We start from the raw sequence: 230,686 nt of genomic DNA on the forward strand, positions 1-230,686 counted from the left end.
CCTGCGTCGAATCTCCTGTTGCCACAGTGAAAAGCCGCCACTGGTTGCGGCGGTTTACTGGGCCCAACCGCCGCTGAAGGGAATAGACTGGCCAACGAAAAAGTCGCTCTCGTCTGACGCAAGGAAGAGCGCGAATAGTGCGTCTTCGCGGCCAGTGGCCAGCCGCCCCAGTGGCACCTGTTCTTTTAGGCGCGCCTGGAAGTCTTCACGTGCCTGAATCGCCGGCGGGTAGTACACCGGGTTCTCTACCCAGTTCTGTGCGATCAGGTTGACCTGCACGTTGTGATGAGCGGCCTCCAAGCCCACGCTGCGTACATAGCCCACCTGAGCGGTGCGCGCGCTGCTATAGCCGGTGAAACCTTCCATGCCCTTGACGCCGCTGGCACTGCCAAAAACGACTATCTTGCCCTTATTGCGCTCGTACATTTGCGGCAACACCGCCGAGCACAGTTGCTGTAGTGGAAACACCATCACTTCATACATCCGACGAAAGGTATTGGCATCAGTGTCGGGTGCCGGCTTGAAGCGACCTGCCGGGGCGGCAAGATTGGCAACCAGCACGTCGATATGGCCGCTGTTCTGCACAAGCTCTTGCACGGCACCTGCCTGCGAGAGGTCGGAGGTGTTGGCAATGATCTCGGCGCCATGCTCCTCAAAGAGACGTATGACATCGGGCCCCATGTAATCATCGGCCTGGGTTATCAGTACACGCTTGCCCTGCAGTCGCTTTGACATTGTTTTCTCTTCTTGATCCAAGTTTGATAATCGTCTGATGAAGTCGCGATCGTGAGTAAACAGTCTACCAGCTCACCAGGGTCAGGCCCCGCGGCCCTCGGCACTTAGGTTAAAAGCTCACCTTCGGCGTAATTCGCGTGATTGTCGAGCGTCTTTACGATCAATCACCACGGCATTGTGGGCGTGCAGACTCTCCTGATGCTCCACCTTGAACCAGTAGTCAGTGATGTGTACTTGGGTTTCGAGGAACTGCTTGATGCGCCGGGCGGCGTCCTCACAGAACATCAGGTTCGCAGCATTCAGTCGAGCGAACTCCTGTTCGTCTACGCGCTTCACAGCAGTTTGCACTGGTGTGCCAATCACTGATTCCAGCTGCCGAATCAGATCTGCGAGCTCGGGCCAGCGGTGTTCGCCAATGTCCAATTCAAGGTAGGCATAGGAGCGCTGTGCGTGAGGCGTGGCAGCATTGCCCTGTTCAGTCGTCAGCCATTCGAGCAGTTCAGCCTTGTCAATCTGACCAGAGGAAAATTTGGCGTCTATGGCCGCCGCGTTCAGTTCGCGCGACAGCGCGGCAGAGCAGGGGCATGTGCTGGAGTAGGGGATGGTCAAACCCAGGGGATGGTCAAACCCAGGGTATAGCAATACTTCCCGTTCACGATCTCGCCGCTGATGGACGTTTTGTAGGATTGATAGCCGAACTCGCCGCTCAGAAGAGCGGGTTTTTTAAGTAGTAGATCGAACGCTAAATCGATACGGGCATTATTGCTGATACCACTCTGGGATTCGACGCACTCCTTCAACAATTTATCCAGGGCACCTTGTGTGCACGACCCCTCGCTCAAATCGTTAAGCCGACGATGCAAGCGCGACATGTGAATACCTTTTGCGGCCGGATCGTCAACGCTGACGAAAATACTGGCTTTCGCCAGTGCTTGCTGAGGCTCGTCGCCATCTACCGCCATCGAAATGGGCACATCGATGTTTTCCATGCCCACCCAATCCAGTGACAGAGCACTCTGCGTCAGTGCCTGACTGGTAATGTCAGGTAGCCTTTCTCTTCGGTACATCAGTTTCACCTATCTGTCGAAGACCATTGCCATGGGCGACCTGGCCGATTCAATAATCTCGTTGCCGTCAAAAACTCGCGCCCCGTTAACCCAGGTGGATTTAATGGACGCCGTAAACGTGTGGCCTGTATACGGCGACCAGCCGCACTTGTATCGGATGTTGTCGGCCGTAACGCGATGAGCGGCTCCTGGATCAACCATCACAAGGTCTGCGAAGTAACCCTCGCGGATGAATCCCCGCTCTGAAATGTTGTAGCGCTTGGCCGGTGCGTGTGCTGTTTTTTCCACCACAAGTGCTGGTGACATTCGTCCTGCATTGACGTGGTCCAGAAGGGTCAGTAGCGCGTGCTGCACAAGTGGCAGTCCCGCAGGTGCATTGGAGTAGGGCTGCTCTTTCTCATCCAGCGTGTGAGGGGCGTGGTCGGTGGCGATAATATCGATGCGACCGGACTTCAGCGCCTCAATGATCGCATCCCGGTCACTTTGATATTTGATCGCAGGATTGCATTTGATCAGATTGCCGAGGCGGTCGTAGTCGTCAGCGGTGAACCACAGGTGGTGTACGCAAGCCTCCGCTGTGATCGACTTATTCTCAATGGGGCCGGGTGCGAAGAGTTCGAGCTCCTTCGCCGTCGTAATGTGCAGTACGTGTAGTTGGCTGCCGTGCTTTTTCGCGAGCCCTACAGCGTATTCAGAGGATGCGTAGCATGCAGCCGTATCGCGCAGCACCGGATGATCATTGATGGTCAGCTGGTCTTTCGTCTCAAGGATTCTGTCTCGATTAGCGGCCATAACGGGGCCGCTCTCACAGTGCGTAACGATTAGGCTGGGTGCCTCCCGAAAGATGGCCTCGAGCGCGTTAGGGTTTTCGACCAGCAGATCGCCAGTCGACGCGCCCATGAATACTTTTACACCACAGTGCCGCTTGGGATTCATCCGCTTTATTTGGTCCAGATTATCCTCGGTTGCCCCAAGATAGAACGAATAGTTCCCCATCGATCTTTGTGCAGCCAGGTCAAACTTGCTCTCCAATGCCTCAATGCTTGTAGTAGCGGGATCGACATTCGGCATTTCCATGAAACTGGTAATACCACCGGCTACCGCCGCTCGCGACTCAGTCGCAATAGACCCCTTGTAGGTCAATCCCGGCTCTCGAAAATGAACCTGATCGTCGATAAATCCGGGCAGCAACCAGCAGCCTGCCGCATCAATGATGTCCTCGTGTACACCCGCGGACAGTTCATTTGCGATGGCAGCAATTCTTTGGCCCTCAATGCGAAGATCACCCTCAACTATGCTGCCCTCATTAACGATTCTTGCGTTTTTAATTAGTGTAGAAGGTTCAGATTGGCTCATTGTGGCTCGCTATTCGTGGCTGAGTGACGGGGCGTTTCCGGCGCTAGCCCGGTACAATACCCGGCACACAGTGCATTCGCTGCATGTCCAGGCGACGAGCATCCGCTCCCACGGTAACAGCGGGGAGCGGGGCGGCGGATGGGCGGCAAATGTTACAACATATCATTTATGCCCCTCAACAGCGGGGCCAGGGTGCTTTCATGGCAAGACTGTTTGTGGAGAACCTCACGGTAATGGACTTCTCCTACCTAGACGCGGCGCGAGGCGTTGTGGGGGAGTCGTGGATCGTCGATATTGAACTCAGCGGCGAGCTCGACGATCAGGGCATGGTGTTTGACTTCGGCTCGGTCAAGAAACAGATCAAGCAGTTTATTGATGCGCAGGCTGATCATCGGCTGCTGGTTCCTGTCGAGTCCGCGGGATGCGAAATCGAGAAGGATGGCCAGGAAGTCCGAATCAGGTTCCCCTTATCGGATGGCGGCGAGGTGCGACACCGGTCCCCTAAAGATGCGGTGCTGTTACTCGATAGCGATACGCTTGAGCTCCCACAGATCGGGGCTCAGCTTGAGATACAGTTGAAGGAAATACTGCCAGATAACGTGAAAGAGGTTGCTATCGTACTGCGCAGCGAATCCATCGCGGGCGCCTTTTATCATTACACCCATGGTTTGCAGAAGCATCAAGGGCAGTGCCAGCGCATTGCCCACGGGCACCGCTCCCGCCTGGAGGTTTCCATAGATGGCAGCCGCGACAGCGACCTGGAAACACAATGGTCACAGCGCTTAGCCGACGCCTATGTGGCCACCGACGTTCACGTTGTGGAGGAGTTTGAACACAACGGCATACCGCATACCTCTATGCAATACACTGCGGCACAAGGCGAGTTCGCTATAAGCTTGCCCAGCAAGTACGTGTTCACAATGCCACATGTGAGCACGGTAGAGAATATTGCCATGCACCTTGCCAGCTGTATTGCCGAAGAATCGCGCGGTAAGGTATGCGTAAAAGCGTTCGAAGGTGTCGGCAAGGGTGCGCTGGGCTTTGCCTGAATTACTCAAGGGAGGTGCAAGCCACTGCCTGTACGGCGCGCGGCTGCATCCATGATTGCAGTGGGTCGGTGCGGCGTGCCGGGGTGGCTTGTTGTGAGTATCCAGCAGTGTGTCGTGAAGCAAGATCCGCATCATGTGATGAATAAGGAGCGTTGAAATGGCCAGTTTAAATCGGGTTGTTGTGGTTGGGGGTACTCACGGCAATGAGAAAACCGGCGTTCAATTGATTCATCGGCTTCAGAACAATCCCCAGGAACTCACGCGTGAGAGCTTTACCGCTCAGACGTTGTTGGCAAATGAAGCTGCAATAGCGCGGAACTGTCGGTATCTCGAGCAAGACCTAAACCGATGCTTTACTGACGAACTGCTGAGTGAGGCTGCTGCAAACAAAGAGCAGGCGTTGGCTCAGGCTATCAACCGCCAGTTTGGGCCCAAGGGTCCCGATAGCAAGACCGAATGGATGATTGATCTGCACACCACGACTGCCAACATGGGCATAACGCTGGTGGTGCAGCAACACGATCCAATCGCCCTGGACATGGCGCATTATGTACAGCAAAAACTGCCTGAAGCCGTTATTTTTTACGAGAACAACACCTCGGCTGCCGATCCTTTCCTATGCTCTGTTGCGAGGCACGGCTTCCTGATCGAGGTGGGGCCCATCCCACAGGGCTTATTGCGTTGGGAAATCTTCGAGCAAACGCGACAGGCCCTGTCTCATTCACTGGACTTTATTGAACGACTAGATGCAGGCGAGATAGACCTGGAATCGCCGCGGGAGGCCGAAGTCTTTCAGTTCGTGGAGAAACTGCACTTACCCCGTAACACAGCCGGTGAGATCAGCGGGATGGTACATCCTGATTTGCAGGACAAGGACTATCATCAGCTAAAGCCTGGCGAGCCGCTGTTCATTCTCGATACAGGGCAGACCATTCCTTTCGATGGCCCAGAGCCGGTGCATGTTGCCTTTGTCAACGAGGCGGCTTACTACGATCAAGCCTACGGGCTGTCAATCATGCGCAAGCGAAGCCTGAGCTGGAAGCACTAGGTCCCTGTATTGATCTTTGACCGGAGTCGCAGCGCAATCAGTGGCCGGTAGGTGACTTGGTCGTGGTTACTTCCGTGCTTCCAGAGCCGTTGCCCAAGGTTGCTGCCAGTGACGCAAGACTGGATAACAACCACGCCGATGCCGCGAGCAATTGCAGCCAGTCCCCGGAAGAGTCCAGCCCGTAGGCCAGCATGCTCGCTACCCAGCAAAGACTCGCAATCGTTTGTCCAAGCCACTGAGGGCGCGTGATGGCGCGCCACAGGCGGTCACCAGCAGGTGCTTGTTTCTCCTTCAACAAACACACTCCCCGCCGCAGCACGATAGGTCGTCCAGATACATGCCCCAGGTGCGATAGGACTCCAGCGAGTCCGAAGGCATGCCTAGCGAGTCTGCTATCGCCTTGGCAACGACAGCAAATCGCTGCCTGAACTTGTAAATAAAGCAGAACACCTGTTCATCGTGTCGCACGATGGGACCGCTGAAGAACAAGCCTGGCGCGAGTGTGGACTCATCACTCTCTGTCAGTTGCGGGAAGCCATCCGGGCGCATTTCGAACAGGTTCGCGATTCGCATATGACTACCTTCGAAACCACCCGCCCATAGCGGTGCCACGTCGGTGTGGAATGTTCTGCCATCAAGCACTGTGACTTCAAAACCTTGGTCATGCGGCTGTACCGCAGTGACTGGCGAGTAGGGGTGGAGCTCTACCTGCTCGACGAACCAGTCTTCGCGCATGCGCTCCAACGAGATGGGAGACAGTGCGATGCTGGGGTCGGTGCTGATTGATTCCCAAGGGCATTCACGGTCAAACAGGCGCACCAGCTTGTCGCGGAACGCAAGGTTAAAGGCTGCGTCGACACCACTCTCGTAGCCGCCGATAACGATGATGTCGTCACCATCGATATCGTCATAGCTGTCGATGCTCGCGGTGTGTCGGCATAGCTCAGCACCCGGAAACCCGAGACGTCTTGGATACTTGAATTCGCCCGCTGCCCAGATGACATGTCGCGCCTGGAGTTCGCTATTGGCGGTACGAACAAGAAATATCCCGCTGTCTTTAACAATGCCGGTTACGTTGACGCCCTCGCGAACCGGAACTCCGAAGTGATCTACGATCGCCCTCAGGTGCTGGGCAAATTCGAAACCTGTGGGGTGCTCCACCTGAAGGCTGGCACCGGGCGACACGCCAATGGCCACTGAGTTCAGGTCAAGCATGCCTACCGAGTTGGTGGGGAACGAAGGGGTGATAAACCGCGTCTCCCGCGGCCAGCTGGCGAACGAAGCACCCACCTGTTCGCTCTCCAGGACAGCAAAATTATCGATGTTTGCATCCAGCAGTGCGATCGCCACACCAATGCCAGCCGCGCCGGCACCGACAATCAGCACGTCATAGATGTAGTCCGAGTCAGACAACATCACACTCAACCTATTTTCTGCCAGCTTGCGCCATCCGCGCGGTCTTTTACCTCGATCCCCATCTCAGCCAGCTCGTTGCGAATGCGATCGGCCTCGGCGTAGTCTTTTTTAACGCGTGCTGATTGTCGTGCGGCGATCAGTGTCTCGATCCTCGCTTCATCAACGCCATCGGTGGTGTGTGCCAACCACGAGGCCGGGTCCTGCTGCAAAATGCCCAGGGCGTCACCTGCCTCCAGCAGGGCAGCTCGGTACTCTGCGCGCTCCAGCGGCGTTTGAGCGAGCCGCGCCGCTTTTGCCATTGCAAACAATTCCGCGGTTGCTTTGGGGAAATTCAGGTCGTCCTCTAGCGCGCTGTAAAATGGCTGCAACAAGATGGCGGGTGCCTCGGCCGCTTGTCCGTCTATCGCTTCGAGTACCGCGTACAGACGATCCAGACTGCGTTTAGCTTGGGCGAGTCCGCTGGCGCTCCAGTCAAGGGGCTGGCGGTAATGGGCTCCCATCAGGGCAAAGCGAATGGCTTCTCCAGGCGCTTGATCCAATAGATCACGAACCAGTAGAACGTTGCCCAAGGACTTGGACATCTTCCGCCCATCGACGGTAACAAAACCGTTGTGCACCCAATGTCGACAGTACAGCTCGCCATCGTGGGCACAGGTGCCCTGGGCGATTTCATTTTCGTGATGTGGAAAGATCAGGTCCTGCCCGCCGCCATGGATATCAATAGAATCGCCCAGAAGATTTTCGATCATCGCCGAGCATTCGATATGCCAGCCCGGCCGGCCTCTGCCCCAGGGACTCGCCCAGCCAGGCAGGTCATCGCTCGAGGGCTTCCACAGCACGAAGTCAGCAGGATGGCGCTTGAACGGAGCTACCTCTACGCGAGCGCCAGCGATCATTTCGTCGGTATCGCGTCGCGACAGCGCGCCGTATTCAGCGAAGGAGGGCACATGGAACAGTACGTGGTCCTCGGCCTCGTAGGCGTGCCCGAGATCGATCAGGCGCCGCACCATGGCGATGATCTCGGGAATGTGCTCGGTGACCCGTGGTTCGAAATCGGGTGTGAGCACGCCGAGAGCCGTCATATCAGCACGATAAGCAGCGATGAAACGGTCAGTAATCGCAGTGATCGGCGATCCCGTCTCCTGCGCCGCCGCGTTAATTTTGTCGTCGACATCGGTGAAATTGCGGGCGTACAGCACCCTAGAGAAGCGACGCTTGAGCAATCGGTATAAGACGTCAAATACCACCGCGGGTCTCGCGTTGCCGATGTGAGCGAAGTTGTACACCGTGGGGCCACAGACATAGAGGGTGACCCTGTCAGGGTGTGCTGGCGAAACAATCTCCTTGGATTGAGTCAGGGTATTGGTGAGTGACAGAGTCATGATGGTGGTTCGTCTTGCGGCTACAGAACGCTATGTTATAACGTATCATTTTGTCGCAACAAGGCAGTCGCCACATCCGTTGTGCCCCTCGGGCGGACCGACGGTGCGAGTGTTCTGTCACGGTGGTCGCGAGTCCGAACGCTGAAGGCCTCGCCACTGGGCCATTACCAAGGAGATCCTAGAATGCCTACAAAGGCAAAAGCACCCCCCAAAAAAACCGCCAAAAAGACACCGGCGAAAGCAAAGGCGGCAACGCCAAAAAAGGCTGGTGTCAGCTCTGGACGCAAGGTAGCAGCGAAGGCAAAAACCAAAGCGAATCCTGCGACAAAAACCAAAGCGAAGTCGGGGGCCAAAACCGTGACAAAAGCCAAGCCAAAGGCCAAAGCCCGGGCAAAAGCGACACCGAAACAAGTGGCTGCTGCTGGACGTAGAAGGACAACTTCCCCGCAGACGATTTACGGCGTCACGCCCTACAAACGCCGCAAAAATGAAGCGTACATGAACGATCGCCAGCTGGAGCATTTCCGAACGGTATTGGAAAGCTGGAAGCGGGAGTTAATGGAGGAGGTGGATCGCACCATTCATCACCTGCGCGATGACGCCGGCAACTTTCCTGATGCCAATGACAGGGCAACACAGGAGACGGAGTTCGGCATTGAATTACGAACCCGTGATCGAGAACGCAAGCTGATTCGGAAGATCGACGCGGCCCTGAGCCGAATCATTGACGGTACCTACGGCTACTGCGAAAAAACCGGTGAGGAGATAGGGTTGGATCGCCTCGAGGCGAGGCCGATCGCAACGATGTCAGTCGAAGCTCAAGAACGCTACGAGACGGTTGAACGCCACTATGGCGATTGAGTGCTAGAGGCGATTGCGTGGCAGAACGCGCCCGCAGCGGGCGGGCGCATCTGATTTACGCTGCGTTCAGACGAGCCTTGGCAGTGTTGTATTGCTCGATCATTTGCTCAACCAAGCTCTGGGCCGAACCAATGCTCTTGATAGCTCCGATGCCCTGTCCGCAGCCCCAGATGTCTTTCCAAGCTTTGGAGTCGGTGTTGCCGCCTGAGCCAAAATTCATCGCTGAGGGGTCGCTCTCTGGAAGGTTGTCCGGGTCCAATCCCGCAGCTTCGATTGAGGGGCGCAGGTAGTTGCCGTGCACCCCGGTAAACAGGTTGCTGTAAACGATGTCTGAGGAGCCGTTGTCGACAATGGCTTGCTTGTAGGCCTGCTCCGCGTTTGCCTCATCTGTTGCGATGAACGCAGACCCAATGTAACCAAGGTCAGCGCCCATGGCCTGGGAAGCCAGCACGGCATCGCCCGTCGCGATTGAACCCGATAACAGCAGCGGTCCATCGAACCACTCGCGAATTTCCTGCACCAAGGCGAAGGGGGAGGTAGAGCCCGCGTGACCGCCAGCGCCAGCGGCAACAGCGATCAGGCCATCCGCGCCTTTCTCTATCGCTTTTTTCGCAAACCGATTGTTGATGATGTCGTGCAGCACAATGCCGCCGTAGGAGTGCACCGCCTCATTAACGAACTCTTTTGCGCCCAGCGAGGTAATCACGATGGGCACCTTGTACTTCACGCACATTTCCAGGTCGTGTTGCAGGCGATCGTTGGAGCCGTGAACGATCTGGTTTACCGCAAAGGGCGCGGCAGGCTTATCCGGGTTCGCCTGGTTGTAGGCATCCAGTTCCTCTGTGATGCGCTTCAGCCACACTTCCAGTTCCTCTGCGGGTCTGGCGTTGAGTGACGGGAACGAACCAACCACGCCGGCCTTGCACTGGGCTATCACCAGGTCGGGGTTGGAGATAATAAACAGGGGAGCAGCAACAGCGGGCAGTCGCAGCGTGTCGAAGATGGGTGGCAGTGCCATGGCGAGTTCCTCGCGTAGTCAGTAGAGATTGGTGTGCAATTTATTGCATATAAAAACTATGTGCAAGTATTTGCATATATTTTTCGCTGGGATACCCTAGCGGCTATCCGGCATAACAACGCGAGAAACCCAATGGCTCTGGCTCACGCCATCATGACCGCTCTTATCGATGACGACCTGTCCGGCTACGAGTTGGCCAAGTCATTCGATGTGTCCCTGGGGTTCTTCTGGCGTGCGTCACACCAGCAGATTTATCAGGAACTACGCAAGCTCGCTGAACGTGGACTGCTACGGGGTGAAAAGGTCAGTCAGAGCGGCAAGCCCAATAAGATCATTTATGGCCTGACGGAAGAGGGGCGAGAGGCCCTTGCGCAGTGGGTGTATGACAGCAGCCGTATGCAGGAAGCCAAAGACGATATGCTGGTGAAGTTGTACAACCTGGGTGATGACAATATTTCGCACATGGTCAGTGAGATAGAAAAGCGCCGGGATGAAATGATGCAGCGCCTGTATCTCTATGAGCGCATACGGCGCACTCATTATGCAAAGCCCGATGTGCTACCGGTGCGCAGGCAAGGCGTTTATCTCGCGCTGCGCTGTGGCATCACCGGTGGTGAGCAATTTCTCGCCTGGTGCGACGAGGCGCTGAAACGCCTGGCACAGATTCAGTCAGCGCAAGCCTAGTGCGCATGGCACAGGCTGGCGGGCCGGTGCATAATGTCCGCTGGACTGTGCTGACCTTACCCACCACCGTATGTATTACGCCTATTTCGGCCTGCACGAAGCGCCGTTCTCAATAGCGGTCAATCCCCGTTACCTGTTCATGAGCCCGCGTCACCGAGACGCGCTGGCGCACCTGTTGTATGGGGTGGGGGCCGGTGGCGGCTTTATTGTGCTGACCGGCGAGGTGGGTACGGGTAAAACCACCATCAACCGATGCCTGTTGGAGCAGCTGCCCGATAACACCGACACAGCGATTATTCTCAACCCTGCCCTCAGCGCGGATGAGCTTTTGGCCACCGCCTGCGATGAGCTGGGTATTGACTATGGTGACGACGCCCGCAGCCTGAAAACCCTCACAGACAAGCTGCATCAGTTTTTGCTGGAGAATCACGCCCGGGGCCGCAACACCGTGCTGATGATTGATGAAGCACAGCACCTGGACTTCGATGTGCTGGAGCAGATTCGTCTGCTGACCAATCTGGAAACCAACAGTGAGAAGCTGCTGCAGATAATCCTGATCGGGCAGCCGGAGCTGGCCCAGGTTCTGGCGCGCCCGGAACTGCGTCAGCTCAACCAGCGGATTACTGCGCGCTACAACCTTGGCCCACTGAGCCTGCAGGAGACGGAAGCCTATATCGCGCACCGTCTTGAGGTGGCAGGACTGCCGCCGGGGCGTGAGCTATTCCCGGCGGGCGTGATCCGCGGTATCCATCGCAAGACCCGGGGTATTCCCCGCCTGATCAATGTGCTCTGTGACCGCATGTTGCTCGCCGCTTACGGCCAGGGGGCCAACCAGGTCGATAAAGCGATGCTCGCTCAGGCAGCGCGTGAAGTCATGGGTGAAGATAGCCGGGTTGGCGACCGGGGCCTTTCACGCCCGGCGCTATTATCGAATGTTGCCGTTCTGCTGGTGGCGGTGTTCATCGGCATAGCGTTGGTGCTGTGGCCCAGTGCAGAGAATGCCCCGCAGACAACACAGCCGAAGGAGATCGCCGCATCGGAAACTCGAGAGGCAGTGCAAGCACCACCGACACAGTCGGTTGCTGGCTCTTCAGTGCCTGCGCGGACCGAAGAGGCCTTTGATGCAGGTCTAACCCCCGATTCGCAGGTTGATATTTCGACAGAGGACAAAGACTGGCTGCTTCCTCCGGAAGAGGGGCTCGCATTATTGTGGTCTCTGGTTAGGAGCGACCCGTTTCCCGCAGGCCTTTGCGAGACAAGCTCGTCGTCTAACAATGATCGTCAACGCTGTGCCCGCGCCGATGCCGAAACCTGGGACGATGTGCTGGCATTGGATCGGCCCGTGGTATTGGAAGCCATCACGCCACAGCGGTTCGCGGCGTCTGTCGTCTTGCTGTATGTCGATGCTTCGCAGGCGCGGGTATTAACGGCGAGTGGCGTTATCAGGGTTCCACTGGAGACGCTGACGGCGGCTTGGGGTGGGGGTTATCGCTTTTTCTGGCAAGCACCCGAGGGGTTCACGCGCCCCCTTGCCATGGGGGATCGAGGCGCGGTCGTGGCTGAAATTGCTGCGCTATTCGCCCAGCTTGACGGTCAGCCGCAGCCGCTGACCTCAGATCGGTTTAACGCTGCACTGCGCCAGCGTGTACGCCTGTTCCAACGCGAACAGGGTTTGGAGGACGATGGCGTCGTGGGCGAGCGCACGTTGATGCAGTTGAACCTGCAACTGGGTATCGATCTATCCTCCGTGGCGGCACTGAGCCGTCTTGAGATGCCCGCGTCTTTGGTGGAGCGAGGCGAGAACCCTTGAGCGTGCTTGCAGTGTTTCAAAAGGATAGGGCGATGGCGGCGCAAGATCAGTGGGCGGCGGCAGAACGAGGTACAGGAGTCAGTCCACCGTGTCGATAATTCTGGATGCACTGAATCGCTCTGAGCGCGACCGACGCAATGACCAGGTGGTACCGGGAATTGCCACTGCACATTATGCACAGACGGCACCGGGTGGCCGCGCGTGGCTGATCTGGGCATTGGGCGCAGCACTGTTGGTCGCGGGTGCTGTGATTGCCTGGCTTTTGCTGGCACAAACGTCTGGGTCCGCAGCACCTGGCGCGGCGGCGCCCGAGCCGGCCTCGGTTATCGCGCCGGTTGCCGCACCAGTTGTCGCACCCAAGGCATCCGCCGGGAAAGCCTCCGAGGCAAGCCAAGCCTCGCAACCGATTGCTACACAAGACAGCCGGTCTATTGCCGACACTTCAAGTGAGTCACGCGCTGTGACGGGCGATATGTTGTCAGCCAGAACCGCGGAAAACACGCCGCCGCCGGCCTCATATTCGGCGGTGCAGGCGCTGTATGAACAACCAGAACGAGGCGACCTTTCGGCCGAAGAGGAGAGCGTCTCTGCGAGCCGTGCGGAGACCGTGACGTCACAGCCCGCAGTGGCGGAGGCGCCAGCGCCTGCCGTATCGAAAGCGCCAGCGACCAGCAGCCGTGTGGAAGAGCCGTTGGATATCGAGGCAATGGTGAGTCGGGCGCAGGACGAACTGGAAAATGCTCGCCTTGCAGAGCACGATGCACCCTTCATCGCGTCCTTGTCCCAGTCGCGCAAAGACCAGATTCCTACCCTGATGTACTTGCGCCACGACTACAGCCCGGAGGGCGCTACCGTGACGATTAACGGCACCACTGCCAGAGCTGGTCAAGCCATTGGCAGTGGCGTGCGGGTTGATGAAATCCTGCCGGATTCTGTGGTGCTGTCGCACCGTGGTGCCCAGTTCAGACTCAGGGCACTCAACAGTTGGGTCAATCTGTAGCGACGGGCCTAGTCGGCGCTGAGTCCGCGCTTGCGAAGATCTTCTGCCTGCTCCAGATCAAACCCTTTGCTGCGCCAGTCGCTGGCTTCTTCGGCGCTGAAATTTTCCGACTTCCACTCGTAGGCGTCTTGCAGGCCAAAACCACCGCGAGACCATGCACCTGCCTCTACCGCAGTAAAGCGTGCATCATGCCACGCAGTGATAGTGCGGCGGTCTGTGATGCCCGCGTCATACCAGCGTTTGATCGTGTCTGACGTGAAGCCCATTTCCTGATAGTGCGCGGCTTCTGCGGGTGATAGGCCAAGGGCCTGCAGGCTGGCGACCTCTGCCGGAGAATAGCCGTCCCAGGTGGCGGCACTGCTGCAACCGCCGATAACAATGGTGGCGAGTAAAACGGCGGCGAGAGTAGACTTTTGCATGTTGCGTTCCGTATCAAGAGTGAATTGCGCAACCATACCCCAGTTGCAACGCGGGGTGAAAGCACAGGAGCATCACAATGCACGTCCTTGTCACTGGCGCCACGGGGTTTGTTGGCTTTCACACGGTGATGGCTTTGATCCGCTCAGGCCACAGCGTGCGCTTTGCTGTGCGCAATCGCGAGAAGATGATCGCGCTCTACACACCTTTCGGCGTCGATGTTGGCGACTGCGTTGTTGCAGACGTGACCGATGAGGAAGGCATCGCATCGGCGATGAGAGGCGTTGATGGGGTGGTACACACCGCCGCCATGGTGAGTCTCGACGCCAATAAAGCCGAAGCGGTTTACAACACCAACGTGAACGGCACTCGTAATGTTGTCGGCCAGGCGCTTGCCCACAACATAGACCGCATACTGACCATCAGCAGTGTCACCGCTCTCTACCGTCCCGGTGCGTCATCGCTCAATGAAAATAGTTCGCCGACGGCTGCCGATTCGGCCTACGGACGTTCCAAGGTGGAGGCTGACGCCTATGTGAGGGAGCGGGTCAGCGAGGGGGCCCCCATCGCAACCTGTTATCCGGCAACAGTGCTTGGCCCCAACGATCCAGCCTTCAGTGAGGGCAGCCAGGGCATCGCTATCTTTTACAACCAGGGCATCATCGTCACCGATGGCGGCATACAGATTATCGATGTTCGCGATCTCGCGGAGCTGAATGTGCGATTGCTGGAGGAGGGTGAGACAGGTCCCTGGGTGGCGGGCGGCCACTACTTGCCATGGCGTACTCTGGGTACGGTAATGGATAAGGTTAGCGGGCAGCGCTTGCGCCGCTTACCCGTGCCCGCGAGTCTGTTGCGTGTGATGGGGAGCGCTGTCGATGTGATCGCATGCTTCATCCCGATGGACACACCCTTCACTGCAGAAGGAGCCCGCTACGCCACTCAATGGGTGCCGGTGGACGACCGGAAGATTCGCCGACGCATGAATTTTGAATACCGCGCACTGGAATCGACGCTGGCTGCAACCACCCGCGGTCTTGTCGCGGGGGGGCACATCGCCCCGCGCTGGGCTACTGGGCTGGGATCTCCAGAAAGTCACGCATCAGAGTGAAAAGATCCGGCTGCAACAGATACGTGGGCAGGATATCAGCCGCGACCGCATTGCCGTATATCGGTACCTGCCCGCCCGTATGCTCGGCGTAGGGGAAATTATTGGTTGCGAAATTGACCACCATAATTGCGCCTTCGGGGGTTCTGATGCGCGCAATTTTCCCCGGTGAGAAAATGGGGATGGGGTACGCGGAAAACAGGCTGCCGTTGGGCGTTATTTGTGCCGCCTGAGCATGGTCCGCAGTAACCAGGACCAAGGTATTCCCTTGAGCATCGGCGTACGCCAGAGCGGCCTCCAGTGCCTCGTCTAACTGGCCCATTTCGCCGATGGAGCCGCAAGGCTTGCGCTCATGGGCTTCCTTGTCGATTGAGGCCGATTCGATCATCAGGAAGAAACCACGCGCATTCTCGTGATCAAGGTTACGCAGGGCAGTTTGGGTAAGCGCTTTGAGCGATGGGGTTTCGCCGTACTCGGGATTGGCCTCGCAATTCATAACAGCCGGAAGGTCAACTTCGCCCAGGTAGGGATGCACTTCATTGAGCAGGCTGGGTTCGGGGGACTCTGCCTCTCGTCCGTTTTCTCCGCGCATGCGCACCGGCAAGTGACTGGGCGCAAACAAACCCAGCAGCCTCGCATCAGGCGACGCTGTAGCAAGATCACTGCCGTCCAACAGTGCAGTGAAACCATTGTCGACGGCCAGCTCAAGCACCGACATGTTGCCGGCTTCTGTGGGCGGTTCGAAGTGCCTGGCGCCACCACCCAAAATCACATGCAGGCCAGACGTTGCTAACTGTTCAGAGATGGAACCCGGTCCGCCGTTGGCTTTGAGGTCTTGCGAGCAGTCACCGAGAGGGATACCGGAGTATTCAATATCAATCATGGTGGCGGGGCTCTCGCAGAAGCGCAGGGCGACGTGGGCAATAAATGAGGCCGGGGTCGCATCAGTGACACTGGACGTAGTGACCAACCCCACGCGGTACCCCGCATCACGAGCGAGCTCGCCGATGGTAGGAATGTCTTGGTCATCGCCTGCCGTAGTGGCAATCCTGCCGCGGCTGGTGACTACCCCGGTGGCCATGGACGTAGCGGTGTTAGCCGAGTCGCTTACGTAAACGGGCGTGTTATCTGTGCTGTCCTCGACAGCGAGAATCTGCATTGCGCCACGTTCGGGCATGGTGTCGAGGGTGAATTGGCCACGGGCACCGTGGAGATAGTTTCTGGCGATTGTGACCTGCTGATCGTCCATGCCGTCGCCAATAATCAGTATGACGTTACGAGGCGCTGAATCTTGGCTGTTCGGGACGTCATCCATCGCCTGCAGTGCGGGTGCAAATAGTAGGGTGGAAATCAGGGCAAGCCTGGTGAGGAAACACGAGCGCATGCGTGGGTTCCGTGACTGGTCTGTAATGCGCTGAGACTGTAACCTGACGCTATAGCCGTCACAAGCGAGTGCGGCGATACCACCGCAGAACACGCTAAAACAAACAGGAATCAGCATGATTATTGTCACCGGTACTATCGAGAGCAGTGAAGAGTCCATCGAAGCCATCAAGGGCGCCATCGCCGAATTGGAGCAGGCCACTCGTGCCGAAGAGGGCTGTATAGATTATGTGTTCAGCGTGGAATTGTCGCGGCCTGACTGCATTCGCATCGCAGAGAAGTGGGCTTCCAAAGAAGCGCTGATGGCACACATGGGTCAGCCCCATATGGCCACTTTCCAACAGGCGATTGCCGAGCACCCGCCGAAGTCGCTGGACCTCAAGTTTTTTGAGGCCGAGGAAACCTCACTGGGCTAACCTCTCGGTGAGAGAGGCTCGCAGGGTTCGGTAAAACCGTATAGGAAAACGCAGGATAGCGACTATGGAATGGACGCATCATTACGCAACGATTAATGGCATACGCATGCACTACGTGGAGCAGGGCGAGGGTATGCCTATCGTGCTCTGCCATGGCTTTCCGCATATCTGGTTTAGCTGGCACCGGCAGATTACAGCTTTAGCCGCTGCGGGCTATCGCGTTATCGCACCTGACATGCGAGGTATGGGCCAAACGGAAGCACCCGCTTCGCCAGCCGCTTATGACGTTGATCACATCACCGCCGACCTTGTGGGGCTGCTGGATCATCTGGGCCTCCCGGCTGCCGTTTTTTCGGGGCTCGATTTTGGTGCCTTTGCAATTCAGGATCTGGCGCTGCGCCATCCCGATCGTGTGCTCGCCCTGATCGTGCTTGAGAATCCGACGGCACCGCATAACCCGGAGGTGCCGCCTCTCACCGAATACCGCGAGATGGGCGAGAAGCATTTTCTGCACATTGAGTACTTCCGCGAGCCGCCGCGTGCCGATCAGGAGTTGGATGCCCAGCCGCGCAGATTCCTTCACAAGGTGTTTTACACGCTGAGTGGGGACTGTAATTACTTCGATGTATTCAACTACCCGCCGGGCACGGCGTACACTGATGCCATGGCGGAGCCTCCACCATTGCCCTGGCGCTGGCTGTCGGAGTTGGAGCTGGAATTCTTTGTCGCCGAATACAGCCGCAGCGGGTTCACAGGAGGCCTCAACTGGTATCGCTCTATGGATCTCAAATGGGAGCAGCGTCGACCGTTTGAGGGCGTACAGAGTGAGGTGCCTGCCTACTTCATTGGCAGCGAGCATGATGTCGACCTTGAGGGCTTTCACGGCGAGGACCCCATAGGCGGGATGCGCGCTATTTTCCCCAAGTTGCGGGAGGTCACCATGATTCCCGGTGCAGGGCATCTGGTGCAATTGGAAGCGTCTGAGGCGGTAAACCAAAAAATGCTGGCGCACCTCAATGAGATTCAATCTGAGTGCATGGCAGCCCCGGCGAGCGCCGAAGCACGTTGATATCCCACTCACGCACACACCTACGATTTTCTGTCTTAATGTTTCGGAGAAGAGTCATGAAACGATTTGTATTGGCCGCTGCCGCCACGATGCTGGTTAACCTGCCCGCAGCGGCGCAAACCACTATCATCCACGCCGGTACCTTGATCGATGGCATTGCCGATAAGTCGCGCAGCGAGGTCTCGATTGTTATTGAAGGTGAGCGCATCGCAGGCATTGAAGACGGCTTCGTCGAGTTGGACGGCGCGGAACTGATCGACCTCAGTGATCGCACAGTCATGCCAGGATTCATGGATATGCACGTGCACCTGCTCAGTGAGCTGGATCCCCCCCGGTCATACTCACAAGGCTTTTATATGAACTCGGCTGATGTAGCACTGGGCTCGCTGGTGTATGCCGAGCGCACGCTGGAGGCCGGCTTTACAACGGTTCGTGATCTGGGTGCTAACGACGTGGAAGCTATCCTGGCGCTGCGTAATGCCATAAATCGGGGCACCGTGGACGGACCCCGTATTTTTGCCGCAGGCAAATCGATCGCAACGACGGGCGGACATGCTGATCCGACTAATGGCATACGGATGGACCTGCGCGGCGATCCCGGCCCCAAGGAGGGTGTAGTGAACGGCACTGCCGATGCGTTTAAGGCAGTGCGCCAGCGTTACAAAGACGGCAGCGATGTGATCAAGTTGACGGTGACCGGCGGCGTACTGTCACTGGCCAAAAGCGGTGACAACCCGCAGTTCACTGATGAAGAGCTGGAGGCCATCATGAGTGCCTCGAAGGACTACAACTTCGTGGTGGCGGTGCATGCCCACGGCGCCGAGGGCATGAAGCGCGCTATTCGCGCCGGTGTGGATTCGGTAGAGCACGGCACCTACATGGATGATGAGGCCATGAAGCTGATGAAGCGCAATGGCACCTGGTATGTTCCGACTATTTCTGCGGGCAAGTGGGTGGCGGCGCTATCCGAGCAGGACGGCAAGCTTCCCGCCGTGGTTAGGCCCAAGGCAGCAGCCGTGGGGCCGCAAATTCAGGACACTTTCGCTAAGGCCTATGAGTCAGGCGTGAAGATTGCCTTCGGCACTGACGCGGGTGTTTCACCGCACGGCGCGAATGCGAAGGAGTTTGTATTTATGGTCGAGGCGGGTATGCCGCCGATGGAGGCCATCAAATCCGCCACTATGAATGCGGCAACACTGCTGCGCGTTGAAGATGAACTCGGTTCGATTGAAGCTGGAAAGTATGCGGATATCGTGGCAGTTGACGGTGATCCGCTGGCAAATATCGCGGTACTGGAAAGCGTGGACTTCGTGATGAAGAGTGGCCGTGTCTACCGCTAGTTGTAAACGAGCTTAATGCCCAGTTTGGCGAGTTGGGTTTTTTCCTGACCCAACTCCCAACTGGTGAGCGGGTGCATTGCCAACCATCCCTCGGGTAAATCCAAGCTCAGCGTATCTTCCTGGGCACTCAGCGTCAGATCGGGTAACTGTTCCAGTTGCTCAACGTACTTGAACACCGCAGCCAGCCGCATAATAGTCACCAGGCGAGACAGTCGTGGCATGGCCTTGCGGCTGACCTCACTGAACACAACGTCATTCAGCTTGCCGCGATGGCTGGCGGCGAGAATCGCCAGCTCTTCCTGTTCATCTTGAGAGAAACCGGGGAGGTCGGAGTTCCTCAGCAGGTAGGCACTGTGACGATTGTAGTGCTTGTGAGAGATGGTCATTCCGATTTCGTGGGACAGTGCTGCCCAGTGCAGCAGCTCCCAGTCGTGCTGGGACAGGCCCCAGGTATCACGGGTGGCGTCAAATAGCACCTCGGCCCGCTTTGAGACAATAATGGCGTTATCGCCGTCGGCGCCGTATCGCTGCACCAGGGCATTGACTGTGCGCTCTCTGACGTCCTCATGGCTGAGGCGCCCCAGCAGGTCGTAGACCACCCCTTCACGCAATGCACCTTTGGACGTACGCATCTGCTCGATATGTAAGGTGTCGAATAATGCCAGCGTAATTGCGGCACCTGCAGCAATCACGTTCCTACGGCCTTCCGCTAGGCCATTGAGTTCAACAGACTCAAAGTCTTCAAACTGCAGTAAATGTTTCTTGAGCTTGCTCAGGCCCTTGCGGGTGATGGCGCCGTCGCTCCAGCCATTACTGCCCAGAATCCCGGCAATGGCATTGAGAGTCCCGGACGAACCCACGCACTCTTCCCAGTGCTTGGCATCGTAGCTTTTGCGAATGTGTGACACCTCGGTGGCCGCGTGATCATACGCTTGATCAAACGCTGCGGCAGACAAGCGGTTGTCGGGAAAGTGCTGCCCTGAGTATGAAACGCAGCCCAGTTGCAGCGACTCGAGTCGCTGTGGCTCAAAGCGCTGTCCGATGATGAACTCGGTGCTGCCGCCGCCGATATCAATCACCAGACGCGATTGCGCGTCATCGGCCAGTGAGTGTGCAACGCCCAAATACACCAGACGCGCTTCTTCGGCGCCGTACACAACTTCAACCGGACAGCGCAGAATATCCTGTGCAGGCTCGGTGAAATCACGGCGGTTTTTTGCCTGGCGCAGGGCATTGGTACCCACCACCCGAATACGTTCAGGCTCTATGCTCTCCAAAAGCTGGGCGAAGCGCGACAGACAATTCAGGCCTCGCTCTATCGCCTCTGGTGTCAGGCGACCGTTAACCAATCCGGCGCCCAGCTGTACTTTCTCTGCCAAGGCTTCCACAGGGCGCATCTCGCCATGTTCGATGCGCGCAATGATCAGGTGGAAGGAATTGGAGCCCAGGTCAATGGCAGCGAGTTGGCTGCCGTCCGGGAGTGGGTCGCGATGCGATGTGGTCACGCGGCTAAACATCTCTGAATTGCTTCAGGACGCCATGGTACTGGAGTGGCGCGGCTGAGGTACAGCCCCGTTGTGCGTACTCAGTAGATGAGCGAGTAGCTTACGAGTCCGACGACACCGGCAACCACGAAGGCCCGGCGGATAACGCCGAGGTCCGTCTTGGCCAGTTCCGTGAGGGGTTCGCCGCTTTGGCGGGTGCGCAGCAGTACCGGCCATTCAATAGTACCTGCAAAGCCCATGCTGGCAATGGCAGTCGCCAACAGCACTGCGCGTCCGGCGCTATCTGCAGGGAGATTAAGCAGCAGCAGGCCGATAGCCAGCAGGCTGCCGACTGTCCCGCCAATACTCATCACGAAGAATTGCTTCAAGGTATTGGTTTGGAAGTTCCAGTCGTAAACGAACAGGCCGAGTTTGCGGGGGATCGTATAATCAGCGCCGCTCACGCGAGCGCCCAGATAGTGAAACCACTCGTGCACCAGAGTGGGTATCGTAGCGCCCGCCAGGATACCGGTCACCACACACAGTGCCTGGGCCATTCCTAGTCCTGTCAGTACAAACCAGCTGTCTGCTGCGGCAAATAGTGCCAATGCGCCCAGGGCGAGCAGGCCGTGGTAACCCAAGTGCCGGGCAAGGCGCAGGGCCGGCGTATCCGGTGCGCTCATTTCCGTGGGTATCTCAGTCTCGGCCATTGCCCTGTCACTCCCCGCTGTTTTGATTCTTATACTGTAGCTACGGTATGCACTTGCCCATGGATTAGCTCGGCCCTGGCCGGCTGGTAGCCATCGAACTTGCGTACTAGACAGTGGCATAGCGCTGACTCCGGTGCCAGCGTTAGAGGGGAAAACGGCAGTGGAGTAGGGCAACAGCGTGGACAGGTATAGATCTTCAGCCTGTTTCGCGCGGACTCAATATGGCGAAACACCAGCCGCGCTGTGTGTAGTGATGCAGCACATCACAGAGTGCGCCCAGCCAGTCGGGAAATGACTTGGGCCGGCGGTAGCGCTTGCCAGCGCTAAGTACAAAGGCACGTGCGGGTCTGGCTTTGCCCCCGCGGTAGAACACCACGTCTGGCTGTTTGCGCAGATTCTTTACCCAGAAAGACCGGTCGCCGCGAGCAGTGCTGATCAATGTATAAGGCCCCAGTCTGAGAGACAGTAGTGGAGTGCGACGGATTGCGCCCGATTTAAAGCCGGTGCTCTCGAGGACGATGAGCGCTGCGGGCGTGAATGAGGGTGAGCCTATGCCGCGCATGACGGCGGGTTCAACCACGCTATTCAAGCGGCGAAAGAAATCCCGTTCCAGCGTCTGCCGATTCAGCACAGCTCATTACCCGCTGGTGAGTACACGGGGCGTACGCATGGGCATGCGTGTGGTGAGCTCATAACCAATGGTGCCGGCACAGTCGGCGATCTCGTCCACCGGGAGTTCTGGCCCCCACAGCGTGACGGCATCGCCTTGCCGTGCAGCGGGCAGGTCTGTCACGTCGATAGTGATCATGTCCATAGAGACACGGCCTACCAGTGGTGCTCTCTGGCCGTTTACCAGCGTTGGCGTGCCATTGCGTGCCAGACGCGGGTAGCCATCACCATAGCCCACAGCGACAGTGGCGATACGCGATGGCCGCTCTGCGGTCCAGGTCGCTCCATAACCCACGGTTTCCCCGATAGCGATTTCGCGCACAGAAATAACGCGAGAGCTCAAGGTCATGACCGGCTTCAGCGGATCGGTATTGACATGTGGCACGGTCATCGGGGAGTTGCCGTAGAGCATGTAGCCGGGCCGAATCCAGTCGTAGTGCGCTTTAGGCCAGGCCAAAACACCCGCAGAGTTTGCCGCACTGCGACTGCCCGGCAGTCCGGCTGTTGCCTGCTCGAATCGCTCCAGCTGCTGCAGTGTTTGCCCACTGCTCACATCATCTGCCGATGCAAAGTGTGTGCAGAGCACGGGATCGCCAGATACATTGTCGCAGGCACTAAGGCGCCGATGCACGCCGGCAACGTTCTCGGGTTGTACACCTAACCGGTGCATGCCGGTGTCGATTTTTAGCCAGCACTTCACGGGTGTGCTGAGACGGGATTTCTCCAGCCATCTGACCTGCGCTTCGTTATCGATGGTGAGCCATAAGCCATGTTCGGCGGCAGCCTGAATCTCCGACTCCTCGAAAAGGCCCTCCAGCAGCAGCACCGGCGATGTAATCCCGGCCTGTCGTAAGGTGAGCGCTTCTTCCAGGCAAGCGACTGCCATGGCGTCAACGAATTGATCCAGCGCCCGCCCGATCACCTCGGTACCGTGGCCGTAAGCGTTGGCCTTGACCACGGCCATGACCTTTCGTCCTGGCGCAAGCGCACGCGCCACTCTCAGATTGTTCTGGAGAGCGTCCAGATCGATAAGGGCGCGGCTGGGTCTGCTCATCAGTAGTCGAACTTGTGCGCGGTATACAGGGTTTGTGCAGCCAGCCAGACGTCCCCGACCTCACCATTGCCGACGGCTTTGCCATCGATCTCTGTGACGGGTGCAATCTCTTTACTGGAGCTGGTGATCCAGACTTCATCTGCGCTATCCAGCTCGTCCAGCATGACCACCCGTTCTTCAACGGGGATGCCGCCGTCCTTGCGCAGGATATCCAGCAGCATCAGCCGCGTGATACCGGGCAGCTTCTGGTAATCCAGATTGGGTGTGGCAACCACGCCGTCCTTGATCACGAAAACATTACACGCCGCGGCTTCTGTGAGCTCCCGGTCTTCGTTGTAGAGAATGGTTTCGCTGTGTCCGCGTGAGTGGCCATGCTGGTAATGCATGACATTGCCCAGCAGGGCAGTGGATTTGATATTGCAGCGCTTCCAGCGAAGGTCTTCGGTGGTCGATACGGTGTAGCACGCGGCGCTTGCCTTCTCAGGGATCGGCGGCGGCGCGATCTCAAAGGCAAAGGCGTAGAGCGTGGGGGTGATGTTCTCGGGGTAGGCGTGATGGCGCTTGCTGTCGGCGCCACGGCTCACATGAAAATACACGCCCAGATTGCCGCCGCCATTGCGGCTCATCAGTTCGTCCGCGATGGCCTTCCATTCATCGCGATCAATTTTGAGCTGGATCTCCAGTGCATCGATGCCATCCTGCATCCGATCCAGGTGGGGGCCAAAGCCGACCAATTTGCCGTTGTAAGAGGGCACGACCTCATAAATGCCGTCGCCAAATAAAAAGCCGCGGTCCATGGGAGAAATACGTGCTTTATCCATCGGCATGTAGTCGCCGTTCAGGTATACGATGCTCATTACGCTTATCCGTTCCTCGTCGTTAGCTTGCAGCTGCTTCGGTGTCAGCCACCAGGGTTTGTAGCTCCCTGAGCACGGCTAAGCCTTCGCTGGCAGCCATGCCGTCTTCAGTGATTGTATTTTCGCCAGTCACCCCATCCACGCTGCCCAGCTCGGACAGGTATTCGAGAATGGTGACAGGTTGTATCTGCGAAAGCAGGTCGCGTCCTGCCCATCTGCCCAACAGTGCGATCAGGCCATAGGCCGCCCAATTGGAGACGTCGGCGATCACCAGCTCATCGCAGGTCGTTATTGCGCCATTGATCGACAGCCCAGCTACCGTTTCGCGCAGGTTGCCCATGCCGATTTCGTTACCGCCATCGCCCGCGCCAATCGTGGGGCAGTTGGCCTCCGTGATAAACGGATCGAAGACCCCGCAGTGTTCGCTGATATCAACGCCGCGCATATTGTAGTAACGGCCGTCCTCAGTCAGGCCGGGTCGCTCGATGGAAATCACCGCCTTGGGTTGCAGCTTGGCCAGCTGCTCGCGCGCTTCCGTGATGGCTGAATCCACATCCGTGATCGTTAAGGACACCACGCGGTAGCGGTCGCTGATTCGATCGGCCAGGGGTGGGGCGCAGGCGATCCACGGGGTGGCGCCCAGTGACTCAAGCGCTTCATATAACGCAATCGCGCCCACCGGCCCGTCAGTTTCAAAGCTACCGGCCACGGGGAAGCCCGTGCCGATAATCACGTTGCCTTCGATATTCTCTAGCAGTTGTGCAGCTCGCAGGTAGTACCCGGGCGTCATGGCCGCCTGCAGCGTTTTCATGCCTCTGGGGTTGCGCGCCACCAGGACATCCTCGATAGCCCGACTCAGCTCGAGATCATTCATGTGCCCAGGTCCTCAAACAAAGCGGTGACGTTGTTGTTGGCGGCAAGGTGCAGCGCGTTGTGTGCTTCGTGCTGCGATATCGGCGTAAAGTGCACCTGCTGCCCTGGACGCAGCTGCGCCAGAAGCGCCAGATCCAGTGACAGCGCGGCGCCGATTTTTGGGTAGCCGCCAATGGTTTGTCGGTCATTGAGTAGTACGATCGGCTGGCCATCAGCCGGTACCTGAATGGCGCCCAGACAGATTCCCTCTGACAATATGCCCTGAATATCACAGCTGATTTCCGGGCCTTCCATGCGATAGCCCATACGATCGCTGCGGGTAGATACGGTGTAGGGCAGGCTGAAGAATCGCCGCTGTTGATAGCGCGGGAAATGGGATAGCTGATACCCCGGAATCACCCGCACGGTCAGCTCATCACTGTATACGGGGCGGTGCTGCGCCGGCAGTTGAAGTTGCTTGCGGGTGCTGATCGCACTGCAGTGCAGCGTATCGCCCGCTTCCAGTTTGCCGCCTTGCAGCCCGCCGATGCCTTCGCGTACAACCGTTGATGTACTGCCAAAACTCTCAGTCACCTTAAAACCATCGGCCACGCCCAGGTAACTGCGACAGCCATTTTCCGAGAATCCCAGATGAACCGTATCCCCAGCGCGTACTGGCAATACGGTGTAGAGAGGCTGTTCTTCACCGGCAATCGTCAACGGAGCGTCTGCACCGGTCACGCAGATAAAGGTGTCTTCGGTGGCGACCAGTTCGAGGCCGCCAAAACTCAACTCGACAGCGGTGGTGCCGACGGGGTTTTCGAGCAGGGCGTTGCACAGATCGAACGCCCGTTTGTCCAGTGGTCCGCCGGTGGTTAGGCCAATGCGATGCTGACCGAATCGTCCCGCGTCCTGCAGCAGTGCCAACATGCCCGGTTGTTTGACCGTGAAGCCCATTACAACTCCCCGCCCAAGGTGAGGTACTCCTCGCGTGTCACCGGAACGAAGCGCACGCGATCGCCAACACCCACGGGCATGGTTGGCGTGGCATCGGGATCAAACATGCGAATCGGGCATCGACCAATCAGATTCCAGCCACCGGGTGAGGGTGCGGGGTACACGGCGGTTTGCCGGTCAGCGATAGCCACTGCGCCTCTGGGTACGCGCTGGCGCGGTGTGGCCAGTCTGGGCGCAGCAATGCGCTCGTCAACTTCACCGAGGTAGGCAAAACCCGGCGCGAAGCCGATAGCGTACACGCGGTACTCGGCGCCGCTGTGCAGTCCGATGACATCGTCTATCGATAACTGCGCGGCCTCTGCCAACGATTCCAGGTCTTCGCCGACCTCGCTGTGGTAGTAAACGGGCAGTTCGATAAGCGCACCGCCGCCTGTCTCTGTGTCCGTTCCCTGTGCGACTACAGCGCGTATGCAGCGTGAGACTGCCATGTGATCGGTGGTCAGAGGGTCATAAATAACGAGCAAAGATGCGTAGGAGGGCACGACGTCGATTAAGTCAGCGCCCAGTTGTTGCTGGAGACCTTCGGCCAGCGCCTGCACCTGCGCCGATACCACTGGCGTCGCAGCCTCGCCCAGATAGACGATGAGAGCGTTTTCACCTGCCGGGTGAATGCGCATAGTCAGGCAGCGTCCACCAGGGCGCGAATATCCCGGATGGCCTGCACGCCTTCCATGTTGTCGCCGTGAACGCACAGCGTGTCAGCGTCCAGCGTCAGTGTCTGTTCGCTCACCGTAGTGACCGTGCCCTGTGTCAGCAGTTGTTCGACCTGTGCCAGCATGCGCGGTTTGTCGTGGACTGCGCCGGGCTTGCGACGCGAGAGCAGCTGCCCATTGTCGTCGTAGCAGCGATCAGCAAAGGCTTCGAACAGCACGGTAATGCCAGCGGCGCCGGCTTCTTCTCGGTGAGACTGGCTGGCGGGTGTGGCTTGTAGCATCAGCGGCAGTGGTCGGTGATAGCCTGCGATGGCGGCCATGATGGCCTCGCGAACCTCGGACTTGGCCATCATGTCGTTGTACAGCGCGCCGTGGGGCTTCACGTAGCTGAGTGTGAGGCCATGGCAGGCTGCCATACCGTCCAGTGCACTGACCTGATACTGCACTGCGGCGATGGTTTCCTCGCGTGACAGGTTCATGCTCCGCCGTCCGAAACCAACCAGATCGGGGTACGCCGGATGTGCACCCACGGTGACACCGTGCTCGGATGCCAGTTCCAGTGTTTTTTGCAGGGTTAGGGGGTCACCGCCATGAAAACCGCAGGCAATATTGGCCTGATCGATGTGTGGCATGACCTGCGAGTCCATTCCCATGGACCAGCTGCCGAAGCTTTCACCCAGATCACAATTGAGCAGCATTGGCGACTCCTTACCCTGTTATGGCTGTGTTACATCACCGCCAGTTGGCTGTTGCGTAAATCGGACACCAGCATGCAACCGGGGCTGTGTGTCACGGCCAGCGGCGGCTTGGCATTCTCCAGCGCAACCTGAGGGGTCACACCACAGGCCCAAAATACCGGCAGCTCGCCATCTTTCATCGTTATGGCATCGCCATAATCCGGCGTGTCCAAATCTGTAATTCCAATCTGAGCGGGGTCACCCAGGTGGATCGGGGCGCCATGCACAGAGGGGAAACGCGTGCAGATTTGCACGGCGCGAATGGCATCTGCAGCGGCAAATGGCCGCATACTCACGACCATTTTTCCTGCGAAGGGACCTGCGGGTGAGCAGTCGATATTGGTGCGGTACATGGGCACGTTGACCCCAGCACTCACATTGCGAACATCGAGCCCGTCTGCCAGCAGCGCTTCTTCAAAAGAGAAGGAGCAACCCAGTGCGAAAGTAACCATATCTTCCGACCATAAGTGCTTGATATCGTTACATTCTTCGACGAATTTGCCATCGCGAAAGACGCGGTAGCTTGGCACGTCAGATCGTATGTCTATATTCCCCAAAGGTGGTAGCGATGCATCCCCCGGAACGGCAGAACTGGCGATCAATGGGCAGGGTTTTGGGTTGGCCTGACAGAAGCGCAGGAAGTCAGCTGCCCAGCGCGAGGGCAGTATCACGATATTGCACTGCACATGCCCGGGAGCCTGTCCCGACGTGTTGTCTGTGAAGTCGCCGCTGCGACAAGCTGCACGCAGAGCGGCAGGCGATGAGAATTGCGTCATGGTATCTCGCTCCAAATGAAGCGCTAACTATAGCGGGAGCTTGGCGGGGCGTAACGGAGTATTTGTTTTCCGATTTAGGCGATAATACGCGCCTCGTTGGGCGGGAGTAACAAGATGCTGGATCAACTATTGGATGTGCTTCAGGTAAAGCCTGAAGGGGAGCTGCGGTTTCTGGGGGATAACATGCATCCAAAGGCGTATCGCGTTTATGGTGGTCAGGTATTGGCACAGGCGGTTATGGCTGCCCGCTATACGGTGGATGACGACCGTGAGCTTCATTCACAGCACGCCTACTTCCTGCGGCCGGGTAATCCGCGCGAGGATATTCACTTTACCGTTGAGCCGGCGCTGGACGGCGGCAGCTTTTCCTCGCGGCGTGTGGTTGCCAGTCAGCAGGGCAAGCCTATCCTGGTGAGCTCGATCTCATTTCAACGCCCTGGTGAAGGGGAAGTCTTTCAGGCCAGTAAGCCGGCAATGCCCGCGCCCGACAGCCTGCCTTCAGAACGCGAACTGGCCCTTAAGGACGGGAAGCTTGACGACAACTTTATGATTACCACCGGAACCGATCTGGACGTGCGCGTAGAGGACCCCATCGACTGGGACAACCCCGTGGAGCGCCCCCCGGTTATCCGCGCCTGGATGAAAACGACGGAAGCCTTGCCTGATCAGCCGGCGCTGCACCAAAGCGTACTGGCTTATATGTCGGACTGCTTTCTCATTGACGTTTGTCTGGCGACCCGCGGTCTCACCTTTCAGGACGGCAGCTTGCAGGTAGCGAGCCTAGACCATGCGCTGTGGTTTCATAGGCCTCTGCGCGCTGATCAATGGCTATTGCATGAGGTGCATGCCGAGGCGATGGCCGGTGGACGGGGGCTAGGCCGCGGCAATTTCTACACCGAAGACGGTACATTGGTGGCGACTACCATGCAGCAGGGGCTGATGCGCCCCCGTTGATGATTGTCTCGCGCTGGGCCTGAATCTATAGTGAGGCTATAAATAACGAAACAACAATAACAGGAGAGCCCCATGCCTCATCCCAGTGTGACTGCGCAGACCTACCCACATAAACCCGCCATCATCATGGGTGATTCGGGTGAGATGGTCACCTACAAACAATTGGATGAGCGTTCCAACCAGGGCGCGCAGTTGTTTCGTTCGCTGGGGCTGAAGAAGGGCGATCACATCGGCATGATGATGTCTAACTGTCGGCAGTTCCTCGAGATCTGCTGGGCAGCACAGCGTGCCGGCATTATATACACCCCCATCAGCACCCATCTCAAACGCGATGAAACCGCCTATATCCTCGAGAACTGCGGTGCCCAGCTATTCATCGCCAGTCACGACCTGGCTGTTGTGGCCGGCGAGATCGTGGACGCGGCACCAAACATTCAGCACTTCTACATGGTGGACGGTATCGTCAATGGCTTCGAGTCGTGGGAAGAGGCGACGGATGCGCAACCGGAGACGCCTATTGATGACCAGGCCAACGGCGTGCCCATGCTGTACTCCTCCGGCACAACCGGCAAGCCCAAGGGTGTGTTCATCGCGCCGCAAAGTGACGACGTGTTGGCTGACCACAACATGGCGGGCACGCTGGGGCTGATTTTCGGTTTCAGTGACGAGACGGTGTACCTATCGCCGGCACCGCTTTATCACGCAGCGCCGCTGCACTACAACAATATGGTGCTGTCCATGGGTGGCACCACGGTTGTCATGGAGAGCTTCAATCCCGAACGCGCGTTGCAACTGATTCAGGAGCATCGGGTAACCCATAGCCAGTGGGTACCCATCATGTTTATTCGCATGCTCAAGCTGCCCGAGGAAACGCGCAACCAGTACGACGTCAGCTCAATGCAGTTTGCCATTCATGCGGCTGCCCCTTGCCCGGTAGAAACCAAGGAGAAAATGATCGAGTGGTGGGGGCCCATCATTGTCGAGTACTACGCCGCCAGTGAAGGCATTGGCGCCACCATTATTGATTCCGCAGGTTGGTTGAGCCACAAGGGCTCAGTGGGACCTGCGATGTCCGGCACCCTCCACATTCTCGACGATGGCGGCAACGAGTTGCCCACCGGCGAGATCGGTACGATTTACTTCAGCGGCGAGCAGGCTTCCTTCAAGTATCACAACGAACCCGAGAAAACGGCGGGGGCGTATAACGCGAACGGATGGGCGACCACCGGTGACGTGGGCTACGTGGATGATGACGGATTCCTGTATCTGACCGATCGCAAGAACTTCATGATCATCAGCGGGGGAGTGAATATCTATCCCCAGGAAATTGAGAACCTGTTGATCACCCACGATAAGGTTGCTGACGTTGCCGTATTCGGCATCCCTAACGAAGAATTCGGGGAAGAAGTAAAAGCTGTAGTGGAGCCTGCGAATTGGGCCGATGCTACTGACGAGGTAGCGATTGAACTGATCGAATGGCTGCGCGAGCGCCTGTCCAGCATCAAGTTGCCCCGTTCGCTGGACTTCCGTGAAAAGCTGCCCCGCATGGATAACGGCAAGTTGTACAAGCGCCACCTGGCGGATGAGTACCGAGGTGCCGCCCGCGATGACAGCACAGTGGGGCACTGATAGAGGAGTGGGGCACTGATAGAGGAGTGGGGCACTGATAGAACGTCCCGACAAAACCTATGAGCCGCGTTGATAAGGACCGTCAGCGATATGAGTGACACAGGTAATGCCCGCCGGCGCTCCACGTCCCTGTGGGCCCAGCACGAATGGTCGATTGTTGCCTTGGCGGCCGCCATGGCGTTTTTGCTGGGCTGCTGGGGCTATGCGCTGGCAATGTCGCCGTCGGCCGCAGGCAGTGAGCACACCTGGTGGGACGTTGTATACGCCAGCTTTCAGCTGTTTATTTTTGAGGGCCCGGATGCGACCGCTGGTTGGCCCTTGCAGCTGCAAATCGCCCGTGCGCTGGCCCCCGTTGTACTGCTGTACACCGCAGCGGCGGCGATCCTAAAACGCACAGAAACCCAGATTGCCCTTTATAAATTGCTGTTTCGAAAGCGCCGCTTTGTGGTGGTGTGCGGCATCGGTGAAACCGGATTTCGAATCGCCAAGCAGTACCTGCGCCACAGCGATAAACAGGTTGTGGTGATCGAGAAAGATCCAATGAACCCGATGGCAGCAGAGCTAGCCAAGTGGGGCGCGATTGTTATTTTTGGCAATGCCATGGATCCGGTGACGCTGGATCGCGCTCGCGTGGTTTACGCCAAGGAAGTGTTCCTGTGCACCCACGATGATCAGGCCAACATTGCCGCAGCCAAGGCGATAGACCGGCTCACCCGTGTGCTGTCAGACAGTGACATGGCGGCAATGGCGAAAACGGTTCAACGGCACGAGCCTCATCTTGCGGGGGAGCCGCCGTACGTGGGGCTGCGTGCATTCCTGTGCGTAGATGAGCCACACCTCTACGATGTGTTTGCTAACCATCCGTTCTTTGCCCACGCCACTGACCGATTCGCCATTCGCATCTTCAATCGCAAGCAGACGATCGCCCGCAACGTGTTTAGCCGTTGCGCGCCGGATATGTACTACATGCCCAGGGAGGAGTCTCAGCCGCCCATGCATGTGCTGTTTGTGGGCTTCGACAACCTGGTTGGAGAACTTATTTTACAAACGGCGCTGACCGCTCATTACCCCGACCGTCGGCGGGCACAAATTACCGTACTTTGCGGCGACGTTAATCGAGAGCGTGTGCAACGCTTTCTCTATCGCTTTCCCCACCTCGAAAGCGTGGTGTCACTAAAGACGTCGTTTCACGACCCCTTAACCTTGTCGCAGGCGCAGTGGGTAGATTTGCAACGCGAGGCCCCATTTTCCGTTGCCTATGTGGCGATGCGCGAAGACGTTGATGGCATTCTGGCTGCACGGCGCCTGAACCGTCACCGCCGACAATTGGGCGAGGCGCCGGTGAACATGGTGGTGTGCCTAAACCAGCAAACCTTCCTGGCCGAGATTATTGACGACGACTTTCTGCCCATCATTGACGACAAGTCGAGTCTACCCGCGCACGAGCCCATTGAGTACTTCGAAACGCTGGACGAGACGATCACTATCGACGTGGTAGTGAACGACGCACTGGATACGCTGGCGCGCACCTTGCACAACGCCTATCTGGATACGTTGGCGCAAACCGAGCCCGCACAAACAGCCGCGGAGAATGCGTCTATTGTGCCGTGGTCAGCGTTACCCGCACATAAAAAACAGGCTAACCAGCATGCGGCTGCGCACATTGCGACCAAACTGCGCAGCCATGGCTGCATTGCCTGCGATGAAAGTGACGAGCGACCCGCCATTGCATTCCCGCCAGATGAGTCCGCTATGGAGGTGCTGGCACAGGTTGAGCACCGCCGCTGGATGGCGGACAAGCAACTCGCGGGCTATGACTACGGCGACACACGGGATGAAGATTTTATGACCCACCCCGATCTGGTGCCCTGGGAAAAGCTTGGCGAGTCCGACAAGGAAAAAGACAGGAGTAATATTCGCCAGATAGCCGGTCTGCTGGCTATGCAGGGCAAGAAGGTGTGTGCCTCAGGCTAGGCGACTCAGCCGATTCGCGCTGCTTTTACCGACACTGGCCACACCACCGTCTTTTCCCCCGCATCGCCCCAGGCGCGAGAGAGCGACTCAAAGAACTGCTCGAAGGCGGTTGTGTCGCCGGCTTTCTGTGCGGTGGCATAGGCCGACCAGGTGGTGATGTAGCCGATCAGGCCCGCTAGGGAGAGGGAGGCCCGACAGTCGTGGTCTGGCGCCGCCAGCGGGTTAAACGGCAGATTCAGATCGGCGTACCCGGTTTCAACGTGACGTCGCTCTGGACTCCAGAAGCGGTACACATCCTGCCAGTAGCCTTTCTGAAAGATCGCATTAATCGGATCTTCGATATACGGCACCCCATAGCTGATCAGGGCCAGAGCCGCACCGGGGGACGCAATCCGCCGCACTTCGTTGCAAAACGCAGGGAGATCAAACCAGTGCGCGGCCTGGGCTACGGTAATCAGGTCGGCGCTGTGTTCGGGTAAACCTGTGTTCTCTGCAGGGGCGCAGTGATAACTGACCCCCGCGTGCTGATGAGCCGAAGCCAATTGGCTCTCGCTGGGATCAACACCGATAACGCGTTCGAAATGCGGTGCAAGCAGGGTTGTCAGCTGACCCGAACCGCAGCCGATATCGACCGCGATACGCTTTGCTGGCGCAAGTGCAGCCAGTGCCTGTGCCAGTGCCGCCGGGTAGTGGGGCCGAAACTGTGCGTAGCGCTCGCCACCCGCCGTGAAGTGCCCTTCAGTCACGTGTTAATGACCTGTTGCCGGCTCTGCTGGCAACGATGCAGGCGCGGGCGTGGCTCTTTGATCCTGGTTAGCTTCTGCTGATTTTTCCTTGAGGAACGGCAGGAAGAAAACCGGCAGTACGAACAGCGTGAACAGCGTGCCGACCAACATACCCGTGGTAATCACCAGCCCAATACTGAAGCGGGCGTTAGCGCCGGGCCCGACTGCGATAAGAAGAGGCAGTACCCCCAGCACGGTGGCAAAGGTGGTCATAAGGATGGGGCGCAGCCGCATGGCAGCAGATTGCAGCACGGCGTCGTAGCGGCTATGCCCGTGCGCGCAGAGCTGATTTGCGAACTGCACGATCAGAATACCGTGCTTGCTGATCAGGCCGATCAGTGTCAGCAAGCCGATCTGGGTGTAGATATTCAGCGTGGCGAAACCCAGGGCAATAGGAACAACAGCGCCAAAGATAGACAACGGCACCGAAACCAGTACCACCAAGGGGTCGCGGAAGCTGTTGAACTGCGCGGCGAGCACCAGGAATATCAACAGCATCGACAGCGTGAACAGAATAGGGAATGACGCGGTTTCCTGCATGAGGCGGCGCGAGGGACCGGTATAGCCATCGCGGAAACCGGTGGGCGCAATGTCTGCCAGTTCAGCGCGCAGGTACTCAAGCCCTGTTCCCAGGGTGTTGGGGGGCATCATCAGCCCCTGAATGGTCGTGCTGTTGAGCTGCTGGTATTGCGTGAGGTCGTTGGCTTCTACCCGAGAGCCTAGCGATATAACGCTGGACAGTGGCACCAGTTCATCACTGGCGGTACGCAGGTAGTACTTTTCCAGTTCTTCCTTGGTTAGGCGGAAGCCCCTTCCGGCCTGCGGGATCACTTTGTAGCTTCTGCCTTCCACAGTGAAGCGATTCACTTCGCCTTCACCCAGCATGGTGGCCAGTGTTTGGCCAATATCGCGCATGGAAATGCCCAGACGCGCAGACAACTCCCTGTCGATGTTGACCTGTACCTCAGGGCGATCGAAGTTGAGTGACTGGGTCACAAAGATAAATTGGCCGGATTCACGCGCGCGCTTGAGCAACTCCTCGCCGACACGGTAAACCTCTTCGTAGGGCGCGGTGGACGCAATCACGAAGCTCACCGGCAGTCCCGCATCAGAGCCGGGCAGGGGGGGCGTGCCGAAACTGAACAGCTCCATGCCGGCTACGCTGCCCAGTTTTTGCTGGAACTCCTGTTGCACTTCCTGCTGTGTGCGTTCGCGTTCGTCCCAACGGTGCATGGTGACTCCGCCGAAGTTTGAATCCGGCGACATGAACTGCCAGGAGTGGCTGAACTCGGGGATTGCCTTCCACAATGAGACCACTTCATCCAGGTAGTAGTTGATGTAGTCGATGTTGGCGAAGCGGGGTGGCGTACCCACCACGTACAGCGAGCCCGTATCTTCCTCCGGCGCCAACTCCTGCTGTGATAACAGGAACAGGGCAGGCAGGCTTAGCAGGATCGTGCCGCTGAACAGCAGCACGGCGCCGCGGTTGCGCAAACAGCTCACCAGCAGTTTCTGGTACTGGTGGATCAGCACTTCAAAACGCTGGTCCAGCCAGTCGGCGAAGCGACCCTGGTGCTCTGCATCCTTGAGAACGTAGGCACACATCATGGGGCTCAGCGTCAGGGCCACAATCCCCGATACGAAAACCGCACCCGCCAGTGTCAGGGCGAATTCACTGAACAGGGCGCCCGTTAAGCCCCCAATAAAGGCTATGGGCGCATACACCGCGGCCAACGTCAGCGTCATGGCCACCACCGGTGTGGCCACTTCCCGCGCACCCATGATCGCGGCTCGCATGGGGGTGGCGCCTTCTTCGATGTGGCGGTGAACGTTTTCCACCACCACGATGGCGTCGTCCACCACCAGCCCGATGGCGATAACCATGGCCAACAGTGTGAGCAGGTTCAGGGAGAATCCAAGGCTATAAACCATGAACACCACACCGATCAGCGAGAGCGGAATCGCCACCAGCGGAATCAGTACTACCCGGAAAGAGCCCAGGAACAGGTAGATGACCAGCATCACGATCAGCGCGGCTTCAATCAGTGTGCGCACCACCTCGGTGAGTGCGTCGTTGATGGGCTCGCTGCCGTCCCAGTCCAGGAACAGCGTCATATCGGCGGGTAGGTTCTCCCGGATGCGGGGAATCGCTGCGTGAACTTCGCGCGAGAGATCCAGAGGGTTGGCATCCGGTGTGGGCGTTAACCCCATGAATACCGAGGCTTCGCCGCTGGAGTAGGTGCGTACTTGCGAGTTTTCCGCTGACAGCTCAACCTCGGCAACATCCCCAAGGCGCACACGGTCTTCCCCGGACTGGCGCACAACGATGGCCTCGAAATCCGCTTCGGTCTGCATGTCGGTGCGCGCATCCACCGTCGCTCGCACCAGATTGCCCTCTGTGGCGCCCGTGGTAGAGACGAAATTGTCGCGCTGAATAGCCTCACTGATATCCGCCGCCGTCACACCTAGGGCAGCCATGCGTACAGGATCCAGCCAGATACGCATAGCCAGGAAACGGCCAAACATATTGGCCTTGCCCATGCCGGGCAGGGTGGCCAGATCCGGCTGCACGTTACGCACCAGGTAGTCGGTGATTTGGTAGGGCGTCATCTGATCGCTGGAGAAGGCCAGATACATCAGCGCATCCCCGCCGGATGCGGTGGAAACCACGGGGTCTTCCGCATCGCGGGGCAATTCGTCCCTGGCTTCATTCACCTTTGCGATCACCTCGGCCAGTACATCACTGCTGTTCTCGCCAAGCCGCACGTGCACTTCGATGCTGGAGATGCCCGGGTTGCTGGTGGAGGTCATGTACTCAATACCGCTGGCACCGGCGATATTGATTTGCAGTGGTGTGGTGACAAAGCCTTGCACGGTGCGCGCACTGGCACCCCGGTAGGCTGTGTTTACGTAGATAACGCTGCGTTCCAGTTCCGGAAACTCACGCACGGCGACGCGGGACAGGGAAGCGGCGCCCAGTAGCAATATGATGCTGGACACCACAATGGCGACAACCGGTCGTTTGATAAAGAGGTCAGTGAACCACATGGTTACATATCCACCGTGTCATCAATGGCGATACGAGCGCCGCGGGTGAGCTTGTTCTGCCCGGCGATAACAACCTGATCGCCAACCGCTATACCTTCATTCACCACAATTCTCCCATCGCGGGAATCACCGGTGGTTACTACTCGGGGTTGGGCCACGGGTGCGCCATCATTGTCTTCGATTACCCACACGATGTTCCCCTGTAGCGAATAGCTCACGGCCGTTTCAGGTACCGTGATGACCTGGCGTGGCTGACCGAGATCGATAGTCAATCGCGCAAACATTCCCGGTAACAGCCCCTCGGCGGGCTCCAGAGTGGCGCGCAGCGACAGATTACGGGTGCCGGCGTCTACCTGGGCATCCAAAGCCTGCAGGGTTGCCGGAAACACCTGGTCAGGAAAGGCTGCCGTGCTGACGGCAACTGCCAGACCGGGACGCAGGCGCGGTGTGTGGCGTGCCGGAACCGAAAAATCGACCTCCAGCTCGGTTAAGTCCTGCAGGGTGGTGATTGGGTCACCGGAGGCGATGTAATCACCCAGTTTGGCGCGCACGATACCCACGGTGCCATCGAAGGGCGCGACGATGCGCTTGTTGTCCAGCCTGGCTTCGGTTTCCGCCAGCTGAGCCACAGCGGACTCCAGGTCGGCGCGCGATCGATCGTATTGAGTCTGCGGGATAGAGTTTTGTTCAACCAGGCTGGAATCGCGCTCGAACAGCAGCTTGGCCAGCGCCAGATTCGCCTCCTGACGCTCCCGGCTGGCCTTTTCAACGCTGTCATTGAGCACCAGCATTAACTGGCCCGCTTCAACCTGTTGTCCACTGACCACGTTTATCTCAGTCACCTCGCCGCTGGCTTCTGCTGCCAGCTGCACGCCGCGCACCGCAGCAATAGTGCCCACTGCCTCTAATTCGGTGGCCCAGGTCTCATCTGTCGCGCGGCCCGCCGCGATGACAACCGGTGGAGGCGTAAAGTCCATCCCCGCCAGAGTCGAAAACTTGTTGTAGAGGTATCCGGCGATGCTGCCGAAGATGATGACGAGTAGGGCAATTACCAATGAATATGCGCGCACGAGGGCTCCAGGGGCCATTGAGGGTCAATCCGTTATTGTATGTGTACGCAGAGGCGGGCGCATCTGCCCAATCTTTCTGGTTTTAGCAAGGGCTTGGCCACGATTTTTGTGCTGGGCGGGTTCGTCTGCATGCTTTATCCTTCGCGCATCGATTGTTGAGAGGGGGTATCGCGGTGAGACAATCGCGCCAAATGAAAAAGCTGGAACGCATCATGGATAAATGCGACAGCTACGAGGACTGGAAAGAGGCCGCACAGAGCCACGATGATATCAGCGGGCAGAAGCGCTGGCGTGAGGTAGACCAGACCAGCCAGTACGATTACTCCCAGATTCGCCTACGACTGGACCGATTGCGCAGCCTGCGCGCGCGGCACGACAACCAGGGCCTGTTGTTTACCCTGAACGAGGGGATACACGGCAACATGGGCGGCATGGGCCGCAGCTCTCTGTACCGTCGTGCAAAATTTGGCACCAAGCACCTGATTGAACAGTACATCGACGAGATCGATGACTGCCTGCGCTACTTGGCTGACCTGGACGAAGACCTGATCTCTGCCCAGGACAAAATGGACTTTTTCTACCGGGCAAATATCTGCTTTGGCCGCTCTGCCCTGATGCTCAGCGGCGGTGGTGTTCTGGGCTTTTATCACCTGGGTGTGGTGAAGGTGCTGTTAGAACAGGGCTTGTTACCCCGCGTCATCTCGGGCTCCAGCGCTGGCTCTCTCGTAGCCGGTGTGTTGGGCACCCACAGCGATTCCGAGCTTGAGCAGTTTTATGATCCTGCCAACGTGCATTTCGAAGCAGAGCGCGAAGCCAGCGTATTCTCGCGGATGTTCTTTGGCTCAAATCCCCAGATCGATATAGGTGACCTGGAACAGATTATCGCCCGGTTAATCCCCGACATGACCTTCCAGGAAGCCTACGAGAAAACCGGCCGCCAGATCAGCATCACCGTGGCCCCGGCTGAGCCACACCAGCGTTCGCGGCTCTTGAACGCCATTACTTCACCCAACGTATACATCCGCTCTGCAGTGATGGCCTCCTGTGCGGTTCCGGGTGTGTTCCCGCCCGTAATGCTGATGGCCAAGAACCTTCATGGCGAAGCGCAGCCTTACCTACCCACCCGCAAGTGGGTGGATGGCTCCATTGCGGACGATTTGCCCGCCAAACGGCTGTCGCGCCTGTACAGCACGAATCACTACATCGTGAGCATGGTGAACCCCATTGCCACCCCGTTTTTGCAGAACAACCGTGAGCGCAGCCGTACGTCGGCGGCCCTGGGCGCGTTGGGCATGGGTGTAGGCCGGGAGATACTCAACTTCTACCGGGGTATTGCCCAGAAGCAGGGTGATAACTGGCCTCGTTTTAATATGCTGATTAATGGCGTGCATGCGTTGATGGATCAGGAATACTCGGGCGATATCAATATCGTGCCCAGCTTCCGCTGGTACAACCCCGGTAAGTTGCTGTCGCATCTGTCCGAGAAGGAACTGGTGACCCTGATGCAGGGTGGCGAAAACTCCACGTTCCCGAACGTAGAATCCATTCGCATCTGCACGAAAATCTCCCGAACCATGGAAGAAATTCTGCATCGCTTTGAATACGGTGATCTGCGCCCGGCAGACAGTGAGTATCATCGCCCGCGTTCATCGCGTCGTAGGCCCACAGCGACACGCGCCGACAGGGAAGCCCTGCGCGAAACCGCCTCCCAGCGCGCGTCTGCGGGTGAGGCCTTAGAGGCCAAACCAAAGAAGCCGGTGAAATCGAGGGCCAAGAAGACCAGCGACAGCGCATCAAAAGCTGGCAAAGCACCGGCTAGGACGCGCACTAAAGCGACGAAAAAAACGGCCAGCGCTAAGCCGGCGGCCAAGCCTAAAGCAGCAGCAAAGAAAAAGCCCGCTGCCGCCAATGTCAAGAAAAAGACGCCGGCTCGCACTCAGGTCGCTAAAAAAGCACAGCCTGTGAAAGCCGCGGCCAAAAAAGCGGCCAAGAGCAAGTCTGCTATTCGCAAAGCGCCGGCCAAGAAAAAGGCCGCCAAGGAATCGCCCAGCGAATTGCAGGGCGAGCTCTGGTAAATCCCGAATCAGTAGGCCCCGGCGGAGTAGGTGAGCTCGTAGCTGTGTGAGTACACCTCGAAGATCAGTCCAAAGGGGTCTTCCACGTAGCACATACGAAACGGCTTCTCGCCGGGATAGTACTCCCTGATGGGCATGCGCTGGCGACCGCCGTGCGCCACGATGCTCTCCACCAAGCCCTCGATGTCCGGGTCCTGCACGCAGAAGTGAAAGGTACTGGTCTTCCAGTACGCAAACTCTCCCGGCGGCTCATTATTGCTGAACTCAAACATCTCAACACCGATGCGATCGCCGGTAGACATGTGCGCGATCTTGAACGACCCCCAGCCTGAGCCAAACACATCGATGCACATCTGCCCGATGGGGGTCTCTGATTCCTCAGTGATCACCGTAGGCTCCATGATGAGGTACCAGCCCATGACCGTTTGGTAGAACGCGACGGCGTCTTCCACACTGGGAACTGAGATACCGATATGGGAGCAGGTGCGGGGGTAGTTTGCCACGGCTGTGCTCCTGAGGGCTTTGGGGTACATTGCAGTCATGGTGTAGAAGCTGCTGGTAAACGTGCAGGCATAGGCCTCAGTTACCCGGCTTGACGATCTGAACGAAAACAGAACGAGGAGAGTGTGATGATTGATGGCTTGTTTTCCATGCAGGACAAGGTCTGTGTGGTTACCGGTGGCAGCAGGGGCCTTGGTGCGTTTATGGCTCAGGGTTTTTTGGAATCGGGAGCCAAGCGCGTTTACATCACAGCCCGCAAAGCCGAGGCCTGCGTGAGCGCTGCAGAGGAACTCAGCCAGTACGGCGAATGCATTGCCATCCCCGCCGACATCTCCAACGCCGAGGGCATGCAGACTTTTGTATCAGAGCTGATGTCGCGTGAAAGCCACATTGATGTGCTGGTGAATAACGCAGGTACGGGGTGGGGCGCCCCTTTCGGCCAGGTGCCTGAAAAGGGCTGGGACAAGGTGATGGATATCAACGTGAAAAGCCCCTTCTTCCTCACGCAGGCATTGGCGCCTTTGTTGCGTGCTGCAGCCTCACCAGACAATACAGCCAGCGTTATCAATATCGGCTCTATCGCCGGGGTGGTTGGCAATGCTGTTGATAACTTTGGCTATGCTGCGTCAAAAAGCGCCATACATCAGCTGACACGGGTGCTGTCCACGGAGTTGGCCAATGATCACATCCGTGTGAATGCCATAGCGCCGGGGCGGTTCTATTCCAAGATGACGGAGTTTCTGAGCAATGATCAGGCCGCGTTTGAGGAAGAGTTGAAGACCATTCCCATGCACCGCTGGGGTGAGCCCAGTGACATCGCGGGTGTGGCAATTATGTTGGCCTCTAAGGCGGGCGCGTTCATTACCGGCCAGATCATCGCCATCGACGGTGGCACATCGGTTGTGAACTGAGACAGCGAATCCCTGTGGCAGCTATCTACGACCAGATCGGAGCGGGCTACGACACTGCGCGAAGGGCAGACCCTGAGATCGCGAGTCAGCTGGCATCGCTGGTGATGCTGCAGCAGAACGCTGACTACCTGGATCTGCCTTGGGCGGTCGTTGGGTGGCGGTGGACGCATCCACCACCATGCTGGCGGAGGCGCAGCACAAATGCGAGGGTGTGCAGTGGCGCTGCATGAGTGCCGAGCATCTATCGCTGGATGATCAGTCTTTTGATGCCGCTATCTGTACGTTGGTTATTCATCACTTCAGTCGTCTCGTCGCCGCCTTTGCTGAAGTGGCGAGGGTGCTGAAGCCAAAGGCGCGTTTTGTGCTCTTCACCGCGTTTCCTGAGCAAATGGAGCGCTACTGGCTCTGTCACTACTTCCCGGAAATGATGCGACTTGCCTGCGAGCAAATGCCTGGCCGCGATGCGGTGACAACGGCGCTTTCCGATGCGGGCTTTACACAATGCGAGATACAGCCCTTTGAGGTAACACCGGCGCTGCAGGACTTCTTTCTTCACAGTGGGAAGCAGCGGCCCGAAGTATATTTGTCTGAGGCTGTACGCCTGGGTATCTCCTCATTTAGAAATGGCTTGTGCAGCGCCGCAGAAAAACGCGATGGCGTTGCCCGGCTAGCGGCTGACATTGAAAGCGGGGCTGTTGAGAGCGTGATGCGTGAATACCAACACAGCGGCGGCGCCTACGCGTTTGTGGCGGCGCATGCTTCTTAGTTATAGGCTTGATAGCACGTTTGGAGGGATGACCCAGGGAGGGGAGACATGGCAATCGTGTCGCGCCTGTTCAGTGCTACAAGGCTAACGATCTTTTAATTCATCATCACCGTTCTCGGTGTGCTCGTGGCGCTCGCTGTAGATGCCTGGCAGCAAGAGCGGGATGATACAGAGCAATTGCAGGGTTACCTCGCGTCGTTCGTGCGTGAGATCGATCAGAACCTCTTCAGCATCAACATCATTAAGGATGATGTCGTGCCAACCAAGTTGGCCCGACTCGAACGCGTCATCGCTGTCCTTGAGTCTGGTGATGAGGCGGCGCTGCAGTCTGAAAGCTTGCTGAGTGACATGACCCTGAGCACGAGCAACGCTGAGCTTTGGCTCACTCGGAGCAGCTATGACTCCGTCATTAACGCCGGCGGCTTTAGGCAATTAGACGACCGTGAATTGGAAGCTTGGATATCGGGCATCTTCACTGGCCCGGGGGTGCTGCTCAAGCAGACGACACCGCTACGCGGTGATTATCCGGCACTTGTGAGTGGGCTAGTGCCGGTAGATATGATGGCCGCGTACAATCCTCTGGCGGGCTATTTTCGCAATTCTGACGAAGCCGAGGATCCGAATACCCTCTCGCCTACCGTGACGGAGCCCTCGTCGAGGCTAGGCACGGCGCAACGGATTTTGGCGTCGCGGGATGATCTGTTACTGGCTGCCAGAGCAGAGGTGAGTTTCGCCACTGCTGTGTGGTACGCCCTGGCGCGTATGGAATCTGACTTCACACATCTTCGCCGGCGTATCGTTGACCATCCCCTATTGCAGGAAGTGGATACCAGTAACTTGTTTGACTCAGTTGTCGAAGATGCTGACTGAAGGCATCCCTGAACTGAGACGCACGCTGTATGGGAACTCCTAAAAGCTGTTGAACGGGGTTCTCCGGATGTCCGCTTTCGCCTAACTGCGGACCTTTTGCTATGGTTTGTTGAACGTCCGCTTTCGTCCACAAAGCGGACATTAATTATGTTGAACGATTTGAGCCGATGTTCCGACTCCTTGCCCTAAGTTTATTATCGCTGACCGTGTATGCTTGCTCTGGCTCTTCCGATGAATTGGTTGGGCATCGTGGCCGAGTATTCGCGATGGCCGACCCTGCCAAACAGGCACTCGCGCTAACGCGGTTTGATGAAGAAGGCATTCAATACGAAGTACAATCAGAAGGGGCTTCTGAGGGAATGGTTGTCACTCTACTCAAGGATCAAGCGCGTGTGGACGGCATAACAAGGGAAGTCCATTCTGGGCCTGAACTAAGTAGTACCACGTGGGAGACAGCAGTGTTGCTGAATGACGACATGCAAGCACGCTATGAAGCCGCATTCGAAAAAGCAGGTATCGATTATTCAATAGTTACCCATGAGGGCACAAAACAAATAGAGTGGAACCAATTGGATGGTCCGAAGGTTGATCTTATCAATCAGCGAATCGCGGAGCAGATAGTTGCTGAGCGTAAGTGAATTCCATCTATCAACCATGTCTGCTCTTGGCCCCATAGCTGCCCCTGGGTTCTGTGGTAAATTGTATGGCAGATAACGTCCACGAAGCTGCCCTTCAATGAAAAGGATTTCCTGTGCACAATTACTTAGTCCATATACTTAGCTGGTAGGTGCCCGGATGGCCAAAGATACGCCGTCTATGGCAAAGAATAAGATCAAGAGAAGCCTCGGAGCTATTTGTGATCCACACCCTTCAAAGGCAGAGGAAAAAGAACTATGGGAATATTTTGATTCCCAGTGTGCCTATTGTGGTGTGTCAATCGAACGGGATTCAAGAACCGGTCATCTCGATCATCTTGTCCCGATTTCAGAGGGCGGAACGAACAGCATATTTAATCACGTGCTCTCATGTGCGAAATGCAACGGAGATGAAAAACGGGAAGAGGAATGGGAGTCATTTTTGAAGAGCAAGTCGGTGTCCCTCGACGTCTACGAACAAAGAAAAAATAGAATCTCTCAATGGCTACAGCGAGCCCCTAAAGGAGTGAACGAGCCTGATATTGTCGCAGTAAGAGCATCGATCATTAATAAGGCGTTAGCAGATTTTGATGGCGCAGTAGCTCGGATGAGGGAGCTTCGAGATAGATGCACCTGACAAGGCCAGGCACAGCTGCCCCCTCGGGGCTGGGCCTCCGCACTGCGTGCTCCGGCCAGTGCTGGCGGCGTTATGTGTAAATCAAAATGAGTTTTAATAAGCCCGCATTACTACTTCTTATTTCAATTACTATCGTAGCTCTTTGCTACTTCGTAATCGGGCCACTTTGCATGTGGGGATGCCCTAATGGTTTTTTACTTGAATTTGTAAGAGCTCTTTTTTGGCTTGGGTCACTAGGCATTATCATTTCTGCAATTTGGTTTATCATTGCAACATTAATAGCAATAAGAAATAAAGTTTGTGAAAGTCACACATAACAAGTCAAGGCAGCAACGCCCTAACGGGCTAGACGCGCTAACGCGCGCCGCTGCTTGAGGCGTTAGCGAGTGTCCGCTATTGGCCCCAAAGCTGTCGCTGAAGAAACAGCCGAATTCAGTCCCGTGAGAATAGTAGCCCACATTTGTGAGTCTAAATTTTGATTGCTGCCGCAATAACGATAACCATTGGCCTAGTTTGCGGTTTGCTGATCGGTTTTGTCCTTGGGATCTCTAGCAACGAAATATCTGAAGGGACAGACAGGCAATTTAACTCCTCTTTCCTTACGGCTATCTACAAGAAGAGACCTATATACATAAACATGCTGACCGGTGGCATCTTGGGACTGAGTATTATGGTTGGTCTTACTGTTGTAGCTGCCATGTCGCCCAAATGGCTTGGGTGCCCGTCAAACTACTTGATGTCATATTCAGCACCCTCTTACGTCGTGGGCATTTTGCTAGGCAAGATTATTCGCTATTGGGTCTGGAAAAAGTATCTGAGGTTTATGTAGAACTCATGACCATCCAAGTCCGCTCTTGGCCTCTTAGAGGAAGCTAGATCGTGGAAAAATCGTTAGACGCGTTCGCGAGGAAAGAGAGAGTCCGAGCGTGGTTACCTTGGGTGTTATTGCTTGCGGTCATTCTTTGCGTTTACGCGGCTGCCAGCTATGTTCACTCGACCGGAGAGGTCGATACATCAGGGCGAATCGTCTACGGTCACGTTAAGCAATCCGCTTCTGGAGGTGTTTTCGCACGTCCCGGAGGCAGAAGGTATCGAGTAGAGTTGGACTCTGGTCAGCTGATTCTGGCAGACGGTCTTGGCAATATTCCCGCTGGTTATACGGGTAGAGTGAAATTGCGCCTGACTCAGAACACCGGCCGGGGCGACCAATATTTAATCGAGGATATAGCGGAATAGTCAACGTCCGCTAATGGCCCCAAAGCGGACATTCAACTACCAGCGATCGATGTCCGCTACGAGGTGGAAGGGGACATGACCGCTTTCGCCTATTTTGAGTCGTTGGGAGAATCTTGGGCCGATGACCGCTTTATCGGTTGTGCCTTCCTCCGCTGCTCTGTGTACCGCCTCTTGCGTAAACTCCGTGCGATAGCGTTTGTACGCCTTGGGGTTTGTCATCTGACACATCCGCCGGGCTTTCTGTCCCTACTCTAGGTGTTCACGGATTTAGGGCAAAACCACAAAGCGGTCACGATTAGAGGTTGTTGCTCCGTCAACGGTCTAGCCCTTCCAGCCTAGTGGCTTTGACGTACTAGTAATTGCACATCTCCATCTTCACGCCGGCTCGCTGCAGGCGGGGCAGAAACTCTAGTCCTAGCGCCGTTGCGGGAGTTACCACACCGAAGGAAACGGGCGGCCGTGTGTTCTCCTCCGCAAGAAAAAGCCCCACCTCCGCGACGATCTTTGAAGTGGATAAGTAGCCAGGATGCCCTTTAGCCCTGGCTTGTGCCCGTATAGAACGCCCTCTGTCAGATTCGCCAAACAGTCTCAGCGTGTAGTCAACGAAGGGCAGCGACTCCTGGCTGGGGCCGTCACCGGGCTCGACACCCAGGCTATCAAGTCGGCGCCGGATAAGCCCACGCAGTGGCCTGGGCCCTGCAAGCGCCATTGAGGTAATTTTGTTGATCCTCGCACTTCTCTTCGCGGCTCGCTGCTGACCCTCAGGGCTGTCAGCATAGAACTCCATAGTCATGGAATCGCTGTAGGAGAAGTTTGCTCCGTAGTCGATACCAACCTGGGAAAGGAGGTGTGCAGAACGAAGAACGACAGGGACGTTCAGAAAGGGCGCGGGCTGCAGCGGACCCGTAAAAGCCTGGACGTCCTCATCATAGCGAGCAGCATAGCGAATCTTGTTGCGGTCTCGCACCCGACCGTTGTCTGCCTTGGGAGGCAGGAGGCAGGCCATGTCATTAAACGCATTGCAGTCATCCCCCGCCAAAATGTTCCTCATTGTGCCGATGCTTCCTCCGCTAATACGGTTATCTCGGACGCCCCCTAATCTGTGGAATGAGGTGACAATTTTTATCTTTGCGCAGTGCTCCTGATAGGCGCCTTCAAGATGTGTTATCGCAAGCAGGGTTAGCAGATCAAAGGGTACTGACTCGTACCCGGCCGTGGGGAGCAAAATCACGTTTTTGTCGCTCGCAGCCTGGTGGTACTTTTCGATCATCCGCTTAATAAAGAACGTTTCGCCGCCGATATCGACGTAATGCGTGCGATGCTCGATACATTTTTCAAAAAACAGTTCGCCGTGCGTGGCGTAAGGGCCCGCGAGGTGAATCAGCACGTCGCAATTTTTGATTAGGGCATCGACGGAATCTCTGTCTACGACGTCCGCCGGGATGTAAGCGGGTGTGGATTTCCTGTCGGGGAAGTCGGACACGAGCTTCTTCATTTTGTCCGGATTTCTCCCGGCTATCGCCCAGCTAAAGTCCGCCGGAAGATGCTCAGCAAGATGCCGGAACGTGTTTTGACCCGTAACGCCAGTGGCACCGAGCACGACCAATCGATAAGTTTTCAAGAGCCGAACCACTCCTCGCTGATTAGCATCTCCGACGAGTATCTTGGTCCGGCAAAAGTGCTGAACAAGGCCAGAGTTGCCTGTTGTAAAAAGCGCTCATCATCTGATCGAAGGTATCCATGGATGGTGAGATCGATGTACCCGTGCGCCGTGGACCACAGGAGACGTCCAATTTCGTCTGGTGAGCCGGATAGAATTCCATCAGCTATAGCTTTGTTGACGACATTGATGGTGATGGAACTCCACGGCGCCGCGTGCCGTAGCTCCCGATCAGGCACGGTAACGCTGCCAGTGGCCCGACCGATCATTAGCGTGTAGAACTCCGGGTTCTCTTTGGCAAACTGGATGTAACAACGACCTAGGGAACACAGGGTTTCCAGGGGGTGGCTGCTCTCTGGCACATCGCGAAGACGATAAGTCAGCGTATTCCAACACTCCTCAAAGAGAGCGGCGATTAAACCTTCCTTCCCGCCGAATAGTGTGTAGACCGCCTGTGTCGTAACCCCGGCGTCTTCGGCTACGTTTCGTATAGTCAGCTTTCGGTTATCGGGCGTGGTCGCCAATTTAGCCGTGCAGTTCAGGATGCGATCTCGAGTAGCTGTCTTCATAAATAAAATAATATTACAACGTTATATCAATGTTATGATTGAGCGGGTACTTTGTCAACCTCGCTGGACTGGCGGCTGGATTTTCAGATGCTAAGTGTTTTTCCGGGCAATAAATCAGATTCATGAATCTACAGTCCCTCATTGATCGATAACAATATCCAACGCTGCGCTGCTCCCGGCCGATCAGTGCCCTTCGATTCTGGCTGGAGAGCGTTTCCAGAGCTTTCACTTCAACGTTTCTGGAAATTACGTCAATTCTGGCAACTTCAAGCATCACAGATGTGATTTAAGTTGGCTGCTCCTGGCCGGAAGCGGTCCTAAAAAAACGTTATCTGAACTTCACCGACCGGCCGCTTTTAGGTGAGAGCGGATCTTGTTGTCTCGGTTCAGGAAAGGTTCTGAGTTCGGCTTCGGAAACGGCTTAAGTTTCTTCTGGTTACTAGTAGCCTGCCACCGAAACTGACTCATCCTGGTTCTGAATAGGCTCGGCTTCGATTTTCGCGCACCTCCGTCTGGTGAAAAACCGTTAGCTTTCTTGCTTGCACCTGCTGAGCCGAAAACCCAGTCTCAAAGCCCCTCATAATCGGCAGGTCGAAGACGGTCGGCCGCTGCCGTTCAAGTCCTTCCGGGTCCACCGTTTTTGAATGTTTCTCAGAGACTAATAGTTATTTACACCACCCGACTATTCCGGGAGGAATAGGTGACACCTCGGTTTTCACAGTCGGTGGGTGGATCACTGGCTGATAACAATGCCTCATTCAGCGAGAAGATCTTAGATATCCGCGTGGCCAAGCTCGAAACGGCATTAGAGCCAAACGGCGTAAGTGATTTTGTCAGATGGGAACCTATAGCGTTTGTAAATATTCGTCAGCCCGTTCTGCCAATGACGGTCTGTTAACTTGGCAATACCAAGCGTTCAGTTCATCTCTCAAGAAAAACGTGAACTTGATCAAGCTCTGATAATACGGACAACAAACCCGGTCATTTTAACAAGAGGTATTGGTGTGCTAAGTGCTACCATGACCAATTCTCATCGCGGCTATACGCGTGGGAGAATCTCTCACACATGCGTTAGAACAACACTGAAATGCTAGATCGTATGTATCGCCATCTATTAAAAAGCACTGCCGTGACCTGCCTGGCCTTGACCGTAGGATGCGGGGGGGGTTCTGGTTCCAGCTCAGGGCAGGACCCAGTTGTCACATCGTCACAGCCCCAACAGCCATCTCAGCCCGAGCTGCCCGAGCAGCCCGGTGAAGAAAATACGTTCAAAGCCTGCAATATCCAGATTGAAACTCCTGTGGAAGGCCGCGTTACCACCGCATCAACAGCGATAGAGTGCGCGCCGAACAAGACATGCACCGTGGATGTCATTGACACCTACTTTGATGAGACTTTTATCGCCCAGCCGGCACCAGGCTGGTACTTCGCGGGCTGGGAGGAAAACCAGGCTGGTTTATGTGGCGGCGACTCTGCATCGTGCACTTTCCGTTCTTCGGATTTCGAAGGGAATACATGCGAGGAGGGCGTACTGGTCGACGCTACGCTCACTACCTATCTGGAGCCCCGGTTCACTGTCAACCGAACCACCAGCGGTATCGCACTTACCGCCGAACGGAACTCGACCCGGTCCGGCCTGGATATCGATTTCTACCGCAACTCTGCCTACCAATGCGGCATATCGGGCAATTACACGTTCATGGTCCTGAACCCCACCAACGGCAGCGCCGATGATGAAGCGCCTCTGTGGGTCTACCTGCACGGCGGCGGAGTCGGCCACTATGACGATAAGGGCAACTATTACGCTGTTCGCGGCCAGACAGAAGACACATGGAACAATGAAGAGACTTTCCCGGATTTGCTGAACACTCTGGAAGTGCGCACCATTGATGGTGGGCAGGTGATTGACAACACCCTGACGCGCCGCATACGAGATGGCTATAGGCTGCTGGTGGTTTCCATGTGTGATCACGACCTGTATTCCGGCCTGGGCACACCTTACCCCGACAACCCGAACCCCGAGGCAGAGGTCAACGGCATGCAGGCGACCATGTCTGCCGTGGCGTACACCGTGGCCAACTACCCCACGACCGAGGTGTGGGCCCACGGCACCAGCGCGGGTTCCACAGGGGTATACAACCTGGCCATGAGCTTTGCCGCGGAGGACATTTACCTGACAGGCGTCGTACCGGACTCGGCTATCATCACGCCTAATGGCCTGCCCCTTGCAGAGGCGTATAGCGGGCAGCCTGGCTCAAACAACCAGCCGGGTTTCGACCCAGACGCCGTTATCGAAAAGCTTGGTTTCTACGGCCAGCTGGACAACAACGCCTATGTTGAGGCACGCATAAACGGAGGTTTTGTCGATGTACCGATGATCTTCGTGGGGGGGAGGAACGACGCGTTCTGCTATAACGATTTCCCCGTCATTCCCGAAGCACAGGCCCTGGGTCTTATCAATAACTGTGACTATCACTATGAAGGCATCAGGCAGGCCATTGCGGACCAGCCCGATTCACCGCACCAAATGGCCTTTATCACGGATCGCGGCCATGTACCCACGCTCGATGCCGGGCCAGTCAATAACACCGTGGATAACTTTATTGACGACGTGCGCGCGGGCGATCCCGCCCTGCCATTCCGACAAATCCCCGGCCTCAAAATGATGCTGATGGGCCACAGTTTTTTCCGTCCCATCGCCGAGCAGGTGCGTTACCACGCCGTACGCGCCGGCGTTGACGGGCACAGTCAGACCGTAGAGTTTTCTGGCGGCACCTCCGGTGCACCCTTGGCCCTTTGGAACGATGCGGGACATCGCGCCAATGTACAGGCAGTGCTGGACTCAGGTGACGTCGACGTTTTCGGCATGACCTGTTGCGACTTCGAGCGAACCCTCGAAGGGGATCCTGTGCTTAACCCTGACGGAGAACCCACGCTTCTCCTCGAGGGCTACCAGCTCTGGTTCGACTACGCACTGGCCCAAAACCCGGATACCGAATTCTTCATCGGTATGCCCTGGATTGACTTTCCAACCGACTATGCGGATGCCGCCAGTTATGCAGACCTCTGGCACCGCTTCTATAACACTATTGTGCTGCATGCAGTAGACGACTTACGTGCGCAGTATCCGGGGGTGACAATTTATGCCATCCCTTACGGCATGGCGGCCCTTGAGTTACGCGCGCTGTTTGAAGCGGGTGAGTTGCCGGATGTGAGTAACCTGCAGGGCTCGAGCGATAGCTCTCTGTTCACAGACTACAAGGGACACGGTGGCCAGATCATCAAGGATCTGGCTGAGTTGATCTGGATGGACGCGATCTACGGCGTAGACCTCGATAAGTACGCCTACGACTCCGACTACCAAACTGACCTGAAAGCGATCGCTAGGTCGATTATGGATGCACACGACCCAAAATATAACGGGCCTAATCGACAATCAACTCACTGATAAGACACGCCGATCTTCACGCTTTAAAGGCCTTGTCACAGGCTGGGCGCGCCAACAAGCGCTCGACATAGTCACTGAGGTTCGGGTAAGTCTCGTCATTGGTAACACCCAAACACTTGGTCCTGGCAGGCATGCCCCAGAATGTTGACGGCCGCTGAAAAATCGCCGATGAGGTAGTCCCTGCCCTCTATGGCTCGCTGCGTCAGGGGGATTCAAGCCAAGCTTCACGTTTGATGTTGTCAACCAGCAGGCCCAGCGGTTTTCTCTTGCGTCGGACACCAGCATTTAGGCGGTCGTGGCCTGGGGTGCCTATGGTTCAGGTTTACCTTAAGACAATTTCACAATTCACATTTTTGCTGACGATGGTGGTGGCTCTCCTGAAGTCGTTCCACTGATCGAGTTGCCTGGCGTTGCTGTCGTGCGCGTAGACACTGAAGGACTTGAACTAGGAACTGATCCGATCTACCAATACACGTTTAACGTTGCCGCTCCGATAGCCCTGATGGGTTCCACTGACTACTGCCTATGTGTATTCAACAACACGAGTCTCGCTGGGTCATGGAGTTGGGCTAAGGGCGCTACTACCAACGATCTCCGGTGGAGTTTTGATGCGGATGGAAACGTATGGTTGTGCCCCACAACCCGATAACTTGGCGTTTGAATTGCACGATGCTTCTATCGCTATTCCGCAGCCGAGTCCGACTACGCCCTCACAGCCGGTGCCGGCAATGCTGGTAGGTTTATTGTTGGCACTGATTCTCAGGTTTATCGCTATCGCACGAGTGTTCGCAAATCGCGGCCGGTAGCAAAAGTACGAATGCAGCTCCTCCGCCCTAATGTCCACTATTGGCACAAAGCGGACATTCGAATCATCTCAAAATCGCGCTCAAATAAGGTCTCCTTTGAGGTGGCCGCGGTCGCCCGCTTCATCGCTTTCGCCTGAGACATGACGTCGATCTACTCTTGTTCCAAGAGCCTCAATCATCACGGCTCTCATCGGATGTCTATTCGCGGCTCGCCATTTTTGCCATGTCATAGGCGCCAGAGTTTCCGGCCAGCAGTGAACTGACGAAGCTGGAGAAAGGCTGGTCAAACGCTTCACTGCCGCCCATTCGCCAGAACCATTGTCCGCCATCTGAACCCAAGATGCTCCGGATGTCGGCACACACAATGTTCCATTGTGTTGCCGGAAGTAACGGGTCTTCGTGGAGCTGGTGCATCACCGACCAGAGATTTGCGTACTGGCCCATGTACATCATGAACTGCATGCGCTTGTCTTCCGCCAGTTCATCGGCGCTTTTCAGCCCGCGCCGCCACACAGAAGCATTGGCTTCACTCTGCGCAATCACCATGTTGATCTCTCCCATGGCGTCGACGAAGGCATACCGTGCTTCGGCCTGCGATTGTCGATTGATACTCCGTGTCTGAATAGCAAGATAGATCAGCGTAATCAGTACGGTCACTGAGCCCAGCAATTCGCCCATCGCACCTACAGCATCCCAGTTCATGGCCCACCTCCAATGTGTGATTCTTGGGCTCAGTCACTATACGGCCAAGCATGAGGTTATTTCGAGAGGTGCTGAGACGTTAGCGCTGCTTGTACTGTGTGGGGCAGTAGCCGCGCGAGACGTCCGGGCTGCGCAGGCTTCTGTGTTTGGTGTTCCGGCCTGACACGCGTGCGCGCCAGCGCTTGAAAGAGGCCGGTTTCAGCTGTCGCCGCATAAAGTTAATGACATCGCTCTCATCCAGCCCAAACTGCTGTTCAATAGCTTCAAAGGGTGTTCTGTCTTCCCAGGCCATCTCGATGATTCGCGATTGCTCGTCGTCAGAAAATGTCATAGCGGCTGAATGATTGTGAATTGATAGCAGAGAAAGATACGTGCGTGGCGTCTGATTGGAGCTTTAATGCGCGGGTGCACAACAAAAAACGGGGCCAGAAGGCCCCGTTTGAACTAACGCTCAGCGCGGTTTACATACGCTCAATGATCACTGCGGGCGCCATGCCACCCGCGGCACACATGGTCACCAGACCATACTTGCCGTCGCGACGCTCAAGCTCATCCAGAATCGTGCCGATCAGGATGGAGCCAGTGGCGCCAATGGGGTGACCCAGTGCCATCGCACCGCCGTTCACGTTCACTTTGTCGCGATCCAGGTTCAGGTCACGCTGGAACTTCTCGGAAACAACCGCGAACGCTTCGTTGATCTCCCACAGATCGATATCGTCTGGAGTCAGGCCAGCTTTCTCCAGCACTCGCTTGGCAGCCGGTACGGGGCCGTTGAGCATCAGAGTAGGGCAGTCGCCCATGTTGGCCATGGCAACGATCCGTGCACGTGGTTTCCAGCCCTGCTTCTGTGCGTAGTCAGGTGACGCCAGCACCACGGCAGCGGCACCATCAACCACGCCGGAACTGTTACCCGCGTGATGGAAGTGTTTGACCTCCAAATCCGGATACACCTGGTTAATCATCTTACGGTAGGTAGTACCTGCCTCGTCCAGCGGGAAGTCCGCCATGGCCTCAAAGGAGGGCTTGAGCTCAGCCAGGCTCTCTGCGGTCGTGCCAGGGCGCGGGAACTCTTCCTTATCGAGGGCCAGGCTGCCGTCGGTGGCGTACACGGGGATCAGGCTGCGCTCGAAGTAACCTTTCTCGATAGCGTTTGCCGCGCGCTTCTGCGACTCGGCTGCATGAGCATCCAGCGCTTCCCGGGGAATGCCTTCCTTAGACGCGATGGCATCGCCACATACACCCTGGTGAGGCTGCGGGTGGATGGCGCGCAGGGCTTCGTTGCCATTGTCCAGGAAGGGGTTGGGGGGCAGCCCGTCTTCGCCAAAGGTCGACATCATCTCGGCGCCGCCGGCGATCACCAGATCTTCTGAACCGGACATTACGTTCATCGCGGCAAGGTTTACCGAGGTAATGCCTGAACCGCAGAAACGGTCCAGCGTCACGCCGGAGGAGCGGATATCAAAGCCCGCTTCCAGTGCCGCCATACGAGCGAGGTCGCCTGACTGACGGCCACGCTGGGAGCTGGTACCAAAAATCACGTCGCCCACTTCTTCTGTCTTGATGCCATTGCGCTCAACAATCGCTTTCAGGACAGTGGCACCCAGGTGTTGTGGGTGTTGGTCGGCCAGTGATCCCTTGCCTTTTTTGCCAATGCCACGGGGTGTGCGGCAGGCGTCTATGATCCAGGCTTCAGCCATGGTTGCTCTCCTTATTTACCTTTCCAGTTGGGGGCGCGCTTCTCGGCGAAGGCAGTGGCGCCTTCAATGGCATCTTCGCTGGTGAACACGGGCATAACGATGTCGTTCTGCTTGCCGAACATTTCGTCGGTGTTCCAGTCCTGGGCAGAGGCCACAACGCGCTTGGAGGCGGCTACGGCCAGCGGGCCGTTGGCTGCGATCTTCGCAGCCAGAGCCTTGGCGCCGTCCAGTGCGCTACCCGAGGCAACTACTTCGTTGATCAGGCCCAGTTCTGCAGCACGCTGTGAGCTGATGAAATCACCGGTCAGCGCCAGTTCCATAGCAATGCGCGAGGGAATCTGCTTGGGCAGTTTTACCAGGCCGCCTGCGGCGGCTGCGAGGCCACGCTTCACTTCGGGAATGCCAAATTTTGAATCATCCGCGGCTACGATCAGGTCGCAGCTGATGGCCAGTTCAAACCCGCCAGCCAGTGCGTAACCTTCAACGGCCGCAATCAGTGGTTTCGCGCACAGGTACTCAGTCAGGCCCGCGAAGCCGCGGCCTTCGATATTTGGTGTTTCACCGCTCACGAACGCCTTCAGGTCCATACCCGAGCAGAACGTGCCGCCAGCGCCGGTGAGTACACCGACGCGCAGGTCCGGATTGCTCTCCAGTTCGTCAATGGCAGCGGCAACGCCTTCGGCCAGCGCCTTGTTCGCGGCATTCTTGGCCTCTGGGCGGTTCAGGGTGATGACAAGTACGCCATCTTCGGCGCTGGTCAGTACGACATCGGACATGGTGTTGTCTCCGGTTAGGTTAATCGATCAGTGATACGCCGAACTGCGCCAGGGGCTCAACCATTGCGCCCTTGGCCTCGGCTTCAGCGCTGGAGGCAGTGCCAATCAGCGCGCGTTTTTTGACGCCCTGCAGAATCGCCGCGAGGCGGAAGAAGCAGAACACCAGATAAAAATTCCAATTGTCTATGCCGTCGCGCCCGGTGCGCTCGCAGTAGCGTGCGATGTATTCCTCGTCGCTGGGAATACCAAAAGCCGCGCGGTCGATCTCGGCCATGCCTTTCATGCCGCCATTGCCGGGGAGCTGCCAGGCCATCACTTGGTATGCCAGGTCTGCCAGCGGATGGCCCAGTGTAGAAAGCTCCCAGTCCAGCACCGCAATAATGCGTGGCTCGGTGGGGTGGAACATCACGTTGTCCAGGCGGTAATCGCCGTGTACCAGCCCACTGACGCCGTCGTCTGCCGGCATATTGGCAGGCAGCCATTCAATGAGACGCTCCATGGCGGGGCTGTGCTCGGTTTCAGACGCGCGGTACTGCTTGGTCCAGCGGCTTACCTGTCTCTCGAAGTAATTGCCGGGACGGCCATAATCAGATAAACCGACGGCATCCGGGTCTACCATATGCAGCGCTGCGAGAACGCGGTTCATGTCGTCGTAGATCGCCGTGCGCTCGTCGTTATCGCTAATCTCAGGCAGGCTGGGGTCCCAGAACACGCGCCCATCCAGGTACTCCATCACATAGAACATGGAGCCAATGACGGAGTTGTCCTCACACAGGGCGTAGGTTTGCGGAACGGGCACATCGGTATCCGCCAGGGCCGAGATCACTCGAAACTCGCGATCCACAGCGTGTGCACTGGCCAGCAGTTCACCCGGTGGTTTGCGGCGCAGCACATAATCACGGCCGCCCGCTGACAGTTTGAAGGTTGGGTTGGACTGCCCGCCGGCGAATTTCTCTGCGGATAGTGTGCCGCTGAAGCCGGGCACGGCCTCGGCGAGGTAGTCCTGAAGGCGGGATGTATCGAGGTTCTGTGTGCTCATAATAATCCTGGTGCAATGGCTGACTTCTGCACGACAGCGCGACAGTCTGTGTGCTGCCGCTGGTGCCGACAATGACAGCGGGCAACAAAAAAATAGACCACAAATGACAGTGCGCAAATTCCTGTACATGGCGCCTGATCACCATTGAGTAGGCGGCGCGCTGGGGATATGCTGCGTGCTCCCAATCGGTACAACAGGGTAAATAATGTATAAGGAATTGAAGGAAGCCTGGGCTGAGCTGACGGCGCCAGGACAAATGTTTGAAATCGCAGAAATTGATATTCGTGGTGTAACCAATCGCACTTACGCGAATGCGCCCGGAACACTGAAAGATGTGTGGGCGATGGCGGCTGGCCACGGTGACAAAGAGTACCTGGTCTACAATGATGAGCGCTGCACTTACGCGCAGTCTCAGGCCTATGTCGCTTCTATCGCCAATTGGCTTGCTTCACAGGGCGTGAAGCCCGGCGATCGCGTCGCGATTGCCATGCGTAACTATCCCGAGTGGATGTTGGCCTACTGGGCAATCACTTCAATGGGTGCGGTTGTTGTAGGCATGAACGCCTGGTGGGTACCGCACGAGATGCATTACGGCCTTGAAGACTCAGCGCCCAAGGTCATGATTTGCGACGTAGAGCGCCTGCAGCGCTTTGAAGAGATTCGCGCAGACTTCCCCGACCTGATCGTCACTGCGGTGCGGCTGGAGAATGAGGCGCCTGAGGGTGTGATTGACTGGGTTGAGGTCATCAATAGCCCCGCCGAGATGCCGGCAGCCGATATCGATCCCGATGACGATGCCTGTGTGTTTTATACCTCCGGCACCACGGGCCGTCCCAAGGGCGCGCAGCTGACACACCGGGGCTGTGTTAACAACGTTATGAATTTGGTGTTTGCCAACATGGTACAGCCGCTGGCGCTGGCAAAGGCGAGTGGCAGCACTGATGCGCCGGCGGGTGAGGCTCCGGCTGTCTCCGCGCTGGTAGCCACACCCCTGTTTCACGTCACCGCCAATAACTGCGTTGCACAAACCGCCACGATCGCCGGCGGCAAACTGGTGCATATGTATAAGTGGGACGCGACAGAGGCCCTGAAGCTGATTGAGCAGGAGCAAATCACCACCTTCAGCGCGGTGCCTATGATGGCCCGTGAGGTGATGATGCACCCGGACTTTGAATCGACGGACACTTCATCGCTGAAGATGCTGGGTGGCGGCGGTGCTGCCATGCAGCCCGACCTGGTGGAGAAGGTGGGCCAGAAAATGGCGAACGCCCAGCCCGGCACCGGCTACGGCATGACGGAAACCTGCGGTGTGATTTCGTCGGTATCCTCGGCGTTCTTCCAGGACAAACCGACCAGCTGTGGTCCTCCCGTTCCCACGCTGGAAGCCAAATGTGTCAACGAGGCCGGTGAAACATTACCTCCGGGTGAGATCGGTGAGCTGTGGGTAAAAGGCTCCAACGTGATCAAGGGCTATATCAACCGGCCCGAGGCGACGGCTGAATCCATCACCGACGGTTGGCTGCACACGGGCGATGTGGCCTTCATCGATGAGGAAGGTTTCATCTTCCTGGTGGATCGCGCCAAGGACATGGTGTTGCGCGGCGGCGAGAATGTGTACTGCGCAGAGGTAGAGAACGCGCTATTCAGCTATGACGGAGTTGCCGAGTGCGTTGCGTTTGCCGTGCCCGATGACCGACTTGGCGAGGAAGTGGGTGCCGCAATCTATGTGGCGCCGGGTGACACTGTGGATGTCGAAGCCCTCAGGGGTCACTGCAAAGGGCTGCTGGCACCGTATAAAGTACCGCGCTATGTTTGGTTGTTGACCGAGCCATTGCCGCGCAATGCCAATGGCAAGTTCCTGAAGCGCGAACTTCGCGACTCGCTGGCGGTAGAAGACGCTGCCTGATCGACTCTCAGTGCCTGCGTGTGCAGGCACTGTTAGTACAACCATCCAGGCGTGCTTGAGGCGCGCCTAGCTCTCTACAAAGGCGCGCTCAATTGCGTAGTGCGCCATCTTTCCCTGACGGGATTCCTCGAAACCATGACGATCCAGCAGGGCGCAGAAATCCTTGAGCATGCTTGGGCTGCCACACAGCATAAAGCGGTCCTGTTCGGGATCCAGCGCCTCCAACCCCAATGACTGCTGCAGAGTGCCACTGTCGATCAGGTCAGTGAGTCTGCCGGTGTTGCGGTAGGGCTCCCGGGTGACGGTGGGGTAGTACAGCAGTTTCTCTTTAACGGTCTCACCTAGGTACTCGTCCCGGGGCAACTCGTGATGGATGAGATCCTGATAGGCCAGTTCTGAGGCATAGCGGACGCCATGCGCCAACACGATATGGTCGTAGTTGTCGTAGATCTCAGGATCTTTAATGATGCTGATAAAGGGCGCTAAGCCAGTACCGGTACCCACCAGATAGAGGTTGCGTCCAGGTAAGAGATTGTCCTGTACCAGTGTGCCGGTGGGCTTGCTGTTTACGAGTACTTCGTCCCCGACCCGAATGTTCTGCAGCTTTGACGTCAGCGGGCCGTCCGGCACCTTGATGCTGAAGAATTCCAGCTCATCCTCGTAGTTGGCGCTGGCAATGCTATAGGCGCGCAGCAATGGCTTGCCTTCATCGGCAAGGCCAATCATGGTGAAGTGGCCATTCTTAAACTTAAAGCCCGCGTCGCGCGTTGTTCGGAAACTGAACAGGCGATCTGTCCAGTGATGCACTGAGGTGACTTGCTCGGTCCTTAGCTGTGCCATTTCGGGTGCTCATTTCATTGAATTCGGCGTCATCATAGGGCTGTCCGATATATTGATAAAACGGTTAATATCGATAATATAAATCGTATTAATCGATATAGAAGTGTAGAGAACGACATGCGTTTCACGCTCAGACAACTACAGGTCTTTTTGGCAACCGCAAAGCGCGAGAACCTGTCGCATGCGGCACAGCAGTTAGCCATGTCGCAGTCAGCGGCTTCAGGTGCGATCAAGGAGCTCGAACGCCAGTTCGATGTGCAGCTGTTCGATCGCCGTGGAAAGCGCCTGCAGCTCAGTGAGCTGGGCCACCGGTTGCGCCCCGCAGCTGAAGATTTGCTGGCCCGAGCCGACGAGCTACAGGCCTTGCTGGAGGGCGATCAGGTCAGTGGCCGCCTCAAAGTGGGTGCCAGCCTTACCATCGGTAATTATTTGGCAGTGCCCATTCTTGCAGATTACCGCCAGGCTTACCCCGCAGTGGATGCCAGCCTGGAGGTGGCGAACACGCGAGACATCGCTGAGGCTGTGGCGGATTTTCAGCTGGATGTAGGGTTGATTGAAGGGGAGTGGTGGCACCCCGATCTTGAGGTTACGTCCTGGCGCGAAGATGAACTGCAGGTGTTTTGCGAGCCCGAGCACCCACTGGCGCGAAAACGCAGCGTCGGCGACAGAGAACTCATCGAGGCGCAGTGGATTGTGCGCGAGCCGGGTTCGGGAACCCGCCAGGTGTTCGATAGGGCCATGCACGATATTCTCCCTCAGCTACAGATAAGCCTGGAGTTGCAGCATACTGAGGCGATCAAGCGCGCGGTGGAGGCGGGTATGGGGCTGGGCTGCTTGTCGCGCATTAGCCTCGAGGATGCATTCAAGCGCGGCTCGCTGGTGCCGCTTAGGGTGCGCGGTCGAGATTTCACACGACAAATGTCGATTGTTACCCACCGCAGGAAGTACCATGGCAGGGCATTTCAGCAATGGCTGGCCCTGTGCCAGGAGTATCGTTCTTGAACACGTTGATTCAACCGATTAATACCGAGCAGCAGGCCGAAGTCAGGCAGGAGACTCAGCGCTACATCGCCTTGGCGGGGGAACTGCTTGATCGGGAATTCGCGCCCATCGAGGTGAAGTTTGACCTCTCGGGTACCACTGCCGGCATGTTCAAGTTTGACGGTGAGCGCAGTCTCATCCGCTACAACCCCTGGATCTTCGCCAAGTACTACGAGGAAAACCTGCACGACACCGTGCCGCATGAGGTGGCGCACTACATCGTGCACAGCATTAAGGGTAACCGCCGCTTGAAACCCCACGGGCGGGAATGGCAGTCGCTGATGCAGGCGTTTGGCGCCAACCCCTCAGCCACGTTTAAACTGGATCTGGAAGGTATCCCGCAGCGAAAGCAGCGTACCCATGATTATCACTGCGGGTGTCGCTCACACGAAGTCTCTACCACCCGTCACCACCGAATGCAGCGCGGTGCAACGTATCTATGTCGCTATTGCAATGGCCCGCTGAAATACCGCGGTGAGCAGGGTGCCAGCGAGGTCGGGTAGTTTTGCCGGCCTGAAAGCGCAGGCTTACTGATCGATCGCGAACTCTATGCCGCTGACGCGATTGGCTTCATCGGTGGCATCCACCCCATCGATAACCGCCCGGTCCGCATCCAAACCCGTATCGTTCACGAGGAAGGCTTTGGCATTGGTAGCCCTGGCCAGTGCCAGATCAGCCAGGGTGCTGTCATCCACGGGGTAGGTTGCCAATACCGCATCGCGCTGCGCGGAGTGGGTCGGTGTTTCATCGGTAGCGTTGTCCAGTCGCTTGTAGCGCCGTTCAACCGCGGCCAGGAATCGATCACTGCGAGCGTCGATGTCGTCCTGGCTCAGGCCATCTGCCATTAGGTCAGCGTTGAGTGCCGCCACCTGCATGCGCCTGCCATCGCTGTCCCTGTTGAACCGCCCTTTGATGATGAGTTGCAGCGAGGGTCGTTGCTCCAATGCGCCGGCCAGTTCGGTGAGCTTAGTCTTGCCGCGCTCATCCAGATCGGGAGAGCCGGCGTTATACACCACGCGCTCAAGGTCGTCTTCGGTGCCGACCAGATTGGCCAGAAGGGAGAAAGGCGCGGTGACCGCTTTGGTGATCAGATTGACAAACGCACCGACGATCACGCTCCCTATGGAGAACTGCGGATCGGCCAGGTCGCCGCTGACTGGCACCGCCAGATCAATAACGCCGTTGATGTCAGTGAGCAGTGCCAGGGCTAGTTCAATGGGCAGGTCCACGGCGCGGTCGCTCTCGACCCGATCACCCAGCTTGAGCTGGTCCACCACCACCTTGTTGTCGCCTTGCAGGCGGTTGTTTTCCAGCGAGTATTCGAGGTCTAGGTTCAGCAGGCCACGTTCTATGTCGTAGCCCGCATAGGTGCCGGAGTAGGGGGTTAGCAGTACCAGGTCCACACCTTCGAAGGTCAGGCCCATACCCATCTCAGGCTGCTCTGCAAAGGGTTTCACGGTGCCGCCCAGGGTCACCGGGGCATAGCCCTCAACTGAACCTTTCAGGTCAACCGCGAGTGTGCTGGCGGGGTCTGTCGACAGTCCGGTGATGTCGCCGTTCAAGTCGCCGATCACGGCCTGGAAATTGATCGGCAGCGATTCGTCTTTAAAGTTGATGGAGCTGTCGGAGATCACGATCTCAGGCACACTGACCTGCCATCCGGGCGCTTCATCTGCCGGGTTCTTACCAGCCAGTTCAGCGTCTGATTCAGAGGGGGACTGCGCTTCACCGGACGAGTCTTCATCTTCCTCGGAGTTGGATTGCAACAGGCGCTGGCTGTTGATGGTGCCATCTTCGCGGATATGCAGCCTGCCGGTGTAGCCATCCAGTAGCAGCGTCTGCGCCGTAACGGTTTGGCCAACGATGTCGACGTTAAGGCCGCGCCATCGGAAAGAGTCCCAGCCGCTAATGGCGTCCGTTTCTTCATGGATCACAACCTGCAGTGTGTCGACCTCTCCCTCTAACTGCGTGTTGGTAGGATTAAACTCTGAGAGCGCCACTGTGCCTTTGAGTGAGGTGTTGCCGCCGCGAACCTCGGCGTTCAGCACCTCCGGTATCAGAGGGGCAAACAACTCCAGGGGCAGCGCCTGCAAGCTGTAGTCGAAATTGCCATCACCGCTGCCGATGTGCAGTTGGCCTTGCACCGCGAGCTGACTCTGGTCATTGACGACCAGTGCCAATGTCATGGGGCTGGGACCTGCCGCAGGCCAATTAATATCCGTTGCCGTTGCCTTGATGCCTCGCACCTGTGTTAGTGCGGGTTTGGTCATCTCCGAGCGCCAATCAATGGCTCCGGCCCGGTTCTCGAACTTGGCCAGCGCAACGGTCCACTCGGGTGTTTGCTGCGTGGGCTGTGGTTCGGGATCAGCGGCCGTCCCAGATTCATCGTCGGGCAATTGAACGTCGAACAGGTCAACCAGACTGACGCGCTCTTCCTCGCTGAAGCCGCTCAGGCTGATGCCATCAGTAGTCAAGCTGTCGACAGTGACGCTGCTTGAGGCGCTGTCGATCTCAATGCCAGACACCTTCAACGACTCCATGCGGGTATAGGTGTCGGGTAGTGCTGCGCGGTCAATAGGGAGGATATTCAGATTGTCGATAGAGACAGTGCCTTGGCTCAGCGACCAGATTGGCGTGTCGGCCCAGTTGATACTGTAGTGAGCCTCAACTGTAAGCGTGCCACTGTCCACTTCAAAGGCCAGCCAGGGCTTGGCATAGCGCCAGGGCGTACGCAGCTGCGCATCGGATAAGACAACGCGTCCCTCACTCATGGTGCCCGGTATAGAGAGGTCGCCTTCCCAGTAGAGCCTGCCGCCGGCTTCTGCAGTCACCTCAAGGCGGTAGGGCTGGCCTGCTTCTTTCAGGGTAGAAAAGTCCCGCACCGCGATGGCCAGATCATCCCAGTGTGTTTCGTAAGCGGGCGATCGGGTTTCGTCTGAGGTTGTTAGGCGGCGCGCGTGTAGTACCAACTCGCCGATGCTGATGCCGGGAATCTCTGTGGTTTCACTGGGAGCGGCGTCTGTATCTTCACTGGTGAGTAAATCGCTGATGTTGAAGCTGTCTGCGCCTGTGCGGCGCAGGATGCCATGCAGGCCCTGCAGCTCGATGGCATCGAACACCCAGCCCTTGCTCACCAGTGACGCCAGCGACAGGTTTACGTCCAAGGTATCGAAGGCCGCGAATAGCCGGTCTTCGTCATCGGGTTCTGACAGTTCGAGCTTGCGCACTTGCAAGTTCAGAGTGAAGGGATTGAACAGTATCAACTCGGTACGCAGTGTGCGGTCGAGTGCGTCCCGGGCCAGCGGCGGCGCGGCGAAGTTCATTGCCGGCATGATCACCAGTAGGCACAGCACCACGTAAATCAGGTATGTGGTGGCAATCCATTGTAGAAAACGAAGCGGCTTCATAGGTGGCTAAGTCAGCTCATCGAGTGGCAAAGAGTACATGATTTCTCGGGCTTCACCAGTGCCCCCATCAGGCGCCTCAAAGTCCTTTGCGATAGCTATAGGGCGTAACGCCTGTCCACCCTTTGAAGGCGCGAATAAATGCGCTGGATTCCGAGAAGCCGGCGCGGTGCGCGATCTCCTCGATGCTCAGACTCTTCTTGCCAAGAAAATACAGGGCAGTATCGCGCCGCAGTTGGTTTTTGATGTCCTTGAAGGTGGTGCCCTCTGCCGTGAGGCGGCGGCGCAGGGTTTGCGGGTGCACGTCGAGATCGGCAGCAACATTTGCCAGTTCCGGCATGTGCACCAGGTTGTGCCTTACGCGATCGCGCACCTGCTGGGTCCAGCTGTCCTGATCGTACCGCTGGGTGAGCAGTATCAGCACAGGGTGACGCAGGAAGTGCCTGAGTGACTGCTGTGTCTGTTTGACGGGCTTGTCCATTACGGCTCGCGGCATGATCAGCTCCGAATCGGGCTGTTCGAAGGCCACGGGATTGGCCAGAAACATTCTGCGGTAGTCTTCCTGGGTGGCCGCCGGGGTGTAGCTGAGATTCACCTGCAGCAGTGGCAGGTGCTCTTGTGCCAGCCAGCTGCAGAATCGATGGCAGTTAAACAGGTACATTTCCACCAGGTTGGCCGAGGCCGCATCGATGTCACCCACCAGCGTGATGCTGCACGTGTCGCCCTCTGCTTCAAAGCGAGTCTGCAAGTCCAATTCGAATAGCTGGAAGAATCGACAATAGCGACTCATCGCCTGCCCCAGCGTCTCGCAACCGATCACCGCGTGACACATCATGTTCCAACAGCCGACAGGAATGCGGCGAGACCCATAGCCCAGCGACTCGTCGTCCATGGCAACCATCGCGGCAACCTGCAGATCGGCGTAGCGCTCCATGGGAATACGGGCGCTGTCATCGCGCAGCAGGCGAGGTGAGATCTGACAGTCCCGCAATAATTGGCTTGGATCCAGGCCGGCACTGACGGCGTTGGCCAGTACACGGCGGGCAAACGCCACGGAGATTGACGGGTTACGCATGCGCTAAGCCTGCCTGCTGCCCACGTTCATTTGCAGTGGCTGGTGATTGACCGAGGCCACGCGGTTCCGGCCACCCTGTTTTGCGGTATACAGGGCCTTATCCACATCGTCATAGAGGGCGTCGATATCCACCTCACCGATGGCAGCGCTCACGCCAAGACTCAGTGACAGGGCGATTCGCTGTTGATCCACCAGGATGGGGTAGTCGGCCAGTGACTCCCGTACCCGTTCGGCGAGTACGCGCGCGGACTCAAGGTCGGTGTTGGGCAGGATAATCAGGAACTCATCACCACCGGTACGCGCAACCACATCGCTGTTGCGGCAGATGTGCTCCAGGGCACGCGCGATCTGTTGAATAACCCTGTCGCCTATTTCGTGACCAAAGGTTCCGTTAATGGTTTTGAAATGGTCGATATCAACCAGCACGGCAGCGGTGGAGTGCGCGTGCCGCGCCGCCGCCGCCAGTGTTAAGTGCAGTGACTCGTCCAGCCCGCGACGGTTCGGCAAGCGAGTGAGTGGATCCTGTGTGGAGAGCTGCGAGAGCTGCTGCTGGAACTCGATCAAAACACTGGCAAGGAAGCCCACCACGACCAGCGCGTAGTAAACACCGTGCAAGGCAAACTGCAGGTCCCGGGCCTGGCTGCTGTCCAGCCCCGCCAGTACACCGGAGGCCGATGCGGCCATACCCAAGCTTAACAGCGTGCAGGCGCCGGCGATGATCCCATCGCCTGCATTACGCTCGCGCACACTGCGCTGTAGGCAGAGCAGGGCAGTCGCCAGCGCACTGATACCAATCGTTCCGCTGAGTATCAGCAGCATGGCGTCCGGCGGGAAGAAAAACACGCACAGGATGGCACCCATGCAAACCGCGCCCAGCACGGTGCGACCCCGGGTGTCGCCACTGCGCTGACCTGCTGCCATATACAGGATGAAACTGTTGAGAATCGCCGCGACCATGGTGACGTCTACGCCAACGCCTGGCAGCGAACCTTGTTGCAACAGGTAGGCAATCCAGCCCATCAGCGAGGCCATGAAGAAAACGGTGTACAGCCCCAGACCCGCCGGCGGGTTGTTGGCGTCAATCATGGCGTAGACCACCACCATCTGGGCACAGGTGAGAGCGAGCAGAATGCTGAAATTCATCAGCGCCCAATTGTCAGTAAAAATCTGGGTCATACCTGTGAAAGTCGGGTCCCGGCGCTGCTGTCAGTTTAGGTCAATAAATTTGTAGGGGGCGGTCATTGTTGGTGCCAGCAGCGCTAACCATACTGTGCCCGCTTTATTCGCTGTACTCAGGAGTGTTGTCATGTTGCCAAGAGAGTTTACCGAAGAGCAGGTGATGTTTCGCGATGCTTTTCGCAAGTTCCTAAGTTCCGAGATTGTGCCTCACATGGAAGACTGGCGCGAGGCCGGTGTGGTTGATCGCGAGGCCTTCCGCAAAGCCGGAGAGCAAGGCTTTCTGATGGTCTGGCCTGACGAGAAGTATGGCGGTATGGGCGACTATGACATCCGCTTTGACCAAATCATCATTGAAGAGACCTGCTACGCACGCTGTGCCGACTGGTTCGCTAACCTGCATGGGCGCCTGGTGGGCCCCTACCTCACCCGCTTCGGCAGCGAGGAACAGTGTGAACGTTTTTTGCCCAAGTGCGTGAGCGGTGAGACGATTCTGGCCATTGCGATGACGGAGCCCGATGCGGGTTCTGACCTTGCCGGTATGCGCTCCTACGCGGTCGAGAAAGATGACCACTGGGTGCTCAATGGCTCAAAGACCTATATCTCCAACGGTATCAACGCCGACGTTGTTATCGTCGCCGCTAAAACTGATCCGGAAAACAATCCGCATGCCATGACGCTGTTTTTGGTAGAGCGTGGCATGGAAGGCTTCGAGCGCGGTCGTAACCTCGAAAAAATGGGTATGAAGGCCCAGGATACGGCGGAGTTGTTTTTCAATGATGTGAAAGTGCCCAAGGCGAACGTGCTTGGGGAGCCCGGCAAGGGTTTCATCTACCTGATGGAAGGCCTCGCTGAAGAGCGCCTGCTGGGCATGATCGGTTATCTGGGCGCTGCCCAACTGTCATGGGACCTCACTCTGGACTTCGTGAAAGAGCGTAAGGTCTTTGGTAAGTCGCTGAGTAAATTCCAGAACACCCAGTTTAAGCTGGCTGAGCTGCGCACCGAGCTTGATCATGCGCAGGTTTACACTGACCAGTGCGTACGCGCCTTTAACGCAGGCCAGCTCACAGCGGTGGATGCCGCCAAGGGTAAGCTTTACACCAGTGAGCTGCAGGTAAAGGTAGCGATGGAGGGTGTGCAGCTGCACGGTGGTGCAGGCTATATGGACGAGTACCCGATCAGCCGCCAACTGACCGACGCGATGATTGCACCGATTTACGCGGGCAGCTCCGAGGTCATGAAGATTATTGTCAGCCGGGATTTCCTGGGTGATGACTACCAGCCGTTCAATACACGTAATTTCTAATCGATATCACATCCATTTATAGAGGGAGAACCAACTATGGATATGCAAGGTAAAGTCGCCGTCGTTACCGGTGGTGCATCAGGACTGGGCCGCGCAACCGTTAAGCGCTTAGTCGCCGGTGGCATGAAGTGCGCGATCTTCGACATGAATGAAGAGAAGGGCAACGCACTGGTCGCCGATCTTGGCGATAACGTTATTTTCCAGAAAGTGAACGTGGCTGACGAAGAATCCGTGCAGGCGGGTGTCGATGCAGCAATGGCAGCATTCGGTGCCATCCACGTGAACTGCAATTTCGCCGGTATTGGTAATGCCGTGCGCACCATGGGCAAAAACGGCCCATTCCCGCTAGACGCGTTCAAGATGGTTGTGGATGTAAACCTGGTGGGCACATTTAATACCCTGCGTCTGTGTGCAGAGCAGATGGCCAAGAACGAGCCTTTCACCAAAGATGGCGGACGTGGCTGTATCGTTAACACCGCATCGGTGGCGGCCTACGAAGGCCAGATTGGTCAGGCAGCGTACTCCGCGTCTAAAGGTGGCGTCGTTGGTATGACTTTGCCCATTGCGCGCGACCTGGCGGTACTGGGTATTCGCGTTAATACGATTGTGCCTGGTCTCATCGCTACACCGCTGATGATGGGTGGTGCCGAGGAACTGACCCCTGAAATCTGGGAGTTCCTGAAGCCGCTGGGTGAGCAGGTGCTGTATCCCAAGCGCTTGGGTGACCCCGATGAAATTGCCCACATGGCGCAGTTCCTGGTGGAAAACGATTACGTGAATGGCGAATGCCTGCGTATGGACGGCGGCATTCGGATGCAGCCTAAGTAAGTAACGCGCTATAGGAGATAAGCATGGGTCCTTTGAACGGATACACCGTGATAGAACTGGCGGGCATCGGCCCGGCGCCTATGGGCGGCATGATGCTGGCCGATATGGGCGCCGAGGTGATCCGCATTGAGCGGGCAAGTGCCGCCGACCCCAAACTGTTCGAACGCGTAAGCGGACGGGGTAAGAAGTCCGTGGTGTTGAATCTCAAGGACCCTGTCGGCGTTGAAACCCTGCTGCGCATGGTTGAAAACGCTGACGTGCTTATCGACCCTTACCGGCCGGGCGTGTGTGAGAAGCTCGGCATTGGCCCCGAGGTCTGTATGCAGCGTAACCCCAAGCTGGTGTTCGCGCGTATGACGGGCTGGGGGCAAGAGGGCCCACTGGCGAATGCGGCGGGTCATGACATCAACTACATCGCTATCACCGGTGCCTTGTACGCCATGGGGCGTGAAGGTGAAAAACCTGTGCCCCCGCTGAACCTGGTGGGTGATATGGGTGGCGGCGGCATGTTGTTGGTCAACGGTGTGTTGGCAGCATTGCTGGAGGCTGGAAATTCCGGCCAAGGGCAGGTGATTGACGCTGCCATGGTCGACGGTGCAGCCCAGTTGATGTGGATGTTCCACGGTTTTGAAACCATCGGTGGATGGGATGCAAGCAGCCGTGGCACCAATCTGCTCGACGGCGGTGCGCACTTCTACGATACCTACGAGTGTGCTGACGGCGAATACATCGCTATCGGCTCAATCGAACCACAGTTCTATGCGCTGCTCAAAGAAGTCGCGGGACTGTCGGAAGAAGAGTTTGGCGACCAGAACAATAAAGAGAAGTGGCCCGCCATGAAAGAAAAAATTGCCGCAGTGTTTATGGGTAAGACCCAGGCCCAGTGGTGTGAGTTGATGGAAGGCACAGACATCTGTTTCGCGCCTGTCCTCAACTTCAAGGATGCGCCGTCACACCCCGCCAATAAGGCGCGGGATGTTTATATCGAGGTTGACGGAGTAACCCAGCCCGCACCGGCGCCGCGCTTTAGTCGTACACCGTCTGAGGTTGGTCATGGCGTGCATGGATTGGGTGAGGATACTGACAAGGTCTTGGGCGCCATGGGTTTTGGCGCGCAGGAAATTGCTGATTTGAAAGACTCGGGCGCGATCGGCTAACAGTGCCGACCGCACTCGGGTAACAGGGGGAATTATGTCCACTTACGAAACGATTACGATAGAGCACACCGGCCATGTAGCGCTGGTGACACTGAATCGTCCCGATAAACTGAATGCCTGGGACACGGTCATGCGCGAGGAGTTCGTTCGCGTTGCCCGCGAGGTCAATGCGGATAGCAATGTTCGCGCCGTGGTACTCACCGGCGCCGGACGCGCTTTCAGCGCGGGCGCCGATCTCACAGAAGAGGGCGGCATTGTCGATGGGCAGGGCACTGAAGACGTGCTTAACCACAGTTACAAGCCGGGCATTATGGCCGTGGCTCACGGCAACAAGCCTTGGATTAGCGCAGTGAATGGCGCCTGTGCCGGCATTGGCACGGCGTACGCAATGGCCTGCGATCTGATGATCATGGCCGACGATGCTTACCTGTATCAGGCATTTGGTGCCATTGGCCTGGTACCTGATGGCGGTGCGACCTGGCAGCTTGCTCGTGGCCTTGGCCGTAAGCGCGCCTACGAGTTGATGGTTACCGGTGAAAAGCTCAATGGCGAGTCGGCTGTTGCTCTGGGCCTGTGTAACCGCGTGGCGCCAGCCGAGGAACTGGTCGATCAGGCGATGGCCTGGGCCGGAGAGATTGCCGAGAAGGCACCGCTTGCGATGCGCTACGCCAAAGAGGCGGTAAACTTCGCCATGGAGAATACCCTGCCTGATGCCATCAGTTGCGAGGCGCGGTTGCAGAATATCTGTATCGAAAGCAACGACTCCAAAGAAGGGGTGATGGCGTTTCTGGAGAAGCGCAAAGCTAACTTCACCGGCAGCTGAGTCAAGACAGCAGCCAGCGCGGGCGCTATAGTGCCCGCGTGTCTATAAAGCCCCTTAACTTATGACTGATGACCTGCGGCCCGAGCTTGCGGCCCTACAGCAGCGCCTTGCCAATACCAGTGATGCCGAACGCGGGCAGGCGGCACAGAAGCGCCACGCCAAAGGCTATCGCACTGCACGCGAGAACCTCGATCATCTGGTAGACCCCGGCAGCTTTACCGAGTACGGACAACTGGCCGTGGCTGCTCAGCGTAGCCGGCGCGAGTATGAGGAATTGCAAACGGCCACCGCCGCCGACGGCATAATCACTGGAACGGCAACGATTAATGCAGCCTCGGTAGGGGCTGACAACGCGAACGCGGTCGTGATCGTCAACGACTACACCGTGTTGGCCGGCACCCAGGGTTTCTTTCATCACCGTAAACTGGATCGCGCCTGCGAATTAGCACACTCATTGAACCTGCCCGTGGTGATGTACACCGAGGGCGGTGGCGGCAGGCCGGGTGATACCGATGTCACCACGCAAATCGGCGGCCTGAACGTCACGTCTTTCAGCGCCTGGGCAAAACTGGCTGGTAAGGTACCTCGGATTGCGGTGAACAACGGATATTGCTTTGCGGGCAACGCTGCGCTGTTTGGTTGTGCTGATATCACCATCGCGACACGCAGTTCGTGGATCGGTATGGCCGGTCCCGCGATGATCGAAGGTGGCGGGCTAGGCCAATACGCACCCACCGAGATAGGGCCGGCACCCACCCAGGAGCGCAATGGCGTCATCGATGTGCTGGCAGAGGACGAGGCGCATGCCACAGACATCGCCAAATACCTGCTGTCGTATTTTCAGGGGCCCGTGTCTTATTGGGAATGCGCGCCGCAGGAAAGTCTGCGCGATGCGATTCCCGAAGATCGGCGCTGGGGCTATCCCGTCAGGCGTATTATCGAGACCTTGGCGGACACCGGCAGTTTTATCGAACTGCAGCGTATTTACGGTCGAAGCGTGATCACTGGCTTTCTGCGTATCGAAGGGCAACCCATCGGGCTACTGGCCAACGATTGTCAGCAGTTGGGTGGCGCTGTGGATGCAGAAGCTTCCGACAAGGCGGCGAGATTCCTGCGCTTGTGTGAGGCCTTTGGCCTGCCGGTGCTGTCACTGACAGACACCCCAGGCTTTATGGTTGGCCCTGCCAGTGAGGAGCAGGCGGCTGTGCGGCGTATGTCTAATCTATTCCTGGCCGGTGCCGCGCTCACCGTGCCCGTGGTGGGCATTTTCCTGCGTAAAGGCTACGGCTTGGGGGCCATGGCAATGGTGGGCGGTAGCTTTGTAGAACCTGTTTATGCAGCAGCCTGGCCAACGGGCGAGTTCGGCGGCATGGGGCTGGAGGGCGCCGTGCGATTGGGCTTCAAGAAAGAGTTGGAGGCCGAACAAGACCCGGTGGCGCGCGAGGCACTGTTCGAACAACTGGTGGCCCGCATGTATGAAATCGGTAAGGCGACTGAAACGGCCTCCCATCTGGAGATTGATGCGGTTATAGATCCGGCAGATACTCGCGCGACTATTGCGCGTGCCTTAGCCAGTGCCGCCAAGGTGGCGCGATAGTCGCTGCCCTGGTCGGTATGAACCGGCTTTTGTGGCGTGCTACCGCCGCGCTGGGCTATGCTCCGTAGTTGATGTTTGCCGTTTAAGCATCACGCCTGCGCTTAGTGTGCAGGCCAGAAGAAGAATAATATCCAGCACTGGAGAATCGCCATGAAAGCGCGCGCAATCGCACTGACCATCGGTCTTGTTGCCACTTCCCACGCAATCGCCCAGAAAACCCTGCTGTGGGGTGACACGCATCTGCACACCACCTACTCATCGGATGCTTTTGCCAACAACAATCTCAACGGCACGCCGGAAGATGCGTATCGCTACGCCAGTGGCTTGCCGGCTGTGCATCCGTACCACAAGGCGCGTGTGCAGATTAAAGCCCCGCTGGATTTTCTGGTGGTCTCTGACCACGCTGAGTTTCTGGGTGTCATTCGCAATACCTATTTCAACGGCATCGATGACACTGACATCGGTCTGGTTGACCAGGCGAAGGCCTGGGTAGCGACGCGTATATTGCGCGATGCGATTGATTCAGGGGATGGTCGCAGTCTATTTATCGACGTGCTGCCAGAGCCGGAAGAGCCGCTGGCTGCAGCACAGAGCATTCTAGAAAATGGCGTGCCTGTGGGATGGATACCGGCTCAGCCGCAAGTTGAAATCGATACCTGGAAGACCATCACAGACTACGCCGATCAGTACAACAAGCCCGGCGAGTTCACCGCATTGATTGGTTGGGAGTGGAGCTCCATTCCCGGTGGTGCCAATTTGCACCGCATTGTCATTACCGATGCCGACGCACCCACGGCACAGCAGTTTCAGCCTTTTGGTTTGGATGACAGTCCCTTCCCTGAAGACCTCTGGGCCTGGTTGGGCAGTACCCGAGATGAAACCGGTGCCGACTTCGTTGCCATCCCCCACAATTCCAACATCTCCAAAGGCTATATGTTTGACGACAAGAGCCTGCGAGGAAAGGCGATTGATGCCGATTACGCCAAGCGTCGGCTGGAGTGGGAGATGGTGGCTGAGATCACCCAGATTAAAGGTGACTCGGAAACGCACCCGGATCTATCGCCAGACGACCCCTTCGCCGATTTCGAAACCTACCCCTATTACATTCAAAAGTATTCCAGTGAATACACCGTAAGTTCGGGGGATTATCTTCGCCAGGGCTTGATGCGCGGTCTGTCAATAGAACAGTCGGCAGGTGTTAATCCGTATCAGTTTGGACTTATCGGCTCTACGGATTCCCACACGGCGATGGCATCCGCGGAAGAAGATAACTTTATGGGCAAACTGGCAACTGACTCCATACCCGCCAACAAGAGTGGGGCCTGGCGCGGTGACTCCGGACCCGATGGCTGGGCGATGTCCGCCTCAGGGCTTGCCGCGGTCTGGGCCGAGGAGAATACTCGCGAAGGGATTCTGGACGCGCTGCGCAGGCGTGAGGTTTACGCTACCACCGGGCCACGCATTGGCGTGCAGTTTTACGGTGGCTGGGGATTGAGTGAGGCCGATCTGGCGGCAGAAGACCTGTACGCCCAGGCAACAGCCAGTGGTGTGCCCATGGGGGGCGAACTCACGGGCAGCGATGGCAGCGAGGGTGCACCCACGTTCCTGGTTCAGGCCACCAGTGACCCTACAGGTGCCAATCTTGATCGCATACAGATTGTGAAGGGCTGGGTGGACGAATCTGGCCAGACGGCCGAGCGCATCTTTGATGTGGCGCTGGGCGGTGAGGATCGGCTTGATAACAATGGCAATGCGGTTCCCGTTGGCAACACTGTAGATACAGACAGGGCGACCTATACCAACACTATTGGTGAGCCGCGATTGGTAGCGGCATGGTCAGATCCCGAGTTCGATGCGACGCAATCGGCGTTTTACTACGTACGCGTGTTGCAGATTCCCACGCCCCGTCATTCCTTGTACGACGCGATTGCGCTGGGCCTGGATAGCGCCGACGAACACCCCGCCACGATTCAGGATCGGGCTTATACCTCGCCAATCTGGTACCACCCGGCGAACTGATTATTAACAGGAGTACGCATGAAAGACCTTTTTAACCTTGCAGGTAAGACCGCCGTTGTCACTGGCGGTTCTCGCGGTATTGGCGGCATGATCGCCCGTGGCTTTGTGGAGGCCGGTGTCAAAACCTACATAACGGCACGACGCGAGGAAGAGCTACGAGCCACTGAGGCGGAGCTCAACGAGCTGGGTGAGTGTATTGCGATTCCCTCAAATCTCGGCAGCCTGGAAGGTGTGGAAGCCTTCGCTGCTCAAATCAGTGAGCGTGAGGCCAAGCTGGACATACTGATCAATAACGCAGGTGCGAGCTGGGGTGCTCCCATTGATGAGTTCCCTGAGAATGGCTGGGATAAAGTCATGGACCTTAACGTAAAGTCGCTGTTTTTTTTGACACAAAAGCTGCTGCCGGCCCTTCGGGCAGCCGGAACCACAGAGGATCCGGCGCGGGTGGTCAACATCGGTTCGATCAATGGCCTGACGTATGCGCCCATGCAGAACTATTCCTACACGGCCAGTAAAGCAGCGGTGCACCACATGAGCCGTCAGATGTCAGCAGACCTGGCGCGCGAGAACATCAACGTGAACATCATCGCGCCGGGTTTCTTCCCCAGCAAAATGACGGCGCACATGCTTGAGCACGAAGAAGAGATGGCCAAGCACATTCCCCGTGGCCGTCTGGGAACACCTGAGGATGCTGCAGGCGCAGCCATTTTCCTCTGCTCACGGGCAAGTGCCTGGGTAACCGGCAATACGCTGGTTGTTGATGGGGGGCAGGCAGCGTCGGCCTGACGCACCGAAGCATCTACACAGGGGTAGGGTTATGACTGGAAGGCTGGAAGGAAAAACCGCGCTGATCACGGGCGGAGCCAGTGGCATCGGAGAGGCCACGGTAGAGAAATTTGTGGCAGAAGGGGCCCGGGTCATGCTGGCAGATATTCAGCATGATGCAGGCGCTGCCTTAGCAGGGCGCTGGGACGATGACACTGTGCGCTTTGTGCCAGTGGATGTATGCAGTGAAGATGATGTGGCCGGTGCTATCAGCGAAACCGTGAGCGCCTGGGGCAGGCTGGATTGCCTGTTCAATAATGCTGGCTTCGGTGGCGTAACGGGTGATGTTGCTGAAACCGATACCGGCGAGCCTTACCGGCGCACACTGGATGCACTGCTTAGCGGACCCTTGTACGGCATGAAACACGCGGCCCCGATTATGCGCGAGCAGGGTACGGGGTCGATTGTGACAACGGCCTCTATTGCGGGCACCGGGGGTGGCTATGGTCCACATGTGTACAGCGCTCTGAAATCTGCAGTGATTAACCTCACCCGTTCGGTGGCACAGGAATTGGGGCCCGCGGGTATCCGCGTGAATGCGGTGTGCCCAGGGTTCATCAATACGCCTATTTTCCTCGGTCAGCTGGCACTGGAAAAGGATTCCACCGAAGCCCTGTCTACACTGCGGGAGCTTGCTTCACTGGCACAGCCGATAACTCGCGCGGGTCTGCCGGCAGATATTGCCAATGCGGTCGCGTTTCTCGCCAGCGATGAAGCCAGTTTTATTACCGGCCAACCTCTGGTCGTCGACGGCGGTATGACTCTGGGCGCCTGGCAGCACCCCGATCTTGGCGATGGAGTTATAGCCCAAGCGCTTGAAGCGGTTACGGGTAAGCCCGCCGCTGAAGTCGATATGGTGTATCACGCACGTTCTGACAGCTGAGCATGCTGTGCCTGCACCATTCCCTTGGTGGAATGGTTGTGGGCAACGGTACGACCCACCATCAGTAGTGCCGGGGCGCCGATGTCATGGGTGTCAGCGTCCTGACATATATTCTCGAGATCAGACACCAGGGTGCGCTCGGCATCCGTGCTGCCATTCTCGATCAGCGCTACCGGCCAATCCTCAGCCAGTCCTTTCTCTTTCAGCGCTTTTACAATGCGCGGCAAGCCCCGTACACCCATGTAAATCACCAGTGTTAGAGAGTGCAGGTCCACGTCAAGTGATTCGATAGGAATACTGCCATCGCGCAATCTGCCGGTGAGAAACAGACAGCCGTTACTTAAGCCGCGATGGGTGATTGGGATGCCCGCGCTCGCCGAGCAGCCCAGTGCCGCAGTGATGCCCGGGCACACTCCAGTCGCTATGCCCTGAGCACGGAGGGCTGTCAGCTCCTCACTTCCGCGCCCGAACACGTAGGGGTCACCGCCTTTGAGTCTGACAACCTTGGCGCCGGTGTTGGCATGTTGAATCAGCAGTTCGATAATGGCCTCTTGCGACAGCGTGTGTTCGCCGCAACGTTTGCCCACATAGATTTTTTGGCAGTTCCTTCCGGCGAGGGCGACAATCTCCGGGCTCACAAGCCGGTCATAGACCAATACCTCAGCACTGGCGATGGTGCGGGCCGCTTTCAGTGTTAGTAGCTCCGGGTCCCCACAGCCGGCTCCAACCAGGTGAACTGAACCTGATGGCTGTCTTAGTTTCTCAGTTGGCGGTGCCACGGATTTCTCGACGCGGGGAAGTCGTGTGCTCATCCAACGAAAAACAGTCGTGCTCATAGTGCTACCCGCCGAGACGATGGCGCCTCATTAATCATTTGCTGTATCTCCGGAAGGCAGCTGCCGCAATTTCCGCCGGCACTGCACTGTGCGGTGATGCCCGCTGTTGTGTTTACGCCAGTGGCTATGAGTGCGTTGATGGTTGCCTGGTCCACGCCGTTGCAGCTGCAGATGGTGGGGCTGATGGTCGTTGAGCCCTGAAGGGGCACACCTGACAGAAAGGCGAGTCTGTCGCTGGCTGAGGTGATTTCGTGCCTGAACAGCGAGGCGGCCCACAGGGGTGGTTCAAAGTTTTCGGCAGTGCTGACCGCCAGCAGGCAGGAAACGCGTTCATTGGCGTCTATACGAAGGAAGCGCACCTGCTCGTGCTTGCTATCCAGCAGGGCCGTCGTGTATTCCATGTCTGTCAGTGACGACCAAATAGTCTGAATGGACAAAGGCGCCTTAAATCCGGCGAGGTAGTACAGCCAGTAGTCATCGCCTCGCACTTTTACCCAGTAGTCGGAGTCAGGGCAGGGCAGTGGGGTGCGCGTGATCATTAAGCCTTGCCAGGCAGAGGTCGCTGGAGCAACAGTTACAGTCGCGTGTTTGAACGCGGGCTCGCCGGAGAGGGCGTCTCGTTCGGTGCCTACCAGCGCATTGATCGGTCCTGCCGCACTGTGACTGTGTGTCCAATGCATGGGTACAAACACACTGTCCGGTGGCAGGTTTTCGTCGAGCGTGACGCGGAGAGTGAGCTTGGCGTGTTCGCTGCTCACGCGCGCAAACCCACCGGACGGGAGGCCCAGCTTCACTGCGCGTGCCGGGTGCACACTCAGCGTTGGCTCGTGCTGGTGTTCGCTGAGTCGCGCAGAACGCCCTGTGCGCGTCAACGTATGCCAGTGATCTCGCACCCTGCCCGTGTTGAGCACCAGTGATTCAGGCGCGGCGTTTGCCAGCTGCAATGATTGGCTGGCTGCCATTGGGCGAAAGCGCGCCTTGCCATCCACGGTGTAGAACTTTTTCTCACGGTAGAGCGATGAGGTGCCGTTTTCAAGAATGGGCCACTGCTGTGGCTCCATCGATTCGTAATCTTCATCACTATCCAGCCGCCAGTCGCTGATATCGAAATCGCGCTGGCCGCCGTTCTCAAAACCGGATAACACGGCATGCTCCCGGAAAATATCCGCGGGGCTTTCGAAGCGGAAAGCGTCTGCGTATCCCATGCGTTTGCCCACCTCGCTCACCATCCACCAGTCAGCTTTGGCGTTACCGGGTGAGGAGAGGAACGCGCGTTGGCGCGAAATGCAGCGTTCGGTATTGGTCACCGTGCCCGATTTTTCGCCCCAGCCCAGTGCCGGCAGACGCAGATCCGCGACGGCGAGGGTGTCGCTGTCATTCACGCAGTCAGACACCACAACAAACTCGCAGGCCTCCAGCGCGCGTTTCCAGCGCGCTGCCTCCGGCAGGCTGGCCAGTGGGTTGGTCGCCATTATCCAGACAGATCGCACCTCGCCGCGCTCTATGGCTTCAAACAGGTCCAGCGCCTTTAGTCCGGGTGCAGCGGGCACAGCCGTAGAGCCCCAGAAGCGATTAAGGCGATCACGATTTTGCGCTGTGAACGTCATATGGGCGGCCAGGGTGCTGGCAAGTCCGCCCACCTCGCGTCCCCCCATGGCATTGGGCTGTCCGGTGATAGAGAACGGGCCGCAGCCATCTTTGCCGATGCGGCCGGTGGCCAGATGCAGGTTGATGATGGCCCCGGCTTTTAGGGTGCCTTCACTGGCCTGGTTGATACCCATGGAATAGGCGGTGACGGTCTTTTCTGTGGCGGCGAACCAATCGAAGAAGCACTGCAGGTCTGCATCGTTCACAGCGGTGATGTTGCCGAGCGTCTGCAGGTCGGGTGCGCTGGCAAGCTCATCGGCGCTGAAACCTGATGTGTGCGCAGCGATGAAGTCACTATCGGTGGCCGATTGCTCATGGAGATAGCGCAGCAAACCCTGCAGTAGCGGGATATCCGTATCCGGGCGCAGCGGCAGGTGTAAGTCGGCTATCTCACAGGTGGCTGTTCTGCGAGGGTCAATCACCACAATTTTCATCTCAGGCCTACGCTCCCGCGCTGCCTTGATGCGCTGGTACAGCACAGGGTGGCACCACGCCAGATTGGAGCCGATGAGTACCAGAAGATCGCAGGATTCGAGGTCGCTGTAGTTACAGGCAACACCATCAACGCCGAAGGCATACTGCTGGGCTGCTACCGCAGATGACATACACAATCTGGAATTGGTATCGATGTTTGCGGTGCCGACGAACCCTTTCATCAGCTTGTTAGCAACGTAGTAGTCCTCGGTGAGCATTTGTCCCGAGGCATAGAACGCCAGGGCATCGGCCCCTGACTCCTCCCTGATGGCAAGCCACCGCTGGGCCAGCGTGTCCAGGGCGACGTCCCATGTCACCGTTTCCCCGTTCAGCTGTGGCTGCAGTAAACGGCCGCTGTCGGTAGCGATGGTGTCGGCGAGCGCACTGCCCTTGCTGCACAGCCTGCCTCGATTGGCAGGGTGCTGCGGGTCGCCACTGATGCTGACTGCCTCCGAAGCATCGACACTCGCCAGAACGCCGCAGCCGACGCCGCAGTAGGGGCAGGTTGTTCTTGTAGTGCTAGTCACGCAGCCTCACCCACACACCACCGTCAATCAGCCGTGCTTCAAAGTAGGGCAGGGCGTAGCTCTCATCTTCAAGGCACTGTCCGTCCCGCAGTCTGAAGTGCTGCTTATACAGCGGGCTGGCGACTACCGGCTCGCCATCGATATCGCCGACGATGCCACGGCTCATGACATTGGCTTTACCGATAGGGTCGTAGTTACCCAATGCAAACAGGCGTTCCTCGTCGCCGGCTACTAAAAACAGGGCAACTTGCTCGTTCTCTATCAGGGCCGCAACGCCAGCGTTCTCTACCAGGTCTTCGCGAGAGCACACATGCGCCCAGCCCGGCTCCAGGGTGTTTGATTGCAACATTGAGTTCATGCGCTTACCTCGGTGCTAGCGATCAGATCCTTTTCTTTCTCGGTGGCGGGGCGAACCTGTCCCCGTTCCTGAACAAACACCACGTTGCTGTCGGGTGCGTCACTGTTGACGAAGGGACGGAAGAGTTTGAGTTTTTCAGGATCTTCCAGCGTGGTTTTCCATTCACACTGGTAAGTGCCCACCAGGTGAGACATCTGCGTCTCGAGTTCGGCGGCTATGCCGAGGCTGTCATCGATGATGACGCTGCGCAGGTAGTCCAGCCCACCTTCCATGTTTTCTAACCAGCGGGCGGTGCGCTGCAGGCGGTCCGCCGTGGCAACGTAAAACATCATGAATCTGTCGATGTAGCGAATCAGTGTTTCATCGTCGAGATCAGTGGCGAACAGATCCGCATGGCGCGGTCTCATGCCGCCATTGCCGCAGACGTAGAGATTCCAGCCGGTCTCGGTGGCAATCACGCCCACGTCTTTGCTTTGCGCTTCAGCACACTCACGGGTGCAGCCCGACACCGCCATTTTCACCTTATGGGGTGCGCGTATGCCCTTGTAGCGGTTCTCTACCAGCAGGGCCATGCCCACGCTGTCCTGAACGCCATAGCGGCACCAGGTTGAGCCTACGCAAGACTTCACGGTACGCAGCGCTTTGCCGTAGGCATGCCCGGTTTCCAGGCCCGCGTCGATCAGCTCGCGCCAGATGTCGGGCAATTGCTCCAGTCGGGCGCCGAACAAATCGATACGCTGGCCGCCGGTGATTTTGGTGTAGAGCTTGTATTTGTCCCCGACCTCGCCAATGGCGATTAACTGCTTGGGCGTGATCTCGCCGCCGGGCACGCGTGGAACCACGGAGTAGGTGCCATCTTTTTGCATGTTCGCGAGGAAACGATCATTCGTGTCCTGCAGACCAACGTGGGATTTTTCGAGAATGTAGTCGTTCCACTGGCTGGCGAGGATAGATGCGACTGCCGGTTTACAGATGTCGCAGCCGCGGCCCTTGCCATGTGCTGCAAGTAGCTCACCGAAGGTTTTGTATTTGTTGACCTTAATCAGGTCGTAGAGCCGCTGGCGCGAGTGCTCGAAGTGAGCACACAGGGCATCGCTGACTTCCACGCCGCGCAGTTCTAACTCGGCGTTTACCACGTCTTTGAGCATCTGGGCACAGCCACCGCAGCCGGTGCTGGCGCTGGTGCACTGCTTCACGCCTTCCAGCGTGAGCTCTCCCCCGTCCATCACCTCAACGATTTGCCCCTTGCTGACGTTGTGGCAGGAACAGATGGTCGCAGCCGGGGGCAGTGCGTCGGCGCCCAGACCAGCGCTGGCCATACCGTCGAGTTGAGGCAGTATCAGTACCTCCGGGTCAGCAGGCAGAGTGATGCCGTTCAATACATATTGCAGCAGGTCGTTATAGCCAGTGTCGTCGCCCACAAGTATCGCGCCCAGCAGTGTTTTGCCGTCGGCGCTGGTGTTAATGCGGCGATACACCTGGGTGCGCTGATCGGTATAAGCGTAAGTCAGGCTGCCTTCGGTGGTGCCGTGCACATCGCCGATAGAACACACATCCACGCCGATCAGCTTCAACTTGGTACTCATGTCTGCGCCGGTAAATCCGGCGTCATCACCCAGCAGCTGGCCGGCTGCAGCACGCGCCATGGTATAGCCCGGCGCCACCAGTCCGAAGATACGGCCACCCCAGAGCGCGCATTCACCGATGGCATAGATGTCAGAGTCGCTGGTCTGGCAGGCATCATTGATGACGATGCCGCCGCGCTCGCCAACTTCCAGGCCGCAATCTCTCCCCAGTGTGTCCCAGGGGCGGATACCGGCACTGAAACAGATCATGTCCGTCTCGAGGTGCGAGCCGTCGGCAAACTCCATGCGGTGCCTGCAATTCTCGCCGTCGACGATTTGCTGTGTGGCCATCCCGGTGTGCACGGAAATACCCAGCTCACTGATTTTGTCTGCCAACAGGGCGCCGCCAGATTCATCCAGCTGCACGGGCATCAGGCGCGGCGCAAACTCCACAACATGGGTCTCAAGTCCCAGATTGCGCAGCGCGTTTGCTGCTTCCAGTCCCAGGAGTCCGCCGCCGATAACAACACCAACGCGGCTATTGCTGGCGCCAGCCTGCATGGCCTCGAGGTCATCGATGGTGCGGTACACGAAGCAGTTTTCGCGGTCATTACCGGGAATGGGCGGCACGAAGGCGTAGGAGCCGGTGGCCATGACCAGTTTGTCGTAGGCAAGCTGCTCACCGCTATCAAGCGTTACTGACTTGGCTTCTCGATCGATGCTGGCGACACCGGCATCGGTTTTAAGCTCGATACCGGTGTTGGCAAAGAAGTCGGGCTTGACCAGTGAGAGTTCTTCCGCGCTGCGCCCGGTAAAAAACTCGGACAGGTGCACGCGGTCATAGGCGGGGCGGGGCTCTTTACAGCACACAATGATGCGATAGGCCTCGTAGCGTTCATCCGCCGCCATTGCCTCCAGAAAGTGGTGACCGACCATGCCATTGCCGATCACGATCAGTGTTTGTTGTTCGGTCATAGTGATTTCTCGTTGTATGTGACGCAGCGTGAGCTGCCATTGTTCTTTGCCGAGTACGACGTTCCCGCGCAGTGCGTGCGCTGGAAGCTGTGAGGTTTCCGTGAGGAAGAATGCCAGGGCATCGGGGGCATTGATGAGCAGGGCAGCTGCGACCCCCTCGTCATCAAGCCAGACCGTGTGTGCGCTGCCTGAGCTTCGATCGATCCAGACAACAGGATCCAGCGCGGCGCACTTACGCCGGCAGATCAGCGTGCAGGGTGTTTCAGGCGTGAAGGGCAGAGACTCGTCTGTCAGTAATGAAGTGCGAGGAAGTTGATCGGGTAAACCGTTTGCCCAATGGAAGTGAATACAGCACTGCTGGCCCATAGCAGCGGCGGAGAGCGCCTGCTGAACCGTCTCGGCAGACCAGGGGCCTGGATTATCCGCCGAGCAGTCATCCAATGACAGGAATAGCGTATCCAATGGCACGGCCGTTGATGATTCCTTGCTCGTCATGAATCTCAGGCGACTTCCGAAGAGACGCTAGTTTTGCTAGACGTTTTCCGATGGCTACCCAGGTCCTCAACCTTGCGCTGCTTCTCATACAAAAACTCCAACACGCTGTGCCGGTAGCTGTTGTAGGCGGGGTCGTCCGAGAGCGCGATCCGGTCGCGAGGGCGCTCCAGGTCCACAGTGAGAATCTCACCGATCGTCGCCGCGGGCCCGTTGGTCATCATCACAATACGGTCCGACAGTAGAACCGCTTCGTCGACGTCGTGGGTAATCATGATCACGGTATTGCCGAGCGTTGCGTGTATTTCCATCAGCGAGTCCTGCAGGTGAGCACGGGTCAGTGCATCGAGTGCGCCGAAGGGCTCATCCATCAATAACACCTCGGGCTCCATGGCCAGCGCGCGGGCAATGCCCACGCGTTGCTTCATGCCGCCGGAGATTTCGTCAGGGCGCTTATCCATGGCGTGCTCCATGTGCACCATGGCCAGGTTGTGTTCTATCCAATCACGCATTTCAGCGCGTGACTTTTTACCCCTGAAGACCTGTTTCACACCCAGTTCCACGTTCTGGTAGGTGGTGAGCCAGGGAAACAGCGAGTGATTTTGGAACACCACGGCTCGTTCGGGGCCGGGTTCGGTGACCTCCTGTCCATTGAGTACAACGCCGCCTCGAGATGCTCTCAATAAACCAGCGACGACATTCAGCACGGTCGACTTGCCGCAGCCAGAGTGACCAATCAGCGAGACAAACTCGCCTTTGGCAATCTTGAGGTGCACATCGTCGAGCGCGTTGAAACTGCCGCGAGGCGTGTCGAAACTCATGCTCACATGATCGACAACGAGATGGGGATTACTGCTCATGATGTTTGCTCCTCAGCGAAGATTGACGGCTTTGTCCCAGGAAACAGCGCGCTGCAACAAAAGCATGCCGCGATCAAGGAGAAAGCCGATGGCGCCGATCACCAGAACAGCGACCATGATGCGTCCCAGTGAGTCTGAACTGCCGTTCTGAAACTCGTCCCAGACAAACTTCCCCAGCCCCGGATTTTGAGCCAGCATTTCCGCTGCGATCAGCACCATCCATGCGATGCTGAGTGATAGTCTGAGACCGGTAAAAATCATGGGGATGGAGGAGGGCAGCACAACCTTAAACACGTGTGTCAGTGGACCCAGACGTAACACCCGGCTTACGTTGACGTAGTCCTGGCTCACATTGGCGACCCCGACAGCGGTGTTCACAATGGTTGGCCAGATGGAACACAGCATCACCGTGAACATGGAGTTCAGGAATGATTTGGGCACCAGTGGATCGTCGGTGACATACAGGGCACTCACCACGAGTGTGACCAGTGGCAGCCAGGCCAGGGGTGATACCGGCTTAAACAGCTGGATCAGCGGATTGAAGGCCGCGTACAGCCCCTGACTCAGGCCAATCACAATGCCCAGCGGCACCGCGATCAGCGTGGCCAGTAAAAAGCCCGTCATGACTGTGAACAGGCTGGTGCCTATTTGATCGAAGAAGGTGGGCTTGCCCGTGTAGGCGCGCTGCTTGGGTATGTAGTCGGGGTTCTTGGCCAGCTTTTCGGCGTTGCGTTTATCCTGGCGTTCGTAGAACGCATCGGCGCGCTGCCGCTGCTCAACATGCTCCGCGTACAGATTGCCGGACTGTTCCCAGACACCTACCGGTCCCGGAAACTGACCCAGGGAGGTATCAATACGCGATGCAGCGGCACTCCATAAAAATAGAAACACCGCCACGCCGACCAGGGGTAGGCCAACAGCCCGCGCCAGATTTCCCAGGTAGTGCACTACCTGGGGTGTGGGTGAGGGTGATTCGGCCAACAGTTTCATCGGTGTTCGCTCCAGTATTTAAAGGACTTGATCGCCCTTAAGTCCAATGGTCAAAGACTCGAGGTAGGCATTGGGTGCGCTGCCGTCGTAAGTCACGCCGTCAATGAACTCAGTCTGCGGCGGACGGAAGCCTGATTCGGAATCGAACGTCGGAAACTCACTGGCGTCCATGTAACCTTCTTCGATCAAAGACTTTGCCGCGGCGGCGTAGATGTCGGGGCGATAGACTTTCTTGGCCGTTTCGAAGTACCAGTCATCAGACTTGGGTTCTGAGATCTGACCCCAACGGCGCATCTGCGTGAGGTACCAGACCGCGTCCGAGTAGTAGGGATAGGTCGCGAAATAGCGGAAGAACACGTTGAAATCGGGCACCTCGCGCTTGTCGCCTTTTTCGTACTCGAAGGTGCCGGTCATGGAATTGGCAATCACTTCGTAGTCCGCACCCACGTATTCTGATCGCGAGAGAATCTTCACTGCTTCGGGACGGTTGGCATTGTCGTTCGCATCCAGCCACTTGGCCGCGCGCAGCAGCGCTTTCACGATGCGTATGGTGGTGTTGGGATACTGCTCGGTGAAGGCTTTGGTCATCCCGAACACCTTCTCCGGGTTGTTTTTCCAGATCTCGTAGTCGGTAATCACCGGTACGCCAATGTCTTTGAACACAGCCTGCTGGTTCCAGGGCTCGCCCACGCAATAGCCGTGAATCGTGCCGGCCTCCAGCGTGGCGGGCATTTGTGGTGGCGGAGTGACAGACAGTAGTGCTTCAGCGTCTATCTGCCCTGAAGTGTCCCCTTTGTGGGGTGCGTAAAAGCCCGGATGAATGCCACCGGCAGCCAGCCAGTAGCGCAATTCATAGTTGTGCGTGGACACCGGGAATACCATTCCCATTTTGAATGACTCGCCGCCGTCGCGAATCTCGTCGACTACAGGGCGCAGTGCCGTGGCCGAAATCGGATGAACCGGTTTTCCGTCTTCCATGGGCAGGTTGGCCTTCATGGCTTTCCACACTTCCGGGGAGACCGTGATGCCATTGCCGTTAAGGTCCATGCTGAATGGCGTGACGATGTGCGCTTCTGTGCCGTAGCCGATAGTGGCAGCCAGGGGCTGACCGGCGAGCATGTGGGCACCGTCCAGTTGGCCGTCAATCACGCCGTCCAGTAATACCTTCCAGTTCGCCTGTGCTTCGATGGTGACGTAAAGGCCTTCGTCCTCGAAATAGCCGTTCTCGTAGGCCACCGCGATGGGTGCCATGTCCGTCAGCTTGATAAAGCCGAAGGTCAGCTCGTCTTTCTCAGGCTCGCCCAGCTCAGCCTGTGCCGAGGCGCTCAGTGCCCCCGCAACGCTGATTGCGAGGGCGGTGCCCAGTCGGCGCAGGGCGTGTTTCGCTGTGTGGAGCTTGTACCGCTTCATAGGTGCTTCCCCTAAACAGGCATAGCCGCTCGCGTGCAGGGACCTGCACGTGAGCGCTGATGCTCTGATGATTGATGATTGATGGTTGTGTTCGGAGGTGGGCGATTAAGCCCGGGGCATTTGCTGTGGCGCGGGCGTTGTTACCCGAGTGCGCTTGGCTGCCTCTACCCTAAGTTTAGCAATTAGCTTGCCAACTATGGCCAGGCCTTTATTTCTGCGGTTCGATCACAGTTGGGCCTTGCCTGCCCGCGCATATTCTCTGGTTGTCGCACCGCCTGAGTGCATCCGTGCACTCTTTTGGACTATCTGTTCAGTGTCCGCCTGCTTTCAATGGAGCAAGGCGCAGATCGGCCCCCATTTCCACGCCCGGTGCCATTTGCCAGGGCGCGTCATGAGCAGCGGCGGGGCGATTATCGGTGGCGGGTAAGGTGATGCCCAGGTGTCTGGCGGCCTGTCTGTACAGATCGGGCCGATAGCTTTGTTGCACCACTGCGGAGCGTTCAGCTTCTGTGGCAGAGCCACCCAGCATCTCCATACTCATGTCCAGCAGTTCACGCGCGGTAGAGCGCCAGGGAAAGCCCGCCTGGTAGCGGCCGAACACGTGAAAATCTGGCTCATCCATGACCGCACCATCGCGCTGGTATTGCAGCTTGCCGCACAGGGAGGGCAGTAGTTCTCGCTCGGGCAGGTCAAGGTACTGAGGATCTGCTAATGCGCGCGCGGCTTGTGGCCGATTTTCAGGTATCGCCAGCCACTGGCAGGTTTCCATCAGTGCCAGTCTCAGACGCAAGTGCGAGGCAGGGTTGGCCTGGTGCCAGGCGTCAGTCACTCCCAGTACTTTTTCGGGCAGGTTGTTCCACACTGAAAAGCCGCTGGTCACCATAGTGCCGATGCCGCGCTGTACAGCAGCCGTGTTCCAGGGTTCGCCCACGCAGTAGCCGTCGATAATGCCTCTGGCGAGGCTGTCTACCATCTGCTCAGGCGGTAGCACGATGATGCGCACCCGGCTGTCCGGATCTATACCTCCGGCGCGTAGCCACAGGCGCAGCTGAAGAATATGGCAGCTGAAACTGTGAGCGGCTGCGAGCGTGAGAGATAAGCTCGGCTGCGTGTTTAACAGTTCGGCAAGCGCAGCGGAGGTACCCGCTGCATCGCCGGGTGAGCCGCCAAGACCGGCAAGATTGTCGGCCAGCGCGCGCGAGAGGGTAATGCCGTTACCATTGAGGCTCAGCACCAGCCCCGTGAGAAGGTTTGCACGTAGGCCGCCAGCGCCCAGCGCAGTTGTCATTGGAAGAGGGGCCAACATCTGCGTTGCATCCAATGAGCCCACCACGAGTTTGTCTCTTAAGTTCGCCCAGGAGACTTCGCGATGCAGGGTGACATTCAGCTGATACTTTTCGTAGAAGCCCAGCTCCTGTGCAAGCACCAAGGGGGCGCTGTCGCTCAGGCGAATGTAGCCAAGGTCTAGCTCGGCAACTTCCGGTGCAGGCAGGTTGTTGTTTGATTGCGTCATTGTTCGGGCTCGTCTATATGCAGTGCTGCCAATGCGGTTCTCGCCACATCTGCCAGTCGTTGGTTCTTGTCCATGGAGATTCGGCGCAGTCGTGCATAGGCTTCTTCACTGCTAATACTTAATTGGCGCGCTACTAGGACCTTGGCACGTTCGATGGCACGCTGGTCTTCAAGACGCTGCTCACTCTCGCGAAGCTCGCGCCGCATCGACTCGAAATAGCGGAACTGATTCACCGCCACCTCAATGATGGGGCGCACAATATCAGGGGTCAGCGTCTGGCTCTGGTAGGCGGTCACGCCCGAGCGCATGGCATCGGATACGAAATCCTGATCGTCGGTGCCGGAGAACATAACAATGGGTGTAGGGTTGTGTGCATTGGCGATGGCCAGGCTCTCAAGCACGTCGCGGTCGGGGGATTCCAGATCGATGAGAATGACATCAGGCTTGTGCTGTTCGATTTGGTGCAGCAGGCCTGAGGCCGTGCTGAGCATAGACACCACACGAAAGCCTGCGCGCTCCAGGCTTGCTTCAACCATGGCCGCGCGCTCGGGCCTGTCATCCAGCACCATCACACCAGGCGTGCTGGCACCAGTGTGCTTATCGTTGGTGTCGCTTGTGTCGGAATCCTGACTCATACCGCATGTCTAGAGGAGTAAAAACGTAAACAGCCGATGGCGAAAGCCATCGGCTGTACCTCACGGGCGATTACAGATCGCCACAGGGCGTTAAAAGCAAGCTTGATGCCAGCGTTAGAGTTTCATCTGTGCGATGAGCCAGAACTTCTCGGTATCGTCAAAGCGCGCACTGTTATCAGAGCTGAAGTTGGCGTAGCGCGCCTCCAGGGAGAACCGCTTGTCGATAGGCCAGGTTGCGACCAGGTCAACTTCGGTGCCGAAGTCGTCGCTGGAATCTTCGGCGGAAAAGTCATGGTAGAAGGCGCCAAGCTTCACAGGGCCGAGAGACCCGGTTAGGCCTGCGTAAAGGTCTTCAACACCGTCGCCCGGGGTGCTCAGGAACTTGTCAGCCCAGCCCTGAAACTTGAACAGGGTGGCTAAGGGTGTTTTGAAGCCGACACCATCGCCACCTCCCAGCACTTCATAGCCCGCTTTAACGCCCACAGGACCAAGCTTGGTGCCTGCTTCAAGGAACCAGTAATCAGCATCGTAGTCCAGGGTGCTGTCGCCGGAGTCGGATTGGGTGGCATAGCTCGCCGCCAGTTTGACCGGGCCCAGCTTGCCGGCGTACTCGATGCCGATGGTGGTATTACTGTTGTCCTCAGCCCTACCACTGGCATAACCCCGAATGGGTTCCACATCGATAATGTAACCGAAGCCCGCGATGCTGTGGTTTTCGCCCAGCGCGTAGTCGGCGCGCGCGAAAGCGCTATCCCCTTTCCACTCTGCCGGTTGTGCGCCGTCATCGGGGCCGAAGAGGCGATTCACCTGATTGACATAGCTGAGATCCAGCTTGAGTCCGTCCAGTACGTTGAAGACACCCCTCAGCCCGTCATAGGTCTGCTCGTTCTGGCGCCAGGGCACGCTACCGATGAATCGCTGCCCGCCGTGGGTGATGCGCTGGCGACCCAACGTACCCGACTGCTCGCCCGCCGTGTACTTGAGCCAGCCCTGGTTGAAGTCGGTACCCTCTGGGTCGGCAATTATCGGGAACTCGCCCTTGCCGTTGCTAGTGGAGTTGTAGTCATCCGGCCCGATAGCCGTCAGATCGTCAAACTCAACCAACGCACTGAAACCCTTGTAGCTGCCGCTGGAAAGCGTCAAGCGGGTGCGCAACGTAGAGGCTTTGGCATCTTCATCGAAGTTGTCCTGATCGACACCCTCATAGCGGTAGCGCAAATTCAGTGACGCCTTGCCGTCTGTCACCATGGACTGTAGGCCATCCAGCAGATTGTCCTGTGCTGAGGCGGTAGCGCTGGCTACCGCGAGTAGAGCGCTTAGGCCCGTGATCGAACATCGTTTGGTCATTCTCTTTCATTCCCCCAAAAAAAAAGCCCGCCGCTTCTGTATAGCCTATACAGAAGCGGCGGGCAGTATTGCCTATGGACTCAGATGTCTGTGAGGCCCACTAATGGCCTCTGCTGAGCATAGGAGCAAACACTGTGCCAATGCCACCAATGCCGCTTAATCCCTGGGTTTGCTTCCGGGTGGGCTAGCCTGTGGCCGAGCCAATGTGCCATATCAGTGCGTATGCGCGGTTGAGAAGCACCGTCCTGGCGCAGTTGCGGCTGAGGCACACCTGCGTATGATGGACTGCGCGAGACGCTCCGTCGCGCCGACTGTACATACCAAAAATAAAAAGGATGAGTCACGAATGACCACTCATGCCGAAGGGGCACAGCAGGGCCATCTCACGGGTTACGGTACGCCGCTGTACAGAAATTACGTGTTGCTGCTATTGATGGCGGTTTATACCCTCAACTTTATTGACCGCACACTGATCGCGGTGGTGGCACAGCCGATTATCGAGTCTTTCCAACTGACGGACTCGCAATGGGGCTTGCTATACGGGCCTCCCTTCGCGATTTTCTACGCCATCATGGGTTTGCCTATCGCCCTCTGGGCCGATCGTTCTAACCGCGTCAAGATCATCACCGTCTGTATCATCCTTTGGTCCATCATGACTGCCCTGTGCGGTTTGGCCGCCGGGTTTATCAGCCTGCTGCTGTTCCGTATTGGTGTGGCCATCGGGGAAGCCGGCTGCACGCCACCGGCCAACTCGATTATTGGCGATTACTTTATCGCTAGGAAACGCGCCACGGCACTGGGTATCTACTCCATGGGGGTCACCCTGGGCGGCGTGCTAGCCAATGTATTTGGCGGCCCCATCGCGGCGATGCAGGGGGCAGACTTTGGTGTCTGGCTGAATGGTCTGGGTCTGGCCTGGATGTTCGGCGACCTGAATTGGGCCGCTATTGAAGGTTGGCGCATCGCCTTTGTGGTGGTTGGACTGCCCGGTGTATTGGTGGCGCTGATCGTGCTTTGGACGATTAAAGAGCCCCCGCGCGGCTACTCCGATCCACCCGATAGCGCGCCTGCGGCGAAGGCTGGCTGGCATGAGGCTTACCAGGAGTTGAAGCAAAAACCGTCGTTCTGGTGGATGGCCATGGGAGCGTCCATGGTGGCGTTTGTGGGCTATGGCCTGATCAGTTTCCAGGCGCCGTTCCTGCAGCGTGAGCACGGCCTTAGCGTTCGTGATGCGGCCATTAACTTTGGTGCGCCGTTGTCGTTACTGGCTGCCATTGGGACGTTCCTGGGTGGCTACCTCACCGAGCGCCTTACGCAGCGAATACCAACGGCGATGGCCCTGGTGCCCGCAGTGGGCCTGTTCCTGGCAACGCCGGCTTACGTGGCAGCCTTCTTCATTGAGGATTTACGTATCGTCTTCGTTCTATGGGGAGTGGCCTCGGTTCTGCATTACTCCTATTTGGGTGCGCAGTACAACATCGGTCAGGGCGTTGTCAGTAATCGCTCCCGCGCTACCGCCATCGCGGTGCTGCTGATCCTGGTATCACTGATCGGTAACGGTGTAGGGCCTTACTTCGTGGGCTTCATGAGTGATTACTTTATGAGCAGCGAATTGGCCAAGGCGGGCCTTGCACCCGAGTTGACCCCGGCACTGTGCAAGGCGAGGGATGCGGTACTGACCGATGCCCAAACCGCGGCCTGTGCGGTGGCTAACTCCAGCGGCCTGAAATGGGCCATGGCGGTGACCGTGTGCTGGTTCTTGGTGGCAGCAGGCTGTTTTGTGATGGCTGCTCGCACCCTGAAGCAGGACTTTGTCGCGCAGTTAGGGGCTGATTAGCCCCTAAGGCGTTGATTTAGACCAAAAAATGTCCAGAAAAGGGATGATCTGTGGCGTTTTCACATTGACGTGAAAGGGCGCGACCTAGAGACTTGCGCCCACAACAATCTAAACCCTATAAAAGGTAGAGAAGATGTACGCTCCCAAGACCCGAAACCTCCGCACATTCAAGACCACAGCGATGGGATCTGCTGTTGCTTTTGCACTGTCTGGCCTGGCCGGCAATGCGATGGCGCAGAACGCTCCCATGCTGGAAGAAGTGATCGTGACCGCTGCCAAGCGTGAACAGACACTTCAGGAAGTACCCATTGCTGTATCCGTGGTTAGCGGCCAGCAGATCGAACAGGCCCAGGTACTGGATATCAAAGACCTGCAAACCCTGGTACCCAGCCTGCGCGTTACCCAGTTGCAGTCGTCTGCCAACACTAATTTCATCATTCGTGGCTTCGGTAACGGTGCGAACAATGCCGGTATTGAGCCTTCAGTCGGTGTCTTCATCGATGGCGTTTACCGCTCGCGCGTCGGTAGTGCACTGGCTGACCTGCCCAACGTAGAGCGCATTGAGGTTCTGCGCGGCCCCCAGAGCACCTTGTTCGGTAAGAACGCGTCGGCCGGTGTTATCAACGTTGTTACGGCAGCTCCTGATCTGGACGAGTTCAGCGGCTCAATCGGCGGCACAGTGGGTAACTACGACCAATACATCGTCAAAGGCGATGTGACTGGCCCCATTACCGATAACATGGCCTTCAGCCTGTTTGGTTCCACGAACCAGCGCGACGGGTACTACGATAACGACGAATTGGGCACCGAGCAGAATGAACTGGATCGCTGGAACGCCCGCGGCCAGTTGCTGTGGTTGCCCACAGATCGCCTTCAAGCGCGTCTGATTTTTGATGCTGAGAGCGTGGATGAAGTGTGCTGTGGTGTGGCCAACCTGGTCGATGGCCCAACTGGAGACGCAGTCCGCGCTCTGGGTGGCAATCTGGAGTCCAACGCACCCTTTGCTTACTCCGGCTTCTACGACTTCGATCCTACGAACGAGATTGACACTTCGGGTATCTCTCTGCAGGTGGACTACGACTGGGATGACATTACCCTGACCTCGATCACAGCCTACCGCACGCTGGACCAAGAGCAGCTGGGTGACGTTGACTTCACCAGTGCGCGCCTGGTTGACCCGCAGGCGGGCAACTTCAGTGACACCGAGATCGACACGTTCACGCAGGAATTCCGCATTACCGGTGACACCGATAACTACACCTGGATGGTGGGCGCATTCTACTTCACCGAAGAAGTTGAGATTGACGGTGCCTTTACCTACGGCGACCAGTTCCGCCCCTATGCCGACGCGCTGTCCGGCGGTGGCGTGACGCTGCTCGAGACGTTGGGCGGCTTCGCTCCCGGTACCTTCTTTGCGGCGGGACAGGGCAACCCCAGCGAGCTCTCAACGCAAGACGACGATACGCTGTCGTTGTTTGCACAGGGTGATTGGTACATTAACGATGAGTGGACCCTGACGCTGGGTGTAAACTACACCGAAGTAGAAAAAGATGTGTCAGTAGAGTTGGTCACGACTGATGTCTTCTCTTCATTACCGCTGGATGTATTGCTCGGCCCATTCCTGCCGCCTGAGCAGATCGATGCTTTCAAAGCGCTGCAGTTCCTGCCGCCTTTTGTCAACCTCCCCAACGGCGTAGAAGAGGATTCGTCCGATGACGATGAGCTGACCTACACTGCTCGTTTGGCCTGGGATGCTACGGCCAATATGAATGTCTACGCGGGTGTCAGTACTGGTTTCAAGGCTTCCTCATGGAACCTGTCGCGTGACTCCAAGCCGTTTGCAGAAGACTTCGCTGCGCTCGAAGATGCAGGTCTGCTGGTCAACAACTTGGTACCCGGCACGCGATTCGCCAACCCTGAAGAGTCGATCGTTTACGAGATCGGCCTGAAAGCCGAATACGATACGGTTGCCTTCAACCTGGCGGTGTTTGCCCAAGAAATTCAAGATTTCCAATCCAACGTCTTCTCCGGTACGGGCTTCAACCTGGCCAATGCGGGTAAGCAGTCGGTTGACGGTGTCGAGTTTGATATCAACTGGCGTCCGATTGATGGGCTGAACCTTGCTTTTGCGGCGACTTACCTCGACGCAGAGTACGACGAGTTTGAAGGCGCTCTGGGTGTGAATGGCCCTGAGGATCTGTCTGGCCAGACGCCTGCAGGCATCCCCGAGTTTGCGTCTAACACCTCTGCGACCTACAACTTCGACCTCTTCGGCGGCTACGCCTACGTGCGAGCAGAGCACGTTTACGAAAGCGATGTGCAGGCCGTAGACAATGTGCCCGAGGATATTGCCTCTCGCGAGATCAATATGTTCAACGCCAGCCTGGGTCTTGCGTTCAACAACGGTCTGGAGTTCAACCTTTGGGGTCGTAACCTGAATGAAGACGAGTACCTGTTCTCCGCATTCCCCGCGGTAGCGCAGGCCGGCAGCTTCAGTGGCTACCCCAGCCAGCCGCGCACTTATGGCCTGACCATGAAGTACGCGTTCTGATAACGGGTTGCTAAGCAACGAAAAAGGGCCGCAATAGCGGCCCTTTTTTTACCCAGGAGGAGGCTCTGCTTGCTCTGCGTTGAGCTCCTGTCGCTGTTGGTCAGTATTACAACGAAGCACCAGCGTCATTACGGCTCCGGCTACCGTTTCTGCGGCAGTTGTCGCACGCTGGGGGCTGTTGTAGCGTATCGCTTTACACAATCGATGGGCGCAAACTAACGGCAGGGGTGAATCACACGGCCTGCGGCGCCGTCACCATAACAATAAGTACACCACGAGAGGGACCCTAATGAGACAGGCCCAAAGCCTCCTTAAACGAGCAGCGCTGGCGAGTACGCTGCTGCTGGCTATTCCTTCCATCGCAGAAGAGATTCCTACCGGGGCGCCGGATCAGGCCGGTATGTCGGCCGAACGCCTGCAGCGAATCACTGAGCATATGAACGACGCCGTAGCGCAGGGCACCATGGTCGGTGGTCAGGGCATGATCGCGCGGGATGGGCGCGTTGTGTACAACCAGGCCTACGGACAACTGGATCGAGAGAAGGGCGTATCCATGCCCGAGGATGCTATCTACCGCATCTACTCCATGACCAAGCCCATTACCGCTGTGGCCCTGATGATGCTCTACGAGGAGGGACGCTTTCACCTGAATGACCCCTTGGCGATGTACTTGCCAGAATTGGCAAATCTGAAAGTGGCTGCCTCTACCGCCAATGCCACAGCGGCGGGCGCTTCTGATGGCACCACCAGCACGGGCGGTGATGCGGGCGATGCCTCCAAAGAGGGAGAGGTCTTTTCACCGGCACGTCAGCCAACGGTGCGGGACTTGCTCCGGCACACGGCGGGCATGACCTATGGACTGTTTGGCAATACGGAAGTGGACAAGCTGTACCGCGAAGCTGAAATCTGGGCGGCCACAGATATCAAAACTTTTGTGGAGCGCCTGGGCACTGTGCCCTTGCAGTATGAACCCGGCACGCGCTGGCACTACAGTGTGGCAGTTGACGTGCAGGGCCGGCTGGTAGAGGTACTGTCCGGGCAATCCTTCGGCGAGTTTCTTCAAGAGCGCATCTTTGAGCCGCTGGATATGCCCGATACCAGCTTTGTACTGCCCACGGACAAGCTTGATCGTCTCGCACAGCTTTATTCGCCGGAGGGGACATCGGCAGGGCGTGACGATCCCTGGCAGCGTAGCGCCTCGACGACACTAGTTGTTGCCGATGCATCGCTGAGCAGTGGCTACCTCAAGGGCGATCGCTTCGAGAGCGGCGGGGGTGGTCTGCTATCAACCAGTCGCGATTACATGCGCTTTTGCCAGATGTTGATTCAAGGGGGGGAGCTGGACGGTGTGAGGTTGCTGTCACCCAAAACCATTAAGCTGATGAGCCGTGACCATCTGGGAGACATTCCCGGCCTGTGGCGAGCGCGCGGTGACGGGTTTGGTCTGGGCTTTGCGGTCAGTCTGGATCGCGGTGCAATCGGCGAGATTGGCACCGACGGCACGTACTCATGGGGCGGAGCAGCCGGCACTCGCTTTTGGATTGACCCAAAGGAAAACATGGTGGGCATCTTTATGGTGCAGAGCATTCCCCATCAAACCCGGCTGCGAAACGAGTTCATGCAACTCATGTATCAAGCCGTCACCACCTCTTATGTTGAGAAATAGCGGCAGAGTGGGGCGCAGTCCCTTATTGGATTTTTGATGAGGTATACGCCAGTATTCATGGCAGTGCCCGATAAAAGAGGGAGTAACAACAATGAATAATTCCCGAACCCCGTTTTTCACAGCATGGCTGCTGGCGGCGGTAGCGATCTTCTCAACGGCTGCTGCCTCCGCTGCGATGGATCATAGCAAGCACATGCAGCATGCCGCGCCAGCCGGAGCGCTGGCTGATATCGTTGGTATGTCTGTCGATGATTTTCAATTGCTCGACGAGCAGGGTCAGGCTCATCGTCTTTACTATTACAACGATGCACCCGCCATAGTGATCATGACGCAGGGCAACGGTTGCCCCATTGTGCGTAACGCGATGCCGGTTTTTTCGCAGGTCCGCAATGCCTATGCAGACAAGGGCGTTGAGTTTTTCTTATTGAATTCCAATCTTCAGGACGACCGTGAGTCTGTTGCCAAGGAGGTCGCGGAGTTCGAATGGGATATTCCCGTCCTGATCGATGACAACCAACTGGTAGGCGAGTCCATGCGTGTCACACGCACGGCCGAGATCTTCGTTATCGATCCGCGCACTCGCACCGTGGTCTACCATGGCCCTGTGGATGACCGCTTGACCTATCAAGTGCAAAAAGCCGAAGCCAAGCACACCTATCTGGCTGACGCGCTGGACGCCGTCATTGCCGGTGAACCAGTCCCTGTGGCCCAGGTGGATGCGCCGGGTTGTATTGTGAATTTCCCTGAGCGCGGTAAGCGTGATGCGCATGCTGCTATCTCTTACCACGATTCGATCGCGCCTATCCTCGAAGAACGCTGTGTGGCTTGTCATACCGAAGGCGGGATTGGGCCCTGGGCGATGAGCAGCTACGACATGGTGAAGGGCTTCGCGCCCATGATTCGTGAAGTAATCCGAACCGATCGTATGCCCCCCTGGCATGCCGATCCCGCGATTGGCCACTTCCTGCGGGATAAGTCACTCACGGATGAAGAAATCAAAACGCTGGTGCACTGGATAGAAGCGGGGGCGCCCCGCGGAGACGGGCCTGATCCTCTTGCGGTGCCACGCGAACTCCCCGGCGACTGGCCGATGGGCCAGCCTGACCTGATTGTGGATATCCCGGCGTTTGATGTCCCTGCGAGCGGCGTCGTGGATTACCAGCGCCCCGCCATTCTCAATCCGCTGGAGGAGCCAAAGTGGCTCAAGGCCAGCACGGTCAAAGTAGGCTCCCGCCAGGCGGTGCATCACGTGTTGACGGGTTTGCTGGAGGAGATGCCCGCCAATGGAATTGGTGATGAGTCCAAGTGGGGTGCGTCGGTCGGCGGCTATGCCGTGGGCTCAGAGTCCTATATTTCCCGCGACGACGTGGGTACCTACATGCCCGTAGGCGGTGCGATTGGTTTCCAGATGCACTACACACCCTATGGCAAGGCAGTGACGGATGCCACGCAGATAGGCTTCTACTTCTACGAAGAAGCACCAACCTACGTGCAGCGCAACACGTCAATTCTAGATGTGACGATCGAGATACCGCCGCATACGGCTCGCCACGAAGAGGTTGCGTATCTGGTGTTCCCTCGTGATGCGGAACTCTTTTATGCCTTCCCGCATGCCCACTATCGCGGGCATTCCTCCACCCTGACATTGCAGAAGCCAGACGGGAGCGAGGAGGTGATTCTGTCGCTGCCGAAATACGACTTTAACTGGCAGCGATCTTACGAGTACGTTGATCCCATTCAGATTCCGGCCGGGTCCAAGTTGATTGCGCGCTACCAGTACGACAACACGGCAAGAAATCCAGCGAACCCCGACCCTTCACTGACCATCACCTGGGGCGATCAGTCGTTTGAGGAAATGCTCTTTACCAACCTGAGCTACCGATGGGCCGAAGAGACCCGGGACAACCCCAAGCCTCACTTCGATAAGTTGATGCGAGCCGGGCAGGGCTTTGGCATGTTGGACGATGATATCGACGGCGCACTAACCAAGGCCGATCTCAAGGGCGGAGTGGGTCAGCGCATTGCGCAGAACTTTGATCGCATGGACCGAGATGGCGACGGCGTTCTCACCTGGGACGAATACATGACGGTCGTGCTGGCGCAACGCTAGGAGATCGTGCGGGCCTAGATCACACCGTCCATGGTCCGCCAGCGCTCCGGGCGCACAATATAGCGCTTCCAGTCTGAATCTGTGGTCGGCAGATTCTCGATATAGGCAAGGCCTTCCTCTTCTCCGAGGTAACGCTGGGCCATCGGTATTTCATGCAGTTCGCGATCATCCTCGGCGATCTCTATCACCGGGCCCTCAATACTCACGTAGGCTAAGGGGGCTTCGGTTTCCTGCACACACAAGCTGACGCGCGTACCCACCGCCAGTAACCGGCCTTTGCGCGATTCAGGTTGTGTTTCAAACCATAGATCACCGCCGGGTTCGTACCAATACCACACAGGTACTGCCAGCGGACCACTGTCTGGCTCATTCAGTGCCAATACGGCGATGCGGGGCTCTGCCAAAAATGCTTCTCGCTTATCGCGGCTCATGCTTCCCATGGGCTGTTACTCCGTGTCAGAGTTTGCAGTTATGGATTGCCAGCGCTGCTGCAGTCTTGCGATGGCCGATGTGGTCCAGCCTTGCTGCCAGGCGTATTGCGCCGCGTTGATCCCCAGCCAATAACCACCGTATGCTACGAAAAGCAGTTCCCAGGGATTACGGTTGTCCTGCAGCCAGTAAGCGGGCCAGGCGATGGCCAGACCAAAGTTGATGAAGGAATCAATGACTAGTTGTAGAACCAACTTAAGTACGGCACCGGCGTCAAAGCTGAACAGCAGTTCGCTCATACCGCTGATAAAAGTTGTTACATCGGGCCACTCGAGCAATAGCCAAGTATACAGCGCCACCAGTCCATAAAAGCCGCCGCCGAATCGAAACCACTTATCCATGGCGGGATTCATCTGGCGCCGGCTTTTCTTGTCCTTCTGGTTTTTGCCCAGTGCCGAAATGCTCTCTTGTAATTCGCTGACGCTATCGCCAGAGAGCCAGCCCCGGTACAGCGCCCAGGACACCATGCCAAAGGACAATGCCAGCATGGGTACACCGCCCCGTAGGAGCGCTTGCAGCATTTCACCGATCATTAAGGGTTTCCGCCATTGGCTGAGCAGCAGAGACTAGCATGTATTGGAGCTAATGCCGGAGCAAGGGTGTGAGACGGGCTTAGGCCTTGCTTTGTGCGGCGTAAGCCGATTGCTCCTCACGTCGCTCTGCCAGTGTGGCTTGAATGGATTTGCAGCGAGACTCCGAGAGCTGGTACCGCAAGAACGTAGCCGCGCCTGCCAGTTTAAGCAGTGCGATGCCTGCTCCGTAGACCCACACCAATCGGGTCAGCATTTCGGGCGTAGTATCAGCGGCACTGGTGACACCGGCAAAGCCAGCGTAGTCGATGGCCAGCCCCGCGCAAAAAGAGCCCAAGCCAAAGGTCACTTTCTGGGTGAGCATTAATGCGGAATTGAGCATGCCCTCCTGACGCAGCTGCGTGCTCAACTCCATCTCGTCCACCACGTCCGGGAGCATGGCGCCGGAGGTGTGCAGTATTGCGATGGTGAAGCACTGGTTAATCACAACAAATAGGCAGACAACGCCGAGCAAGGCGGTGCTGCCCGTAGGTGGCGTAAATCCGTACAGGTGCAGCAATGGTGCAATGGGGTGTAAGAGGCTGCTGACGACGATAAACACGATAACCGCTTTGCGTTTGCCCCAGCGCCGCGAGCCCCACAGCGCCAGTGCAGAGGAGGGCAGCAGGGCAAAGAAGACAGCGAGCATGAATACGCCAATCTGCTCACTGCTGAAGCCGTAGAAATAGCTATTGACGTGCAGCAGCATGGTATTGCCGATGCCCATTGCGACGGTAAGAATCAGGCTTGCCCCAAGCAAAACAGCGGCCGACGGGTGCTTGAAGATGGCAAGGATGTCAGTGAATGCCAGATACCAGGGGCGGCCCTGCTGCTCATTGCTGGTGCGAACCAGATAGGGAATGCGCGAGCGTGTGCTGAAGAAAGCGATCGTCATGCCGAAGGTGGCAATCAGCGCCGCAACAATGCCCACACTGCTGTAGCCCTGTGCTGCGTTCCCGGCGTCAATGGCTGCGGGTATCACCACAAACCAGGCGATGACCTGAATCAGTAACCCGCCCACGTAGCCAAAGGCAACCCGGTACACCGAGATACTGGTGCGCTCCTGATAGTCTTCCGATAGCTCCGCACCCAATGCCATGTGTGGCACCGTGTACAGCGTTAGAAAGGTGCGTACGGCAATCGCCATCACCAGATACCAGGCGAACAGGGAAGACTGCTCAAGCCCTGGGGGCGGGTTAAAGATTGCTATGAGTGCAGCGATGAATGGCAGCAGCGCCATTGCCATCAGGGGATGACGGCGCCCCCATTTGCCGCGGCGCCAGTTGTCAGATACCTGCCCGATGATGGGGTCGGAGATCCCGTCGACCACCAGTGCCAGGAGTGCGGCCAACCCGGCGAGACTGGCTGACAGCCCTAATAACTGGGTGTAATAGAAAAACAGGAAGTAGTGGAAACTCACATCCTTCGCGGCCCAGCCAAACTGCCCCAGCCCGTAGCCGAGCTTCAGTCTGGCATTCAGCGGCGGTGTTGTTTCCACGTTGCGCTGCTCGCTAGTGCGCTTCTGTTACAGCTTCACCATAAACTGTACATCCCACAGGCGCTGATTGATGGGATTGCCGGCGCAGCGTCTGATGAACTCCGAGGTCCCGAACTCCGCGCCGCCATTCACAGTGCAGCCGAAGGTGTTGTAAGCCTCTTCATCCAGCGCATTGGTCATGCTTGCCAGAATTTTGTAACGGCCGGTGTCGCTGGTCCAGGACGCTTGCAAGTCGAGAATGCTATAGCTGCCTTCACTGTCGAAGTTTTCCAGATCGAAGAAGCGCTCGTCCATATAGCTGTAGGTGCCACCAAAAGAGAACTCCCCCATGGCGGTGGGCCAGAAGTAGTGCATGGTTAACGCAAGCTTGTTCTCAGGCGTCAGCGTCAACTGGTTACCGTCGACATTGGTTGGGATGATATTGCCATCTTCGTTGCGATCACCGTAAGTGAAGTTTTCGAAGAAGGCCTCTTCGGTAATCTCGGTATTGTTGTACGAGTACGCGAGTATGGCCCGCAGGTTATCCGTGACAAGATAGGTACCGCTGACTTCCAGGCCATACATCTCGGTATCCAGATTCACCACCTCTCCTAGTGTCAGGTTGGCCGGGGGAGGCGTCTGGAAATTACGCAGCTGCTGCATATTGGTGTAATCGCTGAAGTAGCTCACCACCTCGGTCTGCAGGCGGTTGTCCAGCAGCACGCCTTTCCAGCCTAATTCGTAGGTAATGACTTCCTCTTCTTCGAAGCGTCCGTCCGAGGGTACACCCGCCGCTTCACTGTAAAACTGCTCCAGTGAGCCCAGGCGAACGCCGCCCATTTTGTAGCCGCTGGACACAGTGCCCCATAACAGTTGGTTGGAGTCTGTGCGGTAACTGAGATTGATCTTGCCGCTGACGTTATCGAAGCTATCACTGTACGTGGCGTCTATGGTGTCTGTGTAGCGCTTAGGATCACCGGCGAAGGTCGACTGACTGGCGTCAAAGGCGAAGGGCAAGCCCTCCCTTTGCAGGTCGTAGTACTGCAGCTGAGTTTCGCCGCCATCAAATTTGTCGTCGGAGTAGCGTGCGCCTACTGTCAAGGTCCAGTTATCGGTGAGCGGGATGTCGGCCTCGCCGAACAGCGCCCAGCTTTCAATGTCCAGAACCCCGTTCTGGAAGTAAATAATGCCATCGGGATTAGACCAGGTTTGGTCGAAACTGGGTGAGATCACCGTCTGGTACTGCGGCCAGTCAGGTGCGTTGATCTTGAAGGGCTGCTCGTTAAGGTCTTCAAAGTAATACAAGCCAACGATGAAGTCCCAGCTTTGGTCCCAGTCCGAGGTCACTTGCAGCTCATGCGTGGTCTGGTCCTGATATTGGCCAATGTCCAGCAGCACGCTGTAGTCCTCGTTGGGCGTGCGGTCATAATCGGTGCGCTGGTCATAGTCATACTCTACCGAACCGTAGAGGTAGGACAGCTCGGCAAAGCCCAGGTCATAGCGCGCATTGAAGGCGATGCCCTGATTGTCGGTGAGGCGCTGAAAGCCCGGTGTGTTGTAAGCCAGGCGCCGGGGGTCGCCAATGGATGGGTTCTCTTGCCCCGCCTGGCACTCTAGGAACTGGGCGCTCATGCCCAGGCCGCTCCAGAAGTTGGCGCAGTCGTAGGGATCTTCACTGACAGAATCGCCGGGAACGAAGTCGTAGGCGTATTCGCTGTACTCAAACCAGAGGTTAAGGCGATCGGTAACATCCCATTCAAGCTGGCCTTCGTAGTAGTCGCTGTTGGCTTCGCGGATATCGCGCCCGGCAAAGTTACGCTGCAGTCCATCGCGCGCGGTGTCCTGCCCGTGCAGCTTGAACCGCAGATTGTCGGTAATGGGGCCACTGATAACGCCGGAGTATTCGCGCAGGTCGTAGTTTCCCATTCTCACGCGCATATCCACTTCGAACTCCGCAGAAGGTTTGCGTGAGATGATGTTGACTGCGCCACCGGTGGTGTTGCGGCCATACAGGGTGCCCTGTGGGCCTCGCAGCACTTCCGTGCGCTCAATATTGATCGCCTGCGTGTTCAGGGAGGCTGCTTCCGATTGGTAAACGCCATCGTTATAGATGGCGACACCCGGGCTCACACCCAGCGCGTTGGTAAAGCGTCCAACACCACGAATGGACAGTCGGTTAGGTTGTTCCTGGTAGGTGAGGGAGGGCACCAGTTTTTCGTAACTGAAGGGGCTGACTACATTCAGCTCTTCCATCAGGTCGGCGGTCATTGCCGTTACCGCAATGGGTGTGTCCTGTAGCGAGGTTTCCCGCCGACTGGCGGTCACAATCACTTCTTCCAGTGCCAGCCCGTCATTCTGGGCGAATACGGGTATAGAGATCAGGCCGCTAAGGGGTAACAGGCAGGCGGCCGCCAGGGCCTTTTCAGGGCGCTTTTTCATTACGAGCCTCTGTTTTATTATCGTTATGTTGTTGCTGAACTTCCAGTATGTTATCCCTAACCACAAGAATGTAAAGGCTGCTTGGGAGCGCGCTAGTTTGACAATTACAACTGCAAAAACACGGTGGCTGGTGGCCGCAATTTTCGTGCTCTCGGCACCTACTCAGAGCGCGCCGCCACACGCTGGCTGGCCTGCTTATGGTGCAACGGCCGGCGGTACCCACTTTTCCCGTGCCAGCCAGATTACCCCTGAGAATGTTGCCCAACTGGAACAGGTGTGGGAGCACCGCAGCGGCGATGTGCGCGAGGCCGTGCGCGACCCCGAGAACTTCGTGATGCAAAGCTCGCTGCAAGTCACGCCGATTCTCGTGGAAGATACCCTTTACTACTGCTCACCGTTTAATAACGTGTTTGCTCTGGATGCGCGTACCGGCGAGCAGCGCTGGCGCTTTGAGGCCGATGTGGACATCGACAGCGAGCAGGTTTTCACCAACTGCCGAGGGGTGAGTAGCTGGCAGTCCGGTAAGACCGGTTACTGTGAACACCGCATTGTGGTGGGCACGCTGGATGCACGCTTGATCGCGCTGGATGCAGGCACTGGCGAGCGTTGCACCGATTTTGGCAACAATGGCGAGGTAGATACCAGCGAGGGGCAGGCCGAACACCACCCGCGTGAATTTGGCATTACCTCGCCGCCCGCGATCCTGGGCGACAAAATCATCACCGGCTCTTACGTGCTCGATAATCTGCGCACAGATGCCCCCGGTGGTGTCGTGCATGCCTACGATGCGCGAACAGGCGAGCGGGCATGGGCATGGAACCCGGTGCCGCCGGGCATGCCGCAGCGCCGTGAAGACGGCACCTGGGTAACAGGCACCACCAATGTGTGGTCGATTTTGTCCGTGGACGAAGAGCGCAACCTGGTGTTCCTGCCCACGGGCAACACCCAGCCAGATTACTATGGCGGTCATCGCGATGGCCTGGACTACTACTCCAGCTCGGTGATTGCACTCAATGGCGATACCGGTGAAGTGGTGTGGCATTACCAACTGGTGCACCACGATGTGTGGGACTACGACGCACCCGCCCAGCCTACCCTGGTTGATCTCACCATTGATGGCGAGAGCGTGCCTGCGGTGATACAGGTCAGCAAAATGGGCATGACCTTTGCCCTGCACCGTGAGACTGGTGAGCCGCTGTGGCCGGTAGAGGAACGGCCCGTCCCGCAACAGGGTGTGCCCGGTGAAACGCTGGCGGCCACTCAGCCATTCCCTACACACATCCCTTACACGCTGACACCGCCGTTCACGGCTGATGATGCCTGGGGCATGATGATCTGGGATGAATCAGCCTGCCGCGACAAAATCAGCGCGATGCGCAATGAAGGCGCCTATACGCCGCCATCTTTGGAGGGCAGCGTCAATTTTCCCAGTAACGCCGGTGGCAACAACTGGGGATCGCCGGCTATTCACCCGGATTCCGGTGTCATGGTGGTCTATACCAATCGCGTGCCAGGCTCCACTCGCTTGATTCCTCGGGAACAGTGCGATGAGGTGGTGCAGCAGCAAGCAGGTACACCTTACTGTGTAGAAACCTCGATGGTGACATCGCCCCTGGGCGTGCCCTGCAGTGAGCCGCCTTGGGGCACTCTGGATGGCATAGACATCGTAGCGGGCAAGCGCATCTGGAGTGTGCCGCTGGGCACCACGCGCAATATGGCACCGTTCCCATTTTGGTTCCTGAAGGGGTTGCCGGGACTGGCTGCCCCAATGATGACGGCCAGTGGGCTTGTGTTCTCGGGCATTTCCAATGACCACAATCTTCGAGCCTTCTCACTGGCAACCGGTGAAGAGCTGTGGAAAGGCGCATTGCCTACCGCTGCCAACGCGCTGCCAATGACATACCAGTTGGAAGAGGGTGGCCGGCAGTATGTGGTAATTGCGGCCGGTGGTCACTGGAGCGGTGGAAGCCCTCCTGGAGACCACTTGATTGCCTTCGCGCTCCCGGAATCCGGCAGCGCACAATAATTGAGTATTCAACCGATAACCCGAGAATCTTATGAAAGCGTTGGCCCGGTTCCCCCTATTAGTATTGTTCCTTTGCTTTGCCGGTGCGCAGGCCTCGGAGGAGGCCGCTATCGGCACTGCCATAGACCAGTTCCATCAAGCCGCCGCTGAAGCGGACCTCGACACCTACACGGGCCTGATGGCATCCGATTTCGTGTTTCTGGGTACCGATGCTACAGAGCGCTGGGAGCGCGAGAGCTTTATCAGCTTCTCAAAACCCCATTTCGATAGCGGCCAGGGTTGGACCTATACGCCCACGGAGCGCAGCATCAGTGTATTGAGTGACGGTGAAACGGCCTTCTTCGACGAGCTTCTTGCGCATGATCGCTTGGGGCAATGCCGAGGCAGTGGTGTGCTGGTGAAGCGTGATGATCGATGGCTGTTAGCGCAGTACAACCTCAGTGTACCGGTACCCAATGACATCGTTTATCAAGTGGCCAATAGCATTCAGTCCTTTGGGGCGGGTACGCCCTTGCCGGTTGCTGTGACTGTACCCGATGCCGCTTCGGACGAATCGGCGCAGACGGAAGAGGCTGCAGAGGAAGACGAGAGCTGGTGCCGCAAGCGGCGCCACAAAACCAACAAGCGGGCCGACTGTTAAGTCGAATTTATGCCGGACGGCAACTGCTCGCCGCCATTGCCTGGCGACTCTCCAAGCTATCGCCGATGGCCGATGCGCGCAGCAGCATGACGCCACGTGTGGTCGGTGATGTGAACACCTCACCGGCGAACTCTGGGGCATTCTGACCATCACTGACCAGCATCACTTCAGCTGTGCTACCGATACGGTAGGCCTGCTCACGCTGGTTAGTGATACCGGCGAAGTTATCCGTATTCATCTGATAGAACTGCAAAGACCAGTATCTCGCAGGTACTGGCGCTGTCACGGTGATGGGACCCTCCGACAGATCGTAAAAGCAAATGGCATAGAGCAGGTCAGGACTGGGCCTGACGACCTGCCGACTTGTTGCATCGGTTTCCAAGCGCGTGGTCAGCGTGTTCACCCCGCTGTCCTGACTGCCGACGTTGTAGAGCGTCTGCATCACCAGACTGGGCAGTGCCATGGCGAGCAGGTACTGGCCCAGCCAGGCACCGACAACGATGCCGGCGATCCACTTCAGGAGTGAAAGAGCACTCGTTTTCATCGGCACGCCTCCAGTGTCACCGTAGGGACCGGCGCTGAAGCAGGTGTCTCAAGATAGGCGACTCCCGGTGTATACAGCCGCAGCAGCAGGTCGAAATCATTGTCTGTGAATTTGCGCCACGGGGGTCCGCCGGAGGGCCCAATGGGAATCCAGTCGCCGGACTTCTCCTGCGCCGAGACTGAAATGACCCAGGAGCCGTCGCTATCACGGGCAAGGTTTTCGTTGTTGTAGGAGTAACGCTTTTGCGGATTGGGGATCAGGTAGTTGTCCCAACCGTAGGCCGTGATGCTCCACCAGTTAGCATCGTAGTCACCACCCTCAATGCGATAGTCACAGTTCAGCCTTAATGGCTCGCCATCCACGGAAGCAATACGGTAGTACACCGAGTTTTCGCGGGTAGAACCCAGTAGGCCACCCAGCGCAACGCTCGCACGCTGCAGGGCGTTAGCGTCCGCAGAACCCACGCTCATGTTAATGGCCCAGTCGCCATTCTGGAGACTCGTGGCGCCCAGATTGGCGCCGACGCTGCGCAGAAGAAATGCGACAGCGAGCGTGAGGGTCAGCAGGGCGGCAATCAGCCAGCGCAGTAGTTTCATGTAGTGACACCAATACCGGGGCGATTAGGACTATACCTCAGCACCGCGGACCGCTGCGAGACTGGTGCCCTCATCGCTATACAGATCACAACTACCCCTATGGCGTTAATGGAAACCGGGGTGCGCTGTGGGTAAATGGCGCCAGTGAATAAAAGCGATTGAGGTGTTGCCATGAAGGTCTATGCGAACCCGGGTTCAGGTTCCGCCTGCGTGGAGGCGACGCTGGCGGTTCTCGGTATACCGTTTGAACGGCGTTTGGTGGATTACTCGGTTGAAGGGATTAATGACCCGGATTTTGAGCTGATCAATCCACGACGACAGATACCGGCCTTGGTACTGGACGACGGCGCCTGTCTAACGGAAACCCTGGCGATTCTTCTGTACCTGGCCGATAGCCACCCCGAGTCGGGCCTGGCGCCGCCAGCAGGGTCGTTTCCGCGTGCCAAACTGGATCAGTGGATGAGCTTTGTCCTCGCGAACATCTACGAGGGTGAACTGCGCAAGAACTATGCCCAGCGCTATACCGATGGAGACCCCGATGAGGTCGAGGCTGCGGCTGAGCGTTTTGTGCTGGAGAACTACGCGCTACTGGAGAAGACCGTTACCGGGCCTTACTTTTTCGGTGACTCATTAACCGTACTGGATATCTATCTCTGGATGTTCATCAACTGGTTTGAAACCTTCGAAACCGTGGCGCCCGTGTGCCCCAAGATAATGGCGCTGGCCGAGGCGGTGATGAACCGGACAGACATCGCACCCGTGCACCGCTTCAATTTCGGCGAAGGTCTGGGCTGGGTGGCTCAGGACCACAGCGAGGCGTGAGCCGACGGGGCCGGTTTGTGGTGTTAGCGACACCGGGGTCACATTGGGCATGCGCAGCGCCTGGTTGGGTTGGTAAGAGCCTGTATGCGGCGTGTATCCAATTGCTGCCGGGGTGTAGACTGATCGTTCGTTTCACAAGGTTGTGATCTACCCGTGATTAAACAAGCCATTCGTGCGTTGTTGCTTATCGGCCTCCCGTTTGTTGCATCAGCCAGCCCACCAGATATCAATCGTACCGAGCTAGAAGCGTTCACTGATGGCTTCATGGCAGCGGCCATGGAGAATCACCATGTCCCGGGCGCGGTGATTAGTGTGGTCGCGGGTGACACCGTGCTCTTCGAGAAAGGCTATGGCTATAGCCATCTGGATACTCAGGCGCCAGTGAATGCCGATACCACTTTGTTCCGCGTGGCGTCGATTACCAAGCTGCTGACGTGGGTTGCCGTTATGCAACTCCACGAGGCAGGCGAGCTCGATCTGGACAGTGATATCAATGACTACCTGGGAGAGCTACAGGTCCCCTCATCGTTTGATACTCCCATCACACTGAATCACCTGATGGCGCATACACCGGGCTTTGAGGATCATGTCATTAGGCTGTTTGCCCTTAATGAGAGCTCTATGGAGCCCGCACCAGATATCCTCGCGCGCGAAATGCCGCTGCGCGTTCGTCCCCCGGGGGAGCTGCCGGCGTACTCTAATCATGGAACGGCACTGGCCGGATTGATTGTGGAGCGCGTCAGCGGTCTTTCCTGGGTGGAGTACGTGGAGACGGCTATTTTTCAACCGTTGGGTATGGAGCAGGTCACAGTACGACAGCCTGTTCCCGACGCGCTCAAGCCGCAGCTTGCGACCGGATACGCTTGGCGTAATGGTAGCTATCGAGCCGGCGAGTTCGAGTATGTGCCTTTGGCATCTGCCGGGGGTATGAGCAGCAGTGCCCATGCGATGGGGCGGTTTATGCGTGCCATTCTTAATGGTGGGGAGCTCGACGGTGAGCGTATTTTAGGTAAAGCGACTGTCGACCGTATGCGCAGTGATTTGTTCCGCGCTGATCCACGAATCAGCGCGGTGCTGCATGGTTTTTATGAATTCAGCAGTCACGGACAGTTCATTTTTGGCCACGGGGGCTCCACGGTGCGCTTTCAGAGCATCATGCTGTTGCTTCCCGATCACGACATTGGCATTTTCATCTCCACAAACAGTGAGTCGGGCTATGCGCTGCACAGCGACTATCGCAAGGCGTGGCTGGATAGGTATTTTCCGCAAGAGCAGGTGGTGAAGCCCCATACCTTTGACCAGACGCCGGTTGAAAATGTTGTTGGCACTTACGCCAATATCCGTAGCTCCTTTTCTGATTTCACGGAACTGGGCAGAGTCTTATCGCCACTTAGCGTGACCGAGGGTTTAGGCGCAGAAATACAGGTAACCGGCTTTGAATATCCCAGGTCGTATCGAGAAATCGATACCGGACTCTTTGAGGATAGGCTTTCGGGGGGACGTCTGGCATTTGGTTTCGATGAAACGGGCCGTGCCACCCATGTACTTTTAGGGACAGTACCCACAACGGCCTTTGAACGCCTGCCCTGGTACCACAGTCCTCGCGTTCTGGGTGCCGCGCTGGGTGCAGTCATTCTCATCTTTGTAGCGGTCTTTGTAATCTTCCCGGTGCAAAGCTTCACCTCCCACATTTATCGGGGTGCACAAGAGGTGCGTTATCGCAGAGCTGCGTGGCTGCTCGCATTGGCCGCCATCGTGTGTTTACTGCTGTTCCTGAATGTTGCCCGTGTTTCTAATCAGCTGCTGTTTGGCTTAAACGACGGGGCGAGAGCACTGCTCGTTGGCAGCTATACGATACCTTTGCTGACTTTGGTGTTGGCGAGCCGAATTCCAGCAATGTGGCGCGAAGATTTGCTGAGCGCGCCAAGTCGCGTGGGTTATCTGTTGATTTTTGTTGCCGGAGTATTTCTCAGCCTGATGCTGCTGGATTGGCATTTGTACCTGGGTTCATAGCCCCGGGGGTTCTCGATGTCATCGCTACGGGGTGCAGTATTCCACCCCGTGTAGATGCATTCATCAGGTTGTAATAATCAACCGCAGCGCCTGCATCTGCAGGTTCGCGTGCTGAATATGGATGGCGCACTCTTCTATGCGGTGCCTCAGATGATCCAGCTCCTCATCGCGAATGCTGGGGTTCACTGCCCGTAATGCCTCGAGCCGGGCGAGCTCGGCACCTAGTTCCTCGCGCATTGTCGCTTCAGCTGCCCCTAGAATGCCAGCCAGGCGCTCCTCGGCCTGTGCGCTGGCTAAACGCATCTTGGCGTCGACGTCGTCATGCACCTGTTTGATGATGGCTAGCGCCGTGGGCTTCTTGACCTTCTCAACACGATCGTTCAAACGCTGATGGGGCAGAAGTTCTGCAAGATCCTTGCCGCGTGCATCCACCAGCAAGCGCATGGGCGATAGGGGTAGGAAGCGCTCCACCTGCAGTTCACGCGGTGCCACGCAGTTCACGGTGTAAACCGTTTCCAGCAGCATCGTGCCGGCGGGAATCCCCTTGAGCTTCAGTGTGGCGATGGCGGCATTGCCCAGCTCGGTGGAGTGCACCATGTCCATGGCTTCCACCAGCATGGGATGCTCCCAGGTCAGGAAGCGTAAGTCTTCGCGGGCGAGGGCAATATCGCGACTGAATGTCACCGTGGTGCCTTCTTCACCCAGGTGGGGGAAGTGGCCGGTGAGCATGTGTTCGGTGGGGCGCAATATCAGGCATTGCTCGGAGTGAAACTCATGTTCTACGCCGAAGCTATCGCACAGGGATTCGAGGTAGTCCTGCAGTGTGTCGGCTTGCTCATCAGCCAGTATCTGTTCGATGACCGGCTCCGCGACCGAGGGCTTACAGGAATTAAGCTCCAACAGTCTGTCCCGGCCCTCGCGCAGTTCTTCGCGCGTGCTGGCGGTGAAGGTTTGGGTATCTGCAATCAATGCATCAAATTCACCGCTGCGCTGGTTGAGTTCAGGCAGTAATCGATCTTTAAAGCGTTCGAAGATCATGTTGCCTGCTGAGCAACTGTCGGTGAACAGATTGACGCCTTTGTCGAACCAGTCCAAAAGCACTTCTTGGGCAGTGCCTTCCAAGTAGGGCACGTGAATTTCTACGTCGCTCTGTTGGCCAATACGGTCCAGTCGGCCAATGCGCTGCTCGAGCAAGTCGGGGTTCAGTGGTAGATCAAACAGGATCAGGTGGTGTGCAAACTGGAAGTTACGACCTTCACTGCCGATCTCTGAGCAAACCAGGGTCTGTGCGCCATTCTCGTCATCCGCGAAGTAGGCCGCTGCGCGGTCCCGCTCAAGAATCGTCAGGCCTTCATAGAAAGCAGAGGAGCGAATGCCGGCGCGCATTTGCAAGTGATGCTCCAGCGCAACGGCAGTATCGGCACTGGCGCAGATCACCAGTACCTTTTGCGGGCGCAGTGATTTCAGCTTCTCCTCTAGCCAATTAACCCTTGGGTCAAAGCCCAGCCAGCTATCGTCAATAAATGGCCGCTCCGGATGAAGCTTCTCATCCACGTCGACAACAGCGTGCGTGTACTGTTCAGGCGGCGTCAGTGGATAGCGGTGTAAATGACGCTCGGGGAAGCCGCGTACGGCTGCGCGCGTGTTGCGGAATAGCACACGGCCGGTGCCGTGACGGTCAAGCAGCTGCTTGATAATGTCATCGGCACCTTCAGTGGTATCCACGTCTTCCGGCAAATCAGCGGGAATCTCGTTAGCCTGTAGCGCTTCCACCTGTGCACTGAGGGCGCGATAACCCTGTTCCTCGGCTTGAAAAGCTTCCAGTGAATGGAAGCGTGAGGGGTCTAGCAGGCGCAGGCGGGCAAAGTGGCTGGCCTGGCCCACCTGTTCCGGCGTAGCGGTTAGCAGCAACAGACCGCGGCTGCGCGCTGCCAGCGTCTCCACCAATTGGTAGTCTTCGCCCGAGCCCGATTCGCTCCAGGCGAGGTGATGGGCTTCGTCTACAACAACCAGGTCCCAGGGAGCTGCCAGTGCCGCAGCTTTCAGCGTGTCCTGGCCTTGGAACAGATCGCTGGCACAGAGTATCAACTGTTCGCTTTCAAAGGGGTTGTCGCCGTCGGCCTCTGCCAAGCGCTCCGCATCAAAAAGGGCGAAGCGCAGATTGAATCGGCGCAGCATTTCCACCAGCCACTGGTGCAACAGACTCTCGGGCACCATTACTAAAACGCGCTGGCTACGGCCCGTCAGCAATTGCTGCTGGATAATCATGCCGGCTTCGATGGTCTTACCGAGACCCACTTCATCAGCCAACAACACGCGCGGTGAGTGGCGCTTGCCAACTTCATTGGCAATGTACACCTGATGCGTCAGCAGGCTGGTGCGCGAGCCCATCAGGCCGCGCGCATCGGAGCGTTGCAAGCGATCCAGATGATCGAGCGTCGCCACGCGCAGCGCGAAGTCGTCATTGCGATCAAAGTGCCCGTTCAGCAGGCGTTGCTGCGGCGTGGTTAGCTGGACGAAGGCATTGAGCTCCAGCTCGGAGATCACCACTTCCTCATCGTGATGATCGGTGCCGCGGTACAACAGCAGACCTCGGTCTTCGATCACGCCCGTGACCAGAAGCTCCACACCATCAATGGTGGCAACATGATCGCCTTCCTTGAAGCGCAGCCGGGTGAGGGGGGCCGTGTCGATAGCGTAAGTGCGTTCTTCATCAACGGCGGGGAAGCTCAGCGTCACACGCCTGCCATCGATGTCTACCACTATGCCCAGGCCGAGTTGGGCATCGGCGTGACTGACCCAGCGTTGTCCGACGGTGTATTCCATAATTCAGGCAGTGCTCTTAACGGGTTGGATGAGCGAAGAGGGCGCGTATTTTATCACCCGCCAGCCTAGTGGCCAGCGTCTTAGGCGGCCTCTGGAAAAAACAAACGGAGGCTGTTTTCGCGGGTGATCTGCAACAACTCTTCAACCGGCAGTTCTTTGACCTCGGCCACCTTCTCGGCCACGAAAGGCAAGTAAAAGGGAGCGTTAGGTCGGCCCCGGTAAGGCACGGGGGTGAGATAAGGCGCGTCTGTTTCCAGCAGCAGTTGCTGTACCGGAGTATGCGCGATGATCTCGCGCACATTGGCGGCGTTATTAAAAGTAGCGATGCCGTTAAAGCCCAGCAGGAAGCCCTCATTCAGGCAGAATTGCGCCAGTGCTAGCGATGAGGTAAAGCTGTGGATGACGCCGCCGGCAGGCAGCTTGCCGCTAAAGTTAGCGAGCAGGGCGCGCGTGTCATCGTCGGCTTCGCGGGTGTGTATGACAACGGGTAAGGCCACATCTGCCGCGATCTGCAACTGCTGCTCGAAGGCATCGCGTTGCTTGGCGCGGTCTGCGTGGTCGTAGTAGTAATCTAAGCCTATCTCGCCGATGGCCACAACCTTCTCATCAGCAGCACCTGCGCGGATAACGGCGGCGACATCCTCATTGAAGTCATTGGCCTCATGAGGGTGTATGCCCTGTGTGGCCCATACATCCGGCTGACCGGCGGCGATGGCCCTGACCGTCGCCAGATTGCCCGGCGATACGGCAATGGTGATGATGCGCTCTATGCCCACCTCGCGACTGCGCGCCAGCACAGTCTCCAGTTCATCGCCGTCCAGATAATCCAGATGGCAGTGGGTCTCGATCAGGGGTGTCGAAAACGTTGGTATGTTCCGTTTGGCTTTTTTGCTCATGGTCGCTGACTGTGATTAAGGCAAGTTGCGCGGCGCGAAGTATGCCACAGCGGTATATCTACTGCAGGCGATTAACCCCGGTGTATGGTACGAACCCGCAGTCCGCGCAGGGTGTCCAGTATCTGTTCCCATAGCCAGTTGTGGAGGGCGGAGTGCGCGGTCCGTTCGTGAGCCACCAGGCGGTACTGCAGCTCGTAACTGGCGCCTTCTGGCACAGGCAGTGCCGCGATGCCGCGGGTTGCCTGTTCGTTTCGCACAAGGTACGCCGGCCCGGGAAGAAAATAGTCGGTGCTGCGCAGCACCTCCAACGCCGTCAACAAGTGAGAGGTTTCCAGCGACCCCTGTTGCGGGCTTCGCGCACGGATAAACGCCTCTGAGGAGCGCGCAATTTCCAGATGATCCAGGTCTGAGATGTACAGCCTGATCAGGGGGTAGCTGGCCAGTCGATCCCAGGAAACCTCGCCCTCGGTGAGCGGATGACCCTCCCGCACCAGAATTGCCGGCGGCGAACTCCCCAGGGTTTGCCAGCGATAGGCGGGTGGGTAGGTGGTCTGGGCGATCTGAATGGCGAAATCGAGATTGCCCTGCGCAAGCTGCTCCAGCTGGTTTTCGATGCGGGTGATGGTGCGAATGCTGAGCCGTGGAGCCAGGTCATGCAGCCGCTGAATCAGGGGAGGAAGTAGCGCGACGCCGATGTACTCGGACAGCGCCAGAGTGATTTCGCCGTCGTAGTCTGCCGGGCTGAAGGCCTCGCCTTTCACCAGGCGGTCTATGCCACCCAGTAGTTCCTGCAGTTCGCCGCGCAGTTCATTGGCTCTTGGGGTGGGCTGTATACCCCGGCCGCTGCGGGTGAACAGGGGGTCGGCGAAGACATCCCGCAAGCGAAGCAGGGTTTTACTCATCGCTGGCTGGGTGATGTTCAAGCGATCAGCCGCCCGGGAAACGCTACCTTCTTCTAGTAAAACCTGTAACGATAACAATAGGTTAAGGTCGATTCTTGCGAGATCACGTGTGTCCATTTGTGCGCCTAAATATAATTATCATTCATGTGTTTCATAAATATAATACATTTGAGGCATATGTTGGGGCTGGTTATAGTTAATCCATCTCGAAACGGGTCTCTCAGGAGGCCGATGGCGCCAAGCCGCCGTTGATGGGAAACCATCCAGGTCCGAACGAGTGTATTTTGCGAACCCGCCGTCAGGCGGGTTTTTTTATGCCTGGCTGCCGGGCCTGGCACTCCGTGGCGGGCGGGTGGGGCGAGGGCGCTATCCGCTGCTGAGCCGATGGCTCAAGAGGCGCTTTTGAGCTTGGGTACGACACTGAGTTGTGGTTTTCCAGCCCTTCGCCTCGTGCCGGCTTTACCACTCTTTGTGGCCGTTGTCTTTTGGGCGCCGGTTGCTTTTGCGGTTCTGCGGGGTGCCTTACGCTTGGCGGACGCTTTGGCTTTGGTCTTCGCCTTTGTTTTAGCCTTTGCTTGAGTGGCTGCCCTCGCTTTGGAGGGTTTGCGTGCAGCCCCCGAATTTGCCGCTTTCTTGCGCTTGGAGCCGCCGGCCTTTGCCGCATCCTCTGCGGGCTTGCTGACGGCAGCTTCATACAGCTCGTTGAACGCCTGTTCCAAACAGTCATGGTACAGCTCGGGGTCGGGCATGATGTCCCGGTCGGCCAGCACCGACAGCGAGATCTTGCCTGAGTAGCTGAATACGAGGTGGAAGATTCCCATGCCGGGCGTCAGCACGCCGAGTCCGTAGTAATCCACCATCCGGGCGCCGGTGGAGTAGAGCGGGAAGTTCGGACCGGCCACGTTGGATACAACGGTCGAGATGTTCATCGGCACGTGCTGTGACAGGTTGTTCCTGGACCATAGACGAGCCGCCCCTTTTGCAATGAAGGGCGTTACCGCGCCGGCGAGTTTCAGGATATCCACCATTGGGCTGCTCTCGCCCGAGTCTTTGGCTTCCTGAGTTGCTGAGTGAACCGCTTGCAGGCGAGCAATCGGGTCTTTGATGTCAGTATGCATGGAGGCAAACACGGCCCCCACCTGATTGTTGTCCTCCGAAGCCTCGCGACGTGCGCGCATGTTGAGGGGCATGGAGGCTGCCAATGATCCTGCGATGCGCTCGCCCTTGGCATCGAGGTAGCGTGAGAGGGCGCCGCCGATAATCGTGAGCGCAACGTCATTGATCGTCACCTTGCCGGCGTCTTTGATGTCCTTGAAACCCTGCAGTGGGAATTCTGCCGCATCGAACACGCGGTGAGGCCCAACGGGCTTATTGAGAAGAGTCTTGGGTGCCGACATGTCCGGCGCGGGGATCTCCTCGCGGGCGATGTCGTAGATGTACTTGCCCATGTCTTTGGCATTACTGATGCTGCTTCGCAGCAGGCCCCATGAGTTCTTCACGCCATTGACGGAAGCGCGGGTTAGCAGCTCCGCCATGCTGGGTTCTGTATCGACGATTCTGGGCTGCGCATCGTCTTCCGGATTATAGACGGGGTCCGGTTCCAGGTCGTGCAGCAGCGCCATGAATGACGAACCACCCGCACCGTCCACCATCGAATGGTGCATTTTGGTATAGATGGCAAAGCAGCCCGAGGGCAGGTTGGGAATCTTGTCCAGGCCTTCGATGATGTAGGCCTCCCACAGAGGGCGAGACATATCCAGTGGTCTGGAGTGCAGGCGAGCGACCTGAATGCACAGCTGTCGCCAGTCACCGGGTTGGGGCAGCGCAATGTGCCGCAGGTGGAACTCAACGTCGAAATTTGCGTCTTTAACCCAGTAGGGTCTGTCAAAGCCACCAGGGACTTCAACAAGGCGGGTGCGGAACAGTGGGTTGCGATTCAGCCTGCGCTCAAAGTTGGCAATTACCTGTTTGAAGCGAACGAAGCCGCCGGGGGCCGTGGAGGGGTCATAGATACCCAATCCGCCAATATGCTGCGGTGTATTGGTCTGCTCCAGATTGATAAATGCCGTGTCGAGAACGCCGAGTTGTTTCATCGCCAAACCCCCAGATGATGTCTAATAACAATAGCAGAAGCGCAGGCGGTGCTGTGGCACCACGCGTCATCAGCGATTTTGTCTTGAGGCTGCACCTGGAGTGATACGACTTTTTATGTGGCAGCAGCGAGTAAGGGTACCATTGCCGAACCATGAATATGAGCCGGACTATTACCTCTTTGCCTGACTTCCACCTTCGCGGTATGGGATATCACGCTCGCCTTCTGCTGCTGTTGGTACTGTGGGTGTACGCCGGTAGCAGCAATGCCAGCAGCGCCTACGGCCGCTGGTTTGTTCTTGAGACTGCCAACTCAGACCGAGCCCCAGTCCAATTGGGAGCGGCGCCGCCGGGTGCAGGCGTGGCGTCTCATCCGGGATCTGAGGTTGAAGGGGACGAGTTGATAGCTGCGTCTGGCGAGGCAGAGGTTAGCGATGCCGCCTCGCTGTCGCAGCTGGAACAACAGCTCGACGACGCACGCGTGCAGGGGGGGGCTTATTCTCAGGCCCTGGCCGAGCCTTTGGGTGATCTGGCGCGCTATTACCGTAGCCAGGGAGACTTCGCCGCAGCCTTGAGTCTGTATGGGCAAGCCCTTCACAACCTGCGTGTGAATGAGGGCCTGTACAGTGAAGGTCAGGTGCCTCTGGTGCGTGAAATGTTATCGCTGTATCGGGATGCGGGGGAGTACGAATCACTGGATGATCGTTACGATTACTTTTTCCGGCTCTATGGCAGTGGCCAGCCACCCTATGACGATCTGCGCCTGCGCGCTGTCACTGAGTATTTGCGTTGGCAGCGAGAGGCCTACCTCAGAGGGCTGCGAAGCAGCGACAGGGATCTGCTGACACTGTTTGAGCGCAACAGCCGGCTGCTGAGACGCAACGATGATGCGCCGCCACTGCCGCCCGAGTGGGAGCAGGCGCTGGTGCTCAGCCAGATTCAGAATCTGTACGTGCTCGCCCAGGCGGTTGAGCCACTGGTGGTCTACGGCAATGCTTCAAATGTGTTCTCCAATAGCCGGCGCCTCCCAGGTGCCGGCCCCGATGAACAGCAACAGGACTTTACCCGCACCCGTCTTGAGAATATCGACAGGACTGTGCTGGCGCGCGGACGCCGCTTGATGGAAGACTTGCTGGCGAAGACGCCGCCGGATCGTGTAAAGCAGCGTGCGTTATTGCTGCGTGAGCTCGGTGACTGGTACCAGTGGCACGAGAGTAGCGAGCGAGCGATGGACTACTACCAGCAATCGATAGCGCTGCTACAGGGCGCCCAGCGATCTGATCTGGTGGAGCAGTGGTGGGGGCAACCGGTGGAACTTCCGGACAGTAATGTGTTTGTTGTGCCCGGCCAGTCTTCAGGCGACAGTCTGCAGGTTGGTATGACGGTGTCGGCCAGCGGTCGCGTCACGGTAGACAGCCTCGCGTTTAATGGTGCGCCTACAGATAACATCGGGAGCCGGTTGCGCCGCGAGCTGGATAGCACACGGTTTCGACCGGCCTTTGTGAATGGCGAGCCTGTGGCCGCACGCATTGCGCGGCGTGATTATCGCGTACAGCAGCGTTAATACCTCTAGGCCAGCTAATGTTTGCTGTGCCCCGATAGCTTCATTTACCCATCAGGTAATCAGCCACTGCTTGATACGCGGGTAATGAGGTGGGATCGATATAGGCATTGGCGGATATGGGATAAGTGGCGAAGCGAGCTATCACCATCTCTGCCTTGGGGTCGATATAAATGGCCTGCCCGTGAATGCCGCGGGCGCTGTAGGCGCCATTCTCATTGTGAAGTGCCCACCACTGGCTACGGTAACTGCCGCCGGGGAGTGTTGAATACCCCGCACTGGCGAACTTTTCGGGGTCCCCGCCGCCGGCAATGGAGGTCACAACAGCTTCGGGGATGATGCGTTTGCCGTCATACATGCCACCTTGCAGCATCATCTGGCCGAAGCGCGCTGCATCGCGCAGCCCCAGACTTAATCCACCTGCAGCCAGGGGCGTGCCCAGGCTGTCCACCATCATGTCTGCCTCCTGCGCCATGCCCAGAGGCTGCCAGAGACGCTCTTCCAGGTGCTGCAGGAAGTCCTTGCCGCTGGCTCGGGCAATCACCCAGGCCACAACATCAGTGTTCACGGACTTATAGCGAAACACTTCGCCGTGTTCATTGGCTTTCCTGACGCCCTGCAGGTACTCGTAAAAGTTACGCGCGCCTTTGTAGTCTGCGGGCTTGGGTGTGGGATCGCCCGCTGCAGCATAGGCCCAGATATCGGCTTTCGGGTCTGCATAGTCTTCGTTGAAGACCAGCGAGGTGGTCATGTCCATGACTTCGCGCACCGTTGCTGATCCGAAAGCACTGTTGGCGAGTTCGGGAACGTATTGCGTCACCGGCGCGCTGTCATCCAGAGTGCCCTCCGCGATCAGTATCTCTGCCACGGTGCCGACAAAAGACTTTGTGACTGACATCGCCCCGTGTCTGCCAGCCTGATTCAGGCAGCCGCTGTAGTATTCGTAGACGATGACGCCCTTGTGCATGATGAGGATGCCGTCCGTGTAATTGGCATCCAGTGACTCACGCCAGGTCATATCGCTGTCTTTTCCAATGGGGGTAAAAGACAGTGATTCTATTGCCGAATCCGGTGCGCTGGTCATGGCGGAGGAGGGGCCAAGTCCCCGTGAGACTCGCCGGCTAGCCTGCATTTCCCGCAGGTGACAGAAGGTCCAGCGCAACTTGGGAAAGCTGAGGTAGTCGCTGGCCGGTGGTGCTATTACGCGATCCGCGGCCGTGGGGAAGCCCGTCATCCAACCCATGGTGCGAGGGTCTGACGCAGCGGCATCGAGCGCATGGGGTTGGGCGAATGCGCTAGTAGCGATCAAAGTACCGCCCAGCAGTGCGAGGCGTGCAAGGTGAGATGAAAGCGTGGTCATCATTGGTGCGCTCCTGCTGTTATGGTTTCAGTATAGGCCCTATGTACCGCGCGGTACGTTTTCCTCCGGGCTCAGAGCAGGCTGCGCGTCAGATAAAAGCTGCCCACAATCAAACCGCCATTGCTACCGTATCGCAATGCGGTGGGGAATTTACGCCAGGTGATTCCCAGACTGTCGGTTGCGACGACCCCCAGTCCCATGAGAGCGAAACACGGTGTGAAAACAAACACGGTTTCCAGCCGCAATAGCGAGACGGCCAGGTCATGCGCGGCGCCGCTGACACCAAAGGTCAGAACAATGGCGAGGAGCAGGGGAAGGTGTGCGCTCAAAGGGCGCATGATGTAGCGCGAGAGGTAGTACCCCCAGATCGGGTTCCAGTGTTGCCAGAACAGCCGAAAAGACGCGGCACCCAATGAGCGCTTGAGCATGGCCTGCAATGAGCCTGCAGCACCCAGAGGCAAGCCGTTTCGCCGCTTGACGTAGCGTCTCAAGGATAGTGTCTTGCTCATCCAGCCTGAATCCGATCAATGAACCCGCACACCGACCGCAGCGGCCGGAGAGTAGCGTTGGCTCTCATCATACTGGTGGAGCGCGCTTGCGGTAGTCCGTTGGGAGATAGTTTTAGATATGTTATAACGTATCTATTAAATTCCAATCGGTAGCCGTCTGATGCAAAGCCAACCCACACCCCACCTACCCGTTACTGTGCTGTCTGGATTTCTCGGCGCAGGGAAGACCACTGTCCTTAGCCACGTGCTGAATAACCGTGAGGGCAAGAAGGTCGCGGTGATCGTCAATGACATGAGTGAGATCAACATCGACTCAGAGATCATCCGGAATGACGTAGAGCTAAGTCGTAGTGAAGAAAAGCTGGTAGAGATGAGCAACGGCTGCATCTGCTGCACATTGCGGGAAGATTTACTGGAGGAGGTGAACGCGTTGGCACGTGACGGGCGGTTCGACTACTTGCTGATCGAGTCGACCGGAATATCAGAGCCCCTGCCTGTCGCCGAAACTTTCACTTTCGCCGACGAAGACGGCGTATCCCTGTCAGACGTTGCCACCCTGGATACCATGGTGACGGTCGTCGATGCGGTAAATTTTCTAACGGATTATGACGCGGCCTTGTCACTGCAGGATAAGGGTGAATCTCTGGGTGAGGACGATCAACGCAATATCGCCGACTTGCTGGTTGATCAAGTGGAATTTGCTGATGTGATCCTTATTAGCAAAACCGATCTGGCCTCGGAAGCAGATATTGAACGCTTAACCGCCATTTTGCGTGCCTTGAACACTGATGCGGATATTATTCCGATCGAGAAAGGCAAGGTCGATATTGACGCCATCCTGAATACGCGGAGGTTTGATTTCAGCCGTGCACAGCAAGCGCCGGGCTGGCTGAAAGAGATGCGCGGCGAGCATGTGCCGGAGTCTGAAGAGTACGGTATCGGAAGTTTCAGTTATGAGGCGCGTCGGCCGTTTCATCCCGCCAAATTCTTCCAGTTCCTGCACTCCATCGAGGACTATGGCAAACCATTGCGATCGAAAGGCTACTTCTGGTTGGCCTCCCGGCCACAGTTTGCAGGCCAGTGGAGTCAGGCGGGCGGTATTGCCCATTATGGCTTTGCGGGCATGTTCTGGAAGGCGACTCCCCGCAGCAATTGGCCCCAGGACGAGCAGTGGCTGCAGTCCATTCAGGAAAACTGGGTAGAACCTTTCGGTGATATGCGTCAGGAACTGGTGTTCATTGGTCAGAATCTCGATCAGGAGAAAATTACTCGGGCACTGGATGCTTGCTTGTTGAGTGAAGACGAAGTTTTACGCGGTAAGGAATACTGGTATTCGCTGGAAGACCCCTTCCCGGAATGGCAGGCACCCTGATGAGCGCAACCGTGACAGCGGCAGCGACAGCGAGCGACGAATACAAGGCAACAACGAAGCTGCGTGGTCTGGCGCGAGCCAGCGTCAACCCGACCGACCTGAGTGATATCTATCGCAGCGATACCAATATCGCGGTTTGGCAGCGGCAGCTGCCATGTCCAGTGCAGCAGGAAGTGGCTGCATTGCTCGCTGGCAGTGCACCGTGTGAAGTGTCTCTAACAACATCGCCAGAGCGTTTGAGAGCGGCGCTAGGCATCGCGCTACCGGGAGCGCAGATAGACGCTTTGGTTGACGATATTGCCGAGCTGGTGGAAATGTATACCTGCCTGTTCGAGTGGGATTGTGTCGGGCTGCGCCTTACGGCGTTAACGCGCGCAATGTGCCCGCGTTTTCACGTGGATCACGTGCCCTGCAGGATTGTCACCACCTATCAGGGGCAAGCTACACAGTGGCTGAAACATCAAGTGGTGAATCGCGAGAGGTTGGGGCGCGGTAGCGAGGGCAAACCTGATGACGTTTCCGGGCTCTACGCCGCAGCTTCGGCGATTGAGCAACTTGCAGCCGGTGATGTCGCACTCCTAAAGGGAGAGCGCTGGCTTGGCAATGAAGGTGCAGGACTTGTTCACCGTTCCCCAGCATTGGAAGATGGTGAACGCCGACTGTTGCTCACCCTTGATATGGCCTGAACACTGCGCGAGATCTATTCCTGACGCTGTCCCGGTTGAACAGGCGCCTGCGCAATAAACCGATTCCACACCCCATCCATCTGTGGCAGCCATTGCTCCAGCAGCGGCGACTGCGCCCGCTCTGCCGTGTGCTCGGCATAATCCTGAAGGTAGCGAAACAAAAACGCCGAGACCCGTGCGTTCACAATGCAGTGAACCCAGAGTCGCTTTTCTTGCCAGGCCTGCATTACGCCGCAGAAGGACTGATAGTGTTCCTCTGTCGGCGCATCGAAGGGCACCGGTATGTGCACATATGCCATACCCTGTGCGCTTACCAGCGCCCCTTCGTTTGCGAGGGATTGCTCGTGATCAGGCATCGCCAGATTAATCACAGCATCAAACCCCATCCTGCCAATGTTCTCGAAGTCCTCGGCGGAAGGTTGTCCCGACGTCGCGAGGCGGTCATTAAAGTGGAACTCGTTAAGAATCGCCATGGTTGTCTTGCCTCGCTCAAGTAGTCGTTGATTTTCGCCGGCTTGCGCCCAGTCAAGGTGACTATACCAAGCTGGAAAATGCGCCTCTATGCATCGTCCTGCGGCGGTGGCTCTGCGATGATGAACGCTGCCGGCTTTGTGCCGGGAAATCATAAGAATAACCTTCGTCAGGGAGTTAACACGCGTGTCTCAACGTCCCGTCGCATTCATCACTGGCGCCAGTCGCGGAATTGGCGCTGCCACTGCACGCGCATTGGCGACTGCAGGTTACGACCTTGCGATTACGGCGCGCTCTCTCGAGGAAGGCGAGCAGCATGAGCATGGCAGCTGGCAGAGTAACACCCAGCCGCTGGCGGGTAGCCTCACCACGACCGCGCGGCAGGTCGAAGCAGAGGGGGGGCAATGCCTTTGCCTGCGATCCGACATCCTTGAGCCCGCGTCAGTGCTGGCGGCCGTTGAAGCTGCACAGAATCACTACGGGCGTATCGACCTCCTGTTTAACAACGCCTGCTACCAGGGGCCCGGAAACCAGCAGCGTTTGCTGGATGTCACGCCCGAGCAGGTCTCTGCAATCTATCAGGGAAACGTGCTGACTCCTCTTGCTACCGTACAGGCTGTGCTGCCGGGGATGCTGGCGCGTGGGGAGGGCACTATTCTGAACATGGTGTCCGGGTCTGCGGTAAACCCGCCGCCGGCGCCGGCGGATCAGGGTGGGTGGGGCTTTGCTTATCCCTCATCCAAGGCAGCTCTGCTGCGCATGGTGCTAAGCCTTCGTGTGGAGCACGCCGGCAGTGGTCTGCGATTTTTTAACGTTGAACCCGGCTTTGTGTACACCGAAGTCATGCGTGCCAACAACTTCGGCGAAGAGCAGGCGCAGCGTTTCAACCCGACGGACCCCGCAGAGGTCGCCGCGATCGTGTGCTGGCTGGTCAGCAGTGATGACGCATTGGCCTATGCTGACAAGGACCTGATTTTTGCCCCACAGCTGCACCAGCGACTCTGGGGTGAAAAGCCGCTTTGACGCCCGCATCAACAAGGAAATAACAGCATGAAAGTATTGGTAATCGGCGGCTCCGGCCTGATTGGTGGTGAGGCTGCATTGCACATGAGCGCACTGGGACACGATGTCAGCATCATGTCGCGCCAGCCACCGCAGGCGCCATCCCTTGCTGCCTTGCCGCATATCCCCGGTGATTACGTGAACGATGATTTGGGGGATGGTCGGCTGGAAGGTTTCGACTGGCTCGTGTTTTCAGCTGCTGCCGACATTCGCAATTTACCGCAGGATGGCTCTGTAACTCCCCAGGCGTTTTACCAGCGGGCGAATGATGAAGCGGTGCCTCGGGCGATCGAGCATGCCAGCGCAGCGGGTATCCGGCGCGTGGTGTACATCGGTAGCTTTTATGCCCAGGTAGCGCCGCACCGCATCGAAGAATGCCCCTATGTGGCATCGCGCTACAACACCGACCGTTTGGTGCGCGGTCTGTCCGGTCTTGAATTCGACGTGATCACGCTGGACTGTCCTTTTATTCTGGGGCATGTGCCGGGCACCACGGTGCCCTATCTGGCTGCGCTGGCTAACTACGCGGCAGGGCGCCTGAGCGATCTGCCGGTGTTTGCACCGGTGGGTGGCACCAATCATATGAGTGCACACTCTGTCGCTCAGGCGGTGGCCGCGGCGTTCGAGCAGGGCGAACCCGGGCGCGCTTATCTGGTAGGGGATGAAAACTACAGCTGGAAGGACTATCTGGAGCTGTGGTTCCGCGAGGCCGGCAACCCGCAAGCCCTGCCGGTGCTTGAAGACGATCACCCGCTGTTTCCCAACGCCATAATGTTTGCTGGCGCTGGCGCAACAGTGTCCTATGAGGTGGATGCCAATGACTACAAAGCCCTGGGACAATATGACCGTCACCAGATCGCGCCGACAATCCGCAAAGTGTTGGCAGCCTGTGTGCAGTAGTGTCATGGCCGCCGAGTGGAGGGAGTCCTGATGTATTACGGCTGGCGCGTGGTTGCAGGGGCATTCATCGCCCAGTTCTTCGTTGTGGGTTTTTTCACCTACTCAATCACCCTGCTGGTGGGCCCGGTGCGGGAAACCTTCGGTGTCTCACTGGAGCAGGTGATGTACAGCATGACGGCGGCCACGTTGGTGGGCTTGGTGCTACAGCCGCTCGCGGGCGTTATGGTCGATCGTTACTCGGTGCGCTGGATTATGGTTGGTGGCGGTTTGGTATACGGAGCTGGGCTGCTATTGCTGTCGCAGGTTCAGAGCATACTCGCCTACATCGTGGTCTTTGGGATCACCTTATCCACGGCCAATTGCTTTGCCGGTACGGTGAGTGCCTCCGCTGTGATCACACGTTGGTTCACAGCCAGCCGTGGCCGTGCTCTCGGTATCACAGCGATCGGCACCTCTGTGGGCGGTATCGCGGTGCCTGCCCTGATCAGTGCTTGGTTAACCCAAGGTGACTGGCGCCTCGCAGTCGAGAACTTCGGGCTGGCGATACTGCTGGTGATGGTGCCCGGCATGGCACTGTTGGTCAGGGGGTATCCCTCCGATGTGGGGCTTGAGCCCGAACCTGCGGGAGATCTGCAGGCACCGGCAGGCAACTCGCGGGTCTGGCAGTTGGGGGATATTGTGCGCTCCGGCCAATTCTGGCTGATGGGCAGCTGTATGGGCTTGCTCTTTGCTGCGTACAGTGCGGTGCTGGTTAACCTCACCCCGTATGCAACCCTGCAGAACTTGTCGGCAGAGCAGGGCGCCTCGCTGATTATGGCAGTAGCGATCGGGGGCTTTGCCGGAAAAATCCTGTTTGGCGTTATGGCGGACAAGCTGCCACTTCGTAGCGGTCTGTGGATAGCTCAAGCCTTAATTGTTATTGCGTTTGTCGGCTTGTATTTGACGCCCGAGTACCAAGCGCTATTGGGAATCTGTGTTGTGATGGGCGTTGCCACCGGTGGCATGTTGCCTGTTTGGGGAGCGATCATGGCTTCGCTGTTTGGCGTGGCCAGTTACGGCCGGGCCATGGGCCTCATGGGGCCGGTGATTACCTTGTTTATTATGCCCACCTATCCGCTGGTGGGACGTTTGTTTGATGCCACCGGTAGTTATCACAGCAGCCTGATGGTCACAGCCTCAATGGTGGTGGTGTCAGGCCTTTTGCTAACCGCAGTGTCTCTGCAACAGGCGCAGTCAACGAGCCAGGAGAGTGCCGTATGAGTCATGATTATCAACACCTGTTGGCGCCCGGAAAGATCGGCAACCTGCAGCTGCGTAATCGCATGATTGTCTCGTCCATGGGTGTGAACCTCGCTGAGGCCGACGGCAGCTGTGGCGAGCGCGTACTGGCTTATCACGAACGTCAGGCCCAGGGTGGGGCGGGGCTTATCATGCTGGGTGTGACGGGCGTGGCCTGGCCCCATGGCGGCAACCTGCCGCGCCAGATTGCGATCTCCGAAGACCGGCACATTCCCGGCCTGCGCGCCGTTGCCGACGCGGTGCACCAACACGGCGCCAAACTGGCGGCGCAGCTACATCACGGAGGCATGGTCTCCGTTCAGGACGCGAAGGAGGGGCGGCCCATCTGGATGCCCGCGTATCCGGAGATGGGCCAGAGCGATCTGGCCGACGGCATGTTGCCAGAGGAAATGACGGCGTTTCAGGACCCGGATGCGCCGACGCCGCAGCCGCACATCGTTACACGGGAAGACCTGCAGCAGTTGGTCCAGCGTTTTGCCGATGCGGCGGGGCGAGCGGTAGAGGCGGGTATTGATGGCCTGGAAATTCACGGCGGGCACGGCTATATCATTTCGGGCTTTTTGTCGCCGTCTTCGAATGACCGCAGCGATGAGTACGGCGGTTCGCTGGAGAATCGCGCGCGTCTGTTACTGGAGATCATTGCCGCGGTGCGTGAGCGCGTGGGCCGTGATTATCCCGTGTGGGTAAAGCTCGATGCGGGCGAGTACGGTAAACACGGTGGTATCAGTCTTGCCGACGCCATAGCGACGGCAAAAATGGCGGAGAAGGCAGGCGTGGATGCGATCACCGTATCCGCCTACCACGACACCGACCGGGGCGCTTTGCACTCAGAGTCCAATATTCCCCATGTGCCGGAGCGCATGGTGCCGGACGCAACCGCCATCAAGTCGCAGGTCTCGGTGCCCGTGATTGCGTCCGGGCGCATTGAGCCAGAGTCTGCAAGCCGGCACATCGGTAAACAGCACTTCGACTTTCTGGGTATGGGCCGCAAGATATTGGCCGACCCCGCCTTGCCGGCCAAGCTTGCCGCGGGCACGCCCGAGCGAATTCGCCCCTGCGTTTACTGCTACTGCTGTGTCAGCCAGATTTACGTACTCAATCCGGTGAAGTGCGCGGTCAACCCGGAAACGGCGCGCGAACGCGAGCGTGAACTTATCCCGGTGAAGCAGGCCCGGCATATTGCTGTTGTGGGGGGTGGTCCCGGTGGTATGGAAGCGGCGCGGCGATTGTCGCTGCGCGGGCATCAGGTGACGCTGGTGGAGCGTAGCTCTCGCCTGGGCGGTACCTTGCAGTTTGCGGCCATTGCCTACTCACCCAACGCACGGTTGCTGGATTGGCTGCGCAGCGAGGTGACCGCTTCTACTGTCGATGTGCAACTGAACGCTACCGTGACTCCGAACTACTTAAGACAACTGGGTGTTGACGAGGTGGTCGTAGCCACTGGCGCCCGACGCGATATGCCAGCCATTCCCGGCGCAGAGCAGGACTTTGTGTTCAGTGGTGACGAGATGCGTTCTCTGGTTGTCGGCGAGGCGGGGCCAGCACTGAGGCGTAAAACCTCTGGCACCACGCGCCTGCTGATGCAGGCTGGGCGCGCAACGGGCCTCACAGCCCGCGCTGCCTGGGTACAGCGCGCCAGTAAATTCTGGCTGCCGCTGGGTAAGCAGGTGGTGATTGTCGGCGGTGAATTGGTGGGGCTGGAACTGGCAGAGTTTCTGGCCGAACGCGGTCGTAAGGTCACAGTAATCGAGCCCACGGCTAATGCCGGTCGCGGTTTGTACCTGGTGCGCCGGATGCGTTTGCTGGCGGAGCTCCGCGAGTTAGGTGTGAGCCTGATCAAAAACAGCGCGGATGTCGCCATCGATGACCACGCCGTGTCTTATACCAACCACCGTGGCCAGCGCCGGTCTGTTGTCGCCGATCACGTGATTGTGGCTCAGGGTGCAGCGGGTGATACAACGCTTGCCGACGAGTTGTCTGACGAGGGCTTCAAGGTGCACAGCATTGGCGATTGCACTGGCGTTAGCTACATCGAGGGTGCGCTGGAATCCGCGGCAGAGCTAGCGGTAGCGCTGGACTGAGGTGGTAGCCGCGCACTGAGCAGCGTGCGCGGTGCCTTCGTGCTTAAGCGTTGTCGATAATCAGGATTGCACCACGCGCTGAGAAGCTGCCGCGCGTTTGCCATTCTATGAGCTCGCCGCCATGGCGGTTCACGCAATGTTCGGCCATCTCCAAAAAGGTAGAGCGCTCTGGATCTGCGATCATAATTCGCTTAACGCCGGCATCCAGCGCACGATCAATCATATTGCCGACGGGCTTTACCAGTTCATCCCAGAAACAAATGTCGGCGGCCAATAGCAGGTCCTGGTCGGTAAAGCGCTTGCGCGACATCTGCTGGAATTTGCTGACCAGATGTGTGGTGGCAACGCCATTCAGGCGGGCGGCAACATCCAGGAAGGGAAAGACGTCCGGGTCGGCATCTACGGAGATAACCTCACTGCCAAATTGCTTAGCGCACCAAATGCCCGCTAGCCCCCAACCGCAACCGACATCCACCACCGTGGCTGTGTGCTCCGGCGGGTGCTTCTGCAAGTGATCGATGAGCAGGGCGCTGGACTTCCACAGCTTGGTGCCGTGAATACTGGGGCTAACGCCCGCACGCTTAACCTTTCGGATCTCCGGGTGGGAGCCGGTGGGCATGACAACGCCGCGAAAACGGTGCTGTAAAACCGGGGGTTTTCTCTTGCGGGGCGTCTCAGCCACAAGCCCTCCTTGCTGTTAGGGGTTTATCCAAATGGGCGATGTCCAGGCGCGTTCCTGAATGACCGGTGAGTAGAACGATTCATGCTCTGCGGCCAGGCAGCAACGATCGTACACATTACCGATGGCACCTTCGTCATTCAATTTTGCGTTCATTGCCTCAGCCTGTGTCAGGCAGCTGGATGAAAAGGGGTTTATGCCTGCGGCCTGGCACTGACGGGTGCTCCAGCGGCAGCTCGGATTTTCCAGTACGCGTACGTAATAAAACGCGCGTTGATTGGCAGTGTAATCCGAGTCCTCCCAGACGCTGCATAACTGCGCTGCGCCCGCCCCGGTGGGTGCGCAGCTGTCTTCGTCGACCCAGGCGCCATTGTCGGCGTCGCCAGCGATATCAAAAACCCGCTCCTGCGTGTTGCCATCGGCATCCAGCCAGCCCTTGATGACCTGCAGCCGTTGCAGATCCTGTCCCGGGTTACCTGGAACGCCGGGGTCTTTGGCTGCGCTCACCAAAAACCGGGGCGTGGCATCACCGGCAGCAAGTTCGCCCCCCATGGGAACGCCGCTCGCATAAGCTTGCTCCAGCATGTCCGGCGCAGCGCATAAATCGCCAGCCAGGTCTGTGCCGGCGAAAAAGCGGACGCTGGGTCGCGTGCCACTGGTGGCATAAGCTTCGCGGCGGCGCATCGCATCAAACACGCTGTCGCGAGAGTTTTCCTCGGCCCATACTACCGCGAGGCCGCCGGGATTGTCGTAAAAATGATCCTGCAGGTTGCGATAACCCGAGTCCCGCCTGCCCAGGTGGCCGGTGTAGTTATCTTCTTCAGCGCCGCCCGGGCTGGCACTATGGGTATCCGTGCTGCCGATAAAACCTTGCATAAACGGATTAATGCCCGACGTTTCACGTAAGGCCAGTCCGTCCTTGAGCACATTGCGCACCATGTTGCGCCGGGCGAAGTCATCGACCGACACAGGTTCGCCTTCACTGGCACGCATTTCGCCAAAGATGGTACCCAGCATGGCAAGGTTGTCTGACGGTGCCTGTTCGAAATCACACAGTTCGTCTTCCGTGTCCACGCCGCGCCCGAGCAGGCGATCAAACCGGCACTCCGAGGCAGCCTTGTGTTGCACCAGTTCAATCAATGGCTCAAAAAACAGGCGATCTTTCGCTTCTTGCTCATTCGCGGGATCGGGGAACATCAGGCCCGCCGCAAGGTTGGGGTTATGTGGAATCGCCATCACGTCGCAGCCGCTATCGGTGTCGGTGCACTCATCGGCGAGCCGGCGCCACAGTTCGGGGACATTCCTGGAACCTGTGTCGTAGGTCGAGATGGCTGTGTCGGTGACATTCGCGTTGCGAAAGATCACATTGCGATGCAGGTTGGCATAGTTGGGTGCGTCTGTGTACTCGTAGCCCACAAAGGTAGTGAACTCACAATTCGCAGAGCGATCGTAGTGCGCTTCGGCGGCATCCTGAATTTGTTGCCAGGCCTGCTTGTGGGCTGCATCGCAGTCTCCCAGGCTACAGACCATAGACTCTGTTTCGCCCGCAGAATCCCCGGTGACGCCCACGCTGGCCCAATAGTCCATGGCCAGTAGCTGCAGTGGGAACAGATCACTGCGCGTTGCGACACAGGCGGGGTGCCAGCGAACGAAGCCTGAATCCTCGGCGCTGCACAGTCGAATCGGCCCTAGTAGCTCAGAGTGATCCGTGACCGCGGTAAAGTCGATGGGGCGCTGTAACTGTGCGATGACGGTTTGCTCGCCGTCTGCATCGGGCAGGGTGATTGCTTCGCCCTTGGCGTAACGGTAAGCATCCTCCGGGCCATTGCGCTGGCTGGAGACATAGCTGTCAAAAGAGAGCCTTGAATGTACGTGAAGGTCTCCGAACAGGGCCTGTCGCGTTGGGCGATAGTCTGCGCACGGCTCGCGTGCTTCGCGGTAGGGTGGCCGTTCCGCCATGGTCAGTGTGGGCGCCACCGCCAGAGCGAACGTTATCCCGCAAAGTGCCAGCCTTGCGCAGCGGCCGATCATGCGTCCACCGGCTCTACGTCTTCTGCCTGTGGTCCCTTGTCGGTATCGACTACGCGCAGGCGGACCCGCTGGCCATCGCGAAGGCTACGACGTCCCTCGCCCAGAATAGAGCGGAAGTGGACGAATACTTCTTCGCCGCTGTCCAAAGTGATAAAGCCAAATCCCTTGGAGACATTGAACCATTTTACGGCGCCAAATTCGGCGTCATCGTCGCTATGGGTGGCGGCTGACTGTTGTGCCTGTGGTGCTGTGCTTGCGCTCAGTTTTGCAGTGGCAAAGCTGCTGCCAAGGCTGGCGGCGACAATGGCAACGGCAGTGTAGAGGTCGAAAGTGGCAGTTGGGGCCAGTTGTGTAAGTACCACGGCAGCGCAAATGGCGATGATAACGCTGGCGATAAGTGCGGAAACTGATGGCATGGTGGTTCCTTAAGTCTTGGTGGTGGCGTTGTAGTTGTAGTTGTAGTTGTAGTTGTAGTTTTGCTGTTGTTTCAGGGGCGGCACTGGGTGCGCCCTACAGGCGCCGCATTCTAGCACCAATGCTCATTGGCAAGGCCCCCGTGCGAGTCGCAGAGGTTAAACCTGCAGCCCATTGCTGGATGTCGGCAGTGCGCGCATTTCCGACACAGCCAAACAACGACAAAAGGCACCTGCGGCTGGCGCACGTGCCTTGGTCATCAAAATAGGGTGGGCGCCAGAGCGCCCGTGATCAGAGTTTCAGTACTTCTTCGGCTTGCAGGCCTTTGGGGCCTTCAACAAGGTTGAACTCAACGTCCTGTCCCTCGTTCAGGGTTCTGTACCCATCGCCTTGGATAGAACGAAAATGAACGAAGACATCGTCGTCACTGTCTTCCCGGGTGATGAAGCCAAACCCCTTGGCATTGTTAAACCACTTTACCGTGCCCTGCACACGCTCGCTCATACCACTTTCCTCGGTGTTGTACTGCTTTTTATTATTCCGGCTAACCTGCAGCCGGGGTCTATCAACCGATGGGGTGGCGATCTGTGCTAGATCGCCTGGATACGTTGTTCCTGTTCCCGTAGTTTTTCCATCGCAGCCTGCTGTTCGGCGAGTTTCTCTCGCTCTTTAGCCACAACCTCTGCCGGTGCTTTATCGACAAAAGAGGCATTGGACAGCTTGCCCTCGATTCGGGACAGGTCTTTCCCCAGTTTTTCTATCTCTTTGCCAAGGCGCGCAAGTTCTGCGTCCTTGTCAATCAATCCCGCCATGGGGACCAGAATCTCGAGATTCCCTACCAGCGCGGTCGCAGAGACTGGCGCCGACTCCGTATTTTCCAGCCAGGTGATGCTCTCCAACTTGGCGAGTTTTCTGAGTGCCGGCGCGTGAATCGTCATTCGATCTTTATCGTTGTCGTCGCCGTTGCTCAGCATGATGTCCAGCGCTTTACCGGGCGGGATATTCATTTCTCCGCGAATGGTTCTTACGCCGACAATCACCTGCTTCAGCCATTCTATATCTGCGTTTGCGGCATTGTCCACGGCGGACTCATCCGCCACAGGGTAGGGCTGCAGCATGATGGTGTCACCGGTTTTACCGGCCAGTGGCGCAACGGTTTGCCAGATCTCTTCGGTGATAAAGGGCATCAGTGGATGCATCATGCGCAGGGAAGCTTCCAGCACCCGAATCAGCGTACGACGTGTGCCTCGCTTGGCTGCATCACTCGCTTCATCGTCCCACAGCACCGGCTTGGACAACTCCAGGTACCAGTCGCAGTACTCATTCCACACGAATTCGTACATGGCTTGTGAGGCGAGGTCGAACCGGTACTGCGCGATCGCTTTGGCAACCTCAGCCTCGGTTTCCTGCAACCTGCCGATAATCCAGCGGTCAGCGAGGCTCAGTTCAAAATCACTGCCTGCGTCCTGCCCGCAGTCTTCCCCCTCGCAGTTCATCAGTACATAGCGGGCCGCATTCCATATCTTGTTACAGAAATTGCGGAAGCCCTCAATGCGCCCGATGTCGAATTTGATATCACGCCCCGTGGAGGCGAGTGAGTAGTAGGTGAAGCGCAGTGCGTCGGTGCCGTAGGCATCAATGCCCTCGGGGAACTGCTTGCGCGTGGCCTTCTCGATACGCGCGGCCATTTTCGGCTGCATCATCCCCGCTGTACGCTTTTGCACCAGGCTTTCCAGGTCAATGCCGTCGATCAAGTCGATGGGGTCCAGTACATTGCCCTTGGACTTGGACATCTTCTGTCCCTCGGCGTCACGCACCAATCCGTGAACATACACGGTGTGGAAGGGCACTTCGTCGCGGAAATGCAGCGTCATCATGATCATCCGGGCAACCCAGAAGAAGATGATGTCGAAGCCCGTTACCAACACGCTGCTTGGATGGAAGGTCGCCAGGTCTTTAGTCTCTTCGGGCCAGCCCAGCGTGGAGAATGTCCAAAGGGCGGAGGAGAACCAGGTGTCCAGTACGTCCTCGTCCTGCGTCAGAACAACGGAGGCGTCCAGGTTGTTTTCGCTGCGTACGCTGGCTTCATCGTTGCCAACGTAGACGTTACCGGCTTCGTCATACCACGCGGGGATACGGTGTCCCCACCAGAGCTGCCTGCTGATACACCAGTCTTGAATATCCCGCATCCAGGCGAAATAGGTGTTCTCCCATTGCTTGGGTACGAACTGGATGTCGCCATTCTCGACAGCCGCGATGGCAGGTTTTGCCAGCGTCCTAGCATCCACATACCACTGGTCAGTGAGATACGGCTCAATCACCACACCGGAACGGTCACCCCGGGGAACTTTCAGGGTGTGGTCATCCACCTTCTCCAGCAGGCCCAGCTCATCCAGGTCAGCGACGATCTGCTTGCGAGCATCAAAACGATCCATGCCGCGATAGGCTTCGGGCGCCTGTTCATTGATGGCGGCATCATCGTCAAGAATATTGATCAAGGGCAGATCGTGGCGGCGGCCCATTTCATAATCATTGAAATCGTGCGCAGGGGTTATCTTGACGCAGCCCGTGCCAAATTCCCGGTCTACATAGTCATCGGCAATCACCGGTATTTCGCGACCGGTCAGCGGCAGCGTAATGGTCTGCCCAACCAGGTGGGCATAACGCTCATCTTCGGGATGCACGGCAACTGCAGTATCCCCCAGCATGGTCTCCGGGCGTGTTGTGGCAACGGTCAGATGGCCGTCGCCGCTGGTCAGCGGGTAGCGGAAGTGCCACAAGTGGCCCTTCTCTTCCTCGGAGATAACCTCCAGATCGGACACTGCCGTGTGCAGGGCGGGGTCCCAGTTAACCAGCCGCTGTCCCCGGTAAATAAGCTTCTCGCGGTACAGGCGAATAAACACCTCCTGAACCGCCGCTGACATGCCCGGGTCCATGGTAAAGCGCTCTCGCGACCAATCCAGGGAGGAACCCAGCCTTCTCAGCTGCCGCGTAATCGTGCCGCCGGATTCTTCTTTCCACTCCCACACCTTGTCGATGAAGGCATCTCGGCCAAGTTCATGCCGGTTAGTGCCCCGTGCTTCCAGCTGACGCTCAACCACCATCTGGGTAGCGATGCCCGCGTGGTCTGTACCGACTTGCCAGAGGGTGTTACACCCTGTCATGCGGTGGTACCGAATCAGCGCATCCATGATGGCTTCCTGGAAGCCGTGCCCCATGTGCAGGCTGCCGGTGACATTCGGCGGCGGAATCATGATGCTGTAGGGCGAACCTTCGCCGCTGGGGGCGAAGTAACCGGCATTTTCCCAGGTGGTATACCAGCGGGTTTCGATATCGGCGGGTTGGAAAGTCTTGTCCATAACGGGCGGGGCCTGACGGGGTTTGGCGTGGTGTTTGAGGGGGCGCGATTATACGCCTCAGAGGTCGTGCTTTTCCAATTGATAACCGCGCTCTTTATAGAAGGTCCAAGAGGCGCGCAGTGCCTGCAAACTGCCGTCATCCTGAGTGACCACCTCGGCCACGCGGTGAAAGCGTGCAAAGAACGCGGGCACGCTAAGCTGTAGATTGATCAACAGGTCATCGTGGTCGCCAGGTTCCTGCCCCCAGCCAATGGCAATGCGCTGTTCATCGCCACTGCCGAGCAAGCCATGGGGTAGAAAGCTGGCTGGGCGAAATGACCAGAGCAACTCATCCAGCGCTTTGGCTTGAGCCTCATCGGCTGCGTTGATAAAGATACGGTGGCCGTGCTGAAAGGCTTTATCGGCCAGCCTTGCGGCCACGGATAGCCGCTGGGTGTCCCCAGCGGCTGCAACCACGTAAAAGCCAACGCGGGTCACTGACCTGCGCGATCCTGCAGGTAGCGGGTCAGCATGGCGACGGGCCGGCCGGTGGCGCCTTTGGGTGCGCTGGTCCATGCAGAGCCTGCGATATCCAGGTGTGCCCAGTCGTATTTCTCTGCGAAACGCGCCAGGAAACAGGCGGCGGTAATGCTGCCGCCTCCGGGGCCACCAATATTGGCCACGTCGGCAAAATTCGTATTGAGCTGTTTCTGGTAGTCGTCCCACAGGGGCATACGCCAGGCACGGTCATGGCTCTGGGTGCCTGCAGCCAGCAGTTCGTCCGCGAGGGAGTCTTTGTTGGCATACAGTCCTGAGGCGTGGTGCCCCAATGCAACGACGCAGGCTCCGGTGAGTGTGGCGATATCGATAACCGCGGCAGGTTTATAGCGCTCTGCGTAGGTGAGCGCGTCGCACAATACCAGTCGGCCTTCGGCATCCGTGTTGAGGATTTCAATGGTGCGACCTGACATGCTGGTCACTACGTCGCCGGGCTTGGTCGCGCGACCGCTGGGCATATTCTCTGCGGCAGCGACAATGCCCACGACATTGATGGGCAACTCCAGCTCGCACAGGGCGGACATGGTGCCAAACACGCTGGCTGCGCCACCCATATCAAACTTCATTTCATCCATCTTTGCGCCGGGCTTCAGCGAGATGCCGCCCGTATCGAAGGTGATCCCCTTGCCAACCAGCACATAGGGCTGCGCTTTTGCCTTGCCGCCCTTGTATTCCATGATGATGAAGCGCGCGGGCTCGTCGCTGCCGGCGGATACCGAGAGCAGCGAGCCCATGCCGAGCTCACGCATCTTTTTCTCATCGAGAATCTTGGTGGTTAGCTTGCCGTGTTTACGGCCCAGCTTGCGGGCTTCTTTAGCCAGGTAGTTCGGTGTACAGATATTCCCCGGTAGATTGGCCAGCTCGCGGGCCACGTTCACACCATCGCCAGTCTGTTGGCCCTGGCCGAGCAGACGGTTGGCATCGCGGGTAGACAGACCATTGCCGATACTGACAACCAGCTTGCCCAACTGTGCCGCCGGCTTGGGCTTGCTCAGGGTTTCGTTGTAACGATAGCGCGCTGTGGTCACCAGGCGAGCCGCATAGGGCAGCAGCTCGCGCAGCGCATCGCTGTCTTTCATGTCGTCAAGGAACAGTACCGCGTCTTTTGCTTTTAGACCGGCCAGGGCCTTTGCGACATGCTCGCCGAAAGCGCGCCCGGCGCCACTGTCCATATCAGCCTGCTTGCCGCAGCCGATCAGCAGCAGGCGCGCCGCTGCGCCTGTGCCGGGTAAGAGGTGGCTCTGTCCGGCCTTGCCCGCGAAGTCACCCAGTGAGAGCAGTTGGCTGATACTGCCGCCGTTTGCTTTGTCCAAGTCTTTGGCGACTCCAGCTAACTTGCCATCACCGAAAATAGGTAGCACTGCACATTGGGTGCGCTGTTTGCCGGCGTCGTCAATTTTGCGTGCGCTGAGTGTGAGTTTGCTCATGGTAAAACCTTCACGTCATCTGAGGCGCCTAGTGTATGATGGCCGTCACCGTAACTAAACCTTCCAAGACGCGAAACCTGGGCGGAAACCGACCTGCATGAGAATTCTTCGCTACCTGACACGTGATGTGATGACGCACATGGTGGCAGTGAGCTTCGTGCTACTGGTAATCATTTTTTCCGGGCGTTTCGTGAAGTACCTGGCGGAAGCTGCCGTCGGTGACCTCGCCGGTGACATTCTGTTGCCTGTGATGATGTACCGCTTACCCGGTTTTCTTGAGCTGATTCTGCCGTTGGGCCTCTTTATCGGCATCCTCATGGCCTATGGCAGGTTGTATGTTGAGAGCGAGATGGTTGTGCTCACATCGTGCGGTGTGAGCCCTGAGCGGCTCGCCGGCTATACCCTGGTGCCTGCAGTGCTGGTCGCTGTCGTTGTCGCTATCTTGTCGCTGTTGATCACTCCGCTTGGGGCCGCGCGTTCCACCGCGCTACTGGATGACCCGGCCTCATCACAAGGGCTTAACTCTCTGGCGGCGGGGCGCTTCCAGACCCGACGTGGCAGCGGCCTGGTGTCCTACGCCGAATCTGTTGATGAAGCTGGCGTTATGTATAACGTGTTCCTCTCACAACAGTCGGGGGATAACGATGCCGACGCGGTGTTAACCGTCACGGTGGCTGAAGAGGGCGAGGTGGTGTTCGACAATGGCACCGGCGCGCGTTATCTGGAGCTGCGCAATGGATACCGGTATCGCGGCCGCCCCGGTGGCCTTGAGTACGAAGTGATTGGCTTCGAGCGATTTGGTGAGCTGATTCCCGAGCCGGAGGGTGGCATCCGTACCCAGGCGCCCGTTGATGGTCGCTCAACGGCAGAACTCTGGAACTCAGAGGCTGTAGAAGATCGCGCCGCATTGGCCTGGCGCCTTTCGATTCCACTGATGGTGCCTATCGTCGCGATCATGGCTCTGTGTCTGAGCAAAACCGATCATCGGCGTGGACGGTACGTGAAGATGGCGCCCGCCTTTCTGATCTATCTCAGCTACTTGATGTTGCTGGCCAATGCGCGAACGCGCATGGAAGATGGCGATGGCGGTATCGCCAGCAATATGTGGGTCATTCACGCGGTGTTCGCCTTGATCGCTGCGGGGCTTTTGTACGGGCGTCCCTGGTTAGATCGCCTGCATTACCGGAGGCTGCGACGTGAATCAGCTTGATCGCTATGTTGGGCGAACGGTGCTGGTCGCTATCCTTCTGGTGCTGGGAATTATTGTTGGGCTGGACGCGTTCGCAGCCATTCTCAACGAAGCCGAGGATGTGAGTGAGTCCTACAGTTTTCTCAATGCACTCTCTTATGTGGTCCTGACTCTGCCGGGCCGCTTCTACGAGTTCATTCCTTTCGCCGCGCTGATTGGTTGCCTGATCGGGCTGGGCCAGCTGGCAACGACCAGCGAGCTGGTGGTGATGCGCGGGGCGGGTGTCTCTGTCGCTCGGCTGGTGTGGATTACGATGAAGCCCGCGTTGGTTGTCGCCGTAGCGGGTATTTTGCTGGGCGAATACATTGCACCCAAGACGCAACAATTGGCCGAGAGCCGAAGAGCGATTGCCTTGAATCCCGGCGAGGGTGTCGCAGGGAAGCACGGCCTATGGATTCGCGAGGGCGACACTTTTCTGCACGTGAATGCGCTGGAGCCCAATGGCGTGGCCTATGGGATTACGCTGGTGCGCTTTGATGAGCAGCAGCGCATGGAGTGGTCCCTGAGTGCACAACGCGCCAGTTTTCAGCGCGACCACTGGGTGCTCGAACGGGCTGTGAAAACTGATTTCACCCGTTGGGCGACCAGCGTCAGCGAGCACACAACCTTGCGCTGGGATACGGGCATCACACCGGATCTTCTAGCGCTTGAAGTGTTGTCACCGGACCAACTGCCACTGGACGACCTGTATCGTTACGGCCGTTACCTGATGCAACAGGGTCTGGAGGCTGACGATTTTGAATTGGCCTTCTGGCGCAAGCTGCTGCAGCCTCTGGCGGTTGCAGGGCTGGTGTTGGTCGCTATTTCGTTTGTGTTTGGCCCCCTGCGAGATGGCACCATGGGGTTTCGTATCTTTGCCGGGGTCATTGTGGGGATTGTCTTTCGAACCAGCCAGGACCTGCTGGGGCCTTCCAGTCTGGTGTTTGGCTTTTCCCCCCTTTACGCGGCGCTTGCGCCGATCGCGGTCTGCATACTGGCGGGCCTATTATTATTGAGCCGGGCTCGCTAGGACTCAGGACTTCTCTCGTTTGGGCAGCAGCACGAGTCGAGACTGGGATAGGTAGTCGTGCCATGTCTTGCCATTGCTGTCCCACAGGCACCAGAGGTAGCCAAGGCCAAGGCAGGCGGTAGACAGTAACGCTCCGAGGCATCGAACCACGCAGTGATAAATGCCCAGCTTGGAGCCGTCATTCGCAACAACCTTGAAGCGCCAGGCCTGCATACCCAGCGTTTGGCCGCTCTTCATCCAGAAAATGGCGAAGAAGGTGATCACGGTCAGCATGATCACGCATTGCCGCAGCAGCGTCGGGAGCTCATCAGGATCTGCCTCCATGCCGCCCAGCTCCATCACATAGACATAGGCACCCAGCGTGAGCGCAGCGCTTAGCATGATCAGTGGCAACACCAGGAAGGTGTCATAGAGCATCGCCATCAGTCGGCGCAGCAGTGAAGGAGAGGGTAGCGAGAGGTCGTCTGAGTGTTGGGTCATTTCCGAATTTTAACACGCTTTGGCCGCTTTCCCGCGCGTGCTACATTGCGTCGCGGGGAGGAGATATGCACGTACTACTTGTTGAAGACGACGAGACCGTAGGGCGATTCATCGTCGAACAACTGCAGCAGGCCGGCCATGAGTGTACCTGGAAGGTCGACGGCGTTTCGGGATTGGCAGCCGCGCGCAGCGACAGTTTCGATGTCATCGTTGTGGACCGTATGTTGCCCGGTACTGACGGTCTAACTCTGCTGGCAACCCTGCGCAATGCCGGGCTGACAACGCCAGTGTTGGTGCTCAGTGCTCTAGGTGAGGTCAGTGACAGGGTGGAGGGGCTGCAAAGCGGCGCCGATGATTATCTCGTCAAACCCTTTTCCATTGATGAGCTGCTCGCGCGATTAGACGTGCTTTTCCGGCGGGTCGCGTCTGAGTCTTCCGCTGCGCAAACCGAGCTTACTGTTGCCGATCTGCGTATTGATTTGCTCAGCCGTGAAGTCACGCGTGCAGGTCAACCCATTTCAGTGCAGCCCCGGGAATTCAAGCTCCTTGAATACCTGATGCGTCATGCCGGGCAGATCGTGACACGCGCGATGCTGTTAGAGCATGTTTGGGGATACCACTTCGATCCCCAGACCAACGTTATCGATGTGCATATTTCGAGATTGCGGCAAAAAATCGATAAGGGGTTTCCGGAGCCCTTATTGGAAACTGTGCGCGGTGCTGGCTATCGCCTCGGTGATGCGCCAGTTGATGCGCAACCCGGTACAAGTACGGACAGCGTTTCCCAGTGACTATCTGGTCGGTCATCAACAGCCTGACCTTTCGTTACATCGCCAAGTACGTGGTGGTGCTCAGTGCCAGCGTGTTTCTTCTGCTGGCTGCCCTGTATGCCTACATCAGTTATGGCTTCTTCACAGAGCTCAGCGAGAGCATTCTGGATGAGCAGGAGACGCTGGCTGTTATCTATGCTGGCCAATCAATCGCGGGTGTCGAGCAATACGTGAACGATCAGCTCACTGCGCCCGCCAGTGGTCGTTTTTACTATCTCGTGACAGACGGCTCAGGACAGCGTGTGGCCGGCGATCTCAATGAAGTACCACGCTATGAACAGTTTCGTGGCGGTTGGCTGGGTTTCCAGTTGGCGCTGTTGGAATGGGGCGAGACGGTAGACGTGGATTTTCTTGCGCGGCCTATGGATCTGGGCGGCGATTACACCGCCATCGTCGCGCGCAATTACGCCGATGTCACCGCACAAGCCAGCCTGGTTATCCGTACACTCTTTCGCGCGATGATCGCCACTATCGTGCTGGGCATGGTCGGGGGATTCCTCAGTGCGACATCGACCCTGAGCCGCGTGGAGCGTTTGAATCGCGAACTGTCGGGGATTATTGAGGGAGGCCCTGAGCAGCGCATTAATGTGGATGCACAAAAGGGCTATGTGCGTGAGCTGGCGGAAATCATGAACAGCCTTCTGGCACAGTCCGAGGGCTTGCTGCGCGGGGTTAAGACCGTCTCAGACAATATCGCCCACGACCTGCGCACGCCCCTCACGCGCATGCGCAATCAACTGGAGCAATTGCGTGCATCGGAGCGGGGTGACACGGCCCTGGCGCTGAATGACATTATTTCAGAGTGTGACGACATCCTGGGCACCTTCAACGCCCTGCTGCGCATCTCCAGTTTGGAAACCGGGGGCCTTTATTCGGGTAGCGCGGAGGTGCCACTGGATCAATTGTTGGCCGATGTGGTGGAGCTGTATGAACCCCTGGCGGCTGAGCGGGATGTTGCACTGACCCTACAAATGGACGCCTGTCCGGCGGTCGCCGGTGACCGCGATCTGCTGTTTCAGTTGTTTCTGAACCTGGTGGATAACGCGATTAAGTACACCCCTGACGGTGGTTCGGTAGTTGTACGCGCAGCGGCACTGGTGGGCTTTGGAGCCCGCATTGTTGTGGGTGATTCCGGGCCGGGTATTCCGGCAGACCAGCACGGTAATGTGCTGCGCCGCTTCTTCCGTATCGAATCCAGTCGCGGTACGCACCCGGGGCATGGGCTTGGGTTGAGCCTGGTACAGGCAATTGTGACCTTCCATCGAGGGGTGCTCAGCCTTGGCGATAATGCACCGGGGCTTCGCGTGACGGTTGATTTGCCTCAGCTGTCGTCCAGACGCAAGTGAGAGGTATCCGGCGCAAGAGCCTCGTCTTTTTTGCGCTCCGAGTCATCCAGTATGGAACTGCCTTCAGGCGCGAGATTAATGCCCGACAGATCAGGTTCTATGTCGGCAACCGGTAGCGATGCGCAATCGCTAAAATCATTGGCTTCACTCATGTCCAAGGCACTGATGTCCGGCGGCGGGGGCGGGGGCTCGGATGCCAGACGCGGTATCTCTTCACCCACAGCACCCATGTCCAAATGATCGGTTGCGGGCGCAGCAGGCGGAGTAGGGGTAGGCTCGGATAGTCTCTGCGCCTGGTCATCGACGCTCAGTGCCGAGGTATCTATTGACGCAGGGGGCGTCGTGTCTCGCTCTTGCGGCCTCAGTACGTCCGCACCGGCGGGCTCTATGGATAGGTGACTGGTGTTTGGCGCGGTTGTACTGGGCGCCGGATCGCCGTTGCCGGGAGACGGACTGGTTTGATCGCTGCTGGCGGCCACTGCGGCTATGCGCTCCGCGGCTGTCATTTCTCTGGCCGGCTCAGCGGCTTTGGCCGGGGGCGCCACAGTATCGGGTGAACTTGCCCGGCTGATCACCGGTTTGGCACCGGCTTGTTCCATGGCCTGTTTATATTTGAGGGCAGTGGCCTTATCGCAGTCTCGCTTTACTGTTTGGCGCTTGCCGCTGAATAGACGATCCAGTGTGGCGTCATCTGCCTTGAACAACTGTCCAAGCCGCTGGCGCACTGTTTCCACTGCATGGCCGGGCAGGCACTCGCCGGCAAAAGCAATCGTGTAACGTTCTTCCATGATGACCCCCATCGCTGGTCATAGTATAAGCCCGTCTTTTACGCGCTTGCACACCATTATCTGCCCCTGGTTTTTGCTACCATTGGCGTTCCCGAAACTGGCGGTACTAACAGGCTATGAGCGACAGGGTGCCCACCCGATTTGTGACTACCCTTCTGAAAATGGTGGACACGCGCGGCTACGACTTTTCCCACATCCTCAGTGATGCGGGCCTGGAGTTTGACCCCATGCAGCCCGATGATCCGGCCTATAAGGCCGAGATCAGTGCTATGCAGTATTCCCGGGTTTACCAGCATGTATTGCACTTACTGCAGGACGAGACCTTTGGTGTGACCGGCAGCGAGCTGGTGGCTCCCGGCGCGTTTCGCATGATGTGTTATTGCATTGTGTCCTGCGACAACCTTGGCCAGGCGATTCGACGGGCGTCCGAGTTTTACCGCACGTTCTTTGATGAACGCAGCCAGTTATACACCAACTTTTCCGAGCAGTATGCGCGCGTTGGCTATCGAACATTGGCCCCCGGGGCTGAAGGTCAGGCTGCCAATCAGTCACAGCAGGTAGGGGTGGCAGAGGCCTATGGACTATCGATGTGGCACCGATTTTTTGGCTGGCTGTGTGGCAGGCCCATCGAACTCAAGCGGGTAGATTTCACAGGCTCTGCACCGGAACGGTTGTCGCGCTACGAAGAATTGTTTCGTTGTCCGCTAAACTTCAACCAGAGCAATGACCTGCTCTACTTTGACAGCGCCTGCCTGTCCTGGCCAGTGGTGCACACCGAGCATTCCCTACGAGAGTTTCTGCGTACGGCCCCGTACCAGCTACTGATAATGGATGCCGATCCTGACAGCAATAATCTCTCGGCCCAGGTGAAGGCGATGATTGGTCATGACTTCAGCGACGGCTCTCCCGGTTTTGAAACCATTGCGCAGGCCTTGAATATGTCGGCGCCTACGTTGCGTCGACGTCTTAAGCGAGAGGGCACTACCTTCCAGCAGATTAAGGACGACGCCCGTTGCGATGCGGCGCGTCTGTGTCTGGACCGGCACGAGCTATCGATAAACGAGGTGGCCTTGCAACTTGGGTTCACTGATCCCAGCGCCTTCCATCGCTCCTTCAAAAAATGGACCGGGATGACGCCGGGTCAGTTTCGGCTGCAGCGCCAGCGGGGAGAATCGTTGGCGGAACTGGCCGATTTGGCGCCGGTATCCGACGCTGGCTGAGCCTGTCGCCGCTACACGCGAGTCGGTATAATCCCCGCGCTTCGGGGGGAGTACACATGACCGTAGAACAGACTATTGAATCGCGCCTCGTGGAAGGCTTTTCACCGCTCTTTCTCCAGGTTGAGAACGAGTCGCACATGCACAGCGTGCCGCCAAATTCTGAAACGCACTTCAAGGTCACCCTGGTGAGTGACGGCTTCGAGGGCGTGCGCAAAGTCGCCAGGCACCAAAAGGTTTACGCAGCGCTAGCTGCAGAGCTTGAGGGGCCCGTACATGCGCTGGCCCTGCATACCTACACGCCTGAGGAGTGGCAGCAGCGGCAGGAGAGCGCGCCCGATTCGCCAGACTGTCTGGGCGGGAGTAAGCGGGAGTCGCAGTCGTGAGCCAGATCGTCGTTGCAGCTCTGTACAAGTTCGTCACCCTCGAAGACTACATCGCCATGCGTGAGCCATTGCTGGATTGCTGCGTCACTGCGGGTGTTAAGGGCACTTTGCTACTGGCGGAAGAGGGCATCAACGGCACGATTGCCGGAACGCGGGAAGGCATAGACGCGGTACTGGCGTATCTGCGCAATGATGCGCGCCTCGCCGACCTGGAGCACAAGGAAAGCTTTGACGACCATATGCCGTTTCATCGCATGAAGGTAAAGCTTAAAAAAGAAATTGTGACCATGGGTGTGGATGGGATAGATCCGAACCAAACCGTCGGCACCTATGTGAAGCCCGAGGATTGGAACGCGCTGGTTGACGACCCCGAGGTGCTATTAATCGATACGCGTAATGATTACGAATACGGCATCGGCAGTTTTCGCGGTGCGGTTGATCCCCACACAACGACCTTCCGCGAGTTCCCTGGCTGGGTGAGGGAGAACCTTGACCCTGCCAAGCAGAAAAAAGTCGCGATGTTCTGCACCGGCGGCATCCGCTGTGAGAAAGCGTCTGCATTCATGCTCAAGGAAGGCTTCGAGGAGGTTTACCACCTGCAGGGCGGCGTGCTGAAATACCTCGAAGAAGTGCCCGAAGCTGAGAGCACCTGGGAAGGTGAGTGCTTCGTATTTGATAACCGTGTGGCCGTTAATCAACAGCTTGAGAAGGGCCAATACGACCAGTGTTACGGTTGTCGCCACCCAATCACTGAAGACGATAAGCGTTCACCACATTACGTGAAGGGCGTTTGTTGTCCACGCTGTTTCGACAGTTTGAGTGAAGACCAGATGGCCCGCTTCTCCGAACGCCAAAAGCAAATCGAACTCGCTAAGCAGCGCGGTGAGGTCCACGTGGGTGCACCACCGCCGGCGCGTCAGCAACCCCATCCCGAAAACGCCGAGGGTTACTGATGAGTGCGACGATTACCTGCGGGGAGCGCCTGGTTGACATGCTGGCCGCTTACGGCGTCGACACCGTATTTGGTATTCCCGGCAATCACACGGTACCGCTGTATCGCGGGCTATCCGACGGCCCCATTCGGCACGTGTCGCCGCGCCATGAACAGGGCGCCGGGTTCATGGCTGATGGCTATGCCCGCGCGACGGGTAAACCGGGCGTCTGCTTTCTCATTTCCGGGCCCGGTTTAACCAACGCATTAACGCCGATGATGCAGGCTTTGGCCGATTCTGTACCGATGTTGGTTGTTACTGCAGTAGCCGCCAGGGATCAGTTGGGCATGGGCGAGGGGCACCTGCATGAATTACCCGACCAGCGGGCGCTGGCAAGCCAGTGTGCCCGTTTCAGTCACACCCTCATGCGTCCTGACGAGCTGCCGCGCGTACTTGCACGTGCCTTCGCCGTGTTTTCTGCGGAGCGGCCAGGCCCTGTGCACATTGAATTGCCGTTGGATGTGATCACCGCAGATGCCAGTCATGTCGACCCGACCCCTTGGCCGATGCCGGCAGCGCCCGGCGCACACCCCGAAGCAGTGGCAGAGGCGGCGCGGATGCTGGCCAGTGCTCAACGCCCTTGTTTGATTGTTGGCGGTGGTGCGGTGGCTTCAGCACTGGAGGTTCAGGAGCTGGCTGAACGGTTTGCTGCGCCTGTGGTGAACACGGTAAATGCAAAAGGCGTGATGCCTGAGACTCACCCATTGGCGGTTGGGTCCAGCCCTAGCCTCGGTGCTGTGCGCGAGGTTATCTATGGTGCTGATCTGGTGCTGGCCGTGGGCACGGAGTTCGGGGAAACCGATTACGACATGCTGTTCATCGGCGATCTGGCGCTGCAAGCGCCATTGATTCGGATCGATATCGACGCGCGTCAGTTGTCCCGCAATCAGCGGCCAACACTGGCGATCTGCGCTGATGCCCGGGCTGCCCTAAGTCAATTGCTGGCAGCAACAGAGGGCGCGGGGCGCGATACGGATCCTCAGTGGGGTCAAGTGCGGGTAGCGGCCGCTCAGCAGGCCATCAGCCAAGAAGAGCATACGCACCCCGAGTTTCAGGCCCTGTTCGCTGCCGTAAAGTCGGCCCTGCCCGGTGTTCGACTGGTGGGGGACAGCACCTTGCCCACGTACTACGCGGTCTGGCAATACGAAGCGAGTGCCCCTAGACATTATTTCCATTCGGCAACGGGTGGCGGCACGCTCGGCTATGCGATACCGGCTGCGCTGGGCGCTAAGTTGGCCGATACAGAGACGCCGGTGGTAGCGCTTATCGGTGACGGCTCCGCTCAGTTCACGCTGACCGAATTGGCTGCCGGTGTAGAGTCCTCGCTGTCTGTTGTCGTCATTGTTTGGAACAACAACGGGTATAGCGAGATTGAGCAAGGCATGCACGCGCATGGCTTCAAGCCTGTGGGTGTGGATATCCCGGCACCCGATTTCTGCGCCATCGCCGCGGGGATGGGCTGTAAAACGGCCAAACCGGAAAACCTGGGTGCGCTGGCGGAGGCCCTGGAAACGGCGCAGTCGGCCGCGGTTCCCACCGTTATCGAACTGCGCCAGGAGCACTTTGTCAGCCAGCCCGCAGGCCAGTGGTACGGACAGGGTGCTTGACCATGCTGTTTAAGTCGCCGGATAAACCTGAAGCCCAGGTGACGGGTCGCGTGGCTCTGCGACACTTGTTGGTCTTCCAGCTGAAGTTAGCCGCAGATGCCCTCAGGGACCTCGTCTTGTCCCCTGTCAGTGTGGTGGTATTTATTCTGGACGCGGTTCGAAAACCGCCTTTGGAAGACAGCCTCTACCTCAGGCTGATGATGCTGGGGCGCCGCTCAGACGAAATGATCAACCTGTTTGATCAGCACAAGGATGCGGGCAAGTTTACTGTTGATCAGGCGGTTGACGAATTAGAGCGGCTGGCTGTGAATACCGCAAGAGATCACGGCGGGGTGAAATCTAAAAGCTCATCAAAGACCTAAGTCGCCCTCGAATCCGCGACAGCGGCATGTAGGCGCTCATGGCCTGACCGTCGCCGGCTGAGATCACACCGCGCAGCGTCGCTTCGCCAGCCTCGTCCACACTGAACACGGCCCCGCCTGATGCACCTTTGTAGGCCAGGCAATTGGTATTCACATGATCGTCTGTCACTTCAATCACGCCGCAATGGCTGTGATACGTCAGTGCTTCTCCGTCCGCACCCAGACCAGCATCTCCGGAAAAGCCCGCCATCGTCAGGCGCCACTGCGGCAGTTCCGACTGCCTGCTCACTCCCCCTCGCGAGTGAACATCTGCCGCCCAACTCAGCGGCAGGGGTGAATCCAGGGTCAGCAAAGCCCAGTCAGCGCGCATGCCGCCGCCGTCCTCAACTGGCCTAGCTTTGCGCTGGCGCCCGTCAGGTAGCGTGAAAATAATGTTTTTGCTCAGGTCTTTATAGTGTTCTATGCAGTGCCAGGCGGTGAGCACGTGCCGCGGCGGCCGGTTATCGCGGCTGGCGAGCAACGTGCCGCTGCAGTCTTCCCTAACATGCCGTGAATAACCTGACTCAATGCGAATGCCGGGAACCGTCAGTTTTCCGACGGCCGAAAGAAACGCCGGCGCCTGCTCATCCCAGCGCAGGCGTGGGTCTGCCGAGGCGGGCTGTGCTAGTGCTGCACAGATGAACACCAAGGCGCTCAGGCACAGTGGGTGCCAGTGCTTCGGCGCCGGTTTATAAGAACGGAGTAAAAGCCTGAACTGGCTGGCTGGCATGATGCATTGGTGCTGAATAGGATGGGCGCAGTGTAAGTGAGTGCCACAACACTAGCTAGCAGGAGAGACGCGTGCATACAGGCAAAGAAAGGGTCGCGGTTGTCACCGGCGCAAGCCGGGGTGCCGGGAAGGGTATTGCGCTGGCGTTAGCCGCAGGGGGCGCAACGGTCTACGTAACGGGCCGCAGTCAGCAGGAGGACGACGCGCCGTTGCCCGGCACCGTGTACGCAACGGCAGAGGCCATCAACGCCGCTGGCGGGAACGGCGTTGCCGTTTGCTGTGATCACGGCGATGACGCCCAGGTTAAAGCCCTGTTTGATCGCATCGGCGAGGAGCATGGCTATCTGGATATATTGGTGAACAATGCCACCGCACTGCCGGATGCGCTGGTGCAGCCCGGGCCCTTTTGGGAAAAGCCGCTGGAACTCACGCAGTTGTTCGATGTGGGTATGCGTTCCCACTACGCCGCCACCTGGCATGCCGCACCGCTGCTATTGGCAAGCGACGGTGCGCTGGTGGTCAATACCTCGTCCTTTGGCGGGCGCATCTACATGCATGGCCCCGCGTATGGCGCGGGGAAAGCCGCCGTGGACAAAATGGCCCACGATATGGCGATAGATTTCGAACCTCATAAAGTCTGCGTGATCTCACTGTGGATGGGTTTACTGCTCACCGAGCGCACGCGCCTGGTGTTTGAGGCAGAGCCGGAGAAATACGCAGACTTAATGGCCACTATCGAGCACCCCGAGTTTAGCGGTGACGTTATTGCCGCCTTGGCCAACGATGAACAGCGCATGGCCCGTACCGGCAAAGTGTGGATAGGCGCCGAATTGGGCGCCGAATACGGTGTGGTGGATGTGGGTGGGCAGACACCGCCCTCACACCGTGCTTTTTTCGGTGGCACCACCGAATTTGGAGAAGCCGTGGTGGAATAGCGGTTTCTATCCAGCACAGCGTTATAGCCCAAATAGAGGATGAAGCTGTGCCGCGATGGGCGCTTAATCGCAGTACACAATATTACGAAAAGCATGGGGGGAAGCCATGACCAGTCATCAGACCTTTGATACCAAATCACCAGCCAGTGTTTACAGCCTGGGCTCAGAGCGCGCAGAGCAACTGATTGCGGCGGCGCGTGATATGGGGCCGGCGCTACGCGAGCGTGCCGCGCGCTGCAAGGCTGAGCGCAAAGTGCCCGAAGAAACCATCCGTGATTTCCATGAGGCGGGCTTCTTCAAGATTTTGCAGCCTGAACAGTGGGGCGGCTACGCCATGGACCCCCAGGTGTTTTACAGCGTTGGCCTGGAAGTGGCTAAACACTGCATGTCCAGCGCCTGGGTGCTGGGTGTTGTTGCGGTTCACAACTGGCAGTTGGCGGTCTTCGATGATCAGGCAGCGCAGGATGTATGGGGCGACGATGCTTCCGTGCTGATTTCCTCATCCTACGCGCCGGTGGGCAAGGTGAAGCCGGTGGAGGGCGGTTACCGCCTGAGTGGACGCTGGAGTTTCTCCAGTGGCTCCGAACACTGCAAATGGGCGTTTCTGGGTGCTGTAGTGCCCACGCCGGAAGCGCCTTTTGACATGGCTAACTACCGTACTTTCCTGGTGCCCATTGAAGACTACAGCATTGAAGATAACTGGGATGTGGTGGGCTTGCAGGGCACGGGCAGCCACGACGTCGTCGTCGATGACGTATTCGTGCCTCAGCATCGCACGCACAAGTCCATGGATGGCTTCCTGTGCCAGAATCCTGGCAACAGTGTTAACGACGCACCCCTGTACCACATGCCGTTTATGCAGGTGTTTGTGCGCGCCGTGTGCACCGCCAGCCTGGGTGCGCTTGAGGGTGCCCTGGAGGACTACATCGAGGTTGCCAAAACTCGCCAGGTAGGCCCCAAGAAGATGAAGGACGATCCGTTCGCCCGCGCACTGGCCGCAGAAGTCAGGGCGTCCATTGATGAAATGCGACTGACCATGGTTCGCAACTTTGACGCCATGATGGCAAATTGCCGCGCCGACGAGCCCATCCCCGTGGAAGACCGTGTGCGTTATCGCTACGATTCAGCGGTAGTGGCAGACCGGTGCGTGGATCTGTGCGGGAAAATGCTAAAAGCGGCCGGCAGCGGCGGAATTCGCAATGGCAGCCCCTTACTGGCGCGTCACCTGGATATTCTGGCGAGTCAGGCTCACGTGGCCAATAACGTGGGTCCCTTCGCCAACAACATGGGCGGCATGTTGTTTGGGGACGACAACATGGACTTCGCGGTTTAGGAGTGGCGCGTTGACAACAATGAATGGGCTGCTGCCCGAAGACCAATACGCCGAGTGCGCCAACGGGTACCGGATTCATTACATCGATCAGGGGGAGGGCGACGTTGTGCTTTTCCTCCACGGGTCGGGACCTGGCGCCAGTGGGCACAGCAACTTCAAGGGCAATTACCCGGCGCTAGTCGAGGCCGGCTACCGCTGCATTGTGCCTGACCATATTGGCTACGGCTTCTCGGACAAACCCGACGACAGGGATCATCCCCTGGATTTCTTTGTTGAGTGCATGATCCAGACGTTGGATTGCGCCGGCGTTGAGAAATGCACCATCGTGGGCAACTCACTGGGCGGTGCTGTCGCCCTGGGTATGGCACTGGACTACCCGGAGCGGGTGGAGAAACTCATTCTGATGGCGCCGGGCGGCCTGAGTGAGTTGGCCGAGTACCAGCAGATGCCGGGTATGCAGAAGGTGTTCGCTGTCTTCGGCTCTGGCGAGCCGGTAACCCCCGCCGTCATGAAAGATTTGTTTGCCACTGGTTTGATGCACAACCCCGAGCACGCCACCGATGAATTGGTGGCCGAGCGGATGCAGATTATGGGCATTATGAACGGCCACGTAATGGCAACCATGCAAGTGCCCGTGCTCACCGAGCGGTTGCAGGAGATTGACTGTCCAGTGCTGGGGTTCTGGGGGCTCAACGAAAAAATGATGCCCGAGAATGGCATCATGGCGATGGCCAACAACCTCAAGCATTTACGATTTGTACTGGTGGCTGAGTGTGGTCATTGGGTAATGGTTGAACACGAGGACATGTTTAATCGCTACTGCCTGGATTTTCTGACCCATGGATAAACAACGTATCGACGCTCTGGGCCATGAGCTTTATCGCGCCATGCGCGACTTTGCCATGCTGGCGCCACTGACTGAGCGTGAACCCGATATCACCATTGAAGACGCTTACCACATCAGCCAGCGCATGTTGGCGCTGCGATTGGCGCAGGATGGTGAAAGCGTGGTGGGTAAAAAGATCGGCGTGACCAGTAAGCCGGTGCAGGAAATGCTGGGCGTGTTCCAGCCGGATTTTGGTTTCCTTACCGACGCAATGGCCTACGCAGACGGGTCGGATATACCCATTGCCGGTAATCTGATTCAGCCCCGGGCGGAGGGCGAGATCGCTTTTCGCCTGCGAAAGGATCTGCAGGGCCCCGGTGTCACCGAGGCTGACGTGCTTGACGCCACCGAGACAATTATTCCCTGCTTCGAGATCGTCGATTCCCGGATTCGCGACTGGCAAATTCGCATCGAAGACACGGTGGCCGACAATGCCTCCTGTGGTGTGTATGTGCTGGGCGATACGGAAGTCGATCCGCGTGATTTCGATTTACCCAATCTCCACATGACCATTTACAAGAACGGTGAAAAGCACAGTGAAGGTCTTGGCAGCGCCGTTCAGGGCAATCCGCTCACTGCGGTGGCATGGCTGGCAAATACGCTTGGCGAGTTCGGTATACCGTTCAAGGCAGGCGAAGTGATTCTCTCGGGATCACTGGCGCCACTGATTCCGGTAGTGGCGGGTGACGCAATGTCCCTTGAAATTGATGGCGTGGGTGGCTGTTCCTGTCGATTCGCCTAGACTCAATGTTAGACGACAACTCGGTGTTAGAGCACAAAGGTGAATTCTATGGAGTTAGGTGCGTTCTCTGTCAGTTTGGCCGTGAAGGATCTATCAGCCTCTAAAGCATTTTATCAGGCCCTGGGTTTTTCACATTTCCACGGTGATCTCGAACACAATTTCCTGATCATGAAAAACGGCGATGCACTCGTTGGTCTGTTTCAGGGTATGTTTGAAGACAACATCCTCACCTTTAACCCCGGCTGGGATAGTTCTGCAAACGAACTTGATTCGTTCGCCGATGTGCGTGAACTGCAAAGGCACCTGATCAACCAGGGTATCGAGCCTGTACAGACGGTAGATGAGAAAGGGCAGGGGCCGGGTAGTTTTGTTGTGATGGACCCAGACGGAAATGCGATCCTTGTGGATCAGCACCGGTAACCATTGGTGGGTGTCCCAATGAGAAAAGTGTTGATCTTCGGAAACTCTGCCTCCGGTAAATCGACGCTTGCCAGGCATATAAGCGCTTCTGAGGGTTTAGCTCACCTTGATCTTGATGGGCTGGCATGGACCGACAGCTCACCGCCTGAGAGACTGCCGATTTCAGTCTCAGCCAATGGAATCGATGACTTTGTAACAGCTAACACGGGATGGGTGATTGAGGGTTGCTACTCGGATTTGATTGAACTGGTCATCGCTGAAGCCAGCGAGGTCATTTTTCTCGACCTGCCCGTTGCGCAATGCTTGGAGAATGCAAAAGGGCGCCCCTGGGAGCCGCACAAATATTCGTCCAAAGCCGCACAAGATGCCAATCTCGATATGCTGCTCGATTGGATTTCCCAGTACACCGAACGTGACGATACTTTCTCACGAGCCGCACACCTGGCCTTGTATGAGGCATTCAACGGTGAAAAGTTGATCTACACGAGTAACGAATCTTACTTCCCATAAGCTTCACGCGGGTGCCGCTTTTCGCATCAGAGTTGCTACCGCGTCACACGCCTTGAAGGTTGTGCTTTAAAGCGACAGCGACCTGATCGGCGTGCGTTGTCTGTGCCGAAAGACATTAAATCGCTGTTGTGACGGAGAGCACTTCATCGGCATTCAGTCATTAAGGTATAAATTCACACCCGGTGTATGAACTATTCCGATTAAGTCGCGAGGCTTACTCGCGATTCCCGCTTGTTTTGCGGGCACATGCTGCAGATTTGTATTCAATTTATGTAAGCCTACATGCCGGAGCCCTCGGATTGGTCACTCGTTCGTGAATACGCTACGCTTTAGCGACCTAGCGATGGGGGTCGAGCATGGCAAAGAAATTGAGTGTTTCTCGTCGTTCATTTTTGAGCGGCGTTTTCGGCTCAGTAGCGGCCTCCCAGGTCGCTCGAGCGAGTGTAGAGCTGTCCAACATACCAACATTGGCACCGCGCGAGCCATTTATCCTCACTACATGGGATTTCGGGACGAAAGCCAATGAAGCAGGATTCAGAATCTTAGAAACTGGCGGCTCTGCCATTGACGCAATTGAGGCATCCATCAATTACGCAGAACTTTTGCCGGACGAATACACGGTGGGATTCGGAGGTATGCCTAATGAGGTGGGAGAGACAACGCTTGATGCCATGATGCTTTGGGCCCCCACTCACGATGTAGGCGCTGTCGGCTGTCTCAAACGCGTAAAACGTGCAATATCGGTTGCACGGAAGGTTATGGAAGAGACACAACATTCGCTCATAGTGGGTGATGACGCAACGCGTTTCGCGGTTCGCATGGGTTTTGAAGAAACGTCTTTGACCAACTTAACGTCTCAGACAAAATGGGAAGATTGGGTGGCGCAAGGTATCCGGACCGACGCATTTGACCCTGAGCCGTTCCAGCAAGACTCGCTTAAAGGTCATGATACGGTCGGTTCAATTGCGGTTGATGCGAGAGGCGATCTCTGTGTTGGCTGCTCAACCAATGGTCGAGAGTTAAAAATACCAGGGCGTGTGGGAGACTCTCCTATCGCTGGAGCAGGTGCCTACGCAGACCAAGACGTTGGCGCTGCAGTAGCAACGGGAAACGGTGATGTGATGATGCGGTTTTTACCAACTTATCACACCGTTGAGTTGATGCGGACCGGCATGTCACCAGAGGAGGCTGCGGCCGCTTCTATCAAGCGAATCACTGACAAAGGGTACAAGTTCGGTGGAGGTATCGTGGCAGCGCGAATTGATGGGTTGCATGGCGGTGCAAAAGCTGGCTGGGAAGATGTTCCCTTTAGTTACTCCGTCCAGACGCAATCAAGCCAGCAGCGGTATCCTGTTTGAACGTTTCACGCTTCGCCATCCGCAGAGCGATGAAATGCTACGTTCGCCTGATTGCAGATATCTTGATACGGTTTGTTGAACGTCCGCTTTCGAGACGGAAGCAGACCATGGCTGTATCTTCAGCCAGGTTCAATATGGCGCCCAACAGGCTGGGGCGTGTTGAGCCCCAGAATACTTTTGCGCGAAAGACACCGCGCTGGGTAACTGTCGAGACGGCCTATCGCGGTCGACGGGCGAGGCAATAGAAACGGAGTTCAGATATGAGTGCGCTTAGCAGATTCTTAATGGCAATTGCTATTGGATGTGTTGTAACTGGTTCTACGGTCAGCATTCTAGCCATATGGGGTGTTATCGACGACTCGACCGTTGTATGGCGCTCCCTATCAACCATGGGAGTGGTATTGTTGGGCGCTATGGCGTGCGGCGTCATCCTGGGAATTTTTGGCCGAGCAGGGGAGTAAGACGCAGCCTTAGCGCTGCATCTGCTATCTTCGGTTGAACGTCCGCTTTCGTCCACAAAGCGGACTCTCAAAAAATTTTGGACTGAACTTTAGGAATGGAATCCAGAAAGTCACACCTGCCAGAAATTCTCAAAAATCAGATTCGGTTTCTATTTTTCAAGGGAGCAAGGCCGAATCTGAGAGATCACTTCCCAGACTATTTGGTCTATGTGGTGTTAGTTTCGCTGGCTGCCGGTGTCGGGCGGTATTGGGATAGCCTAGACGCTTACCCTTGGCAGTACTTCGGGCTAGGTTCCGTTGCATATATCTTTGTTCTGTCACTATTCTTGTTTTTAGTCGTTATTCCCATGAAACCAGCGAACTGGGGCTGCCGCTCGGTAATTGTATTTGTTGGGCTGACGTCTCTACCGGCGTTACTTTATGCGATACCTGTAGAAAGATACTTTTCATTGGAAATAGCACAGAGTATGAATGCTTGGTTTCTAGCAGTCGTCGCCACCTGGCGAGTTGCACTATATGTGCATTTCCTACGTTCTTACGCCAAGCTGAGTGTATACCGAGTAGTGGTGTGCACACTCTTGCCCCTTGCGGTAATCGTGACTGCTCTGACCATTCTCAATCTTGAGCATGCTGTATTCAATATAATGGCGGGGAACCCAAGGGAAACCAGTGCAGATATGGCTTACTTCGTAGTAATTGCATTGAGTTTTTTTGCAGTTTGGGCATTCCCAGTGCTGCTATTTCTTTACATTGCAACTATTGTGCGGGACTGGCGAAATAGTGGCCGCGATGCGACATAATCGATGTCCGCTCTTGGCCCCAAAGCGGACATTCATCTATCAGCGATAAATGTCTCCTATGAGGTGGATGCGGTCACGACCGATGGCGTTAACTAGAAGACACTTCCGAGCGTGATTACTGGGGCATGCCACCAGTGTCAACTTAGCCACCAGTCAATAGAGTCGGATGCCCTGGATGGTAATCGGCGGAACCGGTAATGGGGTTTCCGTTGGCACTAAAATCGCGCATGCAACGCAAACTATCGCCGCGAGGAGGGGCCATCCGCTGTGGCCGGCCTCTGTTTGAAGGTCTACACCTAGCGCCCAGACAGCTCGGCGACGATCCGGTCGACCAGCCCCACTGCAACCCCCCTCTCAGTTTCCAGCATTTGGATAAGGCTGGCGGTGATAATATGCAGTTCGGAAATCCGCGCATAGGTTTCTGGATCAGTGCGCATCATATCCGCGCGCGTGATCGACAGTGGCAAGTCGATAGCTTGCCCGCTTAAGAATAGGTCTGTGTCACCACCTTGGATCGCACCGAGAAGCATGTAAGAAGAGAAATCGCGAGACAAACGTGCCGCCCGCTCCTGCGTGCGCACATTCGCGGCATCATCCCCGTAATAATCCGTCAAATCCGTACGCAATACCGGGTCTTGAAGCAAAGCGATGCTTTCGGCGGAGACCATATTTCGGAAAGAGACTGCACGAGGTCGATGCTCTGTGAAGGAGGATATCGTCGGCATTAGCTGAGCCACCCTGTTATCGTCAAGGCCATAAAACGGTTCGTCAGTGTCGGCGAGCATTTCAGTGAGCGTCACAATCTTCGCTACTTTGTCGGCATTAAAGTTCAAATCGTTATCAATACTGGCCAAATCGGCTTCGAGGTCAGCCAAGATCAAGTGGAGGTATTCCCTCTCTTTTTGTTCATCTATTCGGGCTTGGCTCCACTGATCTATCTGTAATGCCAGTAGAATGCCAACAACGATCAACACTACTTCACCGAGCGCGTACGCAAGCGATTGACGAATCCCGACACGTAAAGAGTTGTTTAAAAGTCTTCGGACTACCATTGTCGACCTCCTGTGTTAGGTGTGCACGCCAGTCCAGTCCAGTGCAGGCGCGGAATTCGCAACTGAAAAAAGAAGCCCCTAATGGCGTATTTGGTCCGCGGCGGTAACGCACAGCAGGGCGCTCGACACAGCGAGACTCAGCGAACAGAGCCAACGATACTGTATCAACCAGCCTGTGCCTGCAGCTTTCCCGTCACATGCCAATAAACAACGTCTTTTGACAACCTCGTATGTGATCTGATGAACAAATTAGCAAATGCTGTTGATGAGAACCATCAACAGCATTTTTTACCTGACTGACCAACCAGAACATCAACACACCTAATGAATTCCACTGCAGCAGATGTTTAGCCGCATTCAGTGAGTATGTGTAAGGTTCTGTGGCGATCGTTCAGCGGCGGCGGTGGTGAGCTCGTGCACAGTAAGGTGCGTGCTCTGAGGCCGTCAGGGCTGAAAACTGAGCCCACGATCGCTGCGTTTACCGAGTGATCCGTATGAGCCGGTGCGATGATTGAGTCGTGGATTTGAAAGGATGCTGGAGCGGCCGAAAGCGTGATTTGCCAATGAAGCCGATGCGGGTACGACCGGTGTTGTGCGCAACGTAACGTTGGGCTGGCTGCAAAGGCGAGATACCGTTTGTCGGAGCGATTGAGTGCCCCACCCGACATACGCAGGGTAGGGCGGTGTTTAAAAGTTACGTTTTGGGGTGTGCTATCACCTGCAAATCCTTAATGCCGTGCACGAAGCTGTGCTCAACGCGCTCGGGTTCGCCCACGACCTCCAAGCGGTCAAAGCGCTTCAATATCTCTTCCCACACTATCCGTAACTGTGCTTCAGCAACGCGATTACCCATACAGCGGTGGACGCCGAAGCCGAAGGCCATGTGCCTGCGAACATTGGGCCGGTCAATGATAAACTTGTCTGCGTCTGGGAAAAACGCTTCATCGCGATTACCTGAGGCGTACCACATAGCGATTTTGTCGCCCTTCTTGATCTGCTTGCCGCGAATCTCCACGTCTTCATTGGCGGTTCTGCGCATATAAGACAGAGGCGTCTGGTAACGAATAATCTCGGATACGGCCGAGGGTATCAGCGCCTCATCATCTTTGATTTTCTGGAACTCGTCCGGGTTTTCATGCATAAAATGGACGCCAGCAGACATGGAGTTGCGCGTCGTATCATTGCCGCCCACGATCAACAACATCAGGTTGCCCAGCAGTTCAACACCTTCCATATTTGCCGTAGCCGGGTTGTTGGCGAGCAAAGAAATAAAGTCCTGACTGTTATTACTTTCGCCCTGACGCTCTTTGAATAGCGCGGTGAACGTCAGGAGACACTCAGCCAGGTGGTTAAGCCTATCCTCATCGCTAATGCCCATAAGGATTGGGGGCGTAGTAATGACATCCGACCAAAAGGTGAGCTTGCTTCGCTCCTCGAACGGATAATCAAACAAAGTAGCCAGCATCCGCGTGGTGAGCTCGATTGACACCTTATCCACCCAATTAAATGGCGTGCCTATGGGTAGCTCGTCCAACACCTCCACAGTCCTACTACGGATCAGCTGATCGAGGTCTTTGAGTCGTACGGGACCGACCGCTGGAGACACCGCCGCTCGCTGTTCATCGTGCGTGGGTGGATCCATGGCAATGAACATCGGTGCGCGTTGTTCGCCCAGGATTTCGTCAAACAGCGCGATAGAGGGTTCTGATGAGAAGCGCTGAAAATCGCTGTCCACCGCCATGATGTCTTCGTAGCGCGTCAGAGACCAGTACGGGCCGATGTCGGGATTTTTGTCATGGTAGTGCACCGGATTCTCTTGGCGCAAACGTTTGAAGTACTCGTGGTGCTTTTGGGCCTGAAAGATCGAACCGGTTGCCAGGTCGATATCTTCCAGAGCCAGTGCCCATGGGTCTGCGTCCGGCGTTGTCGTCGGGGAGCGATAAAACTCTTCCGCATTCCCTGCTTCTGTCTGTTCCATTGCAGTTTCCATCTCAAAAACCTCTTGTGTTACCACTGTCAACATCTTGTGAGGCGCACTATACCTCACCTTTTGGCCGATTTGGCAGCGCCCGATGGCATATAGCGCCCCTTGGCGGCAAGGAGTCGCTGCTGCGCATGCAGGGCTTTCGCGCAGCGCGAGGGCAAAGAGATTGCCGTGGCGCCGTTCAGGGCGAAACGCTCGACGTCGAAGTGTGGTAAGCGGTTACAGGCTGTACTCGCGTTTGACATGCGCAATGCGGCAGGTGAATGCCGAATACCATTGATCCCGTCCGCGCTTTTGCGCCTCCACGTGATCTGCGTTCCGTTTCCAGCTCTGAATAGACGCCAGATCGCGCCAGTAGGAGACAGTGATACCAAGGCCCTCCCTTGCAGACTCGACGCCAAGATAACCCGGCTGCTCTGCAGCCAGCGTCAGCATGCGCAGCGCTGTATCCGCATAACCTTCGTCGGTACCGGTGCGCTCGGACGTAAAGATCACCGCGTAGTAGGGCGGCTCCGGGGTTGTAGCGATCAATGACATACGTTCACTCCCGTGCGGGGGTATACACAGTTCGAAGTGTGACAGTGGTGGCAGTCAAGGCGGGCCTCAGCGCGGCACAACCCGGGCCGGTACCTTGCCGGGAATTCTGAACAGTGACGGTGCCCACTCGATCGCAGATTCATCGACGCTCACGCTGTCGAAGCGCTTCGCCATGCCTTCAAACGCCATGGCTGCGTTCATGCGCGCCAGGTGTGAACCCAGGCAGAAATGAATGCCGCCCCCGAACGAGCAGTGTCGCGCCTCGGCACGGCCAATGTCGAAGCGGTCAGGGTCTGAGAACACCGCGGGGTCGCGGTTCGCTCCGATCAGAACCCCGAATACAGTGGCGTTAGCCGGTATGGTAATGCCGTCTATCGTCATGTCTTCCCAGAGAACGCGCAGCGTCATAGGAACGGACGGCTCAAAGCGCAGACATTCTTCCACCGCTGAATCTATCAAGTCTGGTGAGCGACCCAGCCGGCGAAACTCTTCGGGGTTTCGCGAGAATGCAATCATGCCATTGGCAATCAAACCGATGGTTGTCTCCAATCCGGCGATGAGCAGACCAATGCTTTGTTGCAGCAGCTCCTCGGTGTCTAGCCGGTCGCCGGCTTCTTCGGCGCTCACCATCAACCCCAGAATATCGTCGCTGGGTTGCTGCCTTCGCTGTTCAATCAATGCAAACATGTACTCGGCCAGTTCGAAGATCGCGGCTTCCGCTTCCTCCTGCAGATCGGGTAGAGCTCGCTTGGCCAATCGGTAAGTTGCCACCGATACCAGGCGGGACAATCTATCGCGGTCCTCGAAGGGGACGCCCAGCATGGCGCACATAGAGGCCGCGGGTACCATCAAAGCGAGATCGCTGACCAGATCCATTTCGCCGCGTGTCACTGCCTTATCGAGCTCCTGATCAACCAGTGGCTGGATGCTGGGGCGTATGGCGTCCAGTGCGCGTGGCGTAAACGCTTTGCTTACTAGTCGTCGTATGCGGTCGTGGTCCGGTGGATCCATGCGCAGCATAAAGCGCGATGCGTCAGTCTCCTCGCGGGTTTCTCCTGGGATCAGGCCGTCCAGGTCGCGCATGCCACTGTGGCTGTGTTTGAGCAGGTGTTGTATGTCTGCGTATCGCGACAGGCGCCACTCGTTATTGGGTGTGAGATTCACAGGCTGCGATTCGCGAAGGCCGCGGTAACGCTCGTGCGGGTCCGCCTTGAGATCCATGGTCTCCGGGTCAACGCCATACCAGCCTGGCGTAACCCCTGTGCTGTGTACCGCGTTTTCCCGACTCATGGATGCTCCTTGCCTGGCTAGTGGCTCAGTCGATTGAGGCCGTTAAGCGCGGCAATGCGATAGGCCTCGGCCATCGTGGGGTAGTTAAATGTGGTGCGAATGAAATAGGTCAGCGTGTTGCCGCCGCCGTCCTGTTTCATGATGGCCTGACCGATGTGAATAATTTCAGTGGCCTCAGCACCAAAGCAGTGAATGCCCAGTATTTCGAGGGTGTCCGGATTGAACAGTATCTTCAGCATGCCCACGTCTTCACCTGAAATCTGCCCGCGGGCCGTGTCCTTGAACAAGGCGCGACCAACTTCGAAGGGAACACGTGCATCGGTCAGCTCTTTTTCCGTGCGGCCTACCGAGCTAATTTCAGGAATGGTGTAAATGCCTGTAGGGACGTCATCTACGTATCGCACGGTTTCTTTGCCGCGGGATACTGCAGCGGCGGAGCGTCCCTGGTCGTAGGCGGCGGAGGCCAGGCTGGGCCAGCCGATCACATCCCCCACTGCATACACGCTTGGCACGCTTGTTTGGTAATGATGATTAACCTTCAGCTGCCCACGCCCGTCGGCTTTGAGGCCAATCGCCTGCAGGTTAAGTGTGTCGGTGTTGCCAGTGCGGCCGTTGCACCAGAGCAGCGCATCACTTTTAAGACGCTTACCGGATTTTAGGTACAGAACAACGCCGTCATCGGTGGCTTCCACCCGCTCATACTCTTCTCGATGCCGGACCATGACGCCCAGTTCGCGCAGGTGGTAGTCAAGCGCCACTGAAATTTCATCGTCAAGGAATGCCAACAGGTAGTCGAAACTGTTCACCAGTTCCACCTTAATGCCGAGGCCCGAGAAAATAGACGCATACTCGCAGCCGATGACGCCAGCGCCGTAAATGATCAGTTTGCGAGGCGTGTGTTTGAGATCGAGGATAGTGTCACTGTCGTAGATACGTGGGTGACTGAAGTCGACATTGTCAGGCTGGTAGGGTCGTGAGCCGGTGGCTATGACCACATCTTGCCCCGATACAGTCTCAACGCTGCCGTCCGGTTGTGCCACGGCTACCGTATGCTCGTCCACGAAGCGCGCGCCACCGCGGTAAACGTCAATGGCATTGCGCGCATAGAACTTGGAGCGCATCTCTACTTGTTTTTCAATGACGCCGGCGGCAACCGATAGGGCGGAGGGGTAGGGGATTTGACGACTGTGCCCGATCTCTCTGAACAGCTTGCCGGTATTGAAGCGCATCAACTGCTTCACCGCATGGCGCAGTGCCTTGGAGGGAATGGTGCCCTTGTGAGTGCACCCGCCGCCCACTTGTGTGCGATCTTCGATGACGGCGGCTGTCTTGTCATGCTTGGCGGCGTTAAGCGCTGCGCTCTCGCCCGCAGGACCGCTGCCAATCACCAAAACGTCATAATCGAATGCTGTCACTGGGACTCCCTTCGCTACCCCACCCCCGCAGCAAGTGTCGCGCTTACAGGGCAAAGACGTTATTGTAATCGCGCGCCCAGCGCAGGTAAATTCACGCGCCTTCAGGAGTTCCCATGGAAGACCTCACCCTCGTCATTGGAAACCGCAACTATTCGTCATGGTCACTGCGCGCCTGGCTGGCATTGGCGCATGCCGATGTTGAGTTTGAGACGGTTCTGTTACCCCTGGATACGCCACAATTTTTTGAGCGCATTGGCGAATACTCTTCCAGCGGCAGGGTGCCGGTATTGTGGCATGACGGTGTCTGCATTTGGGACTCGCTGGCGATTGGCGAGTACGTCAACGAGCAATTCGCCAGCGGCGGGCTCTGGCCTGAGGACAGTGCCAGCCGAGCAATGGGCCGAAGCATGGCCAGCGAAATGCACAGCAGTTTTATCGCGCTGCGCAATGCACTACCCATGAACATCAGGGCTAGTCGTGTGGTGCGGCTGGATGAGGCCACCCAATCGGATATTAATCGCGTCTTCACGCTGTGGGCCGATGCAAGAGCTGCGCACGCGGATGTCGGCCCCTTTTTGTTGGGCCAGTACACGTTGCTCGATGCTATGTTTGCCCCGGTGGTATCGCGGTTTAAAACCTACGACATTGCCCTGCCTGATGATTTGGAGGATTACGGGAAAGCCGTGCTCGCGGATACGGCAATGGTTCAGTGGACTGCAGAGGCTCTGCAAGAAACGGACATCGTCGATGCCGATGAGGCCGGGGAACCTCGTGAGTGACTGACGCTGGACAGGCAAAAAAAGGCACGCTGTATGGGATCGCGGCCAACCTCATTTGGGGGCTTGCGGCACTTTATTGGATAGAAACCCAGCCGGTGGATGCCCGGGACCTGTTGGCGCATCGCGCCTTCTGGTCTATACCCGTGGTATCGCTGGTGCTGCTATGGCTGGGGAAATTACGGGATGCCTCACTGCTTTTTACAAGGCCGAAGATCGTGGCCATTATGTCCCTCGCCGCTGTCTGTAGTGGTTCAAATTGGCTGATATTCCTGTGGGCGGTAACTCATGAGCGGGCGACCGAGGCCAGCCTGGGCTACTTCCTGTTGCCGCTGTTCAATGTTGTGGTGGGTCTCACGCTGTTTCGTGAGCGCATTGTCACTGCCCAGGCGGTGGGTGTTCTGTTCGCGGTCACTGCAGTAGCTGTACAGATAGCGTATTTCGGCGGGTTGCCACTGGTGGCGCTGGGCCTGGTAACGTCCTTTGGTCTGTATGGCGCGATTCGCAAAGCCGTACCCGTAGGGGCCACAGAGGGCCTGTTCATGGAAACCCTGATGATGATGCCCTTCGCCGCTGCCTGGTTGTTGATGCGCGACTGGGGTGGTCTGGGCCAACACGGTCTCAAAGTAGACCTGTTCCTGTTGGGCGCCGGGGTGTATACGGTTGTTCCCTTGATTGCCTACGTTGCGGCGAGCCGCTTGCTGCCGTTAACGGCGCTCGGGCTCGTATTTTATCTCGGACCCACCGCGCAATTGTTGGTGGCGACATTGGCTTTTGGTGAGCCCTTCGATGCCATTCAGGGGATGGCCTTCGGCCTTGTATGGATAGGTCTGGCCGTGGTGACCGTGGACGGCTTCCACCGAGCCAGAAAAGTGGATCGGCTGAGGGCGAACGACGTCTGATGTGTCTGGTATTTTCCGCAACTAACGAGAAGAGACGGACATCTAAAACTTGGCCGCACTGTTAATAGTACGAAACACTTGCCGCCTAAATTGAGCCTGCAGTGGTACTCCCCATCCCCGCGATACCAGGGACGGCGTTGTCGCACTGGCGGGTGTCGATATTTCCCTCGGCGAGAGGTGGGGTTTTGATGCCGGTTGTTGACTCATCAACATTGCGGCGGCGCTTAAAACCGCTGCGGTGAGGTGACGCACCAGGTCTTCATCGGCCTGTAAGTTGACGACATCGCGCTGGCCTCGAAGGTCTATGAGTAAAGCCCTGCGGTGGCTCTCGCCGCTTGCGGTTGAGGTTAGTTGAGGGCCAAATGGACCCGTTTTACTAACCGCCAGGTGCAGCTACCGCCAGCTCTCCCACACAGGCCTGAAAAAGTCGAAGTAGCGGTACCACATGTGGCATTGCTGATGACAATTTGTCACTGGTTTGGTTAAGCTGTTAGCCCCGCTCGGCAGCAAGGTAAGCCAATGTCCACCGATCACCGTTTTCCCAAGAAAGTTGCACAGGTGTTGGGCCGCTCCGTCGCCTACATTGAGGAAGGCGAGGGCGACCCCATTGTGCTGCTGCACGGTAATCCCACGTCCTCTTATTTGTGGCGTAACGTTATTCCCGGTCTGATGGGCAGCGGCAGGGTCATTGTGCCCGATCTGATCGGGCAGGGAGATTCTGAGAAGTTGCCCGAGGCTGAGGCCGCGCAGGGCTATACCTTTGAACTCGCTTATAACCATGTTGAAGGCTTGCTTGTTGAGCTCGGCGCCACAAGCAACGTTACTCTGGTGATTCATGACTGGGGCAGCGCCATCGGTTTTCACTGGGCTCGCATGCACCCGGATGCGGTTCGCGGTATCGCGTACATGGAAGGTATCGTGCGTCCAGTGGAGTGGGAGCAATGGCCCGAGGCGGCTCAGGGCATCTTTAAAGGCTTCCGCTCAGAGAAGGGCGAGGACCTGATTCTAAATCGCAACATGTTCATCGAAGCCGTGCTGCCCACATCCATTATGCGCACGCTGTCTGAGGAAGAAATGAACGCGTACCGAGCGCCCTTTTTGCGGCCGGAGGACAGGTACCCGACGCTCAACTGGCCACGACAAATACCGATCAGCGGGGAGCCGCCACATATGGTGGAATTGGTACAGGCCTATGCGGATTTCATGACGCAGGCGCCATTCCCCAAATTGTTTATCAACGCCGAGCCTGGCTCTATCCTGGTTGGAGAACAGCGTGAGTTTTGTCGCAGCTGGCCCAATCAACAGGAAGTCACCGTCAAAGGCCTGCATTTCATACAAGAAGATTCCGGTCCCGAAATCGGCGCAGCCGTCGCTGATTGGCTGGCCGATATTTGAGCCTGGCAGCTCACTACCTCACGCTTAACCAACCAAGGAGATAAAAATGGCAGATGCACCTGTGTACATCGTTGCGAACTTTATTATCGAAGACGCCGATGAGTATCGTAAATACGAGAAGGGATTTTTCCCGCTTCTGAAACGTCACGGTGGCGAGTTTCTTACCTACGACGATAGCACGCACACCTTTGAGGGCCCGGAGCCCAGAGACGGCCGCGTTGTGATGTTCAAATTCCCCAGTGAGGCTGCCGCTACTGAGTGGTATAACGACCCAGATTATCAGGCGCTGTCAGAGTTCCGCCGTGGCGGCACCAACCTGAAGTTTCTGACCATGGTGCATGGGTTACCACCGCGCGACTAATGCGAACGCCAGAGATGGTGCTGATGCAAACTTTGTGCGTCGGCACCGGCCAGCAAATGCATACTGTGCGGCTAAGTAATCCAGACGGTCCACAGCGCCATTCCCAGCAATCGCACTGTTTAAAGACGTTCAGCGATCGGCTGCAAAACAACGCGTCTAAACGCTGAGCTCACAGCCCAATAGCAAACATGGGGCGCCGCATGCCAACACTGAAAGCCAGTTTTAGTGGAGCGCCACCACCTGCGAAGGTCAGTGCGCAGTCGATCAATCCGCAGGGCATCAGTCCCCAACACGGCCCCAAGGCCATTGCCTGACCGGGATGACGAACGGGGAGCAACCGTGTTCTCAAGTGCCGGTGGTAGGCAAAGAGCGTCCAATTGGCAGTTGTGGCATCCACTCTCTACGGAGTTTTGGGCGACCACTGCGGTAGCGTTTTTGACACAGCGTCTTGCGCTGCAGGCCAGCGAGGTTTGGTATAGATCAGGGAATGCGTGCAGGGATCGTTGCGGGACGCCTAGCCCAGCGTGGCAACGCTTTTGAGCACCAAACGCACCAGTTCAGCCTGGCGTGACACGCCGGTTTTACTGAAGATGGATTTGAGCTGTGCCCTGGCGGTGTGCTGGGAAATGTTTTGGGTTTCGGAAACCTCGGCCAGGCTCAGGCCTCTGGAGAGCAAGATGGCGAGGTTGGCTTCCGCCGGCGTCAGTTCAAACAGCTCACCGAGCGTTGCCTGCGAGGCGGACTCCTTCATATCCGGGTCGCTGATAAACACCGCAGCGCTGGGGCTGGCCTGGCCCTCGTTCCATTCACCTGCAGGCACGGGGCGCACCACCAGGCCAAGGTCGGCGTGATCTGCACTGCGCGGAACCCGCAGTGCCCGCACTACCGATGTCTGGCCTTGCTGCTGCGCCTGAATCACCGTGCTTACCGCATCCTGCAGCTCACGGTTTGCATCGCGCCCATCGATATGCAGCCGTTCGCCTTGCAGCGAAAGCCCGTCGGCTTCGGCCAACAAAGCCCGCGCCAAAGCATTGGTGTTCAGCATGCGACCTTTTTCGTCGAGGATGATAGTGGCCACAGCCAGTTGGTCGACGGCGCCGGCGTAGAGGTCGCGTTCGGAGGTGGTGCGCGATAAGCGCGCGTACAAGCGTATTGCCCGGTTCAAATGGCTAGTGAGTTGAGTCAGCAACTCGCGCTGCGCATCTTCAAAGGGCGCAGACTCACTGGCTCGTGACACCCTTAGGCGGGCTAGCATGCCTCCGCTCTCTTCGGTATCCAGCCCCAGGATATGGAACAATCCCGCCGGCTGCAGATAGTCACGGTAGTAGGCAGAAGACGTAAGCTCTTCCCCTGGCATCAAATCTTGGAGGGCAACAACCGTATCCAGCGGCAGGTTAACGAAGGGGTCCAGTGCAAAAAACTGTTCGCGATACGCGCTCAATTCCCAGTCATTATTGTCGCCGCCGGGGCCCTTTTTGGTTTTGAACCCGGGGCGCAGGCAGTTGAGGATAACGCCGCGGTCACCCTCAGCCGGAGGTCGCAGCACTAGGGAAACGACGTCGGCTTCCATCGCGTCGCGCAACGATTCCAATGCCGACTGCCAGGGTGGTGTCTCCAGGGGACCTTCGTAAATCAGTCCGATCAGTTTATCCAGCGAGACGTCAGTCACGGCAGGGTTCCTGGCGATCTAGGTTTCTACCTGTGAAAGTTCAGCGGTGACGTCTGTCAGCAGCTTGGGCCGACCGACGCCCCAACCCTGGAAGTAGTCAACGCCAATCTCCTGCAGGGTTTCGATGATTTCGTCGTTCTCCACAGACTCTGCGATGGTCTCTTGCCCCAGGAAGTGGGCAAGGTCATTGATAGAACGCGCCATCGCATAGTCGTTTCGGTTTTTGTGGATGTTGGTAATGAAGGTGCCATCGATCTTCACGTAGTCCACTGGCAGTTCGCGCAGATAGTTGTGGCTTGCCAGGCCAGTGCCGAAATCATCGATGGAGAACTTGCAGCCAATATTGCGGAATGTGCGCACAAAGTCGGCAGCCTTCACGAGATTGGAGATCGTGCCTGTCTCGGTGATTTCAAAACACAGTTTGCTGGTACCAACACCAAATTCGGAGATCTGTTCCAGCAGGTAATCCAGGAAGCCGTCGTCGGTGACGCTGTGTCCCGATAAGTTAATCGCAAGGCTGGGCACAACTTTCTGCGCATCGATGAGCTCGCTGATCCACTGGAATGCCTCGCGAACCACCCAGCGATCTACCAGGCTCATAAAGCCATAGCGCTCCGCAGATTGGATAAACTCTTCAGGGGAGGCGAGAGAGCCATCCTTATTGGTGAGACTGAGCAGCAACTCGTAGTGCTTGGACTCCATGCCACTGCCATCGGCCGCGCTTTTGACAATAGGCTGTGCCCGCAGCACAAAACGATCAGTGGCTAGCGCTTTCTCCAGGTCATCCTTGGAGCGTTGTTGCGCCTCTCGCTTTTCGATAATTCGGCTTTGCTCTTCCGTGTACTGTACCGCTCGATTACGCCCCTGATCTTTCGCCAACCCCATGGCGCCGGAGGCAGACTGAAGCACCTCGTCAACGCTGTTGCTGTAATCGCGAATGGGCGCGACGCCGATAGAGACGGTGAAAGTTACCTTCTCCCCATCGATTTCCATTTCGCTGGCGGCAATGTCCTTGCAAATCTTGTTGGCCACTTCCATGGCCTTGTCCAACGGCCGGTCGATCAGCAGCACACCGAACTCGTCGTCACCCAAGCGAGCCGACGACGTTTTCTTGCCGTGCATTTGCGATAGCAGTTTGGCGAACTCCAGCAAGACCTGATCGCCGTTAACGCGGTCATAGACATCATTGACCAGACCGAAGTTGTCGATATTTAGCACTAACACCGCGTGCCGCGAGCCGCGCCTGTGCGCATGACGCAGTGCGCGCTTCATCTGATCTTCGAAAGTGCTGCGATTGATCAGTTTGGTCAGCGCATCGTGGTTGCGGTCAAAGCTGAGCGTTTTCTGTACGTGCTCCAGTGTGCCGTACATGCTCTGGTCCACCAGGGACATCTTGTCCGCAGTGGGTGGGGGTTGAACCCCGCGACTGAGTTGTCGTGCCAGTTGCACCGAACTCAATTCAGCGCTCTTTTGGCCGCGCTCATTAACGAAGATGTATCGGTCTTTATCTTCACTGATCCAGGCGAGCTGCATGCGTTGCTTGTGCCCGCTGCTGTCTTTGTACGATAGCCATGTGCCGGTTTGCACTTGTTCTGCGCGTCGAACCCAGCGCCGCAGGCGGGGCAGGGTGTTGATCTTGTCGCGTCGCTCTCGGGGCGTCAGCGTCAGTTTTTCAGGTGTAGAGATAGGTTTAGTCGCCACCGGGCACTCGCCGGCGATGGTGTCCTTGATCTCTTGCAGCACAGGCTCGTGAGCAATGCTCGCCGGCAGTGCGCTGCTGATCTGCTGACCGATCATGTCGATGATGGAGTCAGATTCCATCGACCGCTGTGCCTGCTGGTCCGGTTCTACTGAACCGTTCATTTGCTCGGTGAGCCACAGTGCCAGTGTATCCAGGTTCTTTACCTGATCTTTCCAAGCTGGGCTGTTGGCACCTTCCTTGACATGTGTCAGTACCAGCATGTCACGCCAGCCGGCTTCTGCTAGATCCGCAAGGGCCTTCGGCGCAGAGGGTGGGCGAATGCGGGCGCCCAGCACGCGATCGACTTCGCGCTGCGCCTTGGCCAGTCGCTCCTGACCTTCCTGAGTGCGCACCACCCGTTCAACGTTTCGTTGGTGGGCGCTTTCCTGTTGGTTAACCAGCTTGTCGATTTTGGAGAGGGCAGAGTCGAAGACCGAACTGTCTTGGTCATAGTCTTTGACAATGTTGCCGACGATCTCGCCGACGCGGTTTTCCAGCGCTTTGTTCGGGAAGTTGGCCGAAGATGAGAGCTTGGATAGCTTGTCCAGAACAGCGCGTGCCGAATGGCCCCGGTCAACGAAAAACTGAGGCTCGTTAAGGGCAAGTTTCGCTAACGGAATTTGGAGGTCACCCAGAGCGGGTTTCAGCGACTGGGAAACATCAACCTGCGATCGAATGGTGCCGAACAAATTGTCGATCAGGTCTAGCTGGTTCAGGGTGTCCGGTGCCAGCCCAGCCGTATCCTTGAGCGAGTCAATGTTCTGTGCATTTTCTGCCAGGTAGCTGCGTAAAGAGTTACCTTCTTGCACAGCGCTGCGCGCACTGGAATCCTGCTGCAGAGCTCCCAGAACAGAGCTGAGCAGGTCGGCATCGGCGAGATTGGCCGATGCGTCATCGCCGCTTGTCGGCGCGGAAGGATCATCGACGACGGTCTCTCCGCTGGCGGCGGGGTTGCCGTAGTTCTTTGAGTTGCCACCGCCCCTGCGAAAATTCAGTGCATCGATAACCGACCGATAAAGGTCTGTGGGCTGCAGCTTTTGCGTGATCTTATCAACCACGCCGTCCACAACCTTCTCGACCATAGGGTCGTTCTGTGCTCGTCCGGCGGTGTCGCCGCTGCCCGCCCTGTCTGTGGATTGCCAGGGGGTGGGCTGTGCCTCTGATTGCTGCTCCGACGGCGCCTGCTCGTCCTCAGTCGATTGGCTGCGCGGCGCGGGTTTGCGCGGCTTCTGACGCTGGGGACGATTGAGCAGCGTTCCCTTGGCGGAAATTTCGTTTTCCAAGCCGGATTTTATGCCTTCTGCCTCGAGCAGGCCATTCAGTGCGCTGTAGTAATCTGCCAACTCCTTGAGGAAGCGTGTCTGGAAAAAGTCAAAAATAGCTGGCACTGCGGAGTGGGGGATGCCTTTACCGTTGAGGGCGGCATGGAACCCGCGGCACAGTTGGAGTATGTCATTGGGCACACGGATCTTGAGCGGGTCGGCCTGAATAACGTCGGCCATGCGAATGGTCAGAGCTTCCAGCGCTACCCTGTGCAACTCTTCCCCGGCGGTGACCATGCGATCAACCGCGAGAAAATCCTCGTACTCGTTGATATCAACCAGGTCGAGGTTGTTGGGACCATCAAGCGGCGACTGTTCTTCTACTTTTGCTGGGGTCAGATCGCCGTAATTGTCGCGCACCCGACCCAGGATAGCGTTGATGATCTCCCGTTCATTACGTTTGCAGGCGTTCATCGCCTCATAGAACAGGTTGTGACCCTGAGAACTGGTTTTGCTGGTGGACGCCAGGTCCAGAAGCTCGCCATTCAATGCATTGCAAAAGCTTTGCAGTTTGGTGTCCAGCAGCTCCAGCGCCTTGCTTTTCAGGGCGTCGATCAACGCGTTGTTGGGGGGCCGTTGGCTCCGCACTGGTGTCGCCGGTTGTTGAAGCTCGCCGCGCAATAGTTGATGCAGCGCTTCACACTGTAAGGCATCGTTCGTTGTGTTTAATGAAACCACCAGCGCATGGGCGCGTAAGTTGCTAATGCTTGCATCGAAAGCCTGGGGCTTGCCAGACGGGGTGTTGATGCCTTCACAGTAGAAGCTTATCGCCGTGCCAATTTCGGGTGCTTCGTTCGTAACAGTCTGCGGCAGGAAAATCAGTTCGCCGTGATCGTTGTGCCTCACGCGTCCATCAAGGCGCACTTTGCCCGGCAACATAACAATTGCTTTGGCGACGACTGCTTGTGCTGGGGTGGCAGACATTGGCGTCCTTATTCGGCGTGGAATAACGATCGGTCATGAAACCGGTCTTACAACCTCGTGAGTATACCCCGCGCCTCAGAGCACACAATCGGCTGCGGTCTCAAGATTGGACTTTTCTGGCTTTTTTACGTTTACCCTTAATGGCCTTTTTAAAGCGTTGTTTATTGTCGTAATAGTGGAAGGGAATACGCCACCAGTTGGGTAGGGGTTGTTTCCATGCGAGGGTATAGGCCTCTGCAAAATGCTCCCGGTCGAGCCAGTTCAATTTGTAAGCGATACGCATAAGGTCGGCCAGTCGCTGGCGCGTTGTCAGTTTGGAGCCAGGGCCACGCCACACCCAGGCGCGCCCGATGTCGATCAACATCGGTTCGATGTTGCCGGCGTCATCTTGTCTGAGCAGCAGATTGCCAGCTGACAGATCCTTGTGTGCGATTTGTGCGTTGTGCATGCGGCAGACGAAGCCCGCCAGCAAGGTGTACCAGCCACTTTTATCGAGACCGCGATAACTGGTCTCTCCCTCTCTGAAAGCGGCATACACCTCACGCGCGGAGAACGCATCGGGAATGAACTCGCAGACATACCAGGAATCTTTAACCCCAGGCTGATGATGCCGTTCAAAATAGGCCCTTGGCATGGGCGTGTTGATCCCGCGCTGAACCATCGTCACCGCATTATCCCAGTGACGGCGTCCCTTGCTGGGTTTGAGCAGATAGGTGAGCCGCTTGATGCCGGCAACGCGATTCAGTTTTACCGACAGGGCGGGCGCAACTCCGCTGCTGTCATCGATATTCCATATGCGGTTACGTGTATCGCGCAATACGGCGCGCTCAGGCTGCTTCAGCAGAGTCTGCGGAAGCAGACTCGCCAATCGCTGCTGTGCCTGCCCGGAATCACTCTCAGGGGACAGCATTACGGCGCCGCGCCATTCAGGCGTGGTCGAGGGCAGCGATACCCCTCGCTCTGTGTGCAGTTGTTGGCCGAGTACTTGAGACAGCTTGCCAATGGTGGGCTGGGCGTTTGTCGCCAGTTCGAGCCAGACAGGGTGCTCCGAGATAACGACTGGCGCGTCGATCTCATGACCGTTTTGATCGAACCAGCCAAGGCTCTGTGTCTCGAGCCCGGGTAACACCTCTGCCACGGCGCGTGTCTGGTTGTCGCGACACCACAGAACCAAATGTTGCCCGCGAGCTGAACTCACCTGGAAAACAGAGAGGCCATCCTCGTCGTGGGTCAGACAACGTAGCTCGCTGCTTGCTACTTGCAAACGTGTGTATGCCAAGGCGGCAAAGGCAGGTCGCTTTCGCCAGCTGGCAGCGCCCGCGCGTAGCTGCCGGTACCAGCTCACCTGGTCAATCTCCGGATAGTCGCGCAGTCCGTCGTCAATGATGCCATCGCGGCCGCAGACCAGCGGTCCCCAGTAAACACGCTCCAAAGCACCGCTCGCTGCTGCGAGCAAGAGATAACGCACCAGGTAGTCCGACTGTTTCTGTTCAGGCCTGGGTGAACGTCTGGCCAGTCGTTTAACGGTCCATCCGGTGTAGGTGCACCACAGGCGAGGGCTTCCATGCAGGGCGCCCAGCGCCGCAAGGAGTCGCGCTTTCTTTATCAGGTTCAGCTTGAGCAGTGGCGTGGCGAGCGCGCCGGCAACTCTGTGATCATAGGCCTCTGGCTCAATGACGCGCTCAACGAATAAGTTGTCGGTGTGCACAGCCGGCGGCCGGCCCTGCGCAGCAATCTTCTCCAGAAAGGCGCTGTTATACAGAGGCTCGAAATCGGATACGTTGGGTCCCGCCAATGTCACGCTGAAACGGTCGGCCGCTTCCTGCGCGACATGCCAGGCCACCGGGAGCGTGCGGTAATCAAAGCCAGACCACCGTGCTCGGTTAGGCGTGGCGCCAATCTCGAAAACCGCGAGTGCTTTCCCATAACGCTCGAACACTGTCTCAAGGAAGTCGCGCCAATGCTCCATTGATTCCGCTTCATTGAGTCTTGCGGCCTGTTCAGGTAGCGGGAAAAGGTTGAGCAGCACCGAGAGGCCCTGCGCCAATGCAGCGCGCAAAAGCCGCTCGCCGGGGCCGTCCAGCGCGTCGTAGCTCAAATCCATGCGCACCTGAGTGAGTCCAAGCTCTCCAATCAGTGCTAGCAGATGACTGTCGTCAGCGGGATCCTCGCCGGGTGCTATGTTGATTCCGAAAAAGTCATCGTCAACGGTTGCTGATGCCTGTGGTGTTGAAGGCAAGTTCAGCAGGCGCAGACTGCTGCCAAAAGCCCGTAATAGCGCACCTGCGTTTCCACGTTTGGACGCGAGCTTGCCAGTTGGTTCGTCAGGGTGTGATGACACGGACTACAACACGTATTGGGCAGTGAGTGACGTTACGCGCGTCACTCGGTGTTCGCCGCATCCAGGAAGGCCGGTTTTTCGCCGCCGCCGTGGATGGCAAAGCTGGTGCCTGAGACGTAGGAGGAGAGGTCCGAGGCCAAAAACAGGCAGGCATTGCCTATATCTTTCGGTACGGCCATACGGCCTAGCGGAATCGTAGCGCCCACAGCTGCGATGCCATCTTCGTCACCATAATGCAGGTGAGACTGTTCCGTTTGAGTCAGGCCAACAACCAGCGCATTAACGCGAACTTTGGGAGCCCACTCCACGGCGAGAGAGGTGCCCAGGTTGACCAGGCCGGCCTTGGCCGCGCCATACGCTGCTGTGCCGGGTGAGGGGCGTAGGGTGCTCACGCTGGCAATGTTGATAATACTGCCGCCGCTTCTCTGCCGTTGCATCACGCGATTGGCTGCCTGACTGAAATTCAGCGGTGCGATCAGGTTGAGTCGGATAATGGCTTCGGAAAAACGCGGTGAGGCAGTGGCTGCTTCGGCATAGGGAGCGCCGCCCGCGTTATTGACCAACACGTCCAGGCGGCCAAAGGTATCGCTGACAAAGTCCACACAGGCCTGGACCTGATCAATGTCGCGCACGTCGCAGGGGGTGAACAGGGCGATGCGGCCCTCAGCCTGGGGCAGTGACTCGGGTTCGGCGCGCCCACAGATCACAACGTCTGCCCCGGCCGCCAGAAAGCATTCGCTGATGCCTTTGCCGATGCCCTTGCCGCCACCGGTTACCAGCACGGCTTTGCCGGTAAGGTTCACTGGATTTTCCATGCGGTTTGACTCCCCGTACTACCCCGCAAACCCGCTTGTTTACGCAGTTTGTTTTACCTAAGATGCCGAAGCGCTGCCATCCTAACTCAATTGCTACAGCGCGGGAAACGCCGCGTCGATAGCGTCCCCTGGACCATCGAATGCGATTGCATGTGCAGCCTTTGCCCGCCAGTTCTCTAAAGGAAAACCCTACTATGACAACCGAATCCTTACCCGTTCTCTCCATTCTTGGCGGCACCGGCGACCTTGGCACCGGACTCGCGCGGCGTTGGGCGCAGGCCGGCTACCGTGTCATTATTGGCTCGCGCACGCTGGAAAAAGCGCAGGCCGCGGTGAGCGACCTGCAGGAAGTGATGGCTGAGCGTGGTGTCGCAGATATTCAGGTGGAAGCCATGGATAACGATGCCGCAGCCGCGGCAGGCGATATCGTTACCTTAACGGTGCCTTTTTCGCACCAGGCCTCCACTCTTGAGCAGGTCAAACCTGCCCTTGCCGGAAAGATTCTGATTGATGTGACCGTGCCCCTGGTTCCGCCCAAAGTCGCGCGTGTACAACTGCCCGAAGGCGGGAGCGCAGGCCAGATTGCGCAGGCCATTCTCGGTGAGGAAGTGGCTGTAGTGTCTGCCTTCCAGAACGTGGCGGCGCATCACCTTCAGGAAGGTAAGGGGATCGCTTGCGATGTATTGGTTTGTGGGAACAAGAAAGATGCGCGTGCGCAGGTGATTACCTTGGTTGAGGCCGCCGGAATGCGCGGCTACCACGCCGGCATGATTTACAACGCCGCCGCTGCCGAGGCGCTGACCTCGGTGCTGATAACGATCAACAAACAGTATGGATGCCACGCGGGTATTAAGATCAGTGGATTGGGCGAGGATGAATGACGGGTGCGCTAAGCCTGCATGCCCTTGAGCGGTTTCCGCTGGTAGAACCCGGTGATGATCTCTGTGAACTGATTATCGCTGCGCTCGCAGACAATGAATTGTCGCTGCGCAGCGGTGATGCCCTAGTTCTGGCGCAGAAGATTGTCTCCAAGGCAGAGGGTCGCTACGCCAACTTTGAAGATGTGATCCCCGGCGACAGGGCTTTTGAGTTGGCAGAGCAAGCCAATAAGGACCCTCGTCTGGTGGAGCTGATCCTGTCCGAAGCTCGCGATGTTGTCAGAGTGCGACCAGGGGTGATCATCGTTGAGCACCGCAACGGATACATCATGGCCAATGCGGGCATTGATCGCTCCAACATTGAGACGTCTGAACAATCACCTCGCGCGCTGTTGCTGCCTGAAGCACCGGATGCGTCAGCCCGGTCACTCCGCGATAGCCTCAAGGCGCGCCTGGGCGTGGACGTCGGGGTGGTCATTAACGATTCGGTGGGCCGGGCCTGGCGAATGGGCACGGTAGGCATGACACTGGGATGTGCTGGCTTTCCGCCGTTGTTCAACCAGATGGGCGAACAGGATCTGTTCGGCAATGTGCTGGAAGTCACCGAATCGGCTGTGGCAGATGAACTCTCTGCTGCGGCATCCCTGGTCATGGGGCAGGCGGCAGAGGGTTGCCCGGTGGTGGTTGCCCGCGGCGTGGATGCGCTGGTGTCCATGGCGGAACCTGATGCCACGTCTGAGGCGCTTATCAGACCTCGTGAAATGGATATGTTTCGGTGAGCACGAGGCGAATTCTTGCGCTGTCCGGCGGAGTAGGGGGTGCAAAACTGTGCCTGGGGCTTCAAGAAGCCCTTGCGCCGGGGCAGTTGCAGGTGATCGCCAACACGGCTGATGATTTCAACCATCTGGGCCTGCGTATTTGCCCCGATATCGATACGTTGCTCTACACCTTGTCAGGTTTGTCAGACCCCGAGCGCGGCTGGGGGCGGGCGGGTGAATCCTGGACAGTGCTGGAGTCGCTGGGCGAACTGGGAGGCGACACCTGGTTCCAACTGGGCGACAAGGACCTGGCAACACATCTTTACCGCACACACCAGCTTGATCAGGGCGGCACACTTACCGAAGTGACGCAGGCTCTGGCACAGCAAATGGGCGTCACCGCCCGTATTTTTCCGATGAGCGACAGCCCTGTTGCCACCCGTGTGTTCAGCGATGAAGGCAAGCTGCCGTTTCAGGAATACTTTGTTGCAAGACGTTGTGAGCCTCGGGTGACAGACTTTGAGTTTGAGGGTCTGGCCAGTGCGGGTGTGAGTGCGCGGCTAGCGCGGGCAATGGCCGATCAAACGCCAGACCTGGTGATCGTGTGCCCTTCCAACCCTTTTGTCAGCATCGATCCGATTCTCGGTGTTCCCGGTATGCGCTCCCTGCTGGACGCGTTGCAGGTGCCTGTGGTGGCAGTTTCGCCCATTGTGTCGGGTATGGCGATTAAAGGCCCCGCCGCGAAAATGATGGAAGAACTGGGTATGCCCGTCACTGCGAGCGGCGTTGCGCAGCATTACGGCCAGCAACATCCGGGGCTGCTGGATGCCTTCGTGATCGATGAGAGTGACGCTACACTGGTAGCTGATTGTGAGAGCACCGGTGTGGAGGTGCATGTTATGCCGACGGTAATGCGCAGCCTGGGTGATAAGCAGGCATTGGCAGATCGCCTCATTGCCCTGTGCGCGACGGGGACGGCGGACTAACCTGATGTTGCACGCCTTGTTGCCACTCAAGGATTTGAGCAACGCCAAGACACGGCTCAGTGGTGTTTTGTCGCTGTCCCGGCGCAGGGCGCTGGCGCAGGCAATGGCCGAGGATGTGCTGCAGTGCTTGCTGCACCACCCGAAAATCACCACAGTCACGCTGCTATCACCCGACCCCGCCGCGCCTCATTTGGCGGCGTCATCGGGTGCGCGTTACTTGGATGAGCGTTCTCTAGGGTCCAGCGGCTTGAATGGCGTGCTCACCGAAGCGCTCAGTCAGCAGGGTGACGCTGCGCTGCACCATCTGATTGCGCACGGGGACTTACCCGCGCTGAGCGCCGGTGACATCAGTCTTGCTGTGGAAGCGCTGCAATCAACCGACGTAGTGATAGGGTCAGATCTGGCCGGGCAAGGGACTAATCTGCTGGCATTCAGGGGCGGGCGGCAGCCGCAACTGGCCTTCGGCACAGATAGTTACACCCGTCATAGGGCTGCCGCCGAGCAGGCTGGTTTGATCTGCAAAAATTTGCAAACATCAGGGATCGGCTTTGATGTTGACGCACCTGCGGATCTGGCGACCTTATTGGCGCTTTACCGGAAAGGGGCGTTAGGGAACCACACCAGCCGCTTGTTGCAGGCGGGCTTGGCCGAGCGGCTGTCGCTGGTTATTGATAGCCTGCAAACCCAGCCCTGTGACGATGGGGCAGCGGAGCGTAGCGAGGGATAATCGAGTTGGGGCAGCGCAGCACAGACGGTACATGGCCGGCCGCGCTCAGTGACGAGCAGGCAATGGCATTGGCTGACAATGCTGATACTGCTGCGCTGGCTGAGCGTGCTGCCGCCCTGCGTGACCGTGCCTTTGGCAACACCATTACCTATTCGCCAAAGGTATTCATTCCCCTGACACAGCTGTGCCGGGATGTCTGCCACTACTGCACCTTTGCCCAGACGCCGCGCAATCTCGGTAAGATCTATCTCAGCCCGCAAGAAGTGATTGATCTCTGCCAGCAGGGTGCATCTCAAGGATGTCATGAGGCGCTGTTCACACTGGGTGAAAAACCGGAGTTGCGTTACCGCGCTGCACGAGAAGCCCTTGCTGAGCTGGGTTTTGAGTCAACCCTCGCTTATGTCGCCCATGTGGCTGAGCGAGTACTCAAGGAGACAGGCTTACTGCCACACATCAATGCAGGTTGCATGGATGCGCAGGAGGTTGCCCAGTTGCGCCGCGTGAGCGCTTCTATGGGGATCATGTTGGAGTCCGCTTCCTCGCGGCTGTGTGAAAAGGGCATGCCTCATTACGGCTCGCCCGACAAAGACCCCGCCGTTAGGTTGGAAACCATCGCACTGGCCGGCGCCGCAGCTGTGCCGTTTACCTCAGGTATCCTGATTGGCATCGGCGAGACACGCGCAGAGCGGATCGAATCATTGCTGGCACTGCGCAGCGAGCATCAGGTTCACGGCCATTTGCAAGAAGTGATTATCCAGAACTTCAGGGCCAAGGCTGGTACCAAGATGGCCGAGGCGCCCGAACCCGATCTTGACGACCTACTGTGGACCATCGCCGTTGCGCGCCTGATCTTCGGCCCGGAAGTCAGTATCCAGGCACCGCCCAATCTCAGCCCGGGGGTGTTGCCGCAGCTGGTGGCGGCGGGCATTAATGACTGGGGCGGTGTGTCACCCGTGACGCCAGACCATGTGAATCCGGAAGCGCCATGGCCCCACTTGCAGCAATTGGCTGACGAAACAGCCCGTGCGGGCAAGGGCCTGGAGCAGCGCCTCACTATCTATCCGCGCTTTATTCAAGCGGCCGAGACCTGGTTAGCGCCGGAAGTTGTACCCGCGGTGCTGCGGGCCAGCGACAGTGAGGGACTGGCGCGCGGCGATCTTTGGATAGCGGGCCAGAGTCAGGACGTACCCGCGCCCTTAAGTGCCCTCAAGGGTGCCGCAGTATCAACTGAGGTTGCTGCCGTGATCGCGTTGTGCGAATCGGGTCAGCGTCCGAATGCGCAGCAGGTGGCGACGCTATTCAGTGCCAGGGGCAAAGACTTTGATGCGGTCATCGCCGCGGCCGACAAAGCTCGCAGTCAGCGCTGTGGCGACACCGTTAGCTATGTCGTCAATCGCAATATCAACTACACCAATGTGTGTTACTACAACTGTCGTTTCTGCGCCTTTTCCAAAGGGCGTGCCAGCGATGATCTTCGCGGAAAACCTTACGACATCAGTGGCGATGAGATTGCCAGGCGGTGCAGAGAGGCCTGGCAGCGCGGCGCCACCGAAGTCTGCATGCAGGGCGGCATCCATCCCGATTACACCGGCAAGACCTATCTAACGATTCTGGAAACTGTGCGCGCGGCAGTGCCGGATATGCATATTCATGCCTTCTCCCCACTCGAGGTATGGCAGGGCGCCGAAACGCTGGGGCTCGATCTGTCGACCTACCTAGGTCGTTTGCGCGAAGCGGGGCTGAATACATTGCCGGGCACGGCCGCCGAGGTCTTGCATGACGATGTTCGCGCAACCCTGTGTGCAGATAAATTAAATAGCGCCCAGTGGTTAGAAGTGATGGAGGCGGCCCACGGGCAGGGCTTTAAAACCACAGCCACCATCATGTTCGGCCATATCGATGGACCCGAGCACTGGGCCGAGCACTTGCTGGCCGTGCGAGACCTCCAGGCGCGCACGGGCGGCTTTACCGAATTCGTGCCGCTGCCCTATGTGGCAGATGAGGCGCCGCTGTACCGGAGAGGGCAGTCGCGCCGCGGCCCGAGTTTCCGTGAGGCGGTACTCATGCACGCAGTAGCGCGGCTGGTGTTCAACGGGCTGATCGATAATATTCAGGTATCCTGGGTCAAAATGGGGCGCGAAGGCGCTGCCTACTGCCTGCGGGCGGGTGCCAATGATCTCGGAGGCAGCTTGATGAACGAGAGTATTACCCGGGCCGCTGGCGCCAGCCACGGACAGGAATGGTCGCCCTTTACCATGGTGGATTACATCTCGGCCATTGGGCGAACGCCTCGGATGAGAAACACCCTGTATGGTGATGTATCGCCTGAGCGTGAACGGCTGGCACATCGGCCATCTCAACTCTTACCCATCGTGAACGCGCCTGCAGGTAAGACGCAGTCCAACAAGCGACCTTTGCAGTTGGCTGCGGCCGAGCAGACTCAACAACCCCGGCAGCACCCGGCATCACAGAGCCGGGCAGCGCCACCGCAGCAGGTGGTAATGCTCGCCGCCTGCAACTAGCGCGACCCTGTATGGCCAATCCGCGGGAAATCGCGCTGGATGCATCCTGGCTAGTCCCGCTTGGCGAAGAGTTCGATCAGCCTTACATGAGACAGCTGCGCCAGTTTCTGGTGGCTGAAAAATCCGCCGGCAAAACCATTTTCCCCCGTGGTGACCAGTTTTTCGCCGCATTGAATCAGACACCGCTGTCGGCAGTGAAAGTGGTGGTGCTGGGTCAGGACCCCTACCACGGCGACGGTCAGGCTCACGGTTTGAGCTTCTCGGTGTTACCCGGCGTGCGCGTGCCGCCCTCATTGCAGAACATTTATCGGGAGCTTGCCAGCGATACCGGGTTTACGGCCCCTGAACACGGCTTTCTCAAACCCTGGGCCGATCAGGGTGTGCTGCTGTTAAACAGCGTGCTGTCTGTGGAGCGCGGGTTGGCTGCATCCCACCAAGGGCAGGGTTGGGAGCGCTTTACTGACGCCGTCATTCGCACCGTCAATGAGCATTGCGAGGGCGTTGTGTTCATGCTGTGGGGCAGTTATGCCCAGAAAAAGGGCGCCATGGTTGATCAACGCAAACATTGCGTACTAAAAGCGCCACATCCTTCACCCCTGTCGGCGCATCGGGGTTTCCTAGGCTGCGGTCATTTTTCCAAGGCCAATGCCTACCTTAAGCAACAGGGAAAAACGCCCATTGACTGGCAGCTGCCCTTCGAGGTGAAGGCGGGCGGCGTTTAGTCTGCGCTGATGGTGTAGGGCAGCGGTAGCGCGCTGAAGTGCAGGGCCGGCTCCGCTTCACAGGATGCGGAGGCGATATCGATCTCCGGTTTCATATACAGCAGCAGATGGCTGTTGTTATCACTATCATTACTGCGGTTAATGATTGTAGCTACGGGCTTGCCACTGTCAGTGTCCAGCAGTGTGTCGCAGTCAGCCGGGAGTGTCCCACTGCTGACAGCTGGCAATACCCGCTTTTTTGACTTTCCCTTGTAGTGCAGGCGTGCGACCACCTCTTGGCCGGTGTAGCAGCCCTTGGTGAAGCTTATATGACCGGTTAGGTCGAAGTTCAGATTCTGCGGCACGTATTCGCCCGACTGTTCTGCCTCTATACGTGCCAGACCCTGATCCACCGTCAGCGCCTGCCATTGCGCGTCGCTACCCGCGGTGCAAGCTGCGCTGATGTCTGTGAGCATTGCGCTATCGGCCTTGGCGTAGCACTCGAACATCTTTCCTTCTGTGTCCAGTTGCATGACATAGCCATCGGGCGTCTGGCAACGTGCATACTGTTCTTGCGGCACCTCGCCAACAGTGGCCGCGATCGTGTCCGCTGCGTTGTCGCCGTAGCAGCCGGCCATGACCCAGTCCCCGACGGGCGTGAGCTCCGCTTTCGAAAACAGAATGTATTTCTTCAGGTGGTCGCAGAGTATCTCTGCAACCGAAGCTCTCACTCTGATTTGCAGTTGGTCGGCACCGGTCAGGTGGCACATGAGATCAGCGACGACGCGACCCTGGGGTGTGCATATCAGCGCGGGCAGCGCCTTACGTGTGCTTAGGGCTGCGGTGTCGCCAGTGGCCTGCCCCTGCAGGAATGAAAGGGCGTCTGGTCCCTGCAGGTTCAGCAGTGATTCTTGGTTCAATGCAGTGAAGAAAACGCTCAAGATGCGGTATCCATTGGGTCTGTGGTGCTCATCATAATCCGGGTTGCCCTGACTGTCTTGCGAGAGCCCGAATCTGCTTCCTTTGGCGCTATAATGCGCGACTTTGATGATGTACGTGCGGGAATTCGATAGGGATGATAGACGAGCAGGAAGTGAACAGAATGCGCTGGGCCAGTCGACGCGGCATGCTGGAACTGGACCTCGTGCTCGAGCCCTTCGTTAATGAGCGCTATCGTGACTTGTCCGAGCAGGACAGAGAGCGCTACCGAGCGCTGATGCACTGCCAGGATCAGGAGATGTTCGGCTGGTTCCTGCGCAAGGAGCGTCCCGATGATCCCGAAATCGCCGCCATCGTCAGCCTTATCCTCGAGCACGCCCGATCTCGTTCTAAGGTGTAACCCATCCCGATACCGGCAGCAGCTGGTGATAGCGCTGTGCGTATTGCTGCTGGCGATTCAAATGCAGGTACTCTGGTCGGGGCAGTGGATGCTGGGTTTTGCCGCGGCCCTGCTTGTAGTGGCAGCCCTCATCGCCACTTGGCGCCAACCGTTTCCCTTTGGGGTGCTCTACCAAGTCGGCTCTCTCTGGCACTGGTGTCCCCAGGGTCTTAATGGACACGTCTTTGTTGTGAAGGTAGAACTCTTGCACGAGCGCGCGCCGCTGTGCAGTTTCCTGAGGCTGAGCGACCCAGAGTACCCTGTCTGCTTGCTGGCAGTTTTTCACGACAGCATCGACAGACCAACCCTCAGCGCGCTGCGCCGGCAGCTGCGCCTGAACAGTTCGTTGTCTCAGTGATCGCCCAGTGGCGAGTGGTCGGGGGTGAGAATGGTGTCTTTGGCGTCGCGCAATGCCTCGGGGTAGTCGAGGGTGTAGTGCAGGCCGCGACTTTCTTTGCGCTCTATAGCGCAGCGAATCATTAACTCAGCCACCATCGCGAGGTTGCGCAGTTCCAGCAGGTCATTGCTGACCTTGTAGTTTCCGTAGTACTCCGCGATTTCAGATTGCAACACATCGACACGGTGACGGGCACGCTGCAAGCGCTTGTTGGTGCGAACGATGCCCACGTAATCCCACATGAATCGACGCAGCTCATCCCAGTTGTGGGAGATGACCACGTCTTCATCGGAATCTGTCACCTGGCTTTCGTCCCAGGGTGCGGTGGGCGTCGGCGCCGCAACAGTGTCCAGATGTTCGCTGATATGCTGAGCCGCCGCCTCGGCATACACAATGCACTCCAGCAGGGAGTTGCTGGCCATACGATTGGCCCCGTGCAAGCCGGTGCAAGAGGATTCCCCCACAACGTAGAGGCCCTGCACGTCGGTACGGCTGTGTTGATCCACGATAACGCCGCCGCAGGTGTAGTGTGCCGCGGGAACAACCGGGATCGGCTCGGCTGCGATATCAATACTAAACTCCGCGCAGCGCGCCATGACGGTGGGGAAGTGGTGGGCAAGGAACTCCCGGGGTCGGTGTGAGATATCCAGATAGACGCAATCAACACCCAGGCGTTTCATCTCGTGGTCGATGGCCCGGGCAACGATGTCTCGTGGTGCTAACTCTCCGCGCTCGTCAAAGTGGTGCATGAAGGGCTCGCCCGTGGGTAGCAGTAGTCTTGCGCCTTCACCCCGCAGCGCCTCGGTGACCAGAAACGATTTGGCCTTGGGGTGGTAGAGGCAGGTGGGGTGAAACTGATTGAACTCAAGGTTTGCAACCCGGCATCCAGCGCGCCAAGCCATGGCGATACCGTCACCGCTGGCACCGTCAGGGTTGCTGGTGTACAGATAGGCTTTGCTCGCGCCCCCGGTGGCCAGCACCACGGAGCGCGCCAGGAACAGGTCAACGCGGTCGCGTTCCTGGTCGAGAATATAAGCGCCCACGCAGCGACCGTCCTGGATGACCAGGTCAACAGCGACGCGCTGGGTGTATATCTCAATGTTGTCGGCCGCCTGCGCTTTTTCTGTCAGCACTTCGGAGATGGCGCGTCCAGTGCGGTCCGCCGCATGGATGATGCGCCTGTGGCTGTGTCCGCCCTCCATCGTGAGATGGAACTCACGCAATTCAGGGTCCGGCTGATCCTCCCGCAGGTCGAAATCCACGCCCTGGCTAACCAGCCATTCCACGCATCTGCGACTGTTTCGAACGGTAAATTCGACAGCATCCCGGTGGCACAAGCCCGCGCCCGCCGTCAGCGTGTCTTCCACGTGCGAGTCGACAGTGTCACGGTCGTGCAGTACCGCAGCCATTCCACCTTGGGCCCAGTAGGTAGAGCCCTGATTGAGGTCTGCCTTGGACAGCAAGGCCACGCGGCAGCTGTCGGGCAAGTGCAGGGCAGCACTGAGACCAGCGGCGCCGCTGCCTATCACCAGTACGTCATGTTGCAATTGTTGAGGCACAGCCGGGTGCTTGCTCCCTGTTCAGTTGAAAACTATTATTTATCTCAATGACTTAGCTGCGATATCTCGCTGGGTCGTGAGTATAGCCACAGTCACTGCCCAGAGGAATTGATGCCGCGGGAACTTTTTCCACTGCCAGCCCTCTCAGTCCCCGGCTGCGGGATGACCCCCTGTGCGCTAAGCGCGTCTGCTGATGTGGCGACGGGCTGCGCTGAACGGTGGAACTTAATGCAGGCGTTGGGGTCTACGTTTACGGAAGCAAGGTGTATCACCGGGACGGTCGTGTCTTGGGCTAGGGAGAGTGCACAGGCATGACAGCCGAAGTGACGGACAAGCAGCTCGTCGCTCGGGTACAGAAGGGCGACAGTCGGGCATTTGATATGTTGGTGATGAAGTACCAGCAACGCATCATGGCGCTGATTAGCCGATACGTACACGATGCGGATGAGGTACAGGACGTAGCACAGGAGGCCTTTATTAAGGCCTACAAGGCACTGCCGCGGTTCCGAGGAGACAGCGCGTTCTACACCTGGCTTTACCGAATTGCCGTCAACACGGCCAAGAATCATCTGGTTTCCCGCTCGAGAAGGCCCCCCGGGTCGGATGTAGACCTGAGCGATGCTGAATATCTAGAGGGCGGTGCTGGCTTACGTGAGCTGGAAAACCCCGAAAACCGTCTCTTTGGCGATGAGCTAAAGCAGGTGGTCGAGCAGGCCATATCCGGTCTGCCGGACGATTTGCGCACAGCGGTGACGCTGCGCGAGTTTGATGGCCTGAGCTATGAGGATATTGCTGATGTCATGGACTGCCCGGTGGGTACCGTGAGATCACGTATTTTTCGAGCGCGGGATGCCATTGATAAACAGGTTCGCGAGCAGCTCGAAGGGGAGCGCTGAGCACGTGAACGCAGGCATGGGAAAACTGTGCACCAGACCGTTATCGCGCCAGGCGCGGAGGATGACACATGAGTGAAAAATTGCGGGAGTCACTGTCCGCATTGATGGATGACGAGGCGGATGAGCTCGAGCTTGAGCGCGTCTTGTCGCAGATTTCTCAGAACGATGAGCTGCGCTCGTCCTGGCAGGGTTACCACCATGCCCGGGATGCAGCAGCGGGTCAGGCCAGCACGTTTACAGGCATAGACATCTCTGCGCGTGTGCGTGAAGCCATTGCTCAGGATGGGGCGACGGCCCAGGGTAAGGCTCCCTGGTGGCGGCCAGTGGCGAGTTTCGCCGTGGCGGCATCAGTTATGGCAACGGTGGGTCTCGGTGGGCAGCAGCTCAGCCAGCTGAATTCTGGTTACCAGGACCGCAGCAGTTATGCCGGGAATGTATCGCCGGTGGGCTTACACAATGCAGTAGGTGCCACGCCGATGCGTGCCAGCTACGGCACGCGCTCTGTGCCGGCGCTTCAACCCGCGACCAATGAGGCTTATCGCGAGTTAGCCAGACAGCGCCTGAAGCAGTATGGCCAGTCTCACGCCGAACAAGCGGCGCTGAACACACCGCAGGGGCTGATCCACTTTGCACGCGTGGAGAGGATTACCGAGTGATGGTGGTTTTGGCGCGCTTGGTGCTGCCCATACTGGCGTTTCCGGCGCTGGTGATGGCGCAGCCTGAGACCCAGTGCGGCGACAGCGACCCCGCGGCCTTGCAGTGGTTGGACAAAATGTCCCGCAGCACCCAAGAGATCAGCTATCAAGGCGTGGTGACCTACCAGCGCGGCGATGACCTGCAGGTGATGCAGCTGTCCCGCGGCGTGCAGGGCGACGTCGCCAGTGACCAGATCACTCGCCTTACAGGCCAGGGTGCGCAGGTGGTCAGGGACAATCACCCACTGGGTCTGCTGCATCCCGGGCATATGTTGTTGCAGCTTGGCGACAGCAGTGGTGGCGACTGCGGGCTTGCTACGCATTACCGGCTATCCATGGGCGAGGGCGAGCGTGTTGCAGGGCGCCAGACCGTTCGGCTTGTTATGGCGCCGCGCGATCTCTATCGCTACGGCTACCAGCTGGAGCTGGATAGCACCACAGCGCTGCTGCTGAAAGCCTCGACGGTCGACCGTGGCGATCGGGTGCTGGAAAGATTCCAATACGCAGACCTTGCTTACAGCGGTCGCTGGCACGAAGAGCCAGGTGTGGATGTTGTGCACCGTGCTGGCCAGGCCGGGCAAGCCACCCCGGGGCCAAAAATGCAGATGGCCTGGGGGCTGCGTTGGTTGCCCCCGGGGTTTGTGGCCACCGAGGAGCAGTCCGCGGGTGCCGCACGTCGAACCTATACCGATGGCATGGCGGTGTTCTCTGTGTTTTTGGAAACGCTCGCCGCCCGCATGCCCTCTGGTGAGGGTGTGGTTAGAGAAGGCAGCACCACGTCTTACACTCGCGGCATTCAACTTGATGGCCAGCCCCTGCTGGTAACCGTCATTGGGGAAGTACCCGTGAATACCGCTAGAATGCTGGCTGACTCTGTAACCCAGGCACGCTGATATGCTGACTGAAACCGGGCGAGTGGTGGCTGTGGAAGACGACAGCATCTGGGTAGAGACCATTCGTCAAAGCACCTGCGGCGCCTGTGCGGCGCGCAAAGGCTGCGGGCACGGTATGCTCAACCGCTACGCCAGTGGTCAGCGCGGATACATCCGAGTGCTGCCCGGCGACAACCTGAAACCGCGGGACTGCACTGTGAATGATCAGGTCATGATTGCACTTCCGGAATCTGTGATCCTGCGTGGATCCGCCATTGTGTATCTGATGCCGCTGCTGCTGATGCTGCTGGGCGCAGCGCTGGGTGGGTATGGTGCCGCCAGCGATATTGCGTCTCTGCTCGGCGCAGGCACTGGCTTGCTCGGCGGTTTGGTATTGGTGCGCTATCACGCGCACAGGCATCGTGATGACCGCTCCTTACAGCCCGTAATGGACCAAATCGTGGAAGCGCCGACCCAAGTGGTTGAAGTCGCCTAGGCCGCCCCCATCTCCTGACGTATACATTTGTTGTTTGCTTATTGAGGCGTTAGCACATGCGTTTTGTTCAAAAGTCGACCTCGTTGTTTTTCGCAGCTGCAGTGACCTGCCTGTTGGCCCTGCCATCGTTTTCGGCCAGCCTGCCCGATTTTCGCGGTATCGTGAAAGAGGGTTCGCCAGCTGTGGTAAAAATTCTGGTTGAGCACAGCGGCGAACGGGACAGCCCCTTCGAATCCGACGAAATCCCGGAATACCTGCGCCGCTTCTTCGAGTATCGCGGTGGGCCGCCCCCCAGTCAGGGGCAGCGGCAGCGCCTAAGCATGGGTTCTGGTTTCATCCTGTCTGACGACGGCTACGTGGTCACCAACGATCACGTGGTTGAAGGCGCCGACAAGGTGGTGGTTCGCATGGTAGATCGCAGTGAATATGACGCGACGGTGGTTGGCACGGATCCGCGCTCTGACCTGGCACTGCTAAGAATTGACGCTGAAGATTTGCCGGTGTTGAAACTGGCCGGTAACGGCGATCTGGATGTCGGTGAGTGGGTGTTGGCCATTGGCTCTCCCTTCGGTCTGGATTTCTCCGTGACCGCGGGCATCGTCAGCGCGAAAGGCCGAAGTCTGCCCACAGAGCGCAACGAAAACTACGTGCCTTTCATTCAGACGGACGTGGCCATTAATCCTGGTAACTCTGGCGGTCCGCTGTTCAACCTCGACGGCGAGGTGGTGGGGGTGAACTCACAGATATTTACACGCAGTGGTGGATCGATTGGTCTGTCGTTCGCTATCCCGGTATCGGTGGTGCGCAACGTTGTTGACCAACTCAAGCGCGATGGCAAGGTTACCCGCGGTTGGCTGGGGGTGACCATTCAGGATGTAGACCGGAACCTGGCCGAATCCTTTGGTCTGGACCGCCCACGAGGCGCCTTGATTTCACAGGTTGCACCCGATGGTCCCGCCGATGATGCAGGCCTCAAGCCGGGTGATGTGATTCTGAGCTTCGATGGCAATGACATCCCCACGTCATCGGATCTGCCGCATGTCGTCGGCCTGATTGCGCCGGACTCTCGCGTACCGGTGGAAATCATGCGAGATGGTGACCGTAAGACCCTGCGCGTGGTTGTCGGGGGGCTGGATGCCGATGACAGCTTCTCGCTGAATCAGGGAGACGGTGAGGGCGATCGCGGCGGGCGACTGGGCTTATTGATAGAACCCGCGCCTGAGGATGCCCTGGAGCGCTTTGGCATCGGTGGTGGCGTGTTGGTGCGCGAAGTGCAACCCGGATCCGTCGCTGATGAAGCCGGTATAGCTCCAGGTGACGTGATCACGATGGTTGGCTCCAAGGCGACCAAATCCGTGGATGCATTCGCTGACGCCGTGGATGACCTGGACGATGGCGCTTCGGTGCCGGTTCGACTGATTCGTCGCGGCGCGCCCATGTTTATTGGTATCAAGCTTCAAGACTAGTGGGGCATCACATGGCAGGGCGGGGGCGCTTGAGTTACAATCGCGCCTCCCTTACTGGCGGCCAGCGGTCGCCAGTTTCCGTTAAGTAACCCGAGCTACTTCTTTGAGCGACCTGCAGCACATTCGCAATTTTTCGATTATCGCCCATATCGACCACGGCAAGTCGACGCTGGCTGACCGTTTTATCCAGCATTGTGGGGGTCTCAGTGATCGTGAAATGGACGAGCAGGTGCTCGATTCCATGGATATCGAGCGAGAGCGGGGCATTACCATCAAGGCCCAGAGCGTTACGCTGGACTACAAGGCAAAGGACGGACAAACCTACCAGCTCAACTTCATCGACACGCCAGGGCACGTGGATTTCTCCTATGAGGTGTCCCGGTCGCTGTCGGCCTGCGAAGGCGCGCTGCTGGTGGTTGACGCGGGTCAGGGCGTAGAGGCGCAGTCAGTTGCTAACTGCTACACCGCCATCGAGCAGGGGCTGGAGGTATTGCCCATCCTCAACAAGATGGATTTGCCGCAGGCAGACCCCGACCGGGTGAAGCAGGAAATCGAGGAAATCATCGGCATCGATGCCAATGAAGCCTGTCCGGTCAGTGCCAAATCCGGCATGGGCATAGAAGACGCTCTCGAGTATCTGGTAGAAAACATCCCCCCACCCGAGGGCGACAGGGATGCGCCACTGCAGGCGCTGATTATTGATTCGTGGTTCGATAACTACCTCGGCGTCGTCTCTCTGGTGCGTGTGACACAGGGGACGCTCAATAAGCGCGACAAAATAATGGCCAAATCGACGGGCAAGGTGCACCAGGTCGATAGCGTTGGCATCTTTACACCCAAGCGCCTTGAGAAGCCTTCACTGGCTGCGGGTGAAGTTGGGTTCGTTGTCGCAGGCATCAAAGACATTCACGGGGCGCCCGTGGGCGATACGCTGGTGCACGCGAATCAGCAGGAGGTGCCGGCGCTGCCCGGTTTCCAGCAGGTCAAACCGCAGGTGTATGCGGGTATTTTTACGATTTCCTCCGATGACTACGAAGATTTCCGTGATGCGCTGGGCAAGCTGACGCTTAACGATGCCTCCCTCTTCTACGAGCCGGAGACATCGGACGCGCTGGGCTTTGGCTTCCGTTGCGGTTTTCTGGGCATGCTGCACATGGAGATCATCCAGGAGCGATTGGAGCGAGAGTATGACCTCGACCTGATCACCACCGCCCCGACGGTCATCTATGAAGTGGTCACCAAACTCGGTGATACGCTTCGTGTGGACAATCCCTCAGCGCTGCCCGACAGTGGCGAGATTGATGAAATGCGCGAGCCTATAGCGCGCTGCAACATTTTGGTGCCCCAGGATTACCTCGGTAATGTCATCACCTTGTGCGTCGAAAAGCGGGGCGTGCAGAAAGATATGCAGTTCTTGGGCTCGCAGGTGTCGGTTGTCTATGACATTCCCATGGCCGAGGTGGTGTTGGATTTCTTCGATCGCCTCAAGTCCGTGAGCCGTGGCTATGCCTCGCTGGATTACAGCTTCGAGCGCTTTGAAAGCGCCAGCCTGCAGAAGATGGACGTACTGATCAACGGCGAGAAGGTGGATGCCCTGGCGGTGATTGTGCACAGGGACCAGGTGCAGTACCGGGGTCGGGCGCTGACCGAAAAGATGAAAGAGCTTATCCCGCGGCAGATGTTCGATGTTGCTATTCAGGCAGCGGTGGGCAGTAAGATCGTGGCACGCCAGACCGTGAAAGCGCTGCGCAAAAATGTGACGGCCAAGTGCTATGGTGGTGACGTTACGCGTAAGAAAAAGCTGCTCGAAAAGCAGAAAGCGGGCAAAAAACGTATGAAGCAGGTGGGCCGCGTGGAAATCCCACAGTCGGCATTCCTGGCGGTACTGAAGGTGGACGGCTAAGGCGCAATGACCATTGATTTCCCTCTGATACTCGTCATTTTGGTATTTGGCAGCGGCATCATCTGGCTGGTCGATGTGATGCTTTTTGCGCCCGGCAGACGTCAGCGCGCTGAGGCATTGCAGGCACAGCACCCACAGTGGGAAACCGCCGAGACCGCGGATGCGATTGCCTATGAGGCAGCGGTGAACAAGGACGCGCGCGAGCCGGTATTGGTGGAGTACGCCAAGTCCTTCTTCCCGGTGCTGTTTGTTGTTTTTGTGCTGCGCTCGTTTATCGCCGAGCCCTTCCAGATCCCGTCATCGTCCATGGTGCCTACGCTGCTGGTGGGTGACTATATTCTCGTCAACAAGTACACCTACGGCATTCGGCTGCCGGTCATCCGCACCAAGGTCATGGACCTGAACGAGCCTGAGCGCGGCGACGTTATGGTGTTTTTCCCGCCGCACATGAACAAAACGTATTACATCAAGCGCGTTATCGGGTTGCCGGGCGATACAGTGACCTACCGCAACAAACAGCTGAGTGTGAACGGCAAGCCAGTGCCTGTGGAATGGTTGGCCGCTGTCACAGAAGGGCGCAGCCGGTATCAGATCGGGCAGGAAGCCTTGGGCGAGGCGACACACCTGGCCCAGGTAGACCGCGCTCGCCCGCCGAGGGATTTCTCCGTGACGGTTCGCGAGGGTCACTACTTCATGATGGGCGATAATCGTGACAACAGCAGTGACAGTCGCGTTTGGGGTCAAGTCCCGGAAAAGGATATAGTAGGCAAGGCCTTCGCCATCTGGATGCACTGGGACTCTCTGTTTAGCATCCCCAGTTTCAGTCGAGCAGGGGCCATAGAATAATCACATCCAGGGTGGGGGGAGCATAGCCATGAGGGCACCGTTGCGCAGATACCAGACCGGCATTTCGTTTCCGGGCATGATCGTGATTGCGATTATGGTCGGATTCTTTGTTATGTGCGGGATCAAAATGGCACCGCATTACATGGAGTACCTGACCGTCAGGGACGTGGTGTCCCGTGTTGCCCAGGAGTTCAATCCTGAGGAGCAGACCATTGCTGATATTCGTCGCAAACTGGCCAACCTGCTCAATACCAATCAGGTAACTGGCATCAAGCCCAGAGAGATCGAAGTGTTCCGTGAGGATGGCAAGATCTACATCGATGCCAACTACGAGGCTCGCATCCACGTGGCAGGCCGCATCGATGCGATGATGCGCTTTGATGATCTGAAAATGGAGGCGGGCGTTCCTCGCTACGACTAGCATTGGACAAGCTCGAGCGCCTGCAGCGAGCGCTGGGCTACAGTTTCAGTGACCCCGCGCTATTACAACTTGCCCTGACGCACCGCAGCGCAGGCAGGACCAACAATGAACGATTGGAGTTCCTTGGCGACTCCATCGTTAATCACGTCATCGCCGAGGCCCTGTACCAAAAACTGTCATCCAGTCAGGAGGGAAGCCTGAGCCGGGTGCGTGCCTCACTGGTCTGCGGCGATACGCTGGCAGAGATCGGGCGGGAGCTTGAGCTGGGTGATTACCTGCGATTGGGTACCGGTGAGCGTAAAAGCGGTGGTCATCGGCGCGGTTCCATTCTCGCTGATACGGTTGAAGCCATTGCGGGCGCAATCCTTCTGGACTCGGATGTAGACACCTGCAGGCGTTGTTTACTCGCCTGGTTCGACAGCCGTTTGCGTGATCTTGACCAACAATCTGATGGCAAAGATGCCAAAACCCGGCTGCAGGAGCTATTGCAGGGCCGTGGCCAGGCACTGCCGGAATATCAGTTGCTGGGCGTGACCGGAAAGGACCATGCACAGGTGTTTACGGTCAGCTGCACCGTGCAGTCGCAGTCGCTGGTCACCGAGGGCACAGGTAGCAGTCGCCGCAAGGCGGAACAACAGGCGGCTGCCGAGGCAGTCGAGCGTTTGAATCATGGCTGATGCGTCAAAACACTGCGGATACGTGGCGATTGTGGGAAGACCCAACGTGGGCAAGTCCACGCTGCTGAATCACCTTCTGGGGCAGAAGATCAGTATCACATCGCGCAAACCGCAAACTACCCGCCATCAGGTGCTGGGTATCAAGACCGAGGGTGATCATCAAATCATCTATGTGGACACACCCGGTCTGCACAAGGGGGCTGAGAAAGCCATCAACCGGGTGATGAATCGGGCCGCCAGCAGCGCGATTGATGATGTGGATTTGGTGGTGTTTGTGGTGGATCGCACTGCCTGGACCGAGGAAGACGAAATGGTGCTGCAGCGAGTGCAGCAGTCGAACCGCCGCGTGGTGCTGGTAGTCAATAAGGTGGATCTGCTGGCGGATAAAAATGCACTGCTGCCGCACCTGCAGAGCCTGTCCGAGAAGTCAGATTTTACGGCCGTCGTGCCACTGTCGGCCCTGCGCCAGCACAACACCGAAGAGCTTGAACGGGTGATTGTGTCTCATCTGCCCGAATCGATTCATTTCTTTCCTGAAGAACAGATTACCGATCGCAGCCAGCGTTTTCTTGCTGCTGAAATTGTGCGCGAGAAAATCATCCGCCAGCTCGGTGATGAATTGCCCTATGCGGTAGCGGTGGAGATTGAAGAGTTCGCCGGGGATGAAAAGGGTGTGCTGCATATCTCCGCGCTGATTCTGGTGGAGCGGGATGGACAGAAAAAGATCATCATCGGCGACAAGGGCAGTCGGCTTCGCAGCATCGGTACCGAAGCGCGTCGGGATATGGAGCGCCTGTTCGACAGCAAGGTCATGCTCCGCTTGTGGGTGAAGGTGAAATCCGGCTGGTCCGACGATGAGCGCGCTCTGCGTAGTCTTGGGTATGACGACCGTTAGGTAGTGCTCATGCGCATCAGCCTGCAACCTGCCTATCTGTTACATCGCAAGCCTTTTCGGGACAGCAGTCAGCTGCTCGAAGTGCTGACCGCAGAGCACGGCCGGATCAGCCTGGTGGCCAAAGGCGTGCGGCGTAAAGCGCGCGGCGGAAATACCTCGGCTCTTGTGCAACCTTTTTCACCGCTACTGGTGTCGTTCTCGGGCAGGGGAGAAATGAAAACCCTCACCCATGCCGAACTGGCGGGTGCACCGTGGATGCTCAGGGGTGAACGCCTCTTCAGTGGTCTATACCTGAACGAACTGATGATTCGCCTGCTGCAGCGCTACGATCCTCACCCCATGGTCTTCGCTCGCTATGGCGAGACGCTGGCGGCGCTGGCCTCCTCGGCGGCGGCCGAGCCGATATTGCGACGCTTTGAGATGCATCTGCTCGAGGAACTGGGTTATCGTCTCAGCCTCGAGGTCGAGGCGGATACCGGGGAAGCGCTGGATCCTAATGCCTGGTATAGGCTGGATCCTGATGCGGGGTTGGTTGCCTGTGCGGGCACGATACCAGAGATCCAGCGATACCAGGGTAGTGACCTGCTCGCTATCGCTAAAGATGACATCCAGGGTTCATCGGCCACAACAGCAAAGCGTCTGCTACGACAGGCTTTGGCAGTTCATCTAGGCGATGCGCCGCTGCGCAGTCGTAGCCTGTTCCGCCAATACGCCAATGCAGGTGATCGCCAAACCCCGACGCAAGATGAGTCTTCCCTGTGATTTCGGTGGGCACTGACATCCTGCGTGTTCAGCGCATTGAAGCGGTACTGGAGCGGCAGGGCGACAAGTTTGTGCAACGCATTCTCACACCCGACGAGATTAGAGAGTACGAGTGCAGCCGCTATCCCGCGCGCTTGCTGGCCAAGCGGTTCGCTGCTAAGGAGGCCGTTGCAAAGTGCCTGGGGACTGGCATTGGCCGAGGCGTCAGCTGGCAGGACATTGCGATAGTGCATGACGACTCCGGGGCGCCAGGGGTCCAGTTAAGTGGCGGTGCGAAGGTTGTCGCCGAAAAGCGGGGCGCGGGGTCAGTGGCGATCAGTCTTTCGGATGAGGATGAATATGTTGTTGCATTTGCGGTACTGTCCTGACCTGATACGAAACCCTGTGTACACACCGTAAAACCGATATAATCTCGCTCCTCGTTTGGTAGTGTCCTATGCCCGAATACCCCACAGTCGAAGCCTGCATTGGCAATACACCCTTGGTGCGTTTGCAGCGCCTTCCCGGTAACACCAGCAATACGGTATTGGCCAAACTGGAGGGCAACAACCCTGCAGGTTCCGTTAAAGATCGGCCAGCGCTGAGCATGATCGCTGAAGCGGAAGCGCGCGGCGATATCAGCCCGGGCGATACCCTGATAGAGGCTACGAGTGGCAACACTGGCATAGCGCTGGCGATGGCGGCAGCAGTACGTGGCTATCCGCTCACTTTGATCATGCCTTCCCATATGAGCGACGAGCGCAAGCAGGCGATGACCGCGTACGGGGCGCGCCTGATTGAAGTCAGTCAGGAAGAGGGGATGGAAGGCGCAAGAGACCTCGCAATGGCGATGCAGTCTCGAGGCGAGGGGCGGGTTCTAGACCAGTTTGCCAATCCCGATAACCCATTGGCGCATTACCGCACAACGGGTCCCGAGATCTGGTCCCAGACCGCTGGCGAGGTGACCCACTTTGTGAGCTCCATGGGCACCACAGGCACCAGCATGGGGTGCTCCGCCTATCTGAAAGAGAAAAATCCGGACATTCAGATCGTCGGCCTGCAGCCGGTGGAAGGCTCAAGCATACCGGGCATCCGGCGTTGGCCTGAGGCGTATCTGCCGCGCATTTTCGATGCCAGCCGAGTGGATCAGGTCATGGATATTTCCCAACAGGAATCTGAGCACACCATGCGCCGATTGGCGGCAGAGGAAGGGATTTTTGCCGGGGTGTCCAGCGGTGGCTCCATTGCCGCCGCGCTGAAGCTCTCACAGCAGCTCGAGAACGCCACGATAGTTGCGATCGTGTGCGACCGCGGCGATCGCTACCTGTCCACCGGGGTATTCTCGCCGGAGCGTTAATCCATGGTGCAGGTACGGGAACAGTTTGTCGTTGATGCGCAGGGTCAAATCGATCTTGAGCGCTGGCAGGCACAGCTGCCCGTCGAGCTAACCGACGATGAAGCGCTGACGCTGCGAACCGCGGCCAGGCTGGCGCGCGAAGCGCAGTCCCAGAACGGGGTAGACCCGGGCGACTGGGCGGTTAAAAGCAATGCGCTGCTAGCCGGCCTGGAAACGGCGCAGATTCTGGCGGACCTGCAGTTGGGCATCGACAGTCTGGTTGCCGGTATTCTCTATCGTTCAGTACGCGAAGAGCGCCTGACGCTGGATCAACTGGCAACCACGTTCAGCGATGAGACGCTAAGGCAACTGCGCGGCGTCCTGCGAATGGCTGCCATCAGCGACCTGCAGATACAGCGCGAAGAGCCAGTACTGGGTCAGGCGCACGGGCAGAAAGACAATATTCGCAAGATGCTCATCGCCATGGTCGACGACGTGCGCGTGGCGTTGATCAAGCTGGCGGAGCGCACCAGTGCGATTCGGGCGGTGAAGACCGATGAACTGCGCAGACAGAGCGTGGCCAGGGAAGTGTTTGATGTGTACGCACCGCTGGCGCATCGTCTGGGTATTGGTCATTTAAAGTGGGAGCTGGAAGACCTGTCGTTCCGCTACCTTTACCCCGCGGCCTACCGCAAAATAGCGCGGTTACTAGATGGTAAGCGCCGGGAGCGCGACCGGTTCATCAATCGCGTTCGGGAAGACCTCAGCAAGGTACTGTCCCAGGCCGACCTTGAGTTCGAAATCACCGGCCGCGCGAAGCATATCTACAGCATTTGGCGAAAGATGCAGCGTAAGGGCATCGGTTTTTCGCAGGTGTACGATATCCGTGCAGTTCGTATTCTTGTGCCTGAAGTCAGGGATTGTTACGCCACGCTGGGGCTGGTGCACGGTTTGTGGCGCAACATTCCCAATGAGTTCGACGATTACGTCGCTAACCCCAAAGAGAACGGCTATCGGTCCCTGCATACAGCGGTTATTGGCCCTGAGGGGAAGATTCTGGAGGTTCAGATTCGCACCCACCAGATGCATGAGGAGGCAGAGCTCGGCGTTTGTGCGCACTGGCGTTATAAGGGCTCTGACAGTCAGGGCGGCATGGCCAGTACCTATGAGGAGAAAATCGCCTGGTTGCGTCAGGTGCTGGACTGGCACGAAGAAACCGGTGATGCGCTGGAGGTGGCAGAGCAGTTCAGTTTCGATGTCGCCCAGGACAGGGTCTACGTTTTCACGCCCAAGGGCGACGTTGTTAACCTGGCCAATGGGGCCACACCTCTGGATTTCGCCTTCCACGTGCACACCGAAGTCGGGCATCGCTGCCGCGGCGCCAAAGTGAACGGCAGTATCGTGCCGTTGACCTATACGCTGCGCACTGGCGACAGGGTAGAGGTGCTGACCAGCAAGGACGGCCGCCCCAAGCGAGATTGGCTTCAGTCGGGCTTGGGGTACCTCAAAACCTCTCGTGCACGCGCCAAGGTGCAGCATTGGTTCAAGGCCCAGGCGAGGGACGAAAACATTGATGCGGGGCGCCACCTGTTGGATCGGGAGTTTCGTCGAATGGCGCTTACCAGCGTCGACTACAAACGTGTGGCCGCCAAAGTACAGTTACCGACAGTAGAAGACATGTACGCGGCTGTTGGTGCTGGCGAATTGTCCTCCGCACAGGTGCTGAATGCCGCCCAGGGATTGGTGGGTGATCGTCCAGAACCCGAGATGAAGCTTGGGCGTGGTGGCAGCCGAGACTATCGCGATCAGGTGCAGGTACAGGGCGTGGGCAATCTGCTCACCCAGATGGCCGGTTGTTGCAAGCCTTTGCCGGGGGATGCGATCTCCGGGTTTATCACGCGAGGGCGCGGCGTCACCGTGCACCGGGCGGACTGTCCGCGTCTGATTAAACTGCAGGAATCCACAGAGCACCGCATTATAGATGTGGCCTGGGGCACGCAGCCTCAAAGTCATTATGAAGTGGAAATAGCCATCGAGGCATGGGACCGGCAGGGGCTGCTGCGCGATATCACCGAGCTGATGGCTAATGCGCGACTCAACGTCCTGGCGATCAATACCCAGAGCCACAAGACCTCGAACACCGCCACCATGCGCTTGCGGGTTGAGATTCCCAACTTGGGTGCCTTGTCGCGGCTGTTGGCGCGGATCAACCGCCTCAAGAATGTTATCTCGGCCACGCGCATCATGGAGTAGAGCCTATGTCAGAGCCCTATAGCACCCAGGACCTGTTGCGGGTTATGCAGCGCCTGCGCGACCCCGAGAACGGCTGTCCCTGGGATATTGCACAGGACTTCGACACCATCGTTCCGTCCACCCTGGAGGAATGTTATGAACTCGTGGCCGCGATTGAACAGGGTGATTTTGAGCATGTTGCCGAGGAACTGGGTGATGTGTTGTTTCAGGTCATCTTTTATGCCCAGCTGGGTGCAGAGCGTGGACTTTTTGATTTCTCCCGGATTGTGGACACCTTGGTCGGTAAATTAGTCAGGCGTCATCCTCATGTGTTCGCCAACGGCCAGATTGAGGGCATTGTTGACTCGCAAACAGACGTGGCGCAGGTCAAGGAAACCTGGGAGGCGATTAAGCAGCAAGAACGAGCGGAGAAAAGCCAGCATGCAATCCTCGCTGACATTCCCGTGGCACTGCCAGCGCTGCCCCGCGCGCAAAAACTGCAAAAGCGTGCGTCGGGAGTGGGCTTTGACTGGGCCGAACCTCAAGCAGTGCTGGAAAAGATCGACGAAGAGCTGCTGGAACTGCGTGCGGCGATCGAGGCTGGCGATGCCGTGAATATCGATGAGGAACTAGGCGATGTTCTGTTCTCCGTGACTAATCTGGCGCGTCATTTGAAGCTGGATGCAGAAACCAGCCTGCGTCGCTCCAGTAGTAAATTCGAGCAGCGATTTGTGGCGATGGAGGCCGCAGCCAAGGCGCAGGGCAGGGCGCTGGATTCGCTGTCAGAAGCCGAGCTCGATGGTCTGTGGGAGCAGGCCAAGCGGGGTTGCTAGCATACTTGCCCCTGTGTAAGGTTACTGCCCTCGTTGAATACCCCAATCGGCTGGTGACAGCTGACCGATAAAGTTTTGAGGAAATCTCTTAATGCGATTGATCTTATTGGGCGCCCCCGGCGCCGGCAAAGGAACCCAAGCCCAATTCATCTGTGAGCGTTTTGGGATTCCGCAGATCTCCACTGGCGATATGTTGCGAGCCGCTGTTAAGGCCGGTACCGAATTGGGGCAACAGGCGAAAGAAGTGATGGATGCCGGCGGGCTTGTATCCGACGACCTGATTATTGCGCTGGTAAAAGAGCGCATTGCCGAACCCGATTGCGAGAAGGGTTTCCTGTTCGATGGGTTTCCGCGCACCATTCCTCAGGCCGAGGCGATGGTGGAAGCGGGAGTTGATATTGATCAGGTGGTGGAAATTGCCGTTGATGACGAAGAGATCGTTGCGCGCCTGAGCGGTCGTCGGGTTCATCCCGAGAGCGGCCGTGTCTATCACGTGATTTACAACCCACCTAAAGTTAAAGGCAAAGACGATGTGACGGGTGAGCCGCTGGTGCAGCGTGATGATGATTCAGAAGATACTGTTCGCAATCGTCTCTCTGTTTACCAGAATCAGACAGCGCCGCTTATCGATTTTTATCAGGGAATGGAAGGCGATAAAGCCCCCGGTTACCACCGAATTCCTGGTGTCGGCAGTGTCGATGAGATTCGCGAGAAAGTGTTTGAAGCGCTAGAAGCCTAAGACGAAAATGATTTGATGAATAGGGGCATTGCGCCCCTTTTTTTGCGTCTTAAGACTTTTTCACACAGTTTTTTTCACACCCGACTCTCAAGTTTTGGTGGCGAGTAATCGTTATCGAATACTCAATCCTGGCATGATCTGACGCGTTGAACGTGCAGTGCATTGCTAGCGAATTTCATTTTTGCACTATTTTTACAGTGTTATGAGTGTACTGCAGTCGCGCTCGTTCTCAATACGACCTGGGTTGCGCGAGAAAATGCATAGAGCAATACGCTTGTATGCATGCGTTTGCCCCTTGTTTTTCTGCGCGCTGTGGCTGTTGTGGCCTGTTTTTAATGTTGCTATGTTCGAGAAGCGTTATCCAATACCTAACAGTGGAGACCTGGGAAATGGCAACCGCGAAGAAGAAAAAGACAACTGCTCGTGGCAAAGCCGCGGCGAAAAAGGCACCCGCCAAGCGTAAGGCAGTGGCTAAACGGAGGGCGCCCGCTAAGCCCAAAGCGACTGCGACATCGCCAGCCGTCGCTAAAGCCAACGAGGTGTTGGCTAAGTTAGAAAAGTCTATTGCGTCAGAAAAGAAAGCCTTGGCGGCAGCCAAGAAAAAAGCAGAGTCTGCACGTAAGAAAGCCAGCAAGAGTAAAAAGGCCGCTGACCGTCGCTCTGCGAAAGCAGCGTCCAATGCGTCAGCAAAGGTTTCCTCTCGGATCAAGGCGATTCGAGAGCGAGTTTCCGCTGCGCGTCAGCGCCTGATGGAAGCCGCTGAGACTGCGAAAGTGAAAGCGGCACAGCTGGCTGCGAAAGAGCAGATTCTGCAGCGTAAAGCAGAGCTTGCTGCAAAAGCAGAGCTGGACAAGGCAAAAGCGCTGGCTGCGCACGCAGAAAAGTGGGCCAAAGCAAGGGCCAAGGCTGACGCCAAGAAGCTGGCGGCATTGGAGGCCCGGTTGGAGCGTCAGGTGAAGTCTGCGGAGAAGAAAGCCAAGGCGAAAGTGAAGGCTGCTGAGAAGAAGGCTGCAGCCAAGAAGAAGGCGGCTCCTAAAAAGAAAGCAGCACCCAAGAAAAAAGCGGTAGCTAAGAAAAAAGCGACAGCGAAAAAGGCGGCGCCTAAGCGCAAAGTAGCCGCCAAGAAGGTCGCGGCAAAAAAGGCTGCGCCCAAAAAGGCAGCGGCTAAAAAGAAGGCGGCACCCAAGCGCAAAGCGGCGGCCAAGAAAAAGTCACCCGTCAAGCGCAAATAGCAGTGCTCTACTAGCGAAAAGCCCCGATGCAGTCGTATCGGGGCTTTTTTTCGCCCGCTTATCGGTAATTCACGTTAGTGAAAGCATGCGCTTCGTTAGCGAACGATACGGCCTCGGTGTTGAGCGTTTGCAACCAGTGGCGTACTGATCGCTGCCCACTGTCTAGATACGGAGACAGGGTGGGCAGTGCTCGTTGGCGCAACAAGAGGCAGAGATAGTGCTGGCGTCCATCGCTCTGCGCATACACGGCGTCTGTTGCAGGCGTCATTGCCGCCAGTAATCTAGCGCCCAGGTTCGAAGGTATGTTTGGTGTGTCGCAGGGTGTTACCAGCAGCAGCGGCGTGTTTATCTCGCCGAGGGCCTCTATTCCGGCCAGTGGCCCCTGGAAATCGGCGCGTAAGTCCGTAACAAGTCGGTCTGCATAGGGCCGGTAATGTTCTGCATTCCGATTGCAGCTAATCACGATGGTGCTTGCCTGTGGGCGCAGCCGTTCAATGGTAGCTGCTATGAGCGGGCGCCCGTCAATGTCGACCAAGCCCTTGTCAACACCCCCCATGCGCGAGCCCCTGCCGCCAGCGAGAATCAGTCCGGTGATATCGGTGCGGTGTTGCCCGAATTCAGTGCGCTCCATGCCGGGTACGTTACCACGCGGCAGGGCAGTGTGTGATAATCACGCATCCACTAGATTGAATAGCAGTAACGACTTCGCACAGTGACAAGCGACCGCGACCACAGCACCCTCGGCATCCTCGCACTCGATACGGCAACAGATGCCTGCACCCTGGCCCTCCGTCAGGGCGACAGCATTGCTGCAGTGCATGAGGTGATCCCCCGGCAGCACAGCCAGCGGATATTGCCGCTGCTTGAACGCCTGCTGCCCGGCGGTAATGTGAGCGCAGCCGGTGTTAGTCTTATTGCTTATGGAGAAGGCCCAGGCTCGTTCACCGGCCTGCGTATTGCGGCCAGTGCGGCGCAGGGCATTGCTTTTGCGGCAGAATTGCCAGCAGTGGCTGTGTCGACCTTGGCCTGTCAGGCGGCCACTGCAGCGCGAGAAGGGTTAGTTGATAAGGCCGTGGGAACACTGGTTCTCAGCACTATCGATGCGCGTATAGATGAGCTGTATTTCGCGCTTTATCGAATCACAGAGGGTGTGCCCGAAACGGTAATGGATGCCAGTCATTGTGCCCCCGAGGCGCTACCACTGGGCGAAATGGCAGTTATTGCCGGACAAGATCCCATTCATGTGGTGGGCAGCGGTGCAATGTACGCCGCGAGGTTTCCCACAAGTCCGCTGTTGAGGGTGCCACCGGCGGCGGAAGCACTTCTGCCGAACGCCGTGGATATGATCGCTCTGGCCGAGCACGCCCACAGCGCCGGACACCTACTCAAGCCAGAGCAGATAGTGCCGCGCTATGTACAGGAGAGCGTGGGTTGGAAGAAGTTGGCTGAGCAGGGCAAGGGGCGTTAATGGATTGGTTGCAAGCGCTGGCGCTGGCGGCTCTTCAGGGGCTCACAGAATTTTTGCCCATATCCAGCTCTGCGCACCTGATACTGCCTTCGAAGCTGCTGGGTTGGGATGACCAGGGGCTGGCATTCGATATTGCGGTGCATGTTGGCACCTTGCTAGCAGTGCTTCTCTACTACCGCCGTGACCTGATCGCGCTAGCGCAGGGCACCTTGCAGGGTATTGCCAGACGCGAGATCAACGACGAAGTCTCCATGGTGTGGTATCTCGCACTGGCCTCAGTGCCCGTAGCGCTGGTGGGCCTCGCGGGCGAATCCCTGATTGCGGGCGAATTGCGCAGCATACTGGTGATCGCAACTACCACCGTGGTCTTTGGTGTGTTGCTGGGCTGGTCCGATTGGTGTAATCGTCGTCTTCCAAGTTTCAGGCCATTGTCGTTACCAATTGCGATCGGCATAGGATTAGCGCAGGCCGTGGCACCCATTCCCGGTGTTTCGCGATCTGGCATCACAATTACTGCTGCCCTGTTCTTGGGGTTAGATCGTCACGCAGCGGCACGCTTCTCTTTCCTTCTGTCTATTCCCGTCATTGCTGGCGCGGGCTTGGTTAAGACACTGGAGCTGTTGGACAGTGGTGTGTCGGTGGACTGGCCAATGCTGGCTTTTGCCGTCGCGGTTGCCGCATTAACGGCCTATGCCTGTATCGCTGCGTTCTTGCGCCTGCTCGACCGTATCGGGTTGATGCCGTTTGTGTACTATCGACTCGCGCTGGGCTTGGCGCTGTTTGTGGTTTGGTGGATGTGAAGCTGCTTGAGCTTCAGTTATCGAGGATGAATCGACAATGAAACTGGCGTTTATCGGCCTGGGCGTGATGGGTTACCCCATGGCTGGGCATCTGCAACGAGCCGGCCATTCGGTCACGGTATTCAATCGCAGTGCAGAAAAGGCTCGGCTTTGGTGTGACGAGTATGGCGGTGAGAGTGCGAGCACACCGGACCTGGCAGCGCAGGGCGCCGACATAGTGTTTGTCTGTGTGGGCAATGACGATGATGTGCGTCAGGTTACCACAGGGGATGAAGGGGCGCTTGCCCGTATGAGCGAAGGGGCCTTGCTGGTTGACCACACGACAGCGTCAGCGGAGCTGGCGCGTGATTTGGCTTCTGCTTGCGCGGAAAAGGGTGTCGGCTTTCTTGATGCCCCTGTGAGCGGCGGGCAGGCTGGCGCAGAAAACGGTGTACTGACGGTGATGGTCGGCGGTCAGCAAGAGCACTTCGACACCGCAGCACCGGTGCTGGATGCCTACGCCCGCTGTGCGCGATTGCTGGGCCCCGTGGGCAGTGGTCAATTGGCCAAGATGGTGAATCAAGTCTGCATTGCTGGAGTCGTGCAAGGTCTTGCGGAGGCCTTTAGCCTGTCGGAGGCGGCGGGCCTGGATACCGCAGCCGTTGTCGAGGTTATCTCCCAAGGTGCAGCACAAAGCTGGCAAATGGAGAACCGCTACCAGACGATGCTGGCGGACGAGTACGAACACGGTTTTGCCGTGGACTGGATGCGCAAGGACTTGGGAATGGTGCTGGCCGAGGCCAAACGTCACGGCCTTACTCTGCCTGTGACCGAGTTGGTCGATGGCTACTATGCTGACGTCCAGGGCATGGGCGGCGCGCGCTGGGATACGTCCAGCCTCTACGCACGAATGAAATCAATATCGGAGACGAGCGAATGAGCGCCGAGAAAGCGGACTATGCTGGCTTCAACGAAGGCTTGTGCCAGTTTCTGAGCCAGGCGACTACGCCGTTTCATGCCGTTAGAGCAATGGCAGAGCGACTGGAGTCGGCCGGGTTTCAAGCATTGTCAGAAAGCGAATCCTGGACGCTGGAGTCGGGGGGGCGTTACTACACGACGCGCAATGACAGCTCGCTGATCGCGTTTGTCCATGGGACAGAAGATCCAGCCGAGTCGGGCGCGCGACTGGTGGGTGCACACACTGATAGCCCCAATCTTGCTGTTAAGCCTGTGCCCGAACATAGTAGTGGCGGGTATTACCGGCTTGGGGTGGAAGTGTATGGCGGTGTACTGCTGAACCCCTGGTTTGACCGGGACTTATCTATGGCAGGCCGGGTCAGTTACGAGGATGGCCCGGGTAACCTAAAAACGGCACTGGTCGACTTTCGTAAGCCCTTGGCGGTGATTCCCAGCCTCGCCATTCACCTGGACCGCGAGGCCAACAAACAGCGCTCGATCAACCCGCAGAAGCATATTTTGCCGGTGTTGGGACAGCTGGGAGAGGGCGAGTCGCCGGATTTTCGGGCCCTGCTGCGCAAGCAGCTGTTGCTCGAGCATCCTCAGGCCGATGTGGCGACGGTTCTGGATTATGAGATTGCCTTCTACGATACGCAGGCCGCATCGATGGTCGGGCTGCAGCAGGAGTTTCTGGCCTCAGCTCGACTCGACAACTTGTTGAGCTGTTATGTGGGCTTGCAAGCCTTATTGTCCGCCGATAACACACATACCGCAGTCCTTGTCTGTAATGACCACGAAGAGGTGGGCTCTCTTTCGGCGGCCGGCGCACAGGGCCCTATGTTGAGTTCGGTGCTCAGGCGCATAGCTGGTGACGAGGAGAGCTATGCACGACTAGTGCAGCGCTCCATGCTGGTATCGGCAGATAACGCTCACGGCATTCATCCCAATTACCCCGATAAACACGACAATAATCACGGCCCAGTGCTGAACCACGGTCCGGTTCTCAAGCTCAATGCGAACCAGCGCTATGCCAGCAATAGCGAGACAACAGGCTTGTTCCGTTTGTTGGCCAAGCAGGTGGACGTACCCCTGCAAGCGTTTGTCGTACGAACCGATATGGCTTGCGGCAGCACTATTGGCCCGATCACCGCTGGTGAAACCGGCATTCGTACGCTGGATGTGGGTGTGCCTACCTTTGCCATGCACTCGATCCGTGAATTAGCCGGTTATCGCGACGGCTGCGACCTGGCTCGCGTACTGGGTCAGTTCTACCGCCACCCCGGGGCTGTGGTGATTTGATGTACTGCGTGTCTCTGGTTTGTTGTAAGGGCTAACCGGGGTGCGCATTTTGCTGCTTTCCGCCTATGCCGCGCGCAGCCACGTGGCCTGGCGAGAGGCGCTGCAGACAATGTTGCCCGAGCATGAGTTCACCGTGCTCGAACTGCCGCCCAGGCATTTTAATTGGCGTGTCCGTGGCAACCCGCTGCACTGGGCACTCGCCGAGACCAAAGCGCTGACGGCAGATTATGACCTGCTGCTGGCAACCTCCATGGTGGACCTAGCTACATTGCGAGGCCTTGTGCCGGCGTTAGCTTCGCTGCCATCGCTGCTATACTTTCATGAAAACCAGTTTGCTTATCCTGCCAGCGCGCATCAGACGGGGCAGGTGGAAGTGCAGATGGTGAGTATCTACAGTGCTCTGGCAGCCGACAGGCTTGCTTTCAACTCCTGCTTTAACCGAGACAGTTTTCTAGACGGTGTATCCACATTGCTGCGCCGACTGCCGGATAAAGTACCTCCCGGTATTGTTGATCGATTGCGCGCACGCAGTCAGGATTTGCCCGTGCCATTCAGCAGCCCGGTGATGGGGGATGCGGAAAAGGACAGGGGGGCATCTGCGTTTCGCGGTAGCCGAGGAAATGCTCCAGAGACCCTGCGCATCCTGTGGGTGGGGCGGCTGGAATACGACAAGGGCTGCGATCGCTTGCCGGCATTTGCCGAGTTATTAGAGCAGTCGGGTGTGGATTTTGAACTGGCGGTCGTCGGTCAGGAGTTTAGAGAGCGGCCAGCATCAGTGTCTGAGCTGCAGAACCGCTTTGGCCATCGTCTTGTTCATGTAGGCTATCTGCCTTCGCGTGAGGATTACCTCGCGACATTGCTCGATGCGGACGTGGTCGTCTCGACTGCGCTGCATGAGTTCCAGGGCCTTGCCGTGCTTGAGGCGGTGTCGCTGTGCTGTTTGCCCATTGTTCCCAATCGGCAGGTATACAGTGAATGGTTTGATGCCGAGTTTCTCTACGAGGGCGACACCGCGGACGCCACCGTCGATGGCAGGGCGGCTGCCGAAGCGGTTATGCGAATCGCGGCGCTGCAAAGAGCGGGGCGGGTGAGTGCACCGGATGTATCGCGATTCTCACAGCAAGCGCTTGCCGGCGACTATCGCGATCTGTTTGCTGATACTTCTGCTTTAGCCTCGCCGGCGACATAAGCCTGGTGAAAGCCAGTCTCAGGGTCGGCAGACCACTGATTTAGGGTGAGTTGCACACTGACACAGTGAATCGTCATTAGCGAGAACTATGCAATAGAGTTTTGTAAGTGGTATACAATGCATGGACTGACAGTCTGGCTGAAGCTGATTTAAACGAAGGAGACAGTAACATGGAGAGAGTTGAAGTCACCTGGAAGAAAACTGTGATCGTCTGGTGGAGCTACGTATGGCGCTGCACGGTATTTGGAGCGATTCTGGGCTTTGTTCTTGGATTCATCGGGGGGCTAGTGGCCAGTATGCTGGGGCAAGGTGAGGCCAGTGCAATGGTCGGTGGTGTTCTAGGTTATTTGGGCGGATTCCCTGTATCCATATACGTCATGAAAAAGATACTGGAAAAGCAATACGCCGGGTGGTCGGTAGCCTTGGTTTCTGATGTTCAGGAAGATCAGGAAGTGCTTGTATGAATGCAGCGCAATGGAAGTTTTTTATTAAAGTTAGCGCAGGGTTTATTTTTGTTTCGACTGCGTTTTGCCACTTCTCAGGCTTGATCGATTTTTCAGAAGTGGGCGCGCCCTTGGCTGTAGGTGCAGCATATTTGTTATGCGTACTTTTTATTTATGTGTGGGTGAAGAAAAATCCAGAGGAGGTCTCCAGCCGAAGCTGACATACGATGTATGCGTTATGACTGTTGGGTTGATCATCGAGTGATTAAGGTTAGAGCGACTTCTACTATCCTCAGCAAAGACTGGAGCATGGATGCTTAAGCTAGATAACGAAAAACTTCGCAGTCTTTTTTTCATTGCTATCCTCATACTGGTCGCACCCGTCGCCATAGAGCTTATTTTCGTCGCCCAGATTGTTGGTGCAGAAGTGGCAGTTTTGTTCTTTCTGGGCTTTTTGAAGCATCAATGGCAGGTGTTCGAGGCGAAGCTCGAGTGCGTTAAAGTCTGGCTGGGCTCAGTGCTTGCGATAACCTCAGTGCACGCGATCTCGAATCCGAAGATTTTTTATGCTCACGCCATGATAAGTGTCGGCGTGTTCGCGGTGACTGGCAGCATGTTTTATGTGACCGCGATCTGGTACCCGGTGGTGGTTGCGGGAGGTGCGCTTGGGGTTGGCTAACTAATGGCAACCTTGAGTTACGATTCGTAATGGGTGCGTAAGAGGATGATGATTTTTCTCAGTGTCTATACATTGACCTTCGCCGGCATGCTTGTTTTCTCGCTCATCACCAAAGTGCTTATGAAGCTGAGAGGCACTTATGATCGTACGCCAAAAGCGGTACAAATTGAGGAACTGGTGATGGCGCCCATTATGTTGGTCGGATTGATCGGCAGCGCTTTGTACCTTTTCGATGTGCCTCTTATAGGGCAAACTTTCTGGAAGATTTTTGCAGCGCTATTCATTGTCCTGTCAGTGGTCGGCTACTGGATGCCGAAGTTTCAATGGATAAAGCAGGAACTAGATCCCCGGAAGTTTGCAATCGTCTTTTCGATCCTGAATCTTCTCAACCTGCCTTTTGTTTATATGCTGATCAACTATGCCTATGTGAGCTACCCTATATAATGAGCGTGAATTTGCTCTGATCCCACAACGGGGGTGAACATTGTCGTGCAATACCGGGATGGGCTTAGCGTGAGTTTGAGGTTCTCTGCCGACAGGCAGTGCATATGCCTCTTTATCTGAGCCACCCGTCTTCTAAGGCTCGTAGATCACAAACACTTTTGTGGTTGCCTCAAGCACTTCCCATTCGCCCTCAAAGCCCGCGGGGATGCACATTTTGTCGCCGGGATTCAGCTCAACTTCGTTGCCGACACTGTCGCGTAAAACAGACTTCCCTGTGAGAATGTGAAAGTACTCGTTTTCTGTGTACGAGATTTTCCAGCAACCTTCCTCGGCTCCCCACTCACCGGCGAAGAACTTATCGTCCACGGTGAAATGTGTGGTTGCGTGCTGCATCGGCGTGCCGCGCAGGCGTTTTTCAAAGGGCGTGGGGTAGCGCTCGGTTTCGGCAGCGCTGGTCGAGAAATCAACAACGTCATTGATGGTCTTTGTCATGGGAATCTCCATTGCACTTGCGCATAGCTTACGATCCTACATTGCACAGCCACATTCCCCGAGAGAGGTACGTTGAGTAGTTAAACACTGGCCGACATGGTGAGCGTGTTGATGCGGAATCAAACCTGCCAGTGCTTCGTAGTCGCGGTCCGAATGTCCAACCTCACATCGCACGCTTCGTGGACAAGATAGCCTGCGATTGGCAATCCACGTATGATTGGCGGCTTTTCAGCAGGGCGTTTCAATCAATGGCAAAGCAGCGCGTACTGACCGGTATCACCACCACCGGCACACCACATCTGGGCAATTACGTAGGGGCTATTCGGCCTGCCATCGCCGCTGCCCAAGATGCTGCAACGGATTCTTTTTTGTTCCTTGCGGACTACCATGCCTTGATTAAATGCCAGGACCCACAGCAGGTCCGGCAGTCCAGTCGCGAAATCGCGGCAACCTGGCTGGCGCTTGGCCTGGATACACAGCAGTCCGTTTTCTACCGCCAGTCAGATGTGCCCGAGATTACCGAACTCACCTGGATATTGAATTGCAACGCCGCCAAGGGCCTGATGAACCGCGCCCACGCCTACAAAGCTGCGGTGCAGGCTAATGAAGAGGGGGGAGAAGATCCTGATTTTGGCGTCACCATGGGGCTGTTCAGCTACCCGGTGCTGATGGCGGCAGACATCCTGATGTTCAATGCCCAGAAGATCCCCGTGGGCAAAGACCAGATTCAGCACGTTGAGATGGCTAGAGACATTGCCCAGCGCTTTAACCACAATTTTGCCGACGTGTTCACGCTCCCTGAGGCCGTGGTAGACGAAGATGTGGCGGTGCTGCAAGGTCTCGATGGCCGCAAGATGAGTAAGAGCTACAACAACACGATTCCGCTGTTCCTTACCGAGAAGCAGCTGAAAAAAGCGATCAACAAGATTCGCACCAACCTGTTGGAGCCGGGTGAACCCAAGGACCCCGATGATTCAACGGTGTTTCAGGTATGGTCAGCCTTTGCCGACAAGGCGCAAACAGAAGCCATGCGCACAGCGTTTGCCGAGGGTATCGCGTGGGGCGAAGCCAAGAAGCAACTGTTTGAGCTGGTGAATGCGGAACTTGAATCTGCGCGGGGTGAATACCAGCGGTTGATGGATGACCCGGCATATATCGAGTCGGTTCTGAAGGCAGGCGCAGAGCGCGCTCGTGAAACCTCTGTTCCTCTAATGAAGAAAGTTCGCGAGGCCGTCGGCATCGCTGCAATGGCCTAGCAACAATTTAGCAGCGCTATAGCAACAACAGCGAGATTGGGGCGGCTATGCCGCCGCCCCGGTGTGGTAACTAGCTGCCTGCGCCGAACTGGTAGGCCAGTTCGAAATAGGCGCCGCGGGGCTGGCCCACAAAGTAGCGATAGCTCCCGAATCCGAAATCTGCGCGTTCTGCGTAATCCTCATCCAGAAGATTAGTGACCCTCAGGGTCGCTTGCAGTCGTGGCGTAAGATTGCCGCGCACCCGAAGGTTCAGCAGGTTGTGACCCTCATATTCGCGCTCATTGTCCGGCTCCAGGTAGTACTCGTCCATGTATACCCATTCAAGCTCGGCAAGGGCCGGTATGCCGCGGCTGCCGAGGTTCCAGCCCAGGCGCGCGCTGCCAAACAGGCGTGGCGCGGTGTCAATGTCATTGCCCTTGATGTCACCCGAGGACCCGATGAGGTTGGTGCGGCTGGTGTAGCGATGGCGTGCCGCCGTCATGTCCAAGCCGGCGTACCAGGCGTCTGAGAACTGGTAATCGATGCTGAACTCCGCGCCTTCATGGTCCGTGCTGGCGCCACTGACGTTCTGGCGGTCGGCATCCTGGAAGATGACCTCATCTTTCTCCATGTAGAAGAGGGCAAGGTCATAGCGCAGCTTGTCGGTACCGCCGCGGATACCCACTTCGATGTTGTCGATCTCCTCTGAATCCAGGTCGGCCACTTCCTGACCCGCCTGCAGGCGATACAGCTCCGTGGTTTGCGGTGCACGGAAACCACGGGCAACGCGACCATAAACGGTGGTCGTATCACTCAACGCGAAGCTTACGCCGGCATTGAGGTTCCAGTCGCCGAAGTCATCCGTACGATCTGCCGGACGAAAGAAACGGCAGGCCGTGGCCTCGGGGCCGCAGGCTGGGCCATCTTCCGTACGGTTGTTGTAATCGTATTCCGTGTATTCGTATCGGGCGCCGCCAGATAGCGTCCAACGGTCGCTGAGGCTGTGCTCCGCCTGCGCAAAGGCAGCGGCAGTCACAGCATCTACCTGGTAGTCGTAATGCAGCCCTTGTGGCTGGTTGGGGCTGAAGGGTCTCTCCTGAAACTCTTTAAGCCAGCCATCGGTGTACTCAAAGTCTGTGCCGTAGCTGAAGCGGGTGTTGCCCACATCACTGTGCAGCGTTGCCCGCAATCCCAGGCTTTGGTGGCCGTTGTCCTCGGTGGGCTGCCAGGGCAGGAAATGCTGCAGGAACTGCATGTCGTTCTTGCGCCAGTAAGGTGTTACGGTCAAGCGGTGATTCGGGGCGAGGTCTCGAGACCACCGCGAGTAGGCGAGTGCCGACCAGGCGTCGCGATACGCTTCAGGGTTAGGGTTGGTGTCCTTCAGGTCATCGTCTTTATAGGCCTCAAAGCCACGGATGAAGCCTGCCGTTTCCTGATTCAGGTTGCTGGCCTCAAACGCATTGGTGACCTGCCAGACATCGCCGTTGTAATCATGGCGTAACGTCACTTTCTGCTGGTCGTACCCCGAGTCATTTTTGTATCCGCCGTCGGTAGCACCATTGACCGAGACACTGATACCGTGATCACCATAGGTGTTGCGGTAGTGGTATCGTGCACGGTAATAGTCGTCCGGGCCAGCCTCGAGTGCGATGCGCTGGTCTTCTTCGGGGGTCGGAGCCGCAGAGAGCACATTGATAACGCCGTGCATGGCGTTTGAACCATACAGGGCAGTGGCCGGACCCTTGATAACTTCCACCCGCGCAGCCTGCTCGCTGTTCACGTCAAACAGCTGATTCACGTTGCAGAAGCCCGGGGCTCTAAGGCTGATGCCGTCCCACGCCATAAAGAATGCGCCACAGCTGCCTGCTCCCGTCAGCACAGGTGAGCGCAGTGCGGTGAGGCTTTCCTGGCCGTTGCCGCGACTAATCCAGGCACCGGCAACCCGCTGCATCAGCTCGTTGATATGGACATGTCCTGTGAGATTTATGGCCTCACTGTCGACGGCTGACCAGGTCAGTGCCAGGTCTTGGCCGCTCTCGGCGGTGCGGCTGGCGGTGACCAGAATCTGCTCCAGATCCTGGGAAAAGGTGGTTTGGCTGGCCAATACGGTTGCGATGGCCAGCGCCAGTTGGCTCTGTTTCATAGGGTATTCCAATGGGTTTAGTGCGGGTTGTTGCGGCGAGTCAGTTCGCCGCAATGATGTTGGGGTTGCCTTCAGCGGCGCTGGCCCCTTCGCGGTTGCGCACGGCATCTGCGATACGAAACAGCGGCGTTTCCAGCATCTGGCGCAGCTCGTCGCTGGCATCGATCCGGCTCAGTGCCTCCTGCATACATAACAGCCACTGATCACGCTCTGCCGGACCAATGTGGTAGCCGGCGTGAGGATCTGTCATACAGACACTGCCGGTCACGTCGGAGTAGCGTGGCGGGCCGCCCATCCACTCCACCAGATAATCGGTAAGTTTTCCGGTGACCGGAGATAGGTCCTCGCCATGCATGGCACGGATGCCTGCGGCTTCCGGGAGCTTATCCATGGCGTCGTAAAACGCTTGGCAGAGGTCGGCAATGCCCTGATCGCCCAAAATCTGATAAGGCGTTTGTGGTGTTGTCATAAGGCGGTGGCACAGTCTTAATTTTCTCTTCATATTCTATACGTTATTTGAGGCCAGTGGTTCGCTTTTGCTGAAGGGGAAGGGGGGCTCTGCTAAACTCGCCGTCTTTCAATGAGTGGGGCGGCGAGCTCCATTTCAAGGCCCTTTGGCGGAGTTAGCTCATGAGTGCGGCGGCACAGGTTCTGGCAGTGAATGATGATCTGCCTATCCGGACATCAGGTCCGGTCCACAGCGGTAAGGTCCGCTCCGTGTATTGGCTGAGTCCCACAGACAGTCAGCGCCTTATTCGCCAGGAAGGGTATAACGTTGCCCCCGACGCATCGCTGGCGGTGATGGTGATTTCTGATCGACTCTCTGCCTTCGACTGTATCTGGCATGCAGAGGATGGTATGCGCGGTGTGCCGGGAAAGGGCGCTGCCCTGAATGCCATCTCAAACCATTGGTTTGGTCTGTTCAGAGAACAGGGTCTTGCCGACAGCCACATTCTGGACATACCGCATCCACTGGTATGGATCGTTCAGAAAGCGCGCCCAGTGATGATTGAAGCCATTGCGCGGCAGTACATTACCGGTTCGATGTGGCGTGCCTACGAAGCTGGGGAGCGAGAGTTCTGTGGCATAGCAATGCCCGATGGCCTTCATCGCGATCAGCGCCTTCCGGAGCTGCTGATTACCCCATCCACCAAAGGCATACTGCGCGGTATTCCCGGTGTGCCTGAGGCCGACGACGTCAATATTCAGCGCGACGATATCATCAATAACGCCGCTGCCTTCAACTTTGCCAGCACCGGTGACGTCGACCGATACGAGCAGCTGCTACGCGAAGGCTTCGATGTTATCAGTGATGCACTGGCGCAGCTGGATCAGGTGTTTGTCGACACCAAGTTTGAGTTTGGTTACGTCACTGACGCCAGCGGTCAGGACAAACTCATCTACATGGATGAGGTGGGTACTCCCGATTCTTCCCGTATCTGGGATGGGCCCTCGTACCGCGAGGGCAATGTCGTGGAGAACTCGAAAGAGCACTTCCGCCAGGCACTGTTGCATCACGTGCCCGACCCGGACGTTTTGCTCAATAAAACGCGCATGACGGAACGTCTGGCGTTGGCCAGCAATAACGCCTTGCCGCTCGAGCTGATGATGCAGGTTTCCGAGGTCTACCGCGGTATCGCAGAACGCGTGACCGGCAAGCCGCTGCCTTTGGGTGATGATCCCCGCGCCGAAATTATCGATGCACTCAGCGATCGGTATCAACTGATCGAGTAGCGGTCAGTGTTGTCAGATCCGTTGTTCTACGCGGTCAGTGTGCCCGCTGTATTGCTCTACGGCGTCGCCAAAGGCGGCTTTGGTGGTGCAGTCGCAGTGTTATCTGTACCAATGATGGCGTTGGTCATGTCGCCCACACAGGCTGCGGCGATTTTGCTGCCCATTTTGGTGGTGATGGACGCCCAAGTAGTAAAGACCTACTGGGGTGTTTTCGATAAGCGTGCACTGGTGCTTTTGTTGCCGCCAGCGATGTTTGGTATAGCTCTGGGCTACTTGAGTGCCGATGTCATGAGCGACGACTGGATGCGCGTGCTGGTGGGTCTGATTGCATTGCTGTTCGGCCTGCAGCAGTTGCTGGGGCTCAGTGGGAAAGCAGGGCGAGAGCACAATGCCGTCAGTGCTAGCGTATTCGGTGGTCTGGCGGGTTTTACCAGTTTCAGCATTCACGCGGGCGGCCCGCCTGTGACCATGTATTTGCTGCCCAAAGGCTTGTCGCCGCTAACCTATGCCGGTACGGCGGGCATTTTTTTTGCCGTTGTGAATCTGGTGAAGCTGCTTCCTTACTACAGTCTGGGCTTGTTCGACGCCAATAACTTGCTGTACTCACTGGTTCTGGTGCCACTGGCCCCCTTGGGTGTCATGCTTGGGCACTGGCTGGTGAAACGTTCCGAACCCGGCTTCTACTATAGGGTCATTAGCTTCTTTCTGGTGGTGGTTGGCGTGAAGCTACTGCATGAGGCTTGGACCAACCTGAACGCTCTGAACGCATAACAGCGACTTGATGAGGGCGTTCACGGCTGTAGTCCGCCTGTCTCTCGGTATACACTGGCGCAACATTCAATAACAAAAACACAGAGGGTGCCATGACTGTAAATACCCTAATCCATCTACTTCGCATCGTTGTTGCCTGTTGCCTGGTGGCAGCTGTCCCGATGAAAAGCCATGCAGCCGATAAGCCGAACATCCTGGTCATTTGGGGCGACGACATCGGCATCTGGAACATTAGCCGTTACAGCATGGGCATGATGGGCTACCAGACGCCCAATATTGATCGCATCGCTAATGAGGGCATGATTTTTACCGACTACTACGGGGAGCAGAGCTGTACTGCGGGGCGCTCTGCTTTTATCACCGGACAGCACCCCATCCGCACCGGTCTGACCAAAGTGGGTATTCCCGGGGCAGATCTGGGTTTACAGCCCGAAGATCCAACCCTGGCTGAGCTACTGCGTGAGCATGGCTATACCAGCGGTCAGTTTGGCAAGAACCACCTGGGCGATCGCGATGAGTTTCTGCCAACGAACCACGGCTTTGATGAGTTCTTTGGCAATCTTTATCACCTGAACGCCGAAGAAAATCCGGAAGACCCTGATTGGCCAAAGGACCCCGCGTTTAACAAGGCGTTCGCACCCCGTGGTGTGATCCGCAGTAGTGCCGACGGCAGCATAGAAGACAGTGGCCCGCTGACACGCAAGCGCATGGAGACCGTCGACGACGAGTTCCTTGGAGAAGCGCTCAAGTTCATTGATCGCTCAGCCGAGGCAGATAAGCCCTTCTTTGTGTGGTTTAACTCAACGCGCATGCACTATTACACCCACGTGAAAGAGTCGCAGTTGGGCGCAAGCGGGCAGGGCTTCTACAACGATGCCATGTTGGAGCACGACGGCCATGTGGGTCAGTTGCTGGAAAAGCTTGATGAGTTAGGCATTGCCGACAATACGATTGTGATGTATTCCACCGACAACGGTCCGCACTACAACATGTGGCCAGATGCCGCCATCACACCCTTCCGTGGCGAGAAAAACACCAACTGGGAAGGCGGCTTCCGCGTGCCAGCTATGGTGCGCTGGCCTGGCAAGATTGAAGCAGGTCAAATCAGTAACTCGGTGATGTCGCACCTGGACTGGGTACCCACCCTGATGGCCGCTGCGGGCGATGACGGGATCAAGGAGAAGCTTCTCAAGGGCCACAACGCAGCGGGCAAGCGTTTTCGCGTGCACCTGGACGGTTACAATTTCCTGCCGTACCTCACCGGTGAGGCCGAGCAGTCACCCCGTCGGGAATTCTTCTACTTCAGCGACGACGGTGTGCTGACAGCGGCCAGGGTTGATGACTGGAAATCCGTCTTCGCTGAACAACGTGCCAGCCGTTTCGATGTCTGGCGTGAGCCGTTTGTTCCATTGCGCATCCCCAAAGTATTTCATTTACGGCGCGATCCCTTTGAAAGAGCGGATACTGACAGTAATGGTTATAACCTGTGGTGGGACAAAAAGGTGGCGCCCACCCTGGGAGTATCGCGGGTTGCGGTAGCGCGGTTTGTGGCGTCTCTACGGGAGTACCCGCCGCGACAAAAGCCTGCCTCGTTTACCGTTGATCAGATCCTGGAATCGCTGTACGAAGAGTAACGGCGCGTTTTCGCGCCCTTTGTATGTTTAGATAGAAGAGTCAGCTCAATGAAAGCATTTGCCTTAACACCCAGTCTTGCCGTGGCGGGTCAGATCCTGCCCGAGCACGTACCTGCTATCGCAGAGGCTGGCTTCAAGGTGATTATTAATAACCGACCCGACGGGGAAGAACCCGGTCAGCCCAGTTCGGATGATGTGGCGTCAGCGGCGAAGGCTCAGGGTCTTGAATATCGGCACCTGCCCGTGAACGCGATGAACTTTCCGGGACCAGATCTGGAGGTTATGAAGCACCTGTTTGACGATGAGTCGCAGTCAGTGTTCGCGTTTTGTCGCACGGGAACGCGATGCGCGAATCTCTGGATATACAGTCGGGAAGACGCCGACGTTGACGAGGCACGACAGCAGGCGGCATCCATTGGGTTCGATATTTCAATGTCGGCAGGGCGTTAAGTGCTGACCTGATGATCATTACCCGATTGTTACCGTTGGCGGCAGGCGTTGTGTTTGCCGGCGGTGGCTCATCGATTGCGGCCCAGGAAGAGGGCGCAAACGGGTGGGACTACGGTGATCGCAGTTTGGAGTGGTCATCGGCCAGCGGAAGTTATCTCTGGCTGGGCCTGCGCGCGCAGCTTCGCGCCACGGAAATCCCTTCGGAGCTGCTCTCGATGAGTGATCTTGGTACGCCGGAATCTACCGGCGGAGAAGTGAGTCGATCGCGCTACAAAGTGGGCGCAGGTTGGCGCAACAACATCACTGCGTATCACGAGTATGACCTTCGCCAGGAACGCATGTTGGACCTGCGAGCCACCTGGAAGCCCAGTGCCGCATTTAACCTGCGTGCCGGGCAGTGGAAGGCTGAATTTAACCGCGAGCGTATCGACTCCTCTGGCAGGCAGCAGTTTGTCGACCGCTCTATCAGTCACTACTGGTTCACCGTAGACAGGCAGTGGGGTGCGATGGCCTCCGGAGCGCTAAAATCGGGCGGCTCAGCCGACAGCCAGTTGTGGCTTGGCGTGTTTGGCGGCGATGGGCGTAGCCAGGCCACTGACGGCGGCCCCCCCATGTGGATAGCGCGATGGCAGTGGAGCCCCAGCCGTCAGCAATTGCCGTTCGCCCAGAGCGCCGTCAAAAAACTATGACAAGCCGGCATACTCTCTAGCGTTCGCCGCCGTGGAAAATCAGAGTCGTTTTACCCGGTTTTCAAGCTCCGGTGGCGGCCAGTTACCCGGTCACGGCTCGGGCCCCGGCGAGCGCAATCAGTACCGCCTGACAGAGTTCTCACAGGAGTATGCCTGGTAGTGGCGTGGCTTTAGTGTGCAGCAGGAACTTCATTGGAAGCGCGTTGAAGACCAGGACACGGGCCGTCGGCGATACCTTGTAGGAGGCTACCTTCAGGGGGGATGGTTCCCGGCGACAAACTGGTCGTCATTGCCTACCCAGTGGGAGCTGGCCGCTCGTTATGCCTACGTCGACCCCGATCTAACCCCGCTGGAGAACACGGAGTTTTCCCTGGCGTCGAACTGGTTCTTCAATGGCCACCGCAATAAGCTGACGGCTGAGGCCAGTTACCTGAGAACCGCAAGCACTGACTTTGCCGAGAACCCCGACGTTGACGGCTGGCGCTTGCGTCTTCAGTGGGATATTTCAATTTAGCCAGTGCCTCACGCCAGTTTACGGGGCTGAGGGCGTGTACCAGATAGGGGAGCTCCAGGCGCGTTCCTGAATTACCTTGCGGTGTTCGACAGCGCAGCAGTTTTCCATGCCCGCAGGTATGGTGTCTGGGTTATCGCATTGAACGCCAGCGTCAACGCAAATGCGCTGACTCCAACGGCAGCTGGGATTCTCTACCACGCGGGCGTAGTAGAAGGTGGGCGACTCGCTGCGGAAATCCTGATCTTCCCATACGGTGCACAAGCGCTCGTGCCCACTGCCACTGGCTTCGCAAGTATTAAGGTCAACGGTGGCCTCGTTGGCGCCACCGGCCACATCCATCACGGTCTCGCGCAGTTCCCCATCTTCATACCAGCCTTTAATCAGCTGTATGCGCTGTAGCGGACTGCCGGGATACTCTTCAGTCCCCGGGTCCTGCACGGCAGAAACGACGAAGCGGGGTACTGCGCTGTTGGGGTCAGCCGGCGGCAGGTCGCCGCCCATCGGCACGCCCCGGGCGTAGCCCTGTGCCACCATGTCACTGCGCTCGCAGGTGTCTTCTGCGTAGTCCCAGCCGCCAAAAAAGCGCAGCACCGGCCGTGTGCCGCTGGTGGCATAGGCTTCACGTCTCTGCATGGCAGCAAAAAGGCTATCGCGGGTGTTCTCTTCGGCGTATAGCACGGCGAGGCCGCCCGGGCCGTACTCCAGTTCATCGGGAAGACCGGTGGGCACGCCCTCGCGAGCCCCCATACCGGCACCACCGTGGCCGGGGTGGTTTTTCTCCATGGTGAGGCCAGGGGCAGCAATATGCGTATCCGTGCTCGAAATTAGCCCGAATTTGAAGCTGTTTGCACCAATCTCAGCCTGCTGTTGCAGACCCTTTTTCAGGCCATAGCGCAGAAAGTTGTTCTCATCAGGCAGCTTGGTCACCGGCGCCAAATCGTCGGGCACAAACACAGTGAGCCAGTCCAGACGCCCATCGGCAGCGATACCGGTGTTCTTGCCGCCGAAGCTGTCGTAGCCCATTTTTTCAAAGCCACAGAGCTCATCTTCGCTCCAGGTGGGTAGGCGGCTGTCGCACTCGCTTGAACCCTTGTGCTGCATCACCTCGAACAGTGTGTTCCAGCGGGCTCGTCGCGCGGCTTCTTCGCGGGTAACCGGCTCTGGCGGAATGGTTTCCGTCTCGAGTCTGGCGGTCTCAAACATTAGGCCGCCGCTGAGGTTGGAATTATGGGGGATCACAACGGCGTCGCAGCCTGGCTTGTCCGCAACACACTCCGTATCCAGATAGTCCCAAAGGTGAGTTTGCGAGGGGGTATCTATCCATCCGAGAGCGCGTTCGGGCACCTGGTCGTTACGGAAAATGACATTGTGATGCAGGTTCAGGCCAGGACCTACACTCGCCGTCCACTCGTAGCCGATAAAACTGGTGAAGCTGCAGTGTTCGGTTCTGTCATAAGCCGCTTCCGCCGCGTCACGAACGTCGCGCCAGGTGTTGGCAGCCGCGGCATGACAGCCCTGCGCGTCATCGCCACAGAAGCCCCAACGTCGCTTGCCGGCCATGCCATAGGCACCGAAGGTGCCAAAAGACAGCTGTGGCAGGTGTCTGTGCGCGATGCAGACTGGGTGCCAGTAACCCTCGTAGCCTTCCGTCGTGCAGATACGCATTTCGCCCATGAATTCGGCGTGATCGGTAATGCCTGTGAAGTCCAGTGGCCGGTCGAGTTGTATTGTGCGCTGGGCAGTGCCCTCGTCATCGTAGGGTTGTATTCCCATGGGCTCGCCTTGGGCGAAAGCGTAGGCATCGGCCGGGGTGTTCCGGGTGTCCTGTGAGTTGGCATCAAACGACCACTTGGTATGCACGTGGAAGTCGCCAAAGTGCGGGCGTTTAAGCGGGTCGTAGTCTGCGCAGGGTACGCGGCTCTCGGTGATGGAGTAGGGCCGCTGAAGTTGTGGACTCTCGTCGCTTTGCGCGGTTTGAGCTGAAGCAGGCAATGCGTGCATAACCGCCACAGTCAGCAGTGCGAATCCGGATAGTATTTTTGTCATTGTGGGCCCCCTGTAATCCTCGCTCAGGTTTCCATGATCTCTTGACACTGGCAAGCAGCTAAACGTGGATTGATGGCCCCGACGCGGCGGTTTGTCTCGGCGGTTCGATAAAACGGTACGAGGCAGGGCGGGGCTAGCCTACGGGCGCTGCTATACTTTTTACAGATAATAAGAACAGGGGGCAGTTATGCGGGGGCTTGTTACAGCCGCACTCCTAATGCTGATGGTGGCAGCGCCTGCTGCATGGTCGCAGACGCAAGATGACTATCGTGCCTGGATACTCGCCATGCAGGACAATCCTCGCGGACCGTTTTCCCGAATTCGCTGGTTTTGCAATGACGGGACCGTACTGCCGCCCAAGGCTTATGCCTGCCGGGAACACGGTGGCGGTGTGCAACACGGGCAGTGGAGTGCTGAGACGGTCAAGTTGCGCGAGCGCGGATATCTCGTGGCCAACCTGCTGGCGGCAGTCGACACTGCAGCGTTTCTGCAAAGCGCCGATGTCGAGGATCAGTATGCCCAGCTTTTGATAGAGCGCTTCCTGATGGCGGTGGAGCAGGGTTGGATTTTTCGCCAGGCGATAGTCTACCGAGGCGCTATTCAAGAGGAGGATGAGCGGGCAGGGGGGCGAGCCCTGCTGACGGCAATGGCCGCTGACAGCGAATGGTTGGGTCCACGCTTCGCCGCACTGCGTGCAGGTGTAAAGTTACTGCCGCACGGCGACGATAACGCCTCGATCGGTCGCATACGTCAATGGTCTGCGGATCTCTCGGAAGGCGATCCCGGCTTTATGCCGCTGCGTGTGCGCATTCATGGTACGCCCTCTGCGGCTGACGCGGAGGCAGTGCGCCGTTACAGCAGATCTGTGCAGACAGGCGCACTGAAAGCACGCTATGACGCATTGGCCGACGAAATCGACAGGGTGTACCAGGCCCAGCCGCTGGACCAGATACTGTCGGACTGGGTAAGCAGCAACCGTTTACCCACTTTATCCAGAGATCAGCTCGGCGCGGCGCTCAATGCATGGCCTGAAGCAAGCGCTATCGATCGCCTCACCATTACTGGCGGTGTGCTGGCGGCTTTGCGAGATGCGCTGGAGCAGATCGACACGCCTTCGCACAGGGTAGAGATTCTCGACGTGAGCCTACGAATAGAGGCCGAACATTTCAAAGCAGGCACGCGCGTGCGAGAACAGCTTGACAGCTTTGATCGGTCGCAGGTGCTTGCGGTCACTGCAGCGGCTGCAGACGCAGCCTACGGTACCGGGCTGTTGAATGCGCGTCTTCACAACGAATTGCTGCGAACATTTACAACACTGGATGTGCAGCAACTGCCACTGTCGGGCTATCGGGCAGGTCTGGATTATCTGGCGTTGGCCAATGGGTGGGCAGTGCAAAACCTACGACGGTATTTCTACCCGTCCATGATGACCCTGGCTGAGATCGAACCCGAGGCCAAACTGTTCATCCAGGATCAGCTGCGGGGGAGTCCGCTTCTGCTTTACTCTCAGGCACTGGATCATTTGCTGCGTGATGCTGGCCAATTGGCCGGCATAAAGCACAGTGTCTTTGGCACCGTCCACGGTGTTGGATTCAATGCCCTAAACCCCGGAACAGCCAGTGGTGTGTTGCACACACAGTTACCTGAATCGCTAACTGATTATCGCAGCGACGGTATCTATCTGTTACCAGAGACCGTGTCCGACTTGCCTCCCATCGCCGGAATCATCACTCGGGGTGCCGGCAACCCGCTGTCTCATGTGCAGCTGCTGGCGCGGAATCTTGGTATTCCCAATGTCAGCGTCAGTCCGGACATGGCCCAGTTGCTGTCGGCGCATGACGGTGAGCGTGTGCTGATGCAGGTGAGTCCCGCGGGGCAGGTGCGCATCGACCAGATGGGCGACCGTGCTGCACCCACGGCACAAGTTCAGGTGGTTATTCGCCCTGATCTCGACAAGCTCGACCTGGATGTTCACGTGCCTCTGCCTCTGGCGCAGCTGCGCGCAGCGGATTCGGGCAGAACCGTGGGTCCCAAGGCCGCTAAGCTGGCCGAACTTCGCAAACACTATCCAGAGGCGGTATCGCGGGGTGTGGCAATTCCCTTCGGGATGTTTCGTGATGTGGTTTTGGAGCAAGCGCATCGCAGTGGCACAACGCTATGGGAATGGATGGTGGCGCAATATCGGCACCTAGACACATTGCAGCCCGGCAGCGAGCAGCGAAAAGAAGCCACCGAGGCGTTCCGGGCCGAGCTGTATACGGCCATTCTGAACACGCCCTTGCCGGATGAATTCAGGGAAGCATTGCGCCAGGCGCTGATGACCGAGATGGGTAGTCTGGATGTCGGTGTCTTCGTGCGCTCTGATACGAACGTAGAGGACCTGGCAGGATTCACCGGCGCCGGGCTGAATTTGACCCTGCCCAATGTGATTGGCATCGACGCCGTTCTAGAGGCTATCCCTCGTGTCTGGGCGTCGCCGTTTACCGAGCGCGCATTTGCCTGGCGTCAGGCGCATATGGAAGCCCCTGAACACGTGTACACCTCAGTGCTGTTACTGGAGTCGGTAGGCTCCGATAAATCCGGTGTGCTGGTGACCGCAGATATTGATACCGGCGCCCGCGATGTGCTGTCGGTTGCTGTTAACGAGGGGCTGGGTGGTGCAGTCGATGGTCAAGCTGCCGAGTCGCTGCGCATCAGTGCAGACGGAGAGACAGTCACCGTACTCGCCACAGCCACCGCGCCCTGGCGCAGGGTGCCAGACCCCGCGGGCGGTATATTGAAGTTACCCGCGTCAGGCGCGGATACGGTGATGACACCCCTGGAGATCAAACGCCTCGCTGCATTTGCGCAGGAATTACCCCAGCGTTTCGGGCCGATCGAGGATGACGAAGGGCGACTAGCCCCGGCAGATGTTGAGTTTGGCTTCCTCGATGGTCAGCTGCGGCTGTTCCAGATCAGGCCATTCCTCGACAATCAAATGGTTCAGGGCAGTAGCGCCTTGAGGGATATGGACAAAGGCCTGGATGCGGGCGCCACGACACAGGTTCCCTTATCCGGGAGGCCGGCCCGGTGATGGTTCGCTGTTTATGTACGGCTGCCAGCCTGTTGGCGCTATCAGCGGAGGTTGCTGCCTATCCCAAAGACGGCTACCCCGAGACGGGAATCCGTCGGCTGGAGTATGTGCGCCTGATTGAGGCTGGCGAGCTCAGTGGTCGCGGGCTCCCCTGGGGAGCCACACTGAACAGCGATGCCGTGGACATTCGCTTTGCCGGTCAGGACTTTGCCATTCCGTCTCCCGATGAACCCCTGAGCGAACAGTTGCGGATGTTGCTTGGGGACAAGGCGGATGCCTACGGCTTGTCTCTGCTGGACCTGAGTGATCCCAATGACATTGTCTATGCGCAGCACAGGGAGGACCTGCGGCAAAACGTGGGCAGTGTTGGCAAGCTCGTCGGAGCAGTGGGTTTTTTCCAGGCGCTGGCCGATGCTTATCCGGACGATGCGGCGGCGCGACACGAATTGCTGTATACAACCACCATCGAGGCGGATCGATTTAGCCATAGCGATCATCACACTATTCGTTTGTTCGACGTTCAGAACCGAACGTCCGAGCGGCGGGCTATGCGCGACGGTGATCAAGGAAACGTTTACGAATACCTGGATTGGGCGCTGTCCATTAGCTCCAATTCTGCCGCGGCCATGTTGATGCGTGATGGCATGTTGCTGCGAGGCCTGGGCGATCAGTATCCCTTGCCGCCGGAAGCCGTGACGCCATACTTTCAGTCGCTATCGGGCAAGCAGCGTACAGAACTGTTTCAGGCCACATTCTGGGAGCCTGTTTCCCGTAATGGGCTGTCGCTGGCCGAGATACGCCAGGGCAGTTTCTTTACGCGAGAAGGCAAGCACATCGTCAATGGTGGCGGGCGTAGTTATGCAACGCCAAAGACCCTGCTGGAGCTTGCGCTGCGTATGGAGCAGGGGAGGTTGGTTGATACCTGGTCATCACGGCTGTTGAAGCGGCTGCTGTACTTAACCGATCGGCGTATTCGTTATGCCAGCTCGCCGGCGCTGGCAGATGCGGCCGTTTACTTTAAGTCAGGCTCGCTCTACAGCTGCGCTGCGGAAGAAGGTTTCAAGTGTGGTGCCTATCGCGGCAATGTGCGCAACTACATGAACTCGGTCGCGATCATCGAAGACAGCTCGGGCGAGCGACCGCTGCATTACATCGTGACGCTGATTTCCAACGTTCTGCGGGAGAATTCAGCGGTAGCACACCAGCATCTGGCCGGTGAGATTCACCGCTTGATTATGGCTCGCCATGCGCCTGCACCAGCCGATGCAGGTGCTGTATCAGATCCCGGAGAATAACCTCTCCAGCCGGATTCTCGACCATGGCGACGGCGATGTAGTGCAGGCCTTCGCCTTTAACAATTACGCTGTCGGCGTGGAAATTCTTCCAGGTGCCTGATTTACGCCACAGCTCAAAGTCGCCATCTACCTCCTTGAGCCCCGCAACGAACTTATGAGCGATTGCAGGGTCCTTCATCGCGTTGAGCATCCGCTCGCTGTAGGTTTTGTTGAGCAGCGAGTGGTTCTCGAGGCTGTAGTAGAGCCTCGCTACCTGATAGACCGTGGCACCGTGGGATAGCTTGGCTACCGGGTCGCGTCGGTAGGCGCCGCGTTTGGCATAGTCTTTCCCCACCCACAGTCCACCTGAGCGCGTCTCATCATAGAGGTCGTATTGCGAGTCCATGAGAATGTCCAGCAAACGCTCCCTACCCACACGCTCTAACACCCGGGTTGCGCAGGGGTTGCAGGACACACGAATCATGCGTTGCAGGTCATCCTCCAACGCAGGATCAATGGTAAGCACACCACTTTGCGCCTCGACCATCGCGCCGAACAGGATTGCCACTTTGGGTAAGCTGGCGGCGTACATCATGCGGTGGCCATTGGCCATAGCAAGGTGCGCATCACCATCACTGTCCATGATCACCAGCGCGACGGCCAGACTGTCATCAGCCAGCAGGGGGCAGTAACCTGCCGCACACAGAGTTTTGCCAAGCGCTGCTTCGAGTTGTTCATCCTGGGGCGGTGCCAGATCGCCGGGTCGGTGATAATCAGGCGTTGTTGCGGCATGAGCGGCGGTGGCCAACAGCAGTATCACTGATGCAGCTATCAAAGCGCACACCGCAGGCCTTATCACCCATGCTCGCCCCAGCTGTGCAGCGGTGTTGCCGGGCATTGATAGGTTGATCGATAGACGCACGTCGAGCGCTCTACGCCAACTTGCGATGCGTAACCGCATCACCTTGCACCGCCAGCGCGTCGAACCAGCGAGCGATGGTTGCCGCATCGGCAGGGGCGGCAGAAACACCTGCAGCCATTCGGTTGTTGAGCACGTCTTCAACGGCATAGCTGACCGGCAGTGAGACCAACCTGGCCATGGCAGAGTCTTCTTCGTTACCTACCACATCGATCACGCTGGCCTCGTGGAATTGCTGCCCGTCAGCGAGGGTGGCTTCCAACTCTACGCACAGTACAACCCGGTCTGCCTCATGTTCGGCGTAGGCATAGTTCTGCCATAAGTGCTCACTCAGACGTGCCAGGTCTTCATCGCTGGCGCCCCTGTCCAGCGTCGCAAAAATATCTGCCCAGGCATCGGTCCATCCAGGCAGCCGAAGCGTGCCGCGCACAAACTCTTCGATGTGCCAGCCCGGGTCAAAGTGATAGGCCAATATAAAAGGCAGTGAATCGCGATTGGGGTAGGCCTCGAACTGTTCGTTACCCCAGGGCATGTCATAGCGGGAGATAGCCTCCCAGGGTTTGCTGCTCTGAGCGACCTCGCCACCCTGAATACACTGCGCGGGTGTTTTCAGGGCACGCAATACACCCAACGGGGACCAGCTGAATTTGTAGCAAAAGTCATTGGCTTGTGCCGGGAATCCACCGCACCAGGAGCGAAGGGCGACACGTGCACCTGTGCTGTCCAAACCGCTGGCTCGCAGATTGCCGACCAGGCGGTGCGCCATCAGGTGGTCCAGTCCGGGGTCCAGGCCGACCTCGTTAACCAGGCACAAGCCCTTTTGCGCAGCATCGTTGTGTAGCGCATTCATAGCCGGCGACAGGTAGGAGCTGGAAACAAAGTGGGCACCGCTTTTGAGTGCGAGCTTTGCGATGGTGGGGTGCCAGTCTGCGGGTAGCATGGATACCAGCACGTCGCCCGGCTTCAGTGTCTCTGCCAGTGATTCAAGGTCCAGGGCATCGACCTTGCCGGGACTGCCGCGCAAAATCGCATGGGCCTTGTCCGGCGTCCTGTTCCACAAATGTAGAGTAAACGGTCCGGATGCCAGGCGCCTGATGCCCGGGCCGCTGGAGAGGCCCGCGCCCAACCAGTGGATTGTTGCCATACTGCTATCTCCTGAACGGTGTTACGCGGTTTTGCGCAACCAGTGTACCTGCAATCGACGGCGGCGGCGTCGATCAGCGCCGCCAGAGCAACAGCGTTGACGGTCGCTGTTTTCGTTCATCGGTCTTCCCGGCTCTTATTGAGATGTTCGCGCAGTCGGTTCTTCTGCACCTTGCCCATGGCATTGCGGGGTAGGGCGTCCAAAAATTGAATCTGCTTTGGCACCTTGAAATTGGCCAGTGCTTCGCGGCAGTGGTCAGTGACCTCCTGCTCCGTGACGCTACCATCGCGTACAACGAAGGCCACACCAACCTCTCCAAAATCAGCATCAGGTCTCGCAACCACAGCGGATTCCTTAACGGTGGCCAGTTGGTTGATCACCTGCTCGATCTCAACGGGATAGACATTGAGGCCACCGCTAATAATCATATCTTTGCTGCGACCAACCAGGGTGATGTAACCGTCGCTGGAAATAGATGCGGTATCGCCAGTGTCAAAGAAGCCGTCAGCGGTGAATGCCTCGGCATTTTTTTCAGGTAGCCGCCAGTAACCGGTGAATACGTTAGGTCCTCGTACCTGTAAGTGCCCCGGCGTGTTCTCGGCGGTCTCTTTACCCTCATCGTCCACAACGCGCAGGGAAACATCGGGTAGTGGCAGGCCCACAGTACCGGGTCTGCGTTCACCCCGCAGCGGGTTGCTGGTACTCATGCCGGTCTCCGTCATCCCGTAGCGTTCCAGGATGCGATGCCCTGTGCGTTGTTCAAACGCGTGAAAAGTGTCGCTCAGCAGCGGAGCTGAGCCGGAAATGAACAGGCGGATCCGCTCGCAGGTATCAGCTGAGAAATCTTCCTGCGCTAGTAAGCGCGTGTAATACGTTGGGACGCCCATCATGACGCTGCAATCGGGCAGTGCTTGAACAGCTTTCCCGGCCTCAAAATGAGGCAGCCAGAACATGCGTGCACCGATGAGAAGGGCGCAATGAACCGCAACGAATAGACCATGAACATGGTAGATCGGCAGCGCGTGTAGCAGGCAATCGTCGGCCTTGAATCCCCAAAGCTCGATGAGTGCTTTTGCGTTGCTGGCCAGGTTTTGGTAACTCAGGCAGATGCCCTTGGGCTGCCCGGTAGTGCCCGATGAGTACAGCAAAGCAGCCTGCGCTTTGTCACCCTCCACGACAGAGCCGTGCTCGGGTGCCGGCTGTGAGTAATCCTGTGGCGCCAGACCGTTGGCCCTTTCCATGAGGCTGCCATTACCATGACGATCAAGCGTCAGTATCGCGGCGCTGCCGTCAGCGCCCAGCCCTTGTTCAAAGGTTTTACAGGCCTCAGGGTCACAGACCACTACGGCAGGCTGTGCATCGCCAACAAAGAACTGGATCTCCGACGGGGTGTAGGCCGAATTCAGGGGATGGAACACCAACCCGGCACGAAGGCAGCCCAGATACAGGCAGAGCGCCTGTGGTGTTTTTTCGACTTGAACGGTTACGCGGTCGCGGGGCTTAGCACCCGACTGCAACAGCACGCTGGCTAAACGCTGCGACAGTTGATCGGCTTGCTCATAGGTGAGCAGGGTTTTGTGCGAATCTACTAGCAGTGGTTCCTGGCTTCGTTCAAGGAGTTGCGCGCTGATTGCCGACCAAAGTGCGTTCATGATGCCGCCCGGCTGTGCTGGTGATACAAGGTTCTGGCGCGCTCCCAGATACGGTTGCCGGGCTCATTCAGGCCGAGCAACACGGGTAGTAATTGCCTGCTGTAGTCTTCGCTGGATTCTCGCGGCAGCAGGGCGGGCAAATGATCAATAGCGATAAGATCCAGCGGCTGTCGGCCATCACCCAGCGAGATAAGCGGTTGCTGCAGTGTTGTGCAGCGTTGGTAGAGCGGCAGCGGATTGTAATCGCCGTAGGGGTCGCAGCTCACGTCCGCAATCACCTGCAGGCGTTCTGGCGCGTCTAGCATGTCCGGGGTCAGGAATGGGGGCATCGCCTCTGAGACCAAAACACAGTTGACCAGGATGTCATGCGACAGGATCTCAGCGAAGGGGCCGCCCGCGGCAGTTTCTGCCATGTCCCAGTCTGTGTGTTGTATTTCCAGGTTATCAGCGAGGGCTCGTGCGCCACTGCCCACTCGTCCGCCTGCGCCAATAATCATCAGCTTAGGTGACTGCACCTTCACGATGGGGTCATCGATTGCTGATCGGAGCTCTGCCAATAAGGCTGAGCGATTGTTCCAAGGGGCAAGCGGTTTCAGTGCAGGTGCAACGCCGCGCTGTTGATTTGCCCAGGCGAGAACACCTAGCGCCGCGCCAACGTAGCCGGCCCAGTAGCCGAAGGCCGCGAGCCGCCGATCAGCGTCGTCAACCAAATACTCCAGGTCCAATAGTTCACCATCGCCACGGCGAAACCGGGATAACAGTGATTGCCAGCCCTGCTGCTGTTTATAGGCATGTGCGAAGTAAATGTGTCTGCCAGAAATCGATTCGGGCAGCTCCGGTAACTCCTTCAGTCCCAATATGTAGGTATGCTCCGGAGCGCGCTGCCATTGGCCTGCTTCAACCAGATGACAGCCCGCTTCTGCGTATTCTTGGTCGGGGATGGCGGACTGGTGACTGCACTCAACCGTCACCTGAAACCCGGCATCGATGAGCGTTCGGGCATCTTCAGGTGCAAGAGCGCGGCGAGCTTCTCCGGCCTTGGTTTCGGCGCGCAGCCAGATGTGTGTGCTCATGCGGGAAATCATTCTGGTGACTGGGGGGCGCAGTGTAACGCAGCTCCGGTTCGGGGTCCTTTGCGAGGCGACTATGCTCTGATAGCCTCTCGGCTATGCTGTGAAATAGGAAGGACAACCACCATGCTGCGATTGATGACCAAACCTTTGGCGCTGGGTGCACTGATATGCGCACCCTTGCTCGCCTCTGCTGACGACCTCGCCGATGCGATCCAGAAAGATTACGACGATTACCTGGGTGAGCTGTTCGAGCACTTTCACAGCAACCCCGAACTGTCCTTCATGGAAAATAAAACCGCAGAACGTCTCGCTGCGGAGTTTCGCGAAGCCGGCTTTGAAGTCACAGAGGGTGTAGGTGGCACCGGAGTCGTGGCGCTGCTCGAAAATGGGCCCGGGCCGCTGGTGATGATGCGTGCTGACATGGACGGTCTGCCCGTTGAGGAAAAGTCAGGTTTAAGCTACGCATCCAAAGCCAAGCAGGTCGACTGGAACGGCGATGAGACTTACGTGATGCATGCCTGCGGGCATGACGTTCACATCACCAGCCTCGTGGGCACAGCCCGTCGCATGGCTGCACAGCGGGATGATTGGTCCGGCACCTTGATGTTGATAGCGCAGCCGGCTGAGGAGCGTGTCGCGGGAGCCAAAGACATGCGCGAAGACGATCTCTGGGAACGCTTCGGTCAGCCCGACTATGCCTTGGCCTTCCATGTGAGCTCCGAGATACCAACAGGCAAGCTTGGCGTGACCACGGGTTCCCCATACTCAGGCGCGGATACCGTCGATATCATTGTGCACGGCGTTGGCGCGCATGGCGCCAGCCCTCACCGAGGCGTGGATCCTGTGGTTCTTGGCAGCCAGATCGTATTGGCATTGCAAACCGTGGTGTCGCGCGAGCTGCCACCGCGAGAGGCGGGAGTGATTACCGTGGGTGCCTTCCACGCGGGCAGCAAGCACAACATTATTTCTGACAGAGCTCATCTGCAGCTGACGGTGCGCAACGATAACTTTGAATCGCGCGACCTGCTGCTGGATGGGATCCGCCGTGTGGCACAAAACATGGGCCGGGTAGCCGGCTTGCCGGATGACAAATTGCCCGAGGTCATCGTCTCGGACGAGTCGGTGCCGCCGACCATCAATGATGGCGAACTGACACAGCGATTGATGGATACCTGGGGTAGCCGCTTCGGTCAAGACGTATTCCAAAGGGGGAAACGTCAGGGCATGGGCGCAGAAGACTTTCCCTTCTTCACCAATGACCCCTACATCCCCAGCACCTATTTTGCCGTGGGTGGCACACCACAGGCCGACTTTGACAGGGAGGCTGCCGGCGGCGAGCCCGTGCCTTCACACCACTCACCGCTGTTCAAGATTACACCGCGACCCGCAGTGACACTGGGTACGGAAGCCACCGTGGTTGGCCTCATGGATCTGATGGGCAAGTAAAGCGACTAACAGCGGAAATCGAACGATGTCAGAAGTAGCACCGGCGCGTCCCGCCAGTACTGTCGTGTTGCTGCGCAATAGCGCAGGCTGCATGGAAACACTGCTTTTGAAGCGTAACAAAGCGTTGATGTTTGCCGGGGGGTTGTGGGTGTTTCCTGGCGGAGCCCGTGAGCCTGCAGACATCGAGGCCGCTAATGGCGATTTGAATCAGGCTGCGCGTCTGGCTGCAGCGCGCGAGGCGGAGGAGGAGTGCGGGCTGCGCCCGGCTCTCGCCGATATGGTGCAGCTCAGCCACTGGACGACACCGGTGGTTGAGCCCAAACGCTTTGAAACCTGGATCTACGCAGCACCACTGGCAGAGGAAGATCGCGTCACCATCGACGGCAGCGAGATTCACGATGCGATGTGGCTGCCGGTGGCAGAAGCGGTCGCTCAGCATGAGGTCGGTGAGTTGGGCATGCTGCCGCCAACCTATGTCACGCTACGCGCACTCATGGCGTATGACAGCGTTGAGGCAATGGTAGAGCGAGAGCGCGCTATCACACCGCCCGAGGTATTCCCCGTCTTTGCGCAGGCTGGTAATCAGATGGTGGTATTGTTTCGCGGTGACGCGGGTTACGAATCTGGTGACGGTAACCGCGAAGGGCCGCGTCATCGTGCGGTACTTAACGGTGAGGTTTGGGCCTATCAGCACGAAGGCGTTGACGCCGCATTTCCACCTTTCATCACTGAGTCGCAACAATGACCCGGAGCGGCGGCTCTCACACCCTGTGGGACTGGCCCGTTCGCCTGACTCATTGGCTGTTGGTGGTGCTGTTGCCCCTTGCCTGGTGGACCTCCGAAGAGGGTGAAATGGAATGGCACGCGCGCGTGGGTTACACCATCCTTGTTCTTGTGGTTGCGCGACTTATCTGGGGCTTGCTGGGGAGTCGTCATGCGCGCTTTACAGATTTTCTAGCCGGTCCCCGTGCGATCATTAATTATCTGAGCACCGGAGGCTCACCGACGCTGGGTCACAATCCGCTCGGTGCCTGGTCGGTGATTGCGCTTCTGGGTTTGCTCTTAGTGCAAGCCACCAGCGGCTTATTCAATACCGATGACATCTTGTTTAACGGACCGTTCTACTACGCGGCCAGCAGTGATGTGCGCAATTTTCTTGGCGAAGTGCACGTGTGGGCCTTTGACGCGTTACTGGTGTTTGTAGCACTGCATATATCGGCGATTGCTTATTATCAGCTGGTTAAGCGCGAGGCTTTGATCCGGGCGATGACTGCCGGTTCGGCGAACGGCAAGACGGGTGTCGAGTCCCCCAAGCCGCTGTGGTGGGCAGTGTTGATATGGACAGCGCTGGGCCTGTTGCTGTGGTGGGGGATCAGTCAGGCGCCCAAACCGCCCCCCCTTTGGTAGAGCGGCGGGAGTACCTTAGTCGATAACTTTTGGCGGCGGCGCCGCTACCCTACGGCGTGCATTGTTAAGTGCCTGTGGACCAAAATTGAGTTCAGCGAACAGCGCCGCAGTCACGGCTACTTCTGTCAGCGCCTTCGACGCATTGGCCTTTTCCTCATTACCCATTGCAGTGCCGACTGCGCTGCCCAGGTTCAGCTGTGGCGAGCTGTAGAAGGGCACGCGCTCATTGCTCTGTGAGCCCTGCGACATAATGGTAGACACGCCAGTTTGGAGGTCAAAGAAACCGTTTCCATACGGTATGAAGGCGCCGTCGCCGGGTTCCCCGTCGTGCCCGAGTCCCAACATATGCCCGAACTCGTGAGCCGATGTGTCCTGGTTGAGAGCATCATTGGTATCGTCTGAACATGCAGTTATACCTACGGCAGGCCAGTAGCTGCTGAGCCCCAGCGCTGCATAGCCGCAGCTAGGTTCAGTGGGTCTGGCTTCGCCATTGATGACGGCCAATACCGCATCGGCGTTGTGCTGTTGCGCGATGTTGCGGCTCTTGTTGTTGATGAAGTAGTCATCGTAGATATCACTGACGGTGGCAAAGCCACTGAAGTCCACGAACTCAATGTGCGCAACGATGACGCGCAGAGGGACGGCGGAACGCGCGAGGGCATCATTGATGCGGCGAACTTCCCGAGTTGCGCGGCGCCAGGGGAATGAGAAACCCTCCGTTTTTGCGGAATCTACCTGCAATACGATATCCAGTGTCGGCAGACCATGGGCACTGAACAGAGGCAGTGCCTCGCGAAGGGGCGCTCCGCCACCGCACACCACTGAGGTATTGCCGCTGTTACATTGGCTGGCACGACCTACGGTAATCGGCAGCTTCACTGCCTCCTCACGCTGTAGGGGCGTTTGCTGGTACCAGTGGATGTTATCGGCGCCCTCGTAATTACCCCGGGGAGCGTCAATCGGTACCTGTGCCAGAGCGGGTAGTGCGGGGCCAAGCAAGGCCGCACAGAGCCAGCGAAGTTTCATAGCAAGTGCCTCGTGGTGATTCTGGGTCGTAAAGAACGACTTTGAGGCAACCTTAGGGTGTCCTGCCGACTCGCACAATGAAAAGGTGAAAAGTAGGGTTACGTGAGGGCCGCAAATGGCTGAAGTGTGCGCTGGTGCGCACCATCGCTAATGACCGCGCGCCCGGGGCGGGCGCAGCAGTGAAGAGGTAGCGAGGGTTAGTAGAGGTAGTCTTTTGACTTGTACTCGTCGTGGCAGGCTTTGCAGGCCTTGCCGGTATCGCCGAAGGCCGCTTTGATGGCGGCTTCGTCACCGGCATCGGCCGCATCGCTCAATGCTTCTGTGGCTGTCTGAAGATCAACCAGTTTCGCCTCGAAGTCATCCATGTTATCCCAGATGCCCGGTTTGGCGCGGGTAGTGCCCTTGTCAGTGCCAGCAGCAAAGCCGCGCATAACATCCAACTCGGCAACATCATCCAGATCCTCGGCAAAGCGTTTGAACTGCTCCGCATCCCACGGCATCTCTCCCTTGAGCATGGCACCCATCGGGCCAAAGTTCATGGCCATCAGCGCGAAGATGGATTGGCGATAGGATTGCATGGGCTCTTTGTCGTCGAAGTGAGACAGGGCCAGCGGTGATATGGCAATTGCCGCCGCTGAGGCCAGTGAGACCAATAGTTTCTTACCGTGATTCATAAGTCTGTCCTTATTGTTGTGGCCCGGGCCTGCTCAGTCATCCCGGCTCGGTAAAAAGCCTACGCGATGTCGTTGTTACTGGTTCACGATCAACATGTTGAACTTGAACCCATTAAGCAACGGCACCAGGCTAGCGCAGCCAGCGCTTAGGCTAACATAGCCGCTGAAGATAAGGGGGCAATCCTATGAGCGCGGAACAGGCGTGGGATTACAGTTTTGATGTAGTGGTCGTTGGGTCTGGCAACGGTGGCATGACAGCCGCCCTGTGTGCCTATGAAATGGGCACCCGTGATGTCCTGGTTGTGGAAAAGTCGGATCTGTATGGCGGAACCAGT

205 protein-coding genes (1 of these 205 only partly in view) are annotated in these 230,686 nt (G+C 57.6%); 114 read left to right on the forward strand and 91 right to left on the reverse strand.

The genetic code is table 11. The features are described 5' to 3' along the window. Positions 1-54: 54 nt before the first annotated feature. The 4 genes from IE089_RS02980 to IE089_RS02990 all read right to left on the reverse strand — a co-directional run bounded on the left by IE089_RS02980 (position 55) and on the right by IE089_RS02990 (position 3,158). Entirely contained in the window at positions 55-735 is a 681-nt protein-coding gene (locus tag IE089_RS02980) for an SDR family NAD(P)-dependent oxidoreductase (RefSeq protein ID WP_189475011.1), read from the reverse strand. A 117-nt stretch (positions 736-852) separates the two neighbouring features. Beyond that, complete coding sequence (locus IE089_RS15635) at positions 853-1,344, reverse strand: GTP cyclohydrolase, FolE2/MptA family (RefSeq protein WP_229802554.1); 492 nt, start codon at positions 1,342-1,344, stop codon at positions 853-855. Beyond that, on the reverse strand, positions 1,341-1,802 hold the full coding sequence (locus IE089_RS15640) for a GTP cyclohydrolase, FolE2/MptA family (protein ID WP_229802555.1): 462 nt from the start codon (positions 1,800-1,802) through the stop codon (positions 1,341-1,343). The genes IE089_RS15635 and IE089_RS15640 overlap by 4 nt, the downstream gene beginning before the upstream one ends. A gap of 9 nt (positions 1,803-1,811) precedes the next feature. Continuing rightward, on the reverse strand, positions 1,812-3,158 hold the full coding sequence (locus IE089_RS02990) for a dihydroorotase (RefSeq protein ID WP_189475012.1): 1,347 nt from the start codon (positions 3,156-3,158) through the stop codon (positions 1,812-1,814). 200 nt (positions 3,159-3,358) lie between these two features. Between IE089_RS02990 and IE089_RS02995 the strand changes: the two genes are divergently transcribed. Both IE089_RS02995 and IE089_RS03000 read left to right on the forward strand, forming a co-directional pair. Continuing rightward, entirely contained in the window at positions 3,359-4,207 is an 849-nt protein-coding gene (locus tag IE089_RS02995) for a 6-carboxytetrahydropterin synthase (protein ID WP_189475013.1), read from the forward strand. Between the two features lie 157 nt (positions 4,208-4,364). After that, positions 4,365-5,255, forward strand: a complete 891-nt coding sequence (locus tag IE089_RS03000; protein WP_189475014.1) for an aspartoacylase — start codon at positions 4,365-4,367, stop codon at positions 5,253-5,255. 37 nt (positions 5,256-5,292) lie between these two features. Here IE089_RS03000 and IE089_RS03005 read toward each other — a convergent pair whose 3' ends face one another. The 3 genes from IE089_RS03005 to cysS are packed head-to-tail and all read right to left on the reverse strand — an operon-like array spanning position 5,293 to position 8,053. Beyond that, positions 5,293-5,550: a hypothetical protein gene (locus tag IE089_RS03005; protein ID WP_229802556.1), complete on the reverse strand. Its 258-nt coding sequence runs from the start codon at positions 5,548-5,550 to the stop codon at positions 5,293-5,295. Further along, positions 5,547-6,671, reverse strand: a complete 1,125-nt coding sequence (locus IE089_RS03010) for an NAD(P)/FAD-dependent oxidoreductase (RefSeq protein WP_189475017.1) — start codon at positions 6,669-6,671, stop codon at positions 5,547-5,549. The genes IE089_RS03005 and IE089_RS03010 overlap by 4 nt, the downstream gene beginning before the upstream one ends. Before the next feature lie 5 nt (positions 6,672-6,676). Next, positions 6,677-8,053, reverse strand: coding sequence for a cysteine--tRNA ligase (gene cysS, locus IE089_RS03015; RefSeq protein WP_189475019.1), 1,377 nt, complete (start codon positions 8,051-8,053; stop codon positions 6,677-6,679). Between the two features lie 183 nt (positions 8,054-8,236). Here cysS and dksA point away from each other — a divergent pair, with 183 nt between their 5' ends. Then, complete coding sequence (gene dksA, locus IE089_RS03020; protein WP_189475020.1) at positions 8,237-8,914, forward strand: RNA polymerase-binding protein DksA; 678 nt, start codon at positions 8,237-8,239, stop codon at positions 8,912-8,914. 55 nt (positions 8,915-8,969) lie between these two features. Here the strand turns inward: dksA and IE089_RS03025 are convergent, their stop codons facing one another. Then, a complete protein-coding gene (locus IE089_RS03025; protein ID WP_189475022.1) occupies positions 8,970-9,932 on the reverse strand; it encodes an NAD(P)H-dependent flavin oxidoreductase in 963 nt (320 codons plus the stop codon). Positions 9,933-10,064: 132 nt separating this feature from the next. On the opposite strand from IE089_RS03025, the gene IE089_RS03030 reads away from it, so the two are divergent. From IE089_RS03030 to IE089_RS03040, 3 genes are all read left to right on the forward strand, one after another. After that, entirely contained in the window at positions 10,065-10,616 is a 552-nt protein-coding gene (locus IE089_RS03030; protein WP_189475024.1) for a PadR family transcriptional regulator, read from the forward strand. Between the two features lie 70 nt (positions 10,617-10,686). After that, positions 10,687-12,426 carry an ExeA family protein gene (locus IE089_RS03035; RefSeq protein ID WP_189475026.1) on the forward strand — a complete coding sequence of 580 codons (1,740 nt, stop codon included), beginning with the start codon at positions 10,687-10,689 and terminating at the stop codon, positions 12,424-12,426. Positions 12,427-12,514: 88 nt separating this feature from the next. After that, positions 12,515-13,426, forward strand: coding sequence for a general secretion pathway protein GspB (locus IE089_RS03040; RefSeq protein WP_189475027.1), 912 nt, complete (start codon positions 12,515-12,517; stop codon positions 13,424-13,426). Positions 13,427-13,434: 8 nt separating this feature from the next. On the opposite strand, the gene IE089_RS15645 is transcribed toward IE089_RS03040, so the two are convergent. Beyond that, on the reverse strand, positions 13,435-13,845 hold the full coding sequence (locus IE089_RS15645; protein ID WP_229802557.1) for a hypothetical protein: 411 nt from the start codon (positions 13,843-13,845) through the stop codon (positions 13,435-13,437). 77 nt (positions 13,846-13,922) lie between these two features. Between IE089_RS15645 and IE089_RS03050 the strand changes: the two genes are divergently transcribed. Then, positions 13,923-14,954: an SDR family NAD(P)-dependent oxidoreductase gene (locus IE089_RS03050; RefSeq protein ID WP_189475029.1), complete on the forward strand. Its 1,032-nt coding sequence runs from the start codon at positions 13,923-13,925 to the stop codon at positions 14,952-14,954. Here the strand turns inward: IE089_RS03050 and IE089_RS03055 are convergent. Further along, entirely contained in the window at positions 14,914-16,335 is a 1,422-nt protein-coding gene (locus tag IE089_RS03055; protein ID WP_189475031.1) for an alkaline phosphatase, read from the reverse strand. The genes IE089_RS03050 and IE089_RS03055 overlap by 41 nt on opposite strands. Before the next feature lie 115 nt (positions 16,336-16,450). Here IE089_RS03055 and IE089_RS03060 point away from each other — a divergent pair, with 115 nt between their 5' ends. From IE089_RS03060 to IE089_RS03070, 3 genes are all read left to right on the forward strand, one after another. After that, positions 16,451-16,750 (forward strand): putative quinol monooxygenase, encoded by a 300-nt coding sequence (locus IE089_RS03060; protein WP_189475033.1) that lies wholly within the window; start codon positions 16,451-16,453, stop codon positions 16,748-16,750. A 64-nt stretch (positions 16,751-16,814) separates the two neighbouring features. Further along, the gene (locus tag IE089_RS03065) at positions 16,815-17,819 is read left to right on the forward strand and encodes an alpha/beta fold hydrolase (RefSeq protein WP_189475035.1); all 1,005 of its coding nucleotides are present in this window, start codon (positions 16,815-16,817) and stop codon (positions 17,817-17,819) included. A gap of 56 nt (positions 17,820-17,875) precedes the next feature. Continuing rightward, the gene (locus tag IE089_RS03070) at positions 17,876-19,159 is read left to right on the forward strand and encodes a metal-dependent hydrolase family protein (protein WP_189475037.1); all 1,284 of its coding nucleotides are present in this window, start codon (positions 17,876-17,878) and stop codon (positions 19,157-19,159) included. On the opposite strand, the gene ppx is transcribed toward IE089_RS03070, so the two are convergent. From ppx to IE089_RS03120, 10 genes are all read right to left on the reverse strand, one after another. Further along, positions 19,156-20,664, reverse strand: a complete 1,509-nt coding sequence (ppx, locus tag IE089_RS03075; RefSeq protein WP_229802558.1) for an exopolyphosphatase — start codon at positions 20,662-20,664, stop codon at positions 19,156-19,158. The genes IE089_RS03070 and ppx overlap by 4 nt on opposite strands. Before the next feature lie 80 nt (positions 20,665-20,744). Beyond that, the gene (locus tag IE089_RS03080; protein ID WP_189475040.1) at positions 20,745-21,353 is read right to left on the reverse strand and encodes a hypothetical protein; all 609 of its coding nucleotides are present in this window, start codon (positions 21,351-21,353) and stop codon (positions 20,745-20,747) included. A 196-nt stretch (positions 21,354-21,549) separates the two neighbouring features. After that, positions 21,550-21,984: a nitroreductase/quinone reductase family protein gene (locus tag IE089_RS03085; RefSeq protein WP_189475042.1), complete on the reverse strand. Its 435-nt coding sequence runs from the start codon at positions 21,982-21,984 to the stop codon at positions 21,550-21,552. A 6-nt stretch (positions 21,985-21,990) separates the two neighbouring features. Beyond that, the gene (gene alr, locus IE089_RS03090) at positions 21,991-23,076 is read right to left on the reverse strand and encodes an alanine racemase (RefSeq protein ID WP_189475044.1); all 1,086 of its coding nucleotides are present in this window, start codon (positions 23,074-23,076) and stop codon (positions 21,991-21,993) included. Next, positions 23,076-23,933: an aminotransferase class IV gene (locus IE089_RS03095; RefSeq protein WP_189475047.1), complete on the reverse strand. Its 858-nt coding sequence runs from the start codon at positions 23,931-23,933 to the stop codon at positions 23,076-23,078. Before IE089_RS03095 ends, alr begins: the two co-directional genes overlap by 1 nt. 22 nt (positions 23,934-23,955) lie before the next feature. Continuing rightward, positions 23,956-24,807 (reverse strand): glutamate cyclase domain-containing protein, encoded by an 852-nt coding sequence (locus tag IE089_RS03100; RefSeq protein ID WP_189475049.1) that lies wholly within the window; start codon positions 24,805-24,807, stop codon positions 23,956-23,958. Next, positions 24,804-25,742 (reverse strand): 5-oxoprolinase subunit C family protein, encoded by a 939-nt coding sequence (locus IE089_RS03105; RefSeq protein ID WP_189475051.1) that lies wholly within the window; start codon positions 25,740-25,742, stop codon positions 24,804-24,806. Before IE089_RS03105 ends, IE089_RS03100 begins: the two co-directional genes overlap by 4 nt. Beyond that, positions 25,742-26,419 carry a 5-oxoprolinase subunit PxpB gene (gene pxpB / locus IE089_RS03110; protein WP_189475053.1) on the reverse strand — a complete coding sequence of 226 codons (678 nt, stop codon included), beginning with the start codon at positions 26,417-26,419 and terminating at the stop codon, positions 25,742-25,744. The genes IE089_RS03105 and pxpB overlap by 1 nt, the downstream gene beginning before the upstream one ends. Before the next feature lie 2 nt (positions 26,420-26,421). Continuing rightward, positions 26,422-27,153, reverse strand: a complete 732-nt coding sequence (locus tag IE089_RS03115; RefSeq protein WP_189475055.1) for a 5-oxoprolinase subunit PxpA — start codon at positions 27,151-27,153, stop codon at positions 26,422-26,424. Between the two features lie 29 nt (positions 27,154-27,182). Beyond that, positions 27,183-27,968 carry a putative hydro-lyase gene (locus IE089_RS03120; RefSeq protein ID WP_189475057.1) on the reverse strand — a complete coding sequence of 262 codons (786 nt, stop codon included), beginning with the start codon at positions 27,966-27,968 and terminating at the stop codon, positions 27,183-27,185. 114 nt (positions 27,969-28,082) lie between these two features. Here IE089_RS03120 and IE089_RS03125 point away from each other — a divergent pair, with 114 nt between their 5' ends. From IE089_RS03125 to IE089_RS03135, 3 genes are all read left to right on the forward strand, one after another. Beyond that, complete coding sequence (locus IE089_RS03125) at positions 28,083-28,922, forward strand: acyl-CoA thioesterase (protein WP_189475059.1); 840 nt, start codon at positions 28,083-28,085, stop codon at positions 28,920-28,922. 72 nt (positions 28,923-28,994) lie between these two features. Next, entirely contained in the window at positions 28,995-30,551 is a 1,557-nt protein-coding gene (locus tag IE089_RS03130; protein WP_189475061.1) for an acyl-CoA synthetase, read from the forward strand. 90 nt (positions 30,552-30,641) lie between these two features. Continuing rightward, the gene (locus tag IE089_RS03135) at positions 30,642-32,525 is read left to right on the forward strand and encodes an NAD-binding protein (protein ID WP_189475063.1); all 1,884 of its coding nucleotides are present in this window, start codon (positions 30,642-30,644) and stop codon (positions 32,523-32,525) included. Between the two features lie 5 nt (positions 32,526-32,530). On the opposite strand, the gene IE089_RS03140 is transcribed toward IE089_RS03135, so the two are convergent. The 3 genes from IE089_RS03140 to IE089_RS03150 are packed head-to-tail and all read right to left on the reverse strand — an operon-like array spanning position 32,531 to position 37,428. Beyond that, positions 32,531-33,271: a class I SAM-dependent methyltransferase gene (locus IE089_RS03140; protein WP_189475065.1), complete on the reverse strand. Its 741-nt coding sequence runs from the start codon at positions 33,269-33,271 to the stop codon at positions 32,531-32,533. 3 nt (positions 33,272-33,274) lie between these two features. Next, positions 33,275-36,358: an efflux RND transporter permease subunit gene (locus IE089_RS03145; RefSeq protein WP_189475067.1), complete on the reverse strand. Its 3,084-nt coding sequence runs from the start codon at positions 36,356-36,358 to the stop codon at positions 33,275-33,277. 2 nt (positions 36,359-36,360) lie between these two features. Beyond that, positions 36,361-37,428 (reverse strand): efflux RND transporter periplasmic adaptor subunit, encoded by a 1,068-nt coding sequence (locus IE089_RS03150; protein ID WP_189475069.1) that lies wholly within the window; start codon positions 37,426-37,428, stop codon positions 36,361-36,363. A gap of 191 nt (positions 37,429-37,619) precedes the next feature. Between IE089_RS03150 and IE089_RS03155 the strand changes: the two genes are divergently transcribed. Beyond that, a complete protein-coding gene (locus tag IE089_RS03155; protein WP_229802559.1) occupies positions 37,620-39,503 on the forward strand; it encodes a DUF3336 domain-containing protein in 1,884 nt (627 codons plus the stop codon). A gap of 8 nt (positions 39,504-39,511) precedes the next feature. Here the strand turns inward: IE089_RS03155 and IE089_RS03160 are convergent, their stop codons facing one another. Continuing rightward, positions 39,512-40,006, reverse strand: coding sequence for a lactoylglutathione lyase family protein (locus IE089_RS03160; RefSeq protein ID WP_229802560.1), 495 nt, complete (start codon positions 40,004-40,006; stop codon positions 39,512-39,514). Between the two features lie 126 nt (positions 40,007-40,132). Here IE089_RS03160 and IE089_RS03165 point away from each other — a divergent pair, with 126 nt between their 5' ends. The 5 genes from IE089_RS03165 (at position 40,133) to IE089_RS03185 (ending at position 43,823) form a co-directional block, all read left to right on the forward strand. Further along, positions 40,133-40,915 carry an SDR family oxidoreductase gene (locus IE089_RS03165; RefSeq protein WP_189475071.1) on the forward strand — a complete coding sequence of 261 codons (783 nt, stop codon included), beginning with the start codon at positions 40,133-40,135 and terminating at the stop codon, positions 40,913-40,915. 139 nt (positions 40,916-41,054) lie between these two features. Continuing rightward, on the forward strand, positions 41,055-41,681 hold the full coding sequence (locus tag IE089_RS03170; protein WP_189475073.1) for a class I SAM-dependent methyltransferase: 627 nt from the start codon (positions 41,055-41,057) through the stop codon (positions 41,679-41,681). Positions 41,682-41,807: 126 nt separating this feature from the next. Further along, complete coding sequence (locus IE089_RS03175) at positions 41,808-42,551, forward strand: hypothetical protein (RefSeq protein ID WP_189475075.1); 744 nt, start codon at positions 41,808-41,810, stop codon at positions 42,549-42,551. A 266-nt stretch (positions 42,552-42,817) separates the two neighbouring features. Continuing rightward, the gene (locus IE089_RS03180) at positions 42,818-43,189 is read left to right on the forward strand and encodes a hypothetical protein (protein ID WP_189475077.1); all 372 of its coding nucleotides are present in this window, start codon (positions 42,818-42,820) and stop codon (positions 43,187-43,189) included. Between the two features lie 178 nt (positions 43,190-43,367). Then, complete coding sequence (locus IE089_RS03185) at positions 43,368-43,823, forward strand: HNH endonuclease (RefSeq protein ID WP_189475078.1); 456 nt, start codon at positions 43,368-43,370, stop codon at positions 43,821-43,823. Between the two features lie 1,272 nt (positions 43,824-45,095). Here IE089_RS03185 and IE089_RS03190 read toward each other — a convergent pair. From IE089_RS03190 to IE089_RS03200, 3 genes are all read right to left on the reverse strand, one after another. After that, positions 45,096-45,278, reverse strand: a complete 183-nt coding sequence (locus tag IE089_RS03190) for a hypothetical protein (protein WP_189475080.1) — start codon at positions 45,276-45,278, stop codon at positions 45,096-45,098. Between the two features lie 133 nt (positions 45,279-45,411). Continuing rightward, a complete protein-coding gene (locus IE089_RS03195; RefSeq protein ID WP_189475081.1) occupies positions 45,412-46,680 on the reverse strand; it encodes a saccharopine dehydrogenase family protein in 1,269 nt (422 codons plus the stop codon). Further along, positions 46,677-47,288, reverse strand: a complete 612-nt coding sequence (locus IE089_RS03200; protein WP_189475082.1) for a TetR/AcrR family transcriptional regulator — start codon at positions 47,286-47,288, stop codon at positions 46,677-46,679. The genes IE089_RS03195 and IE089_RS03200 overlap by 4 nt, the downstream gene beginning before the upstream one ends. 1,363 nt (positions 47,289-48,651) lie before the next feature. Between IE089_RS03200 and IE089_RS03205 the strand changes: the two genes are divergently transcribed. Next, positions 48,652-50,736, forward strand: a complete 2,085-nt coding sequence (locus IE089_RS03205; protein ID WP_189475083.1) for a hypothetical protein — start codon at positions 48,652-48,654, stop codon at positions 50,734-50,736. Positions 50,737-51,740: 1,004 nt separating this feature from the next. Here IE089_RS03205 and IE089_RS03210 read toward each other — a convergent pair. From IE089_RS03210 to IE089_RS03230, 5 genes are all read right to left on the reverse strand, one after another. Next, positions 51,741-52,244, reverse strand: coding sequence for a hypothetical protein (locus tag IE089_RS03210; protein ID WP_189475084.1), 504 nt, complete (start codon positions 52,242-52,244; stop codon positions 51,741-51,743). 79 nt (positions 52,245-52,323) lie between these two features. Then, positions 52,324-52,575 carry a TIGR03643 family protein gene (locus IE089_RS03215; RefSeq protein ID WP_189475086.1) on the reverse strand — a complete coding sequence of 84 codons (252 nt, stop codon included), beginning with the start codon at positions 52,573-52,575 and terminating at the stop codon, positions 52,324-52,326. Between the two features lie 130 nt (positions 52,576-52,705). Further along, on the reverse strand, positions 52,706-53,941 hold the full coding sequence (locus IE089_RS03220) for an acetyl-CoA C-acetyltransferase (protein WP_189475088.1): 1,236 nt from the start codon (positions 53,939-53,941) through the stop codon (positions 52,706-52,708). Positions 53,942-53,952: 11 nt separating this feature from the next. Then, positions 53,953-54,717 (reverse strand): crotonase/enoyl-CoA hydratase family protein, encoded by a 765-nt coding sequence (locus IE089_RS03225; RefSeq protein WP_189475090.1) that lies wholly within the window; start codon positions 54,715-54,717, stop codon positions 53,953-53,955. Between the two features lie 19 nt (positions 54,718-54,736). Further along, positions 54,737-55,756, reverse strand: coding sequence for a phosphotransferase (locus tag IE089_RS03230; RefSeq protein WP_189475092.1), 1,020 nt, complete (start codon positions 55,754-55,756; stop codon positions 54,737-54,739). Between the two features lie 205 nt (positions 55,757-55,961). Here IE089_RS03230 and IE089_RS03235 point away from each other — a divergent pair, with 205 nt between their 5' ends. Next, a complete protein-coding gene (locus tag IE089_RS03235) occupies positions 55,962-57,662 on the forward strand; it encodes a class I adenylate-forming enzyme family protein (protein WP_189475094.1) in 1,701 nt (566 codons plus the stop codon). 66 nt (positions 57,663-57,728) lie between these two features. On the opposite strand, the gene IE089_RS03240 is transcribed toward IE089_RS03235, so the two are convergent. Then, a complete protein-coding gene (locus tag IE089_RS03240) occupies positions 57,729-58,502 on the reverse strand; it encodes a ferredoxin--NADP reductase (protein WP_189475096.1) in 774 nt (257 codons plus the stop codon). Between the two features lie 117 nt (positions 58,503-58,619). On the opposite strand from IE089_RS03240, the gene IE089_RS03245 reads away from it, so the two are divergent. Both IE089_RS03245 and IE089_RS03250 read left to right on the forward strand, forming a co-directional pair. After that, positions 58,620-59,504: a LysR family transcriptional regulator gene (locus IE089_RS03245; RefSeq protein ID WP_189475098.1), complete on the forward strand. Its 885-nt coding sequence runs from the start codon at positions 58,620-58,622 to the stop codon at positions 59,502-59,504. Beyond that, positions 59,501-60,046, forward strand: coding sequence for a SprT family zinc-dependent metalloprotease (locus IE089_RS03250; RefSeq protein WP_229802561.1), 546 nt, complete (start codon positions 59,501-59,503; stop codon positions 60,044-60,046). The genes IE089_RS03245 and IE089_RS03250 overlap by 4 nt, the downstream gene beginning before the upstream one ends. A gap of 24 nt (positions 60,047-60,070) precedes the next feature. Here IE089_RS03250 and IE089_RS03255 read toward each other — a convergent pair whose 3' ends face one another. From IE089_RS03255 to IE089_RS03265, 3 genes are all read right to left on the reverse strand, one after another. After that, positions 60,071-62,950, reverse strand: coding sequence for a DUF748 domain-containing protein (locus tag IE089_RS03255; protein ID WP_189475100.1), 2,880 nt, complete (start codon positions 62,948-62,950; stop codon positions 60,071-60,073). Between the two features lie 76 nt (positions 62,951-63,026). Continuing rightward, positions 63,027-64,022 (reverse strand): AraC family transcriptional regulator, encoded by a 996-nt coding sequence (locus tag IE089_RS03260; RefSeq protein ID WP_189475102.1) that lies wholly within the window; start codon positions 64,020-64,022, stop codon positions 63,027-63,029. 3 nt (positions 64,023-64,025) lie between these two features. Continuing rightward, positions 64,026-65,198 carry a GGDEF domain-containing protein gene (locus tag IE089_RS03265; RefSeq protein WP_189475104.1) on the reverse strand — a complete coding sequence of 391 codons (1,173 nt, stop codon included), beginning with the start codon at positions 65,196-65,198 and terminating at the stop codon, positions 64,026-64,028. Between the two features lie 130 nt (positions 65,199-65,328). Between IE089_RS03265 and IE089_RS03270 the strand changes: the two genes are divergently transcribed. The 8 genes from IE089_RS03270 to IE089_RS03305 all read left to right on the forward strand — a co-directional run bounded on the left by IE089_RS03270 (position 65,329) and on the right by IE089_RS03305 (position 74,636). Next, positions 65,329-66,504 carry an acyl-CoA dehydrogenase family protein gene (locus IE089_RS03270; RefSeq protein WP_189475106.1) on the forward strand — a complete coding sequence of 392 codons (1,176 nt, stop codon included), beginning with the start codon at positions 65,329-65,331 and terminating at the stop codon, positions 66,502-66,504. A gap of 36 nt (positions 66,505-66,540) precedes the next feature. Beyond that, positions 66,541-67,332: an SDR family NAD(P)-dependent oxidoreductase gene (locus IE089_RS03275; RefSeq protein ID WP_189475108.1), complete on the forward strand. Its 792-nt coding sequence runs from the start codon at positions 66,541-66,543 to the stop codon at positions 67,330-67,332. Positions 67,333-67,355: 23 nt separating this feature from the next. Then, entirely contained in the window at positions 67,356-68,489 is a 1,134-nt protein-coding gene (locus tag IE089_RS03280) for a CaiB/BaiF CoA transferase family protein (protein ID WP_189475111.1), read from the forward strand. Between the two features lie 34 nt (positions 68,490-68,523). Then, entirely contained in the window at positions 68,524-69,312 is a 789-nt protein-coding gene (locus tag IE089_RS03285; RefSeq protein ID WP_189475113.1) for an enoyl-CoA hydratase/isomerase family protein, read from the forward strand. Positions 69,313-69,373: 61 nt separating this feature from the next. Next, positions 69,374-70,909, forward strand: coding sequence for an acyl-CoA carboxylase subunit beta (locus tag IE089_RS03290; protein WP_189475115.1), 1,536 nt, complete (start codon positions 69,374-69,376; stop codon positions 70,907-70,909). 150 nt (positions 70,910-71,059) lie between these two features. After that, positions 71,060-72,928 (forward strand): DUF3604 domain-containing protein, encoded by a 1,869-nt coding sequence (locus IE089_RS03295; protein ID WP_189475117.1) that lies wholly within the window; start codon positions 71,060-71,062, stop codon positions 72,926-72,928. 18 nt (positions 72,929-72,946) lie between these two features. Further along, on the forward strand, positions 72,947-73,714 hold the full coding sequence (locus IE089_RS03300) for an SDR family oxidoreductase (protein ID WP_189475119.1): 768 nt from the start codon (positions 72,947-72,949) through the stop codon (positions 73,712-73,714). 31 nt (positions 73,715-73,745) lie between these two features. Continuing rightward, a complete protein-coding gene (locus IE089_RS03305) occupies positions 73,746-74,636 on the forward strand; it encodes a glucose 1-dehydrogenase (RefSeq protein ID WP_189475120.1) in 891 nt (296 codons plus the stop codon). On the opposite strand, the gene cobA is transcribed toward IE089_RS03305, so the two are convergent. From cobA to IE089_RS03355, 10 genes are all read right to left on the reverse strand, one after another. After that, entirely contained in the window at positions 74,615-75,472 is an 858-nt protein-coding gene (gene cobA, locus IE089_RS03310) for a uroporphyrinogen-III C-methyltransferase (protein WP_189475123.1), read from the reverse strand. The genes IE089_RS03305 and cobA overlap by 22 nt on opposite strands. Further along, entirely contained in the window at positions 75,469-78,120 is a 2,652-nt protein-coding gene (locus IE089_RS03315) for a nitrate reductase (protein WP_189475125.1), read from the reverse strand. The genes cobA and IE089_RS03315 overlap by 4 nt, the downstream gene beginning before the upstream one ends. Beyond that, positions 78,113-78,478 (reverse strand): nitrite reductase small subunit NirD, encoded by a 366-nt coding sequence (gene nirD, locus IE089_RS03320; RefSeq protein ID WP_229802562.1) that lies wholly within the window; start codon positions 78,476-78,478, stop codon positions 78,113-78,115. Before nirD ends, IE089_RS03315 begins: the two co-directional genes overlap by 8 nt. Further along, complete coding sequence (gene nirB / locus IE089_RS03325) at positions 78,475-81,018, reverse strand: nitrite reductase large subunit NirB (protein ID WP_189477340.1); 2,544 nt, start codon at positions 81,016-81,018, stop codon at positions 78,475-78,477. The genes nirD and nirB overlap by 4 nt, the downstream gene beginning before the upstream one ends. A gap of 500 nt (positions 81,019-81,518) precedes the next feature. Further along, positions 81,519-82,370 carry an ABC transporter ATP-binding protein gene (locus IE089_RS03330; protein WP_189475127.1) on the reverse strand — a complete coding sequence of 284 codons (852 nt, stop codon included), beginning with the start codon at positions 82,368-82,370 and terminating at the stop codon, positions 81,519-81,521. A gap of 12 nt (positions 82,371-82,382) precedes the next feature. Continuing rightward, complete coding sequence (locus IE089_RS03335) at positions 82,383-83,360, reverse strand: ABC transporter permease (protein WP_189475129.1); 978 nt, start codon at positions 83,358-83,360, stop codon at positions 82,383-82,385. An 18-nt stretch (positions 83,361-83,378) separates the two neighbouring features. Then, positions 83,379-84,770, reverse strand: coding sequence for a CmpA/NrtA family ABC transporter substrate-binding protein (locus IE089_RS03340; RefSeq protein WP_189475131.1), 1,392 nt, complete (start codon positions 84,768-84,770; stop codon positions 83,379-83,381). A gap of 310 nt (positions 84,771-85,080) precedes the next feature. After that, positions 85,081-86,283, reverse strand: a complete 1,203-nt coding sequence (locus IE089_RS03345) for a CmpA/NrtA family ABC transporter substrate-binding protein (protein ID WP_189475133.1) — start codon at positions 86,281-86,283, stop codon at positions 85,081-85,083. Next, positions 86,280-86,918 (reverse strand): ANTAR domain-containing response regulator, encoded by a 639-nt coding sequence (locus IE089_RS03350; protein ID WP_189475135.1) that lies wholly within the window; start codon positions 86,916-86,918, stop codon positions 86,280-86,282. The genes IE089_RS03345 and IE089_RS03350 overlap by 4 nt, the downstream gene beginning before the upstream one ends. A gap of 114 nt (positions 86,919-87,032) precedes the next feature. After that, the gene (locus IE089_RS03355; RefSeq protein WP_189475137.1) at positions 87,033-88,265 is read right to left on the reverse strand and encodes a porin; all 1,233 of its coding nucleotides are present in this window, start codon (positions 88,263-88,265) and stop codon (positions 87,033-87,035) included. 346 nt (positions 88,266-88,611) lie between these two features. On the opposite strand from IE089_RS03355, the gene IE089_RS03360 reads away from it, so the two are divergent. From IE089_RS03360 to IE089_RS03375, 4 genes are all read left to right on the forward strand, one after another. Then, the gene (locus IE089_RS03360; protein ID WP_189475139.1) at positions 88,612-90,102 is read left to right on the forward strand and encodes a spinster family MFS transporter; all 1,491 of its coding nucleotides are present in this window, start codon (positions 88,612-88,614) and stop codon (positions 90,100-90,102) included. A 181-nt stretch (positions 90,103-90,283) separates the two neighbouring features. Next, positions 90,284-92,653 (forward strand): TonB-dependent receptor, encoded by a 2,370-nt coding sequence (locus tag IE089_RS03365; protein WP_189475141.1) that lies wholly within the window; start codon positions 90,284-90,286, stop codon positions 92,651-92,653. A 289-nt stretch (positions 92,654-92,942) separates the two neighbouring features. Next, complete coding sequence (locus IE089_RS03370; protein WP_189475143.1) at positions 92,943-94,319, forward strand: serine hydrolase domain-containing protein; 1,377 nt, start codon at positions 92,943-92,945, stop codon at positions 94,317-94,319. Positions 94,320-94,410: 91 nt separating this feature from the next. Further along, on the forward strand, positions 94,411-96,429 hold the full coding sequence (locus IE089_RS03375; protein WP_229802563.1) for a redoxin domain-containing protein: 2,019 nt from the start codon (positions 94,411-94,413) through the stop codon (positions 96,427-96,429). A gap of 14 nt (positions 96,430-96,443) precedes the next feature. On the opposite strand, the gene IE089_RS03380 is transcribed toward IE089_RS03375, so the two are convergent. The 4 genes from IE089_RS03380 to IE089_RS03395 form a co-directional block, all read right to left on the reverse strand. Then, positions 96,444-96,869 carry a pyridoxamine 5'-phosphate oxidase family protein gene (locus IE089_RS03380; protein WP_189475145.1) on the reverse strand — a complete coding sequence of 142 codons (426 nt, stop codon included), beginning with the start codon at positions 96,867-96,869 and terminating at the stop codon, positions 96,444-96,446. Between the two features lie 6 nt (positions 96,870-96,875). Further along, positions 96,876-97,451 carry a hypothetical protein gene (locus tag IE089_RS03385; RefSeq protein WP_189475147.1) on the reverse strand — a complete coding sequence of 192 codons (576 nt, stop codon included), beginning with the start codon at positions 97,449-97,451 and terminating at the stop codon, positions 96,876-96,878. Between the two features lie 79 nt (positions 97,452-97,530). After that, positions 97,531-98,985: an MFS transporter gene (locus IE089_RS03390; RefSeq protein WP_189475149.1), complete on the reverse strand. Its 1,455-nt coding sequence runs from the start codon at positions 98,983-98,985 to the stop codon at positions 97,531-97,533. Positions 98,986-99,012: 27 nt separating this feature from the next. Then, positions 99,013-101,403 (reverse strand): TonB-dependent receptor, encoded by a 2,391-nt coding sequence (locus IE089_RS03395; RefSeq protein ID WP_189475151.1) that lies wholly within the window; start codon positions 101,401-101,403, stop codon positions 99,013-99,015. Between the two features lie 97 nt (positions 101,404-101,500). Here IE089_RS03395 and IE089_RS03400 point away from each other — a divergent pair, with 97 nt between their 5' ends. Next, positions 101,501-103,429, forward strand: coding sequence for a pyrroloquinoline quinone-dependent dehydrogenase (locus tag IE089_RS03400; protein ID WP_229802564.1), 1,929 nt, complete (start codon positions 101,501-101,503; stop codon positions 103,427-103,429). A gap of 31 nt (positions 103,430-103,460) precedes the next feature. After that, positions 103,461-104,069 (forward strand): nuclear transport factor 2 family protein, encoded by a 609-nt coding sequence (locus IE089_RS03405; protein WP_189475156.1) that lies wholly within the window; start codon positions 103,461-103,463, stop codon positions 104,067-104,069. Positions 104,070-104,076: 7 nt separating this feature from the next. Here the strand turns inward: IE089_RS03405 and IE089_RS03410 are convergent, their stop codons facing one another. Both IE089_RS03410 and IE089_RS03415 read right to left on the reverse strand, forming a co-directional pair. Next, complete coding sequence (locus tag IE089_RS03410) at positions 104,077-104,613, reverse strand: DUF1254 domain-containing protein (RefSeq protein WP_189475158.1); 537 nt, start codon at positions 104,611-104,613, stop codon at positions 104,077-104,079. Beyond that, positions 104,610-105,209 carry a DUF1214 domain-containing protein gene (locus IE089_RS03415; protein WP_189475160.1) on the reverse strand — a complete coding sequence of 200 codons (600 nt, stop codon included), beginning with the start codon at positions 105,207-105,209 and terminating at the stop codon, positions 104,610-104,612. The genes IE089_RS03410 and IE089_RS03415 overlap by 4 nt, the downstream gene beginning before the upstream one ends. 171 nt (positions 105,210-105,380) lie before the next feature. Between IE089_RS03415 and IE089_RS03420 the strand changes: the two genes are divergently transcribed. Continuing rightward, positions 105,381-106,031: a glutathione S-transferase family protein gene (locus tag IE089_RS03420; protein ID WP_189475162.1), complete on the forward strand. Its 651-nt coding sequence runs from the start codon at positions 105,381-105,383 to the stop codon at positions 106,029-106,031. Positions 106,032-106,184: 153 nt separating this feature from the next. Next, positions 106,185-108,044, forward strand: a complete 1,860-nt coding sequence (locus tag IE089_RS03425; RefSeq protein WP_189475163.1) for a serine hydrolase domain-containing protein — start codon at positions 106,185-106,187, stop codon at positions 108,042-108,044. A 63-nt stretch (positions 108,045-108,107) separates the two neighbouring features. Here IE089_RS03425 and rapA read toward each other — a convergent pair whose 3' ends face one another. The 4 genes from rapA to IE089_RS03445 all read right to left on the reverse strand — a co-directional run bounded on the left by rapA (position 108,108) and on the right by IE089_RS03445 (position 114,761). Continuing rightward, on the reverse strand, positions 108,108-110,870 hold the full coding sequence (gene rapA / locus IE089_RS03430; protein WP_189475165.1) for an RNA polymerase-associated protein RapA: 2,763 nt from the start codon (positions 110,868-110,870) through the stop codon (positions 108,108-108,110). A gap of 80 nt (positions 110,871-110,950) precedes the next feature. Further along, positions 110,951-111,766 (reverse strand): TatD family hydrolase, encoded by an 816-nt coding sequence (locus IE089_RS03435; protein WP_189475167.1) that lies wholly within the window; start codon positions 111,764-111,766, stop codon positions 110,951-110,953. Positions 111,767-111,837: 71 nt separating this feature from the next. Beyond that, positions 111,838-112,785, reverse strand: coding sequence for a LysR family transcriptional regulator (locus IE089_RS03440; protein ID WP_189475169.1), 948 nt, complete (start codon positions 112,783-112,785; stop codon positions 111,838-111,840). 272 nt (positions 112,786-113,057) lie between these two features. Then, a complete protein-coding gene (locus IE089_RS03445; protein ID WP_189475171.1) occupies positions 113,058-114,761 on the reverse strand; it encodes a WS/DGAT/MGAT family O-acyltransferase in 1,704 nt (567 codons plus the stop codon). 158 nt (positions 114,762-114,919) lie between these two features. Between IE089_RS03445 and IE089_RS03450 the strand changes: the two genes are divergently transcribed. Then, the gene (locus tag IE089_RS03450; protein ID WP_189475172.1) at positions 114,920-116,323 is read left to right on the forward strand and encodes a tetratricopeptide repeat protein; all 1,404 of its coding nucleotides are present in this window, start codon (positions 114,920-114,922) and stop codon (positions 116,321-116,323) included. A 40-nt stretch (positions 116,324-116,363) separates the two neighbouring features. Here the strand turns inward: IE089_RS03450 and IE089_RS03455 are convergent, their stop codons facing one another. Then, positions 116,364-117,683: a serine hydrolase domain-containing protein gene (locus tag IE089_RS03455; RefSeq protein WP_189475173.1), complete on the reverse strand. Its 1,320-nt coding sequence runs from the start codon at positions 117,681-117,683 to the stop codon at positions 116,364-116,366. A gap of 68 nt (positions 117,684-117,751) precedes the next feature. Beyond that, positions 117,752-118,189 carry an MBOAT family O-acyltransferase gene (locus tag IE089_RS03460; protein ID WP_189475175.1) on the reverse strand — a complete coding sequence of 146 codons (438 nt, stop codon included), beginning with the start codon at positions 118,187-118,189 and terminating at the stop codon, positions 117,752-117,754. Between the two features lie 160 nt (positions 118,190-118,349). Here IE089_RS03460 and zigA point away from each other — a divergent pair, with 160 nt between their 5' ends. Then, the gene (gene zigA / locus IE089_RS03465) at positions 118,350-119,561 is read left to right on the forward strand and encodes a zinc metallochaperone GTPase ZigA (protein WP_189475177.1); all 1,212 of its coding nucleotides are present in this window, start codon (positions 118,350-118,352) and stop codon (positions 119,559-119,561) included. Next, entirely contained in the window at positions 119,561-120,247 is a 687-nt protein-coding gene (locus tag IE089_RS03470) for a DUF1826 domain-containing protein (protein ID WP_229802565.1), read from the forward strand. The genes zigA and IE089_RS03470 overlap by 1 nt, the downstream gene beginning before the upstream one ends. 14 nt (positions 120,248-120,261) lie before the next feature. Here IE089_RS03470 and IE089_RS03475 read toward each other — a convergent pair whose 3' ends face one another. Next, positions 120,262-120,720 (reverse strand): protein tyrosine phosphatase family protein, encoded by a 459-nt coding sequence (locus IE089_RS03475; RefSeq protein ID WP_189475180.1) that lies wholly within the window; start codon positions 120,718-120,720, stop codon positions 120,262-120,264. A 184-nt stretch (positions 120,721-120,904) separates the two neighbouring features. Here IE089_RS03475 and IE089_RS03480 point away from each other — a divergent pair, with 184 nt between their 5' ends. The 4 genes from IE089_RS03480 to IE089_RS03495 are packed head-to-tail and all read left to right on the forward strand — an operon-like array spanning position 120,905 to position 126,060. Next, positions 120,905-121,741, forward strand: a complete 837-nt coding sequence (locus IE089_RS03480) for an SDR family NAD(P)-dependent oxidoreductase (RefSeq protein ID WP_189475182.1) — start codon at positions 120,905-120,907, stop codon at positions 121,739-121,741. Between the two features lie 27 nt (positions 121,742-121,768). After that, positions 121,769-122,680 carry an NAD-dependent epimerase/dehydratase family protein gene (locus IE089_RS03485; RefSeq protein WP_189475184.1) on the forward strand — a complete coding sequence of 304 codons (912 nt, stop codon included), beginning with the start codon at positions 121,769-121,771 and terminating at the stop codon, positions 122,678-122,680. 30 nt (positions 122,681-122,710) lie between these two features. After that, positions 122,711-123,940 carry an MFS transporter gene (locus IE089_RS03490; RefSeq protein ID WP_189475186.1) on the forward strand — a complete coding sequence of 410 codons (1,230 nt, stop codon included), beginning with the start codon at positions 122,711-122,713 and terminating at the stop codon, positions 123,938-123,940. Beyond that, a complete protein-coding gene (locus tag IE089_RS03495) occupies positions 123,937-126,060 on the forward strand; it encodes an oxidoreductase (RefSeq protein WP_189475188.1) in 2,124 nt (707 codons plus the stop codon). Before IE089_RS03490 ends, IE089_RS03495 begins: the two co-directional genes overlap by 4 nt. A gap of 43 nt (positions 126,061-126,103) precedes the next feature. On the opposite strand, the gene IE089_RS03500 is transcribed toward IE089_RS03495, so the two are convergent. The 7 genes from IE089_RS03500 to IE089_RS03530 form a co-directional block, all read right to left on the reverse strand. Continuing rightward, positions 126,104-126,742: a class I SAM-dependent methyltransferase gene (locus IE089_RS03500; protein WP_229802566.1), complete on the reverse strand. Its 639-nt coding sequence runs from the start codon at positions 126,740-126,742 to the stop codon at positions 126,104-126,106. 15 nt (positions 126,743-126,757) lie between these two features. Continuing rightward, positions 126,758-128,770 carry a DUF3604 domain-containing protein gene (locus IE089_RS03505; RefSeq protein ID WP_229802567.1) on the reverse strand — a complete coding sequence of 671 codons (2,013 nt, stop codon included), beginning with the start codon at positions 128,768-128,770 and terminating at the stop codon, positions 126,758-126,760. Then, entirely contained in the window at positions 128,767-129,186 is a 420-nt protein-coding gene (locus tag IE089_RS15880; protein WP_189475190.1) for a cold-shock protein, read from the reverse strand. The genes IE089_RS03505 and IE089_RS15880 overlap by 4 nt, the downstream gene beginning before the upstream one ends. A gap of 289 nt (positions 129,187-129,475) precedes the next feature. After that, on the reverse strand, positions 129,476-129,688 hold the full coding sequence (locus IE089_RS03515; protein WP_189475192.1) for a cold-shock protein: 213 nt from the start codon (positions 129,686-129,688) through the stop codon (positions 129,476-129,478). 86 nt (positions 129,689-129,774) lie between these two features. Next, positions 129,775-132,543: a valine--tRNA ligase gene (locus IE089_RS03520; protein WP_189475194.1), complete on the reverse strand. Its 2,769-nt coding sequence runs from the start codon at positions 132,541-132,543 to the stop codon at positions 129,775-129,777. A gap of 57 nt (positions 132,544-132,600) precedes the next feature. Next, positions 132,601-133,020 carry a DNA polymerase III subunit chi gene (locus IE089_RS03525; protein ID WP_189475196.1) on the reverse strand — a complete coding sequence of 140 codons (420 nt, stop codon included), beginning with the start codon at positions 133,018-133,020 and terminating at the stop codon, positions 132,601-132,603. Next, positions 133,017-134,507: a leucyl aminopeptidase gene (locus IE089_RS03530; protein WP_189475198.1), complete on the reverse strand. Its 1,491-nt coding sequence runs from the start codon at positions 134,505-134,507 to the stop codon at positions 133,017-133,019. The genes IE089_RS03525 and IE089_RS03530 overlap by 4 nt, the downstream gene beginning before the upstream one ends. A 97-nt stretch (positions 134,508-134,604) precedes the next feature. Between IE089_RS03530 and lptF the strand changes: the two genes are divergently transcribed. Together lptF and lptG are read left to right on the forward strand one after the other, a co-directional pair. Then, a complete protein-coding gene (lptF, locus tag IE089_RS03535; protein ID WP_189475200.1) occupies positions 134,605-135,717 on the forward strand; it encodes an LPS export ABC transporter permease LptF in 1,113 nt (370 codons plus the stop codon). Next, positions 135,704-136,765 (forward strand): LPS export ABC transporter permease LptG, encoded by a 1,062-nt coding sequence (lptG, locus tag IE089_RS03540; RefSeq protein ID WP_189475202.1) that lies wholly within the window; start codon positions 135,704-135,706, stop codon positions 136,763-136,765. Before lptF ends, lptG begins: the two co-directional genes overlap by 14 nt. A 3-nt stretch (positions 136,766-136,768) precedes the next feature. On the opposite strand, the gene IE089_RS03545 is transcribed toward lptG, so the two are convergent. Continuing rightward, positions 136,769-137,245: an RDD family protein gene (locus tag IE089_RS03545; protein WP_189475204.1), complete on the reverse strand. Its 477-nt coding sequence runs from the start codon at positions 137,243-137,245 to the stop codon at positions 136,769-136,771. 65 nt (positions 137,246-137,310) lie between these two features. Between IE089_RS03545 and IE089_RS03550 the strand changes: the two genes are divergently transcribed. Together IE089_RS03550 and IE089_RS03555 are read left to right on the forward strand one after the other, a co-directional pair. Further along, positions 137,311-138,036 (forward strand): response regulator transcription factor, encoded by a 726-nt coding sequence (locus IE089_RS03550; protein ID WP_189475205.1) that lies wholly within the window; start codon positions 137,311-137,313, stop codon positions 138,034-138,036. Continuing rightward, positions 138,033-139,421 (forward strand): sensor histidine kinase, encoded by a 1,389-nt coding sequence (locus IE089_RS03555; protein WP_189475207.1) that lies wholly within the window; start codon positions 138,033-138,035, stop codon positions 139,419-139,421. Before IE089_RS03550 ends, IE089_RS03555 begins: the two co-directional genes overlap by 4 nt. Here IE089_RS03555 and IE089_RS03560 read toward each other — a convergent pair. Next, the gene (locus tag IE089_RS03560; RefSeq protein ID WP_189475209.1) at positions 139,397-140,209 is read right to left on the reverse strand and encodes a hypothetical protein; all 813 of its coding nucleotides are present in this window, start codon (positions 140,207-140,209) and stop codon (positions 139,397-139,399) included. The two genes, IE089_RS03555 and IE089_RS03560, sit on opposite strands and share 25 nt — an antisense overlap. A gap of 128 nt (positions 140,210-140,337) precedes the next feature. Here IE089_RS03560 and IE089_RS03565 point away from each other — a divergent pair, with 128 nt between their 5' ends. The 5 genes from IE089_RS03565 to IE089_RS03585 are packed head-to-tail and all read left to right on the forward strand — an operon-like array spanning position 140,338 to position 144,773. Next, entirely contained in the window at positions 140,338-141,429 is a 1,092-nt protein-coding gene (locus IE089_RS03565) for an AraC family transcriptional regulator (protein ID WP_229802568.1), read from the forward strand. A 56-nt stretch (positions 141,430-141,485) separates the two neighbouring features. Further along, positions 141,486-141,812 carry a BolA family protein gene (locus IE089_RS03570; RefSeq protein WP_189475211.1) on the forward strand — a complete coding sequence of 109 codons (327 nt, stop codon included), beginning with the start codon at positions 141,486-141,488 and terminating at the stop codon, positions 141,810-141,812. Continuing rightward, positions 141,809-142,765 carry an oxygen-dependent tRNA uridine(34) hydroxylase TrhO gene (trhO, locus tag IE089_RS03575; protein WP_189475213.1) on the forward strand — a complete coding sequence of 319 codons (957 nt, stop codon included), beginning with the start codon at positions 141,809-141,811 and terminating at the stop codon, positions 142,763-142,765. The genes IE089_RS03570 and trhO overlap by 4 nt, the downstream gene beginning before the upstream one ends. Next, entirely contained in the window at positions 142,765-144,411 is a 1,647-nt protein-coding gene (locus tag IE089_RS03580) for a 5-guanidino-2-oxopentanoate decarboxylase (protein WP_189475215.1), read from the forward strand. Before trhO ends, IE089_RS03580 begins: the two co-directional genes overlap by 1 nt. Before the next feature lie 2 nt (positions 144,412-144,413). Beyond that, the gene (locus tag IE089_RS03585; RefSeq protein ID WP_189475217.1) at positions 144,414-144,773 is read left to right on the forward strand and encodes a hypothetical protein; all 360 of its coding nucleotides are present in this window, start codon (positions 144,414-144,416) and stop codon (positions 144,771-144,773) included. On the opposite strand, the gene IE089_RS03590 is transcribed toward IE089_RS03585, so the two are convergent. Continuing rightward, complete coding sequence (locus tag IE089_RS03590) at positions 144,751-145,542, reverse strand: trypsin-like serine peptidase (RefSeq protein WP_189475219.1); 792 nt, start codon at positions 145,540-145,542, stop codon at positions 144,751-144,753. The genes IE089_RS03585 and IE089_RS03590 overlap by 23 nt on opposite strands. Before the next feature lie 71 nt (positions 145,543-145,613). On the opposite strand from IE089_RS03590, the gene IE089_RS03595 reads away from it, so the two are divergent. The 8 genes from IE089_RS03595 to IE089_RS03630 all read left to right on the forward strand — a co-directional run bounded on the left by IE089_RS03595 (position 145,614) and on the right by IE089_RS03630 (position 152,987). After that, positions 145,614-146,477, forward strand: a complete 864-nt coding sequence (locus IE089_RS03595; RefSeq protein ID WP_189475221.1) for an SDR family NAD(P)-dependent oxidoreductase — start codon at positions 145,614-145,616, stop codon at positions 146,475-146,477. A 106-nt stretch (positions 146,478-146,583) separates the two neighbouring features. Continuing rightward, positions 146,584-147,810 (forward strand): acyl-CoA dehydrogenase family protein, encoded by a 1,227-nt coding sequence (locus IE089_RS03600; RefSeq protein ID WP_189475223.1) that lies wholly within the window; start codon positions 146,584-146,586, stop codon positions 147,808-147,810. A gap of 19 nt (positions 147,811-147,829) precedes the next feature. Next, positions 147,830-148,657, forward strand: coding sequence for an alpha/beta fold hydrolase (locus IE089_RS03605; protein ID WP_189477350.1), 828 nt, complete (start codon positions 147,830-147,832; stop codon positions 148,655-148,657). Then, positions 148,650-149,438 carry a fumarylacetoacetate hydrolase family protein gene (locus IE089_RS03610; RefSeq protein ID WP_189475224.1) on the forward strand — a complete coding sequence of 263 codons (789 nt, stop codon included), beginning with the start codon at positions 148,650-148,652 and terminating at the stop codon, positions 149,436-149,438. The genes IE089_RS03605 and IE089_RS03610 overlap by 8 nt, the downstream gene beginning before the upstream one ends. A gap of 48 nt (positions 149,439-149,486) precedes the next feature. Further along, positions 149,487-149,858 (forward strand): VOC family protein, encoded by a 372-nt coding sequence (locus IE089_RS03615; RefSeq protein ID WP_189475226.1) that lies wholly within the window; start codon positions 149,487-149,489, stop codon positions 149,856-149,858. A gap of 18 nt (positions 149,859-149,876) precedes the next feature. After that, positions 149,877-150,368 (forward strand): P-loop NTPase family protein, encoded by a 492-nt coding sequence (locus tag IE089_RS03620; RefSeq protein WP_189475228.1) that lies wholly within the window; start codon positions 149,877-149,879, stop codon positions 150,366-150,368. Between the two features lie 356 nt (positions 150,369-150,724). After that, positions 150,725-151,726, forward strand: a complete 1,002-nt coding sequence (locus IE089_RS03625) for a glycosylasparaginase (RefSeq protein ID WP_189475229.1) — start codon at positions 150,725-150,727, stop codon at positions 151,724-151,726. A gap of 556 nt (positions 151,727-152,282) precedes the next feature. Then, positions 152,283-152,987 carry a hypothetical protein gene (locus tag IE089_RS03630; protein ID WP_189475231.1) on the forward strand — a complete coding sequence of 235 codons (705 nt, stop codon included), beginning with the start codon at positions 152,283-152,285 and terminating at the stop codon, positions 152,985-152,987. Between the two features lie 296 nt (positions 152,988-153,283). Here the strand turns inward: IE089_RS03630 and IE089_RS03635 are convergent, their stop codons facing one another. The 5 genes from IE089_RS03635 to sthA all read right to left on the reverse strand — a co-directional run bounded on the left by IE089_RS03635 (position 153,284) and on the right by sthA (position 159,265). Continuing rightward, complete coding sequence (locus IE089_RS03635; RefSeq protein WP_189475233.1) at positions 153,284-153,961, reverse strand: DUF6090 family protein; 678 nt, start codon at positions 153,959-153,961, stop codon at positions 153,284-153,286. Positions 153,962-154,733: 772 nt separating this feature from the next. Further along, positions 154,734-156,017 carry a cytochrome P450 gene (locus tag IE089_RS03640; RefSeq protein ID WP_229802569.1) on the reverse strand — a complete coding sequence of 428 codons (1,284 nt, stop codon included), beginning with the start codon at positions 156,015-156,017 and terminating at the stop codon, positions 154,734-154,736. Between the two features lie 225 nt (positions 156,018-156,242). Next, the gene (locus IE089_RS03645; protein ID WP_189475237.1) at positions 156,243-156,560 is read right to left on the reverse strand and encodes an antibiotic biosynthesis monooxygenase family protein; all 318 of its coding nucleotides are present in this window, start codon (positions 156,558-156,560) and stop codon (positions 156,243-156,245) included. Between the two features lie 66 nt (positions 156,561-156,626). Beyond that, positions 156,627-157,850, reverse strand: a complete 1,224-nt coding sequence (locus IE089_RS03650; protein WP_189475239.1) for a cytochrome P450 — start codon at positions 157,848-157,850, stop codon at positions 156,627-156,629. 17 nt (positions 157,851-157,867) lie between these two features. Then, a complete protein-coding gene (gene sthA, locus IE089_RS03655) occupies positions 157,868-159,265 on the reverse strand; it encodes a Si-specific NAD(P)(+) transhydrogenase (protein ID WP_189475241.1) in 1,398 nt (465 codons plus the stop codon). Between the two features lie 113 nt (positions 159,266-159,378). Between sthA and IE089_RS03660 the strand changes: the two genes are divergently transcribed. The 4 genes from IE089_RS03660 to IE089_RS03675 all read left to right on the forward strand — a co-directional run bounded on the left by IE089_RS03660 (position 159,379) and on the right by IE089_RS03675 (position 162,699). Next, a complete protein-coding gene (locus IE089_RS03660) occupies positions 159,379-160,044 on the forward strand; it encodes a glutathione S-transferase family protein (RefSeq protein ID WP_189475243.1) in 666 nt (221 codons plus the stop codon). Beyond that, positions 160,041-160,943 (forward strand): EamA family transporter RarD, encoded by a 903-nt coding sequence (rarD, locus tag IE089_RS03665; RefSeq protein ID WP_189475245.1) that lies wholly within the window; start codon positions 160,041-160,043, stop codon positions 160,941-160,943. The genes IE089_RS03660 and rarD overlap by 4 nt, the downstream gene beginning before the upstream one ends. A gap of 519 nt (positions 160,944-161,462) precedes the next feature. Beyond that, entirely contained in the window at positions 161,463-162,338 is an 876-nt protein-coding gene (locus tag IE089_RS03670) for a haloalkane dehalogenase (RefSeq protein WP_189475247.1), read from the forward strand. A gap of 46 nt (positions 162,339-162,384) precedes the next feature. Then, on the forward strand, positions 162,385-162,699 hold the full coding sequence (locus tag IE089_RS03675) for a DUF1330 domain-containing protein (RefSeq protein ID WP_189475249.1): 315 nt from the start codon (positions 162,385-162,387) through the stop codon (positions 162,697-162,699). Positions 162,700-163,213: 514 nt separating this feature from the next. Here IE089_RS03675 and IE089_RS03680 read toward each other — a convergent pair. The 4 genes from IE089_RS03680 to IE089_RS03695 form a co-directional block, all read right to left on the reverse strand. Beyond that, complete coding sequence (locus tag IE089_RS03680) at positions 163,214-164,368, reverse strand: helix-turn-helix transcriptional regulator (protein WP_189475251.1); 1,155 nt, start codon at positions 164,366-164,368, stop codon at positions 163,214-163,216. An 18-nt stretch (positions 164,369-164,386) separates the two neighbouring features. Then, entirely contained in the window at positions 164,387-168,355 is a 3,969-nt protein-coding gene (locus IE089_RS03685; RefSeq protein ID WP_189475253.1) for a DUF1631 family protein, read from the reverse strand. A 100-nt stretch (positions 168,356-168,455) separates the two neighbouring features. Continuing rightward, on the reverse strand, positions 168,456-170,696 hold the full coding sequence (locus IE089_RS03690; RefSeq protein ID WP_189475256.1) for a lipopolysaccharide kinase InaA family protein: 2,241 nt from the start codon (positions 170,694-170,696) through the stop codon (positions 168,456-168,458). 41 nt (positions 170,697-170,737) lie between these two features. Continuing rightward, positions 170,738-171,511 carry an SDR family oxidoreductase gene (locus tag IE089_RS03695; RefSeq protein ID WP_189475257.1) on the reverse strand — a complete coding sequence of 258 codons (774 nt, stop codon included), beginning with the start codon at positions 171,509-171,511 and terminating at the stop codon, positions 170,738-170,740. Positions 171,512-171,705: 194 nt separating this feature from the next. On the opposite strand from IE089_RS03695, the gene npdG reads away from it, so the two are divergent. Genes npdG through ung form a run of 6 tightly spaced genes read left to right on the forward strand, consistent with a single transcriptional unit; the run spans position 171,706 to position 178,104 of the window. Then, entirely contained in the window at positions 171,706-172,392 is a 687-nt protein-coding gene (gene npdG / locus IE089_RS03700; RefSeq protein ID WP_189475259.1) for an NADPH-dependent F420 reductase, read from the forward strand. After that, positions 172,389-173,168 carry a coenzyme F420-0:L-glutamate ligase gene (cofE, locus tag IE089_RS03705; RefSeq protein ID WP_189475261.1) on the forward strand — a complete coding sequence of 260 codons (780 nt, stop codon included), beginning with the start codon at positions 172,389-172,391 and terminating at the stop codon, positions 173,166-173,168. The genes npdG and cofE overlap by 4 nt, the downstream gene beginning before the upstream one ends. Continuing rightward, on the forward strand, positions 173,165-174,133 hold the full coding sequence (cofD, locus tag IE089_RS03710; RefSeq protein ID WP_189475262.1) for a 2-phospho-L-lactate transferase: 969 nt from the start codon (positions 173,165-173,167) through the stop codon (positions 174,131-174,133). Before cofE ends, cofD begins: the two co-directional genes overlap by 4 nt. A 4-nt stretch (positions 174,134-174,137) precedes the next feature. Next, positions 174,138-174,860, forward strand: coding sequence for a 2-phospho-L-lactate guanylyltransferase (cofC, locus tag IE089_RS03715; protein ID WP_189475264.1), 723 nt, complete (start codon positions 174,138-174,140; stop codon positions 174,858-174,860). Positions 174,861-174,865: 5 nt separating this feature from the next. Next, on the forward strand, positions 174,866-177,382 hold the full coding sequence (gene cofH / locus IE089_RS03720) for a 5-amino-6-(D-ribitylamino)uracil--L-tyrosine 4-hydroxyphenyl transferase CofH (RefSeq protein WP_229802570.1): 2,517 nt from the start codon (positions 174,866-174,868) through the stop codon (positions 177,380-177,382). An 11-nt stretch (positions 177,383-177,393) separates the two neighbouring features. Then, positions 177,394-178,104 carry a uracil-DNA glycosylase gene (gene ung / locus IE089_RS03725; RefSeq protein WP_189475266.1) on the forward strand — a complete coding sequence of 237 codons (711 nt, stop codon included), beginning with the start codon at positions 177,394-177,396 and terminating at the stop codon, positions 178,102-178,104. Here ung and ygfZ read toward each other — a convergent pair. Then, a complete protein-coding gene (ygfZ, locus tag IE089_RS03730; protein ID WP_189475269.1) occupies positions 178,101-179,024 on the reverse strand; it encodes a CAF17-like 4Fe-4S cluster assembly/insertion protein YgfZ in 924 nt (307 codons plus the stop codon). The genes ung and ygfZ overlap by 4 nt on opposite strands. Before the next feature lie 134 nt (positions 179,025-179,158). Between ygfZ and IE089_RS03735 the strand changes: the two genes are divergently transcribed. Together IE089_RS03735 and IE089_RS03740 are read left to right on the forward strand one after the other, a co-directional pair. After that, positions 179,159-179,422 carry an FAD assembly factor SdhE gene (locus IE089_RS03735; RefSeq protein ID WP_189475271.1) on the forward strand — a complete coding sequence of 88 codons (264 nt, stop codon included), beginning with the start codon at positions 179,159-179,161 and terminating at the stop codon, positions 179,420-179,422. A 25-nt stretch (positions 179,423-179,447) separates the two neighbouring features. Then, positions 179,448-179,819 carry a hypothetical protein gene (locus tag IE089_RS03740; RefSeq protein ID WP_189475272.1) on the forward strand — a complete coding sequence of 124 codons (372 nt, stop codon included), beginning with the start codon at positions 179,448-179,450 and terminating at the stop codon, positions 179,817-179,819. On the opposite strand, the gene nadB is transcribed toward IE089_RS03740, so the two are convergent. Then, on the reverse strand, positions 179,813-181,417 hold the full coding sequence (gene nadB / locus IE089_RS03745) for an L-aspartate oxidase (RefSeq protein ID WP_189475274.1): 1,605 nt from the start codon (positions 181,415-181,417) through the stop codon (positions 179,813-179,815). The genes IE089_RS03740 and nadB overlap by 7 nt on opposite strands. A 311-nt stretch (positions 181,418-181,728) precedes the next feature. On the opposite strand from nadB, the gene rpoE reads away from it, so the two are divergent. From rpoE to IE089_RS03830, 17 genes are all read left to right on the forward strand, one after another. Further along, on the forward strand, positions 181,729-182,313 hold the full coding sequence (gene rpoE, locus IE089_RS03750; RefSeq protein WP_189475276.1) for an RNA polymerase sigma factor RpoE: 585 nt from the start codon (positions 181,729-181,731) through the stop codon (positions 182,311-182,313). A gap of 68 nt (positions 182,314-182,381) precedes the next feature. Then, positions 182,382-182,969, forward strand: a complete 588-nt coding sequence (locus IE089_RS03755) for a sigma-E factor negative regulatory protein (protein ID WP_189475278.1) — start codon at positions 182,382-182,384, stop codon at positions 182,967-182,969. Further along, positions 182,969-183,901, forward strand: a complete 933-nt coding sequence (locus IE089_RS03760; RefSeq protein ID WP_229802677.1) for a MucB/RseB C-terminal domain-containing protein — start codon at positions 182,969-182,971, stop codon at positions 183,899-183,901. The genes IE089_RS03755 and IE089_RS03760 overlap by 1 nt, the downstream gene beginning before the upstream one ends. A gap of 1 nt (position 183,902) precedes the next feature. Next, positions 183,903-184,376 (forward strand): SoxR reducing system RseC family protein, encoded by a 474-nt coding sequence (locus IE089_RS03765; RefSeq protein WP_189475282.1) that lies wholly within the window; start codon positions 183,903-183,905, stop codon positions 184,374-184,376. Between the two features lie 56 nt (positions 184,377-184,432). Beyond that, positions 184,433-185,842, forward strand: a complete 1,410-nt coding sequence (locus IE089_RS03770) for a Do family serine endopeptidase (protein WP_189475284.1) — start codon at positions 184,433-184,435, stop codon at positions 185,840-185,842. A 103-nt stretch (positions 185,843-185,945) separates the two neighbouring features. Further along, complete coding sequence (lepA, locus tag IE089_RS03775; protein ID WP_189475286.1) at positions 185,946-187,745, forward strand: translation elongation factor 4; 1,800 nt, start codon at positions 185,946-185,948, stop codon at positions 187,743-187,745. A gap of 6 nt (positions 187,746-187,751) precedes the next feature. Then, positions 187,752-188,591: a signal peptidase I gene (gene lepB, locus IE089_RS03780; RefSeq protein WP_189475288.1), complete on the forward strand. Its 840-nt coding sequence runs from the start codon at positions 187,752-187,754 to the stop codon at positions 188,589-188,591. A gap of 28 nt (positions 188,592-188,619) precedes the next feature. Then, positions 188,620-189,012 carry a DUF4845 domain-containing protein gene (locus IE089_RS03785; protein ID WP_189475290.1) on the forward strand — a complete coding sequence of 131 codons (393 nt, stop codon included), beginning with the start codon at positions 188,620-188,622 and terminating at the stop codon, positions 189,010-189,012. A 2-nt stretch (positions 189,013-189,014) separates the two neighbouring features. Beyond that, complete coding sequence (rnc, locus tag IE089_RS03790; protein WP_189475292.1) at positions 189,015-189,689, forward strand: ribonuclease III; 675 nt, start codon at positions 189,015-189,017, stop codon at positions 189,687-189,689. Then, on the forward strand, positions 189,682-190,584 hold the full coding sequence (gene era, locus IE089_RS03795; RefSeq protein WP_189475294.1) for a GTPase Era: 903 nt from the start codon (positions 189,682-189,684) through the stop codon (positions 190,582-190,584). The genes rnc and era overlap by 8 nt, the downstream gene beginning before the upstream one ends. Before the next feature lie 9 nt (positions 190,585-190,593). Further along, positions 190,594-191,346: a DNA repair protein RecO gene (recO, locus tag IE089_RS03800; protein WP_189475296.1), complete on the forward strand. Its 753-nt coding sequence runs from the start codon at positions 190,594-190,596 to the stop codon at positions 191,344-191,346. Next, entirely contained in the window at positions 191,343-191,714 is a 372-nt protein-coding gene (acpS, locus tag IE089_RS03805; RefSeq protein WP_189475298.1) for a holo-ACP synthase, read from the forward strand. Before recO ends, acpS begins: the two co-directional genes overlap by 4 nt. A 68-nt stretch (positions 191,715-191,782) precedes the next feature. Continuing rightward, entirely contained in the window at positions 191,783-192,682 is a 900-nt protein-coding gene (gene cysM / locus IE089_RS03810) for a cysteine synthase CysM (protein WP_189475300.1), read from the forward strand. A 3-nt stretch (positions 192,683-192,685) separates the two neighbouring features. After that, positions 192,686-194,914, forward strand: coding sequence for a GTP diphosphokinase (relA, locus tag IE089_RS03815; protein WP_189475302.1), 2,229 nt, complete (start codon positions 192,686-192,688; stop codon positions 194,912-194,914). 5 nt (positions 194,915-194,919) lie between these two features. After that, a complete protein-coding gene (gene mazG, locus IE089_RS03820; RefSeq protein WP_189475304.1) occupies positions 194,920-195,726 on the forward strand; it encodes a nucleoside triphosphate pyrophosphohydrolase in 807 nt (268 codons plus the stop codon). Positions 195,727-195,817: 91 nt separating this feature from the next. Next, positions 195,818-196,465: an adenylate kinase gene (gene adk / locus IE089_RS03825; RefSeq protein ID WP_189475306.1), complete on the forward strand. Its 648-nt coding sequence runs from the start codon at positions 195,818-195,820 to the stop codon at positions 196,463-196,465. Between the two features lie 389 nt (positions 196,466-196,854). After that, positions 196,855-197,697, forward strand: coding sequence for a hypothetical protein (locus IE089_RS03830; RefSeq protein WP_189475308.1), 843 nt, complete (start codon positions 196,855-196,857; stop codon positions 197,695-197,697). Between the two features lie 58 nt (positions 197,698-197,755). On the opposite strand, the gene mobA is transcribed toward IE089_RS03830, so the two are convergent. Beyond that, the gene (mobA, locus tag IE089_RS03835; protein WP_189475309.1) at positions 197,756-198,328 is read right to left on the reverse strand and encodes a molybdenum cofactor guanylyltransferase MobA; all 573 of its coding nucleotides are present in this window, start codon (positions 198,326-198,328) and stop codon (positions 197,756-197,758) included. 81 nt (positions 198,329-198,409) lie between these two features. Here mobA and tsaB point away from each other — a divergent pair, with 81 nt between their 5' ends. The 9 genes from tsaB (at position 198,410) to IE089_RS03880 (ending at position 204,955) form a co-directional block, all read left to right on the forward strand. After that, positions 198,410-199,165, forward strand: coding sequence for a tRNA (adenosine(37)-N6)-threonylcarbamoyltransferase complex dimerization subunit type 1 TsaB (tsaB, locus tag IE089_RS03840; protein WP_189475310.1), 756 nt, complete (start codon positions 198,410-198,412; stop codon positions 199,163-199,165). After that, on the forward strand, positions 199,165-199,965 hold the full coding sequence (locus IE089_RS03845) for an undecaprenyl-diphosphate phosphatase (protein WP_189475311.1): 801 nt from the start codon (positions 199,165-199,167) through the stop codon (positions 199,963-199,965). Before tsaB ends, IE089_RS03845 begins: the two co-directional genes overlap by 1 nt. 37 nt (positions 199,966-200,002) lie before the next feature. Next, complete coding sequence (locus IE089_RS03850) at positions 200,003-200,884, forward strand: NAD(P)-dependent oxidoreductase (RefSeq protein WP_189475312.1); 882 nt, start codon at positions 200,003-200,005, stop codon at positions 200,882-200,884. After that, positions 200,881-202,200 carry a M18 family aminopeptidase gene (locus IE089_RS03855; protein ID WP_189475313.1) on the forward strand — a complete coding sequence of 440 codons (1,320 nt, stop codon included), beginning with the start codon at positions 200,881-200,883 and terminating at the stop codon, positions 202,198-202,200. The genes IE089_RS03850 and IE089_RS03855 overlap by 4 nt, the downstream gene beginning before the upstream one ends. 40 nt (positions 202,201-202,240) lie before the next feature. Then, on the forward strand, positions 202,241-203,389 hold the full coding sequence (locus IE089_RS03860; protein ID WP_229802571.1) for a tRNA-queuosine alpha-mannosyltransferase domain-containing protein: 1,149 nt from the start codon (positions 202,241-202,243) through the stop codon (positions 203,387-203,389). Positions 203,390-203,559: 170 nt separating this feature from the next. Beyond that, positions 203,560-203,853, forward strand: a complete 294-nt coding sequence (locus IE089_RS03865) for a hypothetical protein (RefSeq protein WP_189475314.1) — start codon at positions 203,560-203,562, stop codon at positions 203,851-203,853. Beyond that, positions 203,850-204,053, forward strand: a complete 204-nt coding sequence (locus tag IE089_RS03870; protein ID WP_189475316.1) for a hypothetical protein — start codon at positions 203,850-203,852, stop codon at positions 204,051-204,053. The genes IE089_RS03865 and IE089_RS03870 overlap by 4 nt, the downstream gene beginning before the upstream one ends. Positions 204,054-204,145: 92 nt before the next feature. Further along, positions 204,146-204,511, forward strand: a complete 366-nt coding sequence (locus IE089_RS03875) for a hypothetical protein (protein WP_189475318.1) — start codon at positions 204,146-204,148, stop codon at positions 204,509-204,511. 45 nt (positions 204,512-204,556) lie between these two features. Next, complete coding sequence (locus tag IE089_RS03880; RefSeq protein ID WP_189475320.1) at positions 204,557-204,955, forward strand: hypothetical protein; 399 nt, start codon at positions 204,557-204,559, stop codon at positions 204,953-204,955. A gap of 132 nt (positions 204,956-205,087) precedes the next feature. On the opposite strand, the gene IE089_RS03885 is transcribed toward IE089_RS03880, so the two are convergent. Next, on the reverse strand, positions 205,088-205,447 hold the full coding sequence (locus tag IE089_RS03885; RefSeq protein ID WP_189475322.1) for a cupin domain-containing protein: 360 nt from the start codon (positions 205,445-205,447) through the stop codon (positions 205,088-205,090). A gap of 248 nt (positions 205,448-205,695) precedes the next feature. Between IE089_RS03885 and IE089_RS03890 the strand changes: the two genes are divergently transcribed. Further along, positions 205,696-206,703: a tryptophan--tRNA ligase gene (locus IE089_RS03890; protein ID WP_189475324.1), complete on the forward strand. Its 1,008-nt coding sequence runs from the start codon at positions 205,696-205,698 to the stop codon at positions 206,701-206,703. A gap of 70 nt (positions 206,704-206,773) precedes the next feature. On the opposite strand, the gene IE089_RS03895 is transcribed toward IE089_RS03890, so the two are convergent. Both IE089_RS03895 and IE089_RS03900 read right to left on the reverse strand, forming a co-directional pair. Then, complete coding sequence (locus tag IE089_RS03895; RefSeq protein ID WP_189475326.1) at positions 206,774-208,825, reverse strand: TonB-dependent receptor; 2,052 nt, start codon at positions 208,823-208,825, stop codon at positions 206,774-206,776. Between the two features lie 40 nt (positions 208,826-208,865). Then, the gene (locus IE089_RS03900; protein WP_189475328.1) at positions 208,866-209,294 is read right to left on the reverse strand and encodes a group II truncated hemoglobin; all 429 of its coding nucleotides are present in this window, start codon (positions 209,292-209,294) and stop codon (positions 208,866-208,868) included. 161 nt (positions 209,295-209,455) lie between these two features. On the opposite strand from IE089_RS03900, the gene IE089_RS03905 reads away from it, so the two are divergent. From IE089_RS03905 to IE089_RS03930, 6 genes are all read left to right on the forward strand, one after another. Further along, complete coding sequence (locus IE089_RS03905; protein ID WP_189475330.1) at positions 209,456-210,559, forward strand: phosphoribosylaminoimidazolesuccinocarboxamide synthase; 1,104 nt, start codon at positions 209,456-209,458, stop codon at positions 210,557-210,559. Positions 210,560-210,565: 6 nt separating this feature from the next. After that, positions 210,566-211,330 carry a sulfite exporter TauE/SafE family protein gene (locus IE089_RS03910; protein WP_189475332.1) on the forward strand — a complete coding sequence of 255 codons (765 nt, stop codon included), beginning with the start codon at positions 210,566-210,568 and terminating at the stop codon, positions 211,328-211,330. A 161-nt stretch (positions 211,331-211,491) separates the two neighbouring features. Beyond that, on the forward strand, positions 211,492-212,964 hold the full coding sequence (locus IE089_RS03915) for an arylsulfatase (protein WP_189477355.1): 1,473 nt from the start codon (positions 211,492-211,494) through the stop codon (positions 212,962-212,964). A 48-nt stretch (positions 212,965-213,012) separates the two neighbouring features. After that, complete coding sequence (locus IE089_RS03920) at positions 213,013-213,414, forward strand: protein tyrosine phosphatase family protein (RefSeq protein WP_189475334.1); 402 nt, start codon at positions 213,013-213,015, stop codon at positions 213,412-213,414. Positions 213,415-213,425: 11 nt separating this feature from the next. Beyond that, positions 213,426-214,103, forward strand: coding sequence for a porin (locus tag IE089_RS03925; RefSeq protein ID WP_189475336.1), 678 nt, complete (start codon positions 213,426-213,428; stop codon positions 214,101-214,103). A gap of 175 nt (positions 214,104-214,278) precedes the next feature. Then, positions 214,279-214,617, forward strand: coding sequence for a porin (locus IE089_RS03930; RefSeq protein ID WP_189475337.1), 339 nt, complete (start codon positions 214,279-214,281; stop codon positions 214,615-214,617). Positions 214,618-214,635: 18 nt separating this feature from the next. Here the strand turns inward: IE089_RS03930 and IE089_RS03935 are convergent, their stop codons facing one another. Continuing rightward, positions 214,636-216,663: a DUF3604 domain-containing protein gene (locus IE089_RS03935; protein ID WP_189475339.1), complete on the reverse strand. Its 2,028-nt coding sequence runs from the start codon at positions 216,661-216,663 to the stop codon at positions 214,636-214,638. 217 nt (positions 216,664-216,880) lie between these two features. Here IE089_RS03935 and IE089_RS03940 point away from each other — a divergent pair, with 217 nt between their 5' ends. Together IE089_RS03940 and IE089_RS03945 are read left to right on the forward strand one after the other, a co-directional pair. Continuing rightward, the gene (locus IE089_RS03940) at positions 216,881-219,736 is read left to right on the forward strand and encodes a PEP/pyruvate-binding domain-containing protein (RefSeq protein WP_189475341.1); all 2,856 of its coding nucleotides are present in this window, start codon (positions 216,881-216,883) and stop codon (positions 219,734-219,736) included. After that, complete coding sequence (locus IE089_RS03945; RefSeq protein WP_229802572.1) at positions 219,733-221,031, forward strand: serine hydrolase; 1,299 nt, start codon at positions 219,733-219,735, stop codon at positions 221,029-221,031. Before IE089_RS03940 ends, IE089_RS03945 begins: the two co-directional genes overlap by 4 nt. On the opposite strand, the gene IE089_RS03950 is transcribed toward IE089_RS03945, so the two are convergent. From IE089_RS03950 to IE089_RS03965, 4 genes are all read right to left on the reverse strand, one after another. Beyond that, positions 220,970-221,845: a serine hydrolase gene (locus IE089_RS03950; protein WP_189475343.1), complete on the reverse strand. Its 876-nt coding sequence runs from the start codon at positions 221,843-221,845 to the stop codon at positions 220,970-220,972. The two genes, IE089_RS03945 and IE089_RS03950, sit on opposite strands and share 62 nt — an antisense overlap. 97 nt (positions 221,846-221,942) lie before the next feature. Beyond that, the gene (locus IE089_RS03955) at positions 221,943-223,073 is read right to left on the reverse strand and encodes a saccharopine dehydrogenase family protein (RefSeq protein ID WP_189475344.1); all 1,131 of its coding nucleotides are present in this window, start codon (positions 223,071-223,073) and stop codon (positions 221,943-221,945) included. 116 nt (positions 223,074-223,189) lie between these two features. Next, a complete protein-coding gene (locus tag IE089_RS03960; protein WP_189475346.1) occupies positions 223,190-224,725 on the reverse strand; it encodes an AMP-binding protein in 1,536 nt (511 codons plus the stop codon). Then, complete coding sequence (locus IE089_RS03965; RefSeq protein ID WP_189475348.1) at positions 224,722-225,798, reverse strand: saccharopine dehydrogenase; 1,077 nt, start codon at positions 225,796-225,798, stop codon at positions 224,722-224,724. The genes IE089_RS03960 and IE089_RS03965 overlap by 4 nt, the downstream gene beginning before the upstream one ends. 123 nt (positions 225,799-225,921) lie before the next feature. On the opposite strand from IE089_RS03965, the gene IE089_RS03970 reads away from it, so the two are divergent. From IE089_RS03970 to IE089_RS03980, 3 genes are read left to right on the forward strand one after another with little or no spacing between them, the layout of a single operon-like run. Beyond that, the gene (locus IE089_RS03970) at positions 225,922-227,244 is read left to right on the forward strand and encodes an amidohydrolase (RefSeq protein ID WP_189475350.1); all 1,323 of its coding nucleotides are present in this window, start codon (positions 225,922-225,924) and stop codon (positions 227,242-227,244) included. A 25-nt stretch (positions 227,245-227,269) separates the two neighbouring features. Then, on the forward strand, positions 227,270-227,989 hold the full coding sequence (locus tag IE089_RS03975) for an NUDIX hydrolase (protein ID WP_189475353.1): 720 nt from the start codon (positions 227,270-227,272) through the stop codon (positions 227,987-227,989). Beyond that, positions 227,986-228,651, forward strand: coding sequence for a cytochrome b/b6 domain-containing protein (locus IE089_RS03980; RefSeq protein WP_189475354.1), 666 nt, complete (start codon positions 227,986-227,988; stop codon positions 228,649-228,651). The genes IE089_RS03975 and IE089_RS03980 overlap by 4 nt, the downstream gene beginning before the upstream one ends. Before the next feature lie 15 nt (positions 228,652-228,666). On the opposite strand, the gene IE089_RS03985 is transcribed toward IE089_RS03980, so the two are convergent. Further along, positions 228,667-229,677: a zinc-dependent metalloprotease family protein gene (locus tag IE089_RS03985; RefSeq protein ID WP_189475355.1), complete on the reverse strand. Its 1,011-nt coding sequence runs from the start codon at positions 229,675-229,677 to the stop codon at positions 228,667-228,669. A gap of 197 nt (positions 229,678-229,874) precedes the next feature. Continuing rightward, positions 229,875-230,351, reverse strand: a complete 477-nt coding sequence (locus tag IE089_RS03990) for a c-type cytochrome (protein ID WP_189475356.1) — start codon at positions 230,349-230,351, stop codon at positions 229,875-229,877. Between the two features lie 185 nt (positions 230,352-230,536). On the opposite strand from IE089_RS03990, the gene IE089_RS03995 reads away from it, so the two are divergent. Further along, positions 230,537-230,686, forward strand: partial view of an FAD-dependent oxidoreductase gene (locus IE089_RS03995; RefSeq protein WP_189475357.1) — the start only. The gene runs 1,566 nt beyond the window's last position; 150 of the gene's 1,716 nt are visible here — the first part of the coding sequence; its start codon is at positions 230,537-230,539; its stop codon lies beyond the right edge, outside the window.

This window comes from Parahalioglobus pacificus (genome assembly GCF_014652275.1).
GTDB classification, from domain to species: Bacteria; Pseudomonadota; Gammaproteobacteria; order Pseudomonadales; family Halieaceae; genus Parahalioglobus; species Parahalioglobus pacificus.

Excerpts from the sequence above, each read along its gene's own strand:
- IE089_RS02980 (WP_189475011.1), bottom strand. The coding sequence starts at position 735 with ATGTCAAAGCGACTGCAGGGCAAGCGTGTACTGATAACCCAGGCCGAT.
- IE089_RS15640 (WP_229802555.1), bottom strand. The coding sequence starts at position 1,802 with ATGTACCGAAGAGAAAGGCTACCTGACATTACCAGTCAGGCACTGACG.
- IE089_RS02990 (WP_189475012.1), bottom strand. The coding sequence starts at position 3,158 with ATGAGCCAATCTGAACCTTCTACACTAATTAAAAACGCAAGAATCGTT.
- IE089_RS02995 (WP_189475013.1), top strand. The coding sequence starts at position 3,359 with ATGGCAAGACTGTTTGTGGAGAACCTCACGGTAATGGACTTCTCCTAC.
- IE089_RS03000 (WP_189475014.1), top strand. The coding sequence starts at position 4,365 with ATGGCCAGTTTAAATCGGGTTGTTGTGGTTGGGGGTACTCACGGCAAT.
- IE089_RS03010 (WP_189475017.1), bottom strand. The coding sequence starts at position 6,671 with ATGTTGTCTGACTCGGACTACATCTATGACGTGCTGATTGTCGGTGCC.
- cysS (WP_189475019.1), bottom strand. The coding sequence starts at position 8,053 with ATGACTCTGTCACTCACCAATACCCTGACTCAATCCAAGGAGATTGTT.
- dksA (WP_189475020.1), top strand. The coding sequence starts at position 8,237 with ATGCCTACAAAGGCAAAAGCACCCCCCAAAAAAACCGCCAAAAAGACA.
- IE089_RS03025 (WP_189475022.1), bottom strand. The coding sequence starts at position 9,932 with ATGGCACTGCCACCCATCTTCGACACGCTGCGACTGCCCGCTGTTGCT.
- IE089_RS03030 (WP_189475024.1), top strand. The coding sequence starts at position 10,065 with ATGGCTCTGGCTCACGCCATCATGACCGCTCTTATCGATGACGACCTG.
- IE089_RS03035 (WP_189475026.1), top strand. The coding sequence starts at position 10,687 with ATGTATTACGCCTATTTCGGCCTGCACGAAGCGCCGTTCTCAATAGCG.
- IE089_RS15645 (WP_229802557.1), bottom strand. The coding sequence starts at position 13,845 with ATGCAAAAGTCTACTCTCGCCGCCGTTTTACTCGCCACCATTGTTATC.
- IE089_RS03050 (WP_189475029.1), top strand. The coding sequence starts at position 13,923 with ATGCACGTCCTTGTCACTGGCGCCACGGGGTTTGTTGGCTTTCACACG.
- IE089_RS03055 (WP_189475031.1), bottom strand. The coding sequence starts at position 16,335 with ATGCGCTCGTGTTTCCTCACCAGGCTTGCCCTGATTTCCACCCTACTA.
- IE089_RS03060 (WP_189475033.1), top strand. The coding sequence starts at position 16,451 with ATGATTATTGTCACCGGTACTATCGAGAGCAGTGAAGAGTCCATCGAA.
- IE089_RS03065 (WP_189475035.1), top strand. The coding sequence starts at position 16,815 with ATGGAATGGACGCATCATTACGCAACGATTAATGGCATACGCATGCAC.
- IE089_RS03070 (WP_189475037.1), top strand. The coding sequence starts at position 17,876 with ATGAAACGATTTGTATTGGCCGCTGCCGCCACGATGCTGGTTAACCTG.
- IE089_RS03080 (WP_189475040.1), bottom strand. The coding sequence starts at position 21,353 with ATGGCCGAGACTGAGATACCCACGGAAATGAGCGCACCGGATACGCCG.
- alr (WP_189475044.1), bottom strand. The coding sequence starts at position 23,076 with ATGAGCAGACCCAGCCGCGCCCTTATCGATCTGGACGCTCTCCAGAAC.
- IE089_RS03095 (WP_189475047.1), bottom strand. The coding sequence starts at position 23,933 with ATGAGCATCGTATACCTGAACGGCGACTACATGCCGATGGATAAAGCA.
- IE089_RS03100 (WP_189475049.1), bottom strand. The coding sequence starts at position 24,807 with ATGAATGATCTCGAGCTGAGTCGGGCTATCGAGGATGTCCTGGTGGCG.
- IE089_RS03105 (WP_189475051.1), bottom strand. The coding sequence starts at position 25,742 with ATGGGCTTCACGGTCAAACAACCGGGCATGTTGGCACTGCTGCAGGAC.
- pxpB (WP_189475053.1), bottom strand. The coding sequence starts at position 26,419 with ATGCGCATTCACCCGGCAGGTGAAAACGCTCTCATCGTCTATCTGGGC.
- IE089_RS03115 (WP_189475055.1), bottom strand. The coding sequence starts at position 27,153 with ATGCTGCTCAATTGTGATCTGGGTGAAAGCTTCGGCAGCTGGTCCATG.
- IE089_RS03120 (WP_189475057.1), bottom strand. The coding sequence starts at position 27,968 with ATGACGCAATTCTCATCGCCTGCCGCTCTGCGTGCAGCTTGTCGCAGC.
- IE089_RS03125 (WP_189475059.1), top strand. The coding sequence starts at position 28,083 with ATGCTGGATCAACTATTGGATGTGCTTCAGGTAAAGCCTGAAGGGGAG.
- IE089_RS03130 (WP_189475061.1), top strand. The coding sequence starts at position 28,995 with ATGCCTCATCCCAGTGTGACTGCGCAGACCTACCCACATAAACCCGCC.
- IE089_RS03135 (WP_189475063.1), top strand. The coding sequence starts at position 30,642 with ATGAGTGACACAGGTAATGCCCGCCGGCGCTCCACGTCCCTGTGGGCC.
- IE089_RS03145 (WP_189475067.1), bottom strand. The coding sequence starts at position 36,358 with ATGTGGTTCACTGACCTCTTTATCAAACGACCGGTTGTCGCCATTGTG.
- IE089_RS03155 (WP_229802559.1), top strand. The coding sequence starts at position 37,620 with ATGAAAAAGCTGGAACGCATCATGGATAAATGCGACAGCTACGAGGAC.
- IE089_RS03165 (WP_189475071.1), top strand. The coding sequence starts at position 40,133 with ATGATTGATGGCTTGTTTTCCATGCAGGACAAGGTCTGTGTGGTTACC.
- IE089_RS03180 (WP_189475077.1), top strand. The coding sequence starts at position 42,818 with ATGGCCGACCCTGCCAAACAGGCACTCGCGCTAACGCGGTTTGATGAA.
- IE089_RS03185 (WP_189475078.1), top strand. The coding sequence starts at position 43,368 with ATGGCAAAGAATAAGATCAAGAGAAGCCTCGGAGCTATTTGTGATCCA.
- IE089_RS03190 (WP_189475080.1), bottom strand. The coding sequence starts at position 45,278 with ATGACAAACCCCAAGGCGTACAAACGCTATCGCACGGAGTTTACGCAA.
- IE089_RS03200 (WP_189475082.1), bottom strand. The coding sequence starts at position 47,288 with ATGAAGACAGCTACTCGAGATCGCATCCTGAACTGCACGGCTAAATTG.
- IE089_RS03210 (WP_189475084.1), bottom strand. The coding sequence starts at position 52,244 with ATGAACTGGGATGCTGTAGGTGCGATGGGCGAATTGCTGGGCTCAGTG.
- IE089_RS03215 (WP_189475086.1), bottom strand. The coding sequence starts at position 52,575 with ATGACATTTTCTGACGACGAGCAATCGCGAATCATCGAGATGGCCTGG.
- IE089_RS03220 (WP_189475088.1), bottom strand. The coding sequence starts at position 53,941 with ATGGCTGAAGCCTGGATCATAGACGCCTGCCGCACACCCCGTGGCATT.
- IE089_RS03225 (WP_189475090.1), bottom strand. The coding sequence starts at position 54,717 with ATGTCCGATGTCGTACTGACCAGCGCCGAAGATGGCGTACTTGTCATC.
- IE089_RS03230 (WP_189475092.1), bottom strand. The coding sequence starts at position 55,756 with ATGAGCACACAGAACCTCGATACATCCCGCCTTCAGGACTACCTCGCC.
- IE089_RS03235 (WP_189475094.1), top strand. The coding sequence starts at position 55,962 with ATGTATAAGGAATTGAAGGAAGCCTGGGCTGAGCTGACGGCGCCAGGA.
- IE089_RS03240 (WP_189475096.1), bottom strand. The coding sequence starts at position 58,502 with ATGGCACAGCTAAGGACCGAGCAAGTCACCTCAGTGCATCACTGGACA.
- IE089_RS03245 (WP_189475098.1), top strand. The coding sequence starts at position 58,620 with ATGCGTTTCACGCTCAGACAACTACAGGTCTTTTTGGCAACCGCAAAG.
- IE089_RS03255 (WP_189475100.1), bottom strand. The coding sequence starts at position 62,950 with ATGAAGCCGCTTCGTTTTCTACAATGGATTGCCACCACATACCTGATT.
- IE089_RS03260 (WP_189475102.1), bottom strand. The coding sequence starts at position 64,022 with ATGCGTAACCCGTCAATCTCCGTGGCGTTTGCCCGCCGTGTACTGGCC.
- IE089_RS03265 (WP_189475104.1), bottom strand. The coding sequence starts at position 65,198 with ATGACCCAGATTTTTACTGACAATTGGGCGCTGATGAATTTCAGCATT.
- IE089_RS03270 (WP_189475106.1), top strand. The coding sequence starts at position 65,329 with ATGTTGCCAAGAGAGTTTACCGAAGAGCAGGTGATGTTTCGCGATGCT.
- IE089_RS03275 (WP_189475108.1), top strand. The coding sequence starts at position 66,541 with ATGGATATGCAAGGTAAAGTCGCCGTCGTTACCGGTGGTGCATCAGGA.
- IE089_RS03280 (WP_189475111.1), top strand. The coding sequence starts at position 67,356 with ATGGGTCCTTTGAACGGATACACCGTGATAGAACTGGCGGGCATCGGC.
- IE089_RS03285 (WP_189475113.1), top strand. The coding sequence starts at position 68,524 with ATGTCCACTTACGAAACGATTACGATAGAGCACACCGGCCATGTAGCG.
- IE089_RS03290 (WP_189475115.1), top strand. The coding sequence starts at position 69,374 with ATGACTGATGACCTGCGGCCCGAGCTTGCGGCCCTACAGCAGCGCCTT.
- IE089_RS03295 (WP_189475117.1), top strand. The coding sequence starts at position 71,060 with ATGAAAGCGCGCGCAATCGCACTGACCATCGGTCTTGTTGCCACTTCC.
- IE089_RS03300 (WP_189475119.1), top strand. The coding sequence starts at position 72,947 with ATGAAAGACCTTTTTAACCTTGCAGGTAAGACCGCCGTTGTCACTGGC.
- IE089_RS03305 (WP_189475120.1), top strand. The coding sequence starts at position 73,746 with ATGACTGGAAGGCTGGAAGGAAAAACCGCGCTGATCACGGGCGGAGCC.
- cobA (WP_189475123.1), bottom strand. The coding sequence starts at position 75,472 with ATGAGCACGACTGTTTTTCGTTGGATGAGCACACGACTTCCCCGCGTC.
- nirD (WP_229802562.1), bottom strand. The coding sequence starts at position 78,478 with ATGAACTCAATGTTGCAATCAAACACCCTGGAGCCGGGCTGGGCGCAT.
- nirB (WP_189477340.1), bottom strand. The coding sequence starts at position 81,018 with ATGACCGAACAACAAACACTGATCGTGATCGGCAATGGCATGGTCGGT.
- IE089_RS03330 (WP_189475127.1), bottom strand. The coding sequence starts at position 82,370 with ATGAGCAGTAATCCCCATCTCGTTGTCGATCATGTGAGCATGAGTTTC.
- IE089_RS03335 (WP_189475129.1), bottom strand. The coding sequence starts at position 83,360 with ATGAAACTGTTGGCCGAATCACCCTCACCCACACCCCAGGTAGTGCAC.
- IE089_RS03340 (WP_189475131.1), bottom strand. The coding sequence starts at position 84,770 with ATGAAGCGGTACAAGCTCCACACAGCGAAACACGCCCTGCGCCGACTG.
- IE089_RS03345 (WP_189475133.1), bottom strand. The coding sequence starts at position 86,283 with ATGACGCAATCAAACAACAACCTGCCTGCACCGGAAGTTGCCGAGCTA.
- IE089_RS03350 (WP_189475135.1), bottom strand. The coding sequence starts at position 86,918 with ATGAGTCAGGATTCCGACACAAGCGACACCAACGATAAGCACACTGGT.
- IE089_RS03355 (WP_189475137.1), bottom strand. The coding sequence starts at position 88,265 with ATGACCAAACGATGTTCGATCACGGGCCTAAGCGCTCTACTCGCGGTA.
- IE089_RS03360 (WP_189475139.1), top strand. The coding sequence starts at position 88,612 with ATGACCACTCATGCCGAAGGGGCACAGCAGGGCCATCTCACGGGTTAC.
- IE089_RS03365 (WP_189475141.1), top strand. The coding sequence starts at position 90,284 with ATGGGATCTGCTGTTGCTTTTGCACTGTCTGGCCTGGCCGGCAATGCG.
- IE089_RS03370 (WP_189475143.1), top strand. The coding sequence starts at position 92,943 with ATGAGACAGGCCCAAAGCCTCCTTAAACGAGCAGCGCTGGCGAGTACG.
- IE089_RS03375 (WP_229802563.1), top strand. The coding sequence starts at position 94,411 with ATGAATAATTCCCGAACCCCGTTTTTCACAGCATGGCTGCTGGCGGCG.
- IE089_RS03380 (WP_189475145.1), bottom strand. The coding sequence starts at position 96,869 with ATGGGAAGCATGAGCCGCGATAAGCGAGAAGCATTTTTGGCAGAGCCC.
- IE089_RS03385 (WP_189475147.1), bottom strand. The coding sequence starts at position 97,451 with ATGATCGGTGAAATGCTGCAAGCGCTCCTACGGGGCGGTGTACCCATG.
- IE089_RS03395 (WP_189475151.1), bottom strand. The coding sequence starts at position 101,403 with ATGAAAAAGCGCCCTGAAAAGGCCCTGGCGGCCGCCTGCCTGTTACCC.
- IE089_RS03405 (WP_189475156.1), top strand. The coding sequence starts at position 103,461 with ATGAAAGCGTTGGCCCGGTTCCCCCTATTAGTATTGTTCCTTTGCTTT.
- IE089_RS03410 (WP_189475158.1), bottom strand. The coding sequence starts at position 104,613 with ATGAAAACGAGTGCTCTTTCACTCCTGAAGTGGATCGCCGGCATCGTT.
- IE089_RS03415 (WP_189475160.1), bottom strand. The coding sequence starts at position 105,209 with ATGAAACTACTGCGCTGGCTGATTGCCGCCCTGCTGACCCTCACGCTC.
- IE089_RS03420 (WP_189475162.1), top strand. The coding sequence starts at position 105,381 with ATGAAGGTCTATGCGAACCCGGGTTCAGGTTCCGCCTGCGTGGAGGCG.
- rapA (WP_189475165.1), bottom strand. The coding sequence starts at position 110,870 with ATGGAATACACCGTCGGACAACGCTGGGTCAGTCACGCCGATGCCCAA.
- IE089_RS03435 (WP_189475167.1), bottom strand. The coding sequence starts at position 111,766 with ATGAGCAAAAAAGCCAAACGGAACATACCAACGTTTTCGACACCCCTG.
- IE089_RS03440 (WP_189475169.1), bottom strand. The coding sequence starts at position 112,785 with ATGGACACACGTGATCTCGCAAGAATCGACCTTAACCTATTGTTATCG.
- IE089_RS03445 (WP_189475171.1), bottom strand. The coding sequence starts at position 114,761 with ATGAAACAACTCGGCGTTCTCGACACGGCATTTATCAATCTGGAGCAG.
- IE089_RS03450 (WP_189475172.1), top strand. The coding sequence starts at position 114,920 with ATGAGCCGGACTATTACCTCTTTGCCTGACTTCCACCTTCGCGGTATG.
- IE089_RS03455 (WP_189475173.1), bottom strand. The coding sequence starts at position 117,683 with ATGATGACCACGCTTTCATCTCACCTTGCACGCCTCGCACTGCTGGGC.
- IE089_RS03460 (WP_189475175.1), bottom strand. The coding sequence starts at position 118,189 with ATGAGCAAGACACTATCCTTGAGACGCTACGTCAAGCGGCGAAACGGC.
- zigA (WP_189475177.1), top strand. The coding sequence starts at position 118,350 with ATGCAAAGCCAACCCACACCCCACCTACCCGTTACTGTGCTGTCTGGA.
- IE089_RS03470 (WP_229802565.1), top strand. The coding sequence starts at position 119,561 with ATGAGCGCAACCGTGACAGCGGCAGCGACAGCGAGCGACGAATACAAG.
- IE089_RS03475 (WP_189475180.1), bottom strand. The coding sequence starts at position 120,720 with ATGGCGATTCTTAACGAGTTCCACTTTAATGACCGCCTCGCGACGTCG.
- IE089_RS03485 (WP_189475184.1), top strand. The coding sequence starts at position 121,769 with ATGAAAGTATTGGTAATCGGCGGCTCCGGCCTGATTGGTGGTGAGGCT.
- IE089_RS03490 (WP_189475186.1), top strand. The coding sequence starts at position 122,711 with ATGTATTACGGCTGGCGCGTGGTTGCAGGGGCATTCATCGCCCAGTTC.
- IE089_RS03495 (WP_189475188.1), top strand. The coding sequence starts at position 123,937 with ATGAGTCATGATTATCAACACCTGTTGGCGCCCGGAAAGATCGGCAAC.
- IE089_RS03505 (WP_229802567.1), bottom strand. The coding sequence starts at position 128,770 with ATGATCGGCCGCTGCGCAAGGCTGGCACTTTGCGGGATAACGTTCGCT.
- IE089_RS15880 (WP_189475190.1), bottom strand. The coding sequence starts at position 129,186 with ATGCCATCAGTTTCCGCACTTATCGCCAGCGTTATCATCGCCATTTGC.
- IE089_RS03515 (WP_189475192.1), bottom strand. The coding sequence starts at position 129,688 with ATGAGCGAGCGTGTGCAGGGCACGGTAAAGTGGTTTAACAATGCCAAG.
- IE089_RS03520 (WP_189475194.1), bottom strand. The coding sequence starts at position 132,543 with ATGGACAAGACTTTCCAACCCGCCGATATCGAAACCCGCTGGTATACC.
- IE089_RS03530 (WP_189475198.1), bottom strand. The coding sequence starts at position 134,507 with ATGAGCAAACTCACACTCAGCGCACGCAAAATTGACGACGCCGGCAAA.
- lptF (WP_189475200.1), top strand. The coding sequence starts at position 134,605 with ATGAGAATTCTTCGCTACCTGACACGTGATGTGATGACGCACATGGTG.
- IE089_RS03545 (WP_189475204.1), bottom strand. The coding sequence starts at position 137,245 with ATGACCCAACACTCAGACGACCTCTCGCTACCCTCTCCTTCACTGCTG.
- IE089_RS03550 (WP_189475205.1), top strand. The coding sequence starts at position 137,311 with ATGCACGTACTACTTGTTGAAGACGACGAGACCGTAGGGCGATTCATC.
- IE089_RS03560 (WP_189475209.1), bottom strand. The coding sequence starts at position 140,209 with ATGGAAGAACGTTACACGATTGCTTTTGCCGGCGAGTGCCTGCCCGGC.
- IE089_RS03570 (WP_189475211.1), top strand. The coding sequence starts at position 141,486 with ATGACCGTAGAACAGACTATTGAATCGCGCCTCGTGGAAGGCTTTTCA.
- IE089_RS03580 (WP_189475215.1), top strand. The coding sequence starts at position 142,765 with ATGAGTGCGACGATTACCTGCGGGGAGCGCCTGGTTGACATGCTGGCC.
- IE089_RS03585 (WP_189475217.1), top strand. The coding sequence starts at position 144,414 with ATGCTGTTTAAGTCGCCGGATAAACCTGAAGCCCAGGTGACGGGTCGC.
- IE089_RS03590 (WP_189475219.1), bottom strand. The coding sequence starts at position 145,542 with ATGCCAGCCAGCCAGTTCAGGCTTTTACTCCGTTCTTATAAACCGGCG.
- IE089_RS03600 (WP_189475223.1), top strand. The coding sequence starts at position 146,584 with ATGACCAGTCATCAGACCTTTGATACCAAATCACCAGCCAGTGTTTAC.
- IE089_RS03605 (WP_189477350.1), top strand. The coding sequence starts at position 147,830 with ATGAATGGGCTGCTGCCCGAAGACCAATACGCCGAGTGCGCCAACGGG.
- IE089_RS03610 (WP_189475224.1), top strand. The coding sequence starts at position 148,650 with ATGGATAAACAACGTATCGACGCTCTGGGCCATGAGCTTTATCGCGCC.
- IE089_RS03615 (WP_189475226.1), top strand. The coding sequence starts at position 149,487 with ATGGAGTTAGGTGCGTTCTCTGTCAGTTTGGCCGTGAAGGATCTATCA.
- IE089_RS03620 (WP_189475228.1), top strand. The coding sequence starts at position 149,877 with ATGAGAAAAGTGTTGATCTTCGGAAACTCTGCCTCCGGTAAATCGACG.
- IE089_RS03625 (WP_189475229.1), top strand. The coding sequence starts at position 150,725 with ATGGCAAAGAAATTGAGTGTTTCTCGTCGTTCATTTTTGAGCGGCGTT.
- IE089_RS03630 (WP_189475231.1), top strand. The coding sequence starts at position 152,283 with ATGGAATCCAGAAAGTCACACCTGCCAGAAATTCTCAAAAATCAGATT.
- IE089_RS03640 (WP_229802569.1), bottom strand. The coding sequence starts at position 156,017 with ATGGAACAGACAGAAGCAGGGAATGCGGAAGAGTTTTATCGCTCCCCG.
- IE089_RS03645 (WP_189475237.1), bottom strand. The coding sequence starts at position 156,560 with ATGTCATTGATCGCTACAACCCCGGAGCCGCCCTACTACGCGGTGATC.
- IE089_RS03650 (WP_189475239.1), bottom strand. The coding sequence starts at position 157,850 with ATGAGTCGGGAAAACGCGGTACACAGCACAGGGGTTACGCCAGGCTGG.
- IE089_RS03660 (WP_189475243.1), top strand. The coding sequence starts at position 159,379 with ATGGAAGACCTCACCCTCGTCATTGGAAACCGCAACTATTCGTCATGG.
- IE089_RS03670 (WP_189475247.1), top strand. The coding sequence starts at position 161,463 with ATGTCCACCGATCACCGTTTTCCCAAGAAAGTTGCACAGGTGTTGGGC.
- IE089_RS03675 (WP_189475249.1), top strand. The coding sequence starts at position 162,385 with ATGGCAGATGCACCTGTGTACATCGTTGCGAACTTTATTATCGAAGAC.
- IE089_RS03685 (WP_189475253.1), bottom strand. The coding sequence starts at position 168,355 with ATGTCTGCCACCCCAGCACAAGCAGTCGTCGCCAAAGCAATTGTTATG.
- IE089_RS03695 (WP_189475257.1), bottom strand. The coding sequence starts at position 171,511 with ATGGAAAATCCAGTGAACCTTACCGGCAAAGCCGTGCTGGTAACCGGT.
- npdG (WP_189475259.1), top strand. The coding sequence starts at position 171,706 with ATGACAACCGAATCCTTACCCGTTCTCTCCATTCTTGGCGGCACCGGC.
- cofE (WP_189475261.1), top strand. The coding sequence starts at position 172,389 with ATGACGGGTGCGCTAAGCCTGCATGCCCTTGAGCGGTTTCCGCTGGTA.
- cofC (WP_189475264.1), top strand. The coding sequence starts at position 174,138 with ATGTTGCACGCCTTGTTGCCACTCAAGGATTTGAGCAACGCCAAGACA.
- ung (WP_189475266.1), top strand. The coding sequence starts at position 177,394 with ATGGCCAATCCGCGGGAAATCGCGCTGGATGCATCCTGGCTAGTCCCG.
- IE089_RS03735 (WP_189475271.1), top strand. The coding sequence starts at position 179,159 with ATGATAGACGAGCAGGAAGTGAACAGAATGCGCTGGGCCAGTCGACGC.
- rpoE (WP_189475276.1), top strand. The coding sequence starts at position 181,729 with ATGACAGCCGAAGTGACGGACAAGCAGCTCGTCGCTCGGGTACAGAAG.
- IE089_RS03755 (WP_189475278.1), top strand. The coding sequence starts at position 182,382 with ATGAGTGAAAAATTGCGGGAGTCACTGTCCGCATTGATGGATGACGAG.
- IE089_RS03760 (WP_229802677.1), top strand. The coding sequence starts at position 182,969 with ATGGTGGTTTTGGCGCGCTTGGTGCTGCCCATACTGGCGTTTCCGGCG.
- IE089_RS03765 (WP_189475282.1), top strand. The coding sequence starts at position 183,903 with ATGCTGACTGAAACCGGGCGAGTGGTGGCTGTGGAAGACGACAGCATC.
- IE089_RS03770 (WP_189475284.1), top strand. The coding sequence starts at position 184,433 with ATGCGTTTTGTTCAAAAGTCGACCTCGTTGTTTTTCGCAGCTGCAGTG.
- lepB (WP_189475288.1), top strand. The coding sequence starts at position 187,752 with ATGACCATTGATTTCCCTCTGATACTCGTCATTTTGGTATTTGGCAGC.
- IE089_RS03785 (WP_189475290.1), top strand. The coding sequence starts at position 188,620 with ATGAGGGCACCGTTGCGCAGATACCAGACCGGCATTTCGTTTCCGGGC.
- era (WP_189475294.1), top strand. The coding sequence starts at position 189,682 with ATGGCTGATGCGTCAAAACACTGCGGATACGTGGCGATTGTGGGAAGA.
- recO (WP_189475296.1), top strand. The coding sequence starts at position 190,594 with ATGCGCATCAGCCTGCAACCTGCCTATCTGTTACATCGCAAGCCTTTT.
- cysM (WP_189475300.1), top strand. The coding sequence starts at position 191,783 with ATGCCCGAATACCCCACAGTCGAAGCCTGCATTGGCAATACACCCTTG.
- relA (WP_189475302.1), top strand. The coding sequence starts at position 192,686 with ATGGTGCAGGTACGGGAACAGTTTGTCGTTGATGCGCAGGGTCAAATC.
- mazG (WP_189475304.1), top strand. The coding sequence starts at position 194,920 with ATGTCAGAGCCCTATAGCACCCAGGACCTGTTGCGGGTTATGCAGCGC.
- adk (WP_189475306.1), top strand. The coding sequence starts at position 195,818 with ATGCGATTGATCTTATTGGGCGCCCCCGGCGCCGGCAAAGGAACCCAA.
- IE089_RS03830 (WP_189475308.1), top strand. The coding sequence starts at position 196,855 with ATGGCAACCGCGAAGAAGAAAAAGACAACTGCTCGTGGCAAAGCCGCG.
- mobA (WP_189475309.1), bottom strand. The coding sequence starts at position 198,328 with ATGGAGCGCACTGAATTCGGGCAACACCGCACCGATATCACCGGACTG.
- IE089_RS03845 (WP_189475311.1), top strand. The coding sequence starts at position 199,165 with ATGGATTGGTTGCAAGCGCTGGCGCTGGCGGCTCTTCAGGGGCTCACA.
- IE089_RS03850 (WP_189475312.1), top strand. The coding sequence starts at position 200,003 with ATGAAACTGGCGTTTATCGGCCTGGGCGTGATGGGTTACCCCATGGCT.
- IE089_RS03855 (WP_189475313.1), top strand. The coding sequence starts at position 200,881 with ATGAGCGCCGAGAAAGCGGACTATGCTGGCTTCAACGAAGGCTTGTGC.
- IE089_RS03865 (WP_189475314.1), top strand. The coding sequence starts at position 203,560 with ATGGAGAGAGTTGAAGTCACCTGGAAGAAAACTGTGATCGTCTGGTGG.
- IE089_RS03870 (WP_189475316.1), top strand. The coding sequence starts at position 203,850 with ATGAATGCAGCGCAATGGAAGTTTTTTATTAAAGTTAGCGCAGGGTTT.
- IE089_RS03875 (WP_189475318.1), top strand. The coding sequence starts at position 204,146 with ATGCTTAAGCTAGATAACGAAAAACTTCGCAGTCTTTTTTTCATTGCT.
- IE089_RS03880 (WP_189475320.1), top strand. The coding sequence starts at position 204,557 with ATGATGATTTTTCTCAGTGTCTATACATTGACCTTCGCCGGCATGCTT.
- IE089_RS03885 (WP_189475322.1), bottom strand. The coding sequence starts at position 205,447 with ATGACAAAGACCATCAATGACGTTGTTGATTTCTCGACCAGCGCTGCC.
- IE089_RS03890 (WP_189475324.1), top strand. The coding sequence starts at position 205,696 with ATGGCAAAGCAGCGCGTACTGACCGGTATCACCACCACCGGCACACCA.
- IE089_RS03895 (WP_189475326.1), bottom strand. The coding sequence starts at position 208,825 with ATGAAACAGAGCCAACTGGCGCTGGCCATCGCAACCGTATTGGCCAGC.
- IE089_RS03900 (WP_189475328.1), bottom strand. The coding sequence starts at position 209,294 with ATGACAACACCACAAACGCCTTATCAGATTTTGGGCGATCAGGGCATT.
- IE089_RS03905 (WP_189475330.1), top strand. The coding sequence starts at position 209,456 with ATGAGTGCGGCGGCACAGGTTCTGGCAGTGAATGATGATCTGCCTATC.
- IE089_RS03915 (WP_189477355.1), top strand. The coding sequence starts at position 211,492 with ATGAAAAGCCATGCAGCCGATAAGCCGAACATCCTGGTCATTTGGGGC.
- IE089_RS03920 (WP_189475334.1), top strand. The coding sequence starts at position 213,013 with ATGAAAGCATTTGCCTTAACACCCAGTCTTGCCGTGGCGGGTCAGATC.
- IE089_RS03925 (WP_189475336.1), top strand. The coding sequence starts at position 213,426 with ATGATCATTACCCGATTGTTACCGTTGGCGGCAGGCGTTGTGTTTGCC.
- IE089_RS03935 (WP_189475339.1), bottom strand. The coding sequence starts at position 216,663 with ATGACAAAAATACTATCCGGATTCGCACTGCTGACTGTGGCGGTTATG.
- IE089_RS03940 (WP_189475341.1), top strand. The coding sequence starts at position 216,881 with ATGCTGATGGTGGCAGCGCCTGCTGCATGGTCGCAGACGCAAGATGAC.
- IE089_RS03955 (WP_189475344.1), bottom strand. The coding sequence starts at position 223,073 with ATGGCAACAATCCACTGGTTGGGCGCGGGCCTCTCCAGCGGCCCGGGC.
- IE089_RS03960 (WP_189475346.1), bottom strand. The coding sequence starts at position 224,725 with ATGAACGCACTTTGGTCGGCAATCAGCGCGCAACTCCTTGAACGAAGC.
- IE089_RS03965 (WP_189475348.1), bottom strand. The coding sequence starts at position 225,798 with ATGAGCACACACATCTGGCTGCGCGCCGAAACCAAGGCCGGAGAAGCT.
- IE089_RS03970 (WP_189475350.1), top strand. The coding sequence starts at position 225,922 with ATGCTGCGATTGATGACCAAACCTTTGGCGCTGGGTGCACTGATATGC.
- IE089_RS03975 (WP_189475353.1), top strand. The coding sequence starts at position 227,270 with ATGTCAGAAGTAGCACCGGCGCGTCCCGCCAGTACTGTCGTGTTGCTG.
- IE089_RS03980 (WP_189475354.1), top strand. The coding sequence starts at position 227,986 with ATGACCCGGAGCGGCGGCTCTCACACCCTGTGGGACTGGCCCGTTCGC.
- IE089_RS03985 (WP_189475355.1), bottom strand. The coding sequence starts at position 229,677 with ATGAAACTTCGCTGGCTCTGTGCGGCCTTGCTTGGCCCCGCACTACCC.
- IE089_RS03990 (WP_189475356.1), bottom strand. The coding sequence starts at position 230,351 with ATGAATCACGGTAAGAAACTATTGGTCTCACTGGCCTCAGCGGCGGCA.